The sequence below is a fragment of the Roseateles sp. genome (assembly GCF_039595595.1).
Classification (GTDB): Bacteria; Pseudomonadota; Gammaproteobacteria; order Burkholderiales; family Burkholderiaceae_C; genus Roseateles.
In genome coordinates this window covers 279,299-506,099 of the sequence record NZ_JBCNLG010000002.1, presented here as the reverse complement: position 1 = coordinate 506,099, position 226,801 = coordinate 279,299, and the positions used below count along the sequence as shown (strand labels likewise).

General features: G+C 69.4%; 194 protein-coding genes, 1 tRNA gene and 1 riboswitch (2 of these 196 cut by a window edge). Of the genes, 113 read left to right on the top strand and 82 right to left on the bottom strand.

From position 1 onward, the window contains the following. The 3 genes in view from ABDW61_RS04995 to ABDW61_RS04985 are tightly spaced (at most 40 nt apart) and all read right to left on the bottom strand, a layout consistent with a single transcriptional unit that may run on beyond the window. Window positions 1–545, bottom strand: partial view of a GNAT family N-acetyltransferase gene (locus ABDW61_RS04995; protein WP_343636784.1) — the 5' portion only. 364 nt of this gene lie to the left of the window's left edge; 545 of the gene's 909 nt are visible here — the first part of the coding sequence; the start codon lies at window positions 543–545; the stop codon falls past the left edge of the window. Window positions 546–585: 40 nt separating this feature from the next. Continuing rightward, on the bottom strand, window positions 586–1,566 hold the full coding sequence (locus ABDW61_RS04990; protein ID WP_343636782.1) for an AEC family transporter: 981 nt from the start codon (window positions 1,564–1,566) through the stop codon (window positions 586–588). A gap of 16 nt (window positions 1,567–1,582) precedes the next feature. Then, entirely contained in the window at window positions 1,583–2,563 is a 981-nt protein-coding gene (locus ABDW61_RS04985; protein ID WP_343636780.1) for an aldo/keto reductase, read from the bottom strand. 191 nt (window positions 2,564–2,754) lie between these two features. On the opposite strand from ABDW61_RS04985, the gene ABDW61_RS04980 reads away from it, so the two are divergent. The 9 genes from ABDW61_RS04980 to ABDW61_RS04940 all read left to right on the top strand — a co-directional run bounded on the left by ABDW61_RS04980 (window position 2,755) and on the right by ABDW61_RS04940 (window position 14,545). Beyond that, window positions 2,755–4,536, top strand: a complete 1,782-nt coding sequence (locus ABDW61_RS04980; protein WP_343636778.1) for an alkaline phosphatase D family protein — start codon at window positions 2,755–2,757, stop codon at window positions 4,534–4,536. Between the two features lie 99 nt (window positions 4,537–4,635). Continuing rightward, complete coding sequence (locus ABDW61_RS04975; protein ID WP_343636776.1) at window positions 4,636–5,913, top strand: FAD-dependent monooxygenase; 1,278 nt, start codon at window positions 4,636–4,638, stop codon at window positions 5,911–5,913. A 25-nt stretch (window positions 5,914–5,938) separates the two neighbouring features. Then, on the top strand, window positions 5,939–7,183 hold the full coding sequence (locus tag ABDW61_RS04970) for an MFS transporter (protein ID WP_343636774.1): 1,245 nt from the start codon (window positions 5,939–5,941) through the stop codon (window positions 7,181–7,183). A gap of 83 nt (window positions 7,184–7,266) precedes the next feature. Further along, the gene (locus ABDW61_RS04965) at window positions 7,267–8,298 is read left to right on the top strand and encodes a Fic family protein (RefSeq protein WP_343636772.1); all 1,032 of its coding nucleotides are present in this window, start codon (window positions 7,267–7,269) and stop codon (window positions 8,296–8,298) included. Window positions 8,299–8,495: 197 nt separating this feature from the next. Further along, the gene (locus tag ABDW61_RS04960) at window positions 8,496–9,707 is read left to right on the top strand and encodes an ABC transporter substrate-binding protein (RefSeq protein WP_343636771.1); all 1,212 of its coding nucleotides are present in this window, start codon (window positions 8,496–8,498) and stop codon (window positions 9,705–9,707) included. A gap of 61 nt (window positions 9,708–9,768) precedes the next feature. Next, window positions 9,769–10,644, top strand: a complete 876-nt coding sequence (locus ABDW61_RS04955; protein ID WP_343604333.1) for a branched-chain amino acid ABC transporter permease — start codon at window positions 9,769–9,771, stop codon at window positions 10,642–10,644. A 4-nt stretch (window positions 10,645–10,648) separates the two neighbouring features. Then, window positions 10,649–12,586, top strand: coding sequence for a branched-chain amino acid ABC transporter ATP-binding protein/permease (locus ABDW61_RS04950; RefSeq protein WP_343636769.1), 1,938 nt, complete (start codon window positions 10,649–10,651; stop codon window positions 12,584–12,586). Between the two features lie 19 nt (window positions 12,587–12,605). After that, the gene (locus tag ABDW61_RS04945; RefSeq protein ID WP_343636767.1) at window positions 12,606–13,328 is read left to right on the top strand and encodes an ABC transporter ATP-binding protein; all 723 of its coding nucleotides are present in this window, start codon (window positions 12,606–12,608) and stop codon (window positions 13,326–13,328) included. A 149-nt stretch (window positions 13,329–13,477) separates the two neighbouring features. Continuing rightward, complete coding sequence (locus ABDW61_RS04940; protein ID WP_343636765.1) at window positions 13,478–14,545, top strand: histidine kinase; 1,068 nt, start codon at window positions 13,478–13,480, stop codon at window positions 14,543–14,545. 6 nt (window positions 14,546–14,551) lie between these two features. Here ABDW61_RS04940 and ABDW61_RS04935 read toward each other — a convergent pair whose 3' ends face one another. Further along, complete coding sequence (locus ABDW61_RS04935; RefSeq protein WP_343636763.1) at window positions 14,552–15,346, bottom strand: SDR family oxidoreductase; 795 nt, start codon at window positions 15,344–15,346, stop codon at window positions 14,552–14,554. Window positions 15,347–15,452: 106 nt separating this feature from the next. Between ABDW61_RS04935 and ABDW61_RS04930 the strand changes: the two genes are divergently transcribed. The 4 genes from ABDW61_RS04930 (at window position 15,453) to ABDW61_RS04915 (ending at window position 18,977) form a co-directional block, all read left to right on the top strand. Further along, on the top strand, window positions 15,453–16,421 hold the full coding sequence (locus ABDW61_RS04930; RefSeq protein ID WP_343636761.1) for a LysR family transcriptional regulator: 969 nt from the start codon (window positions 15,453–15,455) through the stop codon (window positions 16,419–16,421). A 24-nt stretch (window positions 16,422–16,445) separates the two neighbouring features. After that, window positions 16,446–18,056: a GGDEF domain-containing protein gene (locus ABDW61_RS04925; RefSeq protein WP_343636759.1), complete on the top strand. Its 1,611-nt coding sequence runs from the start codon at window positions 16,446–16,448 to the stop codon at window positions 18,054–18,056. 173 nt (window positions 18,057–18,229) lie between these two features. Next, on the top strand, window positions 18,230–18,574 hold the full coding sequence (locus ABDW61_RS04920) for a hypothetical protein (protein ID WP_343636757.1): 345 nt from the start codon (window positions 18,230–18,232) through the stop codon (window positions 18,572–18,574). Next, on the top strand, window positions 18,555–18,977 hold the full coding sequence (locus tag ABDW61_RS04915) for a type II toxin-antitoxin system VapC family toxin (RefSeq protein ID WP_343636755.1): 423 nt from the start codon (window positions 18,555–18,557) through the stop codon (window positions 18,975–18,977). Before ABDW61_RS04920 ends, ABDW61_RS04915 begins: the two co-directional genes overlap by 20 nt. A 12-nt stretch (window positions 18,978–18,989) precedes the next feature. Here the strand turns inward: ABDW61_RS04915 and ABDW61_RS04910 are convergent, their stop codons facing one another. From ABDW61_RS04910 to ABDW61_RS04900, 3 genes are all read right to left on the bottom strand, one after another. Next, on the bottom strand, window positions 18,990–20,282 hold the full coding sequence (locus ABDW61_RS04910) for an RNA polymerase sigma factor (protein WP_343636753.1): 1,293 nt from the start codon (window positions 20,280–20,282) through the stop codon (window positions 18,990–18,992). A gap of 45 nt (window positions 20,283–20,327) precedes the next feature. Beyond that, complete coding sequence (locus ABDW61_RS04905; protein WP_343636751.1) at window positions 20,328–20,738, bottom strand: VOC family protein; 411 nt, start codon at window positions 20,736–20,738, stop codon at window positions 20,328–20,330. A gap of 174 nt (window positions 20,739–20,912) precedes the next feature. Continuing rightward, on the bottom strand, window positions 20,913–21,278 hold the full coding sequence (locus tag ABDW61_RS04900) for a YciI family protein (protein ID WP_343636749.1): 366 nt from the start codon (window positions 21,276–21,278) through the stop codon (window positions 20,913–20,915). Between the two features lie 210 nt (window positions 21,279–21,488). On the opposite strand from ABDW61_RS04900, the gene ABDW61_RS04895 reads away from it, so the two are divergent. From ABDW61_RS04895 to ABDW61_RS04885, 3 genes are read left to right on the top strand one after another with little or no spacing between them, the layout of a single operon-like run. Then, window positions 21,489–22,628 (top strand): histidine kinase, encoded by a 1,140-nt coding sequence (locus ABDW61_RS04895; RefSeq protein ID WP_343636747.1) that lies wholly within the window; start codon window positions 21,489–21,491, stop codon window positions 22,626–22,628. A gap of 48 nt (window positions 22,629–22,676) precedes the next feature. After that, window positions 22,677–23,462, top strand: coding sequence for a LytTR family DNA-binding domain-containing protein (locus ABDW61_RS04890; RefSeq protein WP_343636745.1), 786 nt, complete (start codon window positions 22,677–22,679; stop codon window positions 23,460–23,462). A 41-nt stretch (window positions 23,463–23,503) separates the two neighbouring features. After that, on the top strand, window positions 23,504–24,637 hold the full coding sequence (locus ABDW61_RS04885; RefSeq protein ID WP_343636743.1) for a GGDEF domain-containing protein: 1,134 nt from the start codon (window positions 23,504–23,506) through the stop codon (window positions 24,635–24,637). Window positions 24,638–24,649: 12 nt separating this feature from the next. On the opposite strand, the gene ABDW61_RS04880 is transcribed toward ABDW61_RS04885, so the two are convergent. Further along, window positions 24,650–25,897 (bottom strand): nucleoside recognition domain-containing protein, encoded by a 1,248-nt coding sequence (locus tag ABDW61_RS04880; protein WP_343636741.1) that lies wholly within the window; start codon window positions 25,895–25,897, stop codon window positions 24,650–24,652. A 102-nt stretch (window positions 25,898–25,999) separates the two neighbouring features. On the opposite strand from ABDW61_RS04880, the gene ABDW61_RS04875 reads away from it, so the two are divergent. Continuing rightward, window positions 26,000–27,271, top strand: a complete 1,272-nt coding sequence (locus ABDW61_RS04875) for a hypothetical protein (RefSeq protein ID WP_343636739.1) — start codon at window positions 26,000–26,002, stop codon at window positions 27,269–27,271. A gap of 148 nt (window positions 27,272–27,419) precedes the next feature. Here ABDW61_RS04875 and ABDW61_RS04870 read toward each other — a convergent pair whose 3' ends face one another. The 6 genes from ABDW61_RS04870 to ABDW61_RS04845 all read right to left on the bottom strand — a co-directional run bounded on the left by ABDW61_RS04870 (window position 27,420) and on the right by ABDW61_RS04845 (window position 35,976). Next, on the bottom strand, window positions 27,420–28,202 hold the full coding sequence (locus tag ABDW61_RS04870; RefSeq protein ID WP_343636737.1) for a MetQ/NlpA family ABC transporter substrate-binding protein: 783 nt from the start codon (window positions 28,200–28,202) through the stop codon (window positions 27,420–27,422). 58 nt (window positions 28,203–28,260) lie between these two features. Beyond that, complete coding sequence (locus ABDW61_RS04865) at window positions 28,261–28,950, bottom strand: methionine ABC transporter permease (RefSeq protein ID WP_343636735.1); 690 nt, start codon at window positions 28,948–28,950, stop codon at window positions 28,261–28,263. After that, the gene (locus tag ABDW61_RS04860) at window positions 28,947–29,954 is read right to left on the bottom strand and encodes a methionine ABC transporter ATP-binding protein (RefSeq protein ID WP_343636733.1); all 1,008 of its coding nucleotides are present in this window, start codon (window positions 29,952–29,954) and stop codon (window positions 28,947–28,949) included. Before ABDW61_RS04860 ends, ABDW61_RS04865 begins: the two co-directional genes overlap by 4 nt. Before the next feature lie 271 nt (window positions 29,955–30,225). Continuing rightward, on the bottom strand, window positions 30,226–30,825 hold the full coding sequence (locus ABDW61_RS04855; protein WP_343636731.1) for a hypothetical protein: 600 nt from the start codon (window positions 30,823–30,825) through the stop codon (window positions 30,226–30,228). A gap of 97 nt (window positions 30,826–30,922) precedes the next feature. Further along, window positions 30,923–31,813 (bottom strand): carbon-nitrogen hydrolase family protein, encoded by an 891-nt coding sequence (locus tag ABDW61_RS04850; RefSeq protein ID WP_343636729.1) that lies wholly within the window; start codon window positions 31,811–31,813, stop codon window positions 30,923–30,925. Next, window positions 31,810–35,976 carry a YhdP family protein gene (locus ABDW61_RS04845; protein ID WP_343636727.1) on the bottom strand — a complete coding sequence of 1,389 codons (4,167 nt, stop codon included), beginning with the start codon at window positions 35,974–35,976 and terminating at the stop codon, window positions 31,810–31,812. The genes ABDW61_RS04850 and ABDW61_RS04845 overlap by 4 nt, the downstream gene beginning before the upstream one ends. Before the next feature lie 74 nt (window positions 35,977–36,050). Here ABDW61_RS04845 and glnE point away from each other — a divergent pair, with 74 nt between their 5' ends. The 11 genes from glnE to ABDW61_RS04790 all read left to right on the top strand — a co-directional run bounded on the left by glnE (window position 36,051) and on the right by ABDW61_RS04790 (window position 47,829). Continuing rightward, the gene (gene glnE / locus ABDW61_RS04840; RefSeq protein ID WP_343636725.1) at window positions 36,051–38,813 is read left to right on the top strand and encodes a bifunctional [glutamate--ammonia ligase]-adenylyl-L-tyrosine phosphorylase/[glutamate--ammonia-ligase] adenylyltransferase; all 2,763 of its coding nucleotides are present in this window, start codon (window positions 36,051–36,053) and stop codon (window positions 38,811–38,813) included. A 17-nt stretch (window positions 38,814–38,830) separates the two neighbouring features. Further along, window positions 38,831–39,445 (top strand): rhomboid family intramembrane serine protease, encoded by a 615-nt coding sequence (locus ABDW61_RS04835; protein WP_343636723.1) that lies wholly within the window; start codon window positions 38,831–38,833, stop codon window positions 39,443–39,445. A gap of 247 nt (window positions 39,446–39,692) precedes the next feature. Further along, window positions 39,693–41,144, top strand: a complete 1,452-nt coding sequence (locus ABDW61_RS04830; protein ID WP_343636721.1) for a TolC family protein — start codon at window positions 39,693–39,695, stop codon at window positions 41,142–41,144. Continuing rightward, the gene (locus ABDW61_RS04825; protein WP_343636719.1) at window positions 41,141–42,274 is read left to right on the top strand and encodes an FtsX-like permease family protein; all 1,134 of its coding nucleotides are present in this window, start codon (window positions 41,141–41,143) and stop codon (window positions 42,272–42,274) included. The genes ABDW61_RS04830 and ABDW61_RS04825 overlap by 4 nt, the downstream gene beginning before the upstream one ends. 26 nt (window positions 42,275–42,300) lie before the next feature. Further along, window positions 42,301–43,158 carry an ABC transporter ATP-binding protein gene (locus tag ABDW61_RS04820; protein WP_343636717.1) on the top strand — a complete coding sequence of 286 codons (858 nt, stop codon included), beginning with the start codon at window positions 42,301–42,303 and terminating at the stop codon, window positions 43,156–43,158. Between the two features lie 76 nt (window positions 43,159–43,234). After that, a complete protein-coding gene (locus ABDW61_RS04815; RefSeq protein WP_343636715.1) occupies window positions 43,235–44,152 on the top strand; it encodes an HlyD family efflux transporter periplasmic adaptor subunit in 918 nt (305 codons plus the stop codon). Window positions 44,153–44,174: 22 nt separating this feature from the next. Then, window positions 44,175–44,873, top strand: a complete 699-nt coding sequence (locus ABDW61_RS04810; RefSeq protein WP_343636921.1) for an MtnX-like HAD-IB family phosphatase — start codon at window positions 44,175–44,177, stop codon at window positions 44,871–44,873. Further along, entirely contained in the window at window positions 44,870–45,778 is a 909-nt protein-coding gene (locus tag ABDW61_RS04805) for an alpha/beta fold hydrolase (RefSeq protein ID WP_343636713.1), read from the top strand. The genes ABDW61_RS04810 and ABDW61_RS04805 overlap by 4 nt, the downstream gene beginning before the upstream one ends. Next, entirely contained in the window at window positions 45,775–46,143 is a 369-nt protein-coding gene (locus ABDW61_RS04800; RefSeq protein ID WP_343636711.1) for an EamA family transporter, read from the top strand. Before ABDW61_RS04805 ends, ABDW61_RS04800 begins: the two co-directional genes overlap by 4 nt. 1 nt (window position 46,144) lies before the next feature. Further along, window positions 46,145–46,552 (top strand): EamA family transporter, encoded by a 408-nt coding sequence (locus ABDW61_RS04795; protein ID WP_343636710.1) that lies wholly within the window; start codon window positions 46,145–46,147, stop codon window positions 46,550–46,552. 38 nt (window positions 46,553–46,590) lie between these two features. Beyond that, complete coding sequence (locus ABDW61_RS04790) at window positions 46,591–47,829, top strand: DegT/DnrJ/EryC1/StrS family aminotransferase (RefSeq protein ID WP_343636919.1); 1,239 nt, start codon at window positions 46,591–46,593, stop codon at window positions 47,827–47,829. A 21-nt stretch (window positions 47,830–47,850) separates the two neighbouring features. Here the strand turns inward: ABDW61_RS04790 and ABDW61_RS04785 are convergent, their stop codons facing one another. From ABDW61_RS04785 to ABDW61_RS04770, 4 genes are all read right to left on the bottom strand, one after another. Continuing rightward, complete coding sequence (locus tag ABDW61_RS04785; RefSeq protein WP_343636708.1) at window positions 47,851–48,753, bottom strand: hypothetical protein; 903 nt, start codon at window positions 48,751–48,753, stop codon at window positions 47,851–47,853. Beyond that, window positions 48,750–49,808 carry a peptidogalycan biosysnthesis protein gene (locus ABDW61_RS04780; RefSeq protein ID WP_343636706.1) on the bottom strand — a complete coding sequence of 353 codons (1,059 nt, stop codon included), beginning with the start codon at window positions 49,806–49,808 and terminating at the stop codon, window positions 48,750–48,752. The genes ABDW61_RS04785 and ABDW61_RS04780 overlap by 4 nt, the downstream gene beginning before the upstream one ends. Then, a complete protein-coding gene (locus ABDW61_RS04775; RefSeq protein WP_343636704.1) occupies window positions 49,808–51,184 on the bottom strand; it encodes an aminotransferase class III-fold pyridoxal phosphate-dependent enzyme in 1,377 nt (458 codons plus the stop codon). Before ABDW61_RS04775 ends, ABDW61_RS04780 begins: the two co-directional genes overlap by 1 nt. A gap of 184 nt (window positions 51,185–51,368) precedes the next feature. Continuing rightward, entirely contained in the window at window positions 51,369–51,947 is a 579-nt protein-coding gene (locus ABDW61_RS04770; protein WP_343636702.1) for a YceI family protein, read from the bottom strand. Between the two features lie 245 nt (window positions 51,948–52,192). Between ABDW61_RS04770 and ABDW61_RS04765 the strand changes: the two genes are divergently transcribed. After that, window positions 52,193–54,370, top strand: a complete 2,178-nt coding sequence (locus tag ABDW61_RS04765) for a LamG-like jellyroll fold domain-containing protein (RefSeq protein WP_343636700.1) — start codon at window positions 52,193–52,195, stop codon at window positions 54,368–54,370. Between the two features lie 75 nt (window positions 54,371–54,445). Here the strand turns inward: ABDW61_RS04765 and ABDW61_RS04760 are convergent, their stop codons facing one another. The 6 genes from ABDW61_RS04760 to ABDW61_RS04735 form a co-directional block, all read right to left on the bottom strand. Then, the gene (locus tag ABDW61_RS04760) at window positions 54,446–55,540 is read right to left on the bottom strand and encodes a non-reducing end alpha-L-arabinofuranosidase family hydrolase (RefSeq protein ID WP_343636698.1); all 1,095 of its coding nucleotides are present in this window, start codon (window positions 55,538–55,540) and stop codon (window positions 54,446–54,448) included. Window positions 55,541–55,560: 20 nt separating this feature from the next. Continuing rightward, window positions 55,561–57,708, bottom strand: coding sequence for a dockerin (locus tag ABDW61_RS04755; RefSeq protein WP_343636696.1), 2,148 nt, complete (start codon window positions 57,706–57,708; stop codon window positions 55,561–55,563). A gap of 474 nt (window positions 57,709–58,182) precedes the next feature. After that, on the bottom strand, window positions 58,183–59,469 hold the full coding sequence (locus ABDW61_RS04750; protein ID WP_343636917.1) for a glycosyl hydrolase family 28 protein: 1,287 nt from the start codon (window positions 59,467–59,469) through the stop codon (window positions 58,183–58,185). Window positions 59,470–59,511: 42 nt separating this feature from the next. Next, window positions 59,512–59,691, bottom strand: a complete 180-nt coding sequence (locus tag ABDW61_RS04745; protein ID WP_343636694.1) for a hypothetical protein — start codon at window positions 59,689–59,691, stop codon at window positions 59,512–59,514. Between the two features lie 577 nt (window positions 59,692–60,268). Beyond that, window positions 60,269–60,706, bottom strand: a complete 438-nt coding sequence (locus ABDW61_RS04740) for a hypothetical protein (RefSeq protein WP_343636692.1) — start codon at window positions 60,704–60,706, stop codon at window positions 60,269–60,271. Window positions 60,707–60,796: 90 nt separating this feature from the next. Next, window positions 60,797–62,026, bottom strand: a complete 1,230-nt coding sequence (locus ABDW61_RS04735) for a phospholipase D family protein (RefSeq protein ID WP_343636690.1) — start codon at window positions 62,024–62,026, stop codon at window positions 60,797–60,799. A 654-nt stretch (window positions 62,027–62,680) separates the two neighbouring features. Between ABDW61_RS04735 and ABDW61_RS04730 the strand changes: the two genes are divergently transcribed. The 7 genes from ABDW61_RS04730 to ABDW61_RS04700 all read left to right on the top strand — a co-directional run bounded on the left by ABDW61_RS04730 (window position 62,681) and on the right by ABDW61_RS04700 (window position 68,194). Then, window positions 62,681–63,619, top strand: a complete 939-nt coding sequence (locus ABDW61_RS04730) for a hypothetical protein (RefSeq protein ID WP_343636688.1) — start codon at window positions 62,681–62,683, stop codon at window positions 63,617–63,619. Window positions 63,620–63,687: 68 nt separating this feature from the next. Continuing rightward, window positions 63,688–64,044 carry a hypothetical protein gene (locus tag ABDW61_RS04725; RefSeq protein ID WP_343636686.1) on the top strand — a complete coding sequence of 119 codons (357 nt, stop codon included), beginning with the start codon at window positions 63,688–63,690 and terminating at the stop codon, window positions 64,042–64,044. 167 nt (window positions 64,045–64,211) lie between these two features. Continuing rightward, entirely contained in the window at window positions 64,212–65,525 is a 1,314-nt protein-coding gene (locus ABDW61_RS04720) for a S8 family serine peptidase (RefSeq protein WP_343636684.1), read from the top strand. Window positions 65,526–65,604: 79 nt separating this feature from the next. After that, window positions 65,605–65,856, top strand: a complete 252-nt coding sequence (locus ABDW61_RS04715; RefSeq protein WP_343636682.1) for a hypothetical protein — start codon at window positions 65,605–65,607, stop codon at window positions 65,854–65,856. A 187-nt stretch (window positions 65,857–66,043) separates the two neighbouring features. Beyond that, the gene (locus ABDW61_RS04710) at window positions 66,044–66,394 is read left to right on the top strand and encodes a GntR family transcriptional regulator (protein ID WP_343636680.1); all 351 of its coding nucleotides are present in this window, start codon (window positions 66,044–66,046) and stop codon (window positions 66,392–66,394) included. After that, entirely contained in the window at window positions 66,391–67,272 is an 882-nt protein-coding gene (locus ABDW61_RS04705; RefSeq protein ID WP_343636678.1) for an ABC transporter ATP-binding protein, read from the top strand. The genes ABDW61_RS04710 and ABDW61_RS04705 overlap by 4 nt, the downstream gene beginning before the upstream one ends. A gap of 22 nt (window positions 67,273–67,294) precedes the next feature. Beyond that, window positions 67,295–68,194 carry a hypothetical protein gene (locus ABDW61_RS04700; RefSeq protein ID WP_343636676.1) on the top strand — a complete coding sequence of 300 codons (900 nt, stop codon included), beginning with the start codon at window positions 67,295–67,297 and terminating at the stop codon, window positions 68,192–68,194. A 42-nt stretch (window positions 68,195–68,236) separates the two neighbouring features. On the opposite strand, the gene ABDW61_RS04695 is transcribed toward ABDW61_RS04700, so the two are convergent. From ABDW61_RS04695 to ABDW61_RS04685, 3 genes are all read right to left on the bottom strand, one after another. Beyond that, window positions 68,237–68,455 (bottom strand): hypothetical protein, encoded by a 219-nt coding sequence (locus ABDW61_RS04695; RefSeq protein ID WP_343636674.1) that lies wholly within the window; start codon window positions 68,453–68,455, stop codon window positions 68,237–68,239. 39 nt (window positions 68,456–68,494) lie between these two features. Then, a complete protein-coding gene (locus ABDW61_RS04690) occupies window positions 68,495–68,629 on the bottom strand; it encodes a hypothetical protein (RefSeq protein ID WP_343636672.1) in 135 nt (44 codons plus the stop codon). 191 nt (window positions 68,630–68,820) lie between these two features. Then, window positions 68,821–69,300 carry an Lrp/AsnC family transcriptional regulator gene (locus ABDW61_RS04685; protein ID WP_343636670.1) on the bottom strand — a complete coding sequence of 160 codons (480 nt, stop codon included), beginning with the start codon at window positions 69,298–69,300 and terminating at the stop codon, window positions 68,821–68,823. Window positions 69,301–69,512: 212 nt separating this feature from the next. Here ABDW61_RS04685 and ABDW61_RS04680 point away from each other — a divergent pair, with 212 nt between their 5' ends. From ABDW61_RS04680 to ABDW61_RS04660, 5 genes are all read left to right on the top strand, one after another. Then, entirely contained in the window at window positions 69,513–70,607 is a 1,095-nt protein-coding gene (locus tag ABDW61_RS04680; RefSeq protein WP_343636668.1) for a saccharopine dehydrogenase NADP-binding domain-containing protein, read from the top strand. Window positions 70,608–70,621: 14 nt separating this feature from the next. Next, window positions 70,622–72,124, top strand: coding sequence for an aldehyde dehydrogenase family protein (locus ABDW61_RS04675; protein WP_343636666.1), 1,503 nt, complete (start codon window positions 70,622–70,624; stop codon window positions 72,122–72,124). Next, complete coding sequence (locus tag ABDW61_RS04670; protein ID WP_343636664.1) at window positions 72,117–73,223, top strand: DUF1338 family protein; 1,107 nt, start codon at window positions 72,117–72,119, stop codon at window positions 73,221–73,223. Before ABDW61_RS04675 ends, ABDW61_RS04670 begins: the two co-directional genes overlap by 8 nt. Window positions 73,224–73,246: 23 nt before the next feature. Next, window positions 73,247–74,659, top strand: a complete 1,413-nt coding sequence (locus ABDW61_RS04665) for an FAD-binding oxidoreductase (RefSeq protein WP_343636662.1) — start codon at window positions 73,247–73,249, stop codon at window positions 74,657–74,659. 102 nt (window positions 74,660–74,761) lie between these two features. Beyond that, window positions 74,762–74,846 (top strand) — tRNA-Leu (locus ABDW61_RS04660). A gap of 171 nt (window positions 74,847–75,017) precedes the next feature. Here ABDW61_RS04660 and ABDW61_RS04655 read toward each other — a convergent pair. The 3 genes from ABDW61_RS04655 to cphA (ABDW61_RS04645) are packed head-to-tail and all read right to left on the bottom strand — an operon-like array spanning window position 75,018 to window position 81,967. Then, window positions 75,018–77,141, bottom strand: coding sequence for an FUSC family protein (locus ABDW61_RS04655; RefSeq protein WP_343636660.1), 2,124 nt, complete (start codon window positions 77,139–77,141; stop codon window positions 75,018–75,020). Then, the gene (gene cphA / locus ABDW61_RS04650; RefSeq protein ID WP_343636658.1) at window positions 77,141–79,729 is read right to left on the bottom strand and encodes a cyanophycin synthetase; all 2,589 of its coding nucleotides are present in this window, start codon (window positions 79,727–79,729) and stop codon (window positions 77,141–77,143) included. The genes ABDW61_RS04655 and cphA (ABDW61_RS04650) overlap by 1 nt, the downstream gene beginning before the upstream one ends. Before the next feature lie 60 nt (window positions 79,730–79,789). After that, complete coding sequence (cphA, locus tag ABDW61_RS04645; protein WP_343636656.1) at window positions 79,790–81,967, bottom strand: cyanophycin synthetase; 2,178 nt, start codon at window positions 81,965–81,967, stop codon at window positions 79,790–79,792. Window positions 81,968–82,081: 114 nt separating this feature from the next. Between cphA (ABDW61_RS04645) and ABDW61_RS04640 the strand changes: the two genes are divergently transcribed. Then, the gene (locus ABDW61_RS04640; protein ID WP_343636654.1) at window positions 82,082–84,394 is read left to right on the top strand and encodes an ABC transporter ATP-binding protein; all 2,313 of its coding nucleotides are present in this window, start codon (window positions 82,082–82,084) and stop codon (window positions 84,392–84,394) included. Between the two features lie 18 nt (window positions 84,395–84,412). Next, window positions 84,413–84,880, top strand: a complete 468-nt coding sequence (locus tag ABDW61_RS04635) for a DUF1854 domain-containing protein (protein WP_343636652.1) — start codon at window positions 84,413–84,415, stop codon at window positions 84,878–84,880. A 24-nt stretch (window positions 84,881–84,904) separates the two neighbouring features. Here ABDW61_RS04635 and ABDW61_RS04630 read toward each other — a convergent pair whose 3' ends face one another. After that, entirely contained in the window at window positions 84,905–85,522 is a 618-nt protein-coding gene (locus tag ABDW61_RS04630) for a trimeric intracellular cation channel family protein (protein WP_343636650.1), read from the bottom strand. 125 nt (window positions 85,523–85,647) lie between these two features. Between ABDW61_RS04630 and htpG the strand changes: the two genes are divergently transcribed. Next, window positions 85,648–87,540, top strand: a complete 1,893-nt coding sequence (gene htpG / locus ABDW61_RS04625; protein WP_343636648.1) for a molecular chaperone HtpG — start codon at window positions 85,648–85,650, stop codon at window positions 87,538–87,540. A gap of 3 nt (window positions 87,541–87,543) precedes the next feature. On the opposite strand, the gene ABDW61_RS04620 is transcribed toward htpG, so the two are convergent. From ABDW61_RS04620 to ABDW61_RS04605, 4 genes are all read right to left on the bottom strand, one after another. After that, a complete protein-coding gene (locus ABDW61_RS04620) occupies window positions 87,544–94,896 on the bottom strand; it encodes a C80 family cysteine peptidase (RefSeq protein ID WP_343636646.1) in 7,353 nt (2,450 codons plus the stop codon). 108 nt (window positions 94,897–95,004) lie between these two features. Next, window positions 95,005–96,018, bottom strand: a complete 1,014-nt coding sequence (locus ABDW61_RS04615) for a serine/threonine protein kinase (RefSeq protein WP_343636644.1) — start codon at window positions 96,016–96,018, stop codon at window positions 95,005–95,007. Window positions 96,019–96,093: 75 nt separating this feature from the next. After that, entirely contained in the window at window positions 96,094–96,996 is a 903-nt protein-coding gene (locus ABDW61_RS04610) for a DUF2726 domain-containing protein (protein WP_343636641.1), read from the bottom strand. Window positions 96,997–97,195: 199 nt separating this feature from the next. Then, window positions 97,196–97,861, bottom strand: coding sequence for a GNAT family N-acetyltransferase (locus ABDW61_RS04605; protein WP_343636639.1), 666 nt, complete (start codon window positions 97,859–97,861; stop codon window positions 97,196–97,198). 343 nt (window positions 97,862–98,204) lie between these two features. On the opposite strand from ABDW61_RS04605, the gene rplM reads away from it, so the two are divergent. From rplM to erpA, 3 genes are all read left to right on the top strand, one after another. Next, window positions 98,205–98,633: a 50S ribosomal protein L13 gene (gene rplM, locus ABDW61_RS04600; protein ID WP_067065533.1), complete on the top strand. Its 429-nt coding sequence runs from the start codon at window positions 98,205–98,207 to the stop codon at window positions 98,631–98,633. A gap of 9 nt (window positions 98,634–98,642) precedes the next feature. Then, window positions 98,643–99,035: a 30S ribosomal protein S9 gene (gene rpsI / locus ABDW61_RS04595; RefSeq protein ID WP_091727356.1), complete on the top strand. Its 393-nt coding sequence runs from the start codon at window positions 98,643–98,645 to the stop codon at window positions 99,033–99,035. A gap of 211 nt (window positions 99,036–99,246) precedes the next feature. Continuing rightward, window positions 99,247–99,621 (top strand): iron-sulfur cluster insertion protein ErpA, encoded by a 375-nt coding sequence (gene erpA, locus ABDW61_RS04590; protein WP_343636636.1) that lies wholly within the window; start codon window positions 99,247–99,249, stop codon window positions 99,619–99,621. A 92-nt stretch (window positions 99,622–99,713) separates the two neighbouring features. Here the strand turns inward: erpA and ABDW61_RS04585 are convergent, their stop codons facing one another. Together ABDW61_RS04585 and ABDW61_RS04580 are read right to left on the bottom strand one after the other, a co-directional pair. Further along, window positions 99,714–100,844, bottom strand: a complete 1,131-nt coding sequence (locus ABDW61_RS04585; RefSeq protein ID WP_343636634.1) for an anhydro-N-acetylmuramic acid kinase — start codon at window positions 100,842–100,844, stop codon at window positions 99,714–99,716. A 36-nt stretch (window positions 100,845–100,880) separates the two neighbouring features. Next, entirely contained in the window at window positions 100,881–102,266 is a 1,386-nt protein-coding gene (locus ABDW61_RS04580) for a peptidoglycan DD-metalloendopeptidase family protein (protein ID WP_343636632.1), read from the bottom strand. A gap of 292 nt (window positions 102,267–102,558) precedes the next feature. On the opposite strand from ABDW61_RS04580, the gene tyrS reads away from it, so the two are divergent. Then, window positions 102,559–103,806, top strand: coding sequence for a tyrosine--tRNA ligase (gene tyrS, locus ABDW61_RS04575; protein WP_343636630.1), 1,248 nt, complete (start codon window positions 102,559–102,561; stop codon window positions 103,804–103,806). 49 nt (window positions 103,807–103,855) lie between these two features. Here tyrS and ABDW61_RS04570 read toward each other — a convergent pair whose 3' ends face one another. Then, window positions 103,856–107,332: a S41 family peptidase gene (locus ABDW61_RS04570; protein WP_343636628.1), complete on the bottom strand. Its 3,477-nt coding sequence runs from the start codon at window positions 107,330–107,332 to the stop codon at window positions 103,856–103,858. Window positions 107,333–107,412: 80 nt separating this feature from the next. Further along, window positions 107,413–108,309, bottom strand: a complete 897-nt coding sequence (locus ABDW61_RS04565; RefSeq protein ID WP_343636626.1) for a 5'-nucleotidase — start codon at window positions 108,307–108,309, stop codon at window positions 107,413–107,415. A gap of 181 nt (window positions 108,310–108,490) precedes the next feature. Between ABDW61_RS04565 and ABDW61_RS04560 the strand changes: the two genes are divergently transcribed. Beyond that, window positions 108,491–110,704, top strand: coding sequence for a TonB-dependent receptor (locus tag ABDW61_RS04560; protein ID WP_343636624.1), 2,214 nt, complete (start codon window positions 108,491–108,493; stop codon window positions 110,702–110,704). After that, window positions 110,704–111,927, top strand: a complete 1,224-nt coding sequence (locus ABDW61_RS04555) for a histidine-type phosphatase (RefSeq protein WP_343636622.1) — start codon at window positions 110,704–110,706, stop codon at window positions 111,925–111,927. The genes ABDW61_RS04560 and ABDW61_RS04555 overlap by 1 nt, the downstream gene beginning before the upstream one ends. 16 nt (window positions 111,928–111,943) lie before the next feature. Here ABDW61_RS04555 and gspF read toward each other — a convergent pair whose 3' ends face one another. The 11 genes from gspF to gspG all read right to left on the bottom strand — a co-directional run bounded on the left by gspF (window position 111,944) and on the right by gspG (window position 122,790). Further along, window positions 111,944–113,155 (bottom strand): type II secretion system inner membrane protein GspF, encoded by a 1,212-nt coding sequence (gene gspF, locus ABDW61_RS04550; RefSeq protein WP_343636620.1) that lies wholly within the window; start codon window positions 113,153–113,155, stop codon window positions 111,944–111,946. A 47-nt stretch (window positions 113,156–113,202) separates the two neighbouring features. Then, window positions 113,203–114,636, bottom strand: coding sequence for a type II secretion system ATPase GspE (gene gspE, locus ABDW61_RS04545; protein WP_343636618.1), 1,434 nt, complete (start codon window positions 114,634–114,636; stop codon window positions 113,203–113,205). A 13-nt stretch (window positions 114,637–114,649) separates the two neighbouring features. After that, on the bottom strand, window positions 114,650–116,944 hold the full coding sequence (gene gspD / locus ABDW61_RS04540; RefSeq protein ID WP_343636616.1) for a type II secretion system secretin GspD: 2,295 nt from the start codon (window positions 116,942–116,944) through the stop codon (window positions 114,650–114,652). A gap of 14 nt (window positions 116,945–116,958) precedes the next feature. Next, on the bottom strand, window positions 116,959–117,816 hold the full coding sequence (gene gspN, locus ABDW61_RS04535; protein ID WP_343636614.1) for a type II secretion system protein N: 858 nt from the start codon (window positions 117,814–117,816) through the stop codon (window positions 116,959–116,961). Between the two features lie 2 nt (window positions 117,817–117,818). Beyond that, complete coding sequence (gene gspM, locus ABDW61_RS04530) at window positions 117,819–118,316, bottom strand: type II secretion system protein GspM (RefSeq protein WP_343636612.1); 498 nt, start codon at window positions 118,314–118,316, stop codon at window positions 117,819–117,821. Next, entirely contained in the window at window positions 118,313–119,527 is a 1,215-nt protein-coding gene (gene gspL / locus ABDW61_RS04525) for a type II secretion system protein GspL (RefSeq protein WP_343636610.1), read from the bottom strand. Before gspL ends, gspM begins: the two co-directional genes overlap by 4 nt. Window positions 119,528–119,683: 156 nt before the next feature. Further along, window positions 119,684–120,724, bottom strand: coding sequence for a type II secretion system minor pseudopilin GspK (gene gspK, locus ABDW61_RS04520; RefSeq protein ID WP_343636608.1), 1,041 nt, complete (start codon window positions 120,722–120,724; stop codon window positions 119,684–119,686). Then, a complete protein-coding gene (locus ABDW61_RS04515; protein ID WP_343636606.1) occupies window positions 120,724–121,386 on the bottom strand; it encodes a prepilin-type N-terminal cleavage/methylation domain-containing protein in 663 nt (220 codons plus the stop codon). Before ABDW61_RS04515 ends, gspK begins: the two co-directional genes overlap by 1 nt. A gap of 17 nt (window positions 121,387–121,403) precedes the next feature. Further along, window positions 121,404–121,817 carry a type II secretion system minor pseudopilin GspI gene (gene gspI / locus ABDW61_RS04510; RefSeq protein WP_343636604.1) on the bottom strand — a complete coding sequence of 138 codons (414 nt, stop codon included), beginning with the start codon at window positions 121,815–121,817 and terminating at the stop codon, window positions 121,404–121,406. Then, window positions 121,814–122,296, bottom strand: a complete 483-nt coding sequence (locus ABDW61_RS04505) for a type II secretion system protein (protein ID WP_343636600.1) — start codon at window positions 122,294–122,296, stop codon at window positions 121,814–121,816. Before ABDW61_RS04505 ends, gspI begins: the two co-directional genes overlap by 4 nt. 62 nt (window positions 122,297–122,358) lie before the next feature. Further along, window positions 122,359–122,790, bottom strand: coding sequence for a type II secretion system major pseudopilin GspG (gene gspG / locus ABDW61_RS04500; RefSeq protein WP_343636598.1), 432 nt, complete (start codon window positions 122,788–122,790; stop codon window positions 122,359–122,361). Between the two features lie 61 nt (window positions 122,791–122,851). Here gspG and ABDW61_RS04495 point away from each other — a divergent pair, with 61 nt between their 5' ends. After that, entirely contained in the window at window positions 122,852–123,460 is a 609-nt protein-coding gene (locus ABDW61_RS04495; RefSeq protein WP_343636596.1) for a type II secretion system protein N, read from the top strand. On the opposite strand, the gene ABDW61_RS04490 is transcribed toward ABDW61_RS04495, so the two are convergent. Both ABDW61_RS04490 and ilvA read right to left on the bottom strand, forming a co-directional pair. Then, on the bottom strand, window positions 123,453–124,559 hold the full coding sequence (locus ABDW61_RS04490) for a nicotinate-nucleotide--dimethylbenzimidazole phosphoribosyltransferase (RefSeq protein WP_343636594.1): 1,107 nt from the start codon (window positions 124,557–124,559) through the stop codon (window positions 123,453–123,455). The two genes, ABDW61_RS04495 and ABDW61_RS04490, sit on opposite strands and share 8 nt — an antisense overlap. Window positions 124,560–124,698: 139 nt before the next feature. Further along, entirely contained in the window at window positions 124,699–126,285 is a 1,587-nt protein-coding gene (gene ilvA, locus ABDW61_RS04485; RefSeq protein ID WP_343636592.1) for a threonine ammonia-lyase, biosynthetic, read from the bottom strand. Between the two features lie 450 nt (window positions 126,286–126,735). Between ilvA and ABDW61_RS04480 the strand changes: the two genes are divergently transcribed. Continuing rightward, on the top strand, window positions 126,736–127,158 hold the full coding sequence (locus tag ABDW61_RS04480) for an OsmC family protein (RefSeq protein ID WP_343636590.1): 423 nt from the start codon (window positions 126,736–126,738) through the stop codon (window positions 127,156–127,158). Between the two features lie 18 nt (window positions 127,159–127,176). On the opposite strand, the gene coq7 is transcribed toward ABDW61_RS04480, so the two are convergent. Then, window positions 127,177–127,836 (bottom strand): 2-polyprenyl-3-methyl-6-methoxy-1,4-benzoquinone monooxygenase, encoded by a 660-nt coding sequence (gene coq7, locus ABDW61_RS04475; RefSeq protein ID WP_343636588.1) that lies wholly within the window; start codon window positions 127,834–127,836, stop codon window positions 127,177–127,179. 271 nt (window positions 127,837–128,107) lie between these two features. Between coq7 and ABDW61_RS04470 the strand changes: the two genes are divergently transcribed. From ABDW61_RS04470 to ABDW61_RS04440, 7 genes are all read left to right on the top strand, one after another. Continuing rightward, the gene (locus tag ABDW61_RS04470; protein WP_343636586.1) at window positions 128,108–129,169 is read left to right on the top strand and encodes a porin; all 1,062 of its coding nucleotides are present in this window, start codon (window positions 128,108–128,110) and stop codon (window positions 129,167–129,169) included. A 345-nt stretch (window positions 129,170–129,514) separates the two neighbouring features. Further along, on the top strand, window positions 129,515–130,576 hold the full coding sequence (locus ABDW61_RS04465) for a porin (RefSeq protein WP_343636584.1): 1,062 nt from the start codon (window positions 129,515–129,517) through the stop codon (window positions 130,574–130,576). Window positions 130,577–130,837: 261 nt separating this feature from the next. Then, a complete protein-coding gene (locus ABDW61_RS04460) occupies window positions 130,838–131,815 on the top strand; it encodes an ABC transporter permease (RefSeq protein ID WP_343636582.1) in 978 nt (325 codons plus the stop codon). A 1-nt stretch (window position 131,816) separates the two neighbouring features. Further along, a complete protein-coding gene (locus ABDW61_RS04455; RefSeq protein WP_343636580.1) occupies window positions 131,817–133,049 on the top strand; it encodes a M20 aminoacylase family protein in 1,233 nt (410 codons plus the stop codon). Window positions 133,050–133,101: 52 nt separating this feature from the next. After that, complete coding sequence (locus ABDW61_RS04450) at window positions 133,102–134,058, top strand: ABC transporter permease (protein ID WP_343636579.1); 957 nt, start codon at window positions 133,102–133,104, stop codon at window positions 134,056–134,058. A 16-nt stretch (window positions 134,059–134,074) separates the two neighbouring features. Further along, a complete protein-coding gene (locus ABDW61_RS04445; RefSeq protein WP_343636578.1) occupies window positions 134,075–135,088 on the top strand; it encodes an ABC transporter ATP-binding protein in 1,014 nt (337 codons plus the stop codon). A 50-nt stretch (window positions 135,089–135,138) separates the two neighbouring features. After that, on the top strand, window positions 135,139–136,146 hold the full coding sequence (locus tag ABDW61_RS04440) for an oligopeptide/dipeptide ABC transporter ATP-binding protein (protein ID WP_343636915.1): 1,008 nt from the start codon (window positions 135,139–135,141) through the stop codon (window positions 136,144–136,146). Window positions 136,147–136,182: 36 nt separating this feature from the next. On the opposite strand, the gene ABDW61_RS04435 is transcribed toward ABDW61_RS04440, so the two are convergent. Then, the gene (locus tag ABDW61_RS04435; RefSeq protein ID WP_343636913.1) at window positions 136,183–136,323 is read right to left on the bottom strand and encodes a lipoprotein; all 141 of its coding nucleotides are present in this window, start codon (window positions 136,321–136,323) and stop codon (window positions 136,183–136,185) included. 139 nt (window positions 136,324–136,462) lie between these two features. Between ABDW61_RS04435 and cyaY the strand changes: the two genes are divergently transcribed. Next, complete coding sequence (gene cyaY / locus ABDW61_RS04430) at window positions 136,463–136,795, top strand: iron donor protein CyaY (RefSeq protein WP_343636911.1); 333 nt, start codon at window positions 136,463–136,465, stop codon at window positions 136,793–136,795. Window positions 136,796–136,865: 70 nt separating this feature from the next. Here cyaY and ABDW61_RS04425 read toward each other — a convergent pair whose 3' ends face one another. Beyond that, entirely contained in the window at window positions 136,866–139,304 is a 2,439-nt protein-coding gene (locus ABDW61_RS04425) for a penicillin-binding protein 1A (protein ID WP_343636577.1), read from the bottom strand. A gap of 444 nt (window positions 139,305–139,748) precedes the next feature. Here ABDW61_RS04425 and ABDW61_RS04420 point away from each other — a divergent pair, with 444 nt between their 5' ends. The 12 genes from ABDW61_RS04420 to ABDW61_RS04365 all read left to right on the top strand — a co-directional run bounded on the left by ABDW61_RS04420 (window position 139,749) and on the right by ABDW61_RS04365 (window position 157,123). After that, complete coding sequence (locus tag ABDW61_RS04420) at window positions 139,749–140,828, top strand: pilus assembly protein PilM (protein ID WP_343636909.1); 1,080 nt, start codon at window positions 139,749–139,751, stop codon at window positions 140,826–140,828. Further along, window positions 140,825–141,436: a PilN domain-containing protein gene (locus ABDW61_RS04415; RefSeq protein ID WP_343636576.1), complete on the top strand. Its 612-nt coding sequence runs from the start codon at window positions 140,825–140,827 to the stop codon at window positions 141,434–141,436. The genes ABDW61_RS04420 and ABDW61_RS04415 overlap by 4 nt, the downstream gene beginning before the upstream one ends. A gap of 7 nt (window positions 141,437–141,443) precedes the next feature. After that, a complete protein-coding gene (locus tag ABDW61_RS04410) occupies window positions 141,444–142,142 on the top strand; it encodes a type 4a pilus biogenesis protein PilO (RefSeq protein ID WP_343636575.1) in 699 nt (232 codons plus the stop codon). Next, entirely contained in the window at window positions 142,139–142,702 is a 564-nt protein-coding gene (locus tag ABDW61_RS04405; RefSeq protein ID WP_343636574.1) for a pilus assembly protein PilP, read from the top strand. Before ABDW61_RS04410 ends, ABDW61_RS04405 begins: the two co-directional genes overlap by 4 nt. Window positions 142,703–142,728: 26 nt before the next feature. Then, window positions 142,729–144,927 (top strand): type IV pilus secretin PilQ, encoded by a 2,199-nt coding sequence (locus ABDW61_RS04400; protein WP_343636907.1) that lies wholly within the window; start codon window positions 142,729–142,731, stop codon window positions 144,925–144,927. Window positions 144,928–145,000: 73 nt separating this feature from the next. Further along, entirely contained in the window at window positions 145,001–147,034 is a 2,034-nt protein-coding gene (locus ABDW61_RS04395; RefSeq protein WP_343636572.1) for an Ig-like domain-containing protein, read from the top strand. Window positions 147,035–147,056: 22 nt separating this feature from the next. Next, window positions 147,057–147,662 carry a shikimate kinase gene (locus ABDW61_RS04390; protein WP_343636570.1) on the top strand — a complete coding sequence of 202 codons (606 nt, stop codon included), beginning with the start codon at window positions 147,057–147,059 and terminating at the stop codon, window positions 147,660–147,662. Beyond that, window positions 147,643–148,788, top strand: a complete 1,146-nt coding sequence (gene aroB / locus ABDW61_RS04385; RefSeq protein WP_343636568.1) for a 3-dehydroquinate synthase — start codon at window positions 147,643–147,645, stop codon at window positions 148,786–148,788. The genes ABDW61_RS04390 and aroB overlap by 20 nt, the downstream gene beginning before the upstream one ends. 21 nt (window positions 148,789–148,809) lie before the next feature. Beyond that, window positions 148,810–149,943, top strand: a complete 1,134-nt coding sequence (locus ABDW61_RS04380; RefSeq protein WP_343636905.1) for a deoxyguanosinetriphosphate triphosphohydrolase — start codon at window positions 148,810–148,812, stop codon at window positions 149,941–149,943. Window positions 149,944–149,986: 43 nt separating this feature from the next. Continuing rightward, entirely contained in the window at window positions 149,987–150,676 is a 690-nt protein-coding gene (locus tag ABDW61_RS04375; protein ID WP_343636566.1) for a transposase, read from the top strand. Between the two features lie 138 nt (window positions 150,677–150,814). Beyond that, entirely contained in the window at window positions 150,815–155,599 is a 4,785-nt protein-coding gene (locus tag ABDW61_RS04370) for a glutamate synthase-related protein (RefSeq protein WP_343636563.1), read from the top strand. Between the two features lie 48 nt (window positions 155,600–155,647). After that, window positions 155,648–157,123, top strand: coding sequence for a glutamate synthase subunit beta (locus ABDW61_RS04365; protein WP_343636561.1), 1,476 nt, complete (start codon window positions 155,648–155,650; stop codon window positions 157,121–157,123). A gap of 150 nt (window positions 157,124–157,273) precedes the next feature. Here the strand turns inward: ABDW61_RS04365 and ABDW61_RS04360 are convergent, their stop codons facing one another. The 6 genes from ABDW61_RS04360 to ABDW61_RS04335 are packed head-to-tail and all read right to left on the bottom strand — an operon-like array spanning window position 157,274 to window position 164,436. Beyond that, window positions 157,274–161,092 (bottom strand): PilC/PilY family type IV pilus protein, encoded by a 3,819-nt coding sequence (locus tag ABDW61_RS04360; protein ID WP_343636559.1) that lies wholly within the window; start codon window positions 161,090–161,092, stop codon window positions 157,274–157,276. 8 nt (window positions 161,093–161,100) lie between these two features. Beyond that, window positions 161,101–161,703, bottom strand: a complete 603-nt coding sequence (locus ABDW61_RS04355) for a hypothetical protein (RefSeq protein ID WP_343636557.1) — start codon at window positions 161,701–161,703, stop codon at window positions 161,101–161,103. Window positions 161,704–161,746: 43 nt separating this feature from the next. Beyond that, window positions 161,747–162,949: a PilW family protein gene (locus ABDW61_RS04350; protein ID WP_343636555.1), complete on the bottom strand. Its 1,203-nt coding sequence runs from the start codon at window positions 162,947–162,949 to the stop codon at window positions 161,747–161,749. Window position 162,950: 1 nt separating this feature from the next. Continuing rightward, window positions 162,951–163,352, bottom strand: coding sequence for a prepilin-type N-terminal cleavage/methylation domain-containing protein (locus ABDW61_RS04345; protein WP_343636553.1), 402 nt, complete (start codon window positions 163,350–163,352; stop codon window positions 162,951–162,953). Beyond that, window positions 163,349–163,969, bottom strand: coding sequence for a GspH/FimT family pseudopilin (locus ABDW61_RS04340; protein WP_343636551.1), 621 nt, complete (start codon window positions 163,967–163,969; stop codon window positions 163,349–163,351). The genes ABDW61_RS04345 and ABDW61_RS04340 overlap by 4 nt, the downstream gene beginning before the upstream one ends. Continuing rightward, on the bottom strand, window positions 163,963–164,436 hold the full coding sequence (locus ABDW61_RS04335; protein WP_343636549.1) for a type IV pilin protein: 474 nt from the start codon (window positions 164,434–164,436) through the stop codon (window positions 163,963–163,965). Before ABDW61_RS04335 ends, ABDW61_RS04340 begins: the two co-directional genes overlap by 7 nt. A gap of 280 nt (window positions 164,437–164,716) precedes the next feature. Between ABDW61_RS04335 and ABDW61_RS04330 the strand changes: the two genes are divergently transcribed. From ABDW61_RS04330 to ABDW61_RS04305, 6 genes are all read left to right on the top strand, one after another. Next, window positions 164,717–165,559 carry an ABC transporter ATP-binding protein gene (locus ABDW61_RS04330; RefSeq protein ID WP_343636547.1) on the top strand — a complete coding sequence of 281 codons (843 nt, stop codon included), beginning with the start codon at window positions 164,717–164,719 and terminating at the stop codon, window positions 165,557–165,559. Next, complete coding sequence (gene mlaE, locus ABDW61_RS04325) at window positions 165,556–166,335, top strand: lipid asymmetry maintenance ABC transporter permease subunit MlaE (RefSeq protein WP_343636545.1); 780 nt, start codon at window positions 165,556–165,558, stop codon at window positions 166,333–166,335. Before ABDW61_RS04330 ends, mlaE begins: the two co-directional genes overlap by 4 nt. 59 nt (window positions 166,336–166,394) lie before the next feature. Next, window positions 166,395–166,883, top strand: coding sequence for an outer membrane lipid asymmetry maintenance protein MlaD (gene mlaD, locus ABDW61_RS04320; RefSeq protein ID WP_343636543.1), 489 nt, complete (start codon window positions 166,395–166,397; stop codon window positions 166,881–166,883). Then, entirely contained in the window at window positions 166,880–167,920 is a 1,041-nt protein-coding gene (locus tag ABDW61_RS04315) for a VacJ family lipoprotein (RefSeq protein ID WP_343636541.1), read from the top strand. The genes mlaD and ABDW61_RS04315 overlap by 4 nt, the downstream gene beginning before the upstream one ends. 104 nt (window positions 167,921–168,024) lie before the next feature. Then, on the top strand, window positions 168,025–168,669 hold the full coding sequence (locus ABDW61_RS04310) for an ABC transporter substrate-binding protein (protein WP_343636539.1): 645 nt from the start codon (window positions 168,025–168,027) through the stop codon (window positions 168,667–168,669). Window positions 168,670–168,673: 4 nt separating this feature from the next. Next, the gene (locus ABDW61_RS04305) at window positions 168,674–168,988 is read left to right on the top strand and encodes an STAS domain-containing protein (protein ID WP_343636537.1); all 315 of its coding nucleotides are present in this window, start codon (window positions 168,674–168,676) and stop codon (window positions 168,986–168,988) included. A gap of 67 nt (window positions 168,989–169,055) precedes the next feature. Here ABDW61_RS04305 and ABDW61_RS04300 read toward each other — a convergent pair whose 3' ends face one another. Together ABDW61_RS04300 and ABDW61_RS04295 are read right to left on the bottom strand one after the other, a co-directional pair. Further along, on the bottom strand, window positions 169,056–169,691 hold the full coding sequence (locus ABDW61_RS04300) for a cistern family PEP-CTERM protein (RefSeq protein ID WP_343636535.1): 636 nt from the start codon (window positions 169,689–169,691) through the stop codon (window positions 169,056–169,058). Window positions 169,692–169,867: 176 nt separating this feature from the next. Then, on the bottom strand, window positions 169,868–170,017 hold the full coding sequence (locus ABDW61_RS04295) for a hypothetical protein (RefSeq protein WP_343636534.1): 150 nt from the start codon (window positions 170,015–170,017) through the stop codon (window positions 169,868–169,870). Between ABDW61_RS04295 and ABDW61_RS04290 the strand changes: the two genes are divergently transcribed. The 8 genes from ABDW61_RS04290 (at window position 170,016) to ABDW61_RS04255 (ending at window position 179,017) form a co-directional block, all read left to right on the top strand. Continuing rightward, window positions 170,016–170,978 (top strand): ABC transporter permease, encoded by a 963-nt coding sequence (locus ABDW61_RS04290; RefSeq protein WP_343636532.1) that lies wholly within the window; start codon window positions 170,016–170,018, stop codon window positions 170,976–170,978. The genes ABDW61_RS04295 and ABDW61_RS04290 overlap by 2 nt on opposite strands. Then, window positions 170,975–171,784 carry an ABC transporter permease gene (locus ABDW61_RS04285; protein WP_343636530.1) on the top strand — a complete coding sequence of 270 codons (810 nt, stop codon included), beginning with the start codon at window positions 170,975–170,977 and terminating at the stop codon, window positions 171,782–171,784. The genes ABDW61_RS04290 and ABDW61_RS04285 overlap by 4 nt, the downstream gene beginning before the upstream one ends. Next, the gene (locus ABDW61_RS04280) at window positions 171,781–172,734 is read left to right on the top strand and encodes an ABC transporter ATP-binding protein (protein WP_343636528.1); all 954 of its coding nucleotides are present in this window, start codon (window positions 171,781–171,783) and stop codon (window positions 172,732–172,734) included. Before ABDW61_RS04285 ends, ABDW61_RS04280 begins: the two co-directional genes overlap by 4 nt. After that, window positions 172,731–173,480, top strand: a complete 750-nt coding sequence (locus ABDW61_RS04275) for an ATP-binding cassette domain-containing protein (RefSeq protein ID WP_343636526.1) — start codon at window positions 172,731–172,733, stop codon at window positions 173,478–173,480. Before ABDW61_RS04280 ends, ABDW61_RS04275 begins: the two co-directional genes overlap by 4 nt. Window positions 173,481–173,489: 9 nt before the next feature. After that, the gene (locus ABDW61_RS04270; RefSeq protein ID WP_343636524.1) at window positions 173,490–175,001 is read left to right on the top strand and encodes an ABC transporter substrate-binding protein; all 1,512 of its coding nucleotides are present in this window, start codon (window positions 173,490–173,492) and stop codon (window positions 174,999–175,001) included. Window positions 175,002–175,179: 178 nt separating this feature from the next. Then, on the top strand, window positions 175,180–175,773 hold the full coding sequence (locus tag ABDW61_RS04265; RefSeq protein WP_343636522.1) for a response regulator: 594 nt from the start codon (window positions 175,180–175,182) through the stop codon (window positions 175,771–175,773). Further along, window positions 175,770–178,181, top strand: coding sequence for a penicillin acylase family protein (locus tag ABDW61_RS04260; protein ID WP_343636520.1), 2,412 nt, complete (start codon window positions 175,770–175,772; stop codon window positions 178,179–178,181). Before ABDW61_RS04265 ends, ABDW61_RS04260 begins: the two co-directional genes overlap by 4 nt. Further along, window positions 178,178–179,017, top strand: coding sequence for a hypothetical protein (locus ABDW61_RS04255; protein WP_343636519.1), 840 nt, complete (start codon window positions 178,178–178,180; stop codon window positions 179,015–179,017). The genes ABDW61_RS04260 and ABDW61_RS04255 overlap by 4 nt, the downstream gene beginning before the upstream one ends. A gap of 15 nt (window positions 179,018–179,032) precedes the next feature. Here the strand turns inward: ABDW61_RS04255 and ABDW61_RS04250 are convergent, their stop codons facing one another. Beyond that, on the bottom strand, window positions 179,033–179,689 hold the full coding sequence (locus tag ABDW61_RS04250; RefSeq protein ID WP_343636518.1) for a glutathione S-transferase family protein: 657 nt from the start codon (window positions 179,687–179,689) through the stop codon (window positions 179,033–179,035). Window positions 179,690–179,987: 298 nt separating this feature from the next. On the opposite strand from ABDW61_RS04250, the gene ABDW61_RS04245 reads away from it, so the two are divergent. Beyond that, a complete protein-coding gene (locus ABDW61_RS04245; protein ID WP_343636517.1) occupies window positions 179,988–180,599 on the top strand; it encodes a DUF6515 family protein in 612 nt (203 codons plus the stop codon). A 625-nt stretch (window positions 180,600–181,224) separates the two neighbouring features. Here the strand turns inward: ABDW61_RS04245 and ABDW61_RS04240 are convergent. After that, the gene (locus tag ABDW61_RS04240; RefSeq protein WP_343636515.1) at window positions 181,225–182,235 is read right to left on the bottom strand and encodes an XdhC family protein; all 1,011 of its coding nucleotides are present in this window, start codon (window positions 182,233–182,235) and stop codon (window positions 181,225–181,227) included. A 66-nt stretch (window positions 182,236–182,301) separates the two neighbouring features. On the opposite strand from ABDW61_RS04240, the gene ABDW61_RS04235 reads away from it, so the two are divergent. Together ABDW61_RS04235 and ABDW61_RS04230 are read left to right on the top strand one after the other, a co-directional pair. Further along, window positions 182,302–182,874, top strand: a complete 573-nt coding sequence (locus ABDW61_RS04235) for a hypothetical protein (protein ID WP_343636513.1) — start codon at window positions 182,302–182,304, stop codon at window positions 182,872–182,874. A gap of 138 nt (window positions 182,875–183,012) precedes the next feature. Continuing rightward, complete coding sequence (locus ABDW61_RS04230; RefSeq protein ID WP_343636511.1) at window positions 183,013–184,107, top strand: acyltransferase family protein; 1,095 nt, start codon at window positions 183,013–183,015, stop codon at window positions 184,105–184,107. Between the two features lie 12 nt (window positions 184,108–184,119). Here the strand turns inward: ABDW61_RS04230 and ABDW61_RS04225 are convergent, their stop codons facing one another. Continuing rightward, window positions 184,120–184,812: a YafY family protein gene (locus tag ABDW61_RS04225; protein ID WP_343636509.1), complete on the bottom strand. Its 693-nt coding sequence runs from the start codon at window positions 184,810–184,812 to the stop codon at window positions 184,120–184,122. 62 nt (window positions 184,813–184,874) lie between these two features. Between ABDW61_RS04225 and ABDW61_RS04220 the strand changes: the two genes are divergently transcribed. Beyond that, window positions 184,875–186,182 (top strand): NAD(P)/FAD-dependent oxidoreductase, encoded by a 1,308-nt coding sequence (locus tag ABDW61_RS04220; RefSeq protein ID WP_343636507.1) that lies wholly within the window; start codon window positions 184,875–184,877, stop codon window positions 186,180–186,182. An 18-nt stretch (window positions 186,183–186,200) separates the two neighbouring features. Here ABDW61_RS04220 and ABDW61_RS04215 read toward each other — a convergent pair whose 3' ends face one another. After that, complete coding sequence (locus ABDW61_RS04215) at window positions 186,201–186,584, bottom strand: VOC family protein (RefSeq protein WP_343636505.1); 384 nt, start codon at window positions 186,582–186,584, stop codon at window positions 186,201–186,203. Window positions 186,585–186,740: 156 nt separating this feature from the next. On the opposite strand from ABDW61_RS04215, the gene ABDW61_RS04210 reads away from it, so the two are divergent. The 3 genes from ABDW61_RS04210 to ABDW61_RS04200 all read left to right on the top strand — a co-directional run bounded on the left by ABDW61_RS04210 (window position 186,741) and on the right by ABDW61_RS04200 (window position 190,349). Then, entirely contained in the window at window positions 186,741–188,171 is a 1,431-nt protein-coding gene (locus tag ABDW61_RS04210) for an insulinase family protein (RefSeq protein WP_343636503.1), read from the top strand. Next, window positions 188,168–189,580, top strand: a complete 1,413-nt coding sequence (locus ABDW61_RS04205) for an insulinase family protein (protein WP_343636501.1) — start codon at window positions 188,168–188,170, stop codon at window positions 189,578–189,580. The genes ABDW61_RS04210 and ABDW61_RS04205 overlap by 4 nt, the downstream gene beginning before the upstream one ends. Continuing rightward, window positions 189,560–189,693: riboswitch (yybP-ykoY riboswitch) on the top strand. It overlaps the preceding gene by 21 nt. Window positions 189,694–189,770: 77 nt before the next feature. Beyond that, window positions 189,771–190,349, top strand: coding sequence for a TMEM165/GDT1 family protein (locus tag ABDW61_RS04200; RefSeq protein ID WP_343636499.1), 579 nt, complete (start codon window positions 189,771–189,773; stop codon window positions 190,347–190,349). An 84-nt stretch (window positions 190,350–190,433) separates the two neighbouring features. On the opposite strand, the gene glpK is transcribed toward ABDW61_RS04200, so the two are convergent. Both glpK and ABDW61_RS04190 read right to left on the bottom strand, forming a co-directional pair. After that, complete coding sequence (gene glpK / locus ABDW61_RS04195) at window positions 190,434–191,927, bottom strand: glycerol kinase GlpK (RefSeq protein WP_343636497.1); 1,494 nt, start codon at window positions 191,925–191,927, stop codon at window positions 190,434–190,436. Window positions 191,928–191,969: 42 nt separating this feature from the next. Then, window positions 191,970–192,734, bottom strand: coding sequence for a DeoR/GlpR family DNA-binding transcription regulator (locus tag ABDW61_RS04190; RefSeq protein ID WP_343636495.1), 765 nt, complete (start codon window positions 192,732–192,734; stop codon window positions 191,970–191,972). A gap of 131 nt (window positions 192,735–192,865) precedes the next feature. Here ABDW61_RS04190 and glpD point away from each other — a divergent pair, with 131 nt between their 5' ends. From glpD to ABDW61_RS04140, 10 genes are all read left to right on the top strand, one after another. Next, entirely contained in the window at window positions 192,866–194,467 is a 1,602-nt protein-coding gene (gene glpD / locus ABDW61_RS04185; RefSeq protein WP_343636493.1) for a glycerol-3-phosphate dehydrogenase, read from the top strand. 58 nt (window positions 194,468–194,525) lie between these two features. Continuing rightward, complete coding sequence (locus ABDW61_RS04180) at window positions 194,526–195,689, top strand: ABC transporter ATP-binding protein (RefSeq protein ID WP_343636491.1); 1,164 nt, start codon at window positions 194,526–194,528, stop codon at window positions 195,687–195,689. Beyond that, on the top strand, window positions 195,689–196,843 hold the full coding sequence (locus tag ABDW61_RS04175) for an ABC transporter ATP-binding protein (protein ID WP_343636489.1): 1,155 nt from the start codon (window positions 195,689–195,691) through the stop codon (window positions 196,841–196,843). Before ABDW61_RS04180 ends, ABDW61_RS04175 begins: the two co-directional genes overlap by 1 nt. Further along, the gene (locus ABDW61_RS04170; protein ID WP_343636487.1) at window positions 196,840–197,724 is read left to right on the top strand and encodes a sugar ABC transporter permease; all 885 of its coding nucleotides are present in this window, start codon (window positions 196,840–196,842) and stop codon (window positions 197,722–197,724) included. The genes ABDW61_RS04175 and ABDW61_RS04170 overlap by 4 nt, the downstream gene beginning before the upstream one ends. Further along, complete coding sequence (locus ABDW61_RS04165) at window positions 197,717–198,529, top strand: carbohydrate ABC transporter permease (protein WP_343636485.1); 813 nt, start codon at window positions 197,717–197,719, stop codon at window positions 198,527–198,529. The genes ABDW61_RS04170 and ABDW61_RS04165 overlap by 8 nt, the downstream gene beginning before the upstream one ends. A 12-nt stretch (window positions 198,530–198,541) precedes the next feature. Continuing rightward, on the top strand, window positions 198,542–198,850 hold the full coding sequence (locus ABDW61_RS04160) for a DUF2160 domain-containing protein (protein WP_343636483.1): 309 nt from the start codon (window positions 198,542–198,544) through the stop codon (window positions 198,848–198,850). Window positions 198,851–198,983: 133 nt separating this feature from the next. Continuing rightward, complete coding sequence (locus tag ABDW61_RS04155; RefSeq protein ID WP_343636903.1) at window positions 198,984–200,696, top strand: ABC transporter substrate-binding protein; 1,713 nt, start codon at window positions 198,984–198,986, stop codon at window positions 200,694–200,696. Between the two features lie 153 nt (window positions 200,697–200,849). After that, on the top strand, window positions 200,850–202,055 hold the full coding sequence (locus tag ABDW61_RS04150; protein ID WP_343636481.1) for an AAA family ATPase: 1,206 nt from the start codon (window positions 200,850–200,852) through the stop codon (window positions 202,053–202,055). Beyond that, window positions 202,052–202,651 carry a DUF4276 family protein gene (locus ABDW61_RS04145; RefSeq protein ID WP_343636479.1) on the top strand — a complete coding sequence of 200 codons (600 nt, stop codon included), beginning with the start codon at window positions 202,052–202,054 and terminating at the stop codon, window positions 202,649–202,651. Before ABDW61_RS04150 ends, ABDW61_RS04145 begins: the two co-directional genes overlap by 4 nt. Before the next feature lie 70 nt (window positions 202,652–202,721). Next, the gene (locus ABDW61_RS04140; protein ID WP_343636477.1) at window positions 202,722–203,195 is read left to right on the top strand and encodes a TerB family tellurite resistance protein; all 474 of its coding nucleotides are present in this window, start codon (window positions 202,722–202,724) and stop codon (window positions 203,193–203,195) included. A 36-nt stretch (window positions 203,196–203,231) separates the two neighbouring features. On the opposite strand, the gene ABDW61_RS04135 is transcribed toward ABDW61_RS04140, so the two are convergent. The 4 genes from ABDW61_RS04135 to ABDW61_RS04120 form a co-directional block, all read right to left on the bottom strand. Continuing rightward, window positions 203,232–205,205 carry an RDD family protein gene (locus ABDW61_RS04135; RefSeq protein WP_343636475.1) on the bottom strand — a complete coding sequence of 658 codons (1,974 nt, stop codon included), beginning with the start codon at window positions 205,203–205,205 and terminating at the stop codon, window positions 203,232–203,234. A 94-nt stretch (window positions 205,206–205,299) separates the two neighbouring features. After that, window positions 205,300–205,818 carry a putative toxin-antitoxin system toxin component, PIN family gene (locus ABDW61_RS04130; RefSeq protein ID WP_343636472.1) on the bottom strand — a complete coding sequence of 173 codons (519 nt, stop codon included), beginning with the start codon at window positions 205,816–205,818 and terminating at the stop codon, window positions 205,300–205,302. Further along, window positions 205,766–206,008, bottom strand: coding sequence for a hypothetical protein (locus tag ABDW61_RS04125; RefSeq protein ID WP_343636470.1), 243 nt, complete (start codon window positions 206,006–206,008; stop codon window positions 205,766–205,768). Before ABDW61_RS04125 ends, ABDW61_RS04130 begins: the two co-directional genes overlap by 53 nt. 154 nt (window positions 206,009–206,162) lie before the next feature. Next, complete coding sequence (locus ABDW61_RS04120; protein WP_343636468.1) at window positions 206,163–206,714, bottom strand: hypothetical protein; 552 nt, start codon at window positions 206,712–206,714, stop codon at window positions 206,163–206,165. A gap of 35 nt (window positions 206,715–206,749) precedes the next feature. Here ABDW61_RS04120 and ABDW61_RS04115 point away from each other — a divergent pair, with 35 nt between their 5' ends. Beyond that, window positions 206,750–207,373, top strand: coding sequence for a hypothetical protein (locus ABDW61_RS04115; protein ID WP_343636466.1), 624 nt, complete (start codon window positions 206,750–206,752; stop codon window positions 207,371–207,373). A gap of 19 nt (window positions 207,374–207,392) precedes the next feature. On the opposite strand, the gene ABDW61_RS04110 is transcribed toward ABDW61_RS04115, so the two are convergent. The 3 genes from ABDW61_RS04110 to ABDW61_RS04100 all read right to left on the bottom strand — a co-directional run bounded on the left by ABDW61_RS04110 (window position 207,393) and on the right by ABDW61_RS04100 (window position 211,137). Then, the gene (locus tag ABDW61_RS04110) at window positions 207,393–207,782 is read right to left on the bottom strand and encodes a hypothetical protein (protein WP_343636464.1); all 390 of its coding nucleotides are present in this window, start codon (window positions 207,780–207,782) and stop codon (window positions 207,393–207,395) included. 33 nt (window positions 207,783–207,815) lie between these two features. Continuing rightward, window positions 207,816–210,413 (bottom strand): serine/threonine-protein kinase, encoded by a 2,598-nt coding sequence (locus ABDW61_RS04105; protein WP_343636462.1) that lies wholly within the window; start codon window positions 210,411–210,413, stop codon window positions 207,816–207,818. 169 nt (window positions 210,414–210,582) lie between these two features. After that, a complete protein-coding gene (locus ABDW61_RS04100; RefSeq protein ID WP_343636460.1) occupies window positions 210,583–211,137 on the bottom strand; it encodes an ECF-type sigma factor in 555 nt (184 codons plus the stop codon). A 306-nt stretch (window positions 211,138–211,443) separates the two neighbouring features. Between ABDW61_RS04100 and ABDW61_RS04095 the strand changes: the two genes are divergently transcribed. Then, window positions 211,444–212,052, top strand: coding sequence for a diguanylate cyclase (locus ABDW61_RS04095; RefSeq protein ID WP_343636458.1), 609 nt, complete (start codon window positions 211,444–211,446; stop codon window positions 212,050–212,052). A 24-nt stretch (window positions 212,053–212,076) separates the two neighbouring features. Here ABDW61_RS04095 and ABDW61_RS04090 read toward each other — a convergent pair whose 3' ends face one another. Continuing rightward, window positions 212,077–212,538 (bottom strand): GNAT family N-acetyltransferase, encoded by a 462-nt coding sequence (locus ABDW61_RS04090; RefSeq protein ID WP_343636456.1) that lies wholly within the window; start codon window positions 212,536–212,538, stop codon window positions 212,077–212,079. A 195-nt stretch (window positions 212,539–212,733) separates the two neighbouring features. After that, window positions 212,734–214,251: a hypothetical protein gene (locus ABDW61_RS04085; RefSeq protein ID WP_343636455.1), complete on the bottom strand. Its 1,518-nt coding sequence runs from the start codon at window positions 214,249–214,251 to the stop codon at window positions 212,734–212,736. A 125-nt stretch (window positions 214,252–214,376) separates the two neighbouring features. Between ABDW61_RS04085 and ABDW61_RS04080 the strand changes: the two genes are divergently transcribed. From ABDW61_RS04080 to ABDW61_RS04070, 3 genes are read left to right on the top strand one after another with little or no spacing between them, the layout of a single operon-like run. Continuing rightward, window positions 214,377–215,204 carry an AraC family transcriptional regulator gene (locus tag ABDW61_RS04080; protein ID WP_343636454.1) on the top strand — a complete coding sequence of 276 codons (828 nt, stop codon included), beginning with the start codon at window positions 214,377–214,379 and terminating at the stop codon, window positions 215,202–215,204. Between the two features lie 19 nt (window positions 215,205–215,223). Continuing rightward, window positions 215,224–216,207: a DMT family transporter gene (locus tag ABDW61_RS04075; RefSeq protein WP_343636453.1), complete on the top strand. Its 984-nt coding sequence runs from the start codon at window positions 215,224–215,226 to the stop codon at window positions 216,205–216,207. Continuing rightward, entirely contained in the window at window positions 216,204–217,217 is a 1,014-nt protein-coding gene (locus tag ABDW61_RS04070) for a hypothetical protein (protein ID WP_343636451.1), read from the top strand. Before ABDW61_RS04075 ends, ABDW61_RS04070 begins: the two co-directional genes overlap by 4 nt. A gap of 24 nt (window positions 217,218–217,241) precedes the next feature. Here the strand turns inward: ABDW61_RS04070 and ABDW61_RS04065 are convergent, their stop codons facing one another. Continuing rightward, the gene (locus ABDW61_RS04065; protein ID WP_343636449.1) at window positions 217,242–218,696 is read right to left on the bottom strand and encodes a PLP-dependent aminotransferase family protein; all 1,455 of its coding nucleotides are present in this window, start codon (window positions 218,694–218,696) and stop codon (window positions 217,242–217,244) included. A 152-nt stretch (window positions 218,697–218,848) separates the two neighbouring features. Here ABDW61_RS04065 and ABDW61_RS04060 point away from each other — a divergent pair, with 152 nt between their 5' ends. Then, the gene (locus ABDW61_RS04060) at window positions 218,849–219,172 is read left to right on the top strand and encodes a DUF2917 domain-containing protein (RefSeq protein ID WP_343636447.1); all 324 of its coding nucleotides are present in this window, start codon (window positions 218,849–218,851) and stop codon (window positions 219,170–219,172) included. A gap of 121 nt (window positions 219,173–219,293) precedes the next feature. Continuing rightward, window positions 219,294–220,934, top strand: coding sequence for a S41 family peptidase (locus tag ABDW61_RS04055; protein ID WP_343636445.1), 1,641 nt, complete (start codon window positions 219,294–219,296; stop codon window positions 220,932–220,934). 69 nt (window positions 220,935–221,003) lie between these two features. Here ABDW61_RS04055 and ABDW61_RS04050 read toward each other — a convergent pair whose 3' ends face one another. Both ABDW61_RS04050 and zwf read right to left on the bottom strand, forming a co-directional pair. Next, window positions 221,004–221,864, bottom strand: a complete 861-nt coding sequence (locus tag ABDW61_RS04050; protein WP_343636901.1) for a MurR/RpiR family transcriptional regulator — start codon at window positions 221,862–221,864, stop codon at window positions 221,004–221,006. Between the two features lie 10 nt (window positions 221,865–221,874). After that, a complete protein-coding gene (gene zwf, locus ABDW61_RS04045) occupies window positions 221,875–223,320 on the bottom strand; it encodes a glucose-6-phosphate dehydrogenase (protein ID WP_343636443.1) in 1,446 nt (481 codons plus the stop codon). Between the two features lie 193 nt (window positions 223,321–223,513). Between zwf and tal the strand changes: the two genes are divergently transcribed. The 3 genes from tal to ABDW61_RS04030 are packed head-to-tail and all read left to right on the top strand — an operon-like array spanning window position 223,514 to window position 226,744. Next, window positions 223,514–224,464 (top strand): transaldolase, encoded by a 951-nt coding sequence (gene tal, locus ABDW61_RS04040; RefSeq protein ID WP_343636441.1) that lies wholly within the window; start codon window positions 223,514–223,516, stop codon window positions 224,462–224,464. After that, entirely contained in the window at window positions 224,461–226,089 is a 1,629-nt protein-coding gene (gene pgi / locus ABDW61_RS04035) for a glucose-6-phosphate isomerase (RefSeq protein ID WP_343636439.1), read from the top strand. Before tal ends, pgi begins: the two co-directional genes overlap by 4 nt. Window positions 226,090–226,123: 34 nt before the next feature. Further along, a complete protein-coding gene (locus ABDW61_RS04030) occupies window positions 226,124–226,744 on the top strand; it encodes an HAD family phosphatase (RefSeq protein ID WP_343636437.1) in 621 nt (206 codons plus the stop codon). A 37-nt stretch (window positions 226,745–226,781) separates the two neighbouring features. Here the strand turns inward: ABDW61_RS04030 and ABDW61_RS04025 are convergent, their stop codons facing one another. After that, on the bottom strand, window positions 226,782–226,801 hold the end of the coding sequence (locus ABDW61_RS04025) for a DNA gyrase inhibitor YacG (protein ID WP_343636435.1). The gene runs 190 nt beyond the window's last position; 20 of the gene's 210 nt are visible here — the last part of the coding sequence; its start codon lies beyond the right edge, outside the window — the gene reads right to left on this strand; its stop codon occupies window positions 226,782–226,784.

Here is a 226,801-nt window from a genome sequence, read left to right as displayed (position 1 = left end):
GCCATGTCGATCGCGCGTGGCGTCTGGCCGGCCGCGTCCTGCACGGGTGAGGCGAGCGAGGCGGGTGCGATCGTGCCGGGCTCGGCGAGGAAGCCGAAGAGCTCGTGGAGTTTCTCGAAGCCCCGTCCTTCGTAGAGCTTGCGGGCGCGATCGTTCTGCGCGAAGACCTCCAGTTCGACGGCCTCGAGTCCGGCGGCGGCGGCGCGGGCGATGACGTCGTCGAGCAGCGCGGGCGCCGCGCCGGTGCCGCGCGCGGCGGGCAGGGCGCCCATCGTCGCGAGCCGCCAGCGCCGCGCGGCCGGCCGCGGTGCGACGAACGCGAAGGCCAGTGGCGCGCCGTCAGCGGCCAGCGCCACGCGCGACAGCGACAGATCGACGCCCTGGCGCGCAAGGAACATCGGCCACTGCTCGAAAGGAATCTGGAAAGGGCCGATCAGGTAATCCGCGAACGCGCGCGTGAAGGCGGCGTGGAGGGCCTCCGCGGCGACCGCGCCGCCTGGCGCGAAGGAAAGCGGGGAAGCCGAGGAGGAAACCGAATCCGTCATGTCGTCCTGGCGGGCGGGGTTGGGGGCAGGAGGGAACGGCTCAGTCTAGCCAAGCCGGAATCGCCAGCCAGATCGGCGCGGTGGCGGCGAACAGCATCGTGCCCAGCACGATGGCGCCGGAGGCCTCGGCCTCCAGCGTGCGGTAGCGCTGCGCGAACATCATCGCGTTGGACCCGGGCGGCAGCGCCGCCATCATGACGATCACCGCCAGCGGCATGCCTGACAGCCCGAAGCCCCAGTGCGCGATCCCCAGCACCAGCGCCGGCAGCACCAGCAGCTTCAGCGCCGCCAGCCCGAGCAACGAGCGCATCGCGCCGCGCGGCAGGCCGTAGTACGACAGCGACATCCCGATCAGCACCAGGCACAGCGGCACCACCGCGCTGCCCAGCATCTGCAGCACCTCGTCCAGCACCGGCGGCAGCGGAATGCCCGTCAGGTGCCAGCCGAAACCGCACAGCACCGGCAGCACCACCGGATGGATCACCGTGTTGCGCAGCGTCGTCAGGATGGTGCGCTTCAGGCTGGCGCCGCTCGCGCCACTGGCGGTATGGCGCGCCAGGTCCATCTCGACCAGGATGGTGGCGATGGTCAGCAGCGTCAGCGCGTGCAGACTCACCACCGTGATGTGCACCGCCAGGCCGCTCTCGCCGAACACGCCGGCCACCAGCGGCACGCCCACCTGCAGCGTGTTGCCGAAGCTGGCCGTGATCGAGCGCACCGCCGGCGCGGCCGGGCTCTCCGGATGGCGCTTGCGCTCGTAGAGGTAGACCGACACCAGCATCAGCAGCACCGGCGCGAAGAAAGCCGCCACGGTCAGCCAGGGCAGCGCGGCGAAATCCACCCGCGCCGTCGTGCGGAACATCAGCGCCGGGACGAAGAGGTAGAAGGCGATGTTCGAGAGGATGCGGGCGGGATCGTTCTCCCCGCCCGCCGGTCCCAGCCAGCGCATGTGACCGACGAACCAGCCCATTCCCGCGGCGATGAAGATCGCCAGCAGCTTGTAGAACAGGACGGCGTTCACGCGCGGGCCGGTCCGCTCACTTGGCCAGCGGCAGCGTGATCGCGTCCACGCGCGCCAGCAGCTCCGGCGTCAGCTTCGGCGTCACGGCCAGCGCGCCCAGGTTGTCCTGCAGCTGCGACAGCCGGCTCGCGCCCAGGATCACCGTCGACACGCGCGGGTTGCGGTTGATCCACGCGATCGCCAGCTGCGCCAGCGAGCAGCCCAGCTCCCGGGCGATCGTCTCGAGCTCGCCCACCGCTGCGTTGCGCTGCGGGTCCTGCAGCTGCTCGCGGATCCAGGCCATGCTCTCCAGCGACGCGCGGCTCCCCTCCGGGATGCCGTTGCGGTACTTGCCGGTCAGCAGGCCCGAGGCCAGCGGGCTCCAGGTCGTCAGGCCCAGGCCGATGTCCTCGTACAGCCGGGCGTACTCCTTCTCCACGCGCTGCCGGTGGAACAGGTGGTACTGCGGCTGCTCCATCACCGGCTTGTGCAGGTGATGGCGCTCGGCGATCTCCCAGGCGGCGCGGATCTCGTCGGCGCTCCACTCGCTCGTGCCCCAGTACAGCGCCTTGCCCTGCGTGATCATGTCGCTCATCGCGCGCACCGTTTCCTCGATCGGCGTGTGCGGATCCGGGCGATGGCAGTAGACGAGGTCGATCTCATCCAGGCCGAAGCGCTTGAGCGAGCCGTCGATGGCCTGCATCAGGTACTTGCGGTTGAGCGTGTCCTTGTAGTTGACGGTGGTGCCCGACTTGTCGAGGCCCCAGTAGAACTTGGTCGAGACGACATAGGTGTGGCGGCCCCAACCCAGCTGGCGCAGCACCTGACCCATGATCTCCTCGCTCTTGCCGAGCGCGTAGGCCTCGGCGTTGTCGAAGAAGTTGATGCCGGCGTCGCGGGCGGCGGCCATCAGCTCGACAGCCGAACCGGTATCGACCTGGTTGTGATACGTGACCCACGAGCCCAGGGAGAGTTCGGACACCTTCAGGCCGCTGCGGCCGAGTCGACGGTATTGCATGCGCTTCTCCTTTTCGAGGGGCGCAAGGGTAGCGGAGCGACGGCCGGCTGTCAGTCGGCACGGCGAATGCCCCGTCCCGCCAGTGGACGCGCGGGCGAATGGCGAAGACGCGCGCGCCGCCGTGAACGCCCAGCGCCCAGGGCAGCACTGCACGCGATTCCCTGAACCAGCCGGCTCACCGCCCGCCCGACATGAACAAGACGCCTTGGCATCCCCTGATCCGCAACGACGAGCGGGAGGCGCCGGCCGAGCCGATCGACCACGCCCGGCGCCATCTGGTGCGCGGGGCGCTGGCCGCCGGCGCGCTGGCCGGCCTGCCGCTGGCGGGATGCAGCGGTGGCGGCGAGGGCGAGGCCGCGGCGGGCGCCGTCGTCTTCAGCCATGGCGTCGCCAGCGGCGATCCGCTGAGCGACCGCGTGATCCTCTGGACCCGCGCGCTGGCGCAGGACGCCGCGGATCTGCGCGATGTGCCGCTGAGCTGGGAGGTGGCCAGCGACCCGGGATTCACGGCGCTGGTCGCCAGCGGCGGCGCCACCGCGCGGGCCGCGGCGGACTTCTGCGTCAAGGTCGATGCCATTGGGCTGAAGCCGGGCACGCGCTATTGGTATCGCTTCAAGGCGGGCGGGGCGACGTCCGAGGCCGGCCGCACGAAGACGCTCCCGGCCGGCGACGTGTCGCGGGTGAAGCTGGCGGTCTTTTCCTGCTCCAACTATCCGGCGGGCTACTTCAACGTCTACGCGGAGGCCGCCAAGCGCGTCGACGCCAAGGGCTACGACGCCGCCCTGCACTTGGGCGACTACATCTACGAGTACGGCCCCGATGGGTACGCGAGCAGCGAGGCGCAGTCGCTGGGCCGGGTGGTGGAGCCGGCACGCGAGACCGTCGCGCTGGAGGACTACCGCCGCCGCTATGCGCAGTACCGCTCGGACGCGGATCTGCAGGCGCTGCATGCGGCGCTGCCGATGATCGCCGTGTGGGACGACCACGAGTTCGCCAACGACGCCTGGAAAGACGGCGCCCAGAACCACCAGCCCGCTGCCGAGGGCGAGTTCGCCGCGCGCAAGGCGGCCGCGGCGCAGGCCTGGCGCGAGTGGCTGCCCGTGCGGGACGGCGCCGATCCGCTGACGATCCATCGCGGCTTCGATTTCGGCACGCTGTTGTCGCTGCACATGCTGGACACGCGCATGGCCGGGCGGGATCGCCAGCTGGACTATTCGGACTACCTCTCCGCCTCCGGGCAAGTCGACCGCGCGCGCTTCGAGACCGACATGGCGCGCCCTGATCGCTCGCTGCTCGGCGCGGCGCAGCAGCAATGGCTGCAAGGACGGATGCAGGCTTCGGCGGCGACCTGGCAGGTGCTGGGGCAGCAGGTGCTGATGGGCCGCATGTTGATTCCCGCGCCGATCCTGCTGAACGTGCGCGTGCCTGGCAGCGGCGTGACCGTGTCGCAGTTCGCCGCGATCGCCGCGAAGGCGCAGCGCGACCCGAACAGCCTCACGCCGCAGGAGCAGGCGGTGCTGGGCGCACCACGCATTCCGTACAACCTCGACGCCTGGGACGGCTACCCGGTCGCGCGTGAACAGGTGTTCGGCATGACGCGCCAGCTCGACCGGAATCTGGTCGTGCTCGCGGGCGACACGCACAACGCCTGGGCGAACAACCTGCGCGATGCGTCGGACATGCCGGTGGGTGTCGAGTTCGCCGTCGCCTCGGTGAGCTCGCCCGGCATCGAGCGCGTGCTCACCGGCGAGGATCCGCGGCAGTTGGCCGCCTCGCTGACGCAGTTGATCGAGCCGCTCGCCTTCGCCGACACCTCGCGGCGCGGCTACATGGTCGTCACCGCGACGCCGGCCGAGTGCCGCTGCGACTGGGTCTTCGTCAGCACGGTGCTGAGCCGCGAGTACGAAGTGGTGCCGGGGCCGTCGTGGCGCACGCTGCCCGGAGCCGGCCAGCGGCGGTTGATGCCGGCCTGAGCGCAGGGGCGCATGCCGGGCGCGCAGCACATGCGCGGCGCTATAGTGCCCCGACCATCGGCCGCCTGACGCGGCCGCCGCAGTTTCCGGGTCGATGCCATGTCCCAGTCTCAAGACGCCGCCGCTCCCGCCTTCGCGCAAGCTTCCGATGCCTTCGATGCCGCCTTCGACGGCCACGCGCCGCCGCTGCGGCTCGCGGTGGTCGGGGCCGGGCCGGCGGGACTCGCGCTGGCCTTGCTGGCCGCGCGCTACCTGCCTCAGGCGCAGGTGAGCCTGTTCGACGCCCGCCCGCTGGAGCGCGATGTCTCCGGCGATCCGCGCACGCTGGCGCTGTCGCTGGGCAGCGTGCAGCTGCTGCAGCGGCTGCGGGTCTGGCCGGCCGCGCAGGCGCAGGCGATCCGCGAAGTCCACGTGAGCCAGGCGCCGCCGACGCTGTCCAGCGCCTGGTTCGGTCCGTCGGGTGAGCCCGAGGTCCGCATCAGCGCCGCCGAGCAGCGGGTGCCGCAGCTGGGCGCGGTGCTGTCCTACGGGCAACTGGTCGCCCCGCTGCAGGCGGCCTGGCAGCAGGCGAGCGCGCTGGAGCCCCGGCGCCTGATCAGCCGCTTCGGCCAGGCGGTGGACGGCCTCAAGCAGGACCGGCCGGACGAGGTCGAGGTCGATGCCGGCATCGCCGAGCGCTTCGACCTGGTGGTGGTGGCCGAGGGCGGCGTGTTCTCCGAGCAGGCGCGCAAGGCGCTGACGCACGATTACCGCCAGAACGCCTGGGTGGGCACGGTGAACCTGTCGGCGGACAGTCCGGTGGGCGTTGCCTACGAGCGCTTCACGCGGCGCGGCCCGCTGGCGCTGCTGCCGCTGCCGGACCGCGATGGCCAGCGCCGTGCCGCGCTGATCTGGTGCCAGCCGCAGGACGAGGACGAGGTCGCCGGCCTGAGCGACGCGCAGCGGCTGACGGTGATCCAGCATCAGCTGCCGGCGCGCGTCGGACGCCTGACGGGCATCAGCCCGCTGAAGTGCTTTCCGCTCGGCTTGAACGCCGAGCGCACGCTGGTCGAAGGGCGGCGCATCCGCATCGGCAATGCCGCGCAGACACTGCATCCGGTGGCGGGGCAGGGGCTGAATCTCGGGCTGCGCGATGCCTTCGCGCTGGTCGAGGCGCTGCGGCGCGATCCGGTCGTCGACACGGCCCTGCGGCGCGTCGAGTGGCAGCGCGCGCCGGACCGCTGGGCGACGATCGTCACGACCGATTTCCTGGCCCGCAGCTTCGCGTGGCGCTGGCCGGGCCTGCCGGCGGCGCGCGGCCTTGGCCTGGCGGCGCTGCAGGCGCTGCCGCCGCTCAAGCGCGCGCTGGCCGGGCAGATGATGTTCGGCCGGCGCTGACCGGCTCCGATCTCCATTCCCGACGATGAGCAGTACCCCGGGCGGCGCGCCGCCCACCGGCGCCAGCGCCCATCCCGACTACGCCGAGCCCGGCAGCGCCGCCTATCGCCGGATCGCGTTCGCGCTGTTCCTGGCGGGCTTCACGACCTTCTCGCTGCTCTACAGCGTGCAGCCGCTGCTGCCGCTGTTCGCGGCGGAGTTCAAGGTCGGCGCGGCGGCCAGCGCCTTGTCGCTGTCGCTGGCGACGGGCGCGCTGGCCTTCGCGATCCTGTGCGCGGGCGCGCTGTCGGAGAGCATGGATCGACGGCGGCTGATGTTCGCGTCGATGGCGATGGCGGCGGCGCTGAACCTGATCGCGTCGGTGGTGCCGAGCTGGCACGCGATGCTGATCGCACGCGCGGTCGAGGGCCTGGTGCTTGGCGGCGTGCCGGCGGTGGCGATGGCCTATCTGGCCGAGGAGATTCATCCGAAGGGCCTGGGCCGTGCGATGGGGCAGTACGTCGGCGGCACGGCCTTCGGCGGGATGATGGGCCGGGTCGGCGTGAGCCTGCTGAGCGATGCCTTCGGCTGGCGGCCGGCGCTGTTCGCCGTCAGCGTGCTGGGGCTGCTGGCGGCGGTGGGGTTCTGGTTCCTGCTGCCGCCGTCGAAGCACTTCGTGCGCCGCAGCGGCGTGAAGCTGCCGGAGCATGTGGCGGCCTGGCGGGGGCATCTCACGCACCCGATGCTGCCGCTGCTGTTTGCGATGGGCTTCCTGATGATGGGCATGTTCGTCGCGGTCTACAACTACGCCGGCTTCCGGCTGATGAGGCCGCCGTTCTCGCTCAGCCAGAGCGCGATCGGACTGATCTTCTGCGCCTACCTGTTCGGCATCGCCGCCTCGGCGGCGGCGGGCGGCTTGTCGGACCGCTTCGGGCGAGCGCCCGCGCTGCTGTCGGGCATCGGGCTGGCGGCGGCGGGTGTGCTGCTCACGCTGCCGGCCTGGCTGCCGGCGGTGATCCTGGGCATCGTGCTGCTGACGATCGGCTTCTTCGTGGCGCACTCGGTGAGCAGCGCCTGGGTCGGGGCGCTCGGCGGCAGGAACAAGGGGCATGCGGCCTCGCTGTACCTGCTCGCGTACTACATCGGGTCGAGCACGCTCGGCGCGATGGGGGGATGGTTCTGGGATCACAGCGGCTGGCTGGCGCTGACGGGGTATGCGATGACGGTGCTGGCGGTCGCGACGATCGCCGCATGGATCCTGCGGCAACGCCAGCGCGTGAATGCGGATTGATGCAAGCGGCAGGCAGATAGAGGTCATTTCCCCTCGATCACGGATTCCAAGAATCCGGCATCTCACGACTCGCGAGATGCCCCATGCACGACGACGCTGTCCTTGCCCGCCGCAGCCCGGCGATCCCCCGCTTTCCGGACGAAGACCTCCACTTCTCCCGGCCCGCGCACGCGCGCCCGCCCGCGCCGTTCCGCGACGAACTCCTCGACCCTGAGCCCGGCCTGTCATGGCTGCAGGCCGGCCGTTGCGCCGGCATCCAGGAACTGGGCCGGCCGCTCGACCGGCAGTTCCTCGCCGAGTTCCTCGTCGACTTCACCTGGGCATCGTCGCTGCTCGAGGGAAGCAGCTACTCGGCGCTCGACACTGCGGCGCTGCTCAGGTGCGGCGAGCGCAACCAGGCCAAGCCGATGGACGAAGCAGTCCTCGCGCTGAACCATCAGCGCGCAGCGGAACACCTCTGGTCGCACCGGGACCTGTCGCTCGCCAATCTCTGCCAGATGCATGCGCTGCTGACGGACGACCACGGTCTGGCGGACATGTGCGACTCCGACCACTTCCTCCCGGTCGAGCAGCGCGGCAGGCCGCGGGAGTTCCAGGACATCCGCCTCCATCAGTCGGCCTACCTGCCGCCGTTCCGCCCCGGGACGGGGCACGCGACCCGTCTGCTGGAGCATGTGCTCGCGATCGCCCGGACTCCGCACCCGATACAGGCGGCCTTCTACCTGTTGACCCGCGTGGCGTATGTCCAGTCCTTCGCCAATGGCAACAAGCGCACCGCGCGGATCGCCGCCAACCTGCCGTTGCTCGAGTCGGGGATGCTTCCGCTGTCCTACGTCGATGTCGACAAGGCGGAATACCTCCGCGGCATGGTCGCGTTCTACGAACTGGGCAGCACGCGGACCATCGAGCGGGTCTTCATTGGCGCCTATGCGAAGTCGATCGTCCGCGCGAGCCGCCTGCCCGGCGGCATGAGCGCCCGCACCTGCGCAATCGCCGAGCTCAGTCAGCGCCTGGTCGACTACATCCGGACCGGCCGCGAACCGGCCGATCCCGATGCGCAGGCGTTCATCTGCCGCTTCGAGGACGACACGTCCACCTTGCTGACACGACGCTGAACGCCCGGATCGGGGTTTGCGAGTACGTAGTCGCATGCGTGCAAATCGATACGCTTGATGCACCATGCGGCGAGAAGGCTGACGCCGGGCGTCGTGCTGTCTGCTGTTCGTTGTGACCGACGCTCTCGGGTTGGCGTTCCGCCCCCCTTCCAGGACAAGACCATTCGGAGACACACATGAAGTTCAGCGCGCGTTGGATGACCGCTTCCGTACTGGCCGCCGCCAGCTTCGCCGCCCTCGCGGCCGACCCCATCAAGATCGGCGTCTCCGGACCCTACACCGGCGGATCGTCGTCCATGGGCGTCAGCATGCGCGACGGCGTGCGGTTGGCAGCCCAGGAAATCAACAAGAACGGCGGCATCCTCGGCCGCCAGATCCAGCTCATCGAGCGCGACGACGAAGCCAAGAACGAGCGCGGCGTCCAGATCGCCCAGGAGCTGATCAACCGCGAGAAGGTCGTCGCCACCGTCGGCTTCATCAACACCGGCGTCGCCCTGGCCGCCCAGCGCTTCTACCAGGACGCCAAGATCCCGGTCATGAACAACGTGGCCACCGGCTCCGTCATCACCCAGCAGTTCAAGGACCAGCCCGACAACTACGTCTTCCGCAACGCCGCCCACGACTCCATCCAGGCGCCGATGATCGTCGAGGAAGCCATCACCCGGCGCGGCTTCAAGAAGGTGGCCATCCTCGCCGACTCCACCAACTACGGCCAGCTCGGCCGCCAGGACCTGGAGAAGGCGCTCGAACTCAAGGGCATCAAGCCCGTCGCGGTCGAGAAGTTCAACATCAAGGACGTCGACATGACGGCCCAGCTGCTCAAGGCCAAGGAGGCCGGCGCCGAGGCCGTGCTCACCTACGGCATCGGCCCCGAGCTCGCCCAGATCGCCAACGGCATGACCAAGCTCGGATGGAAGGTGCCGATGATCGGTAGCTGGACGCTCTCGATGGCCAACTACATCGACAACGCCGGCCCCGGCGGCGAAGGCGCGCGCATGCCGCAGACCTTCATCCAGGAGCCGACCACGCCCAAGCGCCAGTCGTTCATCGTCAACTACCTGCGCACGTTCAACCCGAAGAACAGCCGCATCGACTCGCCGGTGTCGGCCGCGCAGGGCTACGACTCGATCTACCTGCTGGCCGCCGCCATCAAGCAGGCCGGCAGCACCGACGGCCCCAAGATCAAGGCCGCGCTCGAGGACCTGAAGGCCCCCGTCGAAGGCGTCGTGACGACCTACAACAAGCCCTTCACCAAGACCGACCACGAGGCCATCACCGCCAACATCCCGGTGCTCGGCGAAGTGAAGGGCCAGCGCGTCGTCTACGCCTATGAGGCCGACTTCAAGGCCGCCTCCGAGGTCAAGGTCAAGGACGTCAACGCCAAGGGCGCCCTGAGCCAGAAGAAGTGACCCCCGCGCAACGGCCGCCCCGCGCGGCCGTTTCTTCATCTCCAGCAGTTCCGGATTCCGTATGCAGATCCTGACCCAACTGGTGTTCAGCGGCATCGCGCTCGGCATGATCTACGCGGTCATCGCCTTCGGCTACCAGCTGACTTTCTCGACTTCCGACACCCTCAACTTCGGCCAGGGCGACGCGCTGATGCTCGGCGCGCTCGTGGGCCTGACGCTCGTCGGACATGGCGTCAACTACTGGCTCATGATCCCGCTGGTGTGCCTGTTCGGCGCGCTGCAGGGCGCCTTCGTCGAGCGCATCGGCGTGCGGCCGGCCATCAAGATCAAGTCGGAGTTCGGCTGGATCATGTCCACCATCGCGCTGGGCATCATCTTCAAGAACGTGGCCGAGAACGTCTGGGGCCGCGACGACCTGAAATTCCCCTCGCCGCTGCCCGAGGCGCCGATCAAGTTCCTCGGCGCCAACGTGCTGCCGATGGAGATCCTGGTCGTGGTCGGCGCGCTGCTGATGATGCTGGCCGTCGAGCTGTTCAACCGGCGCTCGATCTATGGCCGCGCCGTGGTCGCCACCTTCAACGACCGCGACGCCGCCAAGCTGATGGGCATCAACACGGGCCTGGTGATTACCTTCTCGTACGCGCTGTCCTCGCTGACCGCGGCCTTCGCCGGCGTGCTGATCGCGCCGCTCACGCTCACGGGCGCCACGATGGGCGCGGTGCTGGGCCTCAAGGCCTTCGCCGTGGCCATCATCGGCGGGCTGACCTCGGGGATGGGCATCATCGTCGGCGGGATCATCCTTGGCATCGCCGAGACCACCACCGGCTTCTATCTCTCCACCGGCTACAAGGACGTGCCGGGCCTGGTGCTGCTGCTGATCGTGCTGGCGCTCAAGCCGGCCGGCCTGTTCGGCAAGACCGCGATCAAGAAGGTCTGAGCCCATGACCGCCAAAGCCAAGATCGATCCGAAGAAGCTCGCCGCCGGCGCGGTGGCGATCGCCGCGCTGTTCGCCTTCCCGCTGGTGTCCGGCAACCCGTACTACATCCACCTGGTCGAGACCATCATGATCTACGCGATCGTGCTCTTCGGCCTGGACATCGTGGTGGGCTACACCGGCCAGGTCTCGCTGGGCCATGCGGGCCTGTTCGGCATCGGCGCCTACACGGCCGGCGTGCTGATCACCAAGTTCGGGCTCTGGGTGCTGCTGACGCTGCCGCTGGCGGTGGGCATCACGGCGGCCTTCGGCGCGCTGCTGGCGCTGCCGGCGCTGCGCGTGACGGGCCCCTACCTGGCGATGGTGACCCTGGCCTTCGGCACCATCATCCAGATCCTGATCAACGAGATGGACTTCCTGACCAACGGGCCCATGGGCATCACGCTCACCAAGCCCAAGCTGCTCGGGCACCAGCTCGACGAGACGGAGTTCTACTGGCTGGTGGCGGTGCTGCTGCTCGCGTCGCTGGTGTTCGTGCACCGCGTGCTGCGCTCGCACCTCGGGCGCGCGTTCGAGGCGCTGCGCGGCAGCCCGGTGGCGTCGGACTGCATGGGCGTCTCGGTCTACCGCTACAAGGTCTACGCCTTCGTGATCAGCGCCGGCCTGGCCGGTCTGGCGGGCGCGCTGTACGCCTACTCCGAGCAGTACATCTCGCCCAACACCTACAACTTCGAGCTGACGGTGCTCTTCCTGCTGGCCATCATCATGGGCGGCCGCAAGACCCGCACCGGCGCGCTGCTGGGCGCCGCGATCATCGTGCTGCTGCCCAAGCTGCTCGACGACCTGCAGCTGTTCCGCTACGTGTCGGTCGTCTTCGCGATGCTGGTGCTGGCGGTGACCGTCGTGGCGCTGCGCCGCGGCAAGGCCGGCGCGGCGCAGGCGGCCGTGCCGGTGGTCGGCAGCATCGCGCTGGCGGGGCTGTCCTTCGTGCTGGAGACGATGACCGACTGGCGGCTGTCGATCTTCGGCCTGATCACGCTCTTCGTCGTGTACTACCTGCAGGACGGCATCGTCGGCTTCGTGCGCGGCGCCCTGCACGTGAAGGCCAGGCCCGTGGGCGAGGGCGGCCCGGTGGCCGAGCGGCCGGCCGACGCGATCGCCGCGGCCAGCGGCGCGGACCAGGTGCTGATCGATGCGCGCGGCGTGCTGATGCAGTTCGGCGGCCTGAAGGCGCTGAACAACGTCGACCTGCAGGTGCGGCGCGGCACGATCCACGGCCTGATCGGGCCCAACGGCTCGGGCAAGAGCACGATGATGAATGTGCTCACCGGCATCTACGTGCCGACGGCGGGCGAGCTCAAATTCGGCGAGCGCTCGCTGGTGGGGCGGACCTCGTCCGACATCGCGCTGTCGGGCATCGCGCGGACCTTCCAGAACGTGCAGCTGTTCGGCGAGATGAGTGCCCTGCACAACGTGATGGTGGCGCTGCATCACAGCTTCGGCGCCAACCTGCTGCAGGTGGCGCTGCACTCGCCGCGCTACCGGACCGAGGACGCCCAGGCGCGCGCGCGCGCGCTCAGCCTGCTGGAATTCGTCGGCCTGGCGGACCTGGCCTTCGAGGAGGCGCGCAACCTGCCCTACGGCAAGCAGCGGCTGCTGGAGATCGCGCGGGCGCTGGCGCTGGACCCGAAGCTGCTGCTGCTCGACGAGCCGGCCGCCGGCCTGACCGCGCCCGACATCAAGGAGCTGATGCGCATCATCGGCAAGATCCGGGACCACGGCATCACGGTCATCCTGATCGAGCACCACATGGATGTGGTGATGGGCATCTGCGACACGGTGTCGGTGCTGGACTTCGGCCAGAAGATCGCCGAGGGCAGGCCCGCGCAGGTGCAGGCCGATCCCAAGGTGATCGAGGCCTACCTGGGCGGCCAGGCGGCCTGAGCGCGGAGCGGAACACGACATGCTGAAGATCGATCAACTGCATGCCGGCTACGGCAAGGTCGAGGTGTTGCACGGCATCACCGTGGAGGTGCCCAAGGGCCGAGTGGTGACGCTGATCGGCTCCAACGGGGCCGGCAAGACGACGACGATGCGCGCGGTGTCCGGGATGATCGCGCCCAGCGCCGGCGAGATCACGCTGAATGGCAAGCGCATCGACGGCCTGGAGTCGTATCACATCGCGCGGCTGGGGCTGGCGCATTCGCCGGAGGGGCGGCGCGTCTTCGCGACGATGAGCGTCACCGACAACCTGCGGCTGGGCGCGTTCCCGCGTTACACCGGCGCGCGGCCCAAGGGCGACGTGGAGGCCGACCTGGAGAAGGCGATGGAGCTCTTCCCGCGCCTGAAGGAGCGGCGCCAGCAGCTGGCGGGCACGCTCTCGGGCGGCGAGCAGCAGATGCTGGCGATGGCGCGCGCGACCATGCTCAATCCGGAGGTGGTGCTGCTGGACGAGCCCTCGATGGGGCTGGCGCCCATCCTGGTGGACGAGGTGTTCCGCATCATCGAGCGGCTCAAGGGGCAGGGCGTGACGATGCTGCTGGTGGAGCAGTTCGCCGCGGCCGCGCTGGCGGTGGCCGACTACGGCTACGTGCTGGAGAACGGGCGCATCTCGCTGCACGGTCCGGCGGAGAAGCTGCGCACCGATCCGGCGGTGAAGGCGGCCTATCTCGGCGGGGGGCATTGAGCCCGCGGACCACTTCGATCGGGTAGCCGACCACTTCGACCAGTCGGAATCGGCAGGGCGTCGACCGCGAACGCACAGGTGCGTCCCGGAAGGCGCCTGCCTAGAGTGCATGCATCGCCCGCTGGGCTTCATGCAACCGAGGTGCGCCGATGACGAATGACTCGACCCGCGAGCCGGATCTCCCGCCGGTTCAGGCGTGGAAGAACCAGGGCCTCTATCCGTTCGACCGCGATCCGCTGACGGCGGTCGAGGTGCTGGAGCGCCAGCTGTTCGATCAGGCGGCCTGGCATCTTTCGCGCTTTCATCCCGTGTTCCGCACGCTCGCGCCGGAGGCGGTCGCTTTCCAGTTCCGGCTGCTGAGGCAGGCCGTCGAATGCGGCCCCGAGGAACTCCAGGCCTTGCTGACCGAAGTGTTGGACCTGCCCCCGCAGGACCGTCAACGGATGGCGGAGGTGCTCAAGGACGTCTCGCTTTCATCGGTCATCCGGGAAGCCCACGTGGTCACGGAACGCCTGCTGCTGCTCGATGGCCTGGAGGCCATCGTCTTCGAGAAGGACCTGCAGCCGCACGTGAAGGAACGTGGCGAGCTGCATCGCATCGTCGCCAGGAACCCTTGGCTCTTTGGTGAGCGCTTCGCGCTGTCGGTGGACAACCTCTCCCTCACGGAGGTGCTGCGCAAGCATCGCGAGATGCTGGGTGAGGACATCCTGATCGATGAGCCTGTCGAAGGGGCCGCGCAAAAGCGCGCCTTCATCGACCTCATGTTTTCGCGTGCGACGCGGCGCCACCAGCCATCGACGCTGGAGCATCTCGTCGTGGAGCTGAAGGCGCCGCGCGTTCAGATCACCCACAAGGAGGTCAGCCAGATCTGCGACTACGCCTCACGGGTGGCGCGTGATGAGCGCTTCCGCTGCGTGGATGTGAGGTGGTCGTTCTGGCTGATCGCCCGGGAAATCGAGGAGGGCGTGCTCGACGTGACCGAACGTCGCAACCAGCTCGCGCTTCCACTGGCGTTCAATCACGCGGTCCGCGTGGTGACCTGGGCCCAGATCATTGACGAGAACCGCGCCCGTCTGCAATTCCTGCAGGAGAGCCTGGACTACAAGGCCAGCCGGCAGGCGGGTTTGAAGCATCTGCAGCGCCGCTACCCCGACTGCCTGGGGGACGTCGTGCAGCGCGCACAGGAGCCGCGGGCCTCCTATGCGCGCGCGGGGTGAGGACGATCAGACGAACATCCCGCCCGAGGCCTCCACGCGCTGCGCGTTGATCCAGTGGCAGTCCTGCGACAGCAACGAGGCGACGACCGGGCCGATGTCGTCGGGCAGACCGGCGCGGCCGAGCGCGGTTACCGAGGCGACCATCTGATTCACCGCCTCGTTGTCGCGCACCGCGCCGCCGCCGAAGTCGGTCTCGATCGCGCCAGGGGCCAGCGTGTTCACGCGGATGCCGCGGGCGCCGAATTCCTTGGCCATGTAGCGGCTGAGCACTTCAATCCCGCCCTTCATCGTCGCGTAGGCGCCGTAGCCGGGCAGGGCAAAGCGGGCCAAGCCGCTGGACACGTTCAGCACGCTGCCGCCATCGTTGATCAGCGGCAGCAGCGTCTGCGTCAGGAAGAACGGACCCTTCAAGTGCACGCGCATCAGTTCGTCGAACTGCGCTTCGCTGGTGTCCGCCAGCGGGGCATGCACGCCGACGCCGGCGTTGTTGACCAGGTGGTCGATGCGCTCGCGCTGCCAGTGCTGCTGCAGCGTCGTCTTCAGCGCCTGGGCGAAGGCCGGGAAGGTCGCGCTGTCGCCGACATCGAGCCGCAGCGCCGCCGCGCGGCCGCCCAGGCGCTCGATCTCGTCGATCACCGCTTGCGCTTCGTCCTGGCGGCTGTGGAAGGTGAGGATGCTGTCGATGCCTCGTCGGGCCAGGTGCAGCGCGGCGTTGCGGCCCAGGCCGCGGCTGCCACCGGTGATCAGCGCGATCTTGCGTGGCGAGGTGCTGGAAGCGGGGGAGGTCGTGGTCGTCGTCATGGAGAGCTCCTGTGAGCGGGTTGGATCGGATGCTGGAACTTTATTGATCGAGACTTGGCGTATAAATCGCCACAAAGTGATTTGACCGTTCATTCGGGATGAACAAATGAGCGATTCGAGCTCTCCGTTGGCGGGCCCTCCGCCGTCGATCGAGACGCTGCAGGTTTTCGTCCGCGTCGCGGAGCTGGCCAGCTTCACGCAGGCGGCGCAGAGCCTGGGGCTGCCGAAGGCGAGCGCCTCCACGGCGGTGCAGCGGCTGGAGGCCAGCCTGGGGACGCGGCTGTTCCACCGCACGACGCGGCGGGTGCAACTGACGCAGGACGGCCAAGCCTGCTACGAGCGCTGCAAGGACCTGCTGGCCGACCTGGACGACATGCAGACCATGTTCCAGCCGGCGGCGAGCGGGCTGCGGGGGCGGCTGCGGGCCGACATGCCGATGCGGGTGGCGCATGACCTCGTCATGCCGCGGCTGCCCGAGTTCCTGGCCGCGCATCCGGGTCTGGAGGTTGAACTCAGCAGCACGGACCGGCGCGTGGACCTGGTCCGCGAAGGCTTCGACTGCGTGCTGCGGGTGGGACCGCTGAGCGATTCCAGCCTCGTGGCGCGGCCGCTGGGCGCGATGGAGATGGTCAATCTCGCGAGCTCTGGCTACGTGGCGGCCTTCGGGACGCCGGCGTCGCTGGAGGACCTCGCGCATCACCGGCTGGTGCAGTACGTGGCGACGCTGGGTCAGCGCTGCCCGGGTTTTGAATGGCGCGATGAGGGCGGCGCGACGCACTTCGTGCCGATGCCTGGCGCGCTGACGGTCAGCGATTCGGGCTCGTACACGGCGGCGTGCCTGGCGGGGCTGGGAATCATCCAGGTGCCGCGCCACGGCCTGGAGGCGGAGGTGCTCGACGGCCGCCTGGTGGAGGTGCTGCCGGGCTTTCGCGCGGCGCCGATGCCGGTGCATCTGCTGTACGCCCACCGGCGCCAGTTGCCGCGCCGGGTGCAAGCCTTCATGCAATGGCTGGCGGAGCTGCTGGCCCCTCGGCTCTTGCCGCTATCCTCTGCATCCTCGGCCCCGTCCTCCTGAACCGCCTTGCGCTCCGAATCCCCCTTGGACCCCTTCGCCGTCGCTCATCAAGCCCTCGCCGCGCTGAACGCCGGGGATGCCGCCGCCGCGCAACCGGCGGGGGAGGAGTGGCTGCTGATGGCGCTCGAGCAGGGCGACGAGGCGCAGCAGGCGCGGGCGCTGCTGCTGCTGGCGCGCTGCGAGCGTGCGCTGCACCGGCCGGGCGACGCCAGAGGCCGCAGCGAGCAGGCGGCGCGGCTGTTCCGCCAGCAGGGCGATGCGGGCGGCGAGGCGGGCGCGCTGTCGGTGCTGGCGCACAGCGCGTCGCTGGCCGGGCATCACGAGGAAGCCATCGAAGCGGCGCTGCTCGGGCTGCGTCTGGCGCAGCAGCGGGGCGATGGTGCCGCGCTGGTGGTGGCGCTGCAGGACCTGGGCGCCTGCCATGTGTGGGCGCGCAATTTCGACAAGGCGGCCGAGGTGCTGCGTCAAGCGGCTGACGCGGCCAATGCCTGCAAGCCGCGGCTGAGCCCGCTGACCGCCTGCCTGTGGCTCGCGATGGGCACCTTGCTGGCCTTGGCGGGCGAGCGCGAGCAGCGCGGCCAGTTGCCGCCGCTGGGGCCGCTGGAGGGCCATCTGATCAATGCGCGGTATCTGCTGGCGGAAGGCGATGCGGAGGCGCAGTGCTGGTGGACGCTGATGCAGACGATGGCGCAGATCTGGAAGGGCGCGTCCGCGCTGGCGCAGCCGGAGCTGCAGCAGGCGCTGGCGCAGCTGCCGGAGCAGGATCGCCACTGGCTGGCGGCGCTGGCGGGCTGGGTGCAGGCGGAACTCGCGTGGGCGCGTCGGCTGTGGCCGCAGGCGCGGCGCGCGGCGGCGCAACTGGTGGCGCAGGCAGACGCGGTCCAGCACGAGCCGCTCGCGCAGCTGGGCGAGTTGATCGCGAGCCAGATCGAGGAACAGCAAGGGCAGCCGCAGCGCGCGCTGCAGCGGATGCGGGCGCTGCGCGAGCGTGAGGCGCGCGTGCGGATCGCCAGCCTCGCGAGCCGCGAGGCGACGGTGCAATGGCAGCTCGAGGCGCGCCGCAGCGAGCGCGACCGGGCGCAGCTCGCGGACGAGGCGCAGCGGCTGGAGAAGCTGTCGATGGAGGATCCGCTGACGGGTCTGGCGAACCGGCGCAGCTTCGAAGCGCATGCGCGGGCGCAGCTGGCGCATGGCGGCGTGGTGAGCCTGGCGCTGATCGACGTCGATCACTTCAAGCAGGTCAACGACCGGCACTCGCACCTGGTCGGCGATCAGGTGCTGAGCCAGATCGCGCGGCTGATGCGGCAGCACGTGCGGGAGCACGATGTCGCGGCGCGGCTGGCGGGCGACGAGTTCGTGCTGCTGCTGCGCGGCGCGACCGAAGAGATCGCGCAGCAGGCCTGCCTGCGCCTGGACGAAGCGGTGCGGCGGCACGACTGGAACGCGGTGTCGGACGGTCTGAGCGTGAGCATCAGCATCGGGGCGGCGCAGCGAGAGGAGGGCGACACGCTGGAGACGCTGATGGCGCGCAGCGATGCGGCGATGTACGCGTTCAAGCGGGAGCGCAAGGGTGGCGCGATGGCGCAGGCCTGGCTCACCGACGAGAGCGAAGGCGAGGGCGATTCGCCGGACTGAGGCGGCTTGACGGCCGCGATGGCCGTGGTGACCGGCGGTGCGGCGAAGACGCGAAAAGAAACGCAAGAACTTGCGTGTCCATTCCGCCGAAAAAGCGCCGTGGGTGAAAGCCGACCCGCTCGAACCATGCCAAGAATGATTGCTTCCGTTGCACCCGCCTGTAAGGAGGCTTCATGACTGTGTTTGTCGATGCCGAGATCAACTCCCATGACACGCGACCGCCGCCCGCGTTCACCGCGGGCAATCGAATGCTGAATGCATTCGATGTGATTTCTGGCCCCTATTCCGTCACTGCCCGACGTCAGCTTGAGGCCATCAACCGATTGATCCGACTTCGGGAAGAAAGGCGCCTCAAGCCGCGTCGCGAGGGGGCAGGCGAGGACACCCTGCGATATGACCTGCCGGAGCGCCTCCTCGAGATCTATGCGAAGCATCCGGAGGCTCTGGAGACGCCCCCTGGCGGGGCGGACGTCGTGGCTTGGATCCGGGAGTTCCGCGGTGAAATCAGTGGTGGTTGATTCCAATGTGGCGCTCGGATGGCTTGTGCTGGAAACAGACAAGGAAAGTCTTCATCGCTATGCAGACCGATTGGCCGATGCGGTAGCCCTTGAGGAAGCGGAGCTGATCGCGCCGTACGTCTTCAACGCCGAATGTGCCTACACCCTGCTAAAGAGGGGACGCGCACAGGACTGGTCCGAGTCGCTCATCCAGGCCTATGCGGAGTTGATTCCTCTGTACGCGGTGGGCATGGACGACGACATCATGCCGCTGCCTGAGCACGTCGAACTGGCCCTTGAACACAACGTCCAAGGTTTCGATGCGCTCTACTTGGCGCTCGCCATGGAGAGGAAGGCGGCACTCGCCACCGCGGACAAGGGCTTGCGTGCGGCGGCAGAAAGGGCAGGTGTCGAGCTGTTCTGACTTGCAGGGGCCTCAGTGCCCCTGCTCTCTTGCTCGCTTGAGCAGCAGCTCTTTCTCTCGCTCATTCGCCGTCATCGCGGCGGCGCGTTCGAATTCTTCTTTCGCTTCGGCACTGCGGCCGAGCTTGGCCAGCAGATCCGCGCGCACGCTGGGCAGCCAGTGGTACTGCTTCAGTGCCGGCTCGTCCATCAAACGATCGACGATCTCCAATCCCACCGCCGGACCGAAGGCCATTGACAGTGCCACCGCCCGGTTCAGCTCCACCACCGGCGACGGCTGCCGGATCGCCAGCGCTTCGTAGAGCGCGGCGATGCGCGTCCATTCGGTGTCCTCGGCGCGGCGCGCCCGCGCATGGCAGGCCGCGATCGCCGCCTGCAGCGCGTACGGCCCCAGGCCCTGCCCGTCGTCCGCTTCCATCGCCAGGCGATCCGCCGCCGCCAGCGCCACGAGGCCGCGCTCGATAGACGCCGCGTCCCACTGCGTCCGGTCCTGCTCCAGCAGCAGCACGGCCTGTCCCTGCGCGTCGACCCGCGCCGCCGCGCGCGAGGCCTGCAGCTCCATCAGCGCCAGCAGTCCCTGCACCTCGCTCTCGCGCGGGGCCAGCTTCACCAGCATGCGCGCCAGGCGCAAGGCCTCGTCGCAAAGGTCCTGCCGGATCCAGCGCTCGCCGCTGGTGGCCGCGTAGCCCTCGTTGAAGATCAGGTAGAGCACCTCCAGCACCGCCGCGAGCCGCTCCGTCAGCGCCTCGCCGCGCGGCAGCTCGAAGGGCACCTGCGCATCACCGAGCGTGCGCTTGGCGCGGACCAGCCGCTGCGCCACCGTCGGCTCCGACTGCAGGTAGGCCCGCGCGATCTCCGCCGTCGTCAGGCCGGCGACCATCTTCAGCGTCAGCGCCACGCGGGCCTCCAGGTTCAGCACCGGATGGCAGGCGCAGAACATCAGCCGCAGCACGTCGTCGCCGATCTCGCGCGCGGCGCGATCGTCGTCGAGGTGATCGACGAAGTCCGGCACGATCATGGCCTCGCGCGCGTCGAGCTCATGCCCGAGCTGCTCCAGCTTGTCGCCGCTGAGCTTGACGTGCCGCAGCCGGTCCAGCGCCCGGTGCTTGGCCGTCGTCATCAGCCAGGCGGCCGGCTTGTCCGGCAGGCCTTGCGAGGGCCAGGTCTCCAGCGCCGCGACCAGCGCGTCCTGCGCCAGTTCCTCGGCCAGCGGCACGTCGCGCGTCAGCCGCGACAGGGCGCCGATGATCTTGGCCGACTCCTGCCGCCAGACGGTCGTGATCGCGCGATGGGTGTCCTGGTTCATGCGCGCGATCGTACGGCCTGGGGCGGCCGCGCGTCGCGCCGGCGCTCAGGCGCCCGGGAACTGGGTGATGTCCATGTACATCAGCTCCCACATGTGGCCGTCCGGATCCGCGTAGGCCTGCGAGTACATGAAGCCCATGTCCTGCGGCGCGCGCGGCACGGTGCCGCCAGCAGCGACGGCCTTCTCGATCAGCGCGTCGACCTCGGCCCGGCTCTCGCAGGACAGGCAGGTCAGCACCTCGGTCGTGGTGTGCGCATCGGAGATCTTGCGCGGCGTGAAGGTCTGGAAGAACTCCTCGGCCAGCAGCATCGCGTAGATGTCCTCGGAGATCACCATCGAGAGCGCCTGCTCGTTGGAGAACTGCGGATTGAACTCGTAGCCCATGGCCGCGTAGAAGCGCTTGCTGCGCTCGACGTCCTTGACGGGCAGGTTCACGAAGATTTTCTGGTGACGCATGGTGGAAGTCCTCAATGGGTATGAAGTCGCAGAGCCCGTGCTGGCTGATCGGTGGTCGCATCGTGCCCTCCTGGTCGCGGCGCTCCAGTTCTGGAGCGTCCACACCAGCACGACGCGCGGGCGCGGCCGGTTTCGACAGGCCGCGACACGGGGGGCGAAAAAAACTTCAGCTGGTCAGGCGTTGGACTCGGCGTAGCACGGGATCATCGAGCGGACCTCGACCGTGCACCACTCGGCGGCCGGGCATTCGCGCGCGATGGCGAGCGCCTGCTCGCGGGTGTCGACCTTCAGCCAGAAGAAGCCGCCGACCATTTCCTTGGCTTCGGCGAAAGGGCCGTCGAGCGTGGTCAGCCGGCCGTCGCGCTTGCTGACGCGGGTCGAGCCGTTGACCGACTGCAGCGACTGGGCGGTGTGCAGCAGGCCTTGCGCCTTCAACTGGTCGGCATAGGCGGTCATGCGGGCATAAGCCTCGCGGCCCTCCTCGGGCGTGCGGGCCTCGCGTTGGCCGACGGGTTCATTGATCAGCAGGACGTAGCTCATGAGGATCTCCGGTGCGATGCGGGGGAACCGCCGACAAGCGGCCGACAAGCGGGCTATTGGACACCACGCGACCAAGCCATTGCCAAAGGTCAGGGCTTGGCGCCCGCGCGGCGGCAAGGGAGTTGAGATGCCCGTCGATCCATCGGCCGCGCTGTCGATCCGTCGTTTCCCCGTGCGGCCGGAGACGGCCCGCTCCCTACACTGCGCCGCATGACTCCCGCCCCGTCCCGTCCCCTCTGGCGCGATGCCCGGCGCCTGCGCGCCTCCTGGCATGCCTGGCTCAGCAACGAGGTCCAGCCCAGCGGACCCGGCTGGCTGCAATGGGTCTGGACGCTGGCCTTCTGCGCCGCGCTCGCCGCCGGCTTCACGCTGCTGGGCTTCGTCATGAACTTCCAGACCGTCGACTGGCTCTCCCCGCGCACCTGGGCCTGGTGGTACGGCAAGAACCTCACCGTGTGCCTGACCATCGGCGTGGTCATTCAGATCCTGTTCGCGATCCTGACCCCGCTGCTTGGCGGCCGCGCCCGCCTGCGCCGCTGGGACGGCTGGCGCCGCACGCTGTTCTTCTCCGGCGTGCCCCTGCTGGGCACCGTGATCGGCTGGCTGCCGGGGATGTGGCTCGCGGGCCTGACCGCGTGGGTGCGGCTGGACCTGTCGCAGGGCGGCAAGATCATCGGCATCACCTCGCTGCTGTCGCTGGGCGTCACCGTGATGCTGCACTACTGGTTCGCTTCCAGGAACCGCCAGCTCAAGGCCGAGCGCCGCGCCACCGAGGCCCAGTTGCGCCTGCTGCAAGGCCAGATCGAGCCGCACTTCCTGTTCAACACGCTGGCCAACGTCCATTCGCTGATCGACTACGACGCGCCCAAGGCCAAGGAGATGCTGGGCGCCTTCACCGCCTACCTGCGCGCCTCGCTGGGGGGGCTGCGGCGCGAGACCGGTCCGCTCGAGGACGAACTGGCGCTCGCCTCGGCCTATCTGACGGTGCTGCAGACGCGCATGGAAGACCGGCTGCGCTTCGAGATCCAGGCCTCGGCCGAGGCCCGCGCCGTCCCGCTGCCGCCGATGCTGCTGCAGCCACTGGTCGAGAACGCCGTGCACCACGGCCTGGAACCCAAGATCGAGGGCGGCACGGTTCGGGTGGACGCGGCGCTGCGCGACGGCTTCCTGGTCGTCGAGGTGCGCGATGACGGCGTCGGCCCGGGCGTGTCACGCCGCGGCGGCAATGGCATCGCGCTGTCCAACATCCGCGAGCGGCTGATGGCGCAGTACGGCGACCGCGCCACCCTGACCGTCGAACCCGCCGATCCCGGCTGCCGCGCGACGCTGCGCGTGCCGCTCGACGCCTGATCCCCGCTCCGCATTTCCCGCCTTCCCCATTCGCAGCCCCTTGAGACCATGACCGCACTCACCGCCCTCATCGCCGACGACGAACCCCACCTGGCCCGCGCCCTGGCCGCGCAACTGGCCACGGTCTGGCCGGAACTCGAGATCGTCCATGTCGCCCGCAACGGCATCGAGGCGGCCGAGCGGATCGCGGCGCTGCAGCCGGACCTTGCCTTCCTCGACATCCAGATGCCCGGCCTGACCGGCCTGGAAGTGGCGGAGGGCATTGAAGGCGCGACGCGAGTGGTCTTCGTCACCGCTTATGACCAGTACGCGGTGCAGGCCTTCGAGCGGGAAGCGATCGACTACGTGCTCAAGCCGGTCGAGGCGGAGCGCCTGGGCCGCACCGTCGAGCGCGTCCGGCGCGCGCTGGCCAGACGGGACGAGGACACCGCCGCCGGCATCGACGCACGGCTGCTGTCCGCGCTGCGCGCGCTGCACGGAACGGCGGGCAGCGAGCTCAAGCCGGCGGGCCCGCTGCGCTGGGTGCGCGCGACGCAGGGCGACTTGATGCATCAAGTGCCCGTGGACGAGGTGCTGTTCTTCCGCGCCGATGACAAGTACACCTGCGTGCAGACGGCCACCGCCGAGTACCTGATCCGCACGCCGATCCAGGAGCTGGCCGCGCAGCTCGACGGCGAGCGCTTCTGGCAGGTGCACCGCTCGACCATCGTGAACCTCGATCACGTGGCTGGCACGCGCCGCGATGAACTGAGCCGGCTGTTCGTCCGCGTGCGCGGCCACGCGAACGAACTGCCGGTGAGCCGCGCGTACGTGCATCTGTTCAAGGCGATGTGAACGGCGGTTCCGTCACGAGGCCGGCCTACACTGCCGGCCTCATGCAGCTCGATCCCCGCTCGATCACCGTCATGACCGCGCTGATGGCGGCGGTCCTGGGCGCGGTGCTGCTCGGCGTGCGGCGCAACTATCCGCCGAGCATCCGGGGCCTGCTCCCTTGGTCATTGGCGCCGATGGCCTGCGCGCTCGCCGCCGGTGTCTACGCGATGCAGGGACTGCTGCCCGATCCCGTCGTCGCGCAGAGCGGCAACGCGCTGCTGCTCGCGGGCTGCGGCCTCTTCTATTTCGGCTCGCAGCGCTTCTTCGGACGGCGCGTGACGTGGCGCCTGTGGGGCGGCATCGCGCTGCTGAGCCTGGCCGTGCTGACCTGGTTCCTGATCCGGCCGGACTACCGCCTCCGCGTCGCGGTGTTCACCGGCACGATGACGGCCTGCGTGCTCGCGCACGCGCGGCTGGTCCTGCGCGATGGCCGCGGCTTTGCGGCCCGGCTCATCGCGGGCACGCTGCTGCTGCAGGCGGCTGTCCTGATCGCTCGCGGGCTGGCGGCGTTCTGGGTGGATGGCCCGGCGTCGTCGCGCTTCGCGATGACCACGGTGCAGACGGCCTACATCGCGAGCTACTGCTTCAGCGCGCTGCTGCTGAGCGTGGGCGTGCTGCTGATGGCCAGCGAGCGCGTGCGCGAGGAGTTCGAACTGCTCGCCACGCGCGACGCGCTCACCGGCGCGCTGACACGCCGCGCGGTGCTGCAGGCCGGCGGCGAGGAGTTCGACCGCTGGCGCCGCTACGAACAGCCGCTGTCGCTGCTGCTGCTGGACATCGACCACTTCAAGCAGGTCAACGATCGCCATGGTCACCAGACCGGCGATCGCGTGCTGGCGGAGGCGGTCGCGGTGATGCGCGAGCAGCTGCGCGCGACGGACCGGCTCGGCCGCTATGGCGGCGAGGAGTTCGTGATCCTGCTTCCATCGACCGGCCCGGAGGCGGCGCGCGCCTCGGCGGAGCGGGTGCGCGAGGCGCTCGCGGCGCATGAGCCGGCGCCCGGCATTCCGCCGTGCTCGGCGAGCCTGGGCGTGGCCTGGACGCAGCCGGGCGACGCGAGCCTGGACGCGCTGCTCGCGCGCGCCGACGCGGCGCTCTACCGCGCCAAGGCCAAGGGCCGCAACCGCGTGGAATGACGGCGGTTCAGCTCACTTGAAGAACCAGTACCCGACCAGGATCGCGCCCACCAGCCCGACCGCGTCGGCCAGCAGCCCGCAGGTCAGCGCGTAGCGGGTCTTCCTGATGTTGACGCTGCCGAAGTAGACGGCCAGCACGTAGAAGGTGGTCTCCGTCGAGCCCTGGATGATCGCGGCCAGCTTGCCCTCGAAGCTGTCCACGCCATAGGTCTTGAGCACGTCCACCATCAGCCCGCGCGCGCCGCTGCCCGACAGCGTCTTCATCAGCCCCACCGGCAGCGCCGGCACGAAGTCCGTCGGCAGGCCCAGTGCGGCGACGCCGGCGGCGATGCCCTTGACGACGAATTCCATGCAGCCCGTCGTGCGGAACACCGAGATCGCCACCAAGATCGCGATCAGGTAGGGAATGATCTGCACGGCGACGCCGAAGCCCTCCTTGGCGCCCTCGACGAAGGCCTCGTAGACGTTGATCCGGCGCCAGGCGCCCACGGCGATGAACATCACGATGATGCTCAGGATCACGCCGCTGCCCAGCAGCCCGATGTACTGCGACATCACGTCCGGCGGATAGCCGTGCAGCCAGGTGAAGACGCCGCCCATGATCGCGATGAAGCCGCCGACGAAGACCAGCACCGGCGCGCTCAGCAGCTTGATCCGCTGCACCCAGGCCACTGCCACCAGCCCCGACATGAAGGAGATGAAGGTGGCGATCAGCGTCGGCAGGAAGATGTCCGCGGCGTTGAATCCGACCAGACCCTGGTCCACCGCCATCGCCTGTCGGATCGCGATCACCGAGGTCGGGATCAGCGTGATGCCGGCGGTGTTCAGCACCAGGAACATGATCATCGCGTTGGACGCGGTGTCCTTCTGCGGATTCAGCTCCTGCAGCTCCTTCATCGCCTTGAGCCCGAGCGGCGTGGCGGCGTTGTCCAGGCCGAGCATGTTGGCCGAGAAGTTCATCACCATCGAGCCGCCGGCCGGATGGCCGCGCGGCACCTCCGGAAAGATGCGCGCGAAGAACGGTCCCATCGCGCGCGCGAACAGCTGGATCACGCCGGCGTTCTCGCCGACCTTCATCAGGCCCAGCCACAGGCTCATCACGCCGACCAGGCCGAGCGAGATGTCGAAGCCGGTCTTGGCGGTGTCGAAGATGCCGGTCAGCACCTGCGTGAAGATGGTCAGGTCGCCCTGGACGAGCCGCGCCAGCGCGACCGCGAAGCCGATCAGGAAGAACCCGATCCAGATGAAGTTCAGCACCATGGGCGCGCATTATTCCGGCGCCGGCGCGAAAGCCGTGTTCGTTGACTCAGGTCCTGCGGTTGTCATTGGCCGCGCCCGTTCTGTCCGCTGCTGAGACTTCAGATGCCACGTCTTCCCCTTGTCGCCATCACCGCGCTTTGCGCATTTCCTCTTGCCGCATCGGCGACCCTTCCTTCTTTCCCCTCATTCAGCGAGAGCGACGTCCCGCGAGACCGCGCGCCAAAGTGGCTGATCGACAGCTATCGCGTGAAGGAGCCTTTCTCACATTTCCGGTACTGCGGGGGAACCTTCATCTCCTCCGATGTGCTGCTGATGAGCAGTGATTGCCCAGGCGTGGCGGCGCTGGATGCGGTCGACGTCCCCGTTCCCCTGCCAGGCGGGTGGGCGAACCGGTCACATCCGGCCCGGGCGCTCGCGGAAACTCCCCATTGGAACGCGAGCGGATCTCCGTCGCCGGTCACCGTGATCAAACTGTGGGATGCCGCCCCGTCCTCCGAGCCCGCCCGCATTGCGTCCTACCGCGCCGCGCGGGAATGGCGCAAGCGGGGTGGGATCCTCAGTCTCCATCGAGCCGCGAGGGTCACGGGCGACTTCTATCAGCGGCGCACCGATGGGCCAGTGAGCGTGCGCGGGCTCAGCCGTGCCGTCGCGACCGCTCCAGTGGCCGATGGCGATGGCACAAGGAGTCCGTCATGGCGGCTGTGGCTGGGCGGAGGCATCTTCGCGGAAGGACGCGACGATGCCCGGATGCTCACAGGGATCCTGCGCAATGACGGGACGGCGATGCCGCTGGATGCGGTGTGGCCGCGTGTCTATCGGACCTTGCTGGACCATGGCGCTCGGGATGCCGCATGGCGTCTGGCCTGGCACGTGCTCGATCCGTATGAAACGGATCGGTACAGCGCGCGCGCCACGGGCATGAGCAACCGGACGCGCGATCCGGAGCCGATGACCGTGACGATCGCGGGCCGCCAGCCCCGGCTCGGATCGATCCATCCGTTCGAGAATCCATCAACGAAGGCCATCGAGTTCTTCCGGCTCGTGCGAGCCCCTGTCGATGGTCAGATCCCGGACATTCCCTTGGTGAACAGAGACACGGCGGACTGGGAATACCTGGGTCGGGATCTGCCCAGCCGTCAGGCGCTCTTCGCGACATTTGCCACCTGGAACGATGCGACCAGAAGGGGACAAACCGGCGACGTCTACGTCTATCCCAACCGGCACAACGGCGATGTCGAGTATTTCCGGCTGACGGCAGTGGACGGAGGAGGCACCGAGGGCACGTACGGTTATTTCCCCACGGACAAGAGGAACAACCAGTACTGGACCTATCTTGGTACCGACCTGCTGGTGGAGGACACCGCGCGGCGCTGACGCGCGAGTTCCACCAGTCGAGGCCATCGCGGGGCCGCCGTCGCGCCCATCCCCGGTTGCCGGATCGCCGGGCGGGCACCACGCGCGTGCGGACATGGGATCCTGCCGATGTGAATCAAGTGCCGGGCAGGCCGGCCGGCCCGCGGGCTCAGAACGCCGGAACGACCGCGCCCTTGTACTGCGTCTGGATGAAGCGCTTGACCGCGTCCGACTGCAGCGCGGCGGCCAGCTTCTTCACGGCCGGGGCGTTCTGGTTGTCGTCGCGGGTCACCAGCCAGTTGGCGTAGGGCGACTCGCCGCCCTCGATCGCCAGCGCGTCCTTGGACGGGTTCAGCTTGGCTTCCAGCGCGTAGTTGGTGTTGATCAGCGCCAGGTCGACCTGCGGCAGGATGCGCGGCAGCGTGGCGGCCTCGATCTCGCGGAACTTCAGCTTCTTCGGGTTCTGCGCGATGTCCTTGGTCGTGGACAGGATGTTGGCCTTGTCCTTGAGCTGGATCACGCCGGCCTTGTCCAGCAGCAGCAGCGCGCGGCCGCCGTTGGTCGGATCGTTGGGGATCGCGACGGTGCCGCCCTCGGGCAGCGCGGCCAGCGACTTGTGCTTGGCCGAGTAGGCGCCGAAGGGCTCCACGTGCACCGCGGCCACGGCCACCAGGTGCGTGCCCTTGCCCTTGTTGAACTCGTTCAGATACGGCTTGTGCTGGAAGAAGTTGGCGTCCAGGCGCTTCTCGGCAACCTGCACGTTGGGCTGCACGTAGTCGGTGAAGACCTTGACCTCCAGCTCCACGCCCTGCTTGGCCAGCTCCGGCTTGACCAGGTTCAGGATCTCCGCGTGCGGCACCGCCGTGGCGGCGACGCTCAGCTTCTCGGCCGAGGCGGTGCCGGCGGCGGCCAGCGACAGGGCCGCGATGGCGGCGGCGAACAGTTTTTTCATGATTCCAACTCCTCTGATGGATCGAATGTGCGGGGGAATGACGCGAGGCCGGCAGGCCTCACCGATGCGAGACGCGCGAGACCAGCCAGTCGCCCAGCATCTGCAGCAACTGCACGAGCACCAGCAGCAGCACGACGGTGACGACCATCACCTCGGTCTGGAAACGCTGATAGCCGAAGCGGATGGCCAGGTCGCCCAGGCCGCCGCCGCCGATGACGCCGGACATGGCCGTGTAGCCGACAAGCGTGATCGCGGTGACGGTGAGCGCGGAGACGATGCCGGGCAGCGCCTCGGGCAGCAGCGCCTGCCAGACGATCTGGCGCGTGCTGGCGCCCATGGCCAGGCCCGCCTCGACGATGCCGCGGTCGACGCCGCGCAGCGCGGTCTCGACCAGTCTCGCCAGGAAGGGCGTCGCGCCGACGACCAGCGGCGGGATCGCGCCCGCCACGCCCAGCGAGGTGCCGGTCACCAGCAGCGTGAACGGGATCAGCACGATGAGCAGGATCACGAAGGGCAGCGAGCGCAGCACGTTCACGGCGAAGGACAGCAGCGCGTACAGCCGCGGCGAGGACACCAGCCGCCCGCGATCGAACAGGAACAGCGCGATGCCCAGCGGCAGGCCCAGCAGCGCGGTGAACAGCAGCGAGCCGCCCAGCATCAGCAGCGTGTCGCCGCCGGCGGTGGCGATCTCGGGCCAGTCGATGGCGCGCAGGGTGTCGAGCAGGGAGGGGTTGGTGAGCGAAGTCATGCGCGCAACTCCTCGACCTGCACGCCGCGGTCGGCCAGCAGCTGGCGCGCCGCGGCGCGGTCGCCGCCGCTGATCGCGATCGTCAACTGTCCGTAGGGTTCGCGCTTGATGCGGTCGATGCGGCCGGCCAGGATGCCGAAATCCAGATTCGCGTGGCGGGCGACCTCGCCGAGCAGCGGCTCGTAGGTGCGTTCGCCGTAGAAGGTCAGGCGCCAGAGGCTGCCGGCGACATGGGCGTAGTCGTCGCGCTGCTCGCCTTCGTCGACATGCTCCGCGGCGAGCACGAAACGCCGCGCCGTGTCCGAGCGCGGATGCAGGAAGACCTGCGCCACGGGGCCGGTCTCGACGATGCGGCCGCCCTCGAGCACGGCGACGCGGTCGCAGACGCGGCGCACCACGTCCATCTCATGCGTGATGAGCACGATGCTGAGGCCCAGTTCGTCGTTGAGCTCGGCCAGCAGGTCGAGGATGGAGCGCGTGGTCTCGGGATCGAGGGCGCTGGTGGCCTCGTCGCAGAGCAGCACCTGCGGGTCCAGCGCCAGCGCGCGCGCGATGCCCACGCGCTGCTTCTGGCCGCCGGAGAGCTGGGCCGGGTATTTGTCCGCCTGGTCGGCGAGGCCGACGCGCGCGAGCAGCTGATGCACGCGCGGGGCGATGCGCGCGGCGTCCCAGCCGGCGATGCGCAGCGGCCAGGCGACGTTCTGCGCGACGGTGCGCGAGCTCAGCAGGTTGAAGTGCTGGAAGATCATCGCGATCTTCTGGCGGGCGGCTCGCAGGCCCGCGGCGTCCAGCGCCTGCAGATCCTGGCCGTTCACCGTGACACGGCCGCTGTCGGGGCGCTCCAGCAGGTTGATCACGCGCAGCAGCGTGCTCTTGCCGGCACCCGAGGCGCCGATGATGCCGAACACCTCGCCTGATTCGATCCGGAGATCCACGCCGGTCAGCGCCGGGACGCGGCGTCCATCGACGTCATAGGACTTGTGCAGGTGCTGGAGTTCGATCACGGGAGACGGGGCGGCGAAAAACCCGAGATCGTAGGGATAACCCGGAGTTTGGCAAGCATTCAATGCTTATATGCATATGCCGGGGCGGGTAGCGATGCTGCTGCCCTTCGACGTTCCCCCTCTCCCCTGCCCTCTCCCCCCGAGGGGGCGAGGGAGTTCATGCGAGTGGTGCTCGCTGATTCTGAAGGATGCTCAGCGCCGGCAAGAACTCCCTCGCCCCAACGGGGAGAGGGCAGGGGAGAGGGGTCTGCGCAGTCCGCTGCTGCTGGAATCACCCCGGCAGCGGCAGCGACGCCAGTTCGCGAACCAGTTCCGCGATGTTGTTGCGCAGCGCCGATTCCGTCGCGATGCGCAATTGCTCGGTCGGGCTGAGGCTGTCATCCAGCCCCGCCTTCTGCGTCGTGCGCAGCGTGCGCTGATACAGCACGTGGCCGCCGCCAGCGGCGCGTTCCGTCAGCGTGTAGCGGACCGAGATCGCCACCTCCGGCGCCACCGGCACGTTCGGCTGCGCGAGCGCGAGCAGCTCCACCTTGAGCTGATAGCGCCCGGTGTCCGGCACATCCGGCATCAACCCCAGCCGCCGCAGCGATTCCTGATACGTCTGGTTCAGCGTCATCGCGTTGATGCGGCTGCCCCACCAGCGCGAGGTCTCCTCGCCGCCGGCCACCGGCAGCAGGTCGATGTTGCGGCGCAGTTGCGGACTGATCCACGAGCGCAGCTGCAGCGAGTCCATGTCGGTCAGCGACGACTCCAGCGGCCGGGCTGGCGCGCCGCAGCCGGCGATCAGCGCGCAGGCGCACAACGCCGCAGCGAGCGGCGCGGCCAGCGATCGGACGGTGGGAGCGGTGAGAGCGTGACGGCGGTCGAGCATGCCGGGCATCTTGCCTCCGCGAGCCGGGCGTCGATCGCCCGAAGTGGACCGGATATCGGGACCGGCGACGCGGACTGCCCCGCCGCCGGCCGCGTGCTCAAAGCCGCCGGTGCTGCAGCGCCGGCAACTGCTCCCGCACCTGCGCGATGCGCGCCGGATCGAGCTGCGCGACCGCGACGCCTTCGCCCTCGGGCACGCAGGCCAGCACCTCGCCCCAGGGGTCGACGATCATGCTGTGGCCCCAGGTGCGGCGGCCGTTCTCGTGCGTGCCGCCCTGCGCGGCGGCGATGACGTAGGCCTGGTTCTCCACCGCGCGGGCGCGCAGCAGCAGCTCCCAGTGCGCCTGCCCCGTCGTGAAGGTGAACGCCGCCGGCACGCTGATCAGGTCCAGCGGACGCGGTCCGCCGAAGTTCATCGCGCGATAGAGCTCGGGGAAGCGCAGGTCGTAGCAGATCGACAGCCCGATGCGCAGCGCCGGTCCGCCGGCGATGGCCGCTTCCATCGTGACCGGCGCTTCGCCGGCCTGCAGCACGCGGGCCTCGTCATAGCGCTCGCGGCCGTTGTCGTAGCAGAACAGGTGCAGCTTGTCGTAGCGCGCCGCCAGCGAGCCATCGGGCGCGAACACGCAGGTGGTATTGCGCACCCGCTCGGCCGGCGAGGGCGCGCCGTCGATCGCCATCGGCAGCGTGCCGCCGAGGATCCACACGCCGTGCTCCTGCGCCGCGCGGCTGAGCGCGCCCTGGATCGGCGCGCCCAGGTCGCCAGGCTGCTCCGCGAAGGGCAGCTTGTCGGTGTCCTGGTGGCCCATCAGGCAGAAGTACTCGGGCAGCGAGACGAGCCGCGCGCCCTGGCGCGCCGCCTCGGCGATCCAGTGGCGCGCGCGGGCCAGGTTGTCCTCGAGCCGCGGGCCCGAGACCATCTGGACCGCCGCGACGGTGACCGGCGCGGCTGGCGCGCCGAGTGTGCTGGAGCTGCTGGACTTGGTCATTGGACGGCTTCTCCTTGCGCGGTCGCGTTGTAGCTGCCCTGGGGCTGCGCGCGGCGCGGCAGTTGCTCGATGCGGGGATCGGACCAGGTGCCGGTGACGCGGAACTCCTCGGTGTTGGCCGCCGCCAGCGGCTTGCGCAGCAGCCACTGCGCGAGGAAGGCGCCCAGCCCGATCGCCGGATTCACCGCCGCGTAGGCGAGCGCGGCGCCGCCGGCATTGATCTCGGGCAGCACCAGCACGTGCAGGTCCTGGGTCTCGGCCGCGAGGTCGGCGCTGCCTTCCATCAGCACCGCCGCCTGCAGGCCCTTCATGCGCAGGTTGTCGCTGCGGGCCACGCCCTTGGCGATGCGGATGTCGCCGGTGACGCTGTCGAAGGCGAAGCCCTCCGAGAACACATCGCGGAAGTCCAGCATCAGGCGCCGCGGGATCGACTGCAGGCTCAGCACGCCCAGCAGCCGGCCGACACCGGGCTCCGCTTTCAGGAATTGGCCCGACTCCATCTCGACATTGAGCTGGCCGCCCATGCTGGCGTAATCCGGCGACAGCGGCGAGCCGTTCCAGGCCACCTGCCCGGTCAGCACGCCCTTGCCGCCGCGCAGCACCTGGCCCTGGCCCAGGCGCTCCATCAGCTTGCCGCCGTCGGCGACCTCGAGCTTCCAGTCCAGTTCGGTCCGGCGCGTCGGCAGGCCGGACTCCGGCGCCCATTTGCCGGAGGCGCTCAGCGTCGCGTCCGCGCTCTTGAGCACCAGGCGGTTGAGCTTCCAGTCGCGCGCGTCGCTCTGCTGCTGCGCGTCGATCTCAAGCCGGCCCAGGCGCTTGCCGCGCAGCTCGAAGTCCTCGACGACGATGTCCAGCGTCGGCACCGAGCGCGGCTGCTTGTCGAGCAACTGCTCGACGCCATCGACGTCGCTGCGCGGCACCGACAGCCGCGACAGCCGCGCGTAGACGCGGCCGGGGAGGTTGGGTTTGGCGGCGCGGACCTCGATCAGGCCGCTGAGCTGCTGCGCGTCCATCGACACCCGCCAGCCCGCGCCCGCGTCGTGCGAGACGCCGGCCGTGACGCCGTTGAGCGTGCGGCCCGACACCTGCAGCGTCTGCGCCTTGATCGTCAACTGCGAGGGCGAGTAGCCGCCCTCCGGCGCCGCTTCGAGGCCGCCGGCGTCCTTGTCGCCGGTGAGGCCGGGCAGCGCGGTCTGCCAGGCGTCGGCATTGAACTGGTCGAAGCTGGCGCGCGCGATCACGCCCTGCGCGGGCAGTTCGGGCAGCTTTTCGCGCACCGCGATCGCACCGCGCAGCACCTTGGCCTCATGCGTGACGTCGCGCTGGTAGAGCGCCTGCACCGGGCCGGCCTCGACGCGCAGCTCGTCGCGCTGCGTGCCGGCCGGGGCGCTGGTGGCCCGCGTGGCGACGCGCAGCGGCCAGCTTTCCTCCGGCGCCTTGTGCATCGGCGCCGGCAGGTTCAGCGCGATGCCCTGCATCGGGCTGGTCACCGTCACCTCGGTCTGCCCGCCCTTGAGCACGCCCAGTTCGAAGCGCACCGAGGTCTGTCCCGACATCGCCGAGGCGACCGTCTGCAGGCCGATCTCGGGCGCATTGCGCAGCGCCTCGGCGGTGACCGTGCCCTGGGCGCTGAAGCGCATCGTGCCGTCGGGCTGGCTGCCGCCGTCGAAGCTGGCGTCGCCGCCCAGCACGCGCGCCTGGCCGCCGCGGATCTGCAGGCCCTTCTGGTCGAAATCGACCCGTGCCCGGGCCTGGCCCAGCAGTGGCGTGTCGGGGCGGATGCGCACGTCGTTGCCGGTCAGCGCGACCTGACCTTTCACCGTGGTGTCGTCGATGTGCATCAGCGGCAGCCGCAGGTTGAGCTTCAACGCCATCGGGCCGGTGGCGGTGGTCGTGTCCAGCACATGACTGGTCAGCCCGGCCACCGGCGAGTTCTTCACGTAGCGCAGCGCGTCGGCCAGCGCGCCGCGCGCCTGGCCATCGATCTCCAGCACCGGCGCGTGGTGGTAGAGGTCGGGGATGGCGCCCTGCACGTTGACCAGGTCCACGCCCATCAGCCTGGCCTTGCCATTGCGGATGTTCATCGCCGCGCGGTCGAAGATCAACTCAGCATCGAGCTGCTCCATCTGCGGCCATGGCGACTGGAAGGCCGGCTGGTCGCCCTCGGCCGGATGGCTGGGCACGTAGGCCAGCGTCAGACCGCGCACCTGGCCGGAGACGCGGAACTGGCCCTTCGTGCGAGGCGCGTCGAAGGGGAAATCGATCAGGTCGCCCTGCAACCGGACCTGGATCTTGTGAACGCTGCCATCGCGGATCGCGTCGCGCACGTAGCGTCGCGCGTCCTGGCCCATCGAGGCCGGCAGGTAGCGCAGCACGCGCGGCGCGCGGATCTCGTCGATGCGCCCGGTCAGGTCCAGCCGGCCCGAGTCGTGCGGGCGCTTGCCGTCGCCGCTCTGCCAGGAGCCGTCGATCTCGGCGCGCAGGTCGTCGTTGACGATCCGGACGTCGTCGAACTGCACCGTCCACCGGGTGCGCGGCTCGCCGGGCGCCGAGGCGGACGAGGCCACCGGCGCCGCCGCCAGCGGGCTCGCCGCCAGCGCCGTGGCCGGCGGCGCGCGCTTGCCCGCGCCGAAGACCGGATGCTGCGCGCGCCAGCGCAGCGTGGCCTGCGCCTGCTTCACCGGCATGGCCGCTTCCTCGAACACGCCGGGCAGCGTGAGCTCGCCGTCATGGATCGCGAGCGTGGCGGTGCCGCCCTGCTCGTTGGCGTCGAATTGCAGGTCGGCGCCGCGCACGCCGGGGCGCCCGGTCGGCGGCGCGGAGCCCGGCTCGGCGGGCGGCTGCGGCTCGGCGGCCGTCAGCCGCAGGCCCTGCAACTGGCCCTTGGCCCGATAGCCGCGCGGCGCATCGAGCGGGCCGTCCCAGTTCAGATGCACGGCATTGAGCGCGCCCGACGGCTGCATGTCGGCGATCAGCTGGCGCTGCGACTCGGCCAGCGGCAGCCGCGCCAGGATCTGCGCGCCCAGCGCCAGGTCGAGCTGTTGAGCCTGGAAATCTCCGCCGGTCACGGCGCCGGTCTTGGGATCGCGCTTCACGTTCAGCGCCCAATCGGAGCGCGGCCAGTCCAGTCCGTCGCCGGCTTCGAAGCCGAGCTGCTTCGCTTCCAGCGACAGCGATTGCGGCGTCTGCTTCAGCACCAGCCGGCCGCCGATCTTCGCGAGCTCCAGCTCCGGCAGCCCCGGCGCGACGCGCAGCCGCACGGCGCGCAGGCCCATGTCCAGCGTCAGGTTGCGCGGTTCGCCGTGGTCCAGGTCCAGCCAGGCGCGCAGCGCGCCGTCGCCCTCGTTGAGCTCGAAAGGGAGGTCCACGTAGCGGCGCAGCTCGCGCACGTCGGTGCGCGGCAGGTGGCCGAAGAGCTGGCCGCTCCAGCGCTGCACCGCGCCCGGCCGGTCCAGCAGCGATTGCGTGAATTCGCCGCGCAGCGTGAAGCGCTCGCCCCAGCCGGCCGGCGGCGTCGCGTCCAGCCGCAGGCGGTGGCGGCGCAGGCCGTTGCGCAGCACCAGGTTCAGGTCGAACAGCTCCAGCGGCGGCGCCCCGCGCAGCTCGTCCACCCAGCGGATGCGGCCGTGCAGGATGGCGAACTCATGCTGCTCGAAGAACCAGTCGGTGGCGGCCTCGGAGGCCTGGGCATCGGAGGGGCCGTCGACGCTGAGGCCGGCGACGAAGACCCGGCCCTGCGCGTCGCGGCGCAGCAGCAGCTCGGGGCTGTCCAGCAGCAGTTGGGAGAAGCGCAGCTCCAGGGCCAGCAGCGAGCGCGGCGACAGCGCGGCGCTGATGCGCGGCAGGTGCAGCGCGTCGCGGCCGGCGGCGTCGACGACGCGGACATCGCGCAGGTCCAGCGTCGGGGTCCAGCCGGAGGATCTGGCGCTGATCGCGCCAATGCGCACCGGTACCCCCAATGCCCGGGTGGCTTGCTTTTCGAGCTCGGGCCGCCAGTCGTCGATGTGGGGCAGAATCGCCCAGTGCAATGCCAGCCAGGCCGCGATCAGCAGGGAGACGACCCCCAGCGAAGCCAGTCCGAGCCAGAGGGCGCAGCGTGTCCACCAGCGTCGCGTCGCGACCGCGGATCCGGAGTCAATACGGGTGACGGCGGGCGAAGACATGTAAGAGGGGACGGCGGTCGTCGAATCTAGCACAGCCATTCCCGGCCATGAGCCAGCGAGAGCTTTCTTTACCGATGGATTCAGTTGCCCCGGCCACCCCCGATACGGCGCGCGTTTCGACGCCCGCCGCCTCCGCGGACCACAGCCGTTTCGTTCAGCGCATCCGCCGCCGTTACGCGGCCGAACTCCCCTTGCTCGCGCCCGGCCTGCCGGACGACGCCGTCATGCGCGCGCTGGTCGAGCGGCTCGTTGGCGACGGCCGCCCGCTGCCCGCCGCGCTGCGCGTGATGCGCCAGCTCGTGATCGAGCGGCTGGCGGTGCTCGACGTCGAACAGGGCGCGCCGATGACCGGCATCACGCAGGCGATGACGCACCTGGCCGAAGTGGCGCTGGACATCGGCGTCGCGCACTGCCGCGCCGAGCTCGACGCCCAGTACGGCGCGCCACGCGACGCGGCCGGCCAGGACATCGACTTCTGGGTCGTGGGCATGGGCAAGCTCGGCGGGCGGGAGCTCAACGTCTCGTCCGACATCGACCTGATCTACGTCTACGAGGAAGACGGCCAGACCGACGGGATCGAGGGCCGTCAGAAGATCTCCGCGCACGAGTACTTCGCGCAGCTGTCGCGGCGGCTGTCGACGCTGATCGGCGACGTCACCGAGGACGGCCAGGTGTTCCGCGTCGACCTGGCGCTGCGCCCGAACGGCAATTCCGGCCCGCCGGCCGTCAGCATGGCGATGCTGGAGGAGTACTTCCTGGTCCAGGGCCGCGAGTGGGAACGCTTCGCCTGGCTCAAGAGCCGCGTGGTGGCGCCGCGCGCCAGTGTCAAGAGCGGGCGCGCGATGCAGCTGCGCAGCCTGGTGACGCCCTTCGTCTACCGGCGCTACCTGGACTACGGCGTCTTCGAGGGCCTGCGCCAGCTGCACCGCAAGATCCGCGACGAGGCGCAGCGCCGCGCCGCCGGCCGGCCCGAGCGCGCCAACGACGTGAAGCTCTCGCGCGGCGGCATCCGCGAGATCGAGTTCATCGTCCAGCTGCTGCAGGTGGTGCGCGGCGGGCAGTTCCCCGAGATCCGCACCCGCTCGACGCTGAAGGCGCTGCAGCGCCTGGCCGCGCGCGGACTGATGAAGCCCGAGACCGCCGCCGCGCTGGCCAAGGGCTACGACTTCCTGCGCCGCGTCGAGCACCGCATCCAGTACCTGGACGATCAGCAGACCCATTGCCTGCCCGCGGCCGACGAGGACATCGGCTGGATCGCGCGCAGCCTCTGCCTGACCTGCAACAGCCACGCCTGTCCGCTGCTGGACAAGCTGATGGAGGTGCGCGAGCTGGTCGCCACCGAGTTCGACGCGCTGCTGCATGACGGTGTCGCCCCGGGCGGCGGCGGTTGCCGCAACGGCATGTGCGGCGGTCCGCCGCTGCCGATCGACAGCGAGGAATTCCTGGAGAAGCTGCAGCCCGAGCTGGCCGCCAACGTGCGGCGCTGGGCGCAGCAGCCGCGGGTGCAGGGCCTGCGCGAGGAATCGCGGCTGCGCCTGGCCAAGCTGGTCGGCCGCGCGGCGCTGGCGGTGCGCCAGGGCGAATGCACGCTCGACGCGGCGCAGCGCTTCGTCGACTGGATCGAGCCGCTGCTGCGCCGCGAGAGCTACCTGGCGCTGCTGGTCGAGCGGCCGGCGGTGCAGGGCCGGCTGCTGCGTCTGCTGGGTCTGGCGCGCTGGCCGATGCGCTACCTGATGCAGCATCCCGGCGTCATCGACGAACTGGCCGATGCACGCCTGCTGCACGAGCGCTTCGACGGCGCGGCCTTCATCCAGGACCTGCAGGCGCGCCACGACGCCTGGGCCGAGCATGGCGAGGCGAGCGAGGACGCGCTGCTGGACAGCGTGCGCCGCGCGCATCACGCCGAGGTCTTCCGCACGCTGGTGCGCGACGTGGAAGGGCAGATCAGCGTCGAGCAGGTGGCGGACGAGCTGTCGCTGCTCGCCGACGCGACGGTGCAATGCGTGCTGGACTGGGCCTGGGACCGGCTCAAGCAGAAGCACCGGCCGTCGCCGCGGCTGGCGGTGATCGCCTACGGCAAGCTGGGTGGCAAGGAGCTGGGCTACGGCAGCGACCTCGACCTGGTCTTCCTGTTCGACGATGACGACGACAACGCGGCCGAGATCTACGGCGCCTTCATCCGCAAGCTGATCACCTGGCTGACGCTCCGCACCGCCGCGGGCGAACTGTTCGACATCGACACCGCGCTGCGGCCCAACGGCAACTCGGGGCTGCTGGTGACCTCGATCACCTCGTTCGAGAACTACCAGGGCGGCCGCGGCAGCAACACCGCGTGGACCTGGGAACACCAGGCGATCACGCGGGCGCGCTTCTGCGCTGGCGACGCGTCGCTGGCCGAGCGCTTCGAGGCCACGCGCCGCGCGGTGCTGACCGCGCCGCGCGATCCGGCCGCGCTGCGCGACGAGGTCGTCGCGATGCGCGAGAAGCTGCGCGCCGCGCGCGCGGTCAAGGCCGGACTGTTCGACGTCAAGCACAGCGCGGGCGGCATGGTGGACGCGGAGTTCGCGCTGCAATACCTGATCCTGGCGCATTCGGCGCGGCATCCGGAGCTGCTGGCCAACGCCGGCAACATCGCGCTGCTGCAGCGCGCCGAGTCCTTCGGACTGCTGCCGTCCCCGGTGGGCCGCGAGGCGGCCGATGCCTACCGCGAGCTGCGTCGCGTGCAGCACCGGGCGCGCCTGAACGAACAGGCCACCGCGCTCGACGGCGAGGCGGCCGAGGCGCTCGCGCCGCAGCGCGACGCAGTGCTGGCGCTCTGGCGCGCCGTCTTCGGCTGAAGCGGCGCGGAGGACCGATGCCGGGCCGCGCGTGGCTGCTCGTCGCGATGGCGCTGGCGGTGGGCGCGATGGCCGCCTGGATCCAGCCGCCCCAGGTTCAGGCCGCGATGGCCTGGCAGCCGGAACTCTTCGCGCGCGAGCCGTGGCGCGCGATCAGCGCGGCGCTGCTTCATTGGAGTCCGCAGCACCTGATCGCCAACCTCGCTGGCTGCGCGGTGGTGGGGCTGCTGGGCGTCGCCGCGCGGCTGACGGCGCGCGATGCGGCCGCCTGGCTGCTCGCCTGGCCGCTGACGCAGATCGGACTGTTGATCGAGCCCGCGCTGACGCGCTTTGGCGGCGCTTCCGGCGTGCTGCACGCGGGCGTGGCCGTCGCCGCGATCGGGATGATGCGGATGCGGGCCTCGCATGGCCGGGAGCGCGTCATCGGCGGGCTCATCGCGCTGGGTCTGGCCGTGAAGGTCGCGGCGGAGCGGCCCCTGTCCGGGCCGCCGCTGCGCGCCTGGGACGGCTGGGACATCGCGATCGCGCCGCTGGCCCATCTGACCGGCCTGCTGGCCGGCGTGGCGGCCGCGCTGTGCTGTGCCTTGGCCGCGCGGGCCTGGACGCGCCGGCGGCGGGGACTGTCATGGTGAACCGCTAGCATCGCGGAATGGGCGGCGCGGTTCTCCATCGAAACTCCATATATTCGCAGCGCGGCCTCCATCGTCGCCGACCAGACTCCGCTGCGCCGGCGCCGGGAACCTGGCCCCTCCTGCAATGAGCCCCCGCTGTGTCCGGCCCCCATTTGCCACGTCTTCCGTCCCGCCCCGTCAGGCGGATCCCGCGCGACGCGACCCGAGCCGGTCGTCGCGTTCGCCCTTCCGGGTTCGCCGCTTCCTGATGTCTGCCCCGTCCCGCCCCTTGGCCCTGAACGCGTTGCCCGTCCTGACGGCGGCGCTGCTGGCCGCCTGCGCCAGCCCGCCGCCGCCGGCGCTGCCCGGCGCGGCGCCCCAGGCCTGGTCCAACGCCGCCGCGCTGGCGCAGACGGCGCCCGCCGCCGCGCAGGCGCCGGCGGTCTCGCTGCGCGGCTGGTGGAAGGCCTTCAACGATCCGGTGCTGGACGCGCTGGTGGACAAGGCGCTGGCGCGCAACCTCGATCTCGCGCAGGCGGCGGCCCGCTTCAAGCAGGCGCAGGCGCTCGCGGGCGGCGAGCAGACGCGCTTCCGCCCCACGCTGAGCGCCAACGCCAAGACGCTGCAGGACACCTCGGCCACCGACACCTACGTCCACGCCAGCCTCAACATGGTCTGGGAGCTGGGCCTGTTCGGCGAGGCCGAGAGCGTTTCCCAGGCCTCGCGGGCCAGCCTGTTCAGCGCGCAGGTGCGCGGGCAGGCGCTGCGGGTCACGGTGGTGGCGGAGGTGGTGCAGCGCTACCTCGAGCTGCAGGTCCAGGCCAATGCGCTGCGCCTGCAGGACGAGGCGCTGGCGCTGGAGCAGGACGCGCTGCGGCTGGACCAGGCGCGCAAGGAGGCGCGGCTGTCCACGTCCGATGAGGCTGAGCAGATCGGCATCCGCGCCGCCCAGATCCGCGCGACGCAGGCGTCGATGCGCGACGCCCAGGAAGTCGCCGCGCGCGCGCTCGCGACGCTGCTGGGCGAGCCGTCGCCCGATCCGGCGTGGAAGCAGCTCGCGGCCGGCAGCGGCCCGGCCTCGCTGCGCCTGGCCGAACTGCCGCCGGACCTGCTGCGCACCCGCCCCGACATCCAGACCGCCGAAGCCGGCGTGCTGCAGGCCGCCGCCGATCTGGGCATCGCGCGCTCGGCGCTGTACCCGCGGCTCTACCTGGGCGGCTCCTTCCTGTACGCCTACAACCTCACGTCGAACCGGCGGACCAGCTCCGGCAGCGAGCCCGCGCTCGGGCCGGTGATCGACATCCCGCTGTGGGACTGGGGCGCGCGCCAGTTGCGTGTCGAGGCCAACCAGCATGAACTCGACGCCGCGCTGATCGGCTACCGCAAGGCGGTGCTGGACGGGGTGAGCGAGGTGGAGGTCTCGCTGTCCAGTCTGGCGCGCACGAGCGAGCGCGTCGCGGCGCTGGAAGCCGCCTGCGGTGGCGCCGAGCGCCGCCTGGGCACGCAGGCCACGCTGCAGGGGCTGGGCCTGTCCAGCCGTTTCGACCGGCTGGACCTGCAGCGTCAGCAGCTGCAATTGCAGAACGAGCTGGCGGCCGCGCGGCATGCGCGCTCGACCGCCTTCGTCGCGCTCTACAAGGCGCTCGGCGGGGCGCCGCTGCCGGAGGGCTGGGTCGACCTGCCCGACATGCCGGGCCGCGGCGCGGGAGGCCGCTCGTGATCGCGCTGGCCCGCAAGACGCTGGTCTACGAATGGCGGCGCTTCCTGCCGGTCGTCGTCTCGATCGGCTTCTCCGGCGTGCTGCTGCTGGTGCAGGCGGCGCTGGTGCTGGGCATCTTCGGCAGCGCCTCGCTGTACGTGACCGCGTCCTCGGGCGACCTGTGGGTCGGCTATCCGGGCACGCAGAGCGTCAACTTCGGCCGCGCCGTCAGCCCGGACCTGCCGATGCGGCTGCGCATGGATCCCGCCGTCACCGCCGTGGAGCCCTATCTCTGGGTCGACGCCGACTGGGCCGCCGAGCGCTCTGCCGGCAACGTGTCGGTCTACGTCTCCGGCATCTCCACGCAGCGCGACGCGATGATGTTCTCGCGCCTGCTGCCCGCGGCGCTGCGTGAACGCCTGCGCGAGCCCGGCGCCGTCATCGTCGATCCTGCCGACCTGGACACGCTGGCCGTCGAGACCGGCGGCCGCGCCTGGATCAACGCCCATCCGGTGCGGGTGGTGGGCACGCTGGCGGGCCTGCGCGGGCTGGGCGGCGTCAACATCCTGACCTCGCTGGACACGGCAGCCGCGATCGGCGGCCGCGGCGTCGACGACGGCGCGACCTACTACCTCGCGCGCACGGCCGATGCGGCCGCGGCCCAGGCCGCCCACGACCGGCTGCGCCGTCCGGACAGTCGCTTCGGTCCCTACGAGGTCTGGACCGCCCAGGCCTTCGCCGAACGCACGCAGCGCTACTGGCTGGTGGACACCGGCGCGGGCGTGGCGGTGCTGTTCATGTCCATCATCGTGTGCGCGGTCGGCGCGCTGATCACGGGCCAGTCGCTGGGCGCGGCGATCGCCAGCTCGGCGCGCGAGTACGCGACGCTCAACGCCATGGGCGTGAGCCGCGGCACGATGGTGCGGGTGGTGCTCGAGCAGGCGGCCTGGCTGGGCGGCGTGGGCGTGGTGCTCGCGGCGCTGGCCGGCACCGCGCTGCTGGTGGTGGCCCACGCCCATCAGGTGCCGGTGGCGATGACGCCGCTGGTCGGCCTGGCCTGCGTGGGCGTGGTCGCGGTGCTGGTGCTGCTCTCCAGCGTGTCGGCCGTGCGCCGCCAGCTCGACATCGAGCCGGCGATGCTGCTGCGATGACCGCGCCCGCGACGCAGGAGAGCCCCATGCCCGCCACCCATTCCTGGACCACCCCGGACGCCGGACCGCACGGCGCCTTGCCGACGATCGAGGCCAGGGCCTTGAGCAAGTCCTTTTCGACCGGCGCGCAGCGCGTGGACGTGCTGCGCGAGGTGTCGGTGTCGGTGCTGCCCGGCGAGTTGACGCTGGTGGCCGGGCCGTCGGGCTGCGGCAAGAGCACGCTGCTGGCGCTGCTGTCCGGGCTGCAGGCGCCGGACGGCGGCTCGGTCGTCGCCTGCGGCGAGGACCTGTCGACGCTGAGCCGCCGCGAGCGCGAGCGCTTCCGGCTCAAGACCAGCGCCTTCGTGTTCCAGAACTTCAATCTCTTTCCGGCGCTGACCTCGCTGGAGCAGGTCCAGCTGGCGCTGAGCTGCATGGGCATCGATCGCGCCGAAAGCGCGCGGCGCGCGCAGGAAGCGCTCGAGGAGGTCGGCATGGGCCACCGGCTGCGCATGCGGCCGGCCGAACTGTCCGGCGGCGAGAAGCAGCGCGTGGCGATCGCGCGCGCACTGGCCAAGCAGCCGCGGCTGCTGTTCGCGGACGAGCCGACCAGCGCGCTGGACGCGGCCAGCGGCCAGGTCGTCATCGACCTGCTGCACCGCATCGCGCGCGCGCACGGCTCGACGGTGCTGTGCGTGAGCCACGATCCGCGGCTGCTGCGTCACGCCGACCGGGTCATCGAAATGGAAGATGGCTCGCTGCTGGCGGATCGGCGGCTCACACCGCCGCCCAGCCCGGCCGCGTCTGCCTGCGCGCATCCCTCCGCCGTTTCCACCGCCGTTTCCGCCGCCGTTTCCGCCGCTCTGCCTGTGACTCCCGCGACTCCCGCGATCTCCAACCCGTGACGACCCCATGCCGTTTTCCGCGCGAGCCCTGAGCCGCCCCTTCACCGCCCGGACCGCTGATCGGTCCGGGTCCCGGTTGCCCGAACGCAGCCCGCTGCTCGCCGCCGCGCTGTGCGTGCTGGCCGCGCTGCCGCTGGCCGGCTGCGACCGGGCCGCGTCCAGCGCTCAGGCCGCCCCCTCGGCCGCCGCCCCGGCCAGCGGCGCCAAACCCGCGCTGGCGATGGCGCGCGGCCGCATCGATGTCGAGGGGGGCCTGCTGCGGCTGTCGCCGGCCACGTCCGGTGTCGCGCAGCAGGTGCTGGTGAGCGAAGGGCAGCGCATCAAGCGCGGCCAGACGCTGGTGATGCTCGACGCCCGGCTGGCCGATGCGGACGTGCAGGCCGCCGAGGCCGAATTGAAGGCCGCGCAGGTGCGCCTGCAGGTGCTGCGCGACCGGCTGCCGGCGCTGCGCGCCGCCGCCGAGCGCCTGCGCAAGGCGGCCCAGGCCGGTGCCGCGCAGGGCGTGCTCGGCGACGAGGCGCAGCAGAAGGTCGAGCAGGCGCAGTCGGAGGTGGCGATCGCCGACGCCGACCTGGGCACCGCCAAGGCCCGGCTCGCGCAGGCCGCCGCGCGGCGCGACCAGCTCGTACTGCGCGCGCCCGAGGACGGCCTGGTGCTGTCCGTGGCGGCGCATGCGGGCGCGCTGGTGCAGGCCGACACGCCGGCGATGGTGCTGCTGCCGTCGCGCAAGCTGATCGTGCGCGCCGAGGTCAACGAGAGCTTCCTGCCCTCGATCCGGCCGGGCATGCGCGCCGTCGTCCAGGGCGACGGCGAGGCCGCTTCGGCCCCATTCCCCGCCGCGCGCGTGCTGCGGCTGAGTCCGCTGTTCGGGCCCAGCCGGCTGCAGGACGATCAGCAGCGCGGCCCGGTGCGCACCGTCGAGTGCGTGATCGAATTCGAATCCGAACCCCAGGCCCGCGTGGGCCAGATTGTGCGAGTGAGTTTCCATGAGTAGCGCCGTGCCCGACGAGAACCCGATGACCCGCCCCGACGCCGGTCCCCGCCGCGAGTGGACCATCCAGTGCGACTTCGACGGCACGATCAACCTGAGCGACGTGACCGACACGCTGCTGCAGCGTTTCGGCCGGCCGGGCTGGCAGGAATTGGAAGAGGCCTGGGAGCAAGGCCGCATCGGCTCGCGCGACTGCATGCAGGGGCAGGTCGCGCTGATGGACATGAGCCGCGAGGAGTTCGAGGCCGAGCTCGCCGGCATGCGCATCGATCCGGGCTTTCCGGCCTTCGTCGCCGAAGCGCAGCGCATGGGCATCCCGGTCCAGGTGATCAGCGACGGCCTGGACGCGGCGATCCACGCGATCCTCGCGCGCCATGGCCTGGGCCATCTGCCGGTCATCGCCAACCACCTGGTGCAGGACGCCCCGCGCCAGTGGAGGCTGCACACGCCGTGGAGCAATCCGCAGTGCACCAAGGCCAGCGCCAACTGCAAGTGCAGCCGGCTCGCCGCGCAGCGCGAGACCAGCCGCAAGGTGCTGTTCGTGGGCGATGGCAGCTCGGACTTCTGCGTCTCGGGCAAGGCGGACTTCGTGCTCGCCAAGGACCGCCTGGTCGAGCACTGCCGGCGCAATGGCATCGCGCATGCCGCCTTCACCGATTTCCACGAGGCCACCGCGCTGCTGACGGCCACCGTCGAGGGCCTGGCCCTGGAGGCCGCGCGATGACGCCGAATGAATTCCTGATGGCGGGCGAGGGCCCGAACGCCCGCACCGGCGTGCTGCTGATCCATGGCCTGTCCGGCACGCCGATGGAGATGCGCATCCTGGCGCGCGGCTTGAACGCCGCCGGCTTCACCGTGTTCGCCGTCCAGCTGGCCGGCCACTGCGGGACCATGGACGACCTGCTGAACTCCAGCTGGGCCGAGTGGCTGGGCAGCGCCCGCGAGGGCCTGGACTGGCTGGGCACGCAGGTGGACCGGGTCTTCGTCGGCGGCCTGTCGATGGGCTCGGTGCTGGCGCTGGCGCTGGCGGAGGAACGCCCGGCGCAGGTCGCCGGCGTGCTGGCGCTGTCGACCACCTTCCGTCATGACGGCTGGAGCATGCCGGTCTACACGCGGCTGTCCTTCCTGCTGCCGCTGCTGCGCTCGCTGGGCATCGGCCGCCACCGCCAGTTCATGGAGCTGCCGCCCTACGGCATCAAGGACGAGGGCCTGCGCGAGCGCGTCGTCGGCCAGATGCATGGCGGCGACAGCGCGGCGGCGGGCCTGCCCGGCAATCCGTGGTGGTCGGTGGCCGAGCTGCAGGGGCTGTCGGCCCATGTGCGGCGAAGGCTCGATCGCGTGCGCTCGCCCTGCCTGGTGGTGCACGCGCGCCATGACGACATCGCCAGCATGTCCAACGCGCTCGACATCCAGCAGCGCGTGCGCCTCGCGCCGGTGGAGCTGCTGCTGCTGGACGACTGCTATCACATGATCACGATCGACCGCGAGCGGCGCACCGTGATCGCGCGCTGCGTCGAGTTCATGCAGCAGCACGCGCCGGCCAGGCCGGCCGCGTCCGCCGCGCCGGAGACCGCCGCCGGGCCCGACACGGAGCGCGCCCGCGCGCGCACGGCCGGGAGCCCGGCATGACGCCGCTGGTCATGGTGCTGTGGGCCGTCAACGTCGTGCTCGACAGCGTCGGCCAGATCGCCTTCAAGGCGGCCGCGGCCGATCCGCGGGCGCATGCGCTGGACGGCCTGGCGCGCTGGCGCGCGATGGCCTCGCGGCCCTGGCTCTGGGTCGGCATCGGCAGCTATGTCGCCGAGTTCCTGGTCTGGATCGCCTTCCTGTCGCTGGTGCCGCTGTCCGATGGCGTGCTGCTGGGCTCGATCAACATCGTCGCGGTGATGGTGCTGGGCCGCGTCCTCTTCCATGAACGCCTGACCCCGCTGCGCGTGGCGGGCGTGGCGCTGGTGTCCATCGGCGTGGCCGTGGTCGGCCTGGGAGGACGCTGAGATGCGGCGCTTCTACCTCGTGGGCTTCGTGCTGCTGCTGAGCTTCGACACGGTGGCGCAGCTCAGCCTCAAGTTCGTCGGTGACCAGGCGCTGCCGGTGGAGATGTCGGCCGCGTGGCTCGCGCGCGTGCTCGGGGAGCCCTGGATCCTCGGCGCGCTGGCCGGTTATGTCGGCGCGTTCTTCACGTGGATGACGCTGCTCAAGCATGCGCCGATCGGGCCGGCCTTCGCCGCCTCGCATCTGGAGATCGTGACGGTGATGGGGGCGTCGGCGCTGCTCTTCGACGAGCGCCTGCACTGGCCGCAGTTGGTCGGCGCGGCGCTGATCATCCTGGGCATCGTGCTGCTGGCGATGAGCGAATCCGAAGAGGCCGCCGGGACGGTCGCGCCGGAAGGGGCGCCGGCTTGAGGCCCACCGGGTCCGGCCGTCCGCCGTTCCCGGGCACGATGCCGCCGACGGCCGGGTTGCCGCTGCGCGCGGCCGACTGGCTGCCGGGCGCCCCCGGCTTCGAGGAGGCGCTCGCGCGCTTCCTGGGCGTCGAGGCCGTGCAGATCGCGTGCTCTGGCACGGCCGCATTCGTCGCCACGCTGGAGGCGCTGCACCGGCGCTCGCCGGGGCGCGATGGCGTGATCGTGCCGGCCTACACCTGCCCGTTGATGGCGCTGGCGGTCGCGCACTGCGGGCTGCGCCTGCTGCCCTGCGACCTGCTGCCAGCGTCGCTCGACCTGGATCCCGCCGCGCTCGAGCGCCTTTGCGATGGCCGGACGCTGGCCGTCGTGCCGACGCATCTGGCCGGGCGGGTCACCGACGTGCCGTCGGCGCGGCGCATCGCGCATGCCGCCGGCGCCTGGGTCATCGAGGACGCGGCCCAGGCGCTCGGCGCGACCGTGGGCGGGCAGACCGTCGGCCTTCAGGGCGACGTGGGCTTCTTCAGCCTGGCCGTGGGCAAGGGGCTGTCGATCTTCGAAGGCGGCGTGCTGGTGGCCAGGCGGCCCGAGCTGCATGCCGAGATCGGCACCCGGCTCGCCGCGCAGCGCGGCGGCTGGCTGCATGACCGGCTCTGGGACGGACGGCGCACGCTGGAGCTGCTCGCCTACACGGCGCTGTACCGGCCTTCGACGCTGGATTGGGTCTATGGGCGGCCGCTGCGGCGGGCGCTCGCGCGGCGCGATTGGATCGAGGCCGCGGGCGATGATTTCGACGCGAGCATTCCGCTGCATCCGGTGGGCCGGTGGCGCCGCGGTGTGGGCGCGCGGGCGCTCGCGCGGCTGCCCGATTTCCTCGCCGCGACCGAGGCGCAGGCGCAGCGCCGCTTGAAGCTGCTCGACGCCATCCCCGGCCTGACGCTGATCCGCGATTCAGTGCAAGGCGGTACGGCCGCGGGGGCCGGCGCGCCGCGCGGCACCTGGCCAGTGCTGCTCGCGCTGATGCCCAGCGGCGCGGCGAGGGACGCGCTGCTCGACGCGCAATGGGGCGAAGGCAGCGGCCTGGCACTGCCCTTCGTCCACGCCTTGCCCGACTACACGCGCTATGCGCCGGCAGTGCCCGCGATGGCGGCGGGCGAGATTCCGCGAGCGCGCGATCTCGCCGCGCGACTCTTCTCGATCAGCAACAGCCCCTGGCTGGACGACGCGCGTTTCGCGCATCTGCTGACGGCCATCAGGCGCGCGATCGGCGCGGGCTGATCGCCGAAGCCGCTGGCGCGCTCAGCGCGTCCGGCGCGCGAGCGCCTCCTGGATGCAGAGGTTGACCACGCCTTGACGCTGCTGCCAAGCCTGCAGCGCCGCGCCCTCGGCCGGTGGCGCCTGACCGTCGGCCGAGCTCAGCCAGCGCTTCCACGCGGTGCGGTAATGCCAGCTCGACACCTCGCCGCAGACGTCGCTGCCGACCACCGTGCCGGCCAGCGCGTCGCAGACGGCGTCCAGGTGCGGCAACCGCAGCTCGCCCTGGTCCCAGTTGGTCTTGAGCACGTCCTCGGAGAACGCGTCCTTGTCGATGCTCAGGTAGGTCGGCGCACGCGCGGCGCGCAGCGTCTCGCACAGCGCCTGGATCAGCGTGTCGACGTCCTTGAAGGACCGGAAGGCGGCGGACAGCCCGAGCCATCGCGCCCAGCCCGTGTCGACGCCGGCGCTCCAGTAGCTGAGCTTGCCCCGGCGCAGCGGCGTCAGGTAGTTCTCCCACGCATGGGCCAGGCCGATGTCGCCCGAGGTGATGCCCGCGACATGCACATGCGCGACCTCCGGCATCAGCGCGACGCGCCGCACCCAGGAGCCGCAGTGCACGCCCCAGGGGAAGCGCATGTTGTCGGGATGGTTGTCCAGCACGACCAGGCGCAGCGGCTGGGCGCTGGTGGCGCGCAGCGCCGCGACGCAGCGCTGCACCAGCGGCCAGCTCAGGTGGTGGAAGTCGCCGCTGCCGAAGAACACGGTGCCGTGGTCGTGGAAGCGCGGCATGCGCTGATCCAGGTCGCGGCGCAGCCAGCGCATGTCGCGCAGCGTGCAGCCGAAGCGGTAGGCCTCGTGCCACTGCGCCGAGAAGCTCAGCCGAAGCTCCTTGGGCAGCGGCGCGACCGAGGCGTCGAAATCGAGGATGACCGGCGGCCGGTTCATGACGCCGCCTTCCAGTCCTTGTCGTTCTCGAAGTGCCGCGAGAAGCGGCGCGCCACCGCGCGCAGCAGCGGGTTGCGCACATAGACCGCGTGGCGCGTGAAGGTGAAGCGCGCGCCCAGGCTGGCCTTGACCTGCGGGTCGGTCCAGCCGGCGACGTAATGCGTGAGCTGGCGTTCGAGCGCGTATTCCAGGTTGACCACCCAGCTGACGAAGTAGAGGTTGAGCTCGCGCGCGGCCGGGTAGGACAGGCCGATGTACTTGTCCACCAGCCGGCCGCCCTGCTCGTAGCAGAGGTTCCAGCCGACGAGCGCGTCATCCCCGGCGCGGCGGTATTCGAAGACGATGCCGCCGCTGGTGCCGTCCTGCAGCGCGCGGCGGAAGAAGGGCAGCGTCAGCTTGTCGAAGTGGATCTCGCTTTGCGCGTACACGGCCTCGTAGAGCGCGAAGTAGGCGTCGATGGTGGCGGGATCGGAGAAGCGCAGCCCGGTCGGGATGCGGCGCACGCGCAGCTGCTCGCGGCTGCGCAGCTTGCGGCGGATGTCCTTGCGGCGGCCCGCCGACAGGCGCGACAGGTAGGTGTCGATGCTGTCGAAGTCGATGGCCATGTAGGCCAGCGCCTGGCCTTCGACCAGCACGTAGCCGCGGCGCTCGCAGGCGTCGGCCAGCGCGCGCGCGTGGCGGTTGTCCTCGTCGAGCAGCAGCGGCGAGTCCTGCGGCAGGTCCTTCAGGATGGCGAGCTTGAAGGCGCGGCGCGCCGCGAGCTCGGCCACGCCGGCGGCCAGGCGGTCGGCGTCCGCGTCACGGGGCAGTGGCGCGTACTCGCTGACGGTGGTGCCGACGAAGAGCGTGCGCACCTTCAGCGCGCGCGACCACCAGCCGAAGAGCGGCAGCCGGCGCAGCCGCGCGCGCAGCGCGTCGTCGGCGGTGGTCAGCAGGTCGAAGCGCGCCTCGAAGGCGGGCAGGGGCAGGGCGTCGATCACGCGGAAGCCCTCGGGCGGGGCGGCCGCGAAGCCTTCCAGCAGCCCTTGGGGCTCGAGCTGATTGCGCCAGCGCATCACGCCTTTTTGGCGCGCGTGAGCAGTTGGTCGAGCAGCACCATCGCCTCGTCGATCTCGGCGCGGGTGATCATCAGCGACGGGGCGAAGGTGATCACGTTCTTGTAGTAGCCGCCGACGTCCAGCACCAGGCCGCGCTGCTGGCCCTTGTACTCGAGCGTGCCCTCCAGGCCGATGTCGACCATCTTGTCGAGCAGCGCGCGGTTGGGCGTGAAGCCGTCCTCGGTGCAGATCTCGGCGCGCAGCGCCAGGCCCATGCCGTCGACGTCGCCGATCTCGCGGTGGCGCTTCTGCAGCTCGCGCAGGCCTTCCAGGAAGTAGGCGCCGCGCTCGCGCACCTGGGCGCCGAAGTCGATCTCGTGGGTCATCTTCATGACCTCCAGGCCCAGGGCCGTGCCCAGCGGGTTGGAGGCGAAGGTCGAATGCGTCGAGCCGGGCGGGAAGATGGTCGGGTTGATCAGTTCCTCGCGGGCCCACAGGCCGGACAGCGCGTTCAGGCCGTTGGTCAGCGCCTTGGCGAAGACCAGCACGTCGGGTTTGACGCCGAAGTTCTCGACCGACCACAGCGTGCCGGTGCGCCAGAAGCCCATCTGGATCTCGTCGACGACGAGCAGCACGCCGTGCTGGTCCAGCACCTGCTTCAGGCCCTTGAAGAAGTTGGCGGGCGGGACGACGTAGCCGCCGGTGCCCTGGATGGGCTCGACGTAGAAGGCCGCGTACTCGCACTGGCCGGTCTTGGGGTCCCAGATGGCGTGGTACTCGTTCTCGAACTTGCGGGCGAACTCGCGCACGATCTGGTCGGCGTACTCCTCGGCCGTCATGCCCTTGGGGCGGCGGAAGGGGTAGGGGAAGGGGATGAACTGGGCGCGGTCGCCGAAGTGGCCGAAGCGGCGGCGATAGCGGTAGCTGGAGGTGATGGACGAGGCGCCGAGCGTGCGGCCGTGGTAGCCGCCCTCGAACGCGAACATCAGGCTCTTGCCGTTGGAGGCGTTGCGCACGACCTTGAGCGAGTCCTCGATGGCCTGGGCGCCGCCGACGTTGAAGTGCACGCGGCCGGCGTGGCCCCACTTGCGCTGGGCGTCCTCGGCGATGAACTTGGCGAGCTCGATCTTGGTGGGGTGCAGGTACTGGCTGGCGATCTGCGGCAGCGTCTGCAGCTGGCGGATCATGGTCTCTTCCAGGCGCGGATTCTTGTAGCCGAAGTTCACGGCGGAGTACCACATCTGGAGATCCAGATACTGGGTGCCGCGCTCGTCGATCATGTAGCTGCCGTTGCAGTCCGAGAAGACCTTGGGCGGATTCACGTAATGGACGGTGTCGCCGTGGGAGCAGTATTTCGCTTCGTCGGCCAGCAGTTGCTTGATGTCGGGGCTCATGGGGATCGCGGTTCCAAAGGCAAAGACCTGTCGCCAGTCTCGAAGGCCTGTATGGAGATGCCGTCGGGAATTTATGGAGGGTCTGTGGAGAGGGCCCGTCCTCGGGGAAAGGCCGCCGCCCGTGTTGCCGCGAAGTGTGGAACAGCGGCCGGAGTGGCCGCGTGAGGAGCGCGTCAAGAGCGTGTCATTCCTTGGCGACGGCCTCGACCTGGATGCGCAGGTTCACGGTCATGTCGAAGCCGTAGTCCTTGCCGGCGGCCAGGCCGAAGTCCTCGCGGTTGAAGCTGCCGGAGGCGTCGGCGCCGCAGTAGTCGCGCTTGAGCATCGGGTGGGGGATGCACTTGAGCCGATGGATGGTCAGCGTCACAGGGCGGGTCCTGCCGTTCAGGCTGAGCTCGCCGGCGACCTGGGTGGGCACGCCGTCCCTGGCGCCGTCGAAGCGGCCCTTGAAGCTGGCGCTGGGGTTCTTGTCGACGTTGAAGAAGTCCTTGCCCCTGGCCCAGCCGTTCATGGCGTCCAGGCCGAAGTCGACGGACGAGAGGTCCATCTGGACGTCGACGCTGCCGGCGCCGGTGGCCTTGTCGTAGACGATGGTGCCGGCGCTCTTGTTGAGCTTGCCACGCCAGTGAGACAGGCCCATATGGTCGGCCTCGAAGCTGGGGTAGGTGTGCGCCGGGTCGATGGCGTAGGTGACGGGGGCGGCCTGCGCGGTGGCCAGCGCGGAGGCGGCGAACAGGGCGTGGAGCAGCAGCAGCGGTTTCATGGTCGGTCCTTGTCTGAAGAAGCTTGGGCCGGAGCGCCTGTCTTGACGACGAACCGCGCGGGCGGAAATCGACAGCGCGGCACCGCGGCAGCATGGCCGCCGGGGTCGCCCGGTGCAACGCCTGGTAAGCGGCGCCTCGAAACGCACGCGGTGAAGATTCGGTGCCAAGCCCGGGCGTACAACGCCATGGCGCGCACGATGCCTTCGCACGTGGCGGCGATCGGCACCCTTCAACCAGGCTCGTCATGACCCTCAAGCACGACACTCATCCCGACCTTTCCCGGCGCGCGCTTGTCGCGGGTCTTGGCGCGCTCCCCGCCATGCCGCTGCTGGCCAGCGGCCCCGCCTCGGCGCAAACGGGCGCGACGCCGGCCTCGGTGAGCGGCGTCTTCCGCCATCCCGGACTGCTGATGGCGCAGACGGACTTCAAGCGCATCCGCGATCTCATCGCCGCCGGAGCGCAGCCCTGGACCGACTGGTGGAACAAGCTGTGCGCCGACCGGGCCACCGCGCTGGACGTCCAGCCCAATCCCCAGGCCGAGGTCTATCGCGCCGACAGCAGCAAGTACGCGATGTACCGGGACATCCAGCGCGCCTGGTGTCTGGCGCTGCGCTGGAAGCTCTCGGATGACCCGCGCTATGCCGACAAGGCGGTGGAAACGCTGGATGCCTGGTCGGAGAAGCTCAAGGTCATCGGCACCGTGCGGCCGGGGTCGACCGCGCATGACGATCACACTTTCATCCTGCTGGCCGGCATGCAGGGCCACCAGTGGGCCCAGTCCGGCGAGCTGCTGCGCGACTATCGCGGCTGGCCGCGCGCCAACCTGGCGCGGTTCCAGCACATGCTGAGCACGGTCTTCGCGCCCATCTCGGCGGCCTTCCTGAGCGAAGGACGGCTGGGCTCGCATGCCAACTGGGAGATGGCCTCGCTGTGCGGCGCGCTGGCCATCGGCGTGTTCTGCGACAAGCCCGAGCTGTACCGCCTGGCCTGCGACGTGTACGCGGGCAACAACCGCGGCAAGCTGCGCAACTTCGGCAACGGCTCGATCGTGCATGGCGTCTATTTCCTGCACCCGGGCCATCTCGGCCAGTGGGAGGAGAGCGGCCGCGACCAGGGCCACTCGACGCTGGGCATGTCGCTGGGCGGCGATCTGCTGGAGATGGCCTGGAACCAGGGCGACGACCTCTACGGCATGCACAACAACCGCTTCCTCGCCGCGGCCGAGTACGTCGCCCGCTCGAACCTGCTGGACGAGCACGGCCGGACTTATCCGATGCCGTTCTCGCGCGAGCACGACCCGTCGCAGCCGCATCCATCGATGTGGAAGGCCGTCAACCAGTCCTTCCAGCATGGCCGCAACGCCTGGGAGCCGATCTTCAATCACTACGTCAACCGCATGGGACTGGCCGCGCCGAACGTGGCGCGCATGGTGGTCCAGTGCGAGCCGAACTACTGGTCGGGCGGAGGCGATGACATGGTCTTCCCGACGCTGACGCACCGGCGGACCGCCTACGCGGGGCCGATGAAACCGCCGTCGGGACTCATCGCGCCGGTGCGCGACGGACGTCCGGTGCTGTCGTGGTGGGGCAGCGTCGGCGCGCACTCCTACGTGGTCAAGCGCGGCGCGAAGGCGGGCGGGCCCTTCACGCACCTGGCGACCATCGCCGCGGGCCAGTTGCTCACCTACACCGACAGCCCGGCTCCGGGCGTCTGGTTCTATCAGGTCACCGCGCTGGGCGGCGGGAGCGCCAGCGCCAGTTCCAACATCGCGCGCGCCGCGGTGCCGGGCGAGCCGCGCCTGTCGATGCCGCTCAATGGCGTGAACGGCACGGGCACGGCGGGCATGTTCCAGAGTCCCGCGGGCGGCTGGTCCGTGGTCGAAGGCAAGCTGCTGGACGGCGCGGTGTGGGGCGAAGGCCGTCTCAACGATCAGGCCATCGTCTTCGACGGCAAGAAGGCGGGGCTGCAGTTGCCCTCAGGGATCTTCAGCGGCCTGGACGACTTCAGCGTGTCGATGTGGGCCTATGCGAACTCGCTGCACTGGGACAGCTCGCTCTTCTTCGTCGGCCAGGATGATTTCTCGAGCATGGCGATCGTGCCCCAGGCGGGGAACGGCATGCGCTTCGTGATCTTCGGCGCCGGCTTCAACGATGCGCAGGTCGTGGAGGCGCCCGGCTTCATGCCCATCCGGCGCTGGGTCCATGTGGCGGTGACGCTCAAGGGCACCACCGGGCGGCTCTATCTCGATGGCAAGGAGGTGGCGGCTTCCCACGAGATCCTGCTTTCGCCGCGCCAGGTGGGGGATCAGGTGGCCTTCCTGGGCCGCAACTGGGCGCATCCTTCCTTCAATGGCCGCATCCAGGGCCTGCGCATCAACGCCGGCGCGCTGAGCGCCGCGGAGATCGCCACGCTGGCGAAGTGAGCCGCGCGGCCGGGGCGGCCGGGGCGGCTCGCGCCCTCCGGCCGCGTGGCGAGGATCACCGCCCCGCGCGGGTCATCAGCGTTTGCACAGATCGCTGATGGCGTTGCGGCCGGTGGCCGTGATGAGGCCCAGGCGATAAGGCAGCTCGATGTACTCGTACTTCTTGCCGGGCACCATGTCCAGGCCCTGGTAGAGGAACTGGAGCGGCTTGCACGGATCGATCGTGAGCGTCTGATCGATGCCCGCGCGGACCATCTCGCCGTGAGAGACGCCCTCCGACCAGACGCGGCCCTTGAACTTGACGTTCGAGGCGCCCGCGAACAGGTTCATGTCGCTGCCCGGGATGGGGCGCCATTCGCCGTCCAGGCGGTCAGCCAGCCAGGCACGGAAGTAGCGGCCGTCCGCACGCATCGCCTCGACCAGGGTCAGGTACTGCCCGCTGCCCTCGATCCGATAGGTGTTGCTCGCCTCGAAGAGGTCTTCGCGGCGCTCCTTCATCGCGACCACCGGCGTGGAGAAGCCCCGGGGGAATTGCTCGATCGAGGTCTCCGCGCGGAAGAAGCTGCCGTTGTCGTTGGTGAAGAAGAGATGGCACTTGCGCTCGTCGCAGATGATCCAGAAGTCCAGCCACCCGGCTTGGCCCTTGTCGTCCTTCACGTTGTCGGGAACGGCCGCGTAGAAGGGCTTCGGGGCCGTCCATGAACGGGGATCCGCCACGTTCGTGGTGGTGGAGTACATCGGATCGCCGCCCTGGTAGATGAGGTACCAGAGCTTCTGCGGCGCGAAATAGAAGACCTGCGGCGCGGCGCGGTAGCCGGGACCGATGGGCGACTTGTCGAGCATGAAGATCGGCGCCTGCGGCGCGTCCTTCCAGTCGGCGAAGCTCGTGTAGGCCAGGCCCCAGCCGCCCGCGCCGGCGGTGGTGAAGAAGACGTGGTACCGGTTGTCGTGGAAGACGATGGACGGATCCTTGACGCCGAACAGCTGGTCCGCGCCGGCGGGCGGGCGGATCAGGGGCTCGCTGGATTCCCAGGCGAAGGGCGGCGGCGGAGTCGTGGCCGGGTGAGCGGCCCGTTCAGCCGCCGATTCAGCCGCCGGTTCAGCCGCGTGGGCGGAAGAACCCAAGGCCGTGAAGCAGGCGAGCCACAGGGCGGGCCATCGGCGTGTCATCGAGAGGTGCTGGCGCATGTTCAGTTGCTGTAGAGGAGGCCGCGGCCGGTGCCGCTGACGTAGATGCGGCCGTAGAGATTCTGGTCCGCCGCCATCACGCCGATGCCGCCGAACTGGTGGGCGTCGTCGTTGAAGCGGGTCCAGGTGGCGCCGCCGTCGTCGGAGCGATAGACGCCCCAGACGCCGCTGACGGTGCCCACCACGTACACCGCGGCCGGGTACGGTGCGCCGGCCTTGGCCTTGCCCAGTGCCACGATGCTCGCGCCTTGCAGGTCGGGCCAGGGGTTGCCGCTTTGCACCGACGCGAACTGGCTGAGCTTCTGCCAGCTCGCGCCCGAGTCCACCGAGTGGTACAGCGCGTTGCCGTCGGCCAGCCAGATGTCGCCCTCGACGTTGGGGTTGACCGCCATCGAGGTGACGCCCCAGCCGTTCGGGGCGAGCGAGGCCGTGACCGAGCCCTGGCTCAGCGCGAAGCTGTGGCCGCCGTCGGTGGAGACGTAGAAGCGGCCGGCGGATGCCCACCAGGCGCCGCCCGAGTCGTAGGCATAGACCTTGTTCGGATTCTTGCGATCGGCCGCCAGGCGGTAGCCGCGGTTCCAGCCGACGGCCGCCAAGGCCGGCAGATTGGTCGCGGTCCAGGTGGCGCCGTTGTCGGTGGTGTACGAGGGCACGGAGTTCGCGGGTGCCCAGACGGCCTTGTTGCGCGCGGTGACGGCCATGCTGGATTCGCTGGAGGTGTTGGTCGCGGCGCCGGCGGGCAGGCTCGCGAAGGTGGTCCAGGTCTTGCCGCCGTCGCCGGACCAGTAGCCGGTGCCGGTGTTGCTCGAGTTGATGGCGCCGGAGGCGGCGATGTATTGCGGATCGGACCAGGCCATGTCGGCCGAGATGCCGTTGCTCCAGCCCAGTCCCGGCGCGCGTGTCGGCTTGGCCGCGACGTCCGTGTGCACCCAGGTGCCGACGTCGCCCGAGCTGTTGATCAGCAGGTAGGACGCGCCGGACGGCGGCGCCATGATGGACTGCGCGGCGATTTCCTCGATGCCGGCGATGTTGCCGTGCCAGGTCGGCGTGGTGGACGAGGCATTGCGCGTCTCGACGATGCCGCCGCCGTGCACGTGCAGGATGTGGTCGCGGTTGGAGGGATCGATCTCGACGTCGTCGACCCAGCCCGAGGCGGTCTCGCCGGGCATGGTGGCCTCGATCTCGCGCCAGGTCAGGCCGCCGTCGTCGGACAGCTGCACGATCTGCTGGCCGCTCCAGCTGCCCCAGGAGTTGGTCACGCCCAGCGCGATGCGCGTGCTGGCGCCGCTGCCGTGGACGGACAGGCCACCCAGGCCGAAGTTGGTGCCGCCGTTGGGGTCCTCGCTCTTGAGCAGGGTCCAGGTGGTGCCGTCGAACTTGTAGAGACGAGCCGGGCCGCCGGCGCCCGGGCCCGCGTCCTTGGTGAACACGATGTAGAGCGGACCGTCGGCGGAGCGCACGATGTGCGGGATGTGGTAGCCCGAGACCGGCGTGGTGAGCGCGGTCCAGCTGGCGCCGCCGTTGGTGGACCGGTACAGGTTGGAGCCCAGGCCGGCGACGCTGGCGTAGTCCGGCGCGACGGCGGCGTAGAGCGTTTGTGTCGCGGTGCCGGTGCCCTTGGTGCCGGTGTCGGCGACGACCAGCTCGATGCCCATCGCGCTGCCGCCCGCGGCCTTGATCTGGTCCTGGGTCATCTTGACGCTCGACAGCGAGGTGACCTGGGCCCAGGTGCGGCCCGAGTCCGCGCTCTTCCAAAGGCCCGCGGTGCGCGAGCCGTAGAACAGCGTCGACGGCTTGTTGGGGTCGACCATCAGGCGCTCGCCCATGGCGCGGCCGCCGTTGTTGCCGCCGGTGGAGAAGGGCAGGTTGACGAAGGTCCAGTGGTCGCCGCGATCGCTGGAGATGTAAAGGCGCGCGTCGGCCTTGTCGGTGTTGTACATGCCGGCCGCCATGTAGACGAGCCGGTCGTCGTTGGGATCGACGGCCATGCTTTCGATGCCGTGATAGGAGCTCTCCGCCCCGCCGAAGCCCAGGCCATCGGTGATCGGCGTCCACGAGGAGGCGGTTTGATTCCAGCGGTAGGCGCCGCCGATGTCGGTGCGCGCGTACAGGACGTTCGCCGAAGTCGGATGGAACACGAGCCCGGTCACGTAGCCGCCACCGCCGAAGGTGAGGCTGTTCCAGGTCGTGGCGGCTGCCGGAGCGGGGGCCGGAGCAGGCGCTGGAGCTGGACCAGGCGCCGGAGCGGGGTCAGGCGTCGGCGCTGGAGCGGGAGCAGGGCCGGGCGCAGGTGCGGGATCGGACGCCGGGCTCGACGCGGCGGGTGCGGGCGCAGGAGCGGCTGCGGGCGGGGTGCCGGAGCCGACCGCCGGGTTGGGGCTCGGCGCGTCGCTGGTGCCGGAGCTTCCGCCGCCTCCGCAGGCGGCGAGGCTGGCTGCGACGATGGACAGGGCGACGAGCCGTTGAGTAGAGGTGGTCATGGGTGGCCGAGGGGAGGGGGACGGACGGGGGGCGTTGAGCGTTGATATTGCGCTATATCAATCGCTCATATTAAGTTCGAGCGACGCATTAACTCTTTCAGGAAAACACCTATCGGGGCGCCGACGAGCGGCGCCCGGTGGCGGTCAGATGGGGGAATTCGGCAAGACGGAGCTCAGCGGCACGAAGGCCTTGCTGCAGTCGACGCTGGCGGCGGTGCCCGGGGTGCCTGTGACGGTCACGTCGGTTGACGGCGAGGCCGCGATCGCGGAGGCGAAGCTCACTGGACCGGGTCCGAACGTGAAGTGGACGTTCGCCGGCAGCGTCGAAGGGCCGCCGTTGTGGCCGGTGTCGAAGGTGGGCTGCTTGCCGTCGAAGACGACGTTGTCGAGCGTGATCGTGAGGGGGTTGTTCTGCCCGTTGAGCGCATAGCCCGCGAAGGTCATGAGTCCGCCGCCGTACTTCGCGCTGCCCAGGGAGTGGACGCCGCTGAGCTTGATGCCGTTGAAGTTCGGGTACTTCGATCCGGTCGCGCTGCTGTAGAAGGGATCGAACACGAGGGGCCGGCGCAGGTTGCGCAGGCAGATCTGGCTGTAGCTCACGTTGTGCACGTTGCCGCCGCGCGAGGCGTCCGACTTGATGCGAAGCCCGTTGCCATTGGGGCTGTCGTAGCCGTCGATGGACAGGTCGATCACGGCCAGGTCGCTCAGGCCGGCGTCGGTTTCGCTGCCGATGGACATGCCGTGGCCGTAATAGAAGTGGTTGTGCGCGAAGGTCAGCTGGGTCGATGCCGGGCTTCCGCCGGCCTTGACGGCGACGTCGTCGTCGCCGGTGCTGATGTACGAGTAGGCGAGGAGGACCTTGCTGGAGGTGCCGGGGTCGAAGCCATCGGTGTTCTTCACGGTGTCGGGCGTGAAGCAGGTGGCGGGGGTCAGCACGTCGGGGGTCGTGCCTGCGGGGCAGGCGTAGCTGGGCTTCGTGTAGACGGCGCTGGGCGAGAGGATCTTGATGCCCCAGGCGGTGACGCCGGAGACGCCGCTGGTGACGATGTGGAAGTTCGGCGAGTTCTGGACGGTGATGTTGTGGAGCGTGAAGTTGCTGCCCTTGTTCACCTGGATCAGGCGGGGGTTCTGCTGGTTCAAGCCGCTCTTGCTCTGCCAGGCGACGTCCCACCAGCTGCGCTTGCCGGCGTTGGGGCCGCTGGTGAGCAGGCTGCCGCCGCGGCCGTCGATGGCGCCGCCGCCGACGATGCCGCTGTTGATGGTGCCGCTGGCGAGGATGAACGGATTGCAGGCGTTGGGGTCGGACGAGGTGGCGGTGCCGCAGCTGCCGGGGCCGTTGTCGAAGTCGGCTGGATTGCGTGAGGCGAAGAGCGTCACGTTGGTGTCGATCCAGAGCTGGACGCCGGACTTCAAGGTCAGCGGGCCGCTCAGGAAGCCGGTTTCGCCGGAGGCGCCCGCGATGAGCTTGACCGCCTAGCCGGCGGGGCAGTTCGAGATGGCCTGCTGGATCCGGCTCGTGTCGGGCTGGGAGTTGGCGGGGTTGCTGTCGAAGCTGTCGACGGAGCCGCCGACCGGCGTGAACGAGGCACGCAGAGTCGCGCAAGGGGTGGAGGGGAGCGCGGGCTCGGTCACGGTGCCCCATTGGGTGGTCACCGGGGCGCCCGAAGAGGGGGCGGGCGCGGGAGACGGTGCCGGCGCTGGAGCCGGTCCTGGTGCTGGCGCGGGCGCAGGCGAAGGAGCTGGCGTAGGAGCGGGGGCCGGAGCCGGTGACGGCGCCGGACTCGGGCTCGGGCTTGGGCTCGGGCTTGGGCTCGGGCTTGGGCTTGGGCTTGGGCTCGGATCTGGCGTTGGAGCCGCGGTCGGGCTCGGAGCCGGCGCCGGATTCGGCGTGGGGGCAGGGGTCGGTGACGGCGTCGGGGACGCACTCGCGACGGTGGTGTCAGAACCCGAGCCGCCACCGCCGCACGCGGCGACGGCCAGGCAGAGCGCCGAGACAACCATGAAACGGCCATTCATCGAGCGACGAGGCGTGACTGTCGCGACGACGCGCGCCGTGGAAATCTCAGCGTCCATGTTTCTTGAGGGAGGAAAAAGCCACCGGACCTTAACGATTCCCCATCCGCAAGACTTGACCGGACTGTGACCAATGGTGGTCAACTGAATCGATTGGCAACCAGGGTCAGGCGCGGACGCTGAATTGGTTCGGGCTCCTGATCGGCGGCGGCACCAATCATCTGTCCTGCTTGCGATTCACCTTGACCGACATCTCTTGCGTATTCCCCTGCAAGGGCTCCCCGTTCGTCAGCGTCAGAGTACCCATCAACGATCCGTCCTTCAGGGCACCTTTGAACGCTCCAACCGAAAGCACCGGGGCCTCAGCCATGGGAACATCGAAGGTCAGGTCACCCGTGCGCAGATCCAGATGTCCATTGAAGATCGGACGGGGCGATTTATCGCAGTTGCCGTCAACCAGCCTGAGCAAGCCGGTGATATTTGAACGCGCCGACTTGCCTCGGATCGCCCAAAGCTCGATGTCGAAGCCTCCACAGTCCTGGGACTGCGAAGACTGCCGGATATCGGAGTAGAGCCCCAGATATTCAAACTCCACCGCTTGGGCATTGAAGGCGAGGGCGGCAAATATGAGGGGGATGAATGCGTTGATACGCATGGGGAAATCCATTCAAAGTCCGGGTGTTGGCTGGATGCCGATCCACAGAAGGTCCGCTCGGCTCAAGAATTGCATCTTGGTTGTTTCGATTTACGTCTCGTATACCAGTGAGTCTAGAAGGGCCGCTCGGGCATTCCAAACTCTGGCCTGAGCTGGATCACGAGGCTTTGCTGCCACGTACCACCGGGTTCGCTGCACCTCTTGTATCACGCCTTTCCAATAGTTCGCCTCGACAAGGGCACTCGCGGATCTATCAAGGAATCTAGCGAGCCCCCTCTTGCTTGCAAAATTAATCGAAACAAAGACGTCGGGCCTCCGAAGGGCGGCGATTCTTGTCGCCAACCCAAAGCCGAGGCTGCCCCGTCCGTTGTCGATCCGCCGGATCGCGGTCCAGTACTGGCGCCAGTGAATTTCGTTCACAGGTCCGTAGAGGGGAATGTTATCAATTGCGCCCGAAAAATCTTCCGGTTCGTCTACTACCAGGGCTTTGAAGTCCGGGCGCTGTTGGGCTACCTTCATGCTCCCAAAGTAATCCCAGTCGATCCGATCTGCAACGATTGTTCTCTGGCTCGCTAGGCCGGCGACTCGCATGCGATCCTCCTTTGGCATAGCGGCATAACTGGAGTGCATTCTGAAGAGCTGTGCCACGTAATCAAGCATGACCAAGCGGCGCTCGATGTCATGACTGGGCGGCATTTCTTGGGACAACTTCTCATAAAATTCGTCCCAAGTTAAATTGATGGGAAGACCTTCGCGCTGATTGGTCTCGTCTCGGCTAGAAGTGTCCTTTCGCAGATCGTCGATTTCCTTGCGCTTCTGCTTGCCAAGCTCGTAAAGGCGCTCATACTCTGCTAACCACTCCGGCGTGTACGTAACGCACAGCATATCTCGGGAGGCTTCCGCCATCCAATCAAGGAGCTCTTTAACCGACGGAGCTGTCTTATCAAGATCCGTCAGGATGCTCAATTCATCGTTGCACTCAAAAGCGCCGCGCGTGAGGTTATGGCTTCCGATAACTATCGAAAATCTATCTGCATGCTCGAACATGTAGATCTTTGGGTGGAAAAGTTCGGGGGAATTGCGGCGAATAAAGGCTTTGCCGGGGTGGCTGGCAAGCGCGCGAAGGCATTTGGGATGCGTCTGAGAACCATGTGTGCCGACAATGAGATGCTTGAATATATTCATGCGTGCGATAGCGGCATCAAAAACTTCATTCGGCGTCGCCCAAGCTACGGCCCAGGATGCGCTGATGCAAGTATTTGTCTGTTCAATCAAGACGCGGACAACATCGGCGTGGGCCGACAAGATGGTTGTGCTCATATTATTTCAGCCTCCCTTGTGTCGTTGAAATGCCAATCTATCGATGCTCTTGTCAGTAGCGATGACATATTGGATGCGCCAGTTCAATGCTTCAGCAAAAAAACATAGGTGAGTGTCCTCCTTGGGACTGGCGCAGGGCGCAACGGTGCAAGCGTGCGACCCATTTCTCCGTTGGATACTCCCGGTGAGAGGCGCTGAAGTTAAGTCAATCGGCTGAGAGTCGCATGACGTGGCGATGCTGACGCAATCCCTTAACGACCGGCCGAAAGAGCTTCTGCGCTCAAGGATGCGTAACGCCTAGCTGACGCTATCTCAGGCCCCTTCGAAACGCTCATTCATCTCGATGGCCCTTCCTCAAGCTTGAGGATTTCAGATCCGGCGCGCGCGGCTAGTCTGCGCCCGCTGCGATTCATGTCGCGGCGCAACACAGCATCAACGACAAGACACGCTCGACGTGTCACGCCCGGGTCCCTTGCAGCGGCATCGCGTCCTTGAGGGACGCGTGCTCGCCGCATTCGTCGCAACCCAGAGCGCTGGGTGTCGTGAGCACGGCTCGCGCATCACCTCCTTCCCGCCGTCCGTCAGACAGCTGTCCCACGAGACAGCCCGTCCATTCCGAACTGTTCGCCAATTCATTTCGCATGGGAGATCGTCATGATTCATGTCACCGCAGATGTGTTCTCGGGCCGCCCGAATCCCAGCTGGGAGATCGCCGACTCGAGCGAAATTCGCGCGGCTTTGTCCGAACTCGCGGGCAGCCAAAGCCTGCTCAGCGCGCCTTCCTCGGCACTCGACGGGCTCGGCCAGTTGCGAGGCTTTCACGTCGACATCCAGAGCGACGAAGCCGCAGCCGAGTTTGGCTTTGGTACCTCGGTCTTCGTTCCACTCTCCGCGGACCGCGGCGACGGCAAGCTGCACGCGCTGGCTGAGCGATTGATCGCCCTCGCGTCGGAGAGCGGTGTGGCCGCCGGCGCCGCGGCCGCCGGCGTGCACGCGTCGCAGGTGATCCCGCATGCCGACCTCCAGACCTTTCTGCGCGGCAAGCTCGGCCGCCAGACCGGCGTGACGGCCTCCGACTCGAATGCGCAGGCCGAAGCCGAGGCCGCCAGGGAGCAGGCCGCCGCCGCCGCGACCTGCATGATCGAACTCGGCGCCTACAACCCGGGCTTCTGGAACAACGATCCCACCGTCCGCGCACGCAACAACTGCTACAACTACGCGAGCAACAAGCGCACCAACACCTTCGCCCAGCCAGGGCGCGGAAGCGGCCACATGTACACCGCCATCACCTGCCCGGCGGTGACGAAGGCGGCGTTGAGCGACGGCTTGCATCAGCGCTTCGTGTGCTTCCCGGACTCCGAGAAGCCCCGATACCTGGTCGCCTTGGTGGTGGCGCCCGGGCCGGGTTTCATCGACTTCCACTGGTATCGCAAGAATTCCGAGGGCTTCTGGAGTCACAAGCCCGGCGGCACGGCGGCGCGCAACGTCGACAACAGCAATCACGTCATCACTGATCCTGCGACATGCGACCGTGGCCCCTACACGCAGTTCTGTGGCTACTTCTACACTTGCCGGTCGCAGCGCATCAACTGACGCCGCCCTCTGATCCGCCGGCCGCGGAGGCCGCTCCGGTGGGGCGGCCTCCACGTGTGGAGCCACGGATGATTGTTGAATTGGAGATCTACAGCGGCCGCGTCAATCCGTCGTGGCCGCTGACCCGCGAGGAGATGGGCGAGCTCCAGTTCCGGCTGGCCGGTCTGCCGGAGCGGCGTGCGACTTCCTTGCGCGATGAACCGCTCGGCTACCGCGGCCTGCGCGTCGTCGACGCGCCCGCCGAAGGGATGTCCTTGACCGTGAGTGCCGGGACGATCGAGTTCTCCGGGCCGGGCGGTCTCCTCCGCCAGTTCGACGACGCCGGCCGGCGCCTGGAGTGCTGGCTGGTCACGACCGCGGCAGGGCGGCTGGACGAGAGCCTGCGGCAGATCGCCCTCGCGGACATCGGATCGAGTTGCCCCTGAGGCCTCCTACAGACTGGGGATGAAACGCCGCGCGCTCCTCAAAGGGTGGGATGCCGCCCTCCGGGCCGTCTTGCAGACTGCGCTTCGCCGGGCAGCCAGCGAAACGCGCTCCGCCATGGCAGCCCCAGCAACCCCACGCGTTCCACACGCGGACAAGGAGACCGGTCATGCCCACCAAGCGTTCCAATCCCAAGCGCACCCAGACACAGTCCAACAGCGCCGCCCGGACATCGTCCACTGTGGAAGAGATGCTGCTGGCCGCCCAGGCCAGCGGCAGCGACTCCATGGAGACGGGCCGCTTCATCGTTACCTTCAAGGAAGGGGCGGTGGACGAAGGCATCAAGGCCATGCGGGCCCAGTCCATGCGCACCGCCGACGCGCGCGACTTCAATGACCAGTCAGTCGAACTCTCGGGGCTGGGCGACGCCGACGCGCTGGTCTTTCCGGAGATCGGTGCCGCCGTCGTCGGCGCCGCCGCAGCCCAGGAGCGCGGCATGAGCGCGGCGGCTGAGCTGGCATCCGACGACGCGATGCAGATCATCGAGCCCGAGTACTTCGTCTTCCCCGAGGGCAGCGAAGACTATCTCCGCGGCTTCCTGCGCGCCGCGGAGACCATCGCTCGCGACCTGGGCACCACCGTCGCCGTGGAAGCCAGCCCCGGCGAGGAGGCCGAGGTGGCCGGCAATACCTGGGGGCTGAGCGCCTGCCGGGTGCCGGCCAGCATCCGCAACGGCACCGGCATCAAGGTCGCCGTGCTAGACACCGGCTTCGCGATCGGCCATCCGGACTTCGTCGGCCGGGCCGTCGTCAGCGCCACCTTCGTGGGCCAGCCGGTGCAGGACCTGCACGGCCATGGCACGCATTGCATCGGCACCGCGCTCGGCCCGCAGGCGCCGGCTGGCGCCACGCCGCGCTACGGCATCGCCTTCCGCGGTTCCATCTTCGTCGGCAAGGTGCTGAGCAACTCCGGCGGCAGCGTGGGCGGCAGCGTGCTGGCGGGCATGAACTGGGCCATCGCCAACCGCTGCGAAGTCATTTCGATGTCGCTAGGCGGAGCCGGTCCCGTGCAGGCGGCCTACACCGCCGCGGGCCAGGCGGCCCTGCAGCGCGGCCTGCTCATCGTCGCCGCGGCCGGCAACGGCAGCGGCGCGCCCACCGGTTACCCGGCAAACTCGCCGACCATCATGGCGGTCGCGTCGCTGGACAGCAACCTGCGGCCGTCGTCCTTCAGCAACCGCGGCAAGATCGAGATCGCCGCGCCGGGCCGCGACGTGTTCTCTGCCGCGCCCATGCCGCGCCGCTACGCGACGATGAGCGGCACCAGCATGGCCACGCCGCATGTGTCCGGCTGCGCCGCGTTGTGGGCGCAGAGCAGCCCGGCGCTGCGCGGCATGGCGCTGTGGAACCGCCTGCGCGCGACGGCCCGTCCGCTTCCCTTCCCGGCCAGCCAGGTGGGCGCCGGCCTCGTGCAAGCCCCCTGACGCGTCGAGCCCGCAGCTGCCGGTGCACAATGCGCGGATCGCAATGCTGCCGCCCCGTGACGGCGCCCTGGAGGCTGCCATGAGCTCGATCCGACATACCGCCCACAAGGAATGGGTGGTCACGCTAGGCGCCGGCACGGAGGCCTCCCAGGCCCGTGCCGCGCTAGCCAAGGCCGGCTTGCGCATCGAACACGTACTCGGGGAGATCGGCGTCATCACCGGTCACGGTGGCGCTGAACTGGGCGAGGCGCTGCGCAAGATCAAGGGCGTGGCGGACGTGGCCGAGCAAGCCCCCATCGATGTCGGCCCGCCCGACTCCCCGGTGTCCTGACAGACGCCCCGAGGCGAGGACGCCACCTTCGCGGTGGTTCCGACATGGCAGCCCGAGGCCGGGTCTGCCTCGCCCTCCACCTCATCCCCCCATTTCTGCATCCTGTCGCTCCTAGGTAGGGCTTGCGGGGCCCGGTTGCTATGGTGTGCTACATCAGCAACACACCGGCGCCCTGGCGCCTTGCGTCATGCACAGCTGGAACGATCAAGCGCCGATCTATCAGCAGCTCGCCGACCGCCTGGCGACGCAGCTGCTCGACGGCGATCCGCCTGAAGGCGAGGCGCTCCCCTCGGTGCGCGCCCTCGCCAGCCAGTACCTCATCAACCCCCTGACCGTCAGCCGCGCCCTTCAGGCCCTCGTCGACGAGGGCCTGCTCGAGAGCCGCCGCGGCCTGGGCATGTACGTCCGCGACGGCGCCCGCGTCCGGCTCATGCGCAGCGAGCGGGAGCATTTCCTCCAGGACGAATGGCCCCGCCTGCGGGAGAAACTTCGCCGCCTCGGCCTGCGGCCCGAGGACCTGAATTGGGAGGACGCATGAATACGCTCATCGACGCCAAGCACCTGAGCTTGCGCTACGGCCGCAAGGCGGCCCTGCAGGACCTGACCTTCACCATCCCCGCCGGCCGCGTCGTCGGCCTGCTCGGCCACAACGGCGCCGGCAAGACCAGCCTCATGAAAACCCTCGTCGGCCTCAAGCGCCCCGAGGGCGAACTCCGCGTCCTCGGCCTGGACCCCCACACCCAGCGCGGCCAGCTCCTCACCTCCCTCTGCTACATCCCCGACGTCGCCGTCCTGCCCCGCTGGGCCCGCGCCGGCGAACTCATCCGCCTCATGGAGGGTCTGCAGCCCCGCTTCTCCGCCGACCGCGCCCGCCAGCTCCTCAAGCGCACCTCCGTCACCGAGTCCGACCGCGTCCGCCATCTCTCCAAAGGCATGGTCACGCAGCTCCACCTCGCGCTGGTCGCCGCCATCGACGCCAAACTCATGATCCTCGACGAGCCCACCCTCGGCCTGGACGTGATGTCCCGCAAGAGCTTCTACGAGATGCTCATCGACGAGTGGTGCGACGGCGAGCGCTCCGTGCTCATCTCCACCCACCAGGTCGAGGAGGTCGAGTCCCTGCTGTCCGACGTGATGATGCTCGACGAAGGACGCCTGGTCCTGAACATCTCCCTGGCCGAGATGGACCAGCGCTTCGTCGCCCTGTCGCACGACCCCGACGCCGCCGAGGCCGTCGCCGCCAGCCATCCGCTGCTGCGCTACCGCGTGCAGGGCCGGCCCGCCGCGCTGTTCGACGGCGTCGCCCCCGACACGGTCGCCCACCTCGGCCAGCGCGTGCGGCCCAGCCTGGTCGACCTGTTCATGGCCCTGACCCGCAAGCCCGAAATCCAGGCCAGCACGCCGGAATCGGCCTGATCCCCTCATCAAGGACATCCCCATGACGCTCTTCAACACGCTGCTGCTGCGCGAGTGGCTGCAATACAAGCGCGCCTGGATCGGCCTCGTGCTGGGTCCGGTGCTGCTGCTCCTGGCGCTGGTGCCGTTCAGCCAGGTCGAGGGCATCGACACCCCCGCGCCCGAACCCGTCGCGCTCATCGCCGGCCTGGTCACCGTCGCCCTCGTGCTGGTGCTGACCGTGGTCCTGTGCGGCTATCAGCTGATGGGCCTGGCCCGCCGCGACCAGCAGGACCGCTCCATCGAGTTCTGGGCCTCCCTGCCGGGCTCGCATGCCGCCAGCCTCGGCGCGCCCCTGCTGGCGCATGGCCTGCTGGTGCCGCTCGCGGCCACCGCGCTCGCCGTGCTCGGCGGCGCGCTGATCGGCGCCATCATGGCCTTCAAGGAATTCGGCCTCGCCGCGCTCCATCAGACGCAATGGGCCGTGCTCCTGCAGGTCACGATCTGGATGGGCCTGCGCCTGCTGGTCGGCCTGGCCGTCGCGGCGCTGTGGCTCGCGCCCTTCGTGGTCGCGCTGATGGCCGCCTCCGCCTGGCTCAAGCGCTGGGGCGCGCCGCTGCTGTTCATCGCGGTCGCCGCCTTCCTCAAGATCTACAAGAACGAGCCCGCCGCCGAGGCCCTCGCCCGCCTCCTGACCCGCCAGGTCGGCGGCGCCGCCCAGGCCATGTTCCTCGGCGCTCAGACGCTCCTGCTCAAGGACGAAGGCCGCGAGCACGTCGGCCTGCAGGAGTTCTTCGACGCGCTGTTCCGCCTGCCCGAGGTCGCCCGCGACACGGTGCCCGAGGTGCTTCAGCTGATGGCGCAGCCGCAGTTCATCGGCGGACTGGTCTTCGCCGCGCTGTGCTTCGGACTGCTGGTGCTGCAGCGCAAGCGCAGCCTCTGACGCTGACTCTGAGACGGGACGGCCGGCCGCCGGCCGTCCCGATCAAGCCAAGGCCGTGGCGAGCGGAACCAATGCCGGAGCAAGGACCTGGCGCAGGTCGCCTTCAGCCTGGTCGAGCAAGGCCATCGCGGCCAGCAGCGCCAGCACCGCGATCACGACGCCGATCGTGCGCAGCAGCACGCGGCGCCATCGATGAGGCCGGGCAGAGGACCGCGCGGGGACAGGCGGCACGGCGCCGCCCAGACGGGCAGGGGCTTTCATGGCGGACTCCGGAGTGAGAAGAGGAAGTCGCCGCCGCGCTCAGGGGAGCATCGCGCCGAGGCCCCACAGCAACGCCGGATAGACCGCGCCCCAGGCCACCGCGAGGATCGCGACGGCTTTCAAGCCGACAAGCAGCGGCGGGGTGTGGGGGGTGATGGCGGGGGGCTTCGTCATGGTGCGCTCCTGGAGCTGGCGACACATGTCGTGCAAACGGCATGCCAGCTCGCGCCGTTGACCACCGGCCCCCCCTAAAACATCACGTTACCCGCGCTCAACGAAGCGGACAGACGACGGCAGCGAAAGTAGCGGCGCGTGCCGGCCTCGATGGCCGCGCCTGTCTGCGGCAGTCTGCGCCTTCCCGCGCGTCACGCGCTGCGATCGACCCGCAGCGCCAGCAGCACCGAGGTGTGCGTCTTGATGACGCCCTCGATCTCCCCGATTTCATCGAGCAGCGCATCCAGCCGCGCCGTGCTGTCGGCGCGCAGCGTCGCCATGTAGTCGAACTCTCCGCTGACCGACGCCAGCTGGCGCAGCTCCGGCAGCCGCGACAGCCGCTTCACGACCTCCCGCCCCGCGCGTGGCTGCACCGTGATGCCCACGAAGGCCTGCACCCCGCGCTCCACCGCCTCGCCGCCCAGGCGCACCGTGTAGCCGGCGATCAAGCCCTCCGCCTCCAGCCGCGCCAGCCGCGCCACCACCGTGGTGCGTGCCACGCCCAATTGGCGGGCGAGGTCGGCGGTGCTCGCGCGGGCATTGGCCTGCAGCAGCGCGATCAACTCGCGGTCGGTCTGGTCGCGCAGCGTCGCCGGCGGGGCGGGCGAGGGCGCGCTCTTCTTCGCGTTCATGAGGGCTTGGCCAATCGTGATGAAGTGCTCGGGATAAACCCTTGTTTTCGCCGGAATGAATGATCACGCCGACGAATCGTCAGCATAGAGGCGTTTTTCGTCGAAGTCGCGCTTTCTTTCGTCAGCAGAGGTTCCGACACTGCGGCCATCGCATCTCTCCGGCGTGCTGCGCGCGCCGGGACCTCTTCTTCCAGGATCACAAGGAGCACGACATGAAAGTGGCATTGCTGGGCGCCGGACACATCGGCCAGACGATCGCGCGACTGCTGCAGGGCAGCGGCGACTACCAGGTCACCGTGATGGACAAGAACGCCGCCGCGCTCAAGCACCTGGCGGGCCAGGCCCTGTCGACGAAGACCGTCGACACCGAGGACAAGGGCCAGCTCGCCGCCGCGCTGCGCGGCCATGACGTCGTCGTCAACGCGCTGCCGTACCACCTGGCGATCACCGCCGCGCACATGGCGCTGGAAGCCGGCTGCCACTACTTCGACCTGACCGAGGACGTGGCCGCCACCAAGGAGATCAAGCGCATCGCCCAAGGCGCCAAGACCGCCTTCATGCCGCAATGCGGCCTCGCCCCCGGCTTCATCGGCATCGTGGCGCACCACCTGGCCAAGCGCTTCGATTCGCTCCAGGACGTGAAGATGCGCGTCGGCGCGCTGCCCGCCTTCCCGACCAATGCGCTGAAGTACAACCTGACCTGGTCGGTCGACGGCCTCATCAACGAGTACTGCCACCCCTGCGAGGCCATCCACGACGGCGCCGCGATCTCCGCGCTGCCGCTCGAGGGCCTGGAGCACTTCTCGCTCGATGGCGTCGAGTACGAGGCCTTCAACACCTCCGGCGGCCTGGGCACGCTGTGCGAGACCTGGGAGAACAAGGTCCGCAACCTGGACTACAAGACCGTCCGCTATCCGGGTCACCGCGACCTGATGATGTTCCTGCTCGACGACCTGGCGCTGAAGAACGACCAGGAGAAGCTCAAGGACATCATGCGCAAGAGCATGCCCGCCACGATGCAGGACGTGGTCCTCGTGTTCGTGACCGTCTCGGGCATGAAGAACGGCGTGCTGATGCAGGAGGTCTTCGCTCGCAAGATCTTTGCCGAGCGCGATGGCGAGCAGCCGCTGTCGGCCATCCAGATCACCACCGCCGCCGGCATCTGCGCCGCGGTCGACCTGTTCCGCGAAGGCAAGCTGCCGCAGTCCGGATTCATCCGCCAGGAAGAGGTCGCGCTGCCGGACTTCCTCGCCAACCGCTTCGGCAAGGCCTATCAGCAGTCGCGCCAGGTCGAATCGATCGGCTGAAGGAGAATCCCGCGATGACTACCACCACCGACCTGCTGGCCGCCCTGGGCGTGCCGAGCGCCGCCTTCACCGGCGGCTCCATGACCGTCCGCAGCCCGATCGACGGCGCGGTGATCGGCGCGGTCCACGAGGCCAAGGCCGCCGACATGACCGCCGCGATCGCCCGCGCGCAGCAAGCCTTCCTGGCCTGGCGCACCGTGCCGGCGCCCAAGCGCGGCGAGCTGGTCCGCCTGTTCGGCGAGGAACTGCGCGCCAACAAGGCCGCGCTCGCCCGCCTGGTGTCGCTGGAAGCCGGCAAGGTGACCAGCGAAGGCGAGGGCGAAGTGCAGGAGATGATCGACATCTGCGACTTCGCCGTCGGCCTGTCGCGCCAGCTGCATGGCCTGACCATCGCCAGCGAGCGCCCCGGCCACCGCATGATGGAGCAGTACCTGCCGCTGGGCGTGGTGGGCATCATCTCGGCCTTCAACTTCCCGGTCGCGGTGTGGGCGTGGAACTCGGCGCTCGCGCTGGTCTGCGGCGACACCTGCGTGTGGAAGCCCAGCGAGAAGACCCCGCTGACGGCCCTCGCGACGCAGGCGCTGTTCGAGAAGGCCGTCGCCCGCTATCAGGGCGCGCCGGCGCATCTGTCGCAGGTCCTCATCGGCGGCGCGGCCGTCGGCGAGGCGCTGGTCGACGACACGCGCGTCGCGCTGGTCTCGGCCACCGGCTCGACCCGCATGGGCCGCGCGGTCGGTCCGCGCGTCGCGGCGCGCTTCGGCCGCTGCCTGCTCGAGCTGGGCGGTAACAACGCGATCATCGTGACCCCGAGCGCCGACCTGGACCTGGCCGTGCGCGGCATCCTGTTCGGCGCCTACGGCACCGCCGGGCAGCGCTGCACGACGACGCGCCGCGTCATCGCGCACGAGTCCATCCATGACGAGCTGGTCGCCCGCCTGGACCGCGCCCGCGCGCAGCTCAAGATCGGCAGCCCGGTCGAGCCCGGCAACCTGATCGGCCCGCTGATCGACCAGGGCGCCTTCGACGCGATGCAGGCGGCGCTGAAGGCCGCGCGCGCGCAGGGCGGCGAAGTCAGCGGCGGCGAGCGCGCGCTGGCGTCGCAGTACCCGGAGGCGTTCTACGCGGTGCCGGCGCTGGTCCGCATGCCGGCGCAGACGGACATCGTCAAGCACGAGACCTTCGCGCCCATCCTGTACACGCTGAAGTACAAGACGCTGGACGAAGCGATCGCGCTGCAGAACGACGTGCCGCAGGGCCTGTCCTCGGCCATCTTCACGAACGACATCCGCGAGGCCGAGACTTTCGTCAGCGCCAGCGGTTCCGATTGCGGCATCGCCAACGTGAACATCGGCACCTCGGGCGCGGAGATCGGCGGCGCCTTCGGCGGCGAGAAGGAGACCGGCGGCGGGCGCGAGTCCGGCTCGGACGCGTGGAAGGCCTACATGCGCCGCAGCACCAACACCGTCAACTACTCGCGCGAGCTGCCGCTGGCGCAGGGCGTGAAGTTCGATGTCTGAGCGCGCGGGAGAACTGAAGGCGCAGAACGCGCTGAGCCTGCGCGTGGCCGAGGCCGCCGGCAGCGGTGTCTTCGCGCTGCTGCGCGGCGCGCTCGGCGTGGACGCGGCGCGGGCCGCGTTCGAGCGGCTGCACGTCGTGCCCGGCCTGCTGAAGGCGGCGGGCGAGCAGGTCTCTCGCGCCGAACTGGCGCAGGCGCTGAACATGGCGCTGTTCCTCGACGTCACCCGGCGCGTGCCGATGGCGGCGGCCTATGTCGCCGACCTGCAGCGCGACGGCCAGCAACTGGTCTTCGACCACGGCGCGCTGCGCACGGTGGCGTGGCCGAGCGGCGCGCTGCCGCCGGGCGAGGCCGCCATCACGCGCGTGCTGCGTCCGCTGGGCTTCACGATGGCGGCGACCTATCCGCTGCCGCGGCTGAAGATGACCGGCCGCGCCTGGCGCCATGCCGACTTCCCCGAGGACATCGCGCAGTTCTTCGTCTCGGAGCTGCATCCGGAGCGCTTCTCCGGCAGCTTCCAGGGCGCGGTGACGCGCGTGCTGGCGAGCTCGCGCGATCCGCTGGCGCCGGCCGACCTGGCGCTGCTGGAGCAGCTCGCGCGCGACGGCGCGCTGGCGCTTGACGCGGCGGTGGCGCTGCTGCCCAAGTTGATCGGCTGCTTCGCCCGTCAGCATGGGCTGTTCGAGGCGGATGACTATCAGGCGCTGCTGGCCGAGTCCGCCGAGATGGCCTGGATCGCGACCGAGGGCAATGCCTTCAACCACGCGACCGACCGCGTCGCCGACATCGAGGCGGTCGTCGCGGCGCAGCGCGCGCTGGACCGGCCGGTGAAGGACACGATCGAGACCTCCGCGACCGGGCGCGTGCGCCAGACCGCGTTCAAGGCGGCGCGCGTGATGCGCGAGTTCCTCGACCGCGGCCAGCGCGTGATGCTGGAGGTGCCGGGCAGCTTCCACGAGTTCATCCAGCGCGCGCCGCTGGAGGCCGGCGGCGGCGCGCTGGACCTGGCCTTCGACGCGGGCAACGCGACCGGCATCTTCAAGATGACGGCGGGCGCGGCGAAGGACGCCGACACGGCCGGTGAGGCCGCGGCGTGCTGAACGCGGCCGGCCCGTCAGGTCGCGTGAGCCGCTCCAGTTTCGTCGCCGAGGCGCGTGCCATCTGCGGCGAGGCCTTTGTGCAGGAGGGCGCGGCGATCGAGCCGCGCTTCCTGCAGCCAGCGCGCTACGCGGCCGGTCAGGCGGCGGCGCTGGTGCGGCCCGGCTCGCGCGACGAAGCAGCCCGCGTGATCGCGCTGGCCGCGGCGGCCGGGCTGCGCGTGGTGCTGCAGGGCGCGCACACGGGCCTGGTGCGCGCGGGCACGCCTGACGACGCGCAGGGCGAGGTGCTGCTGAGCACCGAGCGGCTGCGCGAGGTCTTCGAGCTCGACCTGCTGGACCGCACGCTGCGTGTGTCGGCGGGGTTCCGGCTCTCCGAGATCAATGAGCGGCTGGCACCGCATGGCCTGTGGTTCCCGGTCGATCTGAGCGCCGATCCGTCGATCGGCGGCATGGTCGCGCACAACACCGGCGGCACGCGGATGCTGCGCTACGGCGACGTGCGGGCCAACACGCTGGCGCTGGAGGTCGTGCTCGCGGAGCCGGCGGGCCAGGTCTTGCGCCTCGGCCAAGGGCTGCAGAAAGACAACTCGGCGCTGGCGCTGGGGCAGCTGTTCATCGGCTCCTCAGGCAGTCTCGGACTGGTCAGCGAGGTCACGATCAAGCTCGCCCCGCTGCCGCGGCAGCGCGCCGTCACGCTGGTCGCGCCAGCGGCGCTGGAGCACGTCTTCCCGCTCTACGCGGACGTGATGCAGCGCTGGGGCGGACTCGTCTCCGCTTTCGAGGGCATCAGTCGCGCGGCGCTCGAAGCCGGCCTGCACGGGCAGGACGTGGCGCGGTGGTTCGACGGGCAACTGCCGGACTACGCAATGCTCATCGAACTCAGCAGCGAGCTGCCGAGCGATCAACTCGATCTCGGCGGGCTGCTGCAAGGCTGGCTGGAGGCTGAATTCGAATCGGGGCGGGTGCGGGATGCGGTGCTCGATGCCGACGAGGCGATCTGGGGCCTGCGCCATCGCATCAGCGAAGGGCTGCGGGCGCAGGGGAAGGTGATCGGGCTCGATCTCTCGCTGCCCAGGCGGCACTTCATGGCCTTCCGCGAGCGCGGGGCGGCGTGGCTCGCGCAGCGCTTCCCGCAACTGCGGCTGGCGGACTTCGGCCACCTCGGGGACGGGGGCATGCACTTCAACATGGTGTGGCCGGCGTCGGCGGGCGCCTGGACGGGCGAGCAAGAGCTGACCCTGCGTGAGGGGCTCTATGCGCTGGTGGCGGAGCTGGGCGGGTCGATCAGCGCGGAGCATGGGGTTGGGCCGCAACTGCAGGCGGCGTACCGGGCGCACTGGGCGAGGGTGGAGCCGGGGGTGCTGGCGTGGGCGATGGCAGTACAGAAGTTGTGGGATCCGCACGCGCGAATGGGAAAAGTGGATTGGGGTGGGTGAATCGCTTGTCAGATTCTCAAATCGTGCTAAAGTCCAATTCTTCGCTGAGACGCGGTTGAAACGCAGGTTGAAACCCAGTTAAGGCGAAGACAAATCCTGAAAGCCCAGGTGGCGGAATTGGTAGACGCACTAGTTTCAGGTACTAGCGGGTAACTCCGTGGAGGTTCGAGTCCTCTCCTGGGCACCAAATCTGAAAAGCCGGCCATGAGCCGGCTTTTCTCATTCTGCTGCCCAGGAAGTGATGTCCGGTGGACATCACGGGGGGACTCGAATGGTTTGGACCGGGAGGTCCAAACCGGGGTCGCGCTTGCGTGACCGAGTCCTCTCCTCGTTGAAGTGCGGCTTGCTGCAGCGCGGCTTACTGCATTCTGGAGATGGCGGGGTCGACGCCGGAGGGCGGGGTGGCCATGGCTTCAAAGGCTGCATGGGCGGCCTGCCCGGCGCGTGCTGCGTCATCAAGGCTGACCTGCATCCGTCTGCGCATCCACGGCTTGAGGTCTTCCAACGGCCCCACATCCGGCAGCAAGCTCCAATCCTGCAGCGCCTGCACGGCATGCGGCACGGGCTCCTCCCCGGCGAGCGCGCGCTGGAGCCGCTTGGCCGCTTCCGGCATTTCCGCCATGAACGCTGCGTCGAGGTCCTTGGCGCGCCGCATCAGGCTCTGCCGCATCATCGACAGATGGGCCATCAACCGATACCCGTGATCCAGCACGGTATTGAGTTCCTGCAACGGCGGCCTGACGCGCTTGGGCTCTGCGGCGCTCCGCGTCAACGCGGCCGACAGGGCCGCCAGCGCGTCATACGCCTGCCGCCTGGCCATCCTCTGCGTCAACGCTCCGGCCGGTGTCATTTCCGCCGACATCGCCTGCACCGCGTACTGCTGCAACGCGCTCCTGGCCCGCTTCAGCGCCCTGGGCAGATTCCTCCGTTCCCAGCTCGGCAGCACATAGCTGAACGCCCACGCCAGCACCGCGCCCAGCACCGTATCCGCGAGCCGTTCCGAGATCGCGATCCCATGGGACGGATCCGCCAGATGCGACTGCAGCAGCGCCATCACGGTCGCCGCGATCGCGGTCACGAGATACCTTCTCGTCACGAACGCATGCGCCACGCCGACCGCGATCTGCAGCACGACGATCCACAGCGTGACGTGCTCGATCTGCGCGAGCCCGAGCATCACGCCGCACCCGATCGCGGTCCCGAGCACGCGCATGTTCCGCCGTTCCAGCGTCTGATCCAGGCTGCCCCGCAGCACCACCGCCACGGACAGCACCAGCCAATGCGGATGCGACGCCCACGGCAGCGCCAGCGCAATGAAATAAGCCGCCGACAAGGCCAGCGTGCTGCGCAGCGCATGCCGCATCACCGGCGAATCCAGATGCCACTGCGCCTTGAGCAGGCCCATCGGCCAGCCCACCGGCGTCACGAAGTTCCTCAGCGGTCCCGCGTCCACCGGCAATGGCGGCAGCGGCTGCGACATATCCAGCGCGCGCCCCATCGCCAGCACTTCCGTGTCCAGATGCGACAGCCGGTCCTGCAGCACCAGCTGCAAGCGCACCCTGGGATCCTGCGCCGGCAGATCCGGCCATCGCGTCGCCTTCACGCTCACCGCCGCCGGCGCGCGCTCATCGAGCAACGCATCCCGGTATTCATCCAGCAGCACCGCCAGCGCCTTCAGCCGCCCGACCAACTGCGCCCGCATCTCCTGCCCCAGCGGATCCTCTCCGAGCAGCTCCAGATCCAGCCGGCTGGCCAGCATCAGATCGCGCAGCTCCACCACATGCAGCAGCACCGCCGCGCTTCTCGGATCCGTCTTCGCCCGCGGGAACACCTGATCGCGCGCGGTCTGCAGCAGCTCCGCCAGTTGCGCCTCATTTCCCAGCCAATCGCGCATCGCATGCGCCGCGCCGCCGCTGCCCAGCAGCTCCGCGCGCGCGCTCAGCAGCTGCGCCAGTCCATGCAGCGCATCTGCCAGCGCCAGCCGATGGAAGCGCCTTTGCAGCAGCGCGCTCGAGATCACGCTCCACACCAGATAGAGCGCGATGCCCGCCGCCCCGCTGGCCATCACGATCGCCAAGGGCTGAGGCGGCCAGGCGAGCGCGAACACCATCGCCAGGATGGGCGCGAACGACACCGGCCCGGCGCGCGGTCCCCAGCTCAGCAGCATCGCGCTGCCGAACGCCAGCGCCGCCACCACCGCCCCCATCGCCGCGCGATACGGATGCAGCACCGCCACCAGTCCGACGGCGAGCAGCGTCATCGCTCCGGCCGTCAGCACGCGATTGCGGTTGCGCCGGACGCTGCCCGGCAGATCGGCCAGGCTGGCGCAGATGGCGCAGGCCATCGCCAGCTGCGAGGCGACCTGCGACAGCGCGGCCGGTGCCGCGTGCGACACGATCACCTGCACCAGCATCACCCCGAGGGCGACGCTCAGGCCGTTCCACCAGTGCGCCGGCCAGTGACGCCAGCGACCGGCCGACATCAGGCTTCCCGGATGCGCTGGTTCAGATGGGCCAGCGCTTCCTCGACCTGGTCGACCAGCACCAGGCACAGGTCACCCGGCTGCAGACGTTCCAGCGCGCGGTCGATCGCGACGAACTCGCCGCGGATCTCCTCGATGTGCTTGGTCCGCGTCGCGCCCTTCAGGCCCTGCTGCAGCAGCGCGAGCACTTCGCCGTCCTCGCGGCCGCGCTGGCAGGCGTCCTGGAACAGGATGGCCTCGTCGAAGGCCTCGCCCAGGATCTGCGTCTGCACGCGGATGTCCTCGTCGCGCCGGTCGCCGGCGCCCGAGATCACCACCGAGCGCTTGTTGGCCGGCAGCGCCTGCACCGCCTGCACCAGCGCGCGCATCGCGTCGCCGTTGTGGCCGTAGTCGGCGATGACGGTCGCGCCGCGGTAGTCCATCACGTTGAAACGTCCCGGCACGCTGTCCGGGTCGCTCATGAAGCTGGCCAGCCCGCGCCGGATCGTGTCCCAGTCCAGGCCCACGCCCCAGGCGGCGGCCACCGCCGCCATCGCGTTCTCGTTCTGGAACGGGATCGCGCCGCCGCGGGTGAAGGGGATGTCGCGCAGCGGGATGGACTCGCGCCATGCGCCCTGCGCCGCGACCAGCGCGTCGCCGTCGATGTACACGCAGCGCTTGCCCTGCGCGCGGTGCGTCGCCATCAGCGGGTGATGGCGGTCGCTGGCGAAATAGATCACCTGCCCCGGGCAGACATCGGCCATCCGCGCCACGACCGGATCGGCCGCGTTCAGCACCGCGTAGCCGTTGTCCGCCACGTTCTGCACGATCACGCGCTTGACCAGCGCCAGCTCCTCGACGGTGTTGAGGAAGTTCATGCCCAGGTGGTCGCCCTCGCCCAGGTTGGTCACCACCGCCACCTGGCAGCGGTCGAAGCCCAGGCCCTCGCGCAGCACGCCGCCGCGCGCGGTCTCGAAGACCGCGGCCTCGACGTCCGGATGCATCAGCACGTTGCGCGCGCTCTTCGGACCGGAGCAGTCGCCGCTGTCGGTCTGGCGGCCATCGACGTAGACGCCGTCGGTGTTGGTCATGCCCACGCGCAGCCCCTGGGTCGCGAACATGTGGGCCACCAGGCGCGAGGTCGTCGTCTTGCCGTTGGTGCCGGTCACCGCCACGATGGGGATGCGGCCGTCCTCGTTCGCGCTGCCGCGATTGCCCGGGCCGTAGATGCTCGAGATGATGGCCTCGCCGACATCGCGGCCCTTGCCGTAGGACGGGCTCAGGTGCATGCGCAGTCCCGGCGCGGCGTTGACCTCGACGATGCCGCCGCTCTGCTCCTCGAGCGGCTTGTGCACGCTCTCGGCCACCACGTCGACGCCGCAGACATGCAGCCCCACCACCGTCGCCGCCGCGATCGCGCGCGCCGCGACCTCGGGATGCACGTCATCGGTCACGTCCGTGGCGGTGCCGCCGGTGGAGAGGTTGGCGTTGTTGCGCAGGATCACGCGGCGGCCCTTGTCGGGCACCGACTCCGGCGTCAGGCCCTGCAGGTCCAGGCGCGCGATGGCGATGTCATCGAGGCGGATCTTCGTCAGCGAGGTGGCGTGGCCGTCGCCGCGGCGCGGGTCCTCGTTGACCTTGTCGACCAGCTGGCGCACGGTGTGCACGCCGTCGCCGATCACGTTGGGCGGATCGCGGCGCGCCGCGGCCACCAGCTTGTCGCCGACCACGAGCAGCCGGTAGTCGCTGCCGGGCAGGAACTTCTCGACCATCACGGTGCCGATCTCGTCGGCCGCCTTGTAGGCCATCTCCAGATGCTCGCGCGTGGCGACGTTGACGGTCACGCCCTTGCCCTGGTTGCCGTCCAGCGGCTTGACCACGACCGGCAGGCCGATCTCCTGCGCCAGCTCCCAGGCCTCGTCCACCGAGGACACCGGGGCGCCCACCGGCACCGGCACGCCGGCCGACTGCAGCAGGCGCTTGGACAGGTCCTTGTCCTGCGCGATCGATTCGGACACCGCGCTGGTCGCGTCGACCTCGGCGGCCCAGATGCGGCGTTGCTTCACTCCCCAGCCCAACTGCACCAGCGAGCCCTGCGTCAGGCGGCGGAACGGGATGCCGCGCTTGCAGGCGGCCTCGACGATGGAGCCCGTCGAGGGGCCGAGGCGGATGTCCTCGTCGGTCTCGCGCAGCGCCTTGATCGCGCCGTCCGCGTCGAAGGGGGCGCCCGACTGCGCGGCGGCGATCAGCTCGACCGCCTTGTCGAAGGCGGCGCGGCCCACGTCCTCCTCGCTGTACTCGACCACCACCTGGTAGGTGCCGGCCTCGGAGGTCGTGTGCGTGTGGCTGAAGGTCACCGGGCAGCCGGCCTGCGCCTGCAGCGCCAGCGCGGCCTGCTCCAGCACATGGGCCAGCGAGATCGGCGTCTTGGCGCTGCTGGCCGGCCGCAGCGGGCCGATGCCGGGGAAGCGCTCGCGCAGCCGGGTCTCGAAACCGTCCATGTCGGCGAGCGCGCGCTCGGTCTCGCTGCAGTGCACGACCGCCTCGATGGCGGTGTGGCGGCTCCACATGTTGGGGCCGCGGAGGGCGCGGGTGCGGGAGACTTCCATCTGTCGTCTTTCGGTTCGTCTGTTCTTGGAGTGTCGACGGGTCGGGTCAGGCGGTGGCCTTCAGCGCGGCAGCTCCGGCACGAAGGTGTCCAGGCCGGCCGAGATCAGCTCCGGCGAGATCCCCATCGCCCAGGCCGTGGCCACGGCCGCCAGCACGGAGTCGGTGTCGATCTCCTGCCCGGCGGCCCGGAAGCGCGCCTGCAGCGATTCCACGTTCGCGCCCGAGGTCTCCGCGCCGCCCTGCGCCAGCATCGCGGCGCCGCCGCGCAGGAACACGCCGCGGCCTTCCTTGGCGCGATGCCCGGCCAGCGCGGCGTTGTCGGCCGCGACGGCGTAGAAGATGACCTCGCCGTCGGACAACGGGCCCATCTCGACCAGCCGCGGCTCGTCGGCGTTGAGCACGGCGACGCCGTCGGACAGCACCACGTCGACCTGCGTGCGCAACACCTTGAAGAGCTGGTCCTCGGTCTGGATGTCGTGCTTGTCCAGCTCGGGCACGCGGCCCATGTCGGTGACCAGGCCGACCTGGCAGCGGTCATAGGCCAGACCGTCGCCCAGGATGGTGCCGGCGCCGTTCTCCACGACGATGGCGTCGACCGCGCGGTTCATCAGCAGGCGGTGGCTGGCGGCCCAGGTCGCGCTGGGCTTGCGCTCGACGCGGCGGGTGCCCAGGAACAGGCCGTCGCCGCAGGCCAGGCCGACGTGGCGGCCGTTCAGGTGCAGCAGCCAGCCGACCAGGCGCGCGATCTGCGCCGTGCCGCGCGAGCCCGCCACGCCCACGATGGGGATGCGGCCGTTCTCGTCCTCGGCGAACAGGTGGTCGATGATGGCCTGGCCCACCGGCTGGGGCATGCCCTCGGCCGGCTTCAGGTGCATCAGCAGGCCGGGGCCGGCGTTGACTTCGACGATGGCGCCGCCGGTCTCGGACAGCGGCCGCGCGATGTCGCTCGTGACCAGGTCCACGCCGGCGATGTCCAGGCCGACGGTGCGCACCGCCAGCGACACGGCATGCGCCACTTCCGGATGGATCTGCGCGGTGCAGTCGATCGCGACGTTGCCGTTGCGCTGGATCAGCACGCGGCGGCCGGCCTCGGGCACGGCGTCGCTGGACAGACCCTGGCGCTGCAGGTCCAGCTGCACGACCGCGTCGCCGGCGATGTCGATGCGGTTGAGCGGGAAGTCCTCGGTCGTGCCGCGGCGCGGGTCGGTGTTGATCTGCAGGTCGATCAGCTGCACGACGGTGTGAATGCCGTCGCCGGTGATCCAGGCCTCCTCGCCGCGCGCGGCGGCGACGACCTGGCCGCCGACCACCAGCAGCCGGTGCTCCATGCCGGGGATGTAGCTCTCCACCAGCACTTCCGAGCCTTCCTTCTCCGCCAGCGCGAAGGCGGCCTCGATGTCGGCCTGGTGGCGCAGGTCCAGCGTGACGCCGCGGCCATGGTTGCCGTCGGACGGCTTGACCACGACCGGCAGGCCCAGGTCCTGCGCGACCTCCCAGGCCTGGGCGGCGGTCTCGACCGCCTGGCCCGCCGGCACCGGCACGCCGACCGACTTGAGCAGCTCCTTGGTCAGGTCCTTGTCGCGCGCGATGCCCTCGGCGATCGCGCTGGTCATGTCGGTCTCGGCGGTCCAGATGCGGCGCTGGCGCGCGCCGTAGCCCAACTGGACCAGGTTGCCGTCGTTCAGCCGGATGTGGGGGATGCGGCGGTCGGTCGCGGCGGCGACGATGGCGGCGGTCGACGGGCCGAGGTAGCAGTCGTCGAGCTTGTCGCGGATCGCCTCGACGGCGGCATCGACGTCGAAGTCGTCGCCATTGATCGTGGCCATCAGCAACGCGTGGCCCTGCTCGAGCGCGCAGCGGGCGACCTGCTCGTCGCGGGCCCGGAACACCATCCGGTACACGCCGTGCTGCGAGGTCGAGCGCGTCTGGCCGAAGCCGGTCGGCATGCCGGCCAGGTTGAGCAGCTCGATGACGACATGCTCCAGCACGTGACCCATCCAGGTGCCCTCGGTCAGGCGCTGCAGGAAGCCGCCGCGCTCGCCGACGCCGCAGTGGTGCTCCTCCAGCGCCGGCAGCCGCGCGCACAGCCGGCCGGTGAATCCGGGGATCAGGTGGGAGGGATGTTCCTCCAGGCCGCCGAGGTCCAGCCAGGTTTCCAGCACCGGACGGTAGGTCCACATGTTGGGGCCGCGCAGGTAGTTGATGCGCAGGAGCTTGATGTCGTCGTGTCGGCTCATGAGGGGAGGGGGCGTGGAGGGGGACCGGCCAGAGGGCGGCTACTGGAATTTGAAGCGAAGCACAATTGTGCGCTTAAGAGAAAATCCGGCGAAACATCGCCAGAAGAATCACGAATGCAGCATCAACATCCTGTCTCGCCAGTTCCGGCCGGGTCGGCCGCCGAGGCCTTCGAATCACGCCATCGGCGTGGCGAGAACGTCCGGGCGACGCTGGAGGTTGACCTCGACAGGCAATTGCGCTTCCGCGCGGGCGCTCTGCAACTCACCGACCAGCGCCTGCTGGCCTGGACACCGTCCGGCAACGCGGATACCCCGGCCACGGATGACGCGCAGTTCCAGGAATGGCCGCTGTCGCCGGCGCTGCGCCTGCGGCTCTCCGACCACGCCGGGCTGGGCCTGCTGGAGCTGGTGGACGACTCGGGCCGGCTGGCGCTGTGGCGCTTCACGATGCAGGCCAACCTGCAGGCACAGCGCTTCCAGGACGCCTTCAACCGCCGCGACGAGCCGGCCCTGGACCAGGAGGCCGAGCCCGAGCTCTGCCCCAGCTGCCAGGCCGTGCTGCCCGAGGACAGCGAGGAATGCCCCTCCTGCGCCCGCGAGCTGCACACGCCGCCGTCCACCTGGGTGCTGCTGCGGCTGTGGCGCTTCGCGCGGCCCTACCAGGGTCAGCTGCTGCTGGGTTTCCTGCTGATGCTGGGCGCGACCGGCGCGACGCTGGTCTCCCCCTACCTGACCATGCCGCTGATGGACAAGGTGCTGATCCCCTTCCAGCAGGGCCAGCAGATCGATCCCGGCCTGGTGGCCCTCTACCTGGGCGGGCTGCTGGGGGCGGCGCTGGTGTCCTGGGTCCTGGGCTGGGCCAAGACCTACATCCTGGCGCTGGTGTCCGAGCGCATCGCCGCGGACCTGCGCACCGCCACCTTCGATCACCTGCTGGGGCTGTCGCTGGAGTACTTCGGCTCCAAGCGCACCGGCGACCTGATGAGCCGCATCGGCTCGGAGACCGACCGCATCAGCGTCTTCCTGTCGCTGCACGCGCTGGACTTCATCACCGATTGCCTGATGCTGCTGATGATCACGGTGATCCTGTTCTCCAACAACGCTTGGCTGGCGCTGGCCACGCTGGTGCCGCTGCCCTTCATCGCCTGGCTGATCCACCTGGTGCGCGACCGGCTGCGCACCGGCTTCGAGAAGATCGACCGCGTCTGGGGCGAGGTCACCTCGGTGCTGGCCGACACCATCCCCGGCATCCGCGTGGTCAAGGCCTTCGCCCAGGAGCGCCGCGAGGCCGAGCGTTTCCGCACCGCCAACAAGCACAACCTGGTCGTCAACGACCGGCTCAACAAGACCTGGAGCCTGTTCACGCCCAGCGTCTCGCTGCTGACCGAGATCGGCCTGCTGGTCGTGTGGGCCTTCGGCATCTGGCTGGTCGCGCATTCCCAGATCACGGTCGGCACGTTGACCGCGTTCCTGGCCTACATCGGCCGCTTCTACGGGCGGCTGGACTCGATGAGCCGGATCGTGTCGGTGACGCAGAAGGCCGCCTCCGGCGCCAAGCGCATCTTCGACATCCTGGACCACCACTCCAACGTGCCCGAGCCGGCGCAGCCGGTGACGCTGGACAAGGTCCAGGGCGGGCTGTCGCTGCAGGACATCGGCTTCCGCTACGGCAACCGGACGGTGATCCGCGATCTGAATCTCGAGATCAAGCCGGGCGAGATGATCGGCCTGGTCGGCCACAGCGGCTCGGGCAAGAGCACGATGGTCAACCTGATCTGCCGCTTCTACGACGTCACGGAAGGCGCGATCAAGCTCGACGGCGTCGACCTGCGCCGCTTCAAGCTCTCGGACTACCGCCGCCACATCGGCCTGGTGCTGCAGGAGCCCTTCCTGTTCTTCGGCACCATCGCGGAGAACATCGCCTACGGCAAGCCCGAGGCCACGCGCGAGGAGATCGTCGCCGCGGCGCGCGCCGCGCACGCGCATGAATTCATCCTGCGGCTGCCGCAGGGCTACGACTCGCTGGTGGGCGAGCGCGGCCAGGGGCTGTCCGGCGGCGAGCGCCAGCGCATCTCGATCGCCCGCGCGCTGCTGATCGATCCTCGCATCCTGATCATGGACGAGGCCACCTCGGCGGTGGACACCGAGACCGAGAAGGAGATCCAGAAGGCGCTGGACAACCTGGTGCGGGGCCGCACGACGATCGCGATCGCGCACCGCCTGTCGACGCTGCGCAAGGCCGACCGGCTGGTGGTCATGGACCGGGGCGAGGTCGTCGAGGTCGGTCCGCATGACGAGCTGATCGCCAAGCAGGGCGCCTACTGGCGGCTGTGGGAGGCGCAGGCCCGCCGCGTCGACGCGGAGGAGCAGGACAGCGTCGTGGTGGTCGCCCCCAACGTCAACGTCCACACGGCCACGCAGGCCTGATCGCGCCGAGGTTCCGACATGAGCAACATCCATTCCCTCGCGCGCGACGCCTTCGGCCGGCTGGCGCTGGTCGACGCGCAAGGCCTGACCCACGAGAACGTCAGCGCGGTGCGCGCGCATCCGCTGTCGGCGCCGGACGAGGGCATCTCCCTGATCGGCACCGATGGCCACGAGATCGCCTGGATCGACCGCCTGGCCGACCTGCCCGAGGCTCAGCGCGCGCTCCTGGACGAGGAACTCGCCCATCGCGAGATGACGCCGACGGTGCTGAAGCTGCTGGCGGTGTCGACCTTCTCGACGCCGTCCCAATGGACGGTCGAGACCGACCGCGGCCCGACCCGCTTCATCCTCAAGAGCGAGGAGGACATCCGTCGCCTCGGCGAGGGCCGGCTGCTGATCCACAGCAGCCATGGGCTGCACTTCCTGGTGCCGGACCGCTTCGGGCTGGACCGGCACTCGCGCCGGCTGCTCGAGCGCTTCCTGTAGCCGCCCCTTCAGCCGCCGCGCGGCTCAGTGCACCCGCAGCATCTGCAGCGCGGGCAGTTGCCAGCCGAAGCTCAGCGCCGCCAGGCGCAGCGCGGCCACGCCGATCATGCCCAGCACGAAGGCCCAGCGCATCGGCACGCCCAGCCCCTTGAGCAGGAAGTACAGCGCGATGCCGCCGATCGCGGCGGTGGCGTAGATGTCCTTGCGCAGCAGCAGCGGCGCCTGGCCGCTGAGCACGTCGCGCAGCACGCCGCCGCCGCAGGCGGTCAGCGTGCCCATCAGCGTCGCGGGCAGCGGCCGCAGGCCGTGCTCCTCGGCGATCTCGGTGCCGCACAGCGCGAACAGCGCCAGCCCCAGCGCGTCGGCCACCTTCAGCACCGCGATCGCGTGCTCCGGGAATGGCCCGACCAGCAGCGCCGCCAGCGCGCTGGCCATGATCACCAACAGGTAGCGCGTGTCCTTCATCCAGAACACCGGATGGCGGTTCAGCAGCAGGTCGCGCAGCGTGCCGCCGCCCACCGCCGTCATCGCCGCGATCACCATCAGGCCGAACAGGTCCAGCCCCGCCTGCATCGCGGCCAGCGCCCCGCTGACGGCGAACACCGCCACGCCCAGCAAATCGAACCAGTAGATCATCGGCATAGGGCGCGAAGTGTAGGGGCCGGCCCTTGAAACCGGGACCGGCAGTCCCATATGCCGCCGCGATAATCCAGCCCCCGCCGGGCCTGGCCCCGGCGGCCTCTCTCTCCACATCCTTCTCACGAACGATGGACAAGCAAACCCATTCCTTCCAGGCCGAGGTCAAGCAGATCCTGCACCTCGTGACGCACTCGCTCTACTCGAACAAGGAAATCTTCCTGCGCGAGCTGGTCAGCAACGCCTCCGACGCCTGCGACAAGCTGCGCTTCGAGGCGCTGGACCATCCCCAGCTGTTCGAGGACCAGCCCGATCTCCAGGTGCGCGTCTCCTTCGACGCCCAGGCCCGCACCGTCACCATCAGCGACAACGGCATCGGCCTGTCCGCGGAAGAGGCCATCGCCCACCTGGGCACCATCGCCAAGAGCGGCACACGCGAGTTCATGGCCAAGCTCGAAGGCGACCAGAAGAAGGACGCCAACCTGATCGGCCAGTTCGGCGTGGGCTTCTATTCCGGCTTCATCGTCGCCGACCGCATCACCGTCGAGTCGCGCCGCGCCGGCCTGCCGGCGGAGCAGGGCGTGCGCTGGAGCTCGGAAGGCACCGGTGACTTCGAGGTCGAGACCATCACCAAGCCCGGCCGAGGCACCGATGTGATCCTGCATCTGCGCGAGGGCGAGGATGAATTCCTCAAGACCTGGCGCCTGAAGTCGACGATCGCGAAGTATTCCGACCACATCTCGCTGCCCATCCTGATGCGCAAGGAAGAGTGGGACGCCGACAAGGCCGAGCAGGTCCTCAAGGACGAGTGGGAGCCGGTGAACAAGGCCTCGGCGCTGTGGACGCGCAGCAAGAGCGACATCACGCAGGCCGAGTACGACGCCTTCTATCAGCAGATCAGCTACGACACCGAGCCACCGCTGGCCTTCACGCACAACCGCGTCGAGGGCCGCAGCGAATACACGCAGCTGCTGTACATCCCGGCCAAGGCGCCCTTCGACCTGTGGAACCGCGACAAGCGCGGCGGCGTGAAGCTGTACGTCAAGCGCGTGTTCATCATGGATGACGCCGAGGCGCTGATGCCGGTCTACCTGCGCTTCGTCAAGGGCGTGATCGACTCGGCCGACCTGCCGCTGAACGTCAGCCGCGAACTGCTGCAGGAAAGCCGCGACGTGAAGGCGATCCGCGAAGGCTCGACCAAGCGCGTGCTGTCGATGCTCGAATCGCTGGCCAACAGCGAGGACGCCGCCGAGCGCGACAAGTACGCCCGCTTCTGGACCGACTTCGGCCAGGTGCTGAAGGAAGGCGTCGGCGAGGACCACGCCAACCAGGAGCGCCTGCTGAAGCTGCTGCGCTTCGCGTCGACCCATGCCGACACCGGCGTGAGCTTCGCCGACTACGTGTCGCGGATGAAGGAGGGCCAGGAGGCCATCTACTACATCACTGCCGACAGCCTGAGCGCCGCCAGAAACAGCCCGCAGCTCGAGATCTTCCGCAAGAAGGGCATCGAGGTGCTGCTGCTGACCGAGCGCGTGGACGAGTGGATGCTGTCGCATCTGTACGAGTTCGAGGGCAAGCCGCTGCAGTCCGTGGCCAAGGGCGCGGTCGACCTGGGCAAGCTCCAGGACGAGGACGAGAAGAAAAAGGCCGAGGAGGCCGCCGAGCAGTTCAAGCCGATGCTGGAGCGGCTCAAGACCGCGCTGGAAGGCCGCGCCAAGGACGTGCGCGTGACGACGCGGCTGGTCGACTCGCCGGCCTGCGTGGTCGTCGAGGAGGGCGACATCAGCGGCCACCTGGCCCGCATGCTGAAGCAGGCCGGCCAGACCGCGCCAGTGTCGCTGCCGACCCTGGAGGTCAACCCCGATCATGCGCTGGTGAAGAAGCTGGGCGCGATCGAGGGCGAGGACGCCCGCTTCGGCGACCTGGCCCAGGTGCTGTTCGACCAGGCGCTGCTGGCCGAGGGCGGCGTGCTCGAGGATCCGGCCGCCTACGTGCGCCGCGTCAACGCGCTGCTGCTGGGCTGAGGCTCATCCGGCCGGGAGTGCGGCGGCCGCGGTCAGCGCCGCCGCCGGTCTGACCGCCGGCCGCCAGACGAAGGGGTTGTCGGCGCCGCCGGCCGGCTCGAAGGCCGCCAGCTCGGCGGCGAAGCGCGCGCTGGCCAGACGCCAGGGGTCCTGCGGGCGCGATGACGGGCCCGCCGGCGAGCCGGTGTCGCGGCGGCTGCCATCCTCGTTCGCGCCCGGTTCCTGGCGCGCGAACAGCAGCGCGCCGCCGGCCGCGCGCGGGTCCGGCGCCAGTCGCCAGTCGCGGCCTTCGTCCTCGCGCGCCATCAGGTCCGCCAGCGCCGCCGGCAGCGCCGCCAGGCACCACCGGCCGCTCAGGCCGCGGTAGCGCAGGAGCGCCGCGGCCGGTCCCGTGCCGTCCACCGGCGGCTCGGTCCCGGACACCGGCGCCACATCGAGCACGCGCATCTCGTCCCACCCCTCCTGGTCGCCGATCCAGACATCGGTGCCATCGCGCCGCGCCGCAAGCCGCGTGCCGCGCGTGGTCAGCAGCGGCAGCGCCGGCGTGCCGGACGGCGACGGCCAGCGCAGGCGTTCGCGGCCGCCGCCGCGCGTGATGCGCAGGCCGGGATCGGGCACCTCGTCGTCGAGGGGATCCTCCGAGCCGGCCGTGAGCGCGCCTTGGATCCGGATCAGCCGCCCCGTGGCGCGCCGGTGCACGAGCAGATCGTCGCCGTCCATGAACACCTCGTGCTGGCGGTCGCCGCCGTCATCCAGGTCGATGCGCCGGGGCGCGCCGTCGGCCTCCTCCAGCACCACGATCTCGTCCGCGTCGAGCGCGTCCGCCCCATCCAGGTCCACCGGCCGTCCGTTGGTCTGGATCAGCAGCACGCGCAGCCGCGCCGTGCCGCCGGGGAACTGCCGCATCAGGGCGCGCAGCTCCGGATCGTCGGCCAGACGGAAGGGGGTGGTGTCGCCGTCGTCCAGGCTCGCGTACAGCATGCCGTCGTCGCTCAGACGCAGGCGCGTGCCTCCTGGGGTCGTGGCGTCGAACAGGTCGGGCCTCAGCTCGAAGTGCGCATAGCCCTCCGGCGCGGCGGCCAGGGAGAGTTGACGAAGCCACCAGGCGATCAGGCCGCGCGAGAAGCGCTGCGGCTCCAGCGACGCGGGACTGGCCGCGAGCGCCGCCAGCTCCGCCGGCGGCAGCGACCGCGAGGTGCCGATCGGCAGCCATTCGGCGCTGATCCGGCCCGGCGCGGGAAAGCTGCCGTAGCGCTCGCCATCGGTGCGCCGCAATCGGAAGAGCCGGTAGGCGCCGTCCACCGGCACCGGGTCCACGTAGACGCCGCCGGGCACCGGCGCCGGATCGTCGGCGCGCCAAGCCAGGTAGGCGGCCGGGTCGAAGTCCTCGAGCGCCGTCATCGGCGCCGGGGCGGGCCGCAGTCCCCGGTTCAGCAGGTCGCCGTCGCCGACATAGGCCCAGTAGCCGTTCTCGCTCCAGTGACCGTCGACTTGCTTCAGATGGGCGAAGCCGGTGTCCGTGCGCAGCATCAGCAGCACATGGACGCGGCCGTCGCCGTCGGTCGCCTTGAAGAGGTCGCCGGGCCGCCCGGCGTCCTTCCAGGCCTCGCGGACGGCGCCCGGGGCGGGGACCAGCCGTTGCAGCGCCGCCAGCAACTGGCGATTCACCAGGGCGTCCAACGCCAGCGGCGACTGCGCCCCGGCGACGGGCGGCAAGGCGTCCGAGATCCTGACCAGCCGGTCGCGCAGCGCTTCCGTGGCGGCCTCGCGCAGGGCGGCTTCCAGGGCGCTGTCCGGCATCGCGTGCCGCGCATACCAGGCGTCCAGCGGCAATCCCTGCAGCGCCGCCTGGGCCTGCCAGAGCCGGAAGGTCGCCGCGTCGATCTCCCGTCCCGCCGCGCTTTCGCGCACCTGCCCCAGCGCGGCGGGCGCCGCCTCGCCCCCGTTGTCGCGTACCGTCAGGCGCGCCAGCTTCACCTGCTCGAGCAAGGACGCCGGCAGTCCGGTCATCCGGGCCTGCGCCGAGGCGCCCGCCGTGGCACCCCAGGCCGCCAGCGCGCGCTGCAGCGGGCTTTCGGGGGGGCGGCCCGGCCGCGGCGCGGCCAGGGCGCGCGCGCCGCGCAGGTCCTGGTCAAGCAGGTCGGTGAGGTCCCGCATGAACAGCTGCACGCCCGCGACCTGCACGTCGTAGAAGTCCTCCGGCCCTTCGCGGTTGGTCTCCCGGACATCGGTCGTGCGCGCGAAGGCGTCGATGCGGATGTCGACGCCGGCGTCGCGCAGCCGATGCACCAGTTGCGAGGAGGATTCAGGCGTCGCGCCCAGGCGTATCCACGGCGAGGCGATGCCCGCGGCCCGATGCGCCTCCAGCAAGCGCCGGAGTTCGTTGAACAGGCGCATCAGCGCGCCGCGCTGCGCCTGGCTGAATCGCGGCGGCAGGGCTTGCACGCCGCTGGGGGGCACGCCCTGTTCAAGGCGGGACTGCCCTTCCATCAGCACCAGCCATTGCAGCGCGATCTCGACGTCGAGGGCCGCCGCGCGGGCGTCCGGACCGGCCTCGGCGAGCGCCGCGAAGCCCTCGATCCCCATGCGCGCCAGATCGCGCGCGAGCAGCGGATCGTCGCGCAGCGGCACGCCGCCGGCCGCGCCGGCGCGCTGGCGCAGACGATCCAGCCGCGCCCACAGGGCCAGGTAGGTGGCGCCGCCGGACGGCCGCCGGGTGGGGGCCGTGTGTCCGGCGAAACGGATCTCGCTCAGCGGTTCGGGGCTGCCCGCGCCGGGCCCGGCGAGATTCACGCCCGCGCCCAGCCGTGCGCTCAGGAAGTCCGTCAGGGCCTGCGCCGTCCACCCGGGGTGATCGCGCAGCCATCGCAGCAAGGCGTGCTCGCCGGCGCCCGACAACAGCTGCGGTGCCCGGATGAAGTCGCCCGACTCGCGGCGGAAGGTGTAGGTGACCGGCTCCAGGAAACGGCCGCCGTCGTAGCGGAGCGTGGGCCGGCCGTCCTCGTCGATGCCGGCCTGTCCGCCGTGCACGGGCGCGATGCCCCAGACGCCCTCCGCCGGCGTGACCCCCGGCTTGAAGAGCATCAGCTGCCGCTCGCCATGCAGCATGGCTTCGCCGCTGACGGGATCCATCAGGCCGGACAGCGGCGCGCCATCGCGCGAGCTCGACAGCCGGATCGGATGGCGCAGTTCAGCCGGCGTCGACGGGCGGAACAGACCGGCGGCCGCGCCGCCGCCCTCATGCCAGCGCAGTTGCCGCAGCGCCTCTTCGAGGGCCTGGACCGGACGCAGCGCCTCGCTCCACGGATCCAGCGCGAGCATCAACGCCGCGTCGCCTCGCGCCAGATCCAGCAGCAGGCGCACCCGGGGCGCTTCCGGGTCCAGCAGCTGGATCACGGCACCGTTCATCGCCTCGAACTGGATCTCCTGCCCGCCCCAGCGCAGGCCCAGGCGCCCGTCGCCGAGCAGCTCCAGCGGCTTGCCGCCGCGGGCCAGGCCGCCCTTGAGCAACAGGGTCCAGACGTCGCGGCCCTGCTCCGACGGCAGGATCCGCACCGGATTGCGCACCGTGCCGTCGGACGGCAAGGCCAGGATGTAGCGCCCGCCCCGGCCGAGCAGCCGCAGGTGCACCAGCGACTGGTCCAGCGGCCGGATGGCCTGGCGGCGGTCGTCGTCGAAGGTGAAGGAGACCGACTCCGCCTCCGACCGCGATGGCAGCGCGAGCACCCGCGGCTGATCGTCGAGCACCACCTCGCACAGCGTGGAGCGGTACTCGTAGCGCCACTGGTCGGCCGACTTGGCGAAGCTGCTGGAGCTCACGTAGTCGCCGACGAAGCGGGCATTGGTGTTCACCTGCATGCGCTCGATCAGCTCGTCGTGGGTGAGCGCGAAGTCGCCGCCCGCCCGTGACGAGGAATAGCCGTCGTAGTGGATGTCCACCGCCGGCGGCGTCAGCAGCAGCAGCACCAGGCCCGGGTCGAGCAGCGGCTCGGCCAGCGCGGCGCGCGGGATGGGCTGGCGGCCGGGCTTGTGCATCGCGGTCCACAGGTCCAGGTCCAGGCCGCGGCGCGCGTACTCCGCCTGCCGGTCGGAGCCGTCCTGCACCCACCAGTCGTGCAGCCGCGTGCCGCCGAACTGGAAGTACAGCTGATTCGGGTGCAGCGCCGAGGCACCCAGCGCCGCGTCGGCGAAGGTCACCGTCCGCGCCTGGAAATCGATGCGCCGGATCGGCGCCCAGCCGTTGATGAGCAGCACCTCGTGCGGCGCGCCGGACTGCGCCTTCATGCGCCGCAGCGGCGCGTCGTAGCCGCGGTCGATCTGATGCAGCGGGCGGAAGTCGCGGGCGACCCGGGCCCGCGCGCCGGACACCGCCTCGTCGAGCGCGGTGATGCCGATCGCCAGACCCGCCAGCGGCACGGTCAGGCCCTCGGCCACGAAGGCGAGCAGGGCCGCGCCGGCGAGGTCGGCCGCCGCCGCCAGGCCGGCCATCGTCGACCCCGCCGCGTCCAGCGCGAAGCGCACCGCCGCGCGCGACACCGCCGCGCTGTTGCCGGTATCCAGCGCCTGGATCAGCTGCTGCAGGTCGAGCGCCACGACACCGGTCTGGACCAGCGCGTTCAGTTCGGCCAGGGCCCGGGCCAGACGGGTGCTGAGCGTGCTCGTCTCGGTCAGTCCCGCGCCGGCGCCCGCGCTGATGGCCGACTGGATCGCGCCGGCCATCGCGGCGGTGTCGGCCGCCGCCTGCAGGCCGCCCTGCGTCATGCCCAGGTACCAGAGCGCGCGCTGATACCGGTCGCCGCCGGGCGCGCCGCCCGCCAGGTCGTGCAGGCCCAGCGCCAGCATGCCCAGGTTGAGCAGGTCCATGCCGGAGCCCCGGATGCCGGCCGCGCCCCGCTGGTCGATCCAGGACAGGCCGCCCTCGATCCAGGCCATGCCGGCGCTCAGCGCGCGCCGGTCCGCGGGCGCGGTGACCGCGCGCTGCTGGGTGCGGCCCGAGGCGAGGTCCAGGTAGCTCAGCATCGTGGCGCCATCGCCGCGCGCCTCCACGCGGGGCAGCAGCACCGAGCCGGCCGGACGCCGCGCGTCCACCACTTCGAGGAAGCGGCGGCGCAGCCGCAGCCGCTCCGTGACCCGCGCATTGGAGAGCATCGCGCCACGGCCGGTGGGCAGCCGGTCCGCGCCCCGCTCCAGGATGCCGCAGCAGGCGCTGTCCGCCAGCGCGCCGGCGCCGCCGGAGGGGAAGCGGTCGCGGACGTGGATCTCGCCGGTGGCGGGATCACGCCGGAACACCCAGGTGGTGCCCGCCGCGCGGCGCCGCGGCGCGACCGCGGGATGCGGGCGCGTGGACCGGCGCAGCCGCTGGCGGCCGTAATCCAGGATCAGCGTGTCCGAGTAGACCGTCGTCTCCATGTCGGGCCGGCCCAGCGCCAGCGCGGCCGCCGCGGCGGTGAACTCGCGCCCGTAACTGCGCTGCACCGCCGGCGTTTCCAGCGCGCAGCTGAGCAGCGCGATGCGCGAGACCTTCGGCAGCGGGCCGAGCCGGCGCATCAACCGGCTCAGTTGATCGGCCAGCGCGGGCGCGGAGCGGCCGCTCAGCAGCCGCTCCTTGGTCGACCACGACGTGTGGCCATGACCGTTCACGATGAGTTTGATCCGCGCGTCCGGCGGCGCGTTCGCGAGCAGCGACCGGCCGCGCACGATCTGGTGCTCGCCGTTCTCGTGCAGCCGCACCCACACGAGGTCATCCGGGTGGATGCGGCTGAGCGTCGCCCCGGTGGCGAGCATGACGGGGTCGTCCTCCATCTGGATGAAGATCCTCAGCCGCGCGCTGCGCGCGTCCGGGGCCGTGTCCGCCGGGAGGCGCGCGGTGTCCGTGGCGCCGCCGCCATGCCAGTCGGCGAGCTCGCGCCGCAGGGGCCCCTTGAAGGCGGGCTCGCCGTAGATGTGCCGGACCACGGCGGCGCCATGGGGGGCGAAGCGCCAGCGGCCATGACGGCCGCGCTTGACCACGGGGATGCTGCCGACCGTGAACGCGTCCTGCGTCAAGGTGGCCTCGCGCGGCAGCCGCTCGGGGTGGAAGGGCATCGGATCGCCGAACACCGCCACGCTGAAGGCGTCGAGCATCTCCAGCTGCCGGTTCTGCGCGCGGATCTGCTCGGCGGTCGGCACGGCGGGAACGGGCGGCAGGTGCAGCACGGCGCGCGGCGCGCCGGGGCCCTCGAACCCGCTCAGCAGCACCCGGCCGGCCTGCCGGTCCAGGGTCTGGTCCAGGTCGGGCGCGAGCGTGTGGAAGAGCGGCAGCGGGCGGTCCACCGAGGCGGGCAGCAGGGCCGGAGGCGGCGCGCCGGCGGCCTCGAAGGCCTGCCAGCGCGAGACCAGCAGCGACTGCAGCCGCGACTCGCCTTCGGTGGCGTAGACGCTTGGGGCGACACGGTCCCAGGCTGCGACCTCGTCGGGCTGCCGGGACAGGAAGAGCATCGGCCCGATCATGTCCAGGCGCGACAGCGCCCGCAGCGGACCCCACAGCGCGCGCAGCATGCGCAGGTGCGCCTTGGAGCGCGCGTCCGTCGCGACGGTGAGCGCGCCCAGCCGGTCGGCGTCGACCAGGAAGGGCAGCCCGGCGGCTCCGGCGTAGAGGGCGTTGCCCAGGATCTGCGCCGCCACGAGGCGGTCGACCAGCGCCGCCGCGGGCGTGCCGCCGATCGAGCGCTCGATGCCGGTGGCGGCCGCCAGCAGGGCGTCCGCGAGCAGCGCGCTGGCGCGGTGCACCGAGGATTTCACCCGCAGCAGCGGTGAGGGCGGGGCGCCCAGGGTGCCGAGCCCCACATCGCCGATGGTCCAGGGCTGCAGCGTTGCCTCGATGGACAGGGCCTGGGGCTGGAAGATCGCTGTGGACAGCGTGTCGCGCGGGCCGCCCCCGCCGAGCAGCTCGGCATAGCGTCCGTCCAGGACCGCCGCCACGACGCGCTGCGCCACCGCGTTCAGGAAGCGCCGTTCGCCGGCCTGGATGCGCGCTTCCCGCAGGCGGCCGATCAGCAGGTCCAGCACTTCGTTGCGGCAGGCTTCGCGCACGCTGTCCTGCACCTCGACGGACACCGCCAGCGCGGGCTGCAGGGCGTGCTGCGCGGCCAGCAGGATGACACGCAGCCGGCCCTCCTCGGTCTGCGGCGAGGGATCGTCCCGCGTCGCGGTCAACAGCCGCAGCACCGCCTCGCGGCTTTCACGGCCGCCGCGGCTCCCGCGTGCGGTGGCGCGGGTCGAGCCCGGCACGGGGGCGGGAAGCTGAGGCCGTTTGTCGCGCGCCGGCAGTTCCGGCAGCGCGATGCGCAGGCGCATCGGGGTGGGAGGGGCAGGCATGGGCGCGCTTCTCGCAAGGGGAGCGCCTCAGTCGCCCGGCCCCCCGCGCCCGGCGTGGCCGCGGCGATGCCCCAAGCCGGCGTTGCTGGCCCCGGCCGCTGCCCTGGATCAGTAGGGCGCTGCCCCGGCCCGCCCGGTGTCCGACTGCATGGCGTCCAACTGATCGCGCAGCTTGACCACCTGGTCGCTCCAGTAGTTCGGCGTGCCGAACCAGGGGAAGGCCAGCGGGAAGGCGGGGTCGTCCCAGCGCCGCGCCAGCCAGGCACTGTGGTGGATCATCCGCTGCGTGCGCAGCGCCTCCACCAGGCGCAGCTCGCGCCAGTCGAATTCGCGCACGCTCTCGTAGCCGTCGAGCAGCGCGTCGAGCTGGCGGCGCGCCGCCTCGGGCTCGCCCGACAGCAGCATCCACAGGTCCTGCACCGCCGGTCCCTGCATGGCGTCGTCCAGGTCGACGAAATGCGGCCCGCGGTCCGGCGTCCACAGGATGTTGCCGGGGTGGCAGTCGCCGTGCAGGCGCAGCGCGAGCCGGTCCGGCAGGCGGTCGAAGGCGGCGTCGATCGCGTCGATGCAGCGCGCGGCGGCGTCATGCCAGAGCGCCGACAGCTCCGGCGGCAGGGTGTCGTGGGCGCGCAGCCAGTCGCGCGCCTCGCGGGCCGGCGCGGCGCTGTTCCACGCCAGCCGGTGGCGGAAGGGCTCCGCCGCGCCGACGTCATGCAGCCGCGCCAGGAAGCGCCCGATCCAGCGCAGCACCTCGGGATCCTCGAGTTCGGGCGCGCGGCCGCCCTGGCGCGGCGTGACCGCGAAGCGCTGGCCCTCGAAATGGCCCAGCGTGGCGGCTCCGTCGCCGGTTGCCAGCGTCAGCGGCGCGACGACGGGGACCTCGGCTTCGGCCAGCGCGCGGGCGAAGGCGTGTTCCTCCAGGATCTGCGCGTCGGTCCAGCGGCCCGGGCGGTAGAACTTCGCCACCACCGCGGCGCCGTCCTCCAGGTGGGCGAGCAGCACGCGGTTCTCGTAGGAGTTCAGCTGCAGCAGCCGGCCGTCGGGGCGGAGCCCGGCGTGCTCGAGCGCGTCCAGCATCAATTCGGGCGTGAGAAGGCCGAAGCCGGCCGGGGAATCAGTCATCGAGGGGCGGGCGAACGCGGCGACAGCGCCGGAGCGCCATCGGGTCCGCCAGGAAAGCGGGGCAGGGCGCGTAGCTTAGCGCCGCATGAAGCGCGGACCGTCGACGACCACGCCGCCGATCTCGGGATCCGGCATGTCGCCGGGCAGCGTCGGGAAGTCGCGGCCGAACTGGGAGTCGCGATACGGCTCGCGCGGCGGGGCCTCCCGCAGCTGCGAGTCGCGGAATCCGGACGCGTCATGCGCGCCAGCGCGCGGGCGGTAGCCACGGGCTCGCGGCTCGGGCGGCGCCAGCGGCGCCTGCTGCGTCTCGCCGCCGTAGGCGTCGTAGCGGCTGTCGGGCGCGAAGAAGGAATCGCTGAACACCGGCGAATCGTTCCACAGCGTGTTGCGGGCGGCCGGCGCCGCCGGGGCGCTTCGGCGAGCGCCGGCGTGGAGGCCAGACGCCTGGCTCGCGCCGGCATGCGCCGCGCGCGGCATCGCCGCCATGCCGCCTCGGCTGCCCTGGTTGCTGTAAGGCACCAGCAATTGGAGCTCGGTCGCGCTGGGCAGGTTGTCCACGGCGCTGCGCAGGTAGCGGATGCGGCAGGCGGCCAGCACCGCCTGCTTGATCTGCAGGCTGCGCGTGGAGCCCGGGCGGTCGGTTTCGAGATCGATCGCGGCCAGTACCCGCCCGTTCGGGCTGCAGATCGCGAAATTCACGCTGATGCCGCCCAGCAGTTCATACCAGTAGCGGACATCGCGCGCCTCGGTCGGCTGGCAGAAGCGCACCATCGGCAGCTTGCACATCACGACGTGGTGGGGGAGCGCCTCGCGCAGCAGGCGGAAGACGCGGCGCTCGTCGGCGCTGAAGACCGGCCGCGGGCTCAGCGACCACTCGGTGGGGAGCGGCTTGCGCTCGCGCCGCGGGCGCCGCAGCAGCAGCGCGGCGAGCAGGCCCGCCACGGCCAGCGCCGACAGTCCCGCGATGATCCACGGCAACGTGTTCTGCATATCCCGACGAAGTGGACAGTGGAGGGGCGCCTCGGGCGCCAAGCGCTCGTGCGGCGGCGATGCCACGGCAACTGCCGTGCACCGTACCGGCGATGGGCGCGAATGTAGCGGAAACTCGTTACAAAATGCATCCACATTCCCCCCTGGATCCGGGTGGGAGCAAGGGAATGAATCGGCGGATGTGCGATCAGCGTTTCGGATCGTCGCCAGCGGCGCGGTCGCGGATCTTGCGGATGCGCGACTTGACTTCCGCCACGCCGTCCAGGAACTGGCCGACGGTGCGCATGTGGCGCTTGAATTGGAAGTCCCATTCCGCCATGTGGCGCTCCAGCGCTTCGTCGACATGCGAGGACACCGAGTCCGGCGGCAGGCGCAGCCAGGCTTCGGACTCGCCGCCGTCGCGCTCGACGGTCGCGCCGGCGTTGCGGGCGATCTTGAGCATCGGGGCGTTCTCGCTCAGCGCGTGAATGAACAGCGTGTCGATGCCGCGATTGCGGGCGTGCAGGGCGGCGCGCTCGAACAGCCGGCCGCCGAAACCCTTGCCGCGCGCGCTCGTGGCCACGGAGACGCCGAACTCGGCCATCGCCGCGCGGCCCCTGATCTGCGGCGCTGGGGCGTAGGCCAGGTGCGCCACGGCGATCAGTTGCAGCCGGCGGTTGAAGATGCCCAGGACTTCGTCGCGGACGAAATCCAGGCCGGCGACGTACTTCTGGATCTGTTCGTCCCGCGCCGGATAGCCGAAGCGCAGGTAGCGGTCGCGCTCGCCCAGCGCCAGCAGGTGCTGGAGGATGCGTTGGCGGTGGCGCCGGCCCAGCGAGCGGATCGGCACCCAGGCGGTCCAGCGCGCCAGCATCGACCGGGGATTCCAGCGCGACGGCGGGTCCTGTGCCGGAGGGGTCGGCTCGGAGGGTGCGGGGGGCGGATCGGACGGGGTGGGCATGGCGGGCGGGGCAGTGCGCACGGATGCTAGCGGGGAACGGCGCCGGCGCCGCTCCGAAGCGGTCAGGAACGGCCGTGGGAAGGCCTGGATTTGGCCTTTCCAGGCGGCTCTGCTAGACTCGCCGGCTTTCCCGTTCCCAAGGCAGCGGGAGAAACGTCCGTGAGAGGCCGCGCGATACGTTGCAAGACGTCGCTATAAGCGTGCACCGAGCGTACGGGGGCAGATCGCCCGGATTCAAGCCTTTTGAAAGAACCTCATGAAGACCTTCAGCGCCAAGCCGGCCGAAGTGACGCACGAGTGGTTTGTGATTGACGCCACCGACAAGGTGCTCGGACGTGTTGCCAGCGAAGTGGCACTCCGTTTGCGCGGCAAGCACAAGGCCATCTACACGCCTCACGTCGACACCGGTGACTTCATCGTCATCATCAACGCCGAGAAGCTCCGCGTCACCGGCAACAAGGCCACGGACAAGGTGTACTACCGTCACTCGGGTTTCCCGGGCGGCATCTACGCCACCAAGTTCAAGGACATGCAAGCCAAGCATCCGGGCCGCGCCCTGGAGAAGGCCGTCAAGGGCATGCTGCCCAAGGGTCCGCTGGGCTACGCGATGATCAAGAAGCTGAAGGTGTATGCGGGCGACACGCATCCGCACACCGCCCAGCAGCCCAAGGCTCTGGAAATCTAAGGAGCGGAGATGATCGGAAACTGGAACTACGGTACCGGCCGTCGCAAGTCGTCTGTGGCTCGTGTCTTCATCAAGAAGGGCACTGGCCAGATCACCGTCAATGGCCGCTCGATCGAGCAGTACTTCGGCCGTCAGACGTCGATCATGATTTCTCGCCAGCCGCTGCTGCTGACGAACAATGGCGAAGCGTTCGACATCAAGATCAACGTGCACGGCGGCGGCGAGTCCGGCCAGGCCGGTGCTGTCCGTCTGGGCATCACGCGCGCGCTGATCGACTACGACGCGGCCCTGAAGCCCGAACTGAGCCGCGCTGGCTTCGTCACGCGTGACGCGCGTGAAGTCGAGCGTAAGAAGGTCGGTCTGCACGGCGCCCGTCGCCGGAAGCAGTTCAGCAAGCGCTGATCGACTTTCGTTCGCTGGTGGAATCCGGGTTGGGATCTCATCAGCGACGCGAACTCCACAACAAGGCCGCTGCCCTCAGCGGCCTTGTTTTTTGGAGAAGGCCCGGCATGTGGCAGACATGTCTGGGTCAGGGCTTATTTCCAAGCATCGGGCGGCCGTCCGGGTGCTTTGACATAATTCCCGCCATTCCTCCGACACAACAGGATTCACGATGAGCGCAGTCCTCGAAACCCAAACCACCGGCATGGGCGACATGCCGGCTCCGCTGGTCTTCACCGACAGCGCGGCCGAGAAGGTGCGCGAGCTGGTGCTGGAAGAAGGCAATCCTGAACTGAAGCTGCGCGTGTTCGTGCAGGGTGGCGGTTGCTCCGGCTTCCAGTACGGTTTCACCTTCGATGAAGCGGTGAACGACGACGACACGCAAATGAACAAGAACGGCGTGACGCTGCTGATCGACGCGATGAGCCTGCAATACCTGGTCGGCGCTGAGATCGACTACAAGGAAGATCTGCAAGGCGCCCAGTTCGTGATCAAGAACCCGAACGCCCAGACCACCTGCGGGTGCGGTTCGAGCTTCTCGGTGTGATCGCGTGGCGCCTTGATGGCGCTTGCGCTGAAATGACAAAGGCCGCCCTCGGGCGGCCTTTGTCGTTTGCGGAAGGAGAGTGAGGCGCGGGCTCAGGCGGGCGTGTAGCTGCCCAGCACGCGCAGTCCGGAGGCGCCGGTCGCCGCCGGCAGGTTGCCGGGGAGGCCTCGCACATGACGCATCGCGAGCCAGGCGAACGCGGCTGCCTCCACTTGCATGGGGGGCAGGCCGCGGGCTGCGGTGGTGTCGATGGCGATCGTGGGCATCAGCGCCCGGAGGCGAGCCATGAGCGCGTCATTGAAAGAGCCGCCGCCACAGACGAGCAGTTCGCGCCACTGGCCTGGTGCGAAGGTGGCCAGGCTGTCCGCCACACAGCGGGCGCTCAATTCCAGCAGCGTGGCCTGAACGTCGACGGGTTTGGCCGGGCGAGCGAGAGCGGCCAGCTTCGCGTCCAGCCAGTCGAGATTGAACAGATCCCGTCCGGTGCTGCGTGGCGGAGGCTGCTGGAAGTAGGGATCGGCCAGCATCGCCTCGAGCAGCGTCTCATGCACGCGGCCTTGTGCCGCCCATCTGCCGGACACATCGTAGGCCTGCTGCTGGTGACGATCGATCCAATCGTCCATCAGGCAATTGCCCGGTCCGCAGTCGAAGCCGCCGGTGCGGCCATCGGCCCAGAGCAGGCTGACGTTGCTGATGCCACCGATGTTCAGCGCGACGACATCGGTGCCCTCCCGCGCCAGCGCGGCCCGGTGGAAGGCTGGCACCAGCGGCGCCCCCTGGCCGCCCGCAGCCAGATCGCGGCTGCGCAGATCGTGGACGACGGCGATGCCCGTGAGCTCCGCCAGCAGGGCCGGGTTGAGCAATTGGAGGGTGAACCCGGTGCCATCGAATTCACCCGGACGGTGGCGGACCGTTTGCCCGTGGGCGCCAAGAGCGCGGATCTGCTGGGGCAGCAACTGCGCGTCGCTGAGCAGCGAGTGGCAGACCTGCGCGTAGACCCGCGCCACGCCATTGCTGGCGAGTGCCGCGCGTTTCAGTTCGTCGTTGCCAGGTTGATTGAGCGCGAACAGTTCGTCCTGCAACCGGAGGCCGAAGCGCTCGTGGTGGTGAGCGAGGGCCTGAACACTGCCATCGGCCTCGGCGCGCAACAGGACGGCATCGACGCCGTCCAGCGATGTGCCGGACATCAGTCCGATGTAGAGCTCGGTGCCGGGCGTCGTCATGCCGAGGACTCGCGGCGAAGCGTCCCGCCGGCCGGCTTACTCGCCGACGACACCTTCGTTGATCGAAGCGGCCGCCGCCAGCTGCGCCTTGGCGCTGGCGACCTGCGACTTGAACGCGGCCTTGGCGGTCGCCGGCAGCGCCACGGCCTCGGAGGCGCGCGCGATCACGCGCGGATCCTGCTGCTTGCCGGCCACGCGGAACTCGAAGTGCAGATGCGGGCCGGTGGCCCAGCCGGTCGCCCCGACGGCGCCGATCTTCTGGCCCTGCTCGACCTTCTGGCCCTTCTTGACGTCGATGCGGCTCAGGTGCGCGTAGACCGTCATGCGGTTGCCGCTGTGCTTGAGCTGGATCACGTTGCCGAAGCCGTTCTGCCAGCCGGCGAACTCGACATTGCCGTCGCCGACGCTGCGCACCGCGGTGCCGGTGGGGGCGCCGTAGTCGATGCCCTGATGCTGGCGCCAGGTCTGAAGGATCGGATGGAAGCGCATCGCGAAACCGGAGGTCACGCGCGAGAACTCCATCGGGCTGGCCAGGAACGAGCGGCGCTTGCTCTCGCCGTCGAAGCCGTAGTAGTTGCCCTTGCCACTGGCCGGGTCGCGGAACCACACGGACTGATAGCTCTTGCCGTTGTTGACGAACTCGGCGGCCAGCAGGCGGCCGGCGCGGTTGCCCCAGGTGATGGGCTCGCCGTCGGCGGTCAGGGTCTCGTAGACCATCGAGAAGCGGTCGCCCTTGCGCAGCTCGCGATGGAAGTCGATGTCGCCGGAGAACATGTCCGCCAGTTGCGTCGCGATGGCGTCGGGCACGTTGGCCTCGTCGGTCGCGGCGAACAGCGAGGACTGGATCGTGCCGCTGCCCAGGCGGGTCTGGGTCTCGAGCGGCACGGTCTCGATCTTCGAGACGAACTTGTCGCCCTGGCGCGTGATGCTCAGGCGGGTGAAGTGGGTGTCCTGCTGCTCGGCCGACTCGGCGGCGTAGCGGGCGACCAGGCTCTGCACCTCGCCGCTGGCGGTGGCCACGACCTGCACGCGCTTGCCGACGCGGCCGGTCAGCAGCTTCTTCGCGACCTCGTCGCTGCGCAGGAAGGCGGCCGCGGCGGGATCGGAGGCGCCCATGCGCTTGAGCAGCGAATCGGCGGTGTCGGCGGCGCGGGTGAGGTCGCTGCGCGAGAGGCCCGGATCGAAGGCGGCCAGTTCGGCCAGTTGCTGGTCCAGCGACTGCAGCGGGATGGATTCGGAGACGACGGTCTGCGGCAGGTCGGCGGCGTCAGGGGCCATCGGCGCGACGCCGAAGGCGGTGACGGCGAAGCCGCTCAGGACACCGACCACCGTGCCGGTCAGGGCGCGGGGGTGTTTGGCCGCGAAGGATTCGGCGCGAGCGAGGGTGCGCTGCACGCGCTGCCATTCGTCAGTCCAATTCATCACGCGCCAAAGACCTTCTTTCTGGAGCCTGAAAACCCCGTCCGCCGCCACGCCGGATCAGCGTGGCCCGGACGGGCCGTGTGCTGGATTCACCGCCCTGTAAAGCGAAGGACGCCGGGGGGCGTCCACTAGAATCGCGCTCTTGCGGTGCAGCATCTGGATGGGCATGGTTTTTGCCCTCTGGGGCGCCCCGCAAAACAGCCGGCAGTATACCGGTGACCCCGGGAGACAGATGTCTAGAAAACCCGGCAAATCAAGACTTTACGTAACCCCGTGCGGGCTCTGAAGCGCCATGTCTGAAATCCGAACCGAGTCCTCGACGACCCCTGAATTCCCGATCACCGACCGGGTCCGTCACGCGCTGCAGCAGTCGCTGCGGGGCTGCGAGGAACTGCTCCCGCAGGACGAGTGGCTGAAGAAGCTGGCACGCTCGGAGGCGACCGGTCAGCCGCTGCGGATCAAGCTGGGCCTGGACCCGACGGCGCCGGACATCCACATCGGTCACACGGTGGTGCTGAACAAGATGCGCCAGTTGCAGGACCTGGGTCATCAGGTGATCTTCCTGATCGGCGACTTCACGTCGATGATCGGCGACCCCTCGGGCCGCAACGCCACGCGGCCCCCGCTCACGCCGGAGCAGATCAAGCACAACGCCGAGACCTATTACAAGCAGGCCAGTCTGGTGCTGGATCCGGCGCGGACCGAGATCCGCTACAACAGCGAGTGGTCCGATCCGCTGGGGGCGCGCGGGATGATCCAGCTGGCGGCCAAGTACACGGTCGCGCGGATGATGGAGCGGGACGACTTCACCAAGCGCTACGCGGCGGGCACGCCGATCTCGGTGCATGAGTTCCTGTACCCGCTGATGCAGGGCTACGACTCGGTGGCGCTGAAGTCCGATCTGGAGCTTGGCGGCACGGACCAGAAGTTCAACCTGCTGATGGGCCGGCACCTGCAGGCCGAGTACGGCCAGGAGCCGCAGTGCATCCTGACGATGCCGCTGCTGGAGGGACTGGATGGCGTCGAGAAGATGTCCAAGTCCAAGAACAACTACGTGGGCATCACCGAGCCGGCGAACAGCATGTTCGCGAAGATCCTGTCGATCAGCGACGTGCAGATGTGGAAGTGGTTCGACCTGCTGAGCTTCCGCTCGATCGAGGAGATCGCCGCGCTCAAGCGAGAGATCGAAGCCGGCCGCAATCCGAAGGAAGTGAAGGTGATGCTCGCCAAGGAGATCACCGCGCGCTTCCACAGCGCGGCAGCGGCCGATGCGGCCGAGGCCGATTTCGACAACCGCGCCAAGGGCGGCATCCCGGACGACATTCCCGAGCTGAGTCTGAGCGGCGCGCCGATGGGCGTTGCCGCCTTGCTGAAGGCGGCGAACCTGGTGCCCTCCAACGGCGAGGGCAACCGGATGATCGAACAGGGTGGCGTGAAGATCGACGGCACGACGATCAGTGACAAGGGGCTGAAGGTCGAGGCCGGCACGATGGTGTTGCAGGTGGGCAAGCGCAAGTTCGCGCGCGTCACCCTGAGCTGACCGACGCCAGGCCTTTCGCGCTCGCGCAGCGTCGCCCTGGCCCCGGGCCTCACTGCTTGATCGGCCGCAGATACGGTCCCGGCTTGGCCGTCTTGATCGGATCCTTGGCGATCGCGTCCTTGAGCCAGGCGATGGCTGCGTCGAGCTGCGCGTCCTGCCCATTGGCGGTGGCCCGGGGCGGGTTGTCCACGACGATATCCGGCGTGACGCCCTTGCCCTCGACGAGGAACTGCCCGTCGACGGTGATCTGGCCGTTCTCGGCGGCGCGCATCAAGCCGTTGTCCATCAGCCGGTTCTGGTCGGACAGCCACACGCCGGCGCCTGAGGTCGTGACGCCGATGACGGGTCCCAGTCCCAGCCGCTTGAAGCCTTCGGAGAAGGTCTCGCCGTCGGAGTAGGTTTCCTCGTTGGCCAGCACGACGACTTTGCCGCGGAACACCTGCTGCATGTTGGGATAGGCCTTGGCGCCGTGTGGCGAGCGCGGCTGCCAGAACGCCCAGGCGCGGCGCAGCAGCGTCTGGAGGATCCAGCTGTCGATGTTGCCGCCGTTGTTGTGGCGGACGTCGATGATCAGGCCCTCGCGCTCGCTCTGCGCGTAGAACTCGCGGACGAAGTCGCCGATGTCGTCCCGGGTCATCGCGCGCAGGTGGAGGTAGCCGATCTTGCCGTTGCTGGCGGTGTCGACGATCCGGGCGCGGCCATAGCGCCAGTCGTTGACGCGCAACTGGCCTTCGCGGCGCAGGTCGACTGGCGTGACGACCACGGGGCGCTCCTTGCCCGAGGGCTCGCGCACCTGCAGCAGCACCTGCTTGCCGGCCTGGCCGCGCATCAGCTCGCTGGGATCGGGCGCCTGGGCGGCGTCGCGGCCGTTGATCTGCGTGATGACGGTGCCCAGCGGGATGTTGAGTCCGGGCGCGGCGAGCGGGCCGGCCTCGGATGGCAGCTCCGGATCGCCGCTGAAGATGCGGGTGACTTTCCAGCCCTTGGCGTCGCGCTCGAGCTGCGCGCCCAGGCCGGCGAAGCCTGGTTCCTCGGCGCCCTTGCGGACCTCGCCCGGTGCGACCTGGCTGTGCAGCAGGCTGAGTTCGCCCACCATCTGCGCCATCACCTCGGCGAGTTCATTGCGCTCGGTGACGCGCTCGACCAGCGGGGCGTACTTGGCGCGCATGGCGGTCCAGTCCACGCCGTGCATGTCCTTGTCGTAGAAGAAGTCGCGCTGCATGCGCCAGGCGTCGTTGAACATCTGACGCCATTCGGCCTTGGGATCGACGGCGATCTGCCAGTCGGTCCAGCGCACGCGGGCCTTGTCGAGGTCGCCCGGAATGCGCGGGCCGGCGTCGACGATCAGGATCTCGGGCGCGGCGCCGGGGGCGGCCGGGCGGCGGATCATGAGCTTCTTGCCATCGGCGCTGAGGTCGAAGGCGGCGACCTGCTCGGCGAAGGTCTCGACCTTGGTTTCGCCCGGGCCGATCGGCAGCTGGCGCAGTGCGCCGGCCTCCTGCAGGTACAGGCGCTTGGAGTCGACGGCCAGGCCGCTGTAGTTGGCTGCGGCGATGGGCACCTCGTACAGGCGCAGCGACAGGCCGGGGATCTGGATTTCGGGCTTGCCCTTGGCGGCCGGTTTCTCTTCCTTCACCGCGGCGGCCTTGGCCTGATCGACCTTCTGCTTCGATTCCTTGTTGTCGGGCTTGTCCTTCTCCTGCTCGCGGACCTCGGCCTCCTCCTTGGCCTTCAGGCCTTGCAGCTCATCCGGTTGCGCGAAGGGGAAGCGCAGGCCCGGCTGCAGCGCCAGCGCGTAGACCTTCCAGCCCTTGTCGAAGAAGGGGCCCATGTTGCGGTCGCCCCAGGGGCCGGGGTTGCCGGTCACGTCGAAGCTGCGGCGCGAGAGGAAGTACAGCCATTGGCCATCGGGGCTGAAAGCCGGCGCGGTGGCGGCGTAGCGGTCGCTGCCGAGCTGGTGGACCTTGCCGTCGGCGACGGTCAGCAGGAGCAGTTGTTCGCGGTAGGGGTTGCTGGTCGAGCGCGTGAACGCGAGCGACTTGCCGTCGGCGGCCCAGGTGAGGGACGAGGCGCCATCGCCGGAGGGATCGTGGTCGACCTCGCGGGTGGCGGCGGCGCGGCTGGGGTTCTTCAGGTCGGTGAGGAAGAGCCGGCCTTCCTTGTCCGTGTGCGCGATCCAACGGCCATCGGGCGAGGGCACCAGCGAGCGCCGCATCGCGGTGGCGCCCTCGGTGATCTGCCGGGGCTGGCCGGTGCCGTTGGCGGCGAAGCGCCAGATCTCGATCTCGCCGCTGTAGTCGCACAGCGCGAAGACCTCGCGGCTGTCGGCGCTGAAGGCGGCCTCGCGGCAGCGGCCGGCGTCGCCGAGGGCGGCGGGCACGGGCAGCTCGGCGCGGCGCAGCGGGCCCGTGCCCTGCGTGGCCAGGCGGCCGCGGGCGGTCAGCACGACCTGCTCGCCGTTGGGCGACAGCGAGACGCCGGTCAGGAAGTCCTGCGGGCGGCTGATCCAGCGCTTGCGTTGCTGGTCGAAGTCTCCGCCCAGCGCGATGGTGAGCTTCTGCTCGGGCGCGTCGGCGGCCAGGTCCAGGCGGTAGAGGTCGGCGCCGGCGGCCAGGATGGCCTGCGTGCCGTCGACGCTGGCGTGGCGGACGTCCCAGCCCTTGAAGCGGGTGTGCTGGCGCAGGTCGGAGCCGTCGGCCTTGACGGACCAGACGTTGAAGGTGCCGTCGCGGTCGGACAGGAAGGCGACGCGGGCGGAGCCGGACGCGTCGGCGTAAGGCATCGGGCGGCGGTCGTTGGCGCCTTCGGCGACCAGGGGTCTGGCCTCGGCGGTGCCGGCCAGGTCCATCACCCACAGCCGGGCGAGCGCGCCGCCGCGGTACTGACGGGCGTTGTCGCCGCGCAGGCCGTTGCGGGTGAAGTACAGGGTCTTGCCGTCGGCGCTGAGCGCGCCATCGCTGGCCTGGCCGACGGGCAGCGCGCGGTGCGTGCCGGTGGCGATGTCCACGAGGTGGAGCTGGGTGCCGGGTTCGCCGCGTTCGGTGTTGCCGCTGTAGAGGATCTCGTTGCGGGCGGTGATGCCCCAGACACGCACGGCGCCGGTGTCCCAGGTCAGGCGGCGGGGCACACCGCCAGCGGCGGGCATGACGTAGACGTCGCTGGCACCTTCCTGCTGGCCGGTGAAGGCGATCCAGCGGCCGTCGGGCGACACGGCGGGGTAGGTCTCGGCGCCGCCGTGGGTGGTCAGCCGCTGCGCGGTGCCGCCGGTGATGGCGGTCTGCCAGAGGTCGCCCTCGGCGACGAAGACGACGCGGTCGCCGCGCAGCGCGGGCATGCGATAGAAGCCCAGCGAGGGGTCGGTCGAGGCGGGCTTGGCGGCGACGGTGCGCGCGGCGGCGTCGGCGGTACCGGCGAGGGCGGCCGAGCTGGAGATGGTGGTGATGTTGGCGGGGGCCTCGGCGGCGATGGCGAGGGTGGCCATCGAGCAGGCCGTGGCGATGGCCAGGCGGCGGAACGAAATGCGCATTGCGGGTCTTCCTTGCGGGGAGGTACGGCCGGACGGCAGCCGGAAGTCATGCGGCGCGGATTCTGGCGCCGGGCGGGGCGTCAGCGGTTCGTCACCCCCATCGTGACGTGGCCGGCGGGCACATGGGGGACGGCGTTCTGGATGTGGCCGTGCTGGTCGTCGAAGAAGAAGTCGGGCTCGAACTCGCGCAGGAATTCGCCCTTGGGCAGGCCGCCGAGGAACATGGCCTCGTCGACCTCGACCTCCCAGTCCATCAGCGTGCGGATGGCGCGCTCGTGGGCGGGCGCGCTGCGGGCGGTGACCAGCGCGGTGCGCAGCCGCATCGGCGCGGCGCCGGCCTGCAGCCGCTGCAGCGCGTGCAGGACTTCCTTGAACGGACCGGCGGGCAAGGGCGTCAGCTTGCGTTCGCGTTCATGGGCCTGGAAGGCGTCCAGGCCATCGCGCTGGTAGATCTGTTCGGCCTCGTCGGAGAACAGCACGGCATCGCCGTCGAAGGCGATGCGCAGTTCATCGGGATAGGCGGCCGAGGCGCGCGCCGACTGCGGGAAGACGCGGGCCGCGGCCACGCCGGCGGCGAGGGCGGAGCGCACGTCGTCCTCATTGGCGGAGAGGAACAGATCGGCCTTGAGCGGGCGCAGGTAGCGCCAGGGGCTCTGGCCGCGGGTGAAGACGCCGCGCTCGATGGACAGGCCGTAATGCTGCGCGGAGCGGAACACGCGCATGCCGGAGATCGGGTCGTTGCGCGAGAGCACAACGACCTCGACGCGCGGGGTCTGGCCATCGGCGTTGAACGCGAGCAGCTTGCGCGCGAGCGAGAAGGCGGTGCCGGGTTTGGCGGGATCGTCCAGGCGCTGCTGCTGCAGGCGCATGTAGGCGCGGTCGTCGCTGTTCTCGAAGAGCTGGTTCTCTTCCTCGAAGTCGAACAGTGCGCGGGAGGAAAGGGCCACCACCAGGCGGCCGTCGAGGGAGGCGGGCATGGGTGCGGATGATAGGCCGTGCGTGCCGGCGCTTTCGCACCGATCGTCACGCGCTCTTGATGGCGCAACGAAGTGGACATCTCTTGTTGATTTGGTGATTCGCGACAGCGCTGGCGGTGTCATCGATGGGACATCGGGGCCCTTCAGCATCGCCGGCTTTTGCACCTGTCGAATGCCGTTCATGCCGCTCCTTCTTCCCGCCCGTCTGTCCGTCCGCAGGCTCGCCGCCGCCGCCGCGGCGCTGGCCGTTCTCCCCTGCGCCCATGCCGACGAGGCCCGGCGCGCGCAGACGCTGGAAGCCGTCAGCGTCAGTGGCAATTCGGTGAACACGCTGGCTCCCAGCGCCGCGCCGCTCGACGCCAGCCAGCCCACCTCGGTGATCGATGAGCGCTTCATCCGCGATGCGCTGCGCTTCAACGCCAACTTCGACGACATCATCAAGTACGCGCCCAGCATGACCGTCACTTCGCCGGAAGGCACGGGGCTGGGCAAGAGCGAGGGCATCAGCCTGCGCGGCTTCCAGGACGGCCAGTTCAACATCACCTTCGACGGCATCCCGTTCGGCGACGCGAGCGATCTGCATCACACCACCTCGGCCTACTTCAGCAACCACGTGCTGGGCCAGGCGCAGATCGATCGCGGACCGGGGGGCGGCGCGTCGATCGGCAATGCCACCTTCGGCGGCACCGTCGCGCTGCGCACGCGCGACCCGGCCAGCATCGACGGCATCACGCCCTATTTCACCGCCGGCAGCTGGAACACCCGCGCGGCCGGGCTGTCGGTGGATCGCAACTTCGGCGAGACCGGCGTCTTCGCGGAGGTCTCGAAGGAGTCCAGCGACACCTTCCTGGCCAAGACCCGCGACGACCGCAAGCACCTGTTCCTGAAGACCGTCAGCCAGCTTGGCGACGACACCACGCTGAGCTTCGTCTCCAGCATCAACCGCGAAAGCCAGAACACCGTGCAGGGCGCGACGCTGGACCAGATCGCGCAATCCGGCTGGCGCTTCGGACTGGGCGACGATCCCGCGCTGCAGACCTACACCGGCTACAACGGCGCGACCTACCGCTCCAGCTTCAGCTACGTCGGCATCAGCTCGAAGCTCGGCGGCTGGTCCATCGACAACAAGGTCTACTTCAACGATTTCGATCACGCGTCGAGCAAGACCACCGATCCCACTGACACCGACCCGGCCCACAACGGCGTGCAGTTCTACGACGCCAACGGCAAGAAGACCTCCAAGGCCGCGAGCGACGTCCCCGGCAAGCAGGCCGACAACGGCTTCCACGCCTACGGCGACGTGCTGCGCCTGGCGCGCGATGCCGGTCCCGGCCGGCTGCAGATCGGCGCCTGGGTGGAGCGCAACGACGATGCGCGCTGGCAGACCCCCGTGGACTTCAGCACGGGCGCGGCCACCGGCACCAAGTACGGCTTCGCCGACAACTACCGGCTGAAGGACACGACCGACACCTTCCAGCCCTACGTGCAGTACGACTGGAAGGCGGCCGACGGCGTGACGGTGAGCCCTGGGCTGCGCTACTCGAGCGTGCGCCGTGGCATCGACGCCGAGCTCAACAAGTCGACGCCGCCCGCGCCGCTCAAGGCCAGCGCGACCTACGACGCCTGGCTGCCGTCGATCAGCGTGCACGACAAGCTGAGCCATCACTGGTCCGCCTACGCGCAGGTCGCCAAGGGCTTCCTGGCGCCGCCCATCAACGTGATCCAGCTCAACGGCGCGCGCGGGTTGGCGCCGGAGTTGACCACCAATGTCCAGGTGGGCACCGCCTATGCCACGAGCGGTTTCAACTTCGGCGCGGACGTCTATCACATCGACTTCGGCAACTACATCAGCCAGACGATGGTCGACACCGGTGCGGGCAGTGAGAGCGTCTATGTCAACGCGGGCGGTGCCGTCTACAAGGGCATCGAATTCGAGGGCACCTACGCCTTCACCCGCCAGCTCAGCGTGTACGCCAACGCCAGCCTCAACCAGGCGACCTACAAAGGCGGGACGGTGCGTGTCGCCGGGACGCCGCGGGCGACCGCAGCGATTGGCCTGATCTATGGCGACAAGCAGGGCGTGTTCGGCTCGCTGATGACCAAGATGGTCGGTGCGCAATACGGCCTCGACAACACGACCGATGCCAAGGGGAACACCGTCTTCGCCAACAGCCAACGCCTGGGCGGCTACAGCAGCGTGGATGCCGCGCTCGGCTACCGGGCGGACCAGGGGCCCTGGGGCACGAAGGGCTTCTCCGTCAGCCTCGACGTCAACAACCTGTTCAACGCGAGGAAGCTCACTGCGTTCGCCGGCAATCAGTCGGTGAGCGGCGCGCCCTTGTACTTCGGCCTGCCAGGCCGGGGCGCGTTCGTCGACATGGCGGTGAAGTTCTGATGGCCGCGCGCACGCTGATCGCGGCCGCGGTGCTGGCTTGGGCCGGAAGCGCCCGGGCTGCCGAGCCGCTGCCCGTGCTCGATCCGTCGCCGTCGCTGCGCATCGTGCTGATGCGCCATGGGGTGCGCTCGCCCACGAAGGCGCCCGAGGCGCTGGCGCCCTATGCCGACAAGCCCTGGGCGGCGTGGCCCGTCGCGCCGGGGCAGTTGACGCCGCATGGCGCGGCGGCAATGCGGGCCCTGGGCGGGTGGTGGCGACACGCGCTCGGGCTGGAGCGTCCGGAAGCGCACTGCACGGCGACGGCGCCAGTGCTGGTGATCTCGGACAGCACGCCGAGGAATCATGCGAGCGCGTCGGCGCTGGTCGCCGGCTTGCTGCCTGGTTGCGCGGCCGCGGGCCACTTCGGCTTGCCGCCGGGGGAACACGATCCGCTGTTCCAAGGCCGTTCGGCGGCGGACGAGGAGGAGGCCAACGCCGCGCAGGCGGGCGCGGTGCCGCAGGCGCGGCTGGCCGAGCTCCAGGCCGCGCTCATCGGAGGCGATGACGAGGCGCATCGACAGGCGGCACGTGCCGCGGGCCGTCGCCTGCTGATCGACCTGCCCGACCCGCGCAAGGCGATGGGCACGCTCGCGGAGAACCTGATGTTGGAGTACGCCGAGGGCCTGCCCATGCCGGCCTGGGGCCGGCTCGACGAGGCGGGCATCGGCCGGATCGTCGAGCTGCACAACGCCGCCTTCGAGCACGAGTGGAAGGCCGATCGGGCGGCTTCGCGCCGGCGGGCCTCGGATCTGCTCGCGCGGATCGCCGAGGCGCTGCGCGCAGGCGACGCGCGGCCCTTCGCGGCGGACGCGAAGGGGCCTGTCGGCGCTGCCGTGTTCCTGATCGGGCACGACACGAATCTGGCGGCGGTGGCGGGGCTGTTGGGGCTGGACTGGCATGACCCGGCGCGGCCGGACGACTATCCGCCGGGCGGCGCGCTGGTCTTCGATCTTGTCGCCGGCGCGGCGGGTCCGGCGGTTCGCCTCAGCGTTGCGATGCCGACGCTGTCGGCCCTCCGGCGTGGCGGCTTCGACGGGGCCGGCGACATGGTGGTGAAGAAGGTCGCGATCCCGCTGTGCGGCGCGGGGCCGTGCACGCCGTCGCGATTCGCCGAACTCGCCAGGCAGGCCATCGACCTCAAGGCCGTCTTGGCCTCCGAACCGGCTCGCTCATTCACGCCTTGACCGGCGCGGCGGCGGCCTACTGCGCCGCCAGCTTGTTCATGTCCATGATCGGCAGCAGCACCGACAGCACGATCAGCATGACCACGCCGCCCATCGCCACGATCAGCAGCGGCTCCAGCAGCGTCGCCAGCGTCATCGCGCGGCGCTTGACCTCGTTGCCCAGTTGCCGCGCGGCGCGCTGCAGCATGTCGGGCAACTGCCCTGTCTGCTCGCCCAGCCGCGCGAACATCGACAGCAGCCCCGGGAAGCGCTTCTTGCCCGCCAGCGCCGCACCCAGCGGCGCGCCCTCGCGCACCTGCGCCAGCGCGTCCAGCGCGTCCGCCCGCATCGCCTGGTTGGACAGCGTCTCCGCCGCCGCCTGCAGCGCCTTCAGGATCGGCACGCCCGCGCCCGCCAGCATCGCCAGCGTCCCCGAAAAGCGCGCCGCGTTGTAGCCGCGCGAGAGCCGGCCCAGCAGCGGCAGGTTCAGCCACGCCGCGTCGAAGCGCTGCCGCGGCCCCTCGCGCTTGAGAATCTGGCGGACCCCGAAGAAGCCGCCCCCCAGCACCGCCAGGATCGCCAGCCCCCAGGTCCGCAGCAGGTCGGACAGCCCCATCATGATCCGCGTCAGCAGCGGCAGCGTCTGCTTGGTCTGCGTGAACACCGCCGCCACCTGCGGCACCACGTACGTGAGCAGGAAACTCACCGCCAGCACCGCGATGATGCAGACGATCACGGGATACGCCAGCGCGCCGAACAGCTCCGAGCGCAGCCGCTGCTGCTCCTCCAGGTCGTCCGCCAGGCTCTCCAGCACCGGCCCCAGCGCGCCGCTCTGCTCGCCCGCCGCGACCACCGCGCGGTAGACATCGTCGAACTCGCGCGGCGCGATCGCCAGCGCCCGCGCGAACGACGAGCCCGCGTTCACCTCCGACTTCAGCTGCGACATCAGCTCGCGCTGGCGCGGATCCTCGGCCTCGTCGGCCAGCGCCGACAGCGAGCGCTCCAGCGGCAGCCCCGCCGACACCAGCCCCGCGAGCTGCCGCGTCCACACCGTCAGCCCCGCCGCCTTGAACGCGCGCCGCGCGAAACGCGACTGCTTGCCGGCCGGCGCCGCCACCGGCTTGACCTCCATCGGCACCAGTCCCTGCGCGCGCAGCTGCGAGCGCGCGGCTTTCACGGTGTCCGCCTCCAGCAGCCCCTGCCGGGGCTTGCCGGACGCGTCCAGGGCGTCGTACTTGAAAGCGGGCATCGCTCGGAACCTCGTCGTTTACTGCACGCGCGGCGGGATCGCGGCGATCACTCGCGCGTCACCCGCAGCACTTCCTCTTCGGACGTCACGCCCGCGGCCACGAGACGGTCACCGTCCTCGCGCATCGAGCGCAGGCCATTCGCCCGCGCCGCCGCCAGCAGCTCCGACTCGGGCGCCTGGTTGTGGATCAGCCCGCGGATCGCGTCGTCGCAGACCATCAGCTCGTACACGCCGGTGCGGCCCTTGTAGCCGCTGCTCGCGCAGGCCGGGCAGCCCACCGGGTGATAGCGCGCGCCGCCGCCAGGCAGCGGCTCCGGCGACTTGCACACCGGGCACAACTTGCGCACCAGCCGCTGCGCCAGCACGCCCAGCAGCGAGGAGCTCAACAGGAAGGGCTCCACGCCCATGTCCGTCAACCGCGTCACCGCGCTGACCGCGTCGTTCGTGTGCAGCGTCGCCAGCACCAGGTGACCCGTCAGCGAGGCCTGGATCGCGATCTGCGCCGTCTCGTAATCGCGGATCTCACCGATCATGATCACGTCCGGGTCCTGCCGCAGGATCGCCCGCAACGCCTTCGCGAACGTGAGGTCGATCCGCGCGTTCACCTGCGTCTGGCCGATGCCGGGCAGCTCGTACTCGATCGGGTCCTCGACGGTCAGCACGTTGGTCGTGGCCGTGTCCACCGTCTGCAGCGCCGCGTACAGCGTGGTCGTCTTGCCCGAGCCCGTCGGGCCAGTCACCAGCACGATGCCGTGCGGCTGCTGCACCAGGCGCTGGAAGCGCTCCAGCCGCTCGCCATCCATGCCCAGCGCCGCCAGCGTGAAGCGCGACTCGGACTTGTCCAGCAGACGCAGCACCGCGCGCTCGCCGTGCGCCGACGGCAGCGTGCTCACCCGCACGTCGATCGCGCGGCCGCCGATGCGCAGCGAGATCCGGCCGTCCTGCGGCAGCCGCTTCTCGGCGATGTCGAGCTCCGCCATGATCTTCAGCCGCGAGATCAGCGCCGCGTGCAGCGCGCGGTTCGGCCGCACCACCTCGCGCAGCGTGCCGTCGACGCGGAAACGCACCGAGCTCTCGCGCTCGTAGGGCTCGATGTGGATATCGCTCGCGCCGTTGTTCGCCGCCTGCGTCAGCAGCGCGTTGAGCATGCGGATGATGGGCGCGTCGTCGGCCGTCTCCAGCAGGTCCTCGACCGCGGGCAGGTCCTGCATGAGACGCGACAGGTCGACGGCGTTCTCGACCTCGCCGATCACCAGCGCCGCGTTGTCCTCGCCGCCCGCGTAGGCGGCCTGGATGCGCGCGGCAAGCTCTTGCGCGGCCAGGCATTCGATGCGCGAGGGCGCGTACACACGCTGCAGCTCCGACAGCACCGGCAGCGTCAGCGCCGGCGACGCCCACAGCGTGCGCTGCTGGCCGTCGTCCTCGAGCAGCACGTGCTGCGACTTGGCGACCGCGTAGGGAAGGGGATGGCGGGTGGCCATGCGCGCTCCCGCCTCAGCGGCCCTGCGGCGCGCTGGCCGGCGCGGCCGGCGCCGGCACCGGCGACGAGGCCGGATACACCGGCATCGGCAGCTGCGACGGCGTCGTCACGCCCGGGGCCGAGGCCGGCTTCTCCGGCAGCACCGGCGCGCCGGTGTCCGGCAGCACGAGGTTGGACTTGGGCTGCACCTCCTGCTGATAGGCGCGGATCGCGTCATAGCGGTCCAGGCTCAGCGCCGCGGCGTTCTCCGGCGTGCGCAGCACCACCGGGCGCAGGAAGATCATCAGGTTGGACTTCACCCGCTTGCGGCTCTGGCTCTTGAACAGATTGCCCAGCAGCGGGATGTCGCCCAGGCCGGGGACCTTGTCCTCGCCGTCGGTGTATTCGTCCTTGAGCAGGCCGCCCAGCACCAGCACCTGGCCGTCCTCCAGCGTCACGCTGGTCTCCACCGCGCTCTTGTCGAAGGTCGGCCCCTGCGTCGCGGAGTTCACCGTCGCCACGACGCTCGAGTTCTCCTGATAGACCTTCATCCGCACCGTGCCGTTCTCGCCCACGGTCGTGCGCACCTTCAGCCGCAGACCGACGTCGCGGCGCTCGAAGGTCTGGAAGGGGCTGCTCGAGGTGCCGGACTGCGTCAGGCCGTTGCCGGTCAGCACCGGCACGTTGCTGCCGATCAGCAGGTCGGCTTCCTCGTTGTCCTGCACCACCAGCGACGGCGTGGACAGCACGTTGGTGCCGGTGATCGAACCCAGCGCGTTGGCCACCGCGCCCAGCGTGTAGACGCTGCCCACCTTCTTCAGGAAGCCCAGGTTCAGGCCCGTGGGCACCTGGCCCGAACTCAGCGCGGTCGTCACGCCGGCCGAGCCGGTGGCCGTCGCGCCGCTCAGGTTCAGGATGTTGCTGTAGCCGGTGCCGAAGTTGGTGCCGAAGCCCGACACCGTCGAATCGCCCTTGTTGCCGAACAGCTGCGTGAACTGCACGCCGAACTCGCCCAGCTTGCTGGCGTCGACCTTGACCACCAGCGCCTCCACGTAGACCTGCGCGCGGCGCGTGTCGAGCTGCTCGACGACCGCGCGGATCTGGCGGTACATCGGCTCGGGCGCCGTGATGATCAGCGAGTTGGTGGCCGGATCGGCCTGCACGAAGCCGCCGGTGTTCACCTGCGCCGTCTGGCTGACCTGCGTCGAGGAATTGCCGCTGGCGCCGCCGCTGCTGCCGCTGGTGCCCGAGCTCGTCGAGCTGCCGCCGAACGACGAGCTGTTGCCCGCGAAGCCGCCGCTGCCCGCGCTGCCGGTCTGCGCGCCGGCGAAGCTGCCGGTGCCGCCCGTGCCGCTGTTGTTGGCGCCGCCGCCCGCGCCCGGGCCGGCGTTGTTCGTGTACGCCGCGCGCAGCACCGTGGCCAGGCGCACCGCGTCCGCGTTCTTCAGATAGATCACGCGGATGCTGCCGCCGGTGTCGCTGCTGGGCTGGTCCAGCTTGGCGATCATCGCGCGCAGCTGCATCAGCTTGGCCGGATTGGACGCGCGCACGATCAGCGCGTTGCTGCGCGGATCGGCCATCACGCTGCCGCTGCCGCCGGCCGCGCCGCCCTGCGCCACCGCCACGCCCGGCGTGCCGCTGCCCCCTTCGCTCAGGCGCTGCACCAGCTGCACGATGTCCGAGGCCACCGCGTTGCGCAGCGGGATCACCTCGATGTCGGTGTTGGACGGCTGGTCCAGCGCCGCCACGATGCGGCTGATGCGCTGCAGGTTCTCGGCGTAATCGGTGATCACCAGGCTGTTGTTGCCCGGGTTCGCGTTGATCGTGTTGTTCGGCGTGATCAGCGGACGCAGCACCGCGACCAGGTTGTTCGCGTTCTCATGGTTGAGCTTGAAGATCTGCGTCACGACCTGATCGCCGCCGCGCGCCTTGCCCTCGCCGGAGATCGTCACCGAGCCGGTCTGCAGCTTGGCCTCGGCCTCGGGCACCAGCTTGAGCAGCCCGCCCGACTCCACCATCGCGAAGCCCATGCCGCGCAGCGAGGCCAGGTAGCTCAGGTAGGCCTCTTGCACCGGCACCGGCTGCTCGGCGGTCAGCGTCATCGTCCCCTTGACCCGCGGGTCGACCAGGATCGGCTTGCCCAGCGCCGCCGACATCGCGCGCGAGACCGCCTCGATGTCGGTGTTGACGAAGTTCAGCGTCACCGGCGTGCTCGCGCGCACGGCCGGCTGTCGGCGGTTCTGCGGCTGATTCGACTGTGCGCCGGCCTGCAGCGGCAGGCTGCCCGCGATCAGGCTGATCGCCATGCCCAGCGCCGTCGGTCGCATCATGTGCTTGTTCATGCTCATCCCACCGAGATGATCGAGCGCGCTCCCTCGCGGCGCCCGATGATGTTCAACAAATTCGCCAGGGCGGCCTCGCTGCCCGGCGCGGCCGTGGCCTCGCCCCGGAACTGCGGCCGCGCGCCCAGGTTGCCCTGACCGCTGAGTTGCAGCGGCCCCTGCTGTGTCATGAGGATCAGTTGCGGCGCCTGACCGCCGCCCACCAGACTCATCCGGTAGCTGCCCAGCGGCGTCACCTGCGCCAGCCGCGACGAGAAGTCGCGCAGCTCCACCTGCGCCACCCCGGAGACGTTCACCGCCTTGCCCCGGCCATCGAACACGAAGCCCTGCGCGCTGATCGCGATCAGGCCCTGCGGCGCCACCGTGTTCCAGGGCGTGCCCAGACCTGTCAGCCAGCCCGCCGGCCAGCGGATCCAGGGCTGCTCCGGCGTGGCGTCGGGCAGGCGCACCGTCAGGCGGTCCAGCCCCAGGCGCGCCGTCACCGGGCTCGCCGGCTTGATGCAGCAGTCCTGCGCCAGCGTCAGCCGCGCGCCCGGGCCGCCATCGATCCAGGCCGGGCGCAACGCCCAGCCCAGCCGCTCGGGCAGCTCGCTCGCTTCGGCGCTGCCCGGTCCGGCGCTGAGGATGACCCGCGCGCTGCCATTCCACAGGCTGCCGCGCACGTCGGCGAGCAGCAGCCGCTGGCCCGACATCGACGCGACCGCCGAGGCCAGCCAGGCCGCCGGCGCCCACAGCGCGACCGCCACCAGCAGGCCCAGGACTGCGCCGAGCTGGGCCCAGCGGAAGCTGCGGACGAAGCCGGCCGTCGCGGCCGCGTTCGCCGGGGACGTCGTGAGGAGGGTGCTCGATCGCCGCGCCATCGTCAGTTCCCGGCCGCGGCGGGCAGCAGCAGCGTGATCCGGCCGGAGTAGCCCTGCGCGCCCGATTGCAGCTCGGCCTCCTGGGGCCGCGCGCGCGCGCCCTGGCGCGCCTCGCCGATCCACATCGCCAGCGCCCCGCCGGGCACGCCTCGCAGCCGCAGCTGCGCCTGCGTGCCGGTGATCGTCAGGTCGGCGGCCGGGCCCAGCCGCGCCGTCGCGGCGCGCAACGCGGTCGCCGACTGCTCGGCCGACACCGGCACCGCCTGCTTGAGCAGCTGCGTCTGCTGCGCCATCGCGCGCATCTGCTGCAGCTCGCGGTCGAGCCGGTCGAGCTCGCCCGGCGCCTTGCGCAGCGTGGCCCAGGCCGGTGCCAGCGCGATCAGCCACAGCAGCAGCAGGCCGATGAACGCGGCGGCCAGCCGGGCGATCAGGCGTTCGCGCGGCGCGGCCGCCTGCCAGCGGGCGTCGAAGTCCCGGCGCATCGTCGTGAAGCTGTTCATCGGTTCTCGGGTCGCAGGGTGACTTGCAGCGAGTCGCCATCCTCGGCGACCCGTAGCGCGGGGTCCTGGCCGAGCCGCTCGCGCAATTGCGCGCGCTGCGGCGGCGTCAGGCCGGAGAGTTGCAGCCGGCCCGGCTCGAAGCGCAGGCCGGGCAGCGGACCTTCGCCGGGCGGCGTCGCGCGGGCGACCGCCGCCAGCAGGTCCTCGAGGTCGCCCGGTCCGACCTGGCCGGCGCCGCCGCGCAGCGCCTCGGTCTCGCGCAGCATCTGGGCGCGGGCGTCGCGGATCACGCGCACCTGCGGGAAGCTCTGGCGCAGCAGCGCCTCCTGCTCGGCCTTGCGCGCGTCGATGGCGCGGCCCTGCTGCCAGGCCATTGCGTTCAGGCCGATCACCTGCACCGCGATCAGGCCGATCACGCCCCAGCGGAACGGCCGCCAGGCCGGCGACTGCAGCGTCTGCCAGGCCTGGTGGATGCGCTGCCAGCCGCGCTGGCGCGGCGTCAGGTCGAACTGCAGCAGGTTGACCGGCGCCTGGCGCGCGGCCCAGGCGCGATCGGTGTCGTTGAGCACCCGTACCGGCCGGCCCAGCCACTGCTCGGCGACGGCCGCGGCGGACGGGCTCGCGCTCACCGCCGCGCCGGTCCACCAGTCCTCGCCCAGCCAGCCGCGCAGCCCGCCGCTGTCCAGCGGCAGCGTCGCGACGCCGTCGGCCCGCGACACGCGCAGCCGCGGCCGGTCATCGGCCCCCGCGGACACGTAGCCGCTCATCGCGGCCTGCGGCCACGACAGCGGCAGCAGCGATTCGACCAGCAGCCCCGCCGCCTCGAACGCGGCCAGGTGCGCCCGCAGCGGCTCGCGCGCGGTCACGGCGACCCAGTGGGTGCGGCCGTCCTCGTCCGGGCTGTCGAGCAGCGCGAAGTGCAGCCGCTCGGCGTCCTCGAGCAACTGGTCCTCCATCACGCCGACGATCGCGCCGCGCAGCTTCGCGCCCTTGACCTTGGGCAACTGCGCGGGGAGCCAGCTCACCGCGTCGTCGCCGATCAAGGCCATCACGCGATCGGCGCGCGGCATCGCGGCCAGTTGCGCGCGCTGGCCATGGCCCCGGGCGTGGGCCGGCGCCTGCGCGTCGTGGCTGAACCAGTATTCGTAGTCTTGAGCGCCGTTGCCACTCTGAGGCGGGTGGGACGGCAGCAGGATGAGCAGGGTACTCATGAGTTCGCGGATTCTAGGAGGGCTTGCATGACGGATCGGCGCCGCGCGCCTCCGAACAAGCCCGTAGTCGCGGCTTTACATGTCCCGTGCATCCCATCCCTCTTGTGTCCAGTCGTGTCAATGCCGGCATCCCGCCGCGCCAGCCGCCGTGCGGGGTCAAGGCGTGGCCCCGCCGCCGGGGGCGCCCGGCAGCGCCGCGAAGCGCTGCAGGCGCTGGCGGTCCCTGACCTGGATGTCGTTGCCGTTGCCGCGCGAGACCAGCGATCGCTGCGCCAGCACGCGGTCGTCCATGCGGAGCTGGCCCTCGACGAAGAAATAGCTGGTGGTGGCCGCCGTCACCGCCGCGCTGGCGGTGGCCACGTCCTGCGGCAGCAGGCTCTTGAACCGGTCCATCGTCGTCGCCGTGAAAGCCTTGGACTGGCGGGTGCGCACGATCGCGTCGGCGACGCCCAGATCCACGCCCAGCACGTCGGCCAGCACCTCGCGCGGCGCGGTGTTCACGTTCAGCGGGGTGCTCGCCGGCAGCAGCACGGCGAACTTCGCCAGCCGCGCCACCTGCTCGTCGTTCAGACCGAACCAGCGCAGCTGCTCGATGCGGGCGGGCCGCAAGGGCGTGTTGCCCTGGCCCGGGTCGCCCTTGCCCGCGGTGCTCGCCGCGATCAACTTCTTGCGCACGTCCTCGGCCAGCGACGCCGGCATGCCGGCCCGCACGAAGATGCGCCGGGCCGCGTTCAGATGGAAGGCCTGCTTCGCGAGCGCGGCGGTGTCGTTGGACGGAGCCTGCTCCTCGAGGTTGCGCAGATTGAACAGCGCCTGCGCGTCCTCGATGTGGCCGGACAGGAAAGCGTCCGGACCGGCGTCCGCGGACTTGTTGTCGTCCTGCGCCAGGAAGCTCGACAGCCGCGCTTCCGCCAGCGGCACCGCCCAGACCTCGCCCAGGTTGTCGCTGGCGCCGCTGCTGGCGCGGGTATTGGCGAGGCCGTCCTCGCGCAGGATCAGCCGGGCCCAGTCCAGCGCCCCTTGCAGCACCCAGTCCGCCTGCGCGCGGCCGCGGTCCGCGATCTCGATCTGGATCGAGCGCGCCTGGCGCCAGAGCATCGCGGCGGACAGCGTCGTCACCAGCACCACGATCAGCAGCGCGGTGAGCAGCGCCGCGCCGCGCTGCGACGGCCGGCGTGGGGCGGGCAGGGCGCGCATCAGCTGCCGCTCTCCACCGCGACCTCGCGGATCAGTTCGCCGCGATAGCCGCTGTCCTCGCCGAACTGCAAGCGCATGCGAACGCCCTGGGGCGGCGCGGCAAGGCCGCTGCCCGCGTCGGAGGCCGCGCCGGCCGGGGGCATCGCGCCGGTCCCCGGTCCCGCATTGCCCTTGTCCCCGGTCGACTGCGCGTTGGCCCAGGCGTTGTTGATGAAGAAGTACATCTGCCAGCCGCTGACCCGGTCCAGTCCTGGCAGGCCGCGCAGGTCCTTCGCGTTGAGCTGCTGGCTGCGGAACCACGCGTCACGCAGATCGTCCGCGGTGGTCAGCGCCGGCGACTCCCAGCGCGACAGGCGTCCCTCGCGCAGCTGCCAGGCCACGAGCTGCAGTCCCGCGTCGCGCCGGCGCGTGATGCGCAGCGTGGCGCCGTCGAAGTTCACGGCCTCGAAGAGATGGCTCTGCTGCACCTCCCGCAGGTCCAGCTCCCATTGCTGGACCAGCGTCTGCAGCGTCTCGGCGCGCTCCATCGCCGCCTCGTTGCGTTCGCGGCTGGTGGCCAGCGCCGAGACCGCGCGCCAGGCCATCACCGACATCACCGCCATCACGACCAGCGCGACCACCACCTCGATCAGCGTGAAACCGCGCGCCGTCCGCTGGCGCATGCCTGGCTGGCGCCGCATCAGAAGCGCCCCACGATGGTGATGATGGTCAGCAGCGGCTGCTCGCGGTCGTCGAAGACCTGGGCCTCGACGCGGCGGAAGTTCGGATTCGGCGTCGCGGCCACGGTCATCTTTCCGGAGAAGTCGCGTCCGAGCTGCGTGCAGCTGAAAGGCTTTTCGCCGATGCCGGGGAAGGCCTTGGTCAGCCGCATCTCGGTGAGTTCGTTCTCGGCGCACCACTGCGCCAGCGAGTTCACCGCGAGGCGCTCGGCGTTCGACGTCATCGCACCGGCCGCGCGCAGGCCGGCCGCCAGGCACAGCGCGACGATGGTCACCGCGACCAGCACCTCGATGAGCGTGAAGCCGGCGGCCGGGCGCCGACCCCGGCGCGGCGGGGCCAGGTCTCGCGCCGGCCGGGATCGCGAGGCCGTCATGCGCCGTCCTTGGAGATCGAGAACGGTCTGAGCCCGTCCGTCACGAGGCTGATGCGGTGGTCGCCGCGGATCAGCGTCACGCGCTGCGCGCCGATCAGCGGCTCGGGCCCGAGCCGCACCGAGCGGCCATTCGCGGGCGCGCCCTGGATCTCGACGATCGGCGGCTCGCTGAGCCAGTCGCGCTCCAGGCCCAGGCGCTGGACCAGCTTCGGCGGCAGGCCGGTGACGCGGTAGTGCGCGGCATCCTGCCCGGATTCGGGCAGCCAGCGCACGTCCAGCGACGCGGCGCGCGCCTCGGCGCGGGCGGTTTCCAGCACCGAGGCCAGGTGCAGCGCCTCGCGCTCGAGCTGGACGTCCGCGCGATCGCGCACCGCCACCGCGACGGTCGCGCTGGCGATCGCCACGATGGTGATCGCCACGATCAGTTCGATCAGCGTGAAGCCGCGCTGGAGCAGACGGCCGGAGGGACGCGCGCGCACGGCTCGGGGCGGTCGGTGCCGGAGGCGAGGGAGGGGTCAGGAACGCGCGGCTGGCCGCGCGTTCATTCCCAGGAGCCGATGTCGGCGTCGTTGCCTTCGCCGCCCGGCTTGCCGTCGGCGCCCAGGCTGTAGACGTCGACCTCGCCCTTCAGGCCAGGGTTGTCGTATTGGTACGGATTGCCCCAGGGATCCTTGGGCAGCTTCTCGACGTAGACCTTCCAGTTCGGCGCGGCCGGTCCATTGGTCGGCTTGGTGACCAGCGCCGCCAGGCCTTGCTCGCCGCTCGGATAGCGGCCGTTGTCCATCTTGTAGAGCTTGAGCGCCTGCATCAGCGTGTTCACGTCGGAACGCGCCGCGGTGCGCCGGGCTTCGGACACATGGTTCATCACCGCCGGCACCACCACCGCGCCCATCACGGCGACGATGGTGATGGCGACGATCAGTTCGATCAGCGTGAAGCCGCGCGCGCGGCGCGGAGACAGGGGTCGGCGCATGGTGTTGCAATCCTCGCGGAGCCGCCCTCGGCGACTCATCGCGCTGCATCATAATCGTCGGATGCATGCACGATGGTTAAGCTTCGTCGTCTGGGCGCTGCTGGCGGCCAGCCTCGCGTATTGGGCGCTGACGCTGATGGCCAAGGGCCCTCAAGCGCCCGCGGCGACCCGTCCCGCGGTCACCGACGCAGCCGCTGCCGACTGGACCCGGCTATTCGCTGCCGCGAAAGCAGCAGAGGCCCCAGTCGAATCCACCTCTTCACGCTATCAGTTGCTCGGCGTCGTCGCGCCCACCGCGAACGGCCAGCATGCCGGCGAAGGCGTGGCGCTCATCGCCGTCACCGGCGGACTGCCCAAGCCGGTGCGCGTCGGGCAGGTCGTCGACGGCGATCTGAAGTTGATCGAGATCAACCGGCGCGACGTCGGACTTGGCGCCAGCGGCGCGGTCACGCTGAGACTGAGCCTCGCGCCCGGCGCGCCGGGCGCCGATGGCTCGCCCGTTCCGCCGCAGATGGCGCCTGGCGGCGCGATGGCGCCGCCGCCCAACTTCAACAACATGCCGCCGCAACCGGGCGCGCCCGGCCAGGAAAGCTACGTGCCGCCGACTGCGGTGACCGGATCGCTGCCGCAACAGCCGCCCGGCGACGGCGGGGCCAATCCGGTCAAGTGATCGAGGCGCCCGGCTGAGAGGGGAGCGCCCCCGAGGCCGTCGAGCCGGTGTCCCGCAGGTCCGAAGGACGGCTGTGGATGGGGCCGTCGGGGAGGTCGTGGACCTCCGTCAGCAACGCCGCGGCGCAGCGCACCAGCGGCCATGCGAGCGTCGCGCCCGTGCCATCGCCGCATTCCATCCCGAGCTCCAGCAGCGCCGCCGCGTGGAAGAGCTGCAGCGCCTCGTCCAGGCCGCGATGCGTCGTGCTGCGGCAGAACACCGCGTAGTCCGTCACCGGCGGCGCGATCATCGACGCCACCTTCAGCGCCGCGCAGGCGGGCATCCCATCGACCAGGATCAGTTGGCGCTTGGACGCCGCGACCAACATCGCGCCCACCATCACCGCCAGCTCGAAGCCGCCGAACGCGGCCAGCACGGCCATCGGCTCCTGCACGTCGCGATGGCGGGTCTGCGCGCCCTGCAGCACCAGCATCAGGTGCGACAGGTCTTCGTGCGGCATGTCGGGGCCGGAGATGATGAAGTCCTGCACCGGCATGTCCATCAGGCGTGAGAGCACCAGCGCGGACGCCTCCAGCGAGCCCTGCCCGAGACCCGCGCAGGCGATCACGTTGCCAGCCAGGTTGTCGGAGATCTCCATGCCGACGCGCACGCCGGCGTGGGCCTGTTCCAGCGTCATGGCCGGCCCGGCCCGCGAGTTGCGCGTGCCGTGCGCGATCTTGCGCGCCAGCAGCCGCTGCTGCGGGCTGAGCGGCTCGGCGATGCCGCAGTCGACCACCGTGACATGCATGCCCTGGTTGCGCGCGAACACCGTGGACGGCAGGCGATGCTGCAAGGCGAGCAGCGCCTGCTCGCGCGTGCTGCGGCCATTGGGCAGCGCGATCCCGTCGACCGCCAGGCCGTGGTCGGCCGCGAACAGCACCAGCGTCGGGTCCCGGAAGCGGGGCGTCTGCGTGCCCTGGATCAGTCCCAGCCGGATCGCGAGCGGCTCCAGCTCGCCGAGCCGTCCGGCCAGCGCGCAGCGGCGCTCCAGGCGCTGGCGCAGGGCGCGTTCCAGCTCCGGATTGGCGGTCGGCGAAATGAGGGACTGATGGATGGACATGGGGAGCGCCATTCTCGGCCAGCGCCGCGAGGCAGCCATCGGCAATTGCCCCCTCGCCCCGTTGCTGCCCCTCGTCCGAGGGGCAGCTGTTGGTGTCAAGCGGTAACGCCGCGGGGCCGTGCGCCGAGGCCGGCCCGGCTCAGCGCAGGAACAGGCGATACACCGGGTTGTCGGTCTCTTCGGTGCAGGGGTAGTTCAGCTGGTCCAGGAAGACCTTGAACGCCTTGCCGTCGCCCTTGGGCACCTGCAGGCCGACGAGGATGCGGCCGTAGTCGGCCCCCTGGTTGCGGTAATGGAACAGGCTGATGTTCCAGTCCGGGCTCATGCTCGACAGGAAGCGCATCAGCGCCCCGGGCCGCTCCGGGAAGATGAAGCGGAACAGCCGCTCGTTCTCCGCCAGTTCGGTGCGTCCGCCCACCATGTGACGCACGTGCTGCTTGGCGAGTTCGTCATCGGTCAGGTCGACGGTCGGGAAGCGGTGCTTCTCGAAGCTGCGTGCCAGCTTGTCGGCCTCCTCACGCTTGGCGATGGAGACACCGACGAAGACGTGCGCCTCATTGCGGTCGGAGATGCGGTAGTTGAACTCGGTGACGCTGCGGCCGCCGACCAGTTCGCAGAAGCGCCGGAAACTGCCGCGCTCCTCGGGAATGGTGACCGCGAACAGCGCCTCGCGCTCCTCGCCGACCTCGGCCCGCTCGGCGACGAAGCGCAGGCGGTCGAAGTTCATGTTGGCGCCGCAGGTGATCGCGATGTAGGTCTGGCCCTTGGTCCCGTGCTGCGCGGCGTACTGCTTGACCGCCGCCACGCCCAGGCCGCCAGCCGGCTCCAGGATGCTGCGGGTGTCGACGAAGACGTCCTTGATCGCCGCGCAGACGGCGTCGGTGTCGACGAGGACGTAGTCGTCGACCAGCTCGCGGCAGATGCGGAAGGTCTCCTCGCCGACCAGCTTCACCGCGGTGCCGTCCGAGAACAGGCCGACGTCGGTCAGCGCGACGCGCTTGCCGGCGCGCACCGATCGCACCATCGCGTCCGAGTCCTTGGTCTGGACACCGATGATCTTGATCTCCGGCCGCACGGCCTTGATGTAGGCCGCCACGCCAGAGATCAGGCCGCCGCCGCCGATGGCGACGAAGATCGCATCGATGGGGCCAGGGTGCTGGCGCAGCAGCTCCATCGCGATCGTGCCCTGGCCGGCGATCACGTCCGGATCGTCGAACGGGTGGACGAAGCTCAGGCCCTGCTCGCGCTCGAGTTCCAGCGCGCGCTCGTAGGCGTCGGTGAAGGACTCCCCCGCCAGCACGACTTCACCACCCAGCGCCTGGACGGCGTCGACCTTGACCTTGGGTGTTGTCACCGGCATCACGATGACCGCGCGGCAACCGAGTTTGCGTGCCGACAGCGCAACTCCCTGCGCATGATTGCCGGCCGAGGCGCAAATCACCCCCCTGGACAGTTGTTCAGGCGCGAGATTTGCCATCTTGTTATAGGCACCCCGCAATTTGAAGCTGAATACCGGCTGCTGATCTTCGCGTTTCAGCCAGACTTTGTTGCCGATGCGCTTGGAGAGATTGCGGGCGGCATCGAGGGAGGTTTCCTGCGCGACCTCATACACCTTCGCGTTAAGAATTCGTTGCAGATAACTCTGATCCGCAGGGAGTAACGCCGGATGTTGCGCCGAGGGGCGCGGCGAGGTGGTCTTGCGCGATGCGCGGCGGGTGCCGGCCATGGAAATCCCTCCAGTTCCCCTTCCGCGCGGAAGGCGGCGGAAGCCAGGGCGGACGATCATGCCAGGGTTTGCCCCAGGCGCCGACGATGCCGGCGGCGCGCCCGGCGGCCGGCTTTCGCGATTGGAGGAGCCAGCTTTCGGACGAAAAAAAGCCCAAGGCTTGTGGCCTTGGGCTGAATCCACCATGGAGGCGGTGGAGGAGACAATCGGTGCGAGGGCTGACCCCACAGAGTGAGGTAGCGCTATCGCATGCCTAGAATTCTAGGGGTGATGCATGTTGCGCTGCAATATTTTTTGGGTGTCCGCCGCTGGAGTCGGGCCTCTAATGCGAAAAATCACCGCCAGAGTGGCCAAGTCCCTCGCCCGGAAGGGTGAGAAATGGGGTCAGGCTCAGCGGCCGTGGCGCGTTCGGGCCAGGGCCGGCACAGTCATCACGAGAAGGATGGACGAATGGAATGCACGATCAACTGGATGGGCGCCGATGGCATGAGCTTCGTCGCCGAGACGGGCAGCGGTCACATGATCAACATGGACGGCGCGCCCGACGGCGGCGGCCGGAACCTGGCGCCGCGGCCGATGGAGACCGTCCTGGCCGGCACCGGCGGCTGCACGGCCTATGACGTGGTGCTGATCCTGAAGCGCGGCCGCCATGATGTGCGGGGTTGTCAGGTCAAGCTGAGCGCCGACCGCGCCGACGCCGATCCGAAGGTGTTCACGAAGATCCACATGCACTTCGTCGTCACCGGACGCGATCTGCCGCAGGCCGCCGTCGAACGCGCGGTGCAGCTGTCCCACGAGAAGTACTGTTCGGCCAGCATCATGCTGGCGAAGACGGCGGAAATCACCACTTCGGTGGAGATCGTCCAGGCCTGAACCTGGCGTCCCTGCTGGTCAGACGTGATGCGCGGTGCGCGTCATGACCTTGGCGGCCAGCCGCATCAGCCCCCGGACCGGGGCCGGCAGGTCGATGCCGCCCCGCTCGCGCGCCTCGTCGGCGTGGCGCGCTTCTTCCTCCTTCATCTGGGCGACGATGGCCCGGGAGCTGCGGTCCCCTTCCGGCAGGCGCTCCAGATGACTGGCCAGATGCGCTTCGACCTGGCGTTCCGTCTCGATGACGAACCCGAGGCTGACCTCGTCACTCACCAGCCCGGCCACGGTGCCGATCGCGAAAGCGCCGCCGTACCAGAGCGGATTCAGCAGACTGGGGCGGTCGCCCAGCGCTCTCAGCCGGCCCGCGCACCAGGCCAGGTGATCGATCTCTTCCTGGGCGGCGTGCTCGAGATGCTCCCGCAGCGCCTCGTCGCGAGTGCGCAGCGCCTGCGCGCGATAGAGCGCCTGGGCGCAGACCTCGCCGACGTGGTTGACACGCATCAGTGAGGCGGACAGCCGGCGTTGAGACTCGTCCAGCGGCTCATCCGGCGCGGACGCTGCGGGGGTGGGGCGCGCCATTGGCGCGACGCCGGCCAGGGTCTTCAGACCATGGTCGAGTGTGGATATCCACGCATCCGCGCGGGAAAGAATGCGCGCCGGGCGCCGGGATTGAAATTGCATCTTGAGCGCTGGCCGTGGCGATGGCTGGGGAGTTTAGAAGGGCGGGTTCAAGCCATTCCCCTTCAGCAGCTGATCCTTTGTGCGAATGCGTGATGACACATTTTTTTAACCTCATACGCGTTGCTTTGATCCAACGAAATCAGGACTTTTACGGGGTGGCTGCTGGTCAGGCGTGATCGGACCTGTTGCAATACGCCACAGCTTCATTGCAGGAGCTTGGTTTGCGGACGATCTACCGACCGCAGCCTCATTGAAGATCTAGGAGTCTCTAATGAAGAAATCTCTCGTCGCGCTGGCTGTGCTGGCCGGTTTCGCCGGTGCCGCTGCCGCTCAATCGTCGGTCACCCTGTTCGGCGTGGTTGACGTCGCCGCTCGTTACACCAAGGCCAATGGCAAGGACGTGAAGCAGCTGACCAACGACGGCAGCAGCTCCAGCCGCATCGGCGTCCGTGGCGTCGAAGACCTGGGTGGTGGCCTGAAGGCCGGCTTCTGGCTGGAAGGCGCTCTGGCGGCCGACACCGGCACCGCCGACAGCACCCGCTTCTGGGGCCGTCGCGCTTCGGTCAGCCTGATGGGCGACTTCGGTGAAGTGCGTCTGGGCCGCGGCAAGACCTCGACCCGTCTGGTCGTGGACGATTTCGACGTCTACAGCACCACTGGTCTGGGCGACGTGACCCGCGTCTACTCGACGTTCGGTCTGGCCAGCTCGGCCTACGACACCAACAACCGCGCTGACAACCTCGTGCAGTACTTCCTGCCGAGCGATCTGGGCGGTGTGTACGGCTCGTTCGACGTGGCTGCTGGCGAAGGCACCCAGGGCAAGAAGATGTTCGGCGGCCGCATCGGCTACAAGCTGGCTGACTTCAACGTCGCCGGCGGCTACCAGTCCACCGACACCGCGACCGGCAAGTTCAAGCAACTGTCGCTGGGCGGTTCGTACGACTTCAAGATGGTCAAGGTCTCTGGCCTGTGGAGCCAACTGAAGCTGGCGTCGCTGAAGCAGAACATCTACACCATCGGCGCCATCGTCCCCGTGACGGCCGCTGGCTCGGTGTCGGCACAGTTCAGCAAGTCTTCGACCAACAGCGCTGCTGACACCATCGTCGTCGCGCCGACCGCGTCGAACCCGACCCCGATCAACGGTGCCGGCGATGCCAAGATGTTCTCCATCGGCTACCAGCACAACCTGTCCAAGCGTACCGCTCTGTACACGACCGCTTCGTACATCAAGAACGACGGCCGCGCGAACTTCCGCGTTCAGGGCAACGCTGTCGCTGCTGCCAATGGCGGCAAGTCCGGTGGTCTGGACGTCGGTATCAAGCACAGCTTCTGATCCTCGGATCACTTGCGCAGAAAGCCGCCCTTCGGGGCGGCTTTTTTTCGTCTGTGCGGAGCGAGCCTCAGCCTGCTCCCGTGCAGATGGTGCTCGCTATCCGCCCGCGCTGCGGCGCGTCTGCATCGCTGCGAGGGCCAGGTCTTGCTTCGCACGATCAAGCACTGTCGCCGCAACGCACTGTTGTTGATTTTGTAAACACTGATCGCGGGTTTTCCCCCTATCGGGTCGTCACAAACTTGACAGGGTTTGCTCGCGTGGGCGATGTGCAACACAAAGCATCTCCGCTGGAGGGCTTCGCTGAGAATCGATCACGGCGACCAAACCAAACACAGGAGACATCACATGAAGAAAGCCGCCTTGGCGCTGAGCATCCTGGCAGCCAGCACCAGTGCCGCCTGGGCCCAGTCGACCGTGCAGCTATACGGCATCATGGACGTGGGTCTGCGCTGGACGAGCAACGCCAACGCCGGTTCCTCGGAAAAGCAGGTGATCCCCGGCGGCATGTCTCAAAGCCGGCTTGGCATCAACGTGACCGAGGACATGGGTGGCGGTCTGAAGGCGATCGCCAACCTCGAGCATCGTCTGAGCTCCGACACCGGCCAGGTGGCCGCGGCCGACTTCTGGCGTCAGTCGTGGGTGGGCCTGCAGTCGAGCGATTTCGGCCGTATCACCATTGGTCGCCAGTACAACATCCTGTTCGACATCTACACGTCGACCTACGCCTCCTTCAAGTACTCGCCCTACATCGAGGCCTACAAGCCCGAAATCGGTCTGTCGATGGGTGCCCGCCAGGACAACATGGTCAAGTACCTGATCGAGTCCGGCCCCATCCGCGGTGAGGTCCAGGTCTCCGCCGGCGAAGGCACGGGCCCGAACAAATCGGCCGGCGGCCTGCTGCGCTATGCCGACGGCCCCATCGCCCTGGGCGGGGCCTATCTGCAGGTCGAGGACCAGACGGGCCGCAAGGTCAAGGGCTGGACCGCTGGCGCCGGCTACACGGTCGGGCCCTGGTACATGAACCTCTCGTGGGCGACCAACAAGTTCGACGCGGGCGGCGCGATGGGCACGCTCTACACGGCCGGCCTGCTTGGCCCGGTGCTGAACGCCGCGGCCAACGACGTCAAGAAGCGCGACATGATCTCCGCCGGCTTCACCTACCAGATGACCCCTCAGTTGAATCTGGGCGCGCACTACTGGTACGCGCAGCAGACGCACTACGTGGTCAGCACGCAAAAGAGCAAGGGCCACTACTTCGCCGTCGTCGCCGACTACGCCTTCTCCAAGCGCACCGACGCGTATCTGGAGCTGGATTACACGAAGTACGCCTCCGACGGCGCGGTCCGTTTCGCCAACGGCGCCGAGAAGCGCGGCGGCTCGATCGTCGGTCTGCGTCACCGCTTCTGATCGCTCAGACTCCTGCAATCCAAGCGCATCGGCGTCCATCGCGGCGCCGCATGGAAACCGCCTTCGGGCGGTTTTTTCTTTGCGGCGTGACGGCCCGCACGACGCCGGGTTCGCGTGGCGTTAAGGAGTAACCCACTTGCCGGGCGTGAAACGCTCCTCGATGATGGTCCCCTTCTGAAGCGCCTCGCCTCCGGGGTCAGGTCGTGCCAGGGCCCAGGCCACGAGCCGTCACGCCCAAGCCGTCGCCGGAGGCCCTCGTCCATGCTGGTTTTCATTCTTCGCCGTCTGGCGCAGGCCGTCATCGTCATGCTGACGGTGGCCTTCATCGCCTTCATGCTGTTCCAGTATGTCGGCGACCCGGTCAACAACCTGCTCGGACAGGACGCGACGCCGGAGCAGCGCGAGCAACTGCGCAAGGACCTGGGCCTGGACCAATCCTTCGTCGTGCAGTTCGCGCACTTCGCCGCCAACGCGGCCCAGGGCGAATTCGGCGTCAGCCTGAAGCAGGGCCGCAAGGTGTCCGCGCTGATCGCCGAGCGCTTCCCGGCGACGCTCGAACTCTCCGCGGCGGCCGCGCTGATCGCGCTCGTGTTCGGCATCCCGCTCGGCGTCTATGCGGCGCTGCGCCGCGGCAGCTTCGGCGCGCAGGCGCTGATGACGCTGTCGCTGCTTGGCGTGGCGCTGCCGACCTTCCTGATCGGCATTCTGCTGATCCTGGTCTTCGCCGTACAGCTGACCTGGCTGCCAAGCTTCGGCCGCGGCGACGTGGTGATGTTCGGGACCTGGAGCACCGGCTTGCTCACCACCGACGGCCTGAAGCATCTGCTGCTGCCGAGCATCACGCTGGCCGTGTTCCAGTTGACGCTGATCATGCGCATCGTGCGGGCCGAGATGCTGGAAGTGCTGCGCGCCGACTACATCAAGTTCGCCCGCGCCCGCGGCCTGAGCGACCGCACGATCTACTTCGGCCATGCGCTGAAGAACACGCTGGTGCCGGTCATCACCATCACCGGCCTGCAATTGGGATCGCTGATTGCCTTTGCGATCATCACCGAGACCGTGTTTCAATGGCCCGGCATGGGTCTGCTGTTCATCCAGGCGGTGCAGTTCGCCGACATTCCGGTGATGGCGGCCTATCTGTGCCTGATCTCGCTGATCTTCGTGGTGATCAACCTCGTCGTCGACCTGCTGTACTTCGCCGTCGACCCGCGCCTGCGCGTGCGCGGCGGCGCCCACTGACATGAGCGAATCGCAGTTGCTGACCGCCCCGTCGGCGGGCACCTACCAACGGCTCTTCGAGTCGCGCGGCGAGCTGGTCGCGCTGCGCCGCGAGCTCCACGCGATGCCGGAACTCGGGTTCGAGGAGCACCGCACGGCGGCGCGCATCGTGCAGGCGCTCAAGGCTTGCGGCGTCGACGAGATCCACCAGGGCCTGGGCCGCACCGGCATCGTCGCGACCATCCATGGTCAGCAGCCGGCGGACGGGGAGGGCGCCGCGGCGCCGCGCCTGATCGGCCTGCGCGCCGACATGGACGCGCTGCCGCTGCGCGAGCAGAACGACTTCGCGTGGCGCTCCTCGACGCCCGGCCTGATGCATGCCTGCGGCCATGACGGCCACTGCGCGATGCTGGTCGGCGCGGCCCGCCACCTGGCGCAGACGCGCCGCTTCAGCGGGACCGCGGTGCTGGTGTTCCAGCCCGGCGAGGAAGGCTACGGGGGCGCGCGCGAGATGATCGCCGACGGCCTGTTCGACAGATTCCCGGTCGAGTCGATCTATGCGATGCACAACTGGCCGCACCTGCCGCCGGGCAAGATCGGCCTGAACCGCGGCGCCATGATGGCTGCGGCGGATCGCGTCACCATCACCATCCAGGGCCGCGGCGGCCATGGGGCGCATCCGCACCTCAGCATCGATCCGGTGCTGATCGCCGGCCACCTGATCACCGCCGTGCAAAGCTTGGTGTCGCGCAACATCGCTCCGATCGAACAGGCCGTGGTGAGCCTGTGCTCGATGCAGGCCGGCGAGTCCAGCGCGTTCAGCGTGATTCCGGAGGCCGCGCAGCTGACCGGCACCGTGCGCAGCTTCAAGCCCGAGGTGCAGCAATTGCTCGAGGAGCGCATGACGCGCCTGGTCGAATCGGTCGCGCTCGGTTTCGGCGCCAGCGCCAAGGTCGATTACCAGCGCCTCTATCCCGCCACGATCAACAGCGCGGCCGAGGCCGACTTCGCGGTGCGCGTCGCGCAGACGCTGGTCGGCGCCGAGAACGTCGACGACAAACTCGTGCCCAGCATGGGGTCGGAGGACTTCGCCTTCATGCTGCAAGCCCGGCCCGGCGCTTATCTGCGGCTGGGGCAGGGCGGTCCCTGCGGCCTGCACCAGCCACGCTACGACTTCAACGACGAGGTGCTGCCGCTGGGCTCCGCGCTGTTCGCGGCGCTTGTCGAGCAGGCGCTGCCCGTGGCGCCCCATTGAGCCGGCGACCCCGCCGCCCCGCCCTCGAACCGATCGCCCCGCGCGCCCTCGAATGACCGCTTCCCTGCCTCCTTCGCCGCCCCCGCCTGTCGCCCCGGCACCGAATGCGCTGCGGCGCTTCTTCGACGGGGACGTGTGGCACTCGTTCACCCGATCGAAGACCGCGATGGCCGCGGCCTTCGTCGCGCTCGTATGCCTGGTGTGCGCGCTGTTCGCGCCCTGGATCGCGCCGCACGATCCCTTCGATCTCGCGTCGCTGGAGCTGATGGACTCGCGTCTGCCGCCGGCCTGGGTCGAGGGCGGCTCCTCGAAGTACCTGCTCGGCACCGACGACCAGGGGCGCGACCTGCTGTCCGCGATCATGTATGGCTCGCGCATCTCGCTGCTGGTCGGCGTCGCGTCGGTGGTCCTGTCGATGGTGGTGGGCGTGGGGCTGGGCCTGCTCGCGGGCTTCGTCGGCGGCCGCGTCGACGCCTTCATCATGCGGGTCTGCGACGTGATGCTGTCCTTCCCGTCGATCCTGATCGCCCTGCTGATCGACGGCATCGGCCGCGTCGTCTTCAAGAACGCGCACGACACGCTGGCCTTCGCGGTGCTGGTGCTGGCGATCGGGCTGACGGGCTGGGTCCAGTACGCGCGCACGGTGCGCGGCTCGACGCTGGTCGAGCGCAACAAGGAATACGTCCAGGCTGCGCGCGTGATCGGCGCCAAGCCGATGGCGATCATGTGGCGCCACGTGCTGCCCAATGTCACCGGTCCGGTGATGGTGCTGGCCACGCTGCAGGTGGCTTCGGCGATCCTGATCGAGGCGACGCTGTCCTTCCTGGGCGTGGGCGTGCCGCCGACCAGCCCGTCGCTGGGCACGCTGATCCGCATCGGCAACGACTTCCTCTACTCCGGCGAGCTCTGGATCACCATCGCGCCGAGCGCCATGCTGATCCTGATCGCGCTGTCGGTGAACCTGCTCGGCGATTGGCTGCGTGATGCGCTCAATCCCCGCCTGCGTTGAGATGACGGACCGATCGATGACCGCTCCCCTGCTTCAAGTCCGCCATCTGCGCGTGGAATTCCCGACCCGGCGCGGCACGCTGCTCGCGCTGGACGACGTGTCCTTCGACATCGCGGCGGGCGAGGTGCTCGGCGTGGTGGGCGAGTCCGGCGCCGGCAAGTCGCTGACCGGCGCCGCGATCATCGGCCTGCTCGAACCGCCGGGCCGCATCGCTGGCGGCGAGATCCTGCTCGAGGGCCGCCGCATCGACAACCTGCCCGCCGACCAGATGCGGCGCGTGCGCGGCCGCCAGATCGGCGCGATCTTCCAGGACCCGCTGACCTCGCTGAATCCGCTCTACACGGTCGGCCGCCAACTGGTGGAGACGATCACGACGCATCTGGGCCTGACGCCGAAGCAGGCGCGCGCCCGCGCGATCGAGCTGCTCGCGGCGACCGGGATCCCCGCCCCCGAGGCGCGCGTGGACCAGTACCCGCATCAGTTCTCCGGCGGCATGCGCCAGCGCGTGGTGATCGCCCTGGCGCTCGCGGCCGATCCCAAGCTGATCGTGGCGGATGAGCCGACCACGGCGCTCGATGTGTCGATCCAGGCGCAGATCATTGCCTTGCTCAAGCGCGTGTGCCGCGAGCAGGGCGCATCGGTGATGCTGGTGACGCACGACATGGGCGTGATCGCCGAAACCTGCGATCGCGTGGCCGTGATGTATGCCGGCCGCGTCGCCGAGATCGGGCCGGTGCAGGAGGTGATCCACCGTCCGGGGCATCCGTACACGGCGGGGCTGATGGGATCGATTCCCTCGATGGACGAGGACCGCGAGCGGCTGGTGCAGATCGATGGCGCGATGCCGCGGCTCAACGCGATCCCGAGCGGTTGCGCCTTCCATCCACGCTGCCCCAAGGCGTTCGACCGCTGCCATCAGCAGCGTCCGGATTTGATGAGGGCGCCCGCGACCTCGGCCGCCTGCTGGCTGCATGCCGTGGCTGCCGCCGCTGTCGAGGGGGATGTCGCGCAGCAAGGAGGCGCCGCATGACGGTCCTGAGCGAGAAGACGAGCGCCGCCATCGAGGCGGAAGACCGCACGATGGCCGGCCAGGCAGGCGCCGCGCTGGTCGAGGTGCGCGACCTGGCCAAGACCTTCGATGTGTCCGCGCCCTGGCTGAACCGGGTGATCGAGCGCAAGCCGCGGCAGTTCGTCCACGCGGTGGACGGCGTCAGCTTCACGATCGAGAAGGGGCAGACGCTGGCACTCGTCGGCGAGTCCGGCTGTGGCAAGAGCACGGTGGCGCGCTTGCTGGTCGGTCTGTACGCGCCGACGCAGGGCGAGGTGCGTTTCGACGGCGCCGACATCGCGGCCACGCTGAAAGGGCCGACGGCGCTGGCGCTGCGGCGCCGGATGCAGATGATCTTCCAGGATCCCTATGCCAGCCTGAACCCGCGCTGGAAGGTGCAGGACATCGTCGCCGAGCCGCTGCGCGAGCACGGTCTCGTGCGCGATGTCGCCGGCCTGAAACGCCGCGTTGGCGAACTGCTCCAGTCGGTGGGACTGTCGCCGGCCGATGCCGAGAAATTCCCGCATCAGTTCTCCGGCGGGCAGCGGCAGCGGATCTCGATCGCGCGCGCGCTGGCCACCGAGCCGGAGTTCCTGGTCTGCGACGAGCCGACCTCGGCGCTGGACGTATCGGTGCAGGCGCAGGTGCTGAACATCATGAAGGACCTGCAGCGCAAGCAGGGCCTGACCTATCTGTTCATCTCGCACAACCTGGCGGTGGTGCGGCACGTCGCGGATCAGGTCGGGGTCATGTATCTCGGCCGGCTTGTCGAGCAGGCGGACAAGCGGACCCTGTTCGCGACGCCGCGGCATCCGTACACGCGGATGCTGCTCGACGCGATTCCGGACATCCACATGACGGGCCGGTCACGCACCCCGGTGCAAGGGGAGGTGCCCAACCCGCTGAATCCCCCGAGCGGGTGCAGCTTCCACCCCCGATGCCCCCACGCGAATGCGCGCTGCAGCAGCGAGCGGCCGCAGTTGCTGGCGCTCAAGGGGGTGCGCGTGGCCTGTCACGCGGTGGAGGAGGGGCGGATCTGACGATCCACTCCAGGCCGCGAGCTGTATCGCGCGCGGTCAGCGCGCCGCGCTGGCGGCGGAAGCCGCCGGAGCGGCGGACGTGGCCGGCGCCGATGCCGGGGCCGGATGCTTCACCGGCAATTGCAGCGGACGCTTCTGCCCGCAGGCGCCGAGGGCGAGCACGGCGGCGCACAACATCAAGGTCGTCAGGGCCTTGGCCGGGCGGGCGCGGGCCGGCGTGGAGGCTGCGCCTACACTTCGCGTCTTCACGTTCTTCATGGGCTCGCAGTCTAGTCGCCAACGAGCCCGCTTTCGACCGCACATGACCGCCACTCCGCTGACCGACGCCGAATACGACGCCCGCACCGACGCCGTGCTGGCCAGCATCGAAACCGAGATCGATGCCTGGCTCGATGGCGATGTGATCGATGTGGACCAGCATCGCACCGGTGGCCTGCTGGAATTGCAGTTCCCCGACCGCAGCAAGATCGTCGTCAACACGCAGCCGCCGTTGCATGAGTTGTGGCTGGCTTCGCGCCGGGGTGGCTATCACTTCAAGTTCGTCGACGGCCAGTGGCGCGACACCAAGGACGGCCAGGAGTTCTTCGCCCGGCTGTCCGACGAAGCCAGCCATCACGGCGGCAAGCCGCTGCGTTTCAGCGGCATTTGAGCCGGCTGCGTTCGAGCGACCTTCAATGAAAGGGCGCCCCGCGGGGCGCCTTTGCTTTCGTGCGCGCCGTTCAGCGCTTGAAGAGATCGAGGATGCTCTTCTTCTCTTCCTCGGAGCCGGTGGTCGGGACGTGCTCCTCGTTGCCGAGCGCCTTCACGCCGTTGTTGTTGGCGAACTCGTCGTAGTACCACTCGCCGCCGATGTTCACGACGCCCTCCGGCGGCTGGATCTCCTGCACCGGCGTGTTGCGCAGCGCGTACTGCATGAACTCGATCCAGACCGGCAGCGCCAGACCGCCCCCGGTCTCGCGATCGCCCAGCTTGCGCGGCTGGTCGTAGCCGATCCACACCACCGAGACCAGCTCCGGCTGGAAGCCCGCGAACCAGGCGTCCATCGAGTCGTTGGTCGTGCCGGTCTTGCCGTAGATGTCCGGACGCTTCAGCGTGGCCTGCGTGCGCGCGGCAGTGCCGCTGCGCGCCACCTCCTGCAGCAGGCTGTCCATCAGGAAGGCGTTGCGCGGCTCGATGGCGCGCTGCGCGTCCTCGAAGGCCTTGGCCTGTTGCTGATAGAGCACGCGGCCCGAGTGATCGGTGATTCGCTGCACCAGCTGCGGCGCGATCCGGTAGCCGCCGTTGGCGAAGACCGAGTAGGCCTGCGCCATCTGCATCGGCGTCACCGAGCCCGCGCCCAGCGCCATCGTCAGGTAGGCGGGATGCTTGTCCGCGTCGAAGCCGAAGCGGGTGATCCATTCCTGCGCGTACTTCACGCCGACGGACTGCAGCACGCGGATCGAGACCATGTTCTTCGACTTGGCCAGCGCGCGGCGCAGCGGCATCGGGCCTTCGAAGGTGCCGTCGTAGTTCTTGGGCTCCCAGGGCTGGCTGCCGGTGGTGGTCGCGTCGAAGAACAGCGGACCGTCGTTGACCACGGTCGCGCCGTTGAAGCCCTTCTCCAGCGCCGACGAGTAGATGAAGGGCTTGAAGCTGGAGCCCGGCTGGCGCCAGGCCTGGGTGACGTGGTTGAACTTGTTCTTGTTGTAGTCGAAGCCGCCGACCAGCGCGCGGACGCTGCCGTCCTTCGGGCTGAGCGCCACCATCGCGCCCTCGACCTCCGGCAACTGCGTGATCGTCCATTCGTCCTTGTTGTTCTTGACCAGCTTGATCACGCGGATGACCGCGCCGCGCCGGATGCGCGTCTTCGGATTGCCCTTCTCGGACAGGCCGGAGGTCGCCGGTTTCAAGCCGTCGCCGGTGATCGTCACCGATTCCCCGCTCTGCAGCGCGGCGACGACCTGCTTGGGACTGGCCTCCAGCACCACCGCCGCCAACAGCTCGTCATTGGCCGGGTGGTCGGACAGCGCCTCGGCGATGCGGGTATCCAGCTCCTTGGGGTCGGCCGGCAGGTCCACGTAGGCCTCGGGGCCGCGGTACACCTGGCGGCGCTCGTAGTCCATGATCCCGCGGCGCAGGGCGCGGTAGGCGCGCTCCTGCTCGTCGGCGTGCAGCGTCAGGTAGACGTTCAGGCCGCGCGTGTAGGCCTCGTCGCCGTACTGGCTGAAGATCAGCTGGCGCGCCAGTTCGGCGACGTATTCGGCGTGGCTGGCGGCTTCCTGCGGGGGGCGGATGCGCAGCTTCTCGGCCTTGGCGGCGGCGTGCTGCTCGGGCGTGATGAAGCCCATCTCCAGCATCCGGTCGATGATGTATTGCTGACGCAACACCGCCCGGCGCGGATTGTTGATGGGGTTGTAAGCAGATGGTGCTTTCGGCAACCCGGCCAGCATCGCGGCCTCGGCGATCGACAGATCCTTGAGCGGCTTGCCGAAGTAGACCTCGCTGGCCGCCGCGAAGCCGTAGGCGCGGTGTCCCAGGAAGATCTGGTTCATGTAGATCTCGAGGATCTTGTCCTTGGGCAGGGCGCTTTCGATCTTCAGCGCCAGCAGGATCTCGTAGATCTTGCGGGTGAAGGTCTTCTCCGTGGAGAGATAGAAGTTGCGCGCCACCTGCATGGTGATCGTCGACGCGCCCTGGCTCTTGGACTCGCTGAAGTTGGCCAGACCGGCGCGGATGACGCCCAGGTAGTCCACGCCGCCATGCTGATAGAAGCGCGCGTCCTCGATCGCCAGGATCGCGTCCTGCATCACCTTCGGGATCTCGCGGATGTCGGAGTAGCTGCGGCGCTCCTCGCCGTATTCGGCGAGCAACTGGCCTTCGCTGGACATGACGCGCAGCGGCAGCTTGGGCCGGTAGTCGGTCAGGCCGGAGATGTCCGGCAGCTGAGGGTAGGCCATGGCCAGCGCCATGCCGACCAGCAGCACGACCGCGCCAGCGCCTGCCAGGATCAGGCCGAACAGCCAGCCCAGCGCCCGGACGAACCAGGGGCGCCGTGTCCGGGCCTGGCCCTTGGGTGTCTTGCGCGGCGCGTCGCCTTGGACTTTCTTGGAGCCCGAGCCTGCGTCGGACGGGGCATCGAAGGAGGGTTCGGAGGGCTCTGGGGTTTTCTTCGAGGGCATGGGCCGGACGGAATGTGCAATCTTGCTGGCTGGCCGCCCCTATCAGGGCCTGTACGGGTGACGATGCGGGCCGCGAGCGGCGATTATAGGAAGGGCCCCGGAAGCGGGGTCCTGAGCTCCGGATCCTCGCTCCGAGTCTGTTACAGGAATTGACGGGAACTTCGCGGACACTCCGCGGCGGCGTTTTCAGCCCCTCGAGACATCCCTCACGAAGATGTCCGGCGGGAGATTTTGCGCCCCGTGAATCTGACGCGATACCGCCCGGAATGGGGAGCCCGAAGGCATTTTTTCGGTGCTTTACCACCCGTCGGTGGCGTGTATGTTACGCAACGCGGCGTTACGTGCTGTGACCGCTTTGCCTTGGGGCGACAAGGGCTTTGCTGATAGCATTCAAGTAACTTATTAACAAACCGGCGCATGAGCGGCGCGTTGGGGGAACGCATCATGGGGCTGTTGGACCTACTGCGCGGTCGCGCGCATCCGCCCATGATTGGCCTGGACATTTCATCGTCCAGTGTCAAGCTTGTGGAATTGAGTCAAAACTCGAGCGGCGAATACGTTCTGGAACGTTTCGCCACCGAGCCATTTGAAAAAGGCTGGATTACCGACGGCCAGATCGAGAAATTCGACGAGGTCGCGGACGCGGTTCGGCGGGTGGTGACGCGCAGTGGCAGCCGCACGCGGCAGGCCGCGCTGGCCATGCCGCAGAGCTCGGTGATCACCAAGAAGATCATGCTGCCGGCTGGCCTGCGCGAGGAAGAACTCGAGCTGCAGGTCGAGGCCGAGGCGAACCAGTACATCCCGTTCTCGCTGGACGAGGTGTCGCTGGACTTCTGCGTCATCGGCCCGAGCCCGACTTCGGTCGGCGACGTCGAGGTGCTGATCGCCGCGTCGCGCAAGGACCGAGTGCAGGATCGCCAGGCGCTGGCCGAGGCCGCCGGCCTGAAGCCGATCGTGCTCGACATCGAGTCGCATGCCTCGCGCATGGCGGTGGGCCGGCTGGTCGAAACCCTGCCCAACGAGGGCAAGGACGCGCTCGTCGCGCTGTTCGAGATCGGCGCCGACACGACGTCGCTCAAGGTGCTGCGTGACGACGAGATGCTGTACGACCGCGACCAGGCCTTTGGCGGCTCGCAACTGACCATGTTGATCTCGCGTCAATACGGCTTCTCGTTCGAGGAGGCCGAGCTCAAGAAGCTCAGCGGCGAACTGCCCGACGACTACGAGACGCAGGTGCTGAATCCCTTCGTCGACTCGCTGTCGCAGGAGATCGGCCGTGCGCTGCAGTACTTCTTCACCAGCACGCCACACCACAAGGTTCACTACGTGATGCTCGCGGGTGGCACCGCCACGCTGCCCGGCCTGAAGGAGCGCGTGACCGAGCTGACCGGCTTCGCCTGCATGGTGGTGAACCCGTTCGAGAACATGGTGCTGGGATCCGCGGTGCGCGAATCCAAGCTGCGCCGTGAAGCCCCGGCTTACCTGACGGCATGCGGCCTGGCCATGCGGAGGTTCTTTCAGTGATTCTGATCAACCTGCTCCCGCACCGCGAGGAGAAGCGCAAGCGCCGCAAGGCCGCGTTCTTCGTCGGGCTGGGAATGTCTTTCGCCGTCGGTCTGCTGATCGCCGGTTTCATTTATCTGCTGCTGGAGCAGCTCACTGCGGCGCAGGCCCAGCGCAACGACTATCTGAAGGCCGAGATCGCCAAGCTCGACGCGCAGATCAAGGACATTGCGACCCTGCGGGCGGAAATCGACGCGCTGCGCGCGCGACAGCGCGCGGTCGAGAACCTGCAGAGCGATCGCAACACTCCGGTCCACCTGCTCAATGAACTGGCCAAGTTCACGCCCGAAGGCGTGTTCCTGCAGTCCACGCGCCAGAACAACAAGTCGGTACTGATCACCGGCGTCGCGGCGTCCAATGAACGCGTGTCGGAGATGCTGCGCAATCTCAGCCGCGCCGAATGGGTCGAGAACCCGGATCTGGTCGAGATCAAGGCCGCGCCGGTGAACCCGCGCGATCCGCGCCGCCTGTACGATTTCTCGATTCAGGTCAGCATCAAGAGCGTCGCGCCGGAAGCGGCGGCGGGCGCGGCCAGCGGCGCTGCCGCCACGCCAGCGAAGAAGTCGTGAGGAGCCCATGGCAAGCTTGAAAAACCTGGACCTCAACGCCTGGTTCGCGGATTTCTCCGGGCAGTTCCAGAACCTGAACATGCAGGAGCCGGGCCAATGGCCGCCGGCGCCGCGTTACGTCGCCTTCATCTTCGTGATGCTGCTGACGGTGGGACTGGGCTGGTTCGCCGTCCTGTCGGATGAGCAGGCGGCGCTCGATGCCGAGCGCGATCGCGAGCCCCGCTTGAAGGAAGACTTCAACAACAAGCTGACCCAGGCGGTCAACCTGCCGGAGCTGCGCAAGCAGAAGGTGCAGGTCGAGGAGTACGTGCTGCAGCTTGAAAAGCAGCTGCCGGGCAAGGCCGAGATGGATGCGCTCCTGTCCGACATCAACCAGGCTGGATTGGGGCGCGGCTTGCAGTTCGAACTGTTCCGTCCTGGCCAGATCGCCATGCGGGACTACTACGCCGAGCAGCCGATCGCGATCAAGGTGACCGGCCGCTACCACGACATCGGCGCCTTCACGGCTGACGTGTCGAACCTGTCGCGCATCGTGACGCTGCATGACCTCGTGATCGCGGCGCCAGGTTCGGGCAATCAGGCGCCCCGCGCGGACACGAATGCCACGTTGACGATGGATGCGACCGCGCGGACCTACCGCTACCTCGATCCCAACGAGATCGAAGAGCAGAAGAAGGCCGCCGCGGCCGCGGAGAAGAAGAAATGACGAGCATTCTTCGATCTTCAGAGGCCCGGGGCCGATGGCTGGGCTGGGTGGGGCTCGCCTTGACCGGCACACTGCTCGCAGCCTGCACCGGCGGCACCGACGAACTCCAGCAGTGGATGGATGAGCAGCGGCAGCAGACGCGCCCGACGGTGAAACCGCTGACGCCGCCGAAGACCTTCCAGCCGCAGCCTTACGAGGCGCAGGCGGTGGTTGACCCGTTCAGCACCCAGAAGCTCACGGTGGCGCTCCGGCGCGAGGCAACGCAACCCAGTTCGCTGCTGGCTGCCGAGATGAAGCGCCGGCGTGAACCGCTGGAAGCCTTCCCGCTGGACACGATGACGATGGTGGGCAGTGTTGCACGCGACGGCCGCCCCTATGCGCTGCTGCGGGTGGACAACCTGCTTTACCAGGCCAAGGTGGGTGACTACCTGGGCCAGAACTTCGGCCGCATCACCAAGATCAGCGAGACCGAGATCACCTTGCGAGAAGTCGTCCAGGACGCTGCGGGCGAATGGATTGAACGCACCAGTACCCTCCAGCTTCAGGAGCAGGGACGATGAAGAACACCGTTGTGGAGAACGCTGCGATGAGCGTCGGTAAGAGGGAACAAGGGCGCGCCAAGCGCTGGCAGGCACTGGCCTGCGCGGTGGGTCTGGCGCTGGTGCTGCCGGTGCAGGCCTGGGCCCAGAACATGATCCGGTCGATCAGCGCGACGCAGCAGTCGGGCGCGGACATCGTCCGCATCGAGCTGGCACAGCCGCTGAAGGAAGTGCCGCGCGGTTTCGCCGTGCAGGTGCCGCCGCGCATCGCACTGGATCTGCCGGGCGTGACCAACGGGCTGGGCCGCAACGCGGTGGACATCAACTCCGGCAACATGCGCTCGGCCAACGTGGCGCAGGCTGGTGACCGCACCCGCGTGGTGCTGAACCTGCGCCAGGCGAGCACCTATCGCGCGCAGTTGCAGGACAACGCGCTGCTGATCTTCCTGGATGGCACGCCCGCCGCCGCGACGGCGGCCGCCCCAGCGGCCACGGGCGGCGCGGCGACCACGGAGCCGCTGCACTTCGCCCCCAGCCAGAACGCCGCCGCGCAGTCGCTGCAGGACATCGATTTCCGCCGCGGCAACGACGGCGCGGGTCGCGTGGTCGTGAACCTGCCCAGCAGCCAGGTTGGCGTGGACATCCAGCAGCAGGGGCAGAATCTGGTGGTGGAGTTCCTGCGCAGCACGCTGCCGGAGCGCCTGCGCCGCAAGCTCGACGTGACCGACTTCGGCACGCCGGTGCAGACGGTGGTGGCCACGCAGCAGGGCGACCGCGTCCGCCTCGTCGTGACCCCGAAGGGGGCGTGGGAGCACAGCGCCTACCAGAGCGACAACCAGTTCGTGCTGGAGGTGCGTCCGCAGAAGGTCGACCCGAACAAGCTCACTCAGGGTCCGGGCTACAGCGGCGACAAGCTGAGCCTGAACTTCCAGAACATCGACGTGCGGGCGCTGCTGCAGGTCATCGCCGACTTCACCAACTTCAACGTGGTGACCAGCGATACCGTGAGCGGCAACGTGACGCTGCGTCTCAAGGACGTGCCCTGGGACCAGGCGCTCGACATCATCCTGCAGGCCAAGGGGCTGGGTCTGCGCAAGTCCGGCAATGTGCTGTGGATCGCGCCCAAGGATGAACTCGCTGCCAAGGAGAAGGCTGAGCTCGAGGCCAAGCAGGCGGTGGCCCAGCTCGAGCCGCTGCGCACGCAGTCGTTCCAGATGAACTACACCAAGGCCGAGGACGTTGCCAAGGGGTTGACCGGCGCCAACAACCCTTCCAGTGGCGGTGGGAACAACGCCTCGCGCATCCTGTCGCCTCGCGGCAGCGTGATCTGGGAAACGCGCACGAACCAGCTGTTCGTGAGCGACATCCCATCGAAGCTTGAAGAAATCCAGGCGCTGATCGCCAAGATCGACGTGCCGGTGCGTCAGGTGCTGATCGAGGCCCGCATCGTCGAGGCGGACGACAAGTTCGGCCGGGCACTGGGTGTCAAGCTGGGCGCGACCGACTTGCGCGGCCGCAATGGTGGCATCCCCGGCTACAACGTCGGCGGCAGCAACTACGTGACGGTGGGGGGAAATTACTCCGCCGTCGGGTCGGCGACCAACCAGCAGACCACTTACAACTACAGCGATTCGCAGTTCGTGAGCCTGCCAGCGAACGTCTCGGGTGACGCTTTCGGCGGCGCCACGGCGGCCAACTTCGCGCTGTCGCTGTTCTCGGCCACTGCGAACCGCTTCCTGAACCTGGAAATCTCCGCTCTGGAGGCCGATGGCCGCGGCAAGGTGGTGTCCAGCCCGCGCGTCGTGACGGCGGACCAGACCAAGGCGTTGATCGAGCAGGGTGAAGAGATTCCCTATCAACAGTCCACGTCGAGCGGCGCGACCTCGGTCTCGTTCAAGAAGGCGGTGCTGAAGCTGGAAGTGACGCCGCAGATCACGCCGGAAGGCAACGTGATCCTGACGGTCGACGTGAACAAGGACAGCCGCGGCACGCTGACGCCGCAGGGTTACGCGATCAACAACAAGCATGTGCAGACGCTGGTGCTGGTCGAGAACGGCGGCACGGTCGTGATCGGCGGCATCTACACGCAGGAAGACCTCGAGACCGAGAACAAGGTTCCGTACCTCGGCGATATTCCGCTGCTGGGCAACCTGTTCAAGAACAAGTCGCGCAGCACGGCCAAGACCGAGTTGCTCATCTTCATCACGCCGAAGGTGGTGAGCGACCGGGTCAGCGCCACGCGCTGAAGCCAGGGCGTAACGTCATCAGGCACAGGGAGAATCTGCCCACCTCAAACGGGCAGAGCAGGAGTTCAGAGAAATGACTTTCCATCAGAAGTGGGTACGGCTGCTCAAGGCCGTGACGCTGACGGCCTTCGTGGCTGGCGGCTTGGCTGCATGCGGCGGCGGTGGCGGCTCGGCGGGCACCTCCGTTGTCGGCGGCGGCGGCACGGACGGCACGGGCGCGGCGATCAGTGACGTGGCGGTGGTGCTCAGCAAGGGCACCATGGCCAACGATGGCACGGAGACCCTGACGCTGACGGCCACGGCGCTCGATGCGAACCGTGGCGGCGTGGCAAACGCCAAGCTGGCGGTCGCGATCAGCGATCCGAACAATTCGGTCTTCGCGTCCTCCTCGTCGCTGACGACCGATACCTCCGGCGCGGGCACCGCGACCATCTCGCTGGGCGCGGATCACACGCTGCGCACGGTGACCGTGACGGTGGGCAATGGCTCCATCTCCAAGTCGGCGACCTTCAACGTCATCCAGACGACGACCCCGACGACGACTGCAGCGGATCTGTCGCTGTCGCTGGACAAGTACACGGTCTCCAATTCCGGCACCGACACGGTCGTGGCCACGGTGACGGCCGTCGACGCCAACCGCAATGTGCTGGCAGGCGTCCCGGTGTCGTTCTCCGTCAACAACGGCGCGACGATCGCCGTCACGAACGGCACCACCGACGCGTCCGGGCAGTCGGTGGCGAGCGTGAAGATCGGTGCCGACAAGTCGAATCGCGTCGTGACCATCACGGCGACCAGCAACACGCTGCAGCGCACGGCCAGCTTCCAGGTCAGCGGTGCGAAGCTGGTGGCCTCTCCGGTTCCGTCGACGCCGACGGCTGGCTCGACGGGCAACACGGTGCTGTATCGCCTGTCGGACACGAACGACAACGCCATCAGCGGCCAGGCGATCACCGTGACGGCTCCCGGCCAGACGGCGGTCAACGGCACGACAGACAACAGCGGCGCATTCACCTACACCTACACGGCTCCCACGACGCCCGGCGCCTACAACATCACCGCCGTGTCCGGCGGCGTGACGACCGTTTCGACGGTGACCATCCCCTCGGCGGGTACCAGTATTCCGGCGGTGACGACGAACGCGTCGTCCGTGACGGTGACTACCAATCCGACGGTCGTGGCCATCAATGCGCCTGGCTCGACGGCCAATCGCGTGGAACTGCGCGCACTGTTCCAGGCCGCTTCCAACGCGCCCATCCAGAACATGCGTGTGCGCTTCGAGCTGCTCGGCAGTGCGTCGCAGAGCGTCGGTGGCACGATCAGCTCGGGCACGTCGCTCGTGTACAGCGACGCGTCGGGCTATGCCACGTCGAGCTATTACCCGGCTGACCGCGCCAGCGGCACCAACGGCGTGACCTTCCGTGCTTGCTGGGACTACGCAGACTTCGCTGCGTCCGCTTGCCCGAACGAAAAGACGACGACGCTCACGGTGGTATCGAGCCCGCTGTCCATCACGATCGGCACGGACTCCACGCTGCTCGAAGGCGCCAGCAAGTTGACCTACGTTCAGCGTTTCGTGGTGTTGGTGGTCGATGCGTCCGGCAAGCCTTCGGCGGGCGTCGACATCTCTCCGCTGATTGACCTGAAGCGCTACTACAAGGGTGTCTACAACCTCGCGGGTGCGGCCTGGGCGCCGTTCTATTCTTACAACGGGTCTTCCCAATCTGGCGCGTGGGCCTGCTTGAATGAGGACGACGACCGCGATGGGCTTATCGATACGGGAGAGGACCGGAATGGCAACGGCCAGCTGGACCCTCGCAAGTCGGACGTCTCGATCGGCTTCGAAGGCACGACGACCAAGACGGATGCGTCGGGTCAACTGGTTCTGAAGATGGAATATCCGAAGAGCCTTGCGACATGGATCGATTACACGATCACCGCGTCGGCCACCGGTGTGGTGAGCCCTCCAGCAACGTTCAGCGGCAACCTCTCCGCGTTGGCGAGCGATTTCTCGACCATCACGACTTCGCCGCCCTTCCAGTTCAGCCCGTATGGACGCGTCCGCTCCTTGACGGACGTGGCTGGCTCCTACTGCTTCAGCCCGAACTGATCGTGCTGCCAATGCAGTGGCAATGATCCTGAGCCTGGTCGGCATGCCAGGCGGTGGCAAGTCCACCGTCGGGCGTCTGCTGGCCAGACAGCTGGACATCCCCTTCGTCGACTCCGACGCCGAGATCGAACGCGATCTCGGCGGCGAGTCGATCAAGGACTACTTCGCCCGGGAGGGCGAAGCGTCGTTTCGGGACCTCGAATCCGCAGTGATCGCCCGGCTCCTGGAACGTGCCAGGAGCGGTGAGGAAATGATCCTCGCCACCGGTGGCGGCGCAGTGTTGCGCGACATCAACCGCGACCGGCTCAAGGCGCTTTCGACAGTCGTGTACCTGCGCTCCTCGCCTGAAGAACTCTTCCGGCGTCTGCGCCACGACACCCAACGCCCGTTGCTGCAGGTCGCCAATCCGCTGGCGAAGCTGCGCGAACTCTATGGGCAGCGCGATCCGCTCTACCGCCGCTGCGCGCATTTCGTGCTCGAGTCGAGCCGTCCATCGGTGCATGGGCTCGCCAACATGATCCTGATGCAGCTGGAGTTGGCCGGCCTCATCGACCCGGCGCGGGTCGCGGCCACCGTCGGGGCGAGCGAGGCCCCGTACACTTCCGGGAATGACCGCACCGCTCCCTGATTCGGCGTCTTCCGTGGCGGGCTCGTCCGCCGCCGCCTCCACGGTCGCCATCGATCTCGGCGACCGCCGCTACGACATCCTCATCGGCTCCGGCCTTGTCGACGCCTCGTCGTCCTGGGCCGGCCTGCCGCGCGCGAGCGCCGCGCTCATCGTCACCAACGAGCTCGTGGCGCCGCTCTATCTGGAGCGACTCAAACGCCAGCTCGCGCCCCACTACCCGCGCGTCGAATCGGTCGTCCTGCCGGACGGCGAGCAGCACAAGAGCTGGGCATCGCTGGACGCCGTCATCGACCACCTGCTCGCCGGCGCGGCCGATCGCAAGACCGTCCTGTTCGCGCTGGGCGGCGGGGTGATCGGCGACCTGACCGGTTTCGCGGCCGCGATCTACATGCGCGGCGTCCCGTTCGTTCAGGTGCCGACCACGCTGCTCGCGCAGGTCGACTCGTCGGTCGGCGGCAAGACCGCGATCAACCACCCGCGCGGCAAGAACATGGTCGGCGCGTTCTACCAGCCGGTGCGCGTCATCGCCGACCTCGACACACTGGACACGCTGCCCGATCGCGAACTCTCGGCGGGACTGGCCGAGATCATCAAGTACGGCCCCATCGCTGATGCGACTTTCCTCGATTGGATCGAGAACAACCTCGACGCGCTGCTCGCGCGCGACAAGTCAGCGCTGGCTCACGCGGTACAGCGCAGTTGCGAGATCAAGGCCTGGGTCGTCGGCCAGGACGAGCGGGAAGCCGGCTTGCGGGCGATCCTGAATTTCGGCCACACCTTCGGCCACGCGATCGAGACCGGCCTGGGCTATGGCGAGTGGCTGCACGGAGAGGGCGTCGGCTGCGGCATGGTGCTGGCGTCGGAGCTCTCCGCGCGCTTGGGCCTGATGCCTGCGGCCTTCGTCGATCGCATGACCCGCCTGATCGAGCGGGCCAGGCTCCCGGTCAAGGCGCCGCCGATGCCGATCGATCGCTGGCTCGACCTGATGCGGGTCGACAAGAAGAACGAGGGCGGCGAGATCCGGTTCGTCGTCATCGAAGGCCTCGGCCGCGCCGGCATGCGGGGAGCGCCCGATGCGATGGTGGCCGAGGTGATCGCCGCTCACACCGGGCCGGCGTCCCGCTGAAGAGCTGAACCGACGATGACGATGCTGCGCGCGCCCTATGCCTCCGACCCCGCGCGCAGCCGCGGCCGCCGGCATGCCGAAGCCCCGGCGCCGACACGCAGCGAATTCCAGCGCGACCGCGACCGCATCGTCCACAGCACCGCCTTCCGGCGCCTGGTCTACAAGACGCAGGTCTTCCTCAACCACGAGGGCGACCTGTTCCGCACCCGGCTGACCCATTCGCTCGAGGTCGCCCAGCTGGGGCGCTCGATCGGCCGCAGCCTGGGGCTGGACGAGGACCTGATCGAGACCATCGCCCTGGCTCACGACCTGGGCCACACGCCTTTCGGCCACGCCGGCCAGGACGTGCTCGACGACTGCATGAAGGCCCATGGCGGTTTCGAGCACAACCTGCAGTCGCTGCGCGTCGTGGACAAGCTCGAGCAGCGTTATCCGGCGTTCGATGGGCTCAACCTCAGCTTCGAGAGCCGTGAAGGCATCCTCAAGCATTGCAGCAAGCGCGACGCGCAGCGGATCGAGGAGCGCGAGCCGGGCGGCGTCGCCGCGCGCTTCCTCGCGGGAGGCCAGCCGAGCCTGGAAGCGCAGCTGTGCAACCTCGCCGACGAGGTCGCGTACAACGCGCATGACGTCGACGATGGCGTGCGCTCGGGCCTGGTGACGCTGGAGCAACTGGAAGAGGTGCCGCTGGTGCATCGCCATCTGCGCGAGACGCTCGCTGCCTATCCGCGCCTGACCGGCAAGCGGCTGCTGGCCGAGACGATCCGCCGCATGTTGTCGCAACAGGTCTACGACGTCATCGACGCCACTCGCGCGGCGATCGAAGCGGCCGCGCCGGCCGACGCCGAGGACGCGCGCACCAAGGGGCCGCTGGTTCGATTCAGTCCTGACATGCGTCAGGCCAGCACCGAGCTCAAGCGCTTCCTCTTCGCCAACCTCTACCGGCATCCGGTGGTGCAAGCGCAACGCGATCGCGCCGAGCAGGTCCTGCGCGAGCTGTTCCAGCTCTACCTGACGGATCCGACGCGACTGCCCGCCGATTTCGCCGGGGACGAGGACCATGCGCGCGCCTGCGCCGACTACATCGCCGGCATGACGGACCGGTTCGCGCTCAAGGAGCATGAACGGCTCACGGGCAGGAAGCTGATCGCCGCATAATTGGGGACAGACTACTGTCCCGACCATGGCACGACTCCCTCGATTGGCGCTCGCCGGCCATCTGCACCACCTGATCCACCGCGGCCACAACCGGCAGCCGATCGTCCTCGACGACGAGGACCGCCGGGCGCTCCTGGCTGCGCTGCAGGACAGCGCCGCCACCCACAAGGTGGCCGTGCACGCCTACGTGGTGATGCCCAATCACCTGCATCTGCTGGCCACGCCGGCCACCGACGTCGGCCTGAGCCGGATGATGCAGGCCTTGGGGCGCCGCTACGTGGGCGCTTTCAACCTGCGGCATGGCCGGGCCGGCACCTTGTGGGAAGGGCGATTCCGCGCTGCGCCGCTGGAGGCGGACACCCATTTGCTCGCGGTGATGCGCAGCATCGAGCTGAATCCGCAGCGCGCCGGCCTGAGCGCCGATCCCGGCGATTTCACCTGGTCCTCGGCGGCGCACCATCTTGGCCGCCGCCGCGACCCCTTGGTCAGCGATCCGCCCGGATTCTGGGCGCTGGGCAACACCCCCTTCGAGCGCGAGCTGGCCTGGCGCCGCTGGTTGGAGGAGGGCGAGTCGGAGGCCGAGCGGCAAAAACTGATCGATTCGGCGCTGAAGGGTTGGCCGCTCGGTTCGGCACGTTTCCTGCAGCTGCTGGGCGAATCGAGTGAACGCCCCATGAGTCCACGCCCGAGGGGGCGCCCCCGCAAAACGCCGCCGCCAGAGGCGTCGCAATGATCTGTCCCCATTTAATCGAGACTGTGTGGCAACGTTCCTGCATATTCGAGACTGACCCCATTTAGTTCTGCTTGTGCCCTCCGTGGACGCGCCTTAACCTGCGCGGGTTTCGTTTTTCGAGAGTCCAGGAGGCCACCGATGTCGGCAGCTCAAGATCCGCGCCCCGCGCAAGCGTCGTCCCCCACCGCGACACCGTCCCAGAACGAGATTCGCGAGCTGGCCGCCCACGGCCTGTACAACGGCGCGAATGAGAAGGACGCCTGCGGCCTGGGCTTCGTGGCCCACATCAAGGGGCAGAAGGCGCATCACATCGTCCAGCAGGGCCTGAAGATCCTGGAGAACCTGGATCACCGCGGCGCGGTCGGCGCGGACAAGCTGATGGGCGACGGCGCCGGCATCCTGATCCAGATCCCCGATGAGTTCTATCGCGCCGAGATGGCCAAGCAGGGTGTCGTGCTGCCGCCCCCGGGCGAGTACGGCGTGGGCATGATCTTCCTGCCGAAGGAGCACGCCTCCCGCCTGGCCTGCGAGCAGGAACTGGCCCGCGCGATCAAGGCCGAAGGCCAGGTCCTGCTGGGCTGGCGCGATGTGCCGGTGGACCGCGACATGCCGATGTCGCCGACCGTGCGCGAGAAGGAACCGATCATCCGCCAGATCTTCATCGGCCGCGGTCCGGACATCATCGTCCCCGACGCGCTCGAGCGGAAGCTGTACGTGATCCGCAAGACCGCCTCGAGCGCGATCCAGGCGCTGAAGCTGACGCACAGCCGCGAGTACTACGTGCCCTCGATGAGCTGCCGCACGGTGATCTACAAGGGTCTGCTGCTGGCGGACCAGGTCGGCAAGTACTACCGCGACCTGGCCGACCCGCGCGTGGTCAGCGCGATCGCGCTGGTGCACCAGCGCTTCTCGACCAACACCTTCCCCGAGTGGCCGCTGGCCCACCCGTACCGCATGGTCGCCCACAACGGCGAGATCAACACGGTCAAGGGCAACTTCAACTGGATGCGCGCCCGCGAGGGCGTCATGAAGTCGCCGGTGCTCGGCGACGACCTGAAGAAGCTGTATCCGATCAGCTTTGAGCATCAGTCCGACACGGCCACCTTCGACAACGCCATCGAACTGCTGACGATGTCGGGTTATCCGCTCGCGCACGCCGCGATGATGATGATCCCGGAGGCCTGGGAGCAGCATGAGCTGATGGATGAACGCCGCCGGGCGTTCTACGAGTACCACGCCGCGATGATGGAGCCGTGGGACGGCCCCGCCGCGATGGTGTTTACCGATGGCCGCCAGGTCTGCGCCGCGCTGGACCGCAACGGCCTGCGGCCCGCGCGCTACTGGGTCACCGACGACGACCTCGTCGTGTTGGCATCCGAGTCCGGCGTGCTGCCGATCCCCGAATCCCGCATCGTCAAGAAGTGGCGCCTGCAGCCGGGCAAGATGTTCCTGATCGACCTGGAGCAGGGCCGCATCATCGATGACGAGGAACTGAAGACCCAGTACGCGAACGCGCGCCCGTACCGCCAGTGGATCGAGAACGTCCGCGTCAAGCTCGACGACATCCCGGCGCCCGAGGCCGTCGCGCCGGTGTTCCCCGCGTCGCTGCTGGATCGCCAGCAGGCCTTCGGCTTCACGCAGGAGGACATCAAGTTCCTGCTCGCGCCGATGGCCGCGAACGGCGAGGAAGGCATCGGCTCGATGGGCAACGACAGCCCGCTGGCCGTGCTGTCCGACAAGAACAAGCCGCTCTACAACTACTTCAAGCAGCTGTTCGCGCAGGTCACCAACCCGCCGATCGATCCGATCCGCGAGGCGATCGTGATGTCGCTGAACAGCTTCATCGGCCCGAAGCCCAACCTGCTCGACATCAACGCGGTGAACCCGCCGATGCGCCTGGAGGTGACGCAGCCGGTGCTGGACTTCGAGTCCATGGCCCGCCTGCGCGCGATCGAGCAGCACACCAACGGCAAGTTCAAGCCCTACGAGCTCGACATCACCTACCCGCTGGACTGGGGCCGGGAGGGGGTCGAAGCCCAATTGGCCTCGCTGTGCGCCGAGACCGTCGATGCGATCAAGGGCGGCCACAACATCCTGATCATCACCGACCGCCATCTGAGCGCGAATCGCGTGGCGATCCCCGCGCTGCTGGCGCTGTCGGCGGTGCACCACCATCTGGTCCGCGAGGGTCTGCGCACGACCGCTGGCCTGGTGGTCGAGACCGGCACCGCGCGCGAGGTCCATCACTTCGCCGTGCTGGCCGGCTTTGGCGCCGAGGCCGTGCATCCCTATCTCGCGCTCGAGACGCTGCAGGCGATGAGCGCCGAACTGCCGCCAGCCCTGTCGGCGGACAAGGCGATCTACAACTACATCAAGGCGGTGGGCAAGGGGCTGTCGAAGATCATGTCCAAGATGGGCATCTCGACCTACATGTCCTACTGCGGCGCCCAGATCTTCGAGGCCATCGGCCTGAAGGCGGAGTTCGTCCAGAAATACTTCCGCGGCACGCCGACCCAGGTCGGCGGCATCGGCGTGTTCGAGGTGGCGGAAGAGGCGCTGCGTCTGCATCGCGCCGCCTTCGGCGATGACCCGGTGCTGGAGCACATGCTGGATGCCGGCGGCGAGTATGCGTGGCGTACCCGTGGCGAGGAACACATGTGGACGCCCGACGTGATCGCCAAGCTGCAGCACAGCACGCGTTCGGGCAAGTTCGACACCTACAAGGAATACGCCCAACTGGTCAACGACCAGAGCAAGCGTCACATGACGCTGCGCGGCCTGTTCGAGTTCAAGTTCGACCCAGCCAAGGCGATTCCTCTCGAGGAGGTCGAGCCGGCCGCGGAGATCGTCAAGCGCTTCGCCACGGGGGCGATGTCGCTGGGCTCGATCTCGACCGAGGCGCACGCGACGCTGGCCGTCGCGATGAACCGCATCGGCGGCAAGAGCAACACCGGCGAGGGCGGCGAGGATCCGGCGCGCTATCGCAACGAGCTCAAGGGCATCAAGATCACGGCAGGCACCACGATGGCGGACGTCGTCGGCCGCAAGGTGGTCGAGGTCGACTACGAGCTGAAGGAGGGCGACTCGATGCGTTCACGCATCAAGCAGGTCGCGTCCGGCCGCTTCGGCGTCACGACCGAGTATCTGGTCAGCGCGGACCAGATCCAGATCAAGATGGCCCAAGGCGCCAAGCCTGGCGAAGGCGGCCAGCTGCCCGGCGGCAAGGTCACGGACTACATCGGCTTCCTGCGCCACTCGGTGCCCGGCGTGGGTCTGATCTCGCCGCCGCCTCACCACGACATCTATTCGATCGAGGACCTGGCCCAACTGATCCACGACCTGAAGAACGTCAACCAGCGCGCCGACATCTCGGTCAAGCTGGTGTCGGAAGTCGGCGTGGGCACGATCGCCGCGGGCGTCGCGAAGGCGAAGGCGGACCACATCGTGATTGCCGGCCATGACGGCGGCACCGGCGCCTCGCCGTGGTCGTCGATAAAGCACGCTGGCACCCCGTGGGAGCTGGGCCTGGCGGAAGCGCAGCAAACGCTGGTGCTGAACCGTCTGCGCGGGCGTGTGCGCGTGCAGGCCGACGGCCAGATGAAGACCGGCCGCGATGTCGTGATCGGTGCGCTGCTCGGTGCGGATGAATTCGGCTTCGCGACCGCGCCGCTGGTCGTCGAGGGCTGCATCATGATGCGCAAGTGCCACCTGAACACCTGCCCGGTCGGCGTCGCGACGCAAGACCCGGTGCTGCGCCGCAAGTTCAGCGGCAAGCCCGAGCATGTGGTGAACTACTTCTTCTTCGTCGCGGAAGAGGCGCGTCAGATCATGGCCCAGCTGGGCCTGCGCAAGTTCGACGAACTGATCGGCCGCGCCGACCTGCTCGACACGAAGAAGGGCATTCAGCACTGGAAGGCCAAGGGTCTGGACTTCAGCCGCGTGTTCCATCGTCCGGAGCTTCCGGCCGACGTGGCCCGCCTGCACAACGATCACCAGGATCATGGCCTGGATCGCGCGCTCGACGTCAAGCTGATCGAGAAGTGCCTGCCTGCCTTCGACAAGGGCGAGAAGGTGCAATTCATGCAGGAGGTGACGAACGTGCGCCGCACGGTGGGCGCGATGCTCTCCGGCGAGCTGATCCGCCGCAACCCCGAAGGCCTGCCGGACCACACGATCTTCATCCAGATGGAAGGGACGGGGGGCCAGAGCTTCGGCGCCTTCCTGGCGCCCGGCATCACCTTCTACCTGATCGGGGATGCCAACGACTACACCGGCAAGGGCCTGTCCGGCGGTCGCGTGGTGGTCCGTCCGTCGATCGACTTCCGCGGTGACGCGACGAAGAACATCATCGTCGGCAACACCGTGCTGTACGGCGCGACCAAGGGCGAGGCCTTCTTCCGCGGTGTCGCCGGCGAGCGCTTCGCGGTGCGGCTGTCGGGCGCGACGGCGGTCGTCGAAGGCACCGGCGATCACGGCTGCGAGTACATGACCGGCGGTACTGTCGCGGTGCTGGGCAAGACCGGCCGCAACTTCGCTGCGGGCATGAGCGGTGGCATCGCCTACGTCTTCGACGAGGACGGCCAGTTCGCCAAGCGCTGCAACACCAGCATGGTGTCGCTCGACAAACTGCTGCCCGCGCACGAGCAGGAAGCCACGATGGACCCCGCCATCTGGCACCGGCTTGGCGATGGCCAGGCGCGCACCGACGAGGCGATCGTCAAGAAGCTGATCGAGGACCACCACCGCTGGACCGGCAGCCAGCGCGCGCGGGACATCCTGGACCACTGGGCCGAATCGCGCGCCAAGTTCGTCAAGGTGTTCCCGAACGAATACCGCCGCGCGCTTGGTGAAATCAACGCCGCCAAGGAAACCGCCGCCACGATCGCCCATGCCAAGGCCCCGGCGGCCAAGGCCAAGGTCTGACCGTCCGCATCGCTTCAGAGCATCACGAAGATTCAGGAGAAAGCCGACATGGGAAAAGTCACCGGCTTCATGGAGTACGAGCGTCTGGAAGAGGGCTACGCGCCCGTCGAGGCGCGGCTCAAGCACTACAAGGAATTCGTCATCGGCCTGAACGTCGAGCAGGCGAAGCAGCAAGGCGCGAGATGCATGGACTGCGGCACGCCGTTCTGCAACAGCGGCTGCCCGGTCAACAACATCATTCCGGACTTCAACGACCTGGTGTACCGGGGCGGCGACGCGGACTGGAAGAACGCCATCGCGGTGCTGCATTCGACGAACAACTTCCCCGAGTTCACCGGCCGCATCTGCCCCGCGCCTTGCGAGGCGGCCTGCACGCTGAACGTCAATGACGACGCGGTGGGCATCAAGTCGATCGAGCACGCGATCATCGATCGCGCGTGGGCCGAGGGCTGGGTCACGCCCAGACCGGCGAAGCTCAAGACCGGGAAGAAGGTGGCGATTGTTGGCTCCGGGCCCGCCGGACTGGCTGCGGCACAGCAGCTGGCGCGCGCCGGTCATGAGGTCACCGTGTTCGAGAAGAACGATCGCGTCGGCGGCCTGCTGCGCTACGGCATCCCCGACTTCAAGATGGAGAAGAGCCACATCGACCGCCGCGTCCAGCAGATGGAAGCCGAGGGGGTGGTGTTCCGCACGGGCGTGATGGTGGCGCACCTGCCCGAGGGTTCGAAGGTGACGAACTGGGCCAAGGACGTGGTCACCGCCGACGAGTTGTCGCAGCAGTTCGACGCGGTGCTGCTCGCCGGAGGTGCCGAACAGTCGCGCGACCTGCCGGTCCCGGGCCGCGATCTGGCCGGCGTGCACTTCGCGATGGAGTTCCTGCCGCAACAGAACAAGCTGAACGCCGGCGACAAGCTCAAGAACCAGATCCGCGCCGACGGCAAGCACGTCGTCGTGATCGGCGGCGGCGACACCGGCAGCGACTGCGTCGGCACCAGCAACCGCCATGGCGCCAAGAGCGTCACCCAGTTCGAGCTGATGCCGCAGCCGCCCGAGGTCGAGGACCGGCCGCTGACCTGGCCCTACTGGCCGATCAAGCTGCGCACCTCCTCGAGCCACGAGGAAGGCTGCGAGCGCGAGTTCGCGATCGCGACCAAGGAATTCCTCGGTGAGAAGGGCAAGGTCACCGGGGTGAAGACGGTGCGCGTGGAATGGGTCAACGGCAAGATGAGCGAGGTCCCTGGCTCCGAACAGATCCTGAAGGCGGATCTGGTGCTGCTCGCGATGGGCTTCGTGAGCCCGGTGGCGTCGATCGTCGAGGCCTTCGGCGTCAGCAAGGATGCGCGCGGCAATGCCAAGGCGAGCACCGATTTCACCGGTGGCTACAAGACCAACGCGGCGAAGGTCTTTGCCGCTGGCGACATGCGCCGCGGCCAGTCGCTGGTGGTCTGGGCCATCCGCGAAGGCCGCCAGGCCGCCCGCGCGATCGACGAGTTCCTGATGGGCAACAGCGACCTGCCGCGTTGATTGATTCGGGGCTCGGTGAACGCCGGGCCGCTGACGCAGAAAGGCCCGCCGGTGCAAGCCGGCGGGCCTTGTCGCTTCTGGCGCTCGTGCGCTGGCAAGAAAAAACCCGCCGTCTTGCGAGGGCGGGTTTCAGGGGAGGCCAGGGCCGCGTCAGTTGCGCAGCGGGATCTCGCGCCAGTTGATCAGCCGCTTGGAGCCGCCGGTGCTGCCGTCGATGGACTTCGTGTAGTCGCCGGTCAGGTCCCGGCCATCGCCGCCGCCGCTACCGCCCCCCCCACCACCGGGCCTGCCCTGCACCAGGATCTTGATCGTTCCGTTGTCATCGATGAAGCGGACGTTGTCCACGGCGAACTGCGGATTGTCGACCGTGATGGTCCCGCCATTCAGATCCAGCACGAACACCTTGCTCGTGCCCCCCGGGCTGCAGGCGTTGTCCGACGAGGGCTTGACCGCCGCAATGACGGCCAGGTTGTCCAGCGCGTCCGCCTCGTTGATGACCTCGTAGCCCAGGCCGCCGGTCACGCGCTGCAGGTCGATGAAGAAGCCCACCTTGTCGGAGCGCAGCGGCACATTGCTGGTGGTTGTCACTTCCTGGAAGTCGTGGCGCCCGATATTGCTCTCCTGATACGGCATCGAGATGCCGGAGGGGAAGTCCGAGCTGATCGCCGGGCGGGCCTGGAAGCCGTCCAGCATCGCGTAGATGCGGTTGGCGCGGGTGCTGATCATGTCGTCGGTACTCAGCAACTGACCCGTGCCGACGACGATCCAGCGGCGGTTGCCCGTCGAATTCACCACCGGCGTCGGCATCGACGTGATCGGCAGCGGGGTGCCCGAGGCGTTCGTGAGCTGCGCGATCTTGGTCGGCGGGGGGTAATTGCCACTGGGCGCGGTCAGGTCCAGACGCCAGACGTTGCCTTTCAGATCACCGGCGTAGACGGACTCGACGGTCGCGTCATAGCGGTCGGTGTAGTAGGTCTGCAGGTAGGTCAGGCCGGTGGGCAGTTGGGGCGTGCCGGTGTCACCGGCGGCCGGCAGCGGCACCTTCTGCAGCAGTGCACCCGTGCGGGCGTCCAGGATGCTGAAGAAGCCCTTGCCGGACGGATTGTTGAGACCCGACCCCACGATCACCACCCAGCCGTACTGGGCCGTCTTGGTGATGACCGGGGTGCCGAAGGTGAAGCCCATGTCGGCTTCGGTGTACTCCCACATCACGCGGCTGACCGCGTCACGCTCCGTGGCCACCGTGTGGGCGGTGGTCAGGTCCAGCGCGTAGATGCTCTTGCCGCCCTTGCCCAGACCGCCGACCACGATGGTGCGCCAGTCCGGCGTGCCCGTCCGGTTGGCGCTCGTGCGGTTGAAGTCGATGTCCGCCGTGTTGGGACGGGCGTCGATCATGTAGTGGTGGACGAAGTCCGGGTTGCCGGTGCTGGCCAGGCCGTCCACGCTGGGCGTGCCGCTGGGCCCCATGATCACGGCGTTCGGGATGTACGCGAAGAGTTCACGGCCGCCGTTCGTGTCGCTGGTGGAGCCGTTGATCACATGCACGAGGCCGCTGTTGGCGCCGGCCACCAGGATGTTGGGCCGGTTGCCCTGGCCGCTCGACGACGCGTAGGCGTTGTAGCCCGGGTTGGTCGCTTCACTGATCAGACCCGGGATAGGCGGGCCGACCACGACCACCTGGCTGCTGACGATGTCGCCCACCAGACCGCCACGCACGCGGTAGGCCTTGGTGCTGTTGCTCGCCGTCGAGTTTTCCTCATTGCTGCGGTCGCCGCGCACGTAGTTGATGAAGTTCAGCGAATCGTCGCCGCTGTAGTAGGTGGTGTTCAGCGCCGTGATCTGCCCGCTGCTCAGGTTGTCGTGGCGGAACGCCACGCCAGTGCCAGTGTTGGGGCCGGTGGGCTTGTAGGTGACGATGTTGCGCGCGGTGTCCCAGCCGGTGCCGGAAGTGCCCACCTGCGCATTGAGCTTGTCCGTGAAGCGCCAGGCCAGCGTGTAACCGACCGGGGTGCCCATCACGTTGATCGTGTTGGCTTCGATCTGGCCGGTCCACGCCGACGAGTCATAGGACGAGCCATAAGCGGACGTGCCCACCGTCACGGCGTTGGACGCCGTGTTGGCCGACGAGGTGTAGGCCTGGATGTTGGCGGCGATGCTGGCGAAGACGCTGGTCAGGCCATTGACCATCAGGTCGGCCCGCGAGGCGGTGTAGTAGTTGTCCGGACGCAGTTGGCCGCCGCCCGCGATGGTGGTGTCTGTCGACGGGCCGGTATGCCACCAGCTCTGCGTAACGTCGACGGTGGTGCCCAGCGCATCCCACGTGGACGGCAGGTTCGCGCCGCCGTAGCGGGTGGCCAGATAGAACTGGTTGTTGTTCTTGTAGACCTGGTTTTCCTGCACGTCCAGCCAGTAGGTCTTGATGGTCTGCTTGCCCAGCAGATCCGGGCGGACGTCCTGGCTGTTGGCCCAATAGGCCATGCCGGCCATCAGCGCACCGTTGTTGCTGCAGCAGCCGCCGTAGTTCTGCGTGTTGCCGATGTTGCCGCCGGCGCCGCTGAGCGCGCCGACCTTGTTGGTCCACGCGATGGCGTCGAAGGCGGTGTCCGCAGCGACCGCGGCCGGCTTGGTCGGCTCAGAGCTGCCGCTGGCGCCGGGCACGTTGCGGTCGGCGTGGGTGTTGACGTCGCCGATGCCGAGGATGTAGTTCTTCTGGCACGAATAGAGGATCGGATCGCCCCAGTTGGTGATGACCGGGAAGCCATCCGCGAGCGCCTTCTTCGTATTGAGGTCGCTCGTATTGGGACTGGTCCATTCGGGCACGTTGCCGAGGTTGCGGTAGTACCGCAGTACGGCGTAATAGAGCTCGCCCACGGGGTCATAGGTCTTGTAGGACCCGGACGCGCCGAACTTGTTGAGATAGTTCATCACCCCGCTGTTCGCCACGGTTAAGCCGTAGTCGGACGAGGCCATGTCGAGCACGTCCTGCGGATTGGGGCTGGTCTTCATCACGCCGGTGTTGGCGTCCCACTCCGCGAGGGGGTTGGCTCTGGGCTGGGCGCCCGGCACGGGCTCGGTTGGCCCGATGAATTTCTGGCGCGCGCGCAGCACGCCACCGTCGCGGCTCAGTGAACTGTCGTTCAGGTAGCCGAAGGCGCTGAAGCGGATCTTCTGCGAATACTTCTGCATCAGCCCTTCGGGCTTGTAGTTGTCCCCGTATTGGGTGCAGTTGGCTTCCAGGCCGCCGGCGGCGTCGCTCGGGTCACAGACCTTCACGCGCACGCTGACCTCCCAGACCGTGGCGCCGTCCCACGGGCCGTTGGCGGAATTGAAGGCGACCGGGGTGTCGTTGTTGTAGTCACCCCTGCGTGTGAACCGCATCTTGTTGCCCAGGCCCTGAATGCGCATGAGCACGGCGTTCCAGGCCAGCGGCGTTGCGCCGGTGATCACGGTGCGGTCGGTCAGCGCACGGTTGGGGAAGTTGCCGGTTCCTCCCTGGCCGCTGGCCCAGGCCTTCTCGATGATCGTCGTCGTGGTGGTGTCGGTCACGCGCTGACCACCCGTCAGCGCCCACCGGAACGGGTCGATGGTCTGCATCGTTGCCCAGTTCAGGAAATTGCCGCTCCACTTGTTGGTGCAGGTGTGGTCTGACGTCGTGCCGGCGGGCTGGAAGTAGCGGTCGGCCTCCCTGTTCGCCCAGACGTAGGTGTAGCACTTGCCCGGGTCGAAGTAGCCCAGGTAGGTGGACGACACCGAGTAGTCGGCGTCCAGGTGGGCCGTGCTGACCGCAGTCGGGAATTCCACCGACAGCGCCAGCGCCAGGTTGCCCGGCACGGCGACCGAGGAAAAGATCGGCTGGTTGTCCAGCGCGGGCCGCACGGTCTGCGCCTGGGTCGTCAGCGCCGGCATCATCGCGCCCAGCGCGAGGGCGGCCGCGGCGCACAGGCCGCGAGGGAGGAAGGACTTGTTCATCGAAAACCTCAATTGCTGAACGTCGCCTGGTAGAAGGACTGCGAGCCACGCGGCCCGTCGACGCGCACCGTGACGCGGAACAGCGGCTTGGGCGGGCGCTTCACGTCCTTGGGGCCTTTGACGCCCTGGGTGTCGGTCGAGGCGGTCTGACAGTTGGTGGGGCTGACCGGGCCAGCGGCCTGGCACATGCGGTCGATGACGTAATAGAGCTTGAGCTGCGGGATGTTGGTCGAGCTCTCGCCGCTCTGAGCGGTGGTCAGGTCGATCACGTTGGCGGCGGAGCCATAGCCGCCGACCGCGCCGGGGTCGCTCGTATCCAGCAACACTTGCGGAATGCCTTCCGGCGTCGACGACAGCATCACCGCGCTGTAGTTGATCGACGGGTTGTTGGCGTCGGGCGCGCCGAGGGCGGTCAGCGTGTCCAAGGCCTTGCGCATCGCGCGGTCGGCCTGGTTGGCCATGTCGCGCTTGAAGCCGAAGTTGCCGACGTTGGTCAGCGACGAATTCATCGAGCGGATCGTCGCGATCGCGCCGATCATCAGGATCACCAGCGTGATCAGCGCGATCACCATGATCACGCCGCGTTCGCGGCGGTAGAGGGAAGGGGTCATGGTCGTTCGTAGGAGTGAGCGGACGGGCATGTCGACTCCCGGTTCAAGGGGGCGGCGGCCGGCCGCTGCTGGCGATCGCGTTGCGCAGCGGGATCGTGAACTCGAGCACCCGATGGCGGCGCATGCGGTCGGCCACGCGGTAGGTGACCTGCTGGGCGGCCGGCAGGCTGGGGAACATCGCCAGCGTGGCGGGGGCGACGGGGACGTCCTGCCCGTTCGTGGACTCGCGCAGTTCCGAGCGCAGGACCATGCTGACCTTGATGGCGAGGATGCGGGCCATCGTGGCCTGCGCAACCCCGGTGCCATTGCTGAGCGCGGCGCTGCCGAAGGTGGTCCCGGTGGGCTCGACCCAGGCGTCGACCGTGCCGTCGGCGGTCGCGGTGTTGTCCACGCCGTAGCGCACGCGCATGTCGACCACGCCATCGGTCAGCGGCACCGGGGTCTCGTTGTCGCCGTTGGTGAAGCGCAGCAGGTCGTAGCGCACCAGCTGATTGCTGCTGTTCACGCCCAGCAGCATCAGCTTGGGCGGATTGCCGTTGGCGGCGTTGCCCAGCACGGCCGCATTCGCGGTGGCTCCGGTGGAGCGGTCCAGCAGCGATTGCACGCCGATGCTGGACGAGTAGTACGCGCCCGCCAGATCCACTTGCTGAGAGGAGCCGCCCACGTAATTGGCGCTGACCTGGGCCAGCATGCAGGGGCGGGCGTTCTCGGTCACCAGCAGCAGGTCGTTGCCGCGGATGCCCACCGTCGTGGTCAGACGCAAACTGTTCGCCTGCACGCTGTTCTGGCGCACCTGGGATGCGGTTTCGCCGATGCCGCCCGTGCCGGTGATCACCTGCAGCACGTCCGAACCGCCATTGCCAGCGCCGGCGAAGACGAGCACCGGCAGCATGCGCACGGTCTGGTCGACCGTGGAGAACGGTGCGGGAAACGCGGCCGGCGACGGCAGGATCTGCGCGCCGCCCTTGGTGGCGAACAGGGCGCAGCCGAAGGTCTCCTGACGATTGACCGCGGTGAAACCCGAGCCGGCGCTGCGCACCTGGCGGTCGAAGTCGTAGGCCAGGTAGCCGGAGTTGGTGGACATGTCCGAGGTGGTCGTGTCCTGGCGCTTGCCGATTTCGAACTGGGCCGACACCTTGGTCATGGCGACGATGACGATCAGCGCGATCACGACCGAGACCATCAGCTCGATCAGCGAGAAGCCGCGTGCCGCTGCGGGCCGGCTGGAGGGGAGGTGCTGCTTCATGTCAGTTGGTCAGCCGGACGTCGGTGAAGTAGCGGCGCGGCGCGCCGTCGGGCGGCGTCCAGGTGATGGTGATGCGCGCGACATTGTTGGCGACGCTGATCGCGCCGGCGCCCGAAGGCAGCCCCATGTTGGTCGCGTCGGCGACGCGGGCGTTCCAGGCCGTGACCGTGGCCGCTGGCAGCGAGACGGTGCCCGACAGCCACATCTCGCTGGCGATCTCGTTGGCCAGCACGGCCGCGCGCTGGCTGTCGTCGGTGGCCAGGGTGGCCTGGGACGCGCGCGCCATCAGCGCCATCAGGCCGAGCAGGCCCACCGTCATGATGACGATGGCGCACAGCACCTCGATCAGCGTCATGCCGCGCGCGCGGCGCCGCCCGGGGCGGCGGTCGGGGATCGGAGTCATGAGGTGGGCGTCTGGTTGATTTCAGGGCATCCGTCCGGCACGGAATCCGACAGCTGGCGGGTCGATTCGCAGGAACGGACCGTGCCACCCAGCGTCAGCCAGACCTGGAGCTTGCGCAGGTTGCTGGTGGTGGTGTTCGGGGCGAAGCCATAGATGATCCGGCCGTTGGTGCCGCTGGAACAGGCCACGCCGACACCGGTCTCGGTGCTGGTGAGCTGGAGCGGGCGGCCGTTGGCGCCGAAGCACACGGCCGTGGGGCCGGACACGGTGAAGTTCTCGACGTTGTCCAGCATCACGCCGCACTGCGCGGCGGTGGCTGTGCCGCCCGTCACCAGCGGGAGGATCTTGACGACCCAGCGCATGCCGGCGGGATCGGCGGTGGAATTGGCGGAGCAGGTGGTGTCCGAGGTGCGATAGAACACGACCTGCCGGAAGCTGCGCACCGCTTCGGCCTGTGCCAGCTTGAGCGAGGCCTGCAGCGCCCCGGCGCTGTTGCGCATCTGGGCATTCGCGGTCCAGGTGCGCAGGCCCGGGACGGCCAGCGCCGTTCCCAGCGCGATGATGGCGACGACGATGAGCAGTTCGATCAGCGTCACGCCGCGGCTGCGGGTCAGCATGTGTCGCCCTTGCGCGTGATCCACTTCGACGTGCAGTTCCAGCCGTTGGGGGCCGCGCCGGGACCCGTGGTGCTTCTGACGTCCGCCTGCGTGACGGTATAGGTGAATCCGGCGGTGTTGCCGGAGCCCACGGCCTGGATGGTGTAGGTGTTGGCGGTGAGCGTCGGGCAACTGAGCGTGAAGGTGCCCGCCGCCGAGAGGTTGGAACAGGGACTGGTGGCCACACCGGCGACCGTCTGATAGGTGCGGAAGTCCTGGTAGTAGCGCTCCAGGTTGGCTCGGGTCAGGGTCAGCGCGGTGACCGCGTCCGTCAGTTGACCGCGAAGCACATAGCTGCGGTACGCCGGCAGCGCGATCGCCGCCAGGATCCCGATGATGGCCACGACCACCATCAATTCGATCAGCGTGAAGCCTCGCAGCGCGAGGTGGCGGCCCAGCCGCGAACGGTTCCCGGAAATCCCAGACATGTTGTGCTCCTTGTTGCGCAAATTATCGGTAGCCGCACACGGAAGGCGAGTCCGCTCGTCGTGCCTCGCGTCCCGCCCGTCTCGCGGCGGTTCCCGTTCGTGACCTTCATCACGGATGAGAGGTTCGATTACAAACTCCGCCGTCAATCCCCCTTTGCCGGGCTGTCGCGTATCGCCACCCCGCCCCAGAGGACCTCCGGCATCAATTCGGGCTTTACCCTATGATCCCGGCTCCCGGACGCCTGCCGCCCGGCTTCGTCCCGGATCCAAGCGCTAGGAAATGGCATTCACTGATCCCAATTCATCCAATAACGTCCGTCCGCTGATTGAAGTGAAGGATGTGACCGTCGGCTATGGCGATCGGGTCATCCTGAAGAATGTCAACGTGACGTTGCCGCGCGGCAAGGTGATGGCCCTGATCGGGTCGTCCGGCGGCGGCAAGACGACGCTGCTGCGGCTGCTGACCCGGCAGCTGCGGCCCCAGTCGGGGCAGGTGCTGTTCGACGGGCAGGACCTGGCGCCCATGGACCAGACCCAGCTCTACGCCCAGCGGCGCCGGATGGGCATGCTGTTCCAGTTCGGCGCGCTGTTCACCGACCTGAGCGTGTTCGAGAACGTCGCCTTCCCGCTGCGCGAGCACACCCGGCTGTCCGAGCCGATGATCCGCGACCTGGTCCTGATGAAGCTCAACGCCGTCGGCCTGCGCGGCGCCCGCGACCTGATGCCCAACGAGGTCTCCGGCGGCATGGCGCGCCGCGTCGCGCTGGCGCGCGCGATCGCGCTGGACCCGGACCTGGTGCTCTATGACGAGCCTTTCGCCGGCCTCGATCCGATCTCGCTGGGCGTCACCGCGCGCCTGATCCGCGACCTCAACGACGCGCTGGGCCTGACCAGCGTGATCGTGTCGCACGACATCCATGAGACCTTCGGCATCGCCGACCACGTGGTGATGGTGGCCAATGGCGGTGTCGTCGCCCAGGGCACGCCGGACGAACTGCGCCACAGCACCGACCCGCTGGTGCATCAGTTCGTCAATGCCGAATCCGACGGCCCGGTACGCTTCCACCAGCCCGCCAAGCCGGTGCGCGAGGACTTCGGCCTGCCCGAGGAGGCGTCCGCATGATCGGTCTGGCTACCTCGATCGGGCGCGGTCTGCGTCTGAAGCTTGTCGACTGGGGCTGGTCGGCCCGCCTGCTGGGCGCGCTGCTGCTGCACCTGGGCGCCTGCCTGCGCCGCTTCGCGCTGGTGCGCGAGCAGATCTATTTCCTGGGCAACCGCTCGCTGTCCATCATCGGCGTGTCAGGGCTGTTCGTCGGCTTCGTGCTGGCGCTGCAGGGCTACTACACGCTGCAGCGCTACGGCTCGGCCGAGGCGGTCGGCCTGCTGGTCGCGCTGAGTCTGGTGCGGGAACTGGGCCCGGTGGTGGCGGCGCTGCTGTTCGCCGGCCGCGCCGGCACCTCGCTGACCGCCGAGATCGGCCTGATGAAGGCCGGCGAGCAGCTCAGCGCCATGGAGATGATGGCGGTCGACCCGGTGCAGCGCGTGCTCGCGCCGCGCTTCTGGGCCGGCTTCATCGCGATGCCGCTGCTGGCGGCGGTGTTCTCGGCGGTGGGCATCCTGGGCGGCTGGCTGGTGGCGGTGCCGCTGATCGGCATCGACGCGGGCTCGTTCTGGTCGCAGATGCAAGGCGGCGTGGACGTGTTCAAGGACGTCGGCAACGGCTTCGTCAAGAGCGTCGTGTTCGGCATCACCGTCAGCTTCGTGGCGCTGCTGCAGGGCTACGCCTGCAAGCCCACGCCCGAGGGCGTGTCGCAGGCGACCACCCGGACCGTGGTGCTGTCCTCGCTCGCGGTGCTGGGCCTGGACTTCATCCTGACCGCCATGATGTTTTCGATCTGACGCGCGGCGCCGATCGATGACATGACAACTGAAATCAAGAGAACCCTCGGAGTTGCCTGATGCAATCCTCTCGTTATGACGCGCTGGTCGGCTTCTTCGTCCTGCTGGGCGGCGCGGCGCTGCTGTTCCTGGCGCTGAAGGCCGGCAACCTGCTGACGCTGAACTTCCAGGACACGTACACCGTCACGGCCAAGTTCGACAACATCGGCGGCCTGAAGCCGGGCGCCGCGGTCAAGAGCGCGGGCGTCGTGGTCGGCCGGGTGGGCGCGATCTCGTTCGACGACAAGAGCTTCCAGGCCCGCGTCATCCTGAAGATGAACGAAGGCGTGGCCTTCCCCAAGGACAGCTCGGCCAAGATCCTCACGTCCGGCCTGCTGGGCGAGCAGTACATCGGCCTGGAGCCGGGCGCGGCGGAAAAGAATCTCGCCACGGGCGACATCATCACGCAGACCCAGTCGGCGGTGGTGCTGGAGAACCTGATCGGCCAGTTCCTCTATAACAAGGCAGCCGACGCCTCCGCGGCGCCGGCCTCGGGAGAAAAACAATGACCACCACCACGACGGCCGGGGCACGGGTCCCGTCCGATCTCGCCGCCGCGCTGCTGAGCGCGGCCCTGCTGGGCGCTTCGCTGCCCGCGCTGGCGCAAGCCGGACAGGCGCTCGAACAGGACCTGGTTCGCGTCGATGCCGCGGTCTCTGCCGTGGAGACGGCGATCGTCCGCGCGGCCGGAGAGGGCGGCGAACTCCGCGAAGCACGCGAATCCGCCGATGGCGAACAGGCCGCCGCCGCCGCCGAGGACCAGGCGTCGCCGCCCGCTTCCGCCGCGTCCGCGGCCGAGCCCGCCGCCGCAGGCCAGGCCGGAGCGGCCGCCGCTGCCGCCGACGAGACGCCCGCGCCCGGACCGCGGGTGCGCAACCGTCTGGACCCGTGGGAGAACTGGAACCGCAAGGTCTTCAACTTCAACGAGAAGCTGGACGAGCACGTGCTGCGCCCCGTCGCCACCGCCTACTCGGACCTGGTGCCTCAGCCGGCGCGCCAGGCGGTGGACAACTTCTTCGGCAACTTCTCCGATGCCTGGTCGGCGATCAACCTGTTCCTGCAGGGCCGCTTCAAGAACGGCGCGACGCAGACGATGCGGGTGGCCGTCAACTCGGTGTTCGGCATCGCCGGCCTGATCGACATCGCCACGCCCGCCGGCCTGGAGAAGACCTCCGAGGACCTGGGCCGCACGCTCGGCTACTGGGGTGTCAAGACCGGGCCCTACATCGTGTGGCCGTTGCTGGGCCCGTCGTCGCTGCGCGATTCGGTGACGCTGCCGGTCAATGTCTACTACTCGCCGGCCTATCTCTTCGACGATGGCGAATACAAGTTCGCGATCACCGCGCTGCAGGTGATCAATACGCGGGCCAACCTGCTGCGCGTGACCGACATGCTGGATGGGATCGCGCTGGACAAGTACACCTTCGTGCGCGATGCCTACCTGCAGCGCCGCAACGTCAAGACGCACAAGGAACAGGAAGAAGAGGATGACTACGAGGTCATCTCGCCCGACGAGAAACCCGTCAATCCGCAGAGCGACCGCTGACGGCGGCTACAACCGGTAACGCCCCTCGGGACGTCCGGTGAACCGGCACCGGACTTGCCGCGTTGCGGATGGGTCCGTGTCATGAAGAGAGAGAAAGGACAACCATGAATGCCACCAAACGACTGCTGCTGAAGGCGGTCCTGTCGATCGCGGCACTGAGCCCGCTGGCCACCTTCGCCGCCGACGGCTCCGCGCCCGACCAACTGATCCGTCAGCTGTCGATCGAGACGCTGGACGCCGTCAAGAGCGACAAGGCGATCCAGGGCGGTGACGTCAACAAGATCATGCAGCTCGTCGATACCAAGGTCATGCCGCATGTGGACTTCCAGCGCATCACCGCGACGGCGGTGGGCCGCTTCTGGCGCCAGGCCACGCCGGAGCAGAAGCAGCGTCTGCAGGATGAGTTCAAGACGCTGCTGGTGCGCACCTACGCGGGCGCGCTGACGCAGGTCCGCGACCAGACCATCGCGATGAAGCCGATGCGCGCGGCGCCGGAAGACACGGAAGTCATCGTGCGCACGGAGATCCGCGGCAAGGGCGATCCGATCCAGCTGGACTACCGCCTGGAGAAGACCGACGCTGGCTGGAAGATCTACGACGTGAACGTGCTGGGCATCTGGCTGGCTGATCAATACAAGAACAGCTTTGCGCAGGAGATCAACGCCAAGGGCATCGACGGCCTGATCAAGTCGCTGGCCGAGCGCAATGCGCGTCCGGCAACGGCCGCCTCGGCGCCGAAGAAGGGCTGATGCGATGCTGAAGCTGCCGCAGCGGCTGCGCCTGGACAACCTGCCCGAGGAATGGGCACGGCTCGAGAGCACGCTGCGCGCCGAGCTGGCGCAGGTCGGCAATGCGGCCGGCCGCAGCGTGAGCCTCGATGCGAGCGGGCTGAACGACTTCGACTCGGCGGCGCTGAGCCTGCTGCTGAGCGCGCTGCGGCTGTGCGGCCAGGACGGCTGGCAGTTGACGCTGCTTCAGGCGCCGCGCGCGCTGCGGGAACTGGCGCGGGTCTATGCGCTGGAACATCTGTTCTGGCCAGACGCGCAAGTCCCCGCCGAAGCCGCCTGAGCGCGCTCGCGCGTGCGCTAAAAGCCGCCTTCGGGCGGCTTTTCCCTTTCCGGATGAGGTCGCCGCTTCAGCGCACAGCGCGCTGGAGCACGCGGCGCGACAAGCCCGCAGCCAAGGCAGCGACACCGATGAGCAGCAGCGCGTTCGGTTCCGGCACGTCGCCGCCGCCACCGGCCCCACCGCCACCACCTCCTCCCCCGCAACCGGCCGTGCTGGCGACGCAGCCGGCGAATTCAATCGAATTGCCCTTGGTGCCGACGCCCTGGAACTTGATCGAGTAGGGGCTGATGAAGCTGATCCCGCTCGTCATGAAGTTGTGGGTCGCGTCGGTGGTCAGCGTCAGGTTGAACGACGATGTCGCGTTCATGCCGATGCCGCCGTTGATCGAGCCGCCCGCGCAGTTGTTCCCGGTCATCACGCACAGGTCGATGTTCTGGAAGGACGGGAAGTTGGTGTCGAGTTCCGCGCCCCAGGCGGCGGTGTTCGTGCTGGCGCCATTGAGCGTCGGCGACACCGCCGTGATGCCGAAGGCCATCAGCACGTTCTGGCCGGGACCGAAAGACGTGTTGTTGACGATGGCGGCGAAGGTGGCGCTGGTGGCGGTCCAGTTGGTCAGTGTCAACTTGACCGACGCCTGCAGCGTCGCCCCGTCCTGGGAGCCGGAGAACAACAGCGTCGCCGTATCGGTCGGGGCGTTGAACATCACCGCGGCGGCTTGCGCCTGACTGCAGAGGGCGAGCGCGGCAGCGGCTGCGACCCAACGAATCCGGATTGGCTTCATGATTCACCCCTTTCCGAGCGATTCACGTGGCTGCTTGTTCTCCCTGTGCCGGGGGTTACGCATAACTCGGGCCAGTTCAGCAAGTGCTTGATTTGCCGTCACATCTGATAAAGACGGTAATTCATCTGTAAAAAATGGCGACAACGTCCGGCATGCTGATTGCCGTGCGCGTTGCCGGTGGTCATGGGGGCCAGCAGACCCTCGACGGAATCCCGGCGCGCGGGCGCCTCTATGATCCCGGCCGCCATGAAAGACCTGTCCAAGCGCCTTGCCGTGCTGCTGCTGACCTTGCTGGTGGCCTCGGCGCTGATCTTCGGCGCGCTGGAATGGCTGCCTGGCAACGCGGCTCAATTGATCATGGGCCCCGAGGCGCCGCCCGAGGCCGTCGCCACGCTGGCGCGCCAACTGGGGCTCGATCAACCGGCCTGGCATCGCTACCTGGCGTGGCTGGCCGGCCTGATGCGCGGCGACATGGGTCTGTCCTACGCCTACGGCGCGCCGGTGGCCGACCTGATCCTGGAGCGCCTGGCGCTGACCTTGCCGCTGGCGCTGCTGGCGATGGCGCTCACCGTCGTGGTGGCCTTGACCGCCGGGTGGTGGGCTGCGAGCCAGCACGGCCGCGCGGGCGATCACCTCGTCATGGGCGCGACGCAGCTTGGGCTGGCCGTGCCGAGTTTCTGGCTCGGGATGCTGCTGGTGCTGGTCTTCGCGGTGAAGCTGCAATGGGTCGACGCGGGCGGCTTCCCGGGCTGGCGCGAAGACGTCGGCGGCGGCCTGTGGCCCGGGCTACGCGCGCTGCTGCTGCCGGCGATCGCGCTGGCGCTGGTGCAGGCGGCGATCCTGGCGCGGATCGCGCGCTCGGCGATGCTCGACATCGCCCGCGAGGACTTCATGCGCAGCGCCCGCGCCAAGGGCCTGTCGCGCCGCGCCGCGCTCTGGCGCCACGGACTGCGCCACGCCGCGATTCCGCTGCTGACGCTGGGCGGGCTTCAGTTCGCCAACCTGCTGGCCGGGACCATCGTCATTGAAAACGTCTTCACGCTCCCTGGGCTGGGCCGGTTGATGGCGCAGGCGATCGCCAACCGCGATCTGATCGTCGTGCGCAACGGGGTGATGGGATTGGCGGCGCTGGTACTGGTGCTCAACTTCACGATCGACCTGCTGCATGGCTGGATCGATCCCCGTCTGCGCGCGAGGGCCGAACCATGAGGCGCGCCGCCTTCGTCGCGGGCGCCGTGCTGACGGCGTTGCTGCTGCTCTCGGCGCTGCTGTCGCTGGCCTGGACGCCCTGGCCGCCCGAGCAGATCGACATGGCTCGCCGCCTCGCGCCGCCGAGCCTGGCGCATTGGCTGGGCTGCGACCAGTTGGGCCGGGACGTCTTCAGCCGCCTGATGGCGGGCGCGCGCAGCGCCTGGCTGGTGGGCGTGGTTGCCGTGGGCATCGGGCTGATCGCCGGGACCGCGCTGGGCCTGCTCGCCGCCGCGCGGCGCGGCTGGGTCGAAGCGCTGGTGCTGCGCGGCGCCGATCTCGGCTACGCCTTTCCCGCGCTGCTGCTGGCCATCCTGCTCGCGGCGGCGCTCGGTCCCGGCATGAGCGTCGCGATGGCGGCGATCGGCCTGCATGCGGTGCCGTCGTTCGCCCGGCTGGTCAATGGCAGCGCCAAGAGCTGGTGGGCGCGCGATTTCGTGCTCGCCGCGCGGGTGGCGGGCCAAGGCCTGCTGTCGATCACGCTGAGGCATGTGCTGCCGCAGCTGCTGCCCTTGCTGGTGGTGCAGGGCACGACCAGCTTCGCGCTGGCCATCCTGGCCGAAGCCGGGCTGTCCTACCTCGGCCTCGGGACCCAGCCGCCGCAGGCGAGCTGGGGCCGCCTGCTGGCCGAGGCGCAGACGCTGATGTTCGAGGCGCCCCAGCTCGCCCTCGCGCCGGGTGTCGCGATCACGCTGGCGGTGCTGGGGCTGAACCTGCTCGGCGACGGCCTGCGCGACCGGCTCGATCCGAAGGAGCAAGCCCGATGAGCGCGCCGCTGCTCGAGCTCCGTGATCTGCATGTGCGCCTGACCGCGCCCGGCGGCGCAAGGCTGCATGCGCTGCGCGGCCTGGATCTGACGCTGGCCCGGGGCGAGAGCCTCGCGCTGATCGGCGAATCCGGCAGCGGCAAGACGCTCACCGCGCTGGCCGTGATGGGGCTGCTGCCCGAGGGGGCGGAGGTCTCCGGCCGCGTCGCGCTCGAGGGACGCGACCTGCTCGCGCTGGACGACGACGCTTGGTGCGCCGTGCGTGGCCGCCGTGTCGCGATGGTGTTCCAGGAGCCGCTCACCGCCTTGAATCCGCTGCAGCGCGTGCTGGCCCAGGTGATGGAGCCGATCCGCATCCACCGGCTCGCGCCCGATCGCGACAGCGCCCGCCAGCGCGCGATGGCGCTGCTCGCGCGGGTGGGCCTGGACGAGCGCCAGGCGCGCGCCTATCCGCATCAGCTCTCCGGCGGCCAGCGCCAGCGCGCGCTGATCGCGATGGCGCTGGCCGGCGAGCCCGATCTGCTGATCGCCGACGAGCCGACCACGGCGCTGGATGCGCGGCTGCGCGTGCAGGTGCTGGACCTGCTGCGCGAGCTGGTGGCGGAGCGCGGCATGGCGCTGCTGCTGATCTCGCATGACCTGGCGCTGACCGCGCGGCGCGTCGATCGGCTGTTGATCCTGTACGGTGGCCGTGCCATGGAGGAGGGCCGCGCCGCCGAGCTGCTCCAGCATCCGCGCCATCCGTACACGCAGGCGCTGTGGGCGGCGCGTCCCCGGCTCGGCGCCGGACGCGACCAGCCGCTGCATCCGCTCAAGGGCAACGTGCCGTCGCTGAAGCAGCTTGGCGCGGGTTGCCCCTTCGCGCCGCGATGCCCGCTCGCCACCGCGCGCTGCGCCGCCGAGCCGCCCCCGTTCCACCGCCAGCTCGCCTGCTGGGAGGTGTCGCCATGAGCGCCGCCCCGCTGCTGCAGGTGCAGGGGCTGGGCCAGCGCTACGGCGGCCGCAGCGTGCTGCGCGACATCTCGTTCACGCTGCCGGCGGGCGAATCGCTCGGCGTCATCGGCGAATCGGGCGCCGGCAAGAGCACGCTGGCGCGGCTCCTCATGGCGCTGGAGCGGCCGCATCGCGGCAGCGTGCGGTGGTCCGGCGAAGACGTCCACGCCATGCCCGCGCGCGCGCGCCGCGCGCTGCGTCCGCAGGTGCAGATGGTGTTCCAGGATCCGTACGGCTCGCTCGATCCGCGCTGGCGCGTCGGGCGCAGCGTCATCGAGCCGCTGGCCGCGCTGCCGATGACCGGCGCCGAGCGCCAGACGCGTCTGGCCGAGGTGCTGGCCGCGGTCGGCCTCGAGGCCGATGCCGCGCTGCGCTTTCCGCATCAGTTCTCAGGCGGGCAGCGGCAGCGGCTTGCGATCGCTCGGGCACTGTCGACGCGGCCGCGGCTGATCGTCGCCGACGAGCCGCTGTCGGCGCTGGACGTCTCGGTGCAGGCGCAGATCCTGGCGCTGCTGCGCGAGTTGCAGCGGCGTGAGGGCATCAGCCTGGTCGTCGTCAGCCACGACCTGCCGGCCATCGAGGTGCTGTGCGACCACGCGCTGGTGCTGCGCGGCGGCGAGGCCGTCGAGCAGGGGCCGGCCGCGCGGGTGCTGGGCGAACCGCATCATCCCTACACGCAGGACCTGCTGGCCGCTTTGGCATGATCGGCGCCCATGGACAAGACCCTGGACCGACGCCGCTTCCACCTGCTCTCGCTCGGCGCCGCCGGCGCGACGCTGGGCACCGCGCTGCCCGTCTTCGCGCAGGGCAACGCGGCGCGGCCGCTGGTGCTCGGCATGACGCTGGAGCCGCCCGGCCTGGACCCGACTGCGGGCGCCGCTGCCGCGATCGGCGAGATCGTGCTCTACAACGTGATGGAGCCGCTGACCAAGGTGGCCGAGGACGGCAGCGCGCAGCCGCTGCTGGCGCTGCGCTGGACCGGGTCGGCGGACCAGAAGATCTGGACCTTCGCGCTGCGGCCGAACGTGCGCTTCCACAACGGCGAGCCCTTCGACGCCAAGGCGGTGAAGTTCAGCTTCGAGCGCGCCGCCGCGCCGGACAGCCTGAACAAGGATCGCCGCGTGTTCGAGAACATCGCCGCGATCGCCACGCCCGATCCGCTGAGCGTCGTGCTCACGCTGAAGCATCCGGAGCCTGAGCTGCCGGCGCTGCTGGCGCAGTCGACCGCCGTGATCGTGGAGCCGCGCAGCGCCGCCGGCAACGCGCAGACGCCGGTGGGCACGGGGCCTTACCGCGTCGCGCAGTGGCAGCGCGGCGCGAGCCTCTCGCTCGCGGCCTGGCCGGCCTTCCGCGACGCCGCGTCGATCAGGATCGCGCGCGTGCAGTTCCGCTTCATCAGCGAGCCGGCGGCGCAGGTCGCGGCACTGCTGGCGGGCGATGTCGACGTCTTCCCGCGTGTGGCCGCGGCCCGCGCGCTCGCGCAGTTCAAGGCGCAGCCCCGGCGCTTCCAGGTGATCACCGCGTCCTCGCGCGCGAAGACCATCCTGGCGATCAACCACCAGCGCGCGCCGCTGGGCGACGCGCGCGTGCGCCGCGCCATCGCGATGGCGATCGACCGCAAGGCCGTCATCCAGGCCAGCGCCGATGGCTACGGCGTGCCGATCGGCAGCTTTGTCACGCCGGACACGCCGGGCTACGTCGACTGCACCGCGATCAATGCCCACAACCCGGCGGCGGCCAAGGCGCTGCTGGCCGAGGCCAAGGCCACCGGGCTGACGCTGTCGCTGAAGCTGCCGCCGGTGCCTTATGCGCGCCAGGGTGGCGAGCTGATCGCGGCGCAGCTGGCGGCGGTCGGCATCACGGCGCGCATCGAGCAGATCGAGTGGGCGCAGTGGCTCTCCAGCGTCTACGGCAGCAAGGCGTATGACCTGACGGTGATCTCGCATGTCGAGCCGCACGACTTCGGCAACCTGGCGCGGCCCGATTACTACTGGGGCTATCGCAGCCCGGCCTTCAGCGCGCTGTATGCGCGGCTGCAGGCCGCGGCCGATCCGGCCGAACGCGCGAAGCTGTTCGGCCAGGCGCAGCGCCTGGTCGCGCAGGACGCGGTCGCCGCCTTCCTGTACCAGCCGCAATGGATCACGATCGCGCGCGCGGGCCTGCAAGGGCTGTGGACGAAGACGCCGCTGTTCGCCAATGACCTCTCGGTGATGCGCTGGGCCTGAAGCCCGTCCATGCCCCCTGATGCGGGGACGGCGCGGCGGTCCGCTGTGGCGCGGCGCCGACGCGCTCGGCGGCTTGTCGGGCGTCACCCACCGGCCATCAAGTCAGAGGGCTTTTCCTCTACAGTGCGCCGCCTCGCCGGTGTACCGTGCCCGGTTCGGAGGAGTCGGAGAGAGCCGCATGCCGTTTGATTTGCCTGAGACCCTGCAGCCATTCCTGCTGCCGCTGCTGATCGTCGTCCCGCTGGCCATCGTGATCATCATCATCACCGTGCGCCGCGGCGATTACCGCGACGTCGGCGCGCCGCCGCCGGCTCCGCGTCCGCTGCCTCCCGGCCCTGCCGCCCGCGGCGCCGCGCCGGCGCCCGCCGCGCCCGCGCCGCGCCCGGGCGAACGCCTGCCGCTGCTGGTGGTCGACGATTCGGCCGTGGTGCGCGCCAAGCTGCTCAAGCTGTTCAGCGAGGCCGGCCATGAAGTGGTCGCCGCGCGCGACGGCGTCGAGGCCATGGAGCTGCTGGGCCAGACCCGCTTCGGCGTGCTGATCACCGACCTCGAGATGCCCAACATGGATGGCTTCGAGCTGATCAAGGCGGTGCAGGGCGCGATGGAGACCGAGGACCTGCCCATCATCGCCATCAGCGGCCACGAGGAACTGCACGCGCGGCTGCATCAGATCCAGGGGCTGTACGGCATGTTCCACAAGCCGTGGAACGACCGGGAGCTGATCAAGCGCGTCGAGGCGCTGGCCCAGTTGAGACAGCCGGTCCGCACATGAGCCTGGGCCGCTGGCTGAAGCGCGGCGCGATCACGATCGGCGTGCTTGTCGCGATCGGCGCCGCGGGCGCCGCCTGGCATGTCCATCAGAAGCTGCCGCGCCGCGATGGCGAACTGCAGCTCTCGGGGCTGAGCGCGCCGGTCACGGTCCGCTACGACGAATGGGGCGTGCCGCACATCGACGCACGCAATGAGGACGACCTCTACCGCGCGCTCGGCTATCTGCATGCGCAGGACCGGCTGTTCCAGATGGAGATGCTGCGCCGGCTCGCGCGCGGCGAACTGGCCGAGGTGCTGGGTCCCAAGCTGGTCGAGACCGACCGCCTGTTCCGCACGCTGGGCATCCGGCATCGGGCCGACGAACTGGCCGAGGCCACGGCCGCCATCACCGCGCAGCCGGGCGCGGTGCGCGCGCTCTACGCCTACCTGGACGGGGTCAACCAGTACCAGGCGACCCGCCCGGCGCCGCTGGAGTTCGAGATCCTGGGCATCCCGAAGCGGCCCTTCACGGCCGCCGACACCTACAGCATCGCCGGCTACCTGGCCTACAGCTTCGCGGCGGCCTTCCGCACCGAGCCGGCGCTGACCGCGATCCGCGACCAGCTCGGTCCGGAGTACCTGCGCATCTTCGATCTGGACTGGCATCCGAACGGAGCGATCGAACAGCAGGCGCTGAACACCTCGCGGGAACGCTCCGGCGAGGTCGCGCCGATGCTGGCACGGCTCGCGGCCGCCGGAGACCGCGCGGCCGCGCTCGCGGGCCTGCCGCAGTTCGAGGGCAGCAACGCCTGGGTGGTCGCGGGCAGCCGCACCGTCAGCGGCAAGCCGCTGCTGGCCGGCGATCCGCACATCTCGTACTCGGCGCCGGCGGTGTGGTGGGAAGCCCATCTGCGCACGCCGCAGTTCGAGCTCTACGGCCATCACCTCGCGCTCAATCCGATGGCCCTGCTCGGGCACAACCGGCGCTTCGGCTGGAGCCTGACCATGTTCCAGAACGACGACGTCGATCTGGTGGCCGAGAAGATCAACCCGGCCAATCCGAACCAGGTCTGGTTCAAGGGCCAGTGGGTGGCGATGAGCTCGCGCCAGGAGACGCTCAAGGTCAAGGGGCAGCCGGACCAGGTGCTGACGCTGCGGCGCTCGCCGCATGGGCCGATCATCAACGACGCGATCCCGGGCGATCGCGGCGAGCGCCCGGTGGCGATGTGGTGGGCCTTCCTGGAGACCGAGAACCCGGTGATGGACGGCTTCTACCGGCTGGGCCGCGCCGACACGCTGGCGCGGGCGCGCGAGGCGTCGAGCCTGATCCACGCGCCGGGCCTGAACATCGTGTGGGCCAACGCCAGCGGCGACATCGCCTGGTGGGCCGCGGCGAAGCTGCCGATCCGGCCCGAGGGCGTGAATCCGGCCTTCGTGCTGGACGGGTCGACGGACGAGGCGGACAAGCTCGGCTTCCTGCCGTTCTCCGCCAATCCGCACGAGGAGAACCCGGCGCGCGGCTACATCGTCTCGGCCAATTTCCAGCCGGCCTCGGACACGCCGGTGCCGGGCTACTACAACCTGGCGGAGCGCGGCCGGCGCCTGGACGGTCTGCTGAATCAAGGCAAGCGCTGGGACATCCACAACAGCCAGGCGCTGCAGCTCGACGTGCAGACCGATTACGGTCCGCGCGTGCTGCGGCCGCTGATTCCGCTGCTGCGCGGCTCGGCCTCGCTGGAGGAGCAGCCGCTCGTCGAGGCGCTGGTGCGCTGGAACGGCGCTTACAAGGCCGATGGCGTGGCGCCGGTGCTGTTCCAGCAATTCAGCGCGGAGCTGCTGCGCGCGGCGATGAAGGACGAACTCGGCGACGCGCAGTTCGAGAACCTGCGCCGTACGCGGGCGCTGGACCACGCGCTGCCGCGGCTGACCGCCGACGCCAATTCGCCGTGGTGGGACGACCGCTCGACGCCGCAGCGCGAGACGCAGACGGACATCGTGCGCCGTGCCTGGAAGGCGGCGATCGCGCATCTGCAGGCCACGCTCGGGCCGGACAGCGCGGCGTGGCGATGGGATGTCGCGCACACGCTCACGCATGAGCATCCGCTGGGCAAGCAGAAGCCGCTGGACAGGCTCTTCAACGTCGGCCCCTTCGCGGTGCCGGGCGGGCACGAGGTGCCCAACAACTTTGCGCAGCGCAATGGCAGCGGGCCATGGCCGGTGGTCTACGGGCCGTCGACGCGGCGGCTGATCGATTTCGCGCGGCCGCAGGAGGCGCTGGGTGTCAATCCGGTCGGGCAGAGCGGGGTCTGGCCCGACGCCCACTACGGCGACCAGGCCGCGTTGCTCGCCAAGGGCTTGTACCGCCGCGAATGGCTGGACGAGTCCGATGTGCAGGCGCACTCGCGCGGGATGCTGGTCTTGAAACCATGAACGCTGAACGACTTCGCCGCCCCGCGCGGGCGCTCGCAGGGATCTTCACGCTCGCCGCGGCGTGCGTCGCAACGATGGCCGTGGCCGTCGAACTGCCGCAGCCGGCGCAGCTCACGCGGCAACTGGGCGCGAAGGGGACGGCCGCCGAGGTCACGGTCACCGTGCTGGAGCCGCATCTGATGCGCGACGGCCGCATGCCCGAGGTGCGCTATGTCGGCGTGCCGGCGGACGCCGCGCTGGCGGCGGTGCTCGGCAAGGGCTGGAACGCGCCGGGGCAGGAGCTGGAGTTCCGCGCGCTCGACGGCTTCGTGTCGCGCATTCCGGTCGAGCGCTTCGCCCAGCATCGCGCGTGGCTGGTCCATGCGCGCGCCGACGGTCAGCCCTTCCAGGTGGACAACCACCTCCAGGGCGAGCGGCAGGTGCCGCTCGGGCCGTTCTATCTGGTGTGGGACAACCGCGCCTCGAAGGCGCTGCAGGCGGAAGGCGGCGCGCTGTGGCCGTATCAGGTGGCGTCGGTGAGCGTGGGACCGTCGTCGACACGCGCGCTGCTGCCCGGCGACATGGCCGCGCGCTACGCCGGCGCGGCCGACCTGGCCCGGGTGCACTGCCTGAGCTGTCACCGCATCCGCGGCTATGGCGGCGACAAGATGCCGCTGGATCTTGAGGTCGTCGTCAAGGGCTACGACGCGGCGGCGTGGAAGCGCTGGCTGCTCGAACCGTCGGCGGTCAGGCCCGGCACCACGATGCCGGCGCTGGCCGAGGCGATGCCACCCGCCGAACGCGCCGAGATCGCGCAGCGGCTCTACGACTACCTGCGCGCGCTGCCGCCGCGCTGAAGGCCAGGCCCCGGTTCAGAACCAGGGCTTGGGGAGCTGCTCGGTCTCGATGGCGCGCAGCAGCGCGGGGCGCTCGGCCATGCGTGCCAGGAACGCCGCGAGCGCCGGCCGGCTGCGCGCGGGATCGCTGAAGTTGCGCGTCCAGCGGCACAGCATGAAGGCGAATGGATCCAGCACCGAGAAGCGCTCGCCGAGCAGGAAGGGGCCGCCGTGGCGCTCGAACTCGGCGGCCAGCAGGTCCAGCTGCGCAGCGGCGCGGACCTGGGCCTGCTGCTTGACCTCGGCGCTGCCGGCGGTGTTGCCGGGGGCGACGAAGCGGTCGGGGTAGTAGTAGCTGATGATGGTGGGCTGCAGCGTGTTGGTCAGCCACATCAGCCACTTGTAGGCCTGCGCGCGTTCGGCGCTGCCGAGCGCGGGCATCAGGCCCGCGTCGGGATGCGTGTCGGCCAGGTGCAGCAGGATGGCGGCGGTCTCGAACAGCACCAGCTCGCCCTGGCGCGTGTCGCGCAGCGCCGGCAGCAGGCCGTTGGGATTGATCTTCAGGAACTCGGGGGACTTGTGCTCGTCCTTGTCGCGGTCGACGAGGCGCAGCTGGAACGGCACGCCCAGCTCGTGCAGGACGACGTGGGGCGCGAAGCTGGCGTTGCTGGGGTAGTAGAAGAGCTCGATCATGGCGGCGGTGGACGCGGCGGATGCGCGTGTTGATCGGGTGAAAGTGAGGTGGAGGAATCGTTCAGCCGGAGCGCGCGGAGCGTGGCCGCGGGCTGGCGGGGCGCATCATCGCCGATCCGGATGCCGCGTCCGGCGGTCACGTTTCGCGAGGGGACCGGGTCGCTTGCCGACGCGCGGAGGCTGGGGAAGCAATGGTTCTTTACCCCGGCGAAACCCCCTTTCGTAGACGTGGCCGGGCGGGGGAGCGTTGAATCGTTCATCTGGACTACCTGGACGCCGCGCGCGCGGCGCACCGATCATGAGCAAGCTCCGTTGGTTGATTCCCCTCGCGCTGGCCCTCACCGCGGGCGTAGCGTCGGCGCAGCATCACGGCGGGACGCGGGTCGACATCGGCCTGCGCTTCGACAGCCGCTATCACCACGACCACTACTACCCGGCGCCGGGCTATGTCGCGCGCGGCCTGCCGGGCGGGGCGGTGTTCGTGGGCGGCCGCTACTGGTACCACGGCGGTGTCTGGTACCGGCCCTGGGGGCCCAGCTTCCAGGTGATCGCGCCGCCGATCGGCGTGGTGGTGCCGGTGCTGCCGAGCGCTTTCGTGACGCTGCGCATTGGCGGTTATCCGTACTACTACGCCAACGGCGCGTACTACACGGTGGCGTCGCCAGGGCCGGGCTACGTGGTGGTCGCGCCGCCGCCGGGCGCCGAAGTCGCGACGCCGGCGCCGGTCGCGCCGCCGCGGCCGGATCCCATCATCTATCCGCGCAACGGCCAGTCGGCCGCGCAGACCGAGGCGGACCGCCAGGAATGCAACCGCTGGGCGACCACCCAGCCCTCCGCGATGAACGACGCCGGCATCTTCAACCGCGCGGTGGAGGCTTGCATGGATGGGCGCGGGTACAGCATGAGGTGACGAAGTCCTCCCCGATGCGCATGCCATGGCACGGCCGCCGAGATGCGAATTCCGGGCTGCTCAGGGGTTTCGCGCAACGTGTTGCGACCTGATCGCGCGGTTTTCTGACGCAGGACAAACGTTGATGGAATCGCGTGGGCTCGTGCGGCGATGTGACGGAGGGGCGTCCTAGACTGGCCAGCCCTCCCGCTCTCACTGCCTTGCCCGATGAGTCCAATGTCGTCGCCCGCGGAGCGCTTTCCGTTTCCCACTTCACGCTCCCATCCTGCTACCGCGCTCACGCCTCCGGGTGATGATGCGCCGCCTCCGAAGCGGCGCATCCGCTTTGGCGTGCTCAAAGGGCAGATCTGGATCGGTGATGACTTCGATGCACCGCTGCCTGAGCCTGTTCTCGCGAGTTTCGGAAGCGTTCAATGACCCTGCTCCTCGATACGCACATCTTCCTGTGGGCGGTCGAGGGGTCAGACCGTCTGAAAGCGTCGGCCCGCCTGCTGATCGAGACGGCCGATGCGGTGTTCGTCTCCGCCGCATCTCGTCACCGCCGATGGTCAGTTGCCGCAATACAGCGAGTTGATTCTTCAGGTCTGATGGCGAGGTCGAACGCGCTTGAACGGCGCGATGTGCTTCACACCGCGCATCCCGCCTCGCCCCGATCCGCGGGCTGCGCGGTGCTGCTGAGCGTCACGCCATACCGCTCGGCGGTCATGTGGGCGAGGATGGCCAGCGCGATCTCCGGCGGCGTGCGCGCGCCGATGTGCAGACCCACCGGCCCGTGCAGCCGATCCAGCTGCGCCTGCGTGAGATCGAAGTGCTCCTTGAGCCGGGCGCGGCGCTTGGCCTGGTTCACCCGCGAGCCGATCGCGCCGACATAGAACGCCGGACTCTTCAGCGCTTCCATCAGCGCGAGGTCGTCGAGCTTGGGATCATGCGTCAGCGCGACGATCGCCGTGTGTCCGTCGGGCTTGAGCCGCAGCACCACGTCGTCCGGCATGTCGCGCGTCAGCGGCGCGGCGATCAGCGTCCAGGGATAGTCGTCGCGCGGATCGCAGACCTGCACCTGGTAGTCGAGCGCCAGCGCCATCTGCGCCAGGTATTGGCTCAACTGCCCCGCGCCGATGATCAGCAGCCGCCACTGCGGCCCGTGATGCGTCACCAGCCGCGTGTCGCTCAGGACCAGCCGGTCCGCGCCGTCGCGCGAATGCGCCGCCGGCGGCTCCTCGAGCGTCACCGCGCCGGTCGCCAGCTCCAAAGTGCGCAGCACCCGCTCGCCGCGCGCGAGCCGCTCCAGCAGCGGCTCGATCGCCGAATGCGGCCCCACCGGCTCCAGCATCAGCTCCAGCGTGCCGCCGCAGGGCAGGCCGAAGCGCTGCGCCGCCTCGGCGCCGACGCCGTAACGGATCAGCTCCGGCGCCTTCAGCGTCAAGGCGCCTTCGCGGATCTTGGCAACCAGGTCGTCCTCGATGCATCCGCCCGAGACCGAGCCGGCGATCAATCCGTCCCCGCGCACCGCGACGATCGATCCCACCGGCCGCGGCGCCGAGCCCCAGGTCCGCGTGATCGTGCCCAGCACCACGCGCTGATCCGCGGCGAGCCATTGCTGCACCTGGCGCAGCACCTGCAGGTCCATGTTGTCCATCCGCGCACCATAGCGAAATTCGCCGGCGCGCGCCGCGCGCCGCGTCAGAGGCCGACAATCGCCGCCATGCCCACGCTCGCCCTCAACGACGACCTGGTCCTTCCCGTGCCGCAGGCGCTGGCCTGGCAGGCGCTGCACGACCTGACCCTGCTCGCCGCCAGCCTGCCGGAAGGCGCCGGGTCGCTGCGCGCCGGCGAGGCGCCGCGGTCCTTCGACCTGCGCTTTCCCGGCTTCGAGGGCCGCGTGCTGCTGCTCGATCTCGACGCGCCCAGCCGCTTGCGGTTGCGCTTCGACGGCAGCGGCCCGCGCACCGGCGGCGCCACCGGCCAGGCGCAGCTTCGGCTTGAATCGCTGGGCGAAGACCGGACGCTGCTCCACGTCGCGCTCGTGCTTCAGGCGGAGCGCGAGACGCCATCGAAGGTCGCGGGGCTGATGGCGCTGCGGGAACGGCTCGCCGGCTTCGCTGCTGCCGTCGAGTTGCGCCATCCCAGCGCCCGCCCCAAGCCCGTCAAGCCGCCACCCAAACCTTGGCCTCAGCGGCTCCTCGACTGGTATCTGGGCTGGTTCGCGGGGATGTTCAACGGCACGCTGTTTCCGCCGCCGAAACCGCGTCCGCCCCGTCCTCGGGTGAAGCGCTGATCCTTGTCCCGGGTCTGACGCGGGCGTCACGCGTTCATCACGAATTCTGTTCGTTGATGTAACTCGTTGATTTTCTTATAGAATCCGGCGCATTCAACGGCCACCCTGAGGTGGCCGCTTCGTTTTCGCCGATTCCCGATGGCCTCTCGCCTTTTCCCGCTGGACGCGCTGCGCGCCGTCGCCGCGCAATTGATCGTGCTGCATCACCTCTCGGTCTATGGACCGATCGCCGAGGCGATGCACGCGCTGTTCCCCTCGCTCACCGGCTGGCTGTACGACTACGGCCGCATGGCGGTGCAGGTCTTCCTGGTGCTGGGCGGTTACCTCAGCGCCCGGGCGCTGTCGGCGCAGGAGCCGCAGCTCCACCGCTCGGCGCCGGCACTGCTGGCGCAGCGCTATTGGCGGCTGGTGCCGCCGTTCATGGCGGCGGTCGGGCTGACGCTGCTCGCGTCGTGGCTGGTCGAGCCGCTGCTGCCGGAGCTGGTGCCGGCGGACATCCATCTGACCCAGATCCTGGCCCACGCGCTGCTGCTGCACGACCTGATGTCGGTCGAATCGCTGACCGTCGGCGCCTGGTACGTGGCCATCGACTTCCAGCTGTTCGCGCTGCTCGTGCTCGTGATGTGGGGCCTGCGCTGCCTGCCGCTCAGGCGCACGGCGCGCCGCTGGCTGGCGCCGGCGGTGGTCGGCGCGCTCTGCGCAGCGTCGCTGCTCAAGTTCAATCGCATGGCGGCCCTGGATGCCTACGCGATCTATTTCTTCGGCGCCTACGGCCTGGGCGTGCTGCTGTGCTGGTGCCAGGGCTGGACGCCGGCCGCGCGCCGCGCCGGCCTGCTCGCGCTGGGCGGGCTGATGGCCGCGGCGCTCGCGCTGCAGTTCCGCGAGCGTCTTGTCGTCGCCGCGCTGACCGCGGCCATCATCGCCGGGTGGCGCCGGGGCGCGCTGCCGGGTTGGTTCCAGCGCCATGGCCAGGCGCCGGTGCAGACGCTGGCGCGCCATGCCTACGCGCTGTTCCTCGTCCATTTCCCGGTCTGCCTGCTGGTCAACGCGCTCTACGAGCACCGCGCCGAGAGCCCCGCGCCGATGCTGGATGCGCTCGCGCCGCTGGCGCTGCTCACCGCCTGGGGGCTGAGCAACGCTGCGGCGGTGCCCTTCCATCGCTGGATCGAGGCGCCGCTGCTGCGCTGGCGGCCGAGCGCCGCAGCGCTGCCGGCGCGCGTCGCGGTGCGCTGAACGGGCGGCCGCTCAGGCCCAGTTCTCGCGCGCGTTCTCGCGCCGCTGCAGGTCGGCGAGCGTCTTGCCTGGCTCGTCGCGGAAGCGCTCTTCCATCACCTCCAGTTGCTGCACCCGGTCGACGCGGAAGCTGCGGAAGTCCTCGCGCAACTCGCACCAGGCGGAGAAGGTCCACACCGGTCCCCAGAAGAAGCAGGCCAGCGGACGCACGACGCGCGAGCTCGTCTGATCGCTCAGGTCCAGGTAATGGAGCCGCAGCTTGGTGCGGGACTCGGTGGCCTGGCGCAGTTGGGTGAGGCGTTCGCGCGTGGCGCCGTCCAGCCCGCGCTGCGGTGCGTAGACGGTGAGGCTTTCCGCCGCCGCGCGCGCCGTGCTCGGGAGCACCGCGAAGATCTTGCCGAGCGCCTCCTCGGCGCGCTGGCCGAGCACCGCGTCCAGCTGTGGCTGGGCCAGGCGCACCGCGGCGACCAGCGACTGCGCTTCCTCGGCGCTGAACATCAGCGGCGGCAACTCGAAGCCCACCCGCATGCGGTAGCCCACGCCGGCCTCACCGTCGATCGGCACGCCCTGCTGCTGCAGGGCCGCGACGTCGCGATAGACGGTGCGGATGGAGACCTCCAGCCGCTGCGAGAGGAACTCGGCGGTCGTGAGGCGGCGTCCTCGGATGAGCTGGACGATCTGGAACAGGCGGTCGGCGCGGCGCATCGCGCGATTGTCGGCGATGGAACTGACCTATACGGGTCGTCATCCCCGCTAGGATGTGCTGCATGGATGACCCTCATGCCGCGCTTCCCCATGTCGTGATCGTCGGTTGTGGTTTCGGAGGCCTGGAGGCGACGAAAGTCCTCGACGGCGCCCCGGTCCGCATCACCCTGATCGACCGCAGCAACCACCACCTGTTCCAGCCGCTGCTGTATCAGGTCGCCACGGCGGGCCTGTCGGCGCCGTCGATCGCGTCGCCGATCCGGCACATGCGGCGCCATCAGCGCAACCTCACCGTGCTGATGGCGGAGGTCGAGGCCATCGACAAGACGGCGCGCGACGTCGTCCTCGCCGACGGCCAGCGCCTGCGCTACGACCACCTGATCCTCGCCGCCGGCGCGACGCACAGCTACTTCGGCAACGACCACTGGCAGGCCCACGCGCCGGGCCTCAAGACGCTGGCCGACGCCTTCCAGCTGCGCGCCCGGCTGCTGAGCGCCTTCGAGCGCGCCGAGACCCTGCCCGACGCGGACCGCCGGGCGCCGTGGCTGAATTTCGTCGTCATCGGCGGCGGTCCGACCGGCGTCGAGATGGCCGGCACACTGGCCGAAATCGCCCGTCACACGCTGCGCGACGAGTTCCGCCGCATCGATCCCAGCCGCGCGCAGGTGCTGCTGGTGGAGGGCTCGGACCGCGTGCTGTCGGCGTTCAAGCCCGAGCAGTCGGCGCTGGCCAAGGCGCAGTTGGAGCGGATCGGCGTGCAGGTGCGCACCGGCTGCCGCGTCGTCGGCATCGACGAGGAGGGCGTGGACCTGCAGACCGCCGAAGGCGCCAGGGAGCGCATCGCGTCCCGGACCAAGGTGTGGGCGGCCGGCGTGGCGGCCTCGCCGCTGGCGCGCACGCTGGACGTGCCGCTGGACCGCGCCGGGCGGGTGGCCGTCGACGAGCACATGAACCTCCCGGGCCATCCCGAGATCTACGTCGTCGGCGACATGGCCGCGGCGACCAGCCTCGAAAAGGACGGCAGCCGCAAGCCGGTACCCGGCGTCAGCCCCGGTGCCAAGCAGGCCGGCCGCCACGCGGCCCGCCAGATCCTGGCGCGGATGCGCGGACGCTCGGAGGCGCCGTTCCGCTATCGCGACTACGGCAACCTCGCGACGATCGGCCGCAAGGCGGCGGTCGCCGACCTGGGACGGATCCAGTTCAGCGGCTTCTCCGCCTGGCTGTTCTGGCTGTTCGTGCACGTCTATTTCCTGATCGGATTCCGCAACCGGGTCCGCGTCTTCGCCGATTGGGCCTGGGCGTACTTCACCTTCCAGCGCCATGCGCGGATCGTGGTGGAGCCGCGCCAGGGCGCGCGCGACGAGGCCTGAGCCGACGGCGGCCGCGCGTCAGATCGGCGTGCAGATCTCCACCAGCGTGCCGTCGGGGCAGCGCACGTAGGCCACCACCTGGCCCCAGGGCTTGGTGGTCGGCGGGGTCAGACCTTGCGCGCCGGCTGCCAGCGCCTGCGCGTAGGCGGCGGGCACGTCCGGCGTCGACAGGCCGACCTCGATGCCCAGCGGCGCGCCCTCGTCGGCGCGGCGGTAGTCCTGCCCCAGGTTGCCCCGCGCGATGTCGTGCCGCGCGAAGGACAGCGTGGTGGCGCCGGTCTCCAGTTCGCCATAGGCGCCGGACTCGTGCAGGAAGCGGCGCTGGAGACCGAAGGCGCGCTCGAGGAAGTCGAGCGACGCGGCCACGTCCTCGACGTAGACGATGGTGTAGGCGAATTTCATGGTGGGCTCCTCCAAAGGCAAGACGATGAAGGCCGGATGGCCTGTCCCATGCGCGCGGGGCATGCCCCCCTTGCGGGGGCGCAGCGCCCGCTCACGCTGTCGCGCCGATGATGCGGACCGTCTGCTGACAGCGGAATGGCAGCTAGGATGCCGCCCATGCCTGTCTCGATCTTTGAGCCACAACGGCTTCCGAACGGCCTGCTCTGGCTGGCGCGACCCGTCGCGGGCGCGCAGGCCGCGGTACGCGTCGTCTACCGCTGCGGCGGACGCGATGACCCGACCGGGCGCAGCGGGCTGTCGCACCTGGTGTTGCGGCTCATCGCTGGCGCCAGCCGCTACCTGGAGCCGGGCCAGTTCCAGCGCTTGATCGCCTCGGCCGGCGGCCGCTCGCGGCTCGAGGTCGACGAAGATTTCTCCGCGCTGCAGACCGTCGTGCCGGCCCATCAGCTCGAACGCCTGCTCTGGGCCGAGGCCGAACGGATGAGCAATCCGCGCATCGATCCGGACACGCTCGCCAGCGCGCGGCTGCAGCTGCGCCAGGCGGTGCAGGAACCGCAGCTCAATCCCTACGCGCGGCTGGACCTGGCCGTGCAGCGGCAGGGCTATCTGACGCATCCGTACCAGCGCGGCGCGCTGGGCGATCCGGACCAGTTGAAGGAGGTCGACGTCGAGACCGTGCGCGCGTTCCACGCCGCGCGCTTCGGCTGCGACCGGGCGCTGCTGGTCGTGACCGGCGCGTTCGACGAGGCCACGCTGTCGCGCTGGGTGATGCACTACTTCGGCTCGATCCGGGCGCCGATGCCGGGGCAGGGGGCGGCGTCCGCCGCGGCTTCATCCGCCTCATCCCCCTCATTCGCCTTGCCTGCTTCGGATGCCGGCTCGAGTCCGCCCACGCCGGGCTCGGCGCCCCTGCCGGCACCCGCCTCCGCGGCCAGTCCGCCGCGGGCCTCGATGCCGCCGGCCTCCGGCGCCGACGCGCGCGACTTCCGCGAGGCGCGCCGGCCGCAGAACCAGACCCTGAAGCTGTCGCTCGCGCGGGCGCCGCTGCCAGCCGCGGCGCTGGTCTGGCAGATGCCGCGCGCCGACGATCCGTCCACGCCGATGTGGCAGATGGCGCGCGCGCTGCTGGGACTCGGGCGCTCCGGACGCCTGACCGACACGCTGGTCGATGAAAAGGCGCTCGCGCACCAGCTCAGCCTGCGCCTGGAGCAGCACCGCGACGCCGGCCTGATGGTGGTGCAGGCGCTCGCCGCGCACGGGCAGACCGCCGCGCCGCTGGCGCAGGCGCTGCAGCAGGAGGTGCTTCGTCTGGCCGATGAACCGGTGACCGATGAAGAGCTCGACAAGGCCAAGGCCATGCTCAAGCGGGAAACGCTGTCGGTGGAATGGACCGCCGACCGGCTCGCCCGCGCGCTCGGCACGGCTTGGGCGGTGCGGGGCGATGCCGGTGCGCCGGCGCGGGACATGGCGGTGTGGGTCAAGCTCAGCGGCGCCGAGCTGCAGCAGTTCTGGCGCAAGCAGGTGGTGCAGGCGCCGGTGCTGACCTTGCTGGCGGACATCGGGGCTGCCGCGGGAGTGGCTGCATGACGCTCGATCTGAATCGCCGCGGCTGGATGGTCGGGGCCGCGCTGGTGTCGGGGGCGGCGGCATGGCCGGCGCTGGCGCAGGACGGATTCGAACGGCCGCCCGAAGCGCCGCCGGCGCCTGTGCCGCCACCGCTCACGATCGAGCAGGCCAGGCTGCAGAACGGTCTTCGCATCGTGGTGCTGCCGCGTCCAGGGGCGCCGCGCACGGCGATCCGCTTGATCGGCGAGGGTGGCTGGCTTCGCGATCCCGCCGGCAAGGAAGGTCTCGCGGAGGTGGCGCTGTCGATGCTCGCGCAGGGCGCGAAGCGCGATGGCGAGGAAATGGAGTCGGCCGACATCGCCTACGCGGCCGATCTGCTCGGTCTGCCGCTGCGGCTGGAGCTGACGCCGTCGACGGCGGAGATCGCGCTGGAGGCCCTGCCGGACCAGTGCGATGACGCGGTGAATCTGATGGCCGACCTGACGCAACGGCCGCAACTGGCCTTCGAGGCCCTGGAGCACATCCGCAGCCGCGCAGCCGATGCGCTGGTGCTGCGGCGCGCCGATGCGCTGCTGCTGGCGCCGTGGGCGGCGCGGCGGCAGTTCTGGGGCCGCGCGCAGCCGGTGCAGACCTCGGCGAGCCTGAAGCGGCTGCGGCGCGAGGACGTGCTCGCCTTCCATCGCCAGTACTGGAGACCGGAGCGCGCGGTGCTGGTCTTCGCGGGCGATCTGACGCTGCAGGCCGCGAGGGGTCTGGCCGAGGACTTCATGGGCGATTGGCGCGTCCCGAAAGCGGCGCCGGCCGGTCCGACGCCGGCGTTGGCGCTCGCGACGGCGACACCCGCCGCGACGGCGGCGCAGTTCGTGTCGCTGCCGCAGGGGCAGGGCTGCCGGCTGATCGTGCAGACGCCGGTGCCGCGCGGCACGCCGCCCGCGCTGCGCGAGTTGGCGCGCACGCTCATGCATCAGCGGCTGGCCGCGAAGCTGCCCTGGCCGTGGGAGAGCGAAATGGAGTCGCTCGGCGGCGGTTTGTGCTGGCGCATGAGCGTCACGCTGCCGGCGCCGGCGGTGCCGGAGCAATTGGCCCTGCTCAAGGAGCAACTGCCGCTGCTGTCGGCGGAGGCGGTGACGCCTGAGGATCTCGCGATGGCGCAGGCGCTGGCCCTTGGCGACTGGCAGGCGCAGCTGGCGGAGGCGCCGGACGAGGGCCTGGCCGCTGCGATCGCCGCGGGCGGGCTGGACGATTTCCTGCAATGGCCGCAGCGGACGAAGGCGGTCAGCGCGCCGGTGTTGCAGCTGTTGATGTCGGCGAGCTGGCGCGAGAACCGCACGCATCTGCTGCTGCTGGGCGATGCAGGCGCCCCTGCGCCGGCCCAGCGCGCATGGCCGGGACTGACGCTGGCTACAATGCGCGCCGTCATTGGGGAGTAGCCGCTGCACCCCGCCCGTCGGACGACGGGCCGATTCAGCAGACCCGCGTCAACAGACTTGAGCTCCGGCTCATGGCGCGAGGTAGCCAGGAACCCTCGGGTTCCCAGCCTGGCGAGACCTTTGACCATGCCCCCGGTGTTGCGGCCGGCGGCGGCATGGTCAATGGTTCGTCCCGGCCGCTGAGTGATTCATGGAAGCCTTCCTCATCTCCACCGGCCTCGTGGCGCTCGCCGAGATCGGCGACAAGACCCAATTGCTGGCCTTCATCCTGGCGGCGCGATTCCGCAAGCCGGGCCCGATCATCCTGGGCATCCTGATCGCGACGCTGGTCAATCACGCCTGCGCCGGCGCGGTCGGCAGCTGGATCACGACCCAGGTGTCGCCGCACACGCTGCGCTGGGTGCTGGGTGTGGGCTTCATCGCGATGGCGGTGTGGACGCTGATTCCCGACAAGATCGAGGAAGAGGAGACCGGCGGCAAATTCCGCATGGGCGTGCTGGGCACGACGATCGTGGCGTTCTTCCTGGCCGAGATGGGCGACAAGACCCAGATCGCCACGGTGGCGCTGGCGGCGCGCTTCAACGACCTGTGGGCGGTGGTTGCCGGGACGACTTTCGGGATGATGGTGGCCAACGTGCCGGCGGTGCTGGTGGGCGACAAGCTCGCGCACCAGCTGCCGGTGCGGGTTGTTCACGCCGTCGCGGCGGCGATCTTCGCGGTCCTCGGGACGCTCACGCTTCTGGGTGCAGGTGAGTCGTTGGGGCTCTGACCTACCAGCGTCATGCCGGCGGAGCTTGCCGCGCCGCGGTGATGGCGCGCCCCTCTGGATGGGGTACTCCGAATGGGGACGCGCTCAGCGGGCCGACGCTTGCCTCACCGCGCGCTCCCACTGCGCCATCAGCTCCTGGGCGCGCTCGCGCGACATGGTCGGGCGGAACACGCGTTCCGCCTGCCAGTTGCGGCCGATGTCCTCGAGGTTGCCGTACACGCCCGCCGTGAGCCCCGCCAGATAGGCCGCGCCCAGCGCCGTCGTCTCGATCACCTTCGGCCGCACGACCGGAATGCCGAGCAGGTCCGCCTGGAACTGCATCAGCAGGTCGTTCACGCAGGCGCCGCCATCGACACGCAGCTCGCTGACCGGCGCGCCGCCCGCGCCGACCGCGTCACGGCTCATCGCCTGCAGCAGCGCGGCGCTCTGGAACGCGATGCTCTCCAGCGCCGCGCGCGCGATGTGCGCCACCGTCGATCCACGCGTCAGTCCCACGATCGCACCGCGCGCCTCCGCGTCCCAGTACGGCGCGCCCAGGCCGGTGAAGGCCGGCACGAACATCACGCCGCCCGCATCCGGCACGCTCTCCGCGAGGCCCTGCACTTCGCCGCTGGCCTTGATCGCGTTGAGCCCGTCGCGCAGCCATTGCACCACCGCGCCGCCGATGAAGACGCTGCCCTCGAGCGCATAACGCGGCGTCGCGTCGATCTGCGCCGCGCTCGTCGTGATCAGCCCATTGGCGCTGGTCTGGAAGCGTCCGCCGGTGTGCATCAGCATGAAGCAGCCGGTGCCATAGGTGTTCTTCGCCATGCCCGCCTCGAAGCAGGCCTGCCCGAACAGCGCGCTCTGCTGGTCGCCGCCGATGCCGCCGATCATCAGCGCGGCGCCGAGATGCTCCGGCGCGACGCGGCCGAAGTCGTGCGCCGAGGGCTTCACCGCCGGCAGCATCGACGCGGGAATCCGCAGCAGCGCGAGCAGGTCCTCATCCCAGCGGTTCTCGCGCACGTTGAACAGCATCGTCCGCGACGCGTTGCTGACGTCGGTGACGTGGACCTCGCCATTCGTGAGCTTCCAGATCAGCCAGCTGTCGATCGTGCCGAAGGCCAGCTCACCGCGCTCGGCCTGTTCGCGCGCGCCGGCGACGTGATCGAGGATCCACTGCAGCTTCGTGCCCGAGAAGTACGCGTCGACCACCAGCCCCGTCTTGGCCTGGATCGCCGCGCCGTGGCCCTGCTCGCGCAGCGCCGCGCACTGCGGCTCGGCGCGCCGGTCCTGCCACACGATCGCGTGGTGGATCGGGCGGCCGGTCTTGCGGTTCCACACCAGCGTCGTCTCGCGCTGGTTGGTGATGCCGAGCGCCTTCAGGTCGGACGCCTTCAGCGACGCCTTGGCCAGCACCTCGCGCGCGACCGCGAGCTGCGTGTCCCAGATCTCGTCCGCGTCGTGCTCGACCCAGCCGGGCTGCGGGTAGATCTGGCGGAACTCGCGCTGCGCCATCGCGACGATGCGCCCCTGCGCGTCGAAGACGATCGCGCGCGAACTCGAAGTGCCCTGGTCCAGGGCCAGCAGGTAGGTCATGTCAGTCTCGCTCTTGTCTTGTGAGGTCCGGTACGGCGAGGGCTACGGCGCCACCACCAGTTCCACGCCGGCATCGGCCATCAGCGCGGGGAAGGGCGCTGGTGGCGCCTCGTCGGTGAACAGCGCGTCGATCTGCGGCAGCCGCGCGACCTCCGCCATCGCGGGCCGGTTGAACTTGGTCGCGTCCGCCGCGACCCAGACCTCGCGCGAGTGCTCGACGATGGTCCGCGCCACCATCACCTCACGGTAGTCGAAATCGCGCAGGCTGCCGTCGGACTCGATGCCCGAGATCCCGATCAGCCCGATGTCCACCTTGAACTGGCGGATGAAGTCGACCGCCGCCTCGCCGACGATGCCGCGGTCGCGGTGCCGCACCGAGCCGCCCACCATCACCAGCTCGCAGTCGGGGTTGTCGCTCAGGATCATCGCGACGTTGAGGTTGTTGGTGATCACGCGCAGGCCCTGGTGACGCAGCAGCGCGTGCGCCACCGCCTCGGTGGTCGTGCCCAGGTTCAGGATCAGCGAGCAGCCCGCCGGAATGCGCGCCGCGATCGCCCGCGCGATGCGCGCCTTGCCATCGGCCTGCATCGCCTGGCGCTGGCGGTAGGCGATGTTCTCGGTCGTCGACGAGGGCACGCGCACGCCGCCGTGGAAGCGCTGCACCAGGCCGGCCTCGGCCAGGCGCTGCACGTCGCGCCGCACCGTCTGCAGCGTCACGCCGAAGCGCTCGGCCAGCGCCTCCACGCTCACCGAGCCGCGCGCGCGCACCTCCTGCAGCAGATCGTTCTGACGAGGGTTGGGATTCATGGCGCGCAGGCTAAAGGAACCAAAACGAACAAATGATCGGGTTTACCCTGGCATGAAACGCGCTTATTCGCGCTAAAAAGAAAAAAGAAGAACAGAATTGCGAACTTCCCGTTCGCGTCCAGGAGATCACCGTGTCCTTGAATCCCCCGCCCGACCAGGCCGCGCCCGGCGACTGCGACGTGCTCGTCGTGGGCGGCGGCATCAACGGCGCCGGCATCGCGCGCGACCTGGCCGGCCGGGGCTGGAAGGTCGTGCTGGCGGAGGCCTCGGACTTCGCCGCGCACACCTCGTCCTCGTCGACCAAGCTGATCCACGGCGGGCTGCGTTATCTCGAGTACTACGAGTTCTCGCTGGTGCGCAAGGCGCTGCAGGAGCGCGAGGTGCTGCTGCGCAGCGCGCCGCACATCATGTGGCCGCTGCGCTTCGTGATGCCGCATGACGCGGCGATGCGGCCGGCCTGGATGATCCGCATCGGGCTGTTCCTGTACGACCACCTGGCGCGCCGCGAGGTGCTGCCCGGTTCGACCGGCATCGACCTGCGCGGCTCCCCCTACGGCGAGCCGCTCAAGCCCGTCTACACGAAGGGCTTCGTCTACTCCGACGGCTGGGTCGATGACGCGCGCCTGGTGCTGCTGAACGCGCTCGACGCGCGCGAGCATGGCGCGGTGCTGCATACCCGCACGGCAGTCACCGGCGCGCAACGCCACGCGGACCACTGGACCGCGACGCTGCGCTGCGCCGATGGCGAGCGCACGCTGAAGGCGCGCGCGCTGGTGAACGCGGCCGGCCCCTGGGCCGAAGGCTTCCTGCGCGAAGTCGCCCATCCGGCGCGCGGCGAGGCGCTGGCCACCAAGAGCCTGCGGCTCGTCAAGGGCAGCCACATCATCGTGCGCAAGCGCTTCCAGCACGACCACGCCTACATCTTCCAGAACCCGGACAAGCGGATCATCTTCGCCATCCCCTACGAGGACGAATTCACGCTGATCGGCACCACCGACGTGGAATTGCCGGCCGACGCGCTGGCCGGCTTCGGCAAGGCCCGCATCGACGAGGGCGAGATCGCCTATCTCTGCGAGCAGGCCAGCCGCTACTTCCGCGAGCCGGTGGCCGCGTCCGACGTGGTCTGGACCTACGCCGGCGTGCGCCCGCTGCTGGACGACGCCTCTGGCGATCCTTCGGCCGTGACGCGCGACTACCTGCTCGAGACCCATGCCGAAGGCGGCGCGCCGCTGCTGAGCGTGTGGGGCGGCAAGATCACGACCTTCCGCAAGCTGGCCGAGGACGCCGCCGACCTGGTCGGCGCGCTGCTCGGCGACCGCCGCCGCGCCTGGACCGAGCACGCTCACCTGCCGGGCGGCGACCTGCGCGACTGGATCGGGGCGCCGCAGCGGCCCGACACCGACTTTCAGCGCCTGCTGTCCGCGATCGGCCAGCGCCATCCGTGGCTGCCGCCGTCGCTGGCGCGGCGCATGGCGCGGGCCTACGGCGCGCGCGTCGGGCGGGTGCTCGGCGGCGCGGAGCGGCTGGAGGACCTAGGCCCGGAGATTGCCCCCGGCCTGCACCAGGCCGAACTCGACTACCTGGTCCGCGAGGAATGGGCCCGCGCGGCCGACGACGTGCTGTGGCGCCGCTCGAAACTGGGACTGCATTACACCGAGGCGCAGCGGATGGCGGTGGTCCAGTGGTTCGCCGAGCGCGAGCACCTCTGGGTCCGTCCGGCCGCGGTCGCATGACCTGACCCTCCGATCCACGAAGAACGATGCGAAGAGAGACAACGATGGAGCCGAGCTCATGGAACTGAGCCTGCGCGGCGTGAGCCACAAGGTCGGCGCGCAGCAGCACCTGTACCCGATGGACCTGCGGCTGGCGCCGAACGCGGTCACCGTGCTGCTGGGCGCGACGCAGGCCGGCAAGACGACGCTGATGCGCCTGATGGCGGGCCTGGACCGGCCCAGCGAGGGCGCCATCACGGTCGATGGCACCGACGTCACGGGCTGGCCGGTGCGCAAGCGCGACGTGGCGATGGTCTACCAGCAGTTCATCAACTATCCGTCGATGACGGTGCGCGACAACATCGCCTCGCCGCTTCGATTGCGCCCCTCGACCGCGGGTACGCGGTCGGCCCCCCGAGGGGGCATGGCCGTCCTTGGGGGCGGCCCGGCGGACGGCCAGTCATTGCACCCCTCTCGCGGCCAGCTCGACCGCGACGCGATCCGCCGCCGCGTGGACGAGCTCGCCACCAAGCTGCACATCGAGATGCACCTGGACAAGCTGCCCGCGCAGCTCTCCGGCGGCCAGCAGCAGCGCGTCGCGCTGGCGCGGGCGCTGGCCAAGCAGGCGCCGCTGATGCTGCTGGACGAGCCGCTGGTGAACCTGGACTACAAGCTGCGCGAGGAATTGCGCGAAGAACTGGGCCAGCTCTTCGCCACCGGCGAGTCGACGGTGGTCTACGCGACCACCGAGCCGGCCGAGGCGCTGCAGCTCGGCGGCTACACCGCGGTGATGGACGCCGGCGAGCTGCTGCAGTACGGCCCCACCGCCGAAGTCTTCCACCGTCCCGCGTCGCTGCGCGTGGCGCGGGCCTTCAGCGATCCGCCGATGAACCTGGTCATCGCGCAGGGCCTGGGCGACCGGCTGCAGCTGCGGCCGGGCGTCGAGCTGGCGCTGCCGGGGCAGGGCGGCGTCACCGTCGGCGTGCGCGCCAACGCGCTGCGCGTCACCGGGCAGCCCGGCGACCTCGCGATCAAGGGCGAGGTCGAACTGGCCGAGATCTCCGGCTCCGACACCTTCGTCCACGCGCGCACCGAGATCGGCGAGCTCGTCGCCCAGTTGACCGGCGTGCATGACTTCGAACTCGGCGCGCCATTGACGCTGTATCTCAACGCGGCCCATGTCCACGTCTTCGACGCGGCCGGGCTGCTCACGCGGGCGCCCGAGCGCCAGGGAGCCCGCTGATGGCCCGCATCGACCTGGACCTCGCCCACGCCTATCGGCCCGATCCCAAGGAGGATGCCGACTACGCGCTGCTGCCGCTCAAGATGAGCTTCGAGGACGGCGGCGCCTATGCGCTGCTGGGCCCGTCGGGCTGCGGCAAGACGACCATGCTGAACATCGTGTCGGGGCTGCTCAGGCCCTCGCACGGCACCGTGCGCTTCGACGGCCGCGACGTGACCGCGCTGACGCCGCAGCAGCGCAACATCGCGCAGGTGTTCCAGTTCCCCGTCATCTACGACACGATGACGGTGGCCGAGAACCTCGCCTTTCCGCTGCGCAACCGCGGCGTGCCGGCGGACCGCATCAAGGCGCGCGTCGGCCGCATCGCCGAGATGCTGGAGCTCAACGGCCAGTTGAACCAGCGCGCCGCCGGCCTGTCCGCCGACGCCAAGCAGAAGATCTCGCTCGGCCGCGGGCTGGTGCGGGAGGACGTGTCGGCGGTGCTCTTCGACGAGCCGCTGACCGTCATCGATCCGCATCTGAAGTGGCAGCTGCGGCGCAAGCTCAAGCAGATCCACCAGGAGCTCAAGCTGACGCTGGTCTACGTCACGCACGACCAAGTCGAGGCGCTGACCTTCGCCGACCGCATCGTCGTCATGACGCGCGGCCGCGCAGTGCAGGTCGGCACGGCGGGCGAGCTCTTCGAGCGCCCGAGTCATCGCTTCGTCGGCCACTTCATCGGCTCGCCCGGCATGAACTTCCTGCCGGCGGCGCTGGAGGAGGGCGGCGGCCTGAGCGTGGCCGGACAGCCGGTGGCGGGCGCGGTCGACGCGGTCACTGGCGCGGCGCTGTCGCGCGCCGAGCCCTTCGCGCTGGGCATCCGGCCCGAATATGTCGAACTCGAGGACATCGGTGAAGGCGGCGCCAGCCCCGCGCGGCCCGGCACGATCACCGGCACCGTGGCCCAGGTGCAGGACATCGGCACCTACTGGCTGGTCACGGCGCAGGCCGGCCCGCACACGCTCAAGGCGCGGCTGAGCGCGCATGCGCGGCCGCCGGCGCCGGGCGCGTCCATCGCGCTGCGCGTGCTCAATCCCCACACCTGCTTCTACGGCGCGGACGAGCAACTGATCGCCGCCGCGACGGTGGCCGCCGCCCAGGAGGGCCTCGCATGAAACCGATCAATCAGAAGGCCTGGTTCCTCGTCCTGCCCGTGTTCCTGTGCGTGGCCTTCTCGGCCATCCTGCCGCTGATGACGGTGGTGAACTACTCGGTGCAGGACATCATCTCGCCGGAGCGGCGGGTCTTCGTCGGCACCGAGTGGTTCGCCGCGGTGCTGCGCGACGAGGAGCTGCACGGCGCGCTGCTGCGCCAGCTGGGCTTCTCGCTGGCGGTGCTGCTGGTGGAGATCCCGCTGGGCATCTGCCTGGCGCTGTCCATGCCCGCGCAGGGCTGGCGCGCGTCGGCGGTGCTGGTGGTGGTGGCGCTGTCCTTGCTGATCCCGTGGAACGTCGTGGGCACGATCTGGCAGATCTACGGCCGCGCCGACATCGGACTGCTGGGCGCGGCGCTGCAGGCGCTGGGCGTGGACTACAACTACACCGGCGACGCCACCGACGCCTGGATCACGGTGCTGGTCATGGACGTGTGGCACTGGACGCCGCTGGTGGCGCTGCTGTGCTTCGCCGGACTGCGCTCCATCCCCGATGCCTACTACCAGGCCGCGCGCATCGACGGCGCCAGCAAGTTCGCGGTGTTCCGCTACATCCAACTGCCCAAGATGCGGGGCGTGCTGATGATCGCGGTGCTGCTGCGCTTCATGGACAGCTTCATGATCTACACCGAGCCCTTCGTGCTCACCGGCGGCGGTCCCGGCAACGCCACGACCTTCCTCAGCCAGTACCTGACGCAGAAGGCGGTCGGCCAGTTCGACCTGGGCCCGGCGGCGGCGTTCTCGCTGATCTACTTCCTGATCATCCTGCTGCTGTGCTTCATCCTCTACAACTGGATGCAGTCGGTCGGCACCCAAGACAAGAGCGAGGTGGCCCATGGATGAGCGCCGTTTCCGCAAGCGGTCGATCTTCCTGATCGCGTACCTGCTGTTCGCGCTGCTGCCCATCTACTGGATGGTCAACATGAGCTTCCGAAGCAACGAGGAGATCCTGTCCAGCTTCAGCCTGTGGCCGCAGCATTTCACGCTGGCCAGCTACAAGACCATCTTCACCGACCCGTCCTGGTACGACGGCTACATCAACAGCCTGATCTACGTCGCGATCAACACGGTGATCTCGATCGGCGTGGCGCTGCCGGCGGCGTACGCCTTCAGCCGCTACTCGTTCCTGGGCGACAAGCATGTGTTCTTCTGGCTGCTGACCAACCGCATGACGCCGCCGGCGGTGTTCCTGCTGCCCTTCTTCCAGCTCTACACGACGCTGGGCCTGATGGACACGCACATCGCGGTGGCGCTGGCGCACCTGCTGTTCAACGTGCCGCTGGCGGTGTGGATCCTGGAAGGCTTCATGAGCGGCATCCCGCGCGAGATCGACGAGACCGCCTACATCGATGGCTACGGCTTTCCGCGCTTCTTCCTGACGGTGTTCCTGCCGCTGATCAAGGCGGGCGTGGGCGTGGCGGCGTTCTTCTGCTTCATGTTCTCGTGGGTGGAGCTGCTGCTGGCGCGCACGCTGACCAGCGTCAACGCCAAGCCCATCGTCGCGACGATGACGCGCACGGTGAGCGCCTCCGGCATGGATTGGGCGACGCTGGCGGCCGCGGGCACGCTGACCATCGTGCCCGGCGCCATCGTGATCTGGTTCGTGCGGCATTACATCGCGAAGGGTTTCGCGATGGGCCGGGTGTAAGGGAGGTCCGCGATGTTCGATTGGATGGTGTGGACCACGCCGGTGGCGATCTTCTTCAGCGGCATCGTGCTGATGCTGATCGGCATGACGGTCTGGGAGATCAAGTCCCCGACGACGCTGCGCAAGGGCTGGCTGCCGATGCGCACGACGCGCGGCGACCGGCTCTTCATCGGGCTGCTGACGGCCGCGTACATCAACCTGGCCTTCGTCGGGCTGGGCGAGAAGATGGCGCAGTGGTTCAAGCTCGAGAGCGAGCCCAGCATCTGGATCAGCTTCGCCGTGTCGATGCTGGTGCTGGGACTGATCCTGCGCAAGGGCTGACCCCGGCGCGAGAGGATCGTTGAAGGTTCAAGGAATTCGGCTCCCATTTCCCCCGGAGCCGCGATTCGTCCTCAAGCAGGGGGAGATGCGACAGACAGAGGAGACAAGCGTGAACAAGAGCAAGTATTCCGCGCTGGCCGTGGCGGCGCTGCTGGCGCTCGGCGCGCATGGCGCGTGGGCCGGCGAGGCGGAGGCGAAGAAGTGGGTGGACGGCGAGTTCCAGCCCTCGACCCTGTCCAAGGACAAGCAACTGGCCGAGATGAAGTGGTTCATCGAGGCGGCCAAGAAGCTGCAGGCCAAGGGCGTGAAGGAGATCTCGGTCGTGTCCGAGACGCTGACCACGCACGAGTACGAGAGCAAGGTGCTGGCCAAGGCCTTCGAGGAGATCACCGGCATCAAGGTCAAGCACGACATCATCCAGGAGGGTGACGTCGTCGAGAAGCTGCAGACCTCGATGCAGTCGGGCAAGAGCATCTATGACGGCTGGATCTCCGACTCCGACCTGATCGGCACGCACTTCCGCTACGGCAAGATCATGAACCTCACCGACTACATGGCCGGTGCGGGCAAGGAGTGGACCAATCCGGGCCTCGATCTGAAGGACTTCATCGGCACCAGCTTCACGACGGCGCCGGACGGCAAGCTGTACCAGCTGCCGGACCAGCAGTTCGCCAACCTGTACTGGTTCCGGGCCGACCTGTTCGCGCGCAAGGATCTGCAGGACAAGTTCAAGGCCAAGTACGGCTATGAGCTGGGCGTGCCGCTGAACTGGAGCGCCTACGAGGACATCGCCGAGTTCTTCTCCAATGACGTGAAGACCATCGACGGCAAGCCGATCTACGGTCACATGGACTACGGCAAGAAGGATCCGTCGCTGGGCTGGCGCTTCACCGATGCGTGGCTGTCGATGGCGGGCGCGGCCGACAAGGGCATCCCGAACGGCATGCCGGTGGACGAGTGGGGCATCCGCGTGGCCGACGACAAGTGCACGCCGGTGGGCGCGTCGATGGCGCGGGGCGGGGCGACGAACTCGCCGGCGGCGGTCTTCGCGCTGACGAAGTACGTCGACTGGATGAAGAAGTACGCGCCGAAGGAAGCCACGGGCATGACCTTCGGCGAGGCCGGTCCGGTGCCGGCGCAGGGGCAGATCGCGCAGCAGATCTTCTGGTACACGGCCTTCACGGCGGACATGGTCAAGCCGGGCCTGCCGGTGGTGAACGCGGACGGCACGCCGAAGTGGCGCATGGCGCCGGGGCCCAATGGTCCGTACTGGAAGGCCGGCATGCAGAACGGCTACCAGGACGTGGGCAGCTGGACCTTCTTCGCCAACAGCGACCCGAACCGCACGGCGGCGGCGTGGCTGTATGCGCAGTTCGTGACGGCCAAGACGGTGAGCCTGAAGAAGAGCATCCAGGGCCTGACCTTCATCCGCGACAGCGACATCCGCAGCGACTACTTCACGAAGAACGCGAACAAGTACGGCGGCCTGATCGAGTTCTACCGCTCGCCGGCGCGGGTGGCGTGGACGCCCACGGGCACGAACGTGCCGGACTATCCGAAGCTGGCGCAGCTGTGGTGGAAGAACGTGGCGCAGGCGGTGACGGGCGAGAAGACGCCGCAGGCCGCGATGGACACGCTGGCGGACGAGATGGACGCGGTGATGGCGCGGCTGGAGCGCGCGGGCATGGCCAAGTGCGCGCCGAAGCTGAACAAGAAGGAGGACCCGAAGAAGTGGCTCTCCGACAAGGGCGCGCCGTGGGCCAAGCTGGCCAACGAGAAGCCCAAGGGCGAGACCATCGCGTACGACAAGCTGCTGAACGCGTGGAAGGAAGGGAAGGTGCGCTGAGCGCCTGAACGATTCCTGGATAGGAACCGCTTCCCTTTGGTGCGCCGCCGTGGCTGGTCCCGGCGGCGCATTGTCTTTTGGGGCCGCCCCGAGGGGGTAGCATTTGCTCCCCGTTTGTCGACAGGCGTCGAGCGGGCTTCACCAAGGTCCAAGATGACGAACCCCTTATTCCTGACCCGTGTCGTGCTACGCAACTACAAGAGCATCGGGCTCTGCGATGTGCGCCTGCGTCCGCTGACGTATCTGGTCGGCGCGAACGGATCGGGAAAGAGCAATTTCCTGGATGCACTTCATCTGGTGCGAGATGCATTGGGCGGATCGTTGGACAACGCTTTGAATGAGCGGGGAGGCTTGGCGGAGGTGCGGCGCAGGTCCACGGGCCATCCGATGACCTTCGGGGTAAGACTCGAGTTCATCCTGCCGTCCGGTCAGGAAGGGCATTACGCCTTCAGCGTGAGTTCTCAAGCTGCGGGCAGCTATGTGGTGCACGCCGAGGAGTGCTCCCTCGGGAGAAAAGGGGCGGGCCCCTCGTATCGCATCGAAAGGGGCGTCGTCAAATCCACGAGCGAAGCGACCTTTCCTGCCGTGACGCCGGATCGCCTGGCCTTGGTGGCGCTCTCGGGCGTGGCGGCATTCCGGCCGGCCTACGATGCACTGACCTCCATGGGTTTCTACAACTTGAACCCGAAGGTCATGCGTGAACTGCAGAAGCCTCAGGAAGGAAAGCTTCTGAAGCCAGTCGGCGAGAACATCGCGAGCGTCATCGGCCATCTCGAGCGCGTTTCACCAGAAGGCCTGGCGCGAATCAGGGAGTATCTGCAAACAGTGGTGCCGATGGTGCATGGCATTCATCGCAAGCAGATCGGCCATATGGAGACGCTCGAATTCAGCCAGGAAACAAAGGGCTCGGAACACCCCTGGCGTTTCATGGCGCAGAACATGTCTGACGGCACGCTGCGAGCGTTGGGCGTGCTGACGGCGCTTTATCAAGGGAATCGGGACTACGCGCCCACCCTGGTGGGGATCGAGGAACCTGAGACCGCGCTTCATCCCGCGGCCAGTGCCGCGTTGCGTGAGGCGCTTGGGCGTGCGTCGGAAAGCACGCAGATCATTGTCACGAGTCACAGCCCCGATCTCCTGGACGACCAGAGCATCGGCGCGGACGCTCTGTTGGCCGTGGCTTCCGAGGGCGGGGAGACGCACATCGCGCCGATCGACGAAGGCGCTCGCACCGCACTGCGCGAACGACTCTTCTCCGCAGGTGAATTGCTGAGGATGAATCAGTTGGTTCCGGACCCCGTGGAGGTGCGGCGGCAAAGTCTCTCCCAGGGAGAGCTATTTGGAGACCCCCATTCATGAAGGCAGTCTGTGCCATTGTCGAAGGAGATGGCGAGGTTGCCGCGATGCCTGTCGTGTTGCGCCGGCTGCATCAACGATTCGGGCCCGTCGACCACGTGAATGTCCTCGCGCCGATTCGGGTTCACAAGGATCGCTTCCTCAATCGGCAGGAAGAGTTTCGGCGGCATCTGTTGCTCGCCGCCGCAAAGAGTGGCGATGAAGGATGGATCCTGATCGTTCTGGATGCGGACGACGCTTGTCCAATGGCCCTCGCGGCTGATATCCGCAAGCGAGCGAGGGAGGTGCTCCCTTTTCGGGAAGTTGCGGTGGTCATTCCGAATCGAGAATTCGAAGCCTGGTTTATCGCCGCCGCCGAATCGCTGGACGGTGTCCGCGGGTTCGCCTGGGATGCGAAGGATCGGATCGACGCGGAGACACCGCGGAACGCCAAAGGCTGGATGAAAGAGCGGATGGTCTCCCGCAGCTACGGCGAGACGACGGATCAACCCGCCTTCTCGGCTCGCTTCGACCTGGATCAGGCCGCGAAGAACAGCAGGTCTTTTCGAAAGATGTGCAGCGAGTGGAAGAAGAACTTCCAGCTGGCCGAGGCGACTTGAAGGCGGCCTGTCGAGCCGCGGCTTAAGACGTGCGTAAGGCCCGGGCGTTCGGAGCTGCCACCATCAGGGCATGTTCAAGTCGCTGATGGACCTCTTCGAGACGCTGGCGCCGGACGACGCGTTCGGCCGGCGCGTGGGTGCGCCGTCGCTGCCGCTGTCGGCGGCGGTGCTGCTCGTCGAGGTGATGCGCGCCGACGCCAATTTCTCCGAGCTCGAACGCGGCGCCGTGAGGCGTGCGCTGACGGCGCTGTTCGCGCTGGCCGACGACGAGGCCGACGCGCTCACCGCGCAGGCTGAGCGCACCGCGCGCACGGCCTCGGATCTCTTCGCCTTCACCTCGCCGATCGACGAGCGCTGGGACATGCCCGCCAAGCTGCGGCTGGTGGAGCTGATGTGGGGCGTGGCCTACGCCGACGGCCAGCTCGGCGACATCGAGCGCCACACGATGTGGCGCATCGCCGATCTGCTGCACATCCCGCAGGGCGCGTATGTCCATGCGCGGATGCGCGCGAAGGCGGCCGCCGGGCTCGGCGAGGACGACTGAACGCCAGGCCAGGGCCCCGGACGGCCCGGCCCGAGTTCAGCGCGGGTTCTGGAACACCACCCGCTCGGCGAGCTCGCGCGGCGCGACGGCGGCGCGCTGGATATGGTCCAGCACCTGGACCGCCCGCTCGCAGCTGACCGGCGCGGCACCGCTGTTGCCTCCGGTCCAGAGCTTGGAGAACGCCCCGGCCGCGGTCGAGCCGACGCTGCGGCTCAACACCTCCAGTTCGAGCGGCGTCGGCATGGCGGCGCGCGTGCGCTGGGGCGGCGGATCGTCCGCGGACTCGATCAGCCAGCGGGCCTCCCAGGCGAGCGCCTCATCCGGCAGCAGCCGGCGCGGCACCGGCGAGCCGGACAGCCACGCTTGGCAGGTGTCCGCGCCGAGCGCCTGCGCCGCGGTCAGCTGGGCGCGCAGCACCTGCAGGTAGCTGCGGCGCAGCGCGGGTGAGCCATTGAGCAGCAGCTCGCGCACATGCGGCGCGAGCACGTCCTGTGCCGCGATCTGCGCGGCGGTGGAGGCGTGTTCGGACCCGGCCAGCGCCACATGCGCGTCGCGCATGCGGCCGGCGGCTTCGTCGATGAGGCCGGGGAAGCGCTGGTCGAGCTTGAACCACGCGTCGCTGGCGCGCAGCGCGTTGACGTAGTCGCTGAGCGGCGCATGCTGGCCGGCACCGTCGCCCTCGGGCAGCGCGACGTCCAGCGTCTTGGGCGGCGGCAGGATCAGCGAGTGGCGCACCAGGTCGGCGGCCGCCGGGTACCACATGCTGCGCGAAGAGGTCTCGAGCGTCTTGCGGATGAAGTCCTCGGGGAGCTCCATGCGGCGATAGGTGCGGGCAAGTTCCTGGTTGGCGATCTCGTCGAAGGCCGGATTGAAGGAGCCGCTGCTGGCGCGATGGAAGCCGAGCTGCGCGCCGGGCATCATCTGGCGCCGGTTGCCGGCGAGGAAGACCAGCGTGCAGGCGCTCTCGCAATTGCCGATGGCGCGGGTACCGAGGGTGCGCTGGCGGATCAGCGCGACCATGCGTTCGGCCTCGGTGACGCGGCCGCCGGGCGAGGCGACCTCGAGCAGCTTCACGCCAGGCGAGGTCTCGAGCAGCGCGCCGAGCCGGCCGGCGTCGCCGGCGCCGATCGGGCCATTGAGCTGCATCGTGCGGCCGTCGGTGCTGACGCTCAGGCGCACGTTGCCGATGGGGTCGATGCCGCGGGCGAGTTTCCAGAGCTCGGGCAGTTCGCCGAAGACGCCGAAAGCCAGCGAGAACGCGATCTGCAAGAACGAGCCGAACAGCGACAAGCGCGCCAGGCCGGACATCAGCAGGGAGCCGCCGGCGTCGACGTAGCCGCGCACCGCGCGCCAGGTGCCGACGGCGCTCCAGATCTCGACGACGATCAGCAGCGGCCAGGTGATCAGCAGCGCGATCGCGACGCCCTGCAGGCCGTCGCTCTTGGTCGACAGCCAGGCGACGAGGCCCTGCACGCCGCCGGCGAGCGGCCAGGTGAGCAGGACGTGGTTGATCCAGAAGCTCTGCGCCAGGCTCTGTTCGCCGCGCCAGTGGCTGCCGATGTAGCCGAGCAGCAGGCCTTCGCCGTCGGCGGGGGCGTCGCGGCTGCGCAGGACTTCGGTGCGGGAGAGGCGGTCATGCCAGGTGCGGCCCTCGGCGTCGACGCGGGCCCAGAGGAAGCCGGCGAACAGCGGGATCGCGGAGATCAGATAACCGAACCAGCGCAGGGCGGCCTGGGCGGGGGAGGGGCGCTGGCCGCTGCGGGCATCGACGACCTTGAGGCCGGCGACGAGCTTGCCGGGCGTGGCGCCCTGCCAGCTCCAGAACACGACGCAGACGACGAGCGGCAGCAGCCACTGGATCGCGAGCGTGGCGGGCCGCAGGTCGTTCCATTTGGCGACCGGGTCGCCGTAGACGGCCCACATCAACAAGGTGCTCGCGGCGATCATCAGCACGCCGTCGATCACCATGGCCAATGCGCGGGGCGCCAGGCCGACGGATTGATTCGACATCCTCTTCACTCCCTCCAGGGCGGCGAGTGTAAAGAGCGGATGCCGGATGCAGCTTGTCAGAACGGTGGCGGCGATGGGGGCTGTATTGAATCCGTCACAGGCGACGGGGGTGGCGTCCCCCTTTGGGAGGAGATCGCCCGGGCGATCGGCGCTTCGGGCCGCCGAGCATGGTGATTGCAGCGGCCGGGCGAACGATCGGCACGTACCTCACATTCCCAAGCGCCAAGAGATGGGCGTCACCCGTGACCAGTAGATGAGCCTGGCCGGCAAGGGCGGTGGCGACGACGATGTCATCATCCGGATCCTCATGCACCGTGGGTGGAATGCTGGCTGGTGCGACCAGGGTCGTCCGCTGCGCATAGTCATTGACGAAGGCGTCGGCGCTGGTGGCCTTCAGCGAGAGGCGCCTTGAAAACTTTCGGCGGCCGATGATGTCGCGCAACTCCGTGAGCATGGCTTGACTGCAAATAAGCTCGACATTCCATGGACCATCAGTTGTCAGTTCAAAGAGCCGCGCGGTCGCGCCATCCCACATCAGGCCGGATGCGACGACATTCGTGTCAAGCACGAGCCGCACGACGCTTCGCTGCACGCTTTTCTGCTCGGACTGCATCGACTTCCGCCTGGATTTCTGCCATGGACATCAACTCGAAGGCGTCGTCCTCACGAGCCAGGGAGGCCAGGAGCCTTTCGGTTTGCAGTTGTCTGGCGAACATGGCCTCGATGCGTTCGGGAGCGAAGAGACCCGCAACGGCGGCTTCCTGCGCCAGGCAGTCGGGCAGTTGAATCTGAACGGAGGTCATGGAGCTGCTTCCTTTCTCTCGACGTCGCACCCATGGACATCGGGATCGGGCATCGTCTCCAGGACCGGGGCGCGATTCAATGACTCGACTTGCGTCGTGACCGACTCGAAGCTGTGTATTTGTCGGAGGCGCGCGACAGGGCGCGCTTGGCGCTTCAGTCGTCCCAGAAGAAGCGGCGGCTCGGATAGACCGCGCTCTGCGAGGTGCGCAGCACCACCCCATCCTTGAAGTGCACGTTGAAGCGCAGCAGGTAGCCGTTCATGTCGGGCTCGATGTTCCAGTCCCAGACGTCCTCGCCGCTGAGCTTGAAGAACACGCGGGTGCGCTCGCGGCCGAGCACGCGCAGCACCTGCTCGGGCGTCATGCCGGGCTCGATGCGCGCGCGGCTCGCGGCGGAGAGGCCGTCGACGCTGCTCACGAAGCGGTCCTGCGCGTCTAGCCGCACCATGTAGCAGGTGCGGCCGAAGGGCTGGGTCGCGTATTCGAGGGTGTGGCCGCCGTCCGCTTCGGGCCAGACGCGCGACGGCGCGCCGTAGTACTGCTGGACTTCCGCGCTGGTGGTGACGCCGGGTCTGAGGCGCTCGTCGCGCACGGGCGTCGCGCAGCCGCTCAGCGTCACGATCGCCGCGGCGAACGCCGCCATACCCACGGTTCTCCAGGTCGTCCACTCGCGCATTGCGTCGCTCCAGCCGGTCGGAGCGGCCATTGTGCGGCGATCGAGGCGGCGCACAATTCGCGTCCATGTCGAATCCGCACTGCCGTCAGGCTTTCCTTTTCAGCGCGTTGCTGGCCGTCTTCGCGGGCGCCGCGCCGGCGAGGGCGCAGTTCTCACTGCCGGGTGCGTCGGCGGCGGTCTCATCCGCGTCCGCGCCGGTGCCGGGCCAGCCTTGCGTGATGCTGTTCGGGCAGGGCCGGAACTTCGATCCCGCTCAGCCGGCGGCCAACCGCCAATGGGACGAGGCCAACAGCGCCTTCAATCTCGCGGCGCGCGAGCCGCTGGTGGCCGCGGGCCTGCCGGTGGTGAACGTGATGCTGCCGGTCGCCGCGACGGACGTGCCGGCGAACCTGCAGGGCCTGCTCGCGGAGGTGCGGCGGCTGGGCTGCACGCGGGTGCTGGAGACGGCGGTCTTTGCGGACGCGGCGCAGGGACTGTTGATCGCGCGGCTGCGCGTCTATCCGGTGCTCGGGGTGCTGGGGCCGCAGGCGCCGGGCAGCGAGCCGAGGATCGGCGCGGTGGCCTACACGCAGCAGAAGGAATTCGCGCTCGACGCGCGCGTGATGGAGCGGGTGAACCCGTCCCGGCTGGGACGGGCGATGGCGGAGGAGGCTCTCCCGAGCTTCGCTCCTGCCGGCGCGCGGCCTTGAAGGGCCGCGCGCTCGGGCCTCAGGGGCAGGCCGATGCGTCGTTGATCACCTGCGGGTCCGAACTCGGGTAGAGGTTCTCGACGACGCCGGGCGTGGAAAACAGCAGCACGACGCCCTTGGTGATGACGGTGTTCGTCGGCATCGCGAAGGTCACTTGGCCATCGTCATTGGCCGGCGCGAAGTTGCTCGCATTCATGCCAGCCGCCGTTCCGAGGGTCTTGAAGGTGGCGCCGATCAGCGACAGGCTGCCCTTCAGCGACTGTTCGAACGTGAACGCGCCCGCAGTCATGGGGATGTGGATCTCGGACCCCTCGATGGGCTCGTCGCCCTCGTGGTCGCGGTAGTAAGTGCAGTCGGCGAAGTTGCCATCGGCGCTGACGTCGGCTCCGACATAGACGGTCACGGTCATGATTTCCCTCTCCTTGTTGAATCGATTGAAAGATCAGGGAGAGGACTCTGCCGATCGGTCTCGCTGCAGCCAAGCCACCGCGCGCTTCACGTCTTCTCTTTCTCCCTGACCCAGACAGGATTGGGCCTCAACCCACGCTTGGGTGATCTGCTGATGAACCCGGACAGCAGGGGCTATCTTCACGACGGCGTCATCGATCTCCTTGCAGGCGGTCCGGGTTTCCTCACTGATCGCGCCGCGTTTCGACGCGGCATCCAGCGTGATGCGGAGTCGCCGGGTCTCGACATAGTCGGCCACGAAGCCCAAGTCGGTGGAGCGGGAGCCCAGGATCTTGGCCTGCTTGCGTCTCTGCTCATCGATCACCTCCAAGGCTGCATCGGTCTGGCCTTGCCGTTGCAGTGCGCGGGCGATCAAGCCGGAGAGCGACGACTGGGAGTCGGTCACCTTGTTGCCCGCGCCTTCCTGGCGATACCGCGCGAGCCGGTTCTCGAGTTCGCGTGCCTGGCTCAGTTGCTGAGAGGTCGAGAGACTCGGTGCCCGTATCGACAGATCGACGACCTCGGAAACGAAGCCGTTGAAGCGCCATTGGGAATTCGAGGGATCCTGTCGCTGCAGCTCCTGAAGAATCGCCACCGATGTTCGGGACTCCGTCATGGCGGCATCGCGGTGTCCGAGTTCGGACAGTGCCGTCGCCTGCCAGCGACGCATGATGGCTTCACGGTAAGCCCATGCGTCGTCCCGCGGGGCGCCTGCGCGGACGGCGGCAATGATGGACGCGCCTTCAGAGAACAGACGTTCCGCTGCCCGATGGAGCCCCTGCTGCAAATAGGCCGTGCCCAGCCAGCTGAGGCTGTCCGCCAAGCCCATGTGGGCGGCAGCATCGGGCTTCGGGTCCGAAGCGATGCTTCGGCGTTTCATCTCGATCGAACGCTTGAAGTAGGACGACGCGCCCTGGAGGTCCACGCTCAACAGGCGGGCCGACCCGAGGCTGTTATAGGCGTAGGAGAGTTCAATCAGCGCTTCTCTGTTGTCGGGTTGGGCATCTACCCAAGCCTGCTCTGCATCCCGATACGCGAGCCAGGCGTCGGTGGCCTTGTCCAGTTCACGGGTGTAGTAATGGACATGGCCGACCCAGAAGGCGGCAGCCCCCTTGGCCTTGAGCCATTCGCCAGTAAGGTCGGCTGACGGCGGCGGCCCCTCCAGCAGCGTGCGCGCGGCGATCAGCGGCTCCAGCGCCTCTTTCAGATTCCGCTTGGAAACACGCACCTCGCCAATGACAGTCAACGCCTTCGCGCGCTGCAGCCTTTCCTGCGGCGACGCATCCTGATCCTGCGCGAGGTAGGTCAGCGCCTTGCTTCCCACGCTGTCGAGCAGTTCCAGCCGGCCAATCGGGCGCAGCTTGTCCGCGAACTCCCCCAGCATGAAGCTCAGCAGATCGTCCGCCCGCTGCCTTCGCTCCTGCGCCTGATGCTCCGCCCGTTCCGCCCGCCGCGCCTGCAGCACGCTCACGCCGGTGAGCCCCACCAGCGCCAGCACGGCCGCGCTGCTCGCCGCCACGCTCCACCGGTGCCGGCGCACGAACCTGCGCAGCACGTAGAACCGCGTGTCCGGCCGCGCCGTGATCGGCTCATGCGCCAGCCAGTGCCGCAGATCCACCGCCATCGACTCCGCGTTGGCATAGCGCTCCGAGGGCTTCTTCTTCAGCGCCTTCGCGACGATCGTGTCCAGATCCCCGCGCAGCAGCTTCGCCTGCCGCGCGATCGCCGGATCGAGTTGATCGCCCGCCACGTCCGACAGCCGCTTGGGCACCAGCTCCACCACCGCGCGCAGCCGGTCCAGGTGGGTCTGCGTGTCGTCCGCCGTCGGATGCCGGCCGCCCAGCATCTGGTACAGCAGCACGCCCAGCGCGTACACATCCGTCGCCGTCGTCACATCCGCCTGCTGCACCTGCTCCGGAGCCGCGTACTGCGGCGTGAACGCGCTGCCCGCGCGCTGCGTCAGCTCCGTCGCCGCGCCCGATTGCGTCGCGTCGTCCAGCAGCTTGGCGATGCCGAAATCCAGCAGCTTCACCTGCCCGTCGTGCGTGACCAGGATGTTGCTCGGCTTCAGGTCCCGATGCAGGATCAGCCGCTGATGCGCGTGCGCCACCGCCGACAGCACGTCCAGGAACAGCTTGATCCGCGACTCGACGTCCAGTCCGTTGATCTGGCAGTACCGGTCGATCGGCAGCCCGTCGACGTACTCCAGCACCAGATACGGCTGATGCCCGTGATGCACGCCCGCATCCAGCAGGCGCGCGATGTTCGGATGCGACAGCCGCGCCAGGATCTGCCCTTCGCGCTCGAAGCGGCCGCTGTCGCCCTTGCCGAACAGCCCCGACTTCAGGAACTTGACCGCCACCTGACCCTCGAAGCGGCCATCCGCGCGGCTCGCCAGCCAGACCGCGCCCATCCCGCCCTGGCCGAGCTCGCGCTCCAGCACGTAAGGCCCGAGCGACTCGCCCGCGAAGTCCAGCGGCGGCAGTGCCGGCGGCGTCGGGCCCTGCAGCGCCTCCGCGGCGGGCTGCTCGAGGAATCCGTCCTCGCCCAGCGCCGCGTCGCGCGCCAGCAGCGCCTCCAGATGCTCGGCCATGGCGACGTCGCCCGCGCGGATCTCCGCGAGGCGGCGGCTCCGCTCGTGTTCCTCCAGATCCAGCAGCTCGTCGAGCAGCGGACTCAGCGCGATCCAGCGCTGTTTGTCGAGTGCGTCCATCGGGGGGCGTCTTGTGCGTTGGAAACGAGCCCCGGCTCCCCCAGCAGGGTCAGGCCTTGAGGCTCATCGAAAGCAGGATTCTCGCCTTCTGCCAGTCGCGTTGCACGGTCCGTTCGGTGACCCCGAGCGCTTCCGCGATTTCCTGCTCCAGCAGGCCGCCGAAATAGCGCATCTCCACCACCTGCGCGAGCCGCGCATCCACCGTCGCCAGCTCCTCCAGCGCCTCGTGCACCCGCAGCACCTGGTCATCGGACTGCGGCGTGCCCTCGACCACGGCCGTGTTCAGCGTCAGGTCCGGCTGGTCGCCGCCGCGGCGCTCGGCCTGACGCGCCCGCACCAGATCGATCACGACATGGCGCATGGTCCGAGCCGCATAGGCCAGGAAATGGCGCCGGTCCGGGAAGTTCTGGCCCTGCGTGCCGGCCAGCCTCAGCCAGGCCTCGTGCACCAGGGCGGTGGTGTCCAGCAGCGTCATCTCCCCGGCCTGCCGGATCCGCTGCCGCGCCAGGCGCTGAAGGTCGCCGTACAGCTGCGCCACCACCTGGTCGGCAGCCGCCCGGTCGCCTTGGCCCGCGTCGTGCAGCAGTTGGGTGATGTCCTTCATGGAGCGGCACTCTAGCGGCCCTGTGCGACCTCTCTACAAGAACCTGTGTGAGCCATGACATGAACAGGTGGGTGCCGATGTCATTCCAAGGGTTTTCACCTAGAAGATTTTTGCTGGCCGATTGTCGGGAGCGAGGTTGGCAATCCGTTTTGAATAAGTGAGGACACGGCTGGTCAGTGTGGCAAGGGAGGCCGGCAAGGATCGGGCTGCTATCAGCAGGCCGTGTTCTCACCCATCAACCGCACCCGCGCAGGGCCGGCAACGGCAGGCGAGCGTGCTTCGTCCATCCGCCTGGAGTCTGCGTGCATGAACCTGTCGCCCGTCACCGCCGCGCCCGCCGCCGGGGAAGAGGGCCAGGCGTCATGCGCCAAGCCGGCGCGCACGACGCCGGCGCTGTGGGTGCCGCGGGTGGACTCGCTGGCCGAGTTCGGTCTGATGATTTCGCGCCAGCTGACGCAGTGCCGCCGCTACGGCGGCCACCTCTCGGTGCTGTGGCTGGAGACCGAACCCGCGAACGGTCCTGTCGCCGCGGTCGCGGCTGACGAGTCCTTGCCGGGCGATGCCGGCGCGCAGGCCGATGACGCCGCCGCCGAGGTCCGTGAAGAAGCGGACCAGGCCCGCGCCGCGCTGGTGACGGCGGTAGGCCGCCGCCTGCGCAGCCGCGTGCGCGGCACCGACCTCGTGCTGCAGGTGGGCGAATCGAGTTTCGCCGTGCTGCTGCTGGATGCCGGACTGTCCGAGGCCCATCTGGTGCATCACCGCCTGTCGGTGGCGCTCAATGGCCCGTATGGCGTGGACGCGCACACGATGCATGTGCGCCTGCGCATGGGCAGCGCGACCTTCCCCGAAGGCGGCGTGCGCGGCTCCGACCTGGCCGAGAGCGCGCGCCAGGACCTGCATCGCCGCATGGTCTGACGGCCCGCGCCGGGCCTGGCGGGATCAGAAGTCCTGGCCGTAGATGATGAATCCCTTGTGCTCCGCGACGCGGTCATACAGCGCGCGGCCGGCGGCGTTGGTCACGTGCGTCTGCCAGTAGAGGCGGTGGCCGCCACGCGCCTTCACCGCATCGGTGACCGCCGCGATCAGCGCGCGGCCGACCCCGCGGCCGCGCACGTCATCGGCGGTGAACAGGTCCTGCAGGTAGCAGGTGTCCTCGATCCGCGTCGTGCTGCGGTGGAACAGGAAATGCGTCAGGCCGACGAGCCGGCCGTCCAGCTCGGCGACGAAGGCATGCACCGGCTCGCGCTCATCGAAGAAGCGCGCCCAGGTCGACGCGGTGACGGCCTCGGGCAGGGCGGTCTCGCCAATGCGGCCGTAGAAGGCGTTGTAGCCGTCCCAGAGCGGACGCCAGGCGGCGAGGTCGGACGGGGCGATCGGGCGGACGCGGATGGGACTGTTCATCGGGTACTCATGAGGATCTACGGGGCCGGCAGGATCACCACCGTGCCGACAATGCGGCCCCTCGGTCCAGGCGCTCGAGCACGGTCTCTCGCACCCGCCCGGGGGCGTCGCGGAGTATCCCGGGCCATCGCGCCCGTGCCTGAAGTACCGTGTCGCGGCAATGCGGCCTACGAGCGCGAGGTTGAGCGCGCCGCGTTAGAACATCCGGCGCAACACCCTGTCGATGCGTCGATTCAGCCGCTTGTACCAGCGCTCCCGGCGCTCGGGCGGCGGCGTCGCGATGGCGTTGCCGTCTGTCGGACCGGCCACGGCGCCGGTGCCCTCGGGCCCCATCGGCCGCTGTGTCGACGGCGGGATCACGGTGTCGGTGACCGGGTCCGGCTGCCGCGTGCCGGGCGTGGGGCTTGGCCCGTCATCGACCTTGCTCCAGTCGCGCAGGTTGCAGGTCCTGGCCGGCTGCTGGCCGGGCACGCGCACATTGCCCCAGGCGGCGAAGGTGCGTCCGGGCTGGCTTGGGAGCGGAGCGGCGATCAGGCATCGCGTCGGATCGCGGCTGTCGAAACTGTTGAAGGAGAAGCTCAGGTCCTTGATGGTCGTGTGAGTCTCGTCGTCGCCCGTGACCGGCTGGCGCGTGTCCATCGCGGCGCCGACCGCCATGTTGCCGCTGACGTCGCTGCGCTTGAGCGGCCGCGTGCCGTCGGGATCCGGCGTCAGCAGCAGATCCACGAGCTGCAGGGTGTTCCCGCTGATGAGGGTGTCCTGCGGCGCCTGGACGGTGAATGGCAGCGCCGAGCCCGCATCGCCTCGCACGGAGAGCTTGTTGCGTTCGAACTTCATCCGGTTGACATTGACCAGCGCCGCCGTCTGGCGCTGTGCGCCGGGCACGGCGTCCACCGTGATGACGTTATCGCTGACCGTGGTGGCGCCGGTCCCGCGGATGTCGAGTGCGGCCGTGAATTGGCCGAGCGGCTCCGTCGCCAGCGGGATGGCCGCATCGCGGGTGACCAGCACCGCCATCTCCTTCACCCGCGCCGGGGTAGCGCCCGCCATGTCGTCGCGCGCGCCCAGCAGATTGCCGCGCACCGTCGCGCCTTCGCCGCCGTGTCCGGACGCCACCAGGCCCACGCGGATGCCGGCGCCAGGGTGGCCCGGCTCGCGCCAAAGGACGTTGCCCTCGACCCGGTCCGCGCCGTTCACGCTGATCTGCGGCTCCGGCGAGGCCGTCTGCCGGAAACCGTTGTTGCGGATGACGCTGCCGCTGCGATGGAAGAAGTGAATAGCGATGTTGTCGAAGACCAGGCTGTCGATCAGCAGCTTGTTTGCACTGTGGAAGGTCTGGGTGACGAATGTCGTGCGATCCGACGGATTGACGAAATGCGTGATCCCGAAGCGGCTTCCCACCAGCACGTTGCCGGTGCGCAGCGGCAGATTCCCGCCGACGACATAGCGGCCCTGGGGGAAGTACAGACCGGTCTCTTGCGACACCAACTGGTCGAGCGCCGCACGGATGCGGTCCCCCTGATCGATCGGCGAATTGGCGAGGACGCCGTGATCGAGCGCGCAGACCATCCGGTAAGGGGCCTCGATGGGGGGCATCGGCTCGTTGCCGCACAGGGACCCGGGCAGCGGCAGCACGGGGGACATGGCGGTTGCGCCCAACGGCATCAGCAGCGCGGCGGCAAGGGGGGTCAGAAGATGCGAACGGTTCGGCATGAAGCCCTCCGGGGATGTGGCCAAGCCACGGGAGGGGAATGAGTGGGAGGGGCGCGGTGTTCGTGCGAAGGCTCGCGGCGATGGCGCGGCCCTGGCATGCGCCAGCCGGGCATAGACTCGCGCCCATGCCCACGGCGTTCGAGCATCCCGAGGATCAGGCCCAGTACCGCCGCCCTGCGCATCGCGCGGGCGTCGAGCTCTATCACGCCCACATCCTGCGCCACAGCTTCGAGCCGCACACGCACGAGGCCTACGGCCTGGGCGCGATCACCGATGGCGTCGGCCGCTTCCGCTGGCGCGGCGGCGAGCACCTGGCCCCGCGCGCGACGCTGATGCTGATGAACCCCGAGGACATCCACACCGGCGAGGCCGCCACCGCCCAGGCGTGGAGCTACCGCATGGTCTACCTCGACGAGGCGCTGCTGGCCGAGCTCTACGGCGGGCCGGCCTGGCGCTTTGACGCGGCCGTCGCGCATGACGCGGCGTCGGCCACGCGCGCGGCGGCGTTGATCGCGGCGCTGTGGCGCGCGCAGGAGCCGCTGGCCTTCGACAGCGCACTGCTGGAGCTGGTCCAGGACCTGAGCCGCCACGCGCATCGCGCGCCGGTGCGCCCCGACGGCGGCGCGCCGCGCTTCGCGCCCGTCATCGAGCACATGCGGGCCCACCTTGGCGAGTCGCTGGACACCGCCCGCCTGGCCGCCGTCGCGGGCTTGAGCCCCTTCCACTTCCTGCGCAGCTTCAAGGCGCAGCATCACGCGACGCCGCAGCAGGCGCTGATGGCGCTGCGCCTGAACGAGGCCAAGCGCCAGCTCGCCGCGGGACAGGCGCCGGCAATGGTCGCGGCCGCCGTGGGACTCACCGATCAGGCGCATCTGACGCGCGCGTTCGCGCGCCGCTATGGCGTCACGCCCGCGCGCTACCAGCAGCAACTGGGTACAAGACGCCGGGCCTGACGCGGCGCGACACTGCGCCATGTTGTCCGGATTCCTGTTCGCGCTCGCCGCCGGCCTGATGTGGGGCCTGGTGTTCGTCACGCCGCTGCTGCTGCCCGATTACCCGCCCGCCATGCTGATGGCTGGCCGCTACCTGGCCTTCGGCCTGCTGGCGCTGCCGCTGGCGCTGATCGACCGCCGCGAACTGCGGCGCCTGACGCGCGCCGACTGGCTCGACGCGGTCAAGCTCAGCGCCATCGGCAACTTCCTCTACTACCTGACACTGGCCGGCGCCATCCAGCGCGCCGGCGGCCCGCTGCCGACGATGATCATCGGCACGCTGCCCGTCGTGATCGCGATCTGTTCCAACCACCGCAACGCGGCGCGCGACGGCCACTACCGCTGGCGCGACCTGGCTCCCGCGCTGCTGCTCATCGCGGCCGGCATCGGCTGCGTGAATCAGGTCGAACAGGCGGCGCTCGCGCCACAGGCGATGGGCCGCTATCTGCAGGGCGCCGGCCTGGCGCTGATCGCGCTGGCCTGCTGGACCTGGTATCCGATCCGCAACGCCGACTGGCTGCGCGACCACGCCGGCCGCAGCCCGCGCGCCTGGGCCACCGCGCAGGGCCTGGTGACGCTGCCGATGGCGGCGCTCGCGTTCGCGGTCCTGGCCGTCGCCGACCGAACCGGATGGCCGCTGCTGCCCGCTGGCTTCGACTTCCCGGCGGGGCCTCGCCCGTGGCCCTTCATCGGGCTGATGGCGGCCGTCGGTCTGTTCGCGTCCTGGCTGGGCACGCTGTGCTGGAACGAGGCCAGCCAGCGCCTGCCCACCGCGCTGGTCGGCCAACTGATCGTGTTCGAGACGCTGGTCGCGCTGGCCTACGCGCAACTGCATCGCGGCGAGTGGCCGCCGCTGCTCGGCGCCGCGGGCGTGGCGCTGCTGATCGGCGGCGTCTGCTGGGCGCTGCGCCTCAAGCCGGTGCCGCCAGCGCGGGAACGGCAACTGCCCGCGTCGTCGGCATGAATTTTTTTCCTGACGATCCCCTCCGCCGCGCGCTGCTCCGGCGCGCTTCCTCCTGGTCGGCGCTCTGCGCCGCGTCGGCGGCCACCGTCTGGCTGCCGGCCCTGGCGCAACAGCCGCCCGACAGCGGCGTCCAGCAAGGCCAGTGGCGCGATCAATCGCGACTGCGCGACATCCCCTGGCGGCTGCGCCTGCCCGAAGGCGACCGGCCCGTCCCGCTGGTGGTCTTCTCGCACGGGCTGGGCGGGAGCCTGGACGGCGGGACCGAATGGGCGCGCGCCTGGGCCGAGGCCGGCGTCGCGACCCTGCATCTGCAGCATCCGGGCAGCGATCGCGCGATCTGGCGCGGCGGACTGCCGGCGGTGAAGGCGGCCGCCAGCGCCGAGCAACTGATCGAGCGCGGCCACGACGTGCAGTTCGCGGTCGAGCAACTCCTCAAGTTGCAGAAGGAACGCCAGGGACCCTGGGCGCGCGTGCGGCCGGACGCGCTCGGCATGTCGGGCCACTCCTTCGGCGCGCAGACGGCACTGGCGACGGCCGGCCGCGATTTCCAGCTGCGCAGCGCGCCCGACCTGACGGTGTCCGCCTTCAAGGCCTTCGCGGCCTTCAGCCCCTCGGCGGGGCATTTTCCCGGCAGCATCAAGAGCATCACGCGCCCGATGCTGTGCCTGACGGGCAGCCTCGATGGCAATCCGCTCGGCCAGGAGCGCGACGGCCACTACCGCCGCGCGGTCTACGACGCGCTGCCTGCCGGCGCGAAGGCGCAACTGTGGCTCGAGGGCGCCGATCACATGAGCTTTGGCGGCGGCGAGCGGGGCGCGGGATTCGGCCAGCGTCTGCTGGGCCGCGAGCGCGAGCGCGCGCCCGAGAAGCTCGCCGCGCATCACGAGGCGCTCATCAAGTCGATCACGACGGACTGGTGGCGCTGGCGGCTGCTCGACGACGAGGGCGCCAGCGCCCGGCTCAAATCGCCCAAGGGCCTGAACGCCGACGACGAGTGGCTCCAGGGCTGATCGCGCCGATCACGCCGATCGCGCCTAGGCGGCGAGCTCGTCGCTGCCGGGATTCATCAGCAGCGTCCGCGCCAGCGCGCCGATGCGGCGCAGCGCCTGCGGATGCTCCGGACCCCATCGCCCGCCCACGCCCAGCCGCACGCAATGCCGGAAGCGCGGGCTCGCCGAAAACATCAGGCCCGGCGCGATCACGATCTGCTCGGCCAGGCAGGCCTCGTAGAGCTGCGCCGCATCGAGCGACTCCGGCAGCTCCAGCCACAGGATGAAGCCGCCGGCCGGATCCGACACCCGCGTGCCCTTGGGGAAGCTTTCCGCGATCAGCCGCCGCGCCTGGTCGACCCGCGCCGCGATGGTCGCGCGCATCTGGCGCAGCGCCGCGCCGCCGCCGGCCTGCGTCAGCAGATCCGCCAGCGCCAGCTCCAGCACGCCCGACTGCGCGCCCGACTGCACCGCCTTGGTCTGGCGCAAGACCCGGCCCCAGCGGCCCGCCTCCACCCAGCCCATGCGCAGGCCCGGCGCGATCGTCTTCGAGAACGAGCCGCAGATCATCACGTGTCCGGTCGTGTCGAAGGACTTCACCGCGCGGCGCTTGTCCTCCTGCTCGGCCAGGTCGTTGTAGAGCACGTCCTCGATCAGCGCGACGTCGTGGCGCGCCAGCATCGCGGCCAGGCGCCGGCGCTCGGCCACCGGCAGGCTGGCGCCAAGCGGATTCGACAGCGTCGGCACCGTCAGCACCGCCTTGACCTGCTGCGTCTCGAAGGCCAGCTGCAGCGCGTCCAGCGACATGCCGTGGCGCGGATGCGTGGGGATTTCCAGCGCGCGCAGATGCAGGCTCTGCAGGATCTCGAGGAAGCCGTAATAGGTCGGCGATTCGAGTGCCACCACGTCGCCAGGCTTGCACACGACGCGCAGGCACAGGCTGATGGCCTCGATGCAGCTGTTGGTGATGACCACCTCGTCCGGATCCAGCACGCAGCCCAGGCCCAGCGCGTGGCGTGCGACCGCGCGGCGCGCCTCTTCCATGCCGGGACCGATCGGATAGGTGCACAGCAGCTCGCGATGCCGCATCACCGCCCGCGCCATCGCGCGGCGCACGCGGTCCTGGTCGAACAGCTCCGGCCCCGGACAGGCCGCCCCGAAGGAGACGAACGCCGGGTCCTGCGACAGCGCCATCACCTGCGCGCCGAGGTGGTCCAGCTCCACCATGCGGGAGGCCGCATCGGGCCGCGAGACCTTGGGCTCGGGCAGCCGCGGCGGGCGCGCGGCGACGAAGTAGCCGGAGCGCGGACGCGCCTCGATCAGCCGGGCGTCCTCGAGCCAGCGGTAGGCCTGCACCGCCGTCGACAGCGAGACGCCATGCTGGCCGGCGAGCTCGCGCACCGAGGGCAGCCGCTCGCCGCGCTTCAGGGTGCCGGCGCGGATCGACCGGGCCATCCGGTCGGCGAGTTGCATGTACAGCGGTAACAGCGGCGCGTCCATGCGCTGATTCTGTGTGTGGTCGCCCGCCGCCAACCAGTACAGATGAGCGGCAAGCCGGCCAGCACAGGCGATCCGCGTGCGTCTGCTGTACGCGCCGCCTTGGCCGGCGGCTGTGGATGGAGCGCCATGCAGCCGCTTTCTATCGTGGGGACATGCAACCGCTGCGCCTCCTCCCCCCACCGTTCCGGCTTCGGCTTTCGTCCGCGCCGGCCTTTGTTCCTCCCGCGCCGGAGCCGGACGCCGTCGTGCTGCCGACCGACGGACGCCCGCTCTCGCTGCGCGTGCGGCGCCCCGTGCGGCTGCGGGTGTTCGGCGGCCGCGCCTGGATCACCCGCGACGGCCACCCGGACGATCACTGGCTGCTTCCCGGTCAGACGCTGGATCTGCCCGCATCGCCGCGATGGGGCGGGTGGCGCCTCGTCGTCAGTGGCGAGGGCGCGTCACTCGTCACCCTGAAGGCGGAATCGCTCGGTTGAGATCGCCGCTCGTGGGTGGTTTGCCGCTATAACTCGCGCCTCAAAGTGGTCGGGTGACCCCCATAAGGGGTGAGCCGACAGAACAGATGACCGGGGACAAGTTCCCCACGAGGGAGTAGCGATGAATCGATCCGCGATGGTGCGGGTGACGCGTCTGGCCGTGGCCAGCGCCGTCGCCGCGATGGTGCTGACCGCCTGCGGGGGGGGCGGCGGTTCGGCGGGGGCGCCGGTGGTGGGCACCAATGGTGCCGGCAGCAGCGGCGGCAGCACGGGCGGTAGCAGCGGGAACAGCGGCGGAAGCACTGGCGGCAACGCGTCGATCCAGCCCAGCTCGAGCTACGCGCAGCAGTGCGCGCCGGGCAATCCCGAAGCGACGGCCAATCTCCGCGGCGGATCGCTGACGGCGGAGAAGAACTGGATCCGCGCCTACTTCGACGAGGTCTATCTCTGGCGCGAAGATGTGCCCACGCTCGATGCCTCGGCCGCGGCGTACAGCGGCAGCGATGTCGCCGTCGCGCTGAACAACTACTTCAGCGACCTGAAGTCGCAGCAGACCACGGCCAGCGGCAAGCGCAAGGACCAATTCAGCTTCATGCTCAGTACGCGCGAGTGGAACGCGCTGTCGCAGGGCGGCGTCGAACTGGGCTATGGGATCGACTGGCGCATGGCGTCGCCGACACCCCCGCGCGGCCTGCGCGTGCAGTTCGTCGAGCCCGGCAGCGCGGCCGACCGCGCCGGCGTGCGCCGCGGCGACACGCTGGTGTCCGTCGACGGCGCTGCCGCCGATGCCAGCGACGCGGCCGGCGTGGATACGCTCAATGCGGGCCTGTTCCCGGAGACGGCGGGATCCACGCACCGCTTCGTGCTGAGCGCGACCGGCGGCGCGACGCGCAGCATCTCGCTGACGGCCGGCGACGTCACAAAGACGCCGGTGCCGATCTCGCAGGTGCTGACCGGCGCCGATGGCGCGAAGGTGGGCTACATGGTCTTCAACGACCACATCCTGCCGGCCGAGGCGCAGCTGATCACCGCGGTGCAGGGCTTGCGCGCCAGCAACGTCAGCGACCTGATCGTCGACCTGCGCTACAACGGCGGCGGCTACCTGTTCATCGCCAGCGAACTGGCCTACATGATCGCGGGCAGCGGGCCGACCTCGGGCAAGACCTTCGAGCAACTGCGCTACAACAGCCGCCGCGCGGCCGAGACCAACAGCCAGGATGCCAAGACGCCGTTCTACGACACCTCGTCGACCAAGCAGCCGCTGCCGGCGCTGAACCTCAAGCGCGTGTTCGTGCTGGCGCAGTCGGGCACCTGCTCGGCCAGCGAGGCGCTGATCAACGGCCTGCGCGGCGTGGACGTCGAGGTCATCCTGATCGGCGGCACCACCTGCGGCAAGCCCTATGGCTTCACCGCCAAGGACAACTGCGGCTACAGCTACTTCCCGATCGAGTTCGTCGGCACCAACAACAAGGGCTTCGGCGACTACGCCGACGGCTTCGTGCCCGCTGGCGCCGGCGCGACCGGCATCAAGGGCTGCGCGGTGGCGGACGACCTCGAGCACGCGCTGGGCGACTCGGGCGAAGGCATGCTGGCCGCGGCGATGCAGTACCGCGCGAGCGGCATCTGCCCGGTGGCGCGAGGATCAGAGAGCGCAGGCATGGCGCGCGCGACCGCCGCGCGGGCGGTCGGGGCCGATGCCGTGGCGCTCAGGCCCAGAACGCTCGAGGCGCGCAGCAACCGCATCCTCGGCGGCCGCAACTGACCAGCGGGCGCCGTGGCCCCGGGGCTGCGGCGCGCCGGCGCCCTGCGCGCCATGACGCGCCATGACGCGCTATTGCGCGTAGCGCTTGGTGCGCAGGTTGCGCTTGATCTCCTGCAGCATTGGCCGCAGGTGCTCGCCCAGCCGCAGCGCGACGCCGGTGGTCAGCACGTCCACCACGATCAGGTGCAGCAGCCGCGACACCATCGGGCTGTAGCGGTCGTAGTCCTCGGGGTGGTCGACGGCCAGCAGCACCTGGCCGGGGAGCTGCCCCATCTGCGCCAGCGGCGAGCCGCTGGCGGTGATGATGATGGTCGTCGCGCCCTTCTTGCGGGCGATCTCGGCGGCGTCCATCAGGTCGCGGCTGCGGCCCGAGTTGGAGATGACCACCGCGCAGTCGCCGCTGTCCAGCATGGTCGCGCTCATCAGCTGGACGTGGCCGTCGCTGCACGCGAAGGTGTTCACGCCCAAGCGGAAGAACTTGTGCTGCGCGTCCTGCGCCACGATGCCGGAGTTGCCGACGCCGTAGAACTCGATGCGGCGGTGCTGGCGCGCGGCCTCGGACAGCGCCGTGATGGCGCGCTCGAACGCATGGCTGGCGGCGTCGTTGCGGTAGTGCAGCAGCGCCGCCACCGCGTTGTCCACCACCTTGACGATCAGGTCGCCGGGCTTGTCGTCCTCGTCGACGGCGCGGTGCACGAAGGGCACGCCCTCGTTGACGCTGCCAGCCAGCTTCAGCTTGAAGTCGGCCAGCCCGTCGTAGCCCACGCTGCGGCAGAAGCGCACGACGGTGGGCTTGCTCACGTGCGAGCGGTCGGCGAGCTCGCTGACCGGCAGGTTCGCGAACGAGCGCGGATCCGCCAGCAGCAGCTTGGCGACCCGCTGCTCCGCCGGCGGCAGTGCCGGCAGCGCGGCCTTGATGCGTTCGAGCATGCTCATCGCGTCAGCATTCCTCGATCCACGAGTGACCGTCGCGCGCCACCAGCGCGCTGGAGGCCGGCGGGCCCCAGCTGCCGGCGACATAGGTGCGCGGACCGGTGCTGTCCTGCTTCCAGAAGTTCAGGATCGGCTCGACCCAGCGCCAGGCCTGCTCCTGCTCGTCGCTGCGCACGAACAGGTTCAGGCGGCCGGCGATCGCGTCCAGCAGCAGCCGCTCATAGGCGCCCACGCGGGTGTGGGCGAAGGCCTTGTCGAAGTCCAGGTCCAGCGAGACCGGGCTCAGCGCCTCGTTGCTGGAGCCGCCCTTGTTGGCCATCAGTTGCAGCTCCAGGCCGTCCTCGGGCTGCAGCTTGATGATCAGCCGGTTGGGGCAGCTGCCGCCCGGGAAGATCGGATGCGGCACCGGGCGGAAGTTGATGACGATCTGCGCGTCGCGCGCCGCCAGGCGCTTGCCGGTGCGCAGGTAGAAGGGCACGCCGGCCCAGCGCCAGTTCTGGATCTCGGTCTTGAGCGCGACGAAGGTCTCGGTGTGGCTGTCGGCGGGGATCTTGCCCTCGTCGAGATAACCCGGCACCTGCCGGCCGTCCACAGTGCCGGCGCGGTACTGGCCGCGCACCACGTCGCGCGCGACGCTCTCGGCGGTGAAGGGCTTGAGCGCGCGCAGCACCTTGAGCTTCTCGTCGCGGATCGCGTCGGCGTCGTTGGAAGAGGGCGCCTCCATCGCGATCATCGTCAGCAGCTGCAGCGCGTGGTTCTGGATCATGTCGCGCAGCGCGCCGGTGCCGTCGTAGAACGGTCCCCGGGTGCCCACGCCCAGGCCTTCGGCCAGCGTGATCTGGATGTTGGCGATGCTCTCGCGGCGCCACAGCGGCTCGAACAGCGCGTTGCCGAAGCGCAGCGCCATCAGGTTCTGCACCGAAGGCTTGCCCAGGTAGTGGTCGATGCGGAAGGCCTGCGTCTCGGCGAACACCGAGCGCACCACGCGGTTGATCTCCTGGGCGCTGGCCAGGTCGTGCCCCAGCGGCTTCTCCAGCACGACGCGCACGTTCTCGCCGTTCAGGCCGGCGGCGCCGAGCTGCTGGCAGATCTGCGTGAACAGGTGGGGGCTGGTGGCCAGGTAGAGCACGACCGTGTCGGCATTGCGCTCGCCCAGCCACTCCTTGAGGCGCGCGTAATGGTCCGGCTGCGAAAGGTCCATGCGGCGGTAATGCACCAGCTCGGAGAAGCGGGCGAACTCCTCGTCGTTGGGCCGCTTGCCGGCCTCGACCTCCTGGAAGCGCTCCTTGAGCCACTCGCGGTAGCGCTCGTCGGACTGGTCGTCGCGCGCGACGGCCAGGATGCGGCCGCCCTCGGGCAGCTTGCCGTGCCGGAACGCCTGGAAGAGCGCGGGCATCAGCTTGCGCCAGGTCAGGTCACCGGTGCCACCAAAGAAGACGAGATCGAAGGACATGAGCGCGGCGCCCGCATCCGGGCGTAAGAGTTGTTGGCGATGTCTTGATGTAACGAAGTTACCGGAATTATGATGCCCCAGTTTCTTGGGCCGGTCAACGTGCCACCCGGCACCCGGACCGCTCGGCACGAGCGGGTCTAATACGGGGTTTCCCGCCTGCGGCAAAGCCGATTCCCTCACCTCCGCCACGCACATGAACCAGCTCGACCAACTGAAGGCCTTCACCACCGTCGTCGCCGATACCGGCAACTTCAAGCAACTGGCGCAGTTCACGCCGCGCGACGCGACGACCAACCCGTCGCTGATCCTCAAGGCGGTGCAGTCGCCCGACTACGCCCACCTGCTCGAGGACACCGTGGCCGCCAGCAAGACCGACGCGCTGGACCTGATCGTGGACAAGGTGCTGGTGGCCTTCGGCCTGGAGATTCTGAAGGTCGTGCCGGGCCGCGTGTCGACCGAGGTGGACGCGCGCCTGAGCTTCGACACCGTCGCGACGCTGGCCCGCGCGCGCCGCCTGATCCAGATGTACGAGGACGCCGGCATCGGCCGCGAGCGCGTGCTGATCAAGATCGCCTCCACCTGGGAGGGCATCCAGGCCGCGCGCGAACTGGAGCTGGAAGGCATCCGCACCAACCTGACGCTGCTGTTCTCGTTCTGCCAGGCCGTGGCCTGTGGGGAGAACGGCATCCAGCTGATCTCGCCCTTCGTCGGCCGGATCTACGACTGGTACAAGAAGTCCGCCGGCGCGAACTGGGACGAGGCCGCCCATGCCGGCGTGAACGATCCGGGCGTGAAGTCGGTGACCGCGATCTACAACTATTTCAAGAAGCAGGGCATCAAGACCGAGGTCATGGGCGCGAGTTTCCGCAACATCGGCCAGATCCAGGCGCTGGCCGGCTGCGACCTGCTGACGATCAGCCCCGATCTGCTGGCCCAGCTGCAGGCCAGTGAAGCCCCGCTGACGCACGCGCTGGACGCCGAGGCCGCCAAGGCCCTGGATTTGCCCAAGGTCTCCTTCAACGAAGCGGCCTTCCGCTTCGCCCTCAACCAGGACGCCATGGCCACCGAGAAGCTGGCCGAAGGCATCCGCCTGTTTGCCGCCGACGCCGGCAAGCTGGACCAGATGATCGAAAGCCTGCGATGACCGAGTTCCCGCGTTGCGACCGCAGCCCGACCTGGGCGGCCCTGCACACCCATTTCCAGCAATCCGGCCGCGCGTTCGACGTGCGCCAGGCCTTCGCCGCGGATCCGGAGCGCTTTGCCGCCTGGTCGCTGCAGGCGCCGGAGGTGTTCGCGGACCTGTCGAAGAACCGCATCGACGCCCGCACGCTGGAACTGCTGCTGCAGTTGGCCCGGGACGTGCAGCTCGAGTCGCAACGCGAGGCGCTCTTCCATGGCGATCCCATCAACGCGACCGAGGGCCGCGCGGTGCTGCACACCGCGCTGCGCGCGCCGGCGGGGCAGGGGCCGTTCTCCGGAGAGGTGCAGGAGGCGCTCGCGCGCATGCTGGCCTTCGCCGACCGCGTCCGTGATCAGGCCAGCAGCGGCATCACCGATGTCGTGCACATCGGCATCGGCGGCTCGGACCTCGGCCCGGCGATGGTGGTGCAGGCCTTGCAGTCATATGTGCCGGCGGGCCTGAAGCTGCATTTCGTCTCCAACGTCGACGGGCACGACCTGGCCCCGGTGCTGCGCGGTCTCGATCCGAAGACGACGCAGTTCATCGTCGCGTCCAAGACCTTCACGACGCAGGAGACGCTGGCCAACGCGATGGCCGCCAAGGCCTGGTTCCTGAACAGCGGCGGCACCGACATCGCGCGGCACTTCGCCGCGACCACCAGCAATGCAAAGGCTGCCGCCGAGTTCGGCATCGACACGACCTTTGGTTTCTGGGACTGGGTTGGCGGCCGCTACTCGCTGTGGTCGGTGATCGGCCTGCCGATCGCGATCGCCGTGGGCTCGCAGCAGTTCCGCGCGCTGCTCGCGGGCGCCCATGCGATGGACCGCCATTTCCGCGAGGCGCCGCTGGCGCGCAACCTGCCGGTGCTGCTGGGCCTGCTGGACGTCTGGTATCGCAACTTCCACGGTTTCGGCAGCCGCTCGGTGGCCCCCTACCACCAAGGCCTGCGCCGGCTGCCCGCCTACCTCCAGCAACTGGAGATGGAGAGCAACGGCAAGGGCGTCGACCGCGAGGGCGCGCCGCTCCCCTTCGGCACCAGCCCCGTGGTCTGGGGCGAGGCCGGCACCAATGGCCAGCACGCCTACTTCCAGATGCTGCACCAGGGCACGGACGTGATCCCGGTCGAGTTCATCGCGGTGAAGACGCCCAACTTCGGCGACCACGTGCGGGGTGAACTGCTGGACAAGCTCAAGGACCAGCACGTCAAGCTGCTGGCGAACTGCCTGGCGCAGTCGCAGGCGCTGATGCAAGGCAAGACCGCCGAGGCCGCGCGCGCCGAGTCGGCGCCGACCGCGTCGAAGGACCTCGATCCCGAAGTGCTCGCCCGCCATCGCAGCTTCCCGGGCAACCGTCCGAGCACGACGCTGCTGCTGGACGCGCTCACGCCGTCCTCGCTGGGCGCGCTGATCGCGCTGTACGAGCACCGCGTGTTCGTCAGCGGCGCCGTGTGGAACATCAACAGCTTCGACCAGTGGGGCGTGGAGCTCGGCAAGGCGCTGTGCAACAGCCTGCTGCCGCGGCTGACCAGCGGTGATGCCTCGGGCCTGGACGCGTCCACCGCCGGCCTGCTCGCCAAGGTGCGCGGCTGACCCCCTTCCCCTTCAGCAGTAGAGATCCCCATAGATGAAGATCGTGTTCGACTTCGGCGCGGTGCTGTTCCATTGGCACCCGCCGAGTTTCCTGGCCCGGGTCTGGGCCCATCGCGTTCCCGATGAGATCGAAGGCGCCGAGATCGCCAAGCATTTCTTCCAGGCCTACAGCGGCGACTGGGGCGCCTTCGACCAGGGGTTGATCGACGCGCCGACGACCGCCGATCGCATCCACGCCCGCACCGGCTGGCCGCGCGAGGAGATCGTGGCGGTGATGGATGCGGTGCCGTCGGAGCTCAAGCTGATCGAAGGCACGGCCGCCTTGATCCGCGAGCTGAAGGCGCAGGGGCACACGCTGCACTTCCTGTCGAACATGCCGGAACCGTACGCGGATTACCTCGAGCAGACCTTCCCGCTGAAGGAGTGGTTCGTGTCGGGCGTGTTCTCGGGCCGGGTGAAGCAGTCCAAGCCGTCGAAGGCCATCTTCGATCTGGCGCTCGCGCAGTTCGGCGCGAAGGCGGACGAGCTGCTCTTCCTCGACGACCATCCGGCCAACATCGCCGCGGCGAAGGAACTCGGGTGGCACACCCACCTGTTCACGACGCCGGAGCTTGCTCGCCAGGATCTCGTGCGGCGCGCGTTGCTGCCCGCCTGAGGCGCTCAATGAAGCACCGGCCTGACGGCCGGTGTCTTCATTTGGAGGCGTCGTCCT

Excerpts from the sequence above, each read along its gene's own strand:
- ABDW61_RS04985 (WP_343636780.1), bottom strand. The coding sequence starts at position 2,563 with ATGCAATACCGTCGACTCGGCCGCAGCGGCCTGAAGGTGTCCGAACTC.
- ABDW61_RS04980 (WP_343636778.1), top strand. The coding sequence starts at position 2,755 with ATGAACAAGACGCCTTGGCATCCCCTGATCCGCAACGACGAGCGGGAG.
- ABDW61_RS04975 (WP_343636776.1), top strand. The coding sequence starts at position 4,636 with ATGTCCCAGTCTCAAGACGCCGCCGCTCCCGCCTTCGCGCAAGCTTCC.
- ABDW61_RS04970 (WP_343636774.1), top strand. The coding sequence starts at position 5,939 with ATGAGCAGTACCCCGGGCGGCGCGCCGCCCACCGGCGCCAGCGCCCAT.
- ABDW61_RS04965 (WP_343636772.1), top strand. The coding sequence starts at position 7,267 with ATGCACGACGACGCTGTCCTTGCCCGCCGCAGCCCGGCGATCCCCCGC.
- ABDW61_RS04960 (WP_343636771.1), top strand. The coding sequence starts at position 8,496 with ATGACCGCTTCCGTACTGGCCGCCGCCAGCTTCGCCGCCCTCGCGGCC.
- ABDW61_RS04955 (WP_343604333.1), top strand. The coding sequence starts at position 9,769 with ATGCAGATCCTGACCCAACTGGTGTTCAGCGGCATCGCGCTCGGCATG.
- ABDW61_RS04950 (WP_343636769.1), top strand. The coding sequence starts at position 10,649 with ATGACCGCCAAAGCCAAGATCGATCCGAAGAAGCTCGCCGCCGGCGCG.
- ABDW61_RS04945 (WP_343636767.1), top strand. The coding sequence starts at position 12,606 with ATGCTGAAGATCGATCAACTGCATGCCGGCTACGGCAAGGTCGAGGTG.
- ABDW61_RS04940 (WP_343636765.1), top strand. The coding sequence starts at position 13,478 with ATGACGAATGACTCGACCCGCGAGCCGGATCTCCCGCCGGTTCAGGCG.
- ABDW61_RS04935 (WP_343636763.1), bottom strand. The coding sequence starts at position 15,346 with ATGACGACGACCACGACCTCCCCCGCTTCCAGCACCTCGCCACGCAAG.
- ABDW61_RS04930 (WP_343636761.1), top strand. The coding sequence starts at position 15,453 with ATGAGCGATTCGAGCTCTCCGTTGGCGGGCCCTCCGCCGTCGATCGAG.
- ABDW61_RS04920 (WP_343636757.1), top strand. The coding sequence starts at position 18,230 with ATGACTGTGTTTGTCGATGCCGAGATCAACTCCCATGACACGCGACCG.
- ABDW61_RS04910 (WP_343636753.1), bottom strand. The coding sequence starts at position 20,282 with ATGAACCAGGACACCCATCGCGCGATCACGACCGTCTGGCGGCAGGAG.
- ABDW61_RS04905 (WP_343636751.1), bottom strand. The coding sequence starts at position 20,738 with ATGCGTCACCAGAAAATCTTCGTGAACCTGCCCGTCAAGGACGTCGAG.
- ABDW61_RS04900 (WP_343636749.1), bottom strand. The coding sequence starts at position 21,278 with ATGAGCTACGTCCTGCTGATCAATGAACCCGTCGGCCAACGCGAGGCC.
- ABDW61_RS04895 (WP_343636747.1), top strand. The coding sequence starts at position 21,489 with ATGACTCCCGCCCCGTCCCGTCCCCTCTGGCGCGATGCCCGGCGCCTG.
- ABDW61_RS04890 (WP_343636745.1), top strand. The coding sequence starts at position 22,677 with ATGACCGCACTCACCGCCCTCATCGCCGACGACGAACCCCACCTGGCC.
- ABDW61_RS04885 (WP_343636743.1), top strand. The coding sequence starts at position 23,504 with ATGCAGCTCGATCCCCGCTCGATCACCGTCATGACCGCGCTGATGGCG.
- ABDW61_RS04880 (WP_343636741.1), bottom strand. The coding sequence starts at position 25,897 with ATGGTGCTGAACTTCATCTGGATCGGGTTCTTCCTGATCGGCTTCGCG.
- ABDW61_RS04875 (WP_343636739.1), top strand. The coding sequence starts at position 26,000 with ATGCCACGTCTTCCCCTTGTCGCCATCACCGCGCTTTGCGCATTTCCT.
- ABDW61_RS04870 (WP_343636737.1), bottom strand. The coding sequence starts at position 28,202 with ATGAAAAAACTGTTCGCCGCCGCCATCGCGGCCCTGTCGCTGGCCGCC.
- ABDW61_RS04865 (WP_343636735.1), bottom strand. The coding sequence starts at position 28,950 with ATGACTTCGCTCACCAACCCCTCCCTGCTCGACACCCTGCGCGCCATC.
- ABDW61_RS04855 (WP_343636731.1), bottom strand. The coding sequence starts at position 30,825 with ATGCTCGACCGCCGTCACGCTCTCACCGCTCCCACCGTCCGATCGCTG.
- ABDW61_RS04850 (WP_343636729.1), bottom strand. The coding sequence starts at position 31,813 with ATGACCAAGTCCAGCAGCTCCAGCACACTCGGCGCGCCAGCCGCGCCG.
- ABDW61_RS04845 (WP_343636727.1), bottom strand. The coding sequence starts at position 35,976 with ATGTCTTCGCCCGCCGTCACCCGTATTGACTCCGGATCCGCGGTCGCG.
- glnE (WP_343636725.1), top strand. The coding sequence starts at position 36,051 with ATGGATTCAGTTGCCCCGGCCACCCCCGATACGGCGCGCGTTTCGACG.
- ABDW61_RS04835 (WP_343636723.1), top strand. The coding sequence starts at position 38,831 with ATGCCGGGCCGCGCGTGGCTGCTCGTCGCGATGGCGCTGGCGGTGGGC.
- ABDW61_RS04830 (WP_343636721.1), top strand. The coding sequence starts at position 39,693 with ATGTCTGCCCCGTCCCGCCCCTTGGCCCTGAACGCGTTGCCCGTCCTG.
- ABDW61_RS04820 (WP_343636717.1), top strand. The coding sequence starts at position 42,301 with ATGCCCGCCACCCATTCCTGGACCACCCCGGACGCCGGACCGCACGGC.
- ABDW61_RS04810 (WP_343636921.1), top strand. The coding sequence starts at position 44,175 with ATGACCCGCCCCGACGCCGGTCCCCGCCGCGAGTGGACCATCCAGTGC.
- ABDW61_RS04805 (WP_343636713.1), top strand. The coding sequence starts at position 44,870 with ATGACGCCGAATGAATTCCTGATGGCGGGCGAGGGCCCGAACGCCCGC.
- ABDW61_RS04800 (WP_343636711.1), top strand. The coding sequence starts at position 45,775 with ATGACGCCGCTGGTCATGGTGCTGTGGGCCGTCAACGTCGTGCTCGAC.
- ABDW61_RS04795 (WP_343636710.1), top strand. The coding sequence starts at position 46,145 with ATGCGGCGCTTCTACCTCGTGGGCTTCGTGCTGCTGCTGAGCTTCGAC.
- ABDW61_RS04790 (WP_343636919.1), top strand. The coding sequence starts at position 46,591 with ATGCCGCCGACGGCCGGGTTGCCGCTGCGCGCGGCCGACTGGCTGCCG.
- ABDW61_RS04785 (WP_343636708.1), bottom strand. The coding sequence starts at position 48,753 with ATGAACCGGCCGCCGGTCATCCTCGATTTCGACGCCTCGGTCGCGCCG.
- ABDW61_RS04780 (WP_343636706.1), bottom strand. The coding sequence starts at position 49,808 with ATGCGCTGGCGCAATCAGCTCGAGCCCCAAGGGCTGCTGGAAGGCTTC.
- ABDW61_RS04775 (WP_343636704.1), bottom strand. The coding sequence starts at position 51,184 with ATGAGCCCCGACATCAAGCAACTGCTGGCCGACGAAGCGAAATACTGC.
- ABDW61_RS04770 (WP_343636702.1), bottom strand. The coding sequence starts at position 51,947 with ATGAAACCGCTGCTGCTGCTCCACGCCCTGTTCGCCGCCTCCGCGCTG.
- ABDW61_RS04765 (WP_343636700.1), top strand. The coding sequence starts at position 52,193 with ATGACCCTCAAGCACGACACTCATCCCGACCTTTCCCGGCGCGCGCTT.
- ABDW61_RS04760 (WP_343636698.1), bottom strand. The coding sequence starts at position 55,540 with ATGACACGCCGATGGCCCGCCCTGTGGCTCGCCTGCTTCACGGCCTTG.
- ABDW61_RS04740 (WP_343636692.1), bottom strand. The coding sequence starts at position 60,706 with ATGCGTATCAACGCATTCATCCCCCTCATATTTGCCGCCCTCGCCTTC.
- ABDW61_RS04735 (WP_343636690.1), bottom strand. The coding sequence starts at position 62,026 with ATGAGCACAACCATCTTGTCGGCCCACGCCGATGTTGTCCGCGTCTTG.
- ABDW61_RS04730 (WP_343636688.1), top strand. The coding sequence starts at position 62,681 with ATGATTCATGTCACCGCAGATGTGTTCTCGGGCCGCCCGAATCCCAGC.
- ABDW61_RS04725 (WP_343636686.1), top strand. The coding sequence starts at position 63,688 with ATGATTGTTGAATTGGAGATCTACAGCGGCCGCGTCAATCCGTCGTGG.
- ABDW61_RS04720 (WP_343636684.1), top strand. The coding sequence starts at position 64,212 with ATGCCCACCAAGCGTTCCAATCCCAAGCGCACCCAGACACAGTCCAAC.
- ABDW61_RS04715 (WP_343636682.1), top strand. The coding sequence starts at position 65,605 with ATGAGCTCGATCCGACATACCGCCCACAAGGAATGGGTGGTCACGCTA.
- ABDW61_RS04710 (WP_343636680.1), top strand. The coding sequence starts at position 66,044 with ATGCACAGCTGGAACGATCAAGCGCCGATCTATCAGCAGCTCGCCGAC.
- ABDW61_RS04705 (WP_343636678.1), top strand. The coding sequence starts at position 66,391 with ATGAATACGCTCATCGACGCCAAGCACCTGAGCTTGCGCTACGGCCGC.
- ABDW61_RS04700 (WP_343636676.1), top strand. The coding sequence starts at position 67,295 with ATGACGCTCTTCAACACGCTGCTGCTGCGCGAGTGGCTGCAATACAAG.
- ABDW61_RS04695 (WP_343636674.1), bottom strand. The coding sequence starts at position 68,455 with ATGAAAGCCCCTGCCCGTCTGGGCGGCGCCGTGCCGCCTGTCCCCGCG.
- ABDW61_RS04690 (WP_343636672.1), bottom strand. The coding sequence starts at position 68,629 with ATGACGAAGCCCCCCGCCATCACCCCCCACACCCCGCCGCTGCTTGTC.
- ABDW61_RS04685 (WP_343636670.1), bottom strand. The coding sequence starts at position 69,300 with ATGAACGCGAAGAAGAGCGCGCCCTCGCCCGCCCCGCCGGCGACGCTG.
- ABDW61_RS04680 (WP_343636668.1), top strand. The coding sequence starts at position 69,513 with ATGAAAGTGGCATTGCTGGGCGCCGGACACATCGGCCAGACGATCGCG.
- ABDW61_RS04675 (WP_343636666.1), top strand. The coding sequence starts at position 70,622 with ATGACTACCACCACCGACCTGCTGGCCGCCCTGGGCGTGCCGAGCGCC.
- ABDW61_RS04670 (WP_343636664.1), top strand. The coding sequence starts at position 72,117 with ATGTCTGAGCGCGCGGGAGAACTGAAGGCGCAGAACGCGCTGAGCCTG.
- ABDW61_RS04655 (WP_343636660.1), bottom strand. The coding sequence starts at position 77,141 with ATGTCGGCCGGTCGCTGGCGTCACTGGCCGGCGCACTGGTGGAACGGC.
- cphA (WP_343636658.1), bottom strand. The coding sequence starts at position 79,729 with ATGGAAGTCTCCCGCACCCGCGCCCTCCGCGGCCCCAACATGTGGAGC.
- cphA (WP_343636656.1), bottom strand. The coding sequence starts at position 81,967 with ATGAGCCGACACGACGACATCAAGCTCCTGCGCATCAACTACCTGCGC.
- ABDW61_RS04640 (WP_343636654.1), top strand. The coding sequence starts at position 82,082 with ATGCAGCATCAACATCCTGTCTCGCCAGTTCCGGCCGGGTCGGCCGCC.
- ABDW61_RS04635 (WP_343636652.1), top strand. The coding sequence starts at position 84,413 with ATGAGCAACATCCATTCCCTCGCGCGCGACGCCTTCGGCCGGCTGGCG.
- ABDW61_RS04630 (WP_343636650.1), bottom strand. The coding sequence starts at position 85,522 with ATGCCGATGATCTACTGGTTCGATTTGCTGGGCGTGGCGGTGTTCGCC.
- htpG (WP_343636648.1), top strand. The coding sequence starts at position 85,648 with ATGGACAAGCAAACCCATTCCTTCCAGGCCGAGGTCAAGCAGATCCTG.
- ABDW61_RS04620 (WP_343636646.1), bottom strand. The coding sequence starts at position 94,896 with ATGCCTGCCCCTCCCACCCCGATGCGCCTGCGCATCGCGCTGCCGGAA.
- ABDW61_RS04615 (WP_343636644.1), bottom strand. The coding sequence starts at position 96,018 with ATGACTGATTCCCCGGCCGGCTTCGGCCTTCTCACGCCCGAATTGATG.
- ABDW61_RS04605 (WP_343636639.1), bottom strand. The coding sequence starts at position 97,861 with ATGCTGGCGCGCTGGACCGCCTGGGTGCCGATCCGCTCGCTGGGCCGG.
- rplM (WP_067065533.1), top strand. The coding sequence starts at position 98,205 with ATGAAGACCTTCAGCGCCAAGCCGGCCGAAGTGACGCACGAGTGGTTT.
- rpsI (WP_091727356.1), top strand. The coding sequence starts at position 98,643 with ATGATCGGAAACTGGAACTACGGTACCGGCCGTCGCAAGTCGTCTGTG.
- erpA (WP_343636636.1), top strand. The coding sequence starts at position 99,247 with ATGAGCGCAGTCCTCGAAACCCAAACCACCGGCATGGGCGACATGCCG.
- ABDW61_RS04585 (WP_343636634.1), bottom strand. The coding sequence starts at position 100,844 with ATGACGACGCCCGGCACCGAGCTCTACATCGGACTGATGTCCGGCACA.
- ABDW61_RS04580 (WP_343636632.1), bottom strand. The coding sequence starts at position 102,266 with ATGAATTGGACTGACGAATGGCAGCGCGTGCAGCGCACCCTCGCTCGC.
- tyrS (WP_343636630.1), top strand. The coding sequence starts at position 102,559 with ATGTCTGAAATCCGAACCGAGTCCTCGACGACCCCTGAATTCCCGATC.
- ABDW61_RS04570 (WP_343636628.1), bottom strand. The coding sequence starts at position 107,332 with ATGCGCATTTCGTTCCGCCGCCTGGCCATCGCCACGGCCTGCTCGATG.
- ABDW61_RS04565 (WP_343636626.1), bottom strand. The coding sequence starts at position 108,309 with ATGCCCGCCTCCCTCGACGGCCGCCTGGTGGTGGCCCTTTCCTCCCGC.
- ABDW61_RS04560 (WP_343636624.1), top strand. The coding sequence starts at position 108,491 with ATGCCGCTCCTTCTTCCCGCCCGTCTGTCCGTCCGCAGGCTCGCCGCC.
- ABDW61_RS04555 (WP_343636622.1), top strand. The coding sequence starts at position 110,704 with ATGGCCGCGCGCACGCTGATCGCGGCCGCGGTGCTGGCTTGGGCCGGA.
- gspF (WP_343636620.1), bottom strand. The coding sequence starts at position 113,155 with ATGCCCGCTTTCAAGTACGACGCCCTGGACGCGTCCGGCAAGCCCCGG.
- gspE (WP_343636618.1), bottom strand. The coding sequence starts at position 114,636 with ATGGCCACCCGCCATCCCCTTCCCTACGCGGTCGCCAAGTCGCAGCAC.
- gspD (WP_343636616.1), bottom strand. The coding sequence starts at position 116,944 with ATGATGCGACCGACGGCGCTGGGCATGGCGATCAGCCTGATCGCGGGC.
- gspN (WP_343636614.1), bottom strand. The coding sequence starts at position 117,816 with ATGGCGCGGCGATCGAGCACCCTCCTCACGACGTCCCCGGCGAACGCG.
- gspM (WP_343636612.1), bottom strand. The coding sequence starts at position 118,316 with ATGAACAGCTTCACGACGATGCGCCGGGACTTCGACGCCCGCTGGCAG.
- gspL (WP_343636610.1), bottom strand. The coding sequence starts at position 119,527 with ATGAGTACCCTGCTCATCCTGCTGCCGTCCCACCCGCCTCAGAGTGGC.
- gspK (WP_343636608.1), bottom strand. The coding sequence starts at position 120,724 with ATGCGCGCCCTGCCCGCCCCACGCCGGCCGTCGCAGCGCGGCGCGGCG.
- ABDW61_RS04515 (WP_343636606.1), bottom strand. The coding sequence starts at position 121,386 with ATGCGCCAGCGGACGGCGCGCGGTTTCACGCTGATCGAGGTGGTGGTC.
- gspI (WP_343636604.1), bottom strand. The coding sequence starts at position 121,817 with ATGACGGCCTCGCGATCCCGGCCGGCGCGAGACCTGGCCCCGCCGCGC.
- gspG (WP_343636598.1), bottom strand. The coding sequence starts at position 122,790 with ATGCGCCGACCCCTGTCTCCGCGCCGCGCGCGCGGCTTCACGCTGATC.
- ABDW61_RS04495 (WP_343636596.1), top strand. The coding sequence starts at position 122,852 with ATGCATGCACGATGGTTAAGCTTCGTCGTCTGGGCGCTGCTGGCGGCC.
- ABDW61_RS04490 (WP_343636594.1), bottom strand. The coding sequence starts at position 124,559 with ATGTCCATCCATCAGTCCCTCATTTCGCCGACCGCCAATCCGGAGCTG.
- ilvA (WP_343636592.1), bottom strand. The coding sequence starts at position 126,285 with ATGGCCGGCACCCGCCGCGCATCGCGCAAGACCACCTCGCCGCGCCCC.
- ABDW61_RS04480 (WP_343636590.1), top strand. The coding sequence starts at position 126,736 with ATGGAATGCACGATCAACTGGATGGGCGCCGATGGCATGAGCTTCGTC.
- coq7 (WP_343636588.1), bottom strand. The coding sequence starts at position 127,836 with ATGCAATTTCAATCCCGGCGCCCGGCGCGCATTCTTTCCCGCGCGGAT.
- ABDW61_RS04470 (WP_343636586.1), top strand. The coding sequence starts at position 128,108 with ATGAAGAAATCTCTCGTCGCGCTGGCTGTGCTGGCCGGTTTCGCCGGT.
- ABDW61_RS04465 (WP_343636584.1), top strand. The coding sequence starts at position 129,515 with ATGAAGAAAGCCGCCTTGGCGCTGAGCATCCTGGCAGCCAGCACCAGT.
- ABDW61_RS04460 (WP_343636582.1), top strand. The coding sequence starts at position 130,838 with ATGCTGGTTTTCATTCTTCGCCGTCTGGCGCAGGCCGTCATCGTCATG.
- ABDW61_RS04455 (WP_343636580.1), top strand. The coding sequence starts at position 131,817 with ATGAGCGAATCGCAGTTGCTGACCGCCCCGTCGGCGGGCACCTACCAA.
- ABDW61_RS04450 (WP_343636579.1), top strand. The coding sequence starts at position 133,102 with ATGACCGCTTCCCTGCCTCCTTCGCCGCCCCCGCCTGTCGCCCCGGCA.
- ABDW61_RS04445 (WP_343636578.1), top strand. The coding sequence starts at position 134,075 with ATGACCGCTCCCCTGCTTCAAGTCCGCCATCTGCGCGTGGAATTCCCG.
- ABDW61_RS04440 (WP_343636915.1), top strand. The coding sequence starts at position 135,139 with ATGGCCGGCCAGGCAGGCGCCGCGCTGGTCGAGGTGCGCGACCTGGCC.
- ABDW61_RS04435 (WP_343636913.1), bottom strand. The coding sequence starts at position 136,323 with ATGTTGTGCGCCGCCGTGCTCGCCCTCGGCGCCTGCGGGCAGAAGCGT.
- ABDW61_RS04425 (WP_343636577.1), bottom strand. The coding sequence starts at position 139,304 with ATGCCCTCGAAGAAAACCCCAGAGCCCTCCGAACCCTCCTTCGATGCC.
- ABDW61_RS04420 (WP_343636909.1), top strand. The coding sequence starts at position 139,749 with ATGGGGCTGTTGGACCTACTGCGCGGTCGCGCGCATCCGCCCATGATT.
- ABDW61_RS04410 (WP_343636575.1), top strand. The coding sequence starts at position 141,444 with ATGGCAAGCTTGAAAAACCTGGACCTCAACGCCTGGTTCGCGGATTTC.
- ABDW61_RS04405 (WP_343636574.1), top strand. The coding sequence starts at position 142,139 with ATGACGAGCATTCTTCGATCTTCAGAGGCCCGGGGCCGATGGCTGGGC.
- ABDW61_RS04400 (WP_343636907.1), top strand. The coding sequence starts at position 142,729 with ATGAGCGTCGGTAAGAGGGAACAAGGGCGCGCCAAGCGCTGGCAGGCA.
- ABDW61_RS04395 (WP_343636572.1), top strand. The coding sequence starts at position 145,001 with ATGACTTTCCATCAGAAGTGGGTACGGCTGCTCAAGGCCGTGACGCTG.
- ABDW61_RS04390 (WP_343636570.1), top strand. The coding sequence starts at position 147,057 with ATGATCCTGAGCCTGGTCGGCATGCCAGGCGGTGGCAAGTCCACCGTC.
- aroB (WP_343636568.1), top strand. The coding sequence starts at position 147,643 with ATGACCGCACCGCTCCCTGATTCGGCGTCTTCCGTGGCGGGCTCGTCC.
- ABDW61_RS04380 (WP_343636905.1), top strand. The coding sequence starts at position 148,810 with ATGCTGCGCGCGCCCTATGCCTCCGACCCCGCGCGCAGCCGCGGCCGC.
- ABDW61_RS04370 (WP_343636563.1), top strand. The coding sequence starts at position 150,815 with ATGTCGGCAGCTCAAGATCCGCGCCCCGCGCAAGCGTCGTCCCCCACC.
- ABDW61_RS04365 (WP_343636561.1), top strand. The coding sequence starts at position 155,648 with ATGGGAAAAGTCACCGGCTTCATGGAGTACGAGCGTCTGGAAGAGGGC.
- ABDW61_RS04360 (WP_343636559.1), bottom strand. The coding sequence starts at position 161,092 with ATGAACAAGTCCTTCCTCCCTCGCGGCCTGTGCGCCGCGGCCGCCCTC.
- ABDW61_RS04355 (WP_343636557.1), bottom strand. The coding sequence starts at position 161,703 with ATGACCCCTTCCCTCTACCGCCGCGAACGCGGCGTGATCATGGTGATC.
- ABDW61_RS04350 (WP_343636555.1), bottom strand. The coding sequence starts at position 162,949 with ATGAAGCAGCACCTCCCCTCCAGCCGGCCCGCAGCGGCACGCGGCTTC.
- ABDW61_RS04345 (WP_343636553.1), bottom strand. The coding sequence starts at position 163,352 with ATGACTCCGATCCCCGACCGCCGCCCCGGGCGGCGCCGCGCGCGCGGC.
- ABDW61_RS04340 (WP_343636551.1), bottom strand. The coding sequence starts at position 163,969 with ATGCTGACCCGCAGCCGCGGCGTGACGCTGATCGAACTGCTCATCGTC.
- ABDW61_RS04335 (WP_343636549.1), bottom strand. The coding sequence starts at position 164,436 with ATGTCTGGGATTTCCGGGAACCGTTCGCGGCTGGGCCGCCACCTCGCG.
- ABDW61_RS04330 (WP_343636547.1), top strand. The coding sequence starts at position 164,717 with ATGGCATTCACTGATCCCAATTCATCCAATAACGTCCGTCCGCTGATT.
- mlaE (WP_343636545.1), top strand. The coding sequence starts at position 165,556 with ATGATCGGTCTGGCTACCTCGATCGGGCGCGGTCTGCGTCTGAAGCTT.
- mlaD (WP_343636543.1), top strand. The coding sequence starts at position 166,395 with ATGCAATCCTCTCGTTATGACGCGCTGGTCGGCTTCTTCGTCCTGCTG.
- ABDW61_RS04315 (WP_343636541.1), top strand. The coding sequence starts at position 166,880 with ATGACCACCACCACGACGGCCGGGGCACGGGTCCCGTCCGATCTCGCC.
- ABDW61_RS04310 (WP_343636539.1), top strand. The coding sequence starts at position 168,025 with ATGAATGCCACCAAACGACTGCTGCTGAAGGCGGTCCTGTCGATCGCG.
- ABDW61_RS04305 (WP_343636537.1), top strand. The coding sequence starts at position 168,674 with ATGCTGAAGCTGCCGCAGCGGCTGCGCCTGGACAACCTGCCCGAGGAA.
- ABDW61_RS04300 (WP_343636535.1), bottom strand. The coding sequence starts at position 169,691 with ATGTTCAACGCCCCGACCGATACGGCGACGCTGTTGTTCTCCGGCTCC.
- ABDW61_RS04290 (WP_343636532.1), top strand. The coding sequence starts at position 170,016 with ATGAAAGACCTGTCCAAGCGCCTTGCCGTGCTGCTGCTGACCTTGCTG.
- ABDW61_RS04295 (WP_343636534.1), bottom strand. The coding sequence starts at position 170,017 with ATGGCGGCCGGGATCATAGAGGCGCCCGCGCGCCGGGATTCCGTCGAG.
- ABDW61_RS04285 (WP_343636530.1), top strand. The coding sequence starts at position 170,975 with ATGAGGCGCGCCGCCTTCGTCGCGGGCGCCGTGCTGACGGCGTTGCTG.
- ABDW61_RS04280 (WP_343636528.1), top strand. The coding sequence starts at position 171,781 with ATGAGCGCGCCGCTGCTCGAGCTCCGTGATCTGCATGTGCGCCTGACC.
- ABDW61_RS04275 (WP_343636526.1), top strand. The coding sequence starts at position 172,731 with ATGAGCGCCGCCCCGCTGCTGCAGGTGCAGGGGCTGGGCCAGCGCTAC.
- ABDW61_RS04270 (WP_343636524.1), top strand. The coding sequence starts at position 173,490 with ATGGACAAGACCCTGGACCGACGCCGCTTCCACCTGCTCTCGCTCGGC.
- ABDW61_RS04265 (WP_343636522.1), top strand. The coding sequence starts at position 175,180 with ATGCCGTTTGATTTGCCTGAGACCCTGCAGCCATTCCTGCTGCCGCTG.
- ABDW61_RS04260 (WP_343636520.1), top strand. The coding sequence starts at position 175,770 with ATGAGCCTGGGCCGCTGGCTGAAGCGCGGCGCGATCACGATCGGCGTG.
- ABDW61_RS04255 (WP_343636519.1), top strand. The coding sequence starts at position 178,178 with ATGAACGCTGAACGACTTCGCCGCCCCGCGCGGGCGCTCGCAGGGATC.
- ABDW61_RS04250 (WP_343636518.1), bottom strand. The coding sequence starts at position 179,689 with ATGATCGAGCTCTTCTACTACCCCAGCAACGCCAGCTTCGCGCCCCAC.
- ABDW61_RS04245 (WP_343636517.1), top strand. The coding sequence starts at position 179,988 with ATGAGCAAGCTCCGTTGGTTGATTCCCCTCGCGCTGGCCCTCACCGCG.
- ABDW61_RS04240 (WP_343636515.1), bottom strand. The coding sequence starts at position 182,235 with ATGGACAACATGGACCTGCAGGTGCTGCGCCAGGTGCAGCAATGGCTC.
- ABDW61_RS04235 (WP_343636513.1), top strand. The coding sequence starts at position 182,302 with ATGCCCACGCTCGCCCTCAACGACGACCTGGTCCTTCCCGTGCCGCAG.
- ABDW61_RS04230 (WP_343636511.1), top strand. The coding sequence starts at position 183,013 with ATGGCCTCTCGCCTTTTCCCGCTGGACGCGCTGCGCGCCGTCGCCGCG.
- ABDW61_RS04225 (WP_343636509.1), bottom strand. The coding sequence starts at position 184,812 with ATGCGCCGCGCCGACCGCCTGTTCCAGATCGTCCAGCTCATCCGAGGA.
- ABDW61_RS04220 (WP_343636507.1), top strand. The coding sequence starts at position 184,875 with ATGGATGACCCTCATGCCGCGCTTCCCCATGTCGTGATCGTCGGTTGT.
- ABDW61_RS04215 (WP_343636505.1), bottom strand. The coding sequence starts at position 186,584 with ATGAAATTCGCCTACACCATCGTCTACGTCGAGGACGTGGCCGCGTCG.
- ABDW61_RS04210 (WP_343636503.1), top strand. The coding sequence starts at position 186,741 with ATGCCTGTCTCGATCTTTGAGCCACAACGGCTTCCGAACGGCCTGCTC.
- ABDW61_RS04205 (WP_343636501.1), top strand. The coding sequence starts at position 188,168 with ATGACGCTCGATCTGAATCGCCGCGGCTGGATGGTCGGGGCCGCGCTG.
- ABDW61_RS04200 (WP_343636499.1), top strand. The coding sequence starts at position 189,771 with ATGGAAGCCTTCCTCATCTCCACCGGCCTCGTGGCGCTCGCCGAGATC.
- glpK (WP_343636497.1), bottom strand. The coding sequence starts at position 191,927 with ATGACCTACCTGCTGGCCCTGGACCAGGGCACTTCGAGTTCGCGCGCG.
- ABDW61_RS04190 (WP_343636495.1), bottom strand. The coding sequence starts at position 192,734 with ATGAATCCCAACCCTCGTCAGAACGATCTGCTGCAGGAGGTGCGCGCG.
- ABDW61_RS04180 (WP_343636491.1), top strand. The coding sequence starts at position 194,526 with ATGGAACTGAGCCTGCGCGGCGTGAGCCACAAGGTCGGCGCGCAGCAG.
- ABDW61_RS04175 (WP_343636489.1), top strand. The coding sequence starts at position 195,689 with ATGGCCCGCATCGACCTGGACCTCGCCCACGCCTATCGGCCCGATCCC.
- ABDW61_RS04170 (WP_343636487.1), top strand. The coding sequence starts at position 196,840 with ATGAAACCGATCAATCAGAAGGCCTGGTTCCTCGTCCTGCCCGTGTTC.
- ABDW61_RS04165 (WP_343636485.1), top strand. The coding sequence starts at position 197,717 with ATGGATGAGCGCCGTTTCCGCAAGCGGTCGATCTTCCTGATCGCGTAC.
- ABDW61_RS04160 (WP_343636483.1), top strand. The coding sequence starts at position 198,542 with ATGTTCGATTGGATGGTGTGGACCACGCCGGTGGCGATCTTCTTCAGC.
- ABDW61_RS04150 (WP_343636481.1), top strand. The coding sequence starts at position 200,850 with ATGACGAACCCCTTATTCCTGACCCGTGTCGTGCTACGCAACTACAAG.
- ABDW61_RS04145 (WP_343636479.1), top strand. The coding sequence starts at position 202,052 with ATGAAGGCAGTCTGTGCCATTGTCGAAGGAGATGGCGAGGTTGCCGCG.
- ABDW61_RS04140 (WP_343636477.1), top strand. The coding sequence starts at position 202,722 with ATGTTCAAGTCGCTGATGGACCTCTTCGAGACGCTGGCGCCGGACGAC.
- ABDW61_RS04135 (WP_343636475.1), bottom strand. The coding sequence starts at position 205,205 with ATGTCGAATCAATCCGTCGGCCTGGCGCCCCGCGCATTGGCCATGGTG.
- ABDW61_RS04130 (WP_343636472.1), bottom strand. The coding sequence starts at position 205,818 with ATGCAGTCCGAGCAGAAAAGCGTGCAGCGAAGCGTCGTGCGGCTCGTG.
- ABDW61_RS04125 (WP_343636470.1), bottom strand. The coding sequence starts at position 206,008 with ATGACCTCCGTTCAGATTCAACTGCCCGACTGCCTGGCGCAGGAAGCC.
- ABDW61_RS04120 (WP_343636468.1), bottom strand. The coding sequence starts at position 206,714 with ATGGCCGCTCCGACCGGCTGGAGCGACGCAATGCGCGAGTGGACGACC.
- ABDW61_RS04115 (WP_343636466.1), top strand. The coding sequence starts at position 206,750 with ATGTCGAATCCGCACTGCCGTCAGGCTTTCCTTTTCAGCGCGTTGCTG.
- ABDW61_RS04110 (WP_343636464.1), bottom strand. The coding sequence starts at position 207,782 with ATGACCGTGACCGTCTATGTCGGAGCCGACGTCAGCGCCGATGGCAAC.
- ABDW61_RS04105 (WP_343636462.1), bottom strand. The coding sequence starts at position 210,413 with ATGGCCGAGCATCTGGAGGCGCTGCTGGCGCGCGACGCGGCGCTGGGC.
- ABDW61_RS04100 (WP_343636460.1), bottom strand. The coding sequence starts at position 211,137 with ATGAAGGACATCACCCAACTGCTGCACGACGCGGGCCAAGGCGACCGG.
- ABDW61_RS04095 (WP_343636458.1), top strand. The coding sequence starts at position 211,444 with ATGAACCTGTCGCCCGTCACCGCCGCGCCCGCCGCCGGGGAAGAGGGC.
- ABDW61_RS04090 (WP_343636456.1), bottom strand. The coding sequence starts at position 212,538 with ATGAACAGTCCCATCCGCGTCCGCCCGATCGCCCCGTCCGACCTCGCC.
- ABDW61_RS04085 (WP_343636455.1), bottom strand. The coding sequence starts at position 214,251 with ATGCCGAACCGTTCGCATCTTCTGACCCCCCTTGCCGCCGCGCTGCTG.
- ABDW61_RS04080 (WP_343636454.1), top strand. The coding sequence starts at position 214,377 with ATGCCCACGGCGTTCGAGCATCCCGAGGATCAGGCCCAGTACCGCCGC.
- ABDW61_RS04075 (WP_343636453.1), top strand. The coding sequence starts at position 215,224 with ATGTTGTCCGGATTCCTGTTCGCGCTCGCCGCCGGCCTGATGTGGGGC.
- ABDW61_RS04070 (WP_343636451.1), top strand. The coding sequence starts at position 216,204 with ATGAATTTTTTTCCTGACGATCCCCTCCGCCGCGCGCTGCTCCGGCGC.
- ABDW61_RS04065 (WP_343636449.1), bottom strand. The coding sequence starts at position 218,696 with ATGGACGCGCCGCTGTTACCGCTGTACATGCAACTCGCCGACCGGATG.
- ABDW61_RS04060 (WP_343636447.1), top strand. The coding sequence starts at position 218,849 with ATGCAACCGCTGCGCCTCCTCCCCCCACCGTTCCGGCTTCGGCTTTCG.
- ABDW61_RS04055 (WP_343636445.1), top strand. The coding sequence starts at position 219,294 with ATGAATCGATCCGCGATGGTGCGGGTGACGCGTCTGGCCGTGGCCAGC.
- ABDW61_RS04050 (WP_343636901.1), bottom strand. The coding sequence starts at position 221,864 with ATGCTCGAACGCATCAAGGCCGCGCTGCCGGCACTGCCGCCGGCGGAG.
- zwf (WP_343636443.1), bottom strand. The coding sequence starts at position 223,320 with ATGTCCTTCGATCTCGTCTTCTTTGGTGGCACCGGTGACCTGACCTGG.
- tal (WP_343636441.1), top strand. The coding sequence starts at position 223,514 with ATGAACCAGCTCGACCAACTGAAGGCCTTCACCACCGTCGTCGCCGAT.
- pgi (WP_343636439.1), top strand. The coding sequence starts at position 224,461 with ATGACCGAGTTCCCGCGTTGCGACCGCAGCCCGACCTGGGCGGCCCTG.
- ABDW61_RS04030 (WP_343636437.1), top strand. The coding sequence starts at position 226,124 with ATGAAGATCGTGTTCGACTTCGGCGCGGTGCTGTTCCATTGGCACCCG.